The 226,078-nt window shown below is 63.0% G+C and carries 215 protein-coding genes, 2 tRNA genes and 2 pseudogenes (2 of these 219 cut by a window edge); 112 read left to right on the plus strand and 107 right to left on the minus strand.

Going from position 1 to position 226,078, the window contains the following annotated elements; translation table 11 throughout:
* The 3 genes from DSC91_RS26800 to DSC91_RS26810 all read left to right on the plus strand — a co-directional run.
* Positions 1-598, plus strand: the 3' portion of a protein-coding gene (locus DSC91_RS26800; RefSeq protein ID WP_115783526.1) for a HugZ family pyridoxamine 5'-phosphate oxidase. Its footprint begins 65 nt before the window's first position; the window shows 598 of its 663 coding nt (coding positions 66-663); the start codon falls outside the window, past its left edge; its stop codon occupies positions 596-598.
* A gap of 394 nt (positions 599-992) precedes the next feature.
* A complete protein-coding gene (locus DSC91_RS26805; RefSeq protein ID WP_054037926.1) occupies positions 993-1,295 on the plus strand; it encodes an H-NS histone family protein in 303 nt (100 codons plus the stop codon).
* A 260-nt stretch (positions 1,296-1,555) separates the two neighbouring features.
* Positions 1,556-2,800, plus strand: a complete 1,245-nt coding sequence (locus tag DSC91_RS26810) for a cation diffusion facilitator family transporter (RefSeq protein ID WP_115781619.1) — start codon at positions 1,556-1,558, stop codon at positions 2,798-2,800.
* Between the two features lie 132 nt (positions 2,801-2,932).
* On the opposite strand, the gene DSC91_RS26815 is transcribed toward DSC91_RS26810, so the two are convergent.
* From DSC91_RS26815 to DSC91_RS26825, 3 genes are all read right to left on the minus strand, one after another.
* Entirely contained in the window at positions 2,933-3,391 is a 459-nt protein-coding gene (locus tag DSC91_RS26815; RefSeq protein WP_012431468.1) for an Lrp/AsnC family transcriptional regulator, read from the minus strand.
* 90 nt (positions 3,392-3,481) lie between these two features.
* Positions 3,482-4,111, minus strand: coding sequence for a 3'-5' exonuclease family protein (locus tag DSC91_RS26820; RefSeq protein WP_115781620.1), 630 nt, complete (start codon positions 4,109-4,111; stop codon positions 3,482-3,484).
* Positions 4,108-4,752, minus strand: a complete 645-nt coding sequence (locus tag DSC91_RS26825; protein WP_115781621.1) for an MBL fold metallo-hydrolase — start codon at positions 4,750-4,752, stop codon at positions 4,108-4,110. Before DSC91_RS26825 ends, DSC91_RS26820 begins: the two co-directional genes overlap by 4 nt.
* A 640-nt stretch (positions 4,753-5,392) precedes the next feature.
* Between DSC91_RS26825 and DSC91_RS26835 the strand changes: the two genes are divergently transcribed.
* Entirely contained in the window at positions 5,393-5,995 is a 603-nt protein-coding gene (locus tag DSC91_RS26835) for a septal ring lytic transglycosylase RlpA family protein (protein ID WP_373291824.1), read from the plus strand.
* A 230-nt stretch (positions 5,996-6,225) separates the two neighbouring features.
* On the opposite strand, the gene rsmI is transcribed toward DSC91_RS26835, so the two are convergent.
* Positions 6,226-7,104, minus strand: a complete 879-nt coding sequence (gene rsmI / locus DSC91_RS26840) for a 16S rRNA (cytidine(1402)-2'-O)-methyltransferase (RefSeq protein ID WP_115781624.1) — start codon at positions 7,102-7,104, stop codon at positions 6,226-6,228.
* On the opposite strand from rsmI, the gene DSC91_RS26845 reads away from it, so the two are divergent.
* From DSC91_RS26845 to DSC91_RS26865, 5 genes are all read left to right on the plus strand, one after another.
* Positions 7,103-7,585 carry a YraN family protein gene (locus tag DSC91_RS26845; protein ID WP_115781625.1) on the plus strand — a complete coding sequence of 161 codons (483 nt, stop codon included), beginning with the start codon at positions 7,103-7,105 and terminating at the stop codon, positions 7,583-7,585. The two genes, rsmI and DSC91_RS26845, sit on opposite strands and share 2 nt — an antisense overlap.
* A 229-nt stretch (positions 7,586-7,814) precedes the next feature.
* On the plus strand, positions 7,815-8,402 hold the full coding sequence (locus DSC91_RS26850; protein WP_115781626.1) for a phosphoheptose isomerase: 588 nt from the start codon (positions 7,815-7,817) through the stop codon (positions 8,400-8,402).
* Positions 8,403-8,428: 26 nt separating this feature from the next.
* Positions 8,429-9,223, plus strand: coding sequence for a BON domain-containing protein (locus DSC91_RS26855; protein ID WP_115781627.1), 795 nt, complete (start codon positions 8,429-8,431; stop codon positions 9,221-9,223).
* Positions 9,220-9,570 carry a c-type cytochrome gene (locus tag DSC91_RS26860; RefSeq protein WP_115781628.1) on the plus strand — a complete coding sequence of 117 codons (351 nt, stop codon included), beginning with the start codon at positions 9,220-9,222 and terminating at the stop codon, positions 9,568-9,570. Before DSC91_RS26855 ends, DSC91_RS26860 begins: the two co-directional genes overlap by 4 nt.
* A gap of 88 nt (positions 9,571-9,658) precedes the next feature.
* Positions 9,659-9,734 (plus strand) — tRNA-Ala (locus DSC91_RS26865).
* Positions 9,735-9,902: 168 nt separating this feature from the next.
* Here DSC91_RS26865 and DSC91_RS26870 read toward each other — a convergent pair.
* Complete coding sequence (locus DSC91_RS26870; protein ID WP_115781629.1) at positions 9,903-11,627, minus strand: methyl-accepting chemotaxis protein; 1,725 nt, start codon at positions 11,625-11,627, stop codon at positions 9,903-9,905.
* A 60-nt stretch (positions 11,628-11,687) separates the two neighbouring features.
* Between DSC91_RS26870 and DSC91_RS37665 the strand changes: the two genes are divergently transcribed.
* The 8 genes from DSC91_RS37665 (at position 11,688) to DSC91_RS26910 (ending at position 20,176) form a co-directional block, all read left to right on the plus strand.
* On the plus strand, positions 11,688-12,053 hold the full coding sequence (locus DSC91_RS37665) for a hypothetical protein (RefSeq protein WP_162831473.1): 366 nt from the start codon (positions 11,688-11,690) through the stop codon (positions 12,051-12,053).
* A 39-nt stretch (positions 12,054-12,092) separates the two neighbouring features.
* The gene (locus DSC91_RS26875; protein WP_115781630.1) at positions 12,093-12,665 is read left to right on the plus strand and encodes a TetR/AcrR family transcriptional regulator; all 573 of its coding nucleotides are present in this window, start codon (positions 12,093-12,095) and stop codon (positions 12,663-12,665) included.
* Positions 12,666-12,721: 56 nt separating this feature from the next.
* The gene (locus DSC91_RS26880; RefSeq protein ID WP_115781631.1) at positions 12,722-13,597 is read left to right on the plus strand and encodes an SDR family NAD(P)-dependent oxidoreductase; all 876 of its coding nucleotides are present in this window, start codon (positions 12,722-12,724) and stop codon (positions 13,595-13,597) included.
* Between the two features lie 176 nt (positions 13,598-13,773).
* A complete protein-coding gene (locus DSC91_RS38335; protein ID WP_229758137.1) occupies positions 13,774-13,965 on the plus strand; it encodes a hypothetical protein in 192 nt (63 codons plus the stop codon).
* Positions 13,962-14,663 carry a Rossmann-fold NAD(P)-binding domain-containing protein gene (locus DSC91_RS26895; protein ID WP_115781632.1) on the plus strand — a complete coding sequence of 234 codons (702 nt, stop codon included), beginning with the start codon at positions 13,962-13,964 and terminating at the stop codon, positions 14,661-14,663. Before DSC91_RS38335 ends, DSC91_RS26895 begins: the two co-directional genes overlap by 4 nt.
* 343 nt (positions 14,664-15,006) lie before the next feature.
* Positions 15,007-16,518: a sensor domain-containing diguanylate cyclase gene (locus DSC91_RS26900; protein ID WP_115781633.1), complete on the plus strand. Its 1,512-nt coding sequence runs from the start codon at positions 15,007-15,009 to the stop codon at positions 16,516-16,518.
* A 542-nt stretch (positions 16,519-17,060) separates the two neighbouring features.
* The gene (locus tag DSC91_RS26905; RefSeq protein WP_115781634.1) at positions 17,061-18,626 is read left to right on the plus strand and encodes a methyl-accepting chemotaxis protein; all 1,566 of its coding nucleotides are present in this window, start codon (positions 17,061-17,063) and stop codon (positions 18,624-18,626) included.
* Positions 18,627-18,868: 242 nt separating this feature from the next.
* Positions 18,869-20,176, plus strand: a complete 1,308-nt coding sequence (locus DSC91_RS26910; protein WP_115781635.1) for a solute carrier family 23 protein — start codon at positions 18,869-18,871, stop codon at positions 20,174-20,176.
* Positions 20,177-20,284: 108 nt separating this feature from the next.
* Here DSC91_RS26910 and DSC91_RS26915 read toward each other — a convergent pair whose 3' ends face one another.
* A complete protein-coding gene (locus DSC91_RS26915; protein ID WP_115781636.1) occupies positions 20,285-21,940 on the minus strand; it encodes a Na+/H+ antiporter in 1,656 nt (551 codons plus the stop codon).
* A gap of 384 nt (positions 21,941-22,324) precedes the next feature.
* On the opposite strand from DSC91_RS26915, the gene DSC91_RS26920 reads away from it, so the two are divergent.
* Positions 22,325-23,593: a sensor domain-containing phosphodiesterase gene (locus tag DSC91_RS26920; RefSeq protein ID WP_115781637.1), complete on the plus strand. Its 1,269-nt coding sequence runs from the start codon at positions 22,325-22,327 to the stop codon at positions 23,591-23,593.
* 141 nt (positions 23,594-23,734) lie between these two features.
* Complete coding sequence (locus DSC91_RS26925; protein WP_115781638.1) at positions 23,735-24,541, plus strand: copper homeostasis protein CutC; 807 nt, start codon at positions 23,735-23,737, stop codon at positions 24,539-24,541.
* Between the two features lie 167 nt (positions 24,542-24,708).
* Here the strand turns inward: DSC91_RS26925 and DSC91_RS26930 are convergent, their stop codons facing one another.
* The 9 genes from DSC91_RS26930 to DSC91_RS26975 form a co-directional block, all read right to left on the minus strand.
* The gene (locus tag DSC91_RS26930; protein WP_115781639.1) at positions 24,709-28,296 is read right to left on the minus strand and encodes an indolepyruvate ferredoxin oxidoreductase family protein; all 3,588 of its coding nucleotides are present in this window, start codon (positions 28,294-28,296) and stop codon (positions 24,709-24,711) included.
* Positions 28,297-28,594: 298 nt separating this feature from the next.
* On the minus strand, positions 28,595-29,566 hold the full coding sequence (locus tag DSC91_RS26935) for an ion channel (RefSeq protein WP_115781640.1): 972 nt from the start codon (positions 29,564-29,566) through the stop codon (positions 28,595-28,597).
* 235 nt (positions 29,567-29,801) lie between these two features.
* The gene (locus tag DSC91_RS26940) at positions 29,802-30,047 is read right to left on the minus strand and encodes a hypothetical protein (RefSeq protein ID WP_115781641.1); all 246 of its coding nucleotides are present in this window, start codon (positions 30,045-30,047) and stop codon (positions 29,802-29,804) included.
* A gap of 61 nt (positions 30,048-30,108) precedes the next feature.
* Entirely contained in the window at positions 30,109-30,339 is a 231-nt protein-coding gene (locus DSC91_RS26945) for a hypothetical protein (RefSeq protein WP_115781642.1), read from the minus strand.
* Between the two features lie 146 nt (positions 30,340-30,485).
* A complete protein-coding gene (locus tag DSC91_RS26950) occupies positions 30,486-31,403 on the minus strand; it encodes a carbohydrate kinase family protein (RefSeq protein ID WP_115781643.1) in 918 nt (305 codons plus the stop codon).
* A gap of 5 nt (positions 31,404-31,408) precedes the next feature.
* Entirely contained in the window at positions 31,409-32,695 is a 1,287-nt protein-coding gene (locus DSC91_RS26955) for an AGE family epimerase/isomerase (protein ID WP_115781644.1), read from the minus strand.
* Positions 32,692-33,678, minus strand: coding sequence for a LacI family DNA-binding transcriptional regulator (locus DSC91_RS26960; protein WP_115783527.1), 987 nt, complete (start codon positions 33,676-33,678; stop codon positions 32,692-32,694). Before DSC91_RS26960 ends, DSC91_RS26955 begins: the two co-directional genes overlap by 4 nt.
* Positions 33,679-34,020: 342 nt before the next feature.
* A complete protein-coding gene (locus DSC91_RS26970) occupies positions 34,021-35,874 on the minus strand; it encodes an EAL domain-containing protein (RefSeq protein WP_115781646.1) in 1,854 nt (617 codons plus the stop codon).
* Positions 35,875-36,150: 276 nt separating this feature from the next.
* On the minus strand, positions 36,151-37,179 hold the full coding sequence (locus DSC91_RS26975; RefSeq protein ID WP_115781647.1) for a bile acid:sodium symporter family protein: 1,029 nt from the start codon (positions 37,177-37,179) through the stop codon (positions 36,151-36,153).
* Between the two features lie 446 nt (positions 37,180-37,625).
* On the opposite strand from DSC91_RS26975, the gene DSC91_RS38045 reads away from it, so the two are divergent.
* Positions 37,626-38,297 (plus strand): hypothetical protein, encoded by a 672-nt coding sequence (locus DSC91_RS38045; RefSeq protein WP_115781648.1) that lies wholly within the window; start codon positions 37,626-37,628, stop codon positions 38,295-38,297.
* 303 nt (positions 38,298-38,600) lie between these two features.
* Here the strand turns inward: DSC91_RS38045 and DSC91_RS37670 are convergent, their stop codons facing one another.
* Positions 38,601-38,804 carry a hypothetical protein gene (locus DSC91_RS37670; RefSeq protein WP_162831474.1) on the minus strand — a complete coding sequence of 68 codons (204 nt, stop codon included), beginning with the start codon at positions 38,802-38,804 and terminating at the stop codon, positions 38,601-38,603.
* Between the two features lie 57 nt (positions 38,805-38,861).
* On the opposite strand from DSC91_RS37670, the gene DSC91_RS26985 reads away from it, so the two are divergent.
* The 3 genes from DSC91_RS26985 to icmF all read left to right on the plus strand — a co-directional run bounded on the left by DSC91_RS26985 (position 38,862) and on the right by icmF (position 44,747).
* Positions 38,862-39,950 carry a porin gene (locus DSC91_RS26985; RefSeq protein ID WP_115781649.1) on the plus strand — a complete coding sequence of 363 codons (1,089 nt, stop codon included), beginning with the start codon at positions 38,862-38,864 and terminating at the stop codon, positions 39,948-39,950.
* A 213-nt stretch (positions 39,951-40,163) separates the two neighbouring features.
* Positions 40,164-41,102 (plus strand): LysR family transcriptional regulator, encoded by a 939-nt coding sequence (locus DSC91_RS26990; protein WP_115781650.1) that lies wholly within the window; start codon positions 40,164-40,166, stop codon positions 41,100-41,102.
* A 222-nt stretch (positions 41,103-41,324) separates the two neighbouring features.
* Positions 41,325-44,747, plus strand: a complete 3,423-nt coding sequence (gene icmF / locus DSC91_RS26995; RefSeq protein WP_115781651.1) for a fused isobutyryl-CoA mutase/GTPase IcmF — start codon at positions 41,325-41,327, stop codon at positions 44,745-44,747.
* Positions 44,748-44,882: 135 nt separating this feature from the next.
* Here the strand turns inward: icmF and DSC91_RS27000 are convergent, their stop codons facing one another.
* Positions 44,883-45,842: an NAD(P)H-dependent flavin oxidoreductase gene (locus DSC91_RS27000; protein ID WP_115781652.1), complete on the minus strand. Its 960-nt coding sequence runs from the start codon at positions 45,840-45,842 to the stop codon at positions 44,883-44,885.
* A gap of 301 nt (positions 45,843-46,143) precedes the next feature.
* Here DSC91_RS27000 and DSC91_RS27005 point away from each other — a divergent pair, with 301 nt between their 5' ends.
* The gene (locus DSC91_RS27005; protein WP_115781653.1) at positions 46,144-47,034 is read left to right on the plus strand and encodes an alpha/beta fold hydrolase; all 891 of its coding nucleotides are present in this window, start codon (positions 46,144-46,146) and stop codon (positions 47,032-47,034) included.
* 124 nt (positions 47,035-47,158) lie between these two features.
* Here the strand turns inward: DSC91_RS27005 and DSC91_RS27010 are convergent, their stop codons facing one another.
* Positions 47,159-47,629 carry an Lrp/AsnC family transcriptional regulator gene (locus tag DSC91_RS27010; protein WP_115781654.1) on the minus strand — a complete coding sequence of 157 codons (471 nt, stop codon included), beginning with the start codon at positions 47,627-47,629 and terminating at the stop codon, positions 47,159-47,161.
* 114 nt (positions 47,630-47,743) lie between these two features.
* Between DSC91_RS27010 and DSC91_RS27015 the strand changes: the two genes are divergently transcribed.
* A complete protein-coding gene (locus DSC91_RS27015) occupies positions 47,744-48,643 on the plus strand; it encodes a DMT family transporter (RefSeq protein ID WP_115781655.1) in 900 nt (299 codons plus the stop codon).
* Between the two features lie 347 nt (positions 48,644-48,990).
* On the opposite strand, the gene DSC91_RS27020 is transcribed toward DSC91_RS27015, so the two are convergent.
* From DSC91_RS27020 to DSC91_RS27045, 6 genes are all read right to left on the minus strand, one after another.
* Complete coding sequence (locus DSC91_RS27020; protein ID WP_115781656.1) at positions 48,991-49,911, minus strand: MBL fold metallo-hydrolase; 921 nt, start codon at positions 49,909-49,911, stop codon at positions 48,991-48,993.
* Entirely contained in the window at positions 49,908-50,393 is a 486-nt protein-coding gene (locus DSC91_RS27025) for a MaoC family dehydratase (protein ID WP_115781657.1), read from the minus strand. The genes DSC91_RS27020 and DSC91_RS27025 overlap by 4 nt, the downstream gene beginning before the upstream one ends.
* Positions 50,390-50,617: a DUF1289 domain-containing protein gene (locus DSC91_RS27030; protein ID WP_115781658.1), complete on the minus strand. Its 228-nt coding sequence runs from the start codon at positions 50,615-50,617 to the stop codon at positions 50,390-50,392. The genes DSC91_RS27025 and DSC91_RS27030 overlap by 4 nt, the downstream gene beginning before the upstream one ends.
* Positions 50,618-50,621: 4 nt before the next feature.
* Complete coding sequence (locus DSC91_RS27035; RefSeq protein ID WP_115781659.1) at positions 50,622-51,143, minus strand: YbaK/EbsC family protein; 522 nt, start codon at positions 51,141-51,143, stop codon at positions 50,622-50,624.
* Between the two features lie 66 nt (positions 51,144-51,209).
* Complete coding sequence (locus DSC91_RS27040) at positions 51,210-52,136, minus strand: hydroxymethylglutaryl-CoA lyase (RefSeq protein ID WP_115781660.1); 927 nt, start codon at positions 52,134-52,136, stop codon at positions 51,210-51,212.
* 107 nt (positions 52,137-52,243) lie between these two features.
* On the minus strand, positions 52,244-53,185 hold the full coding sequence (locus DSC91_RS27045) for a 2-hydroxyacid dehydrogenase (RefSeq protein WP_115781661.1): 942 nt from the start codon (positions 53,183-53,185) through the stop codon (positions 52,244-52,246).
* Between the two features lie 293 nt (positions 53,186-53,478).
* Here DSC91_RS27045 and DSC91_RS27050 point away from each other — a divergent pair, with 293 nt between their 5' ends.
* The gene (locus DSC91_RS27050) at positions 53,479-54,081 is read left to right on the plus strand and encodes an RBBP9/YdeN family alpha/beta hydrolase (RefSeq protein WP_115781662.1); all 603 of its coding nucleotides are present in this window, start codon (positions 53,479-53,481) and stop codon (positions 54,079-54,081) included.
* Positions 54,082-54,313: 232 nt separating this feature from the next.
* Entirely contained in the window at positions 54,314-55,339 is a 1,026-nt protein-coding gene (locus tag DSC91_RS27055) for a sulfate ABC transporter substrate-binding protein (RefSeq protein WP_115781663.1), read from the plus strand.
* Positions 55,340-55,492: 153 nt separating this feature from the next.
* Here the strand turns inward: DSC91_RS27055 and bioB are convergent, their stop codons facing one another.
* The 12 genes from bioB to DSC91_RS27125 form a co-directional block, all read right to left on the minus strand.
* Positions 55,493-56,593 (minus strand): biotin synthase BioB, encoded by a 1,101-nt coding sequence (gene bioB, locus DSC91_RS27060; RefSeq protein ID WP_115781664.1) that lies wholly within the window; start codon positions 56,591-56,593, stop codon positions 55,493-55,495.
* A 34-nt stretch (positions 56,594-56,627) separates the two neighbouring features.
* Complete coding sequence (gene bioD, locus DSC91_RS27065) at positions 56,628-57,359, minus strand: dethiobiotin synthase (RefSeq protein WP_115781665.1); 732 nt, start codon at positions 57,357-57,359, stop codon at positions 56,628-56,630.
* A complete protein-coding gene (bioF, locus tag DSC91_RS27070; RefSeq protein ID WP_115781666.1) occupies positions 57,356-58,540 on the minus strand; it encodes an 8-amino-7-oxononanoate synthase in 1,185 nt (394 codons plus the stop codon). The genes bioD and bioF overlap by 4 nt, the downstream gene beginning before the upstream one ends.
* Positions 58,540-59,889 (minus strand): adenosylmethionine--8-amino-7-oxononanoate transaminase, encoded by a 1,350-nt coding sequence (gene bioA, locus DSC91_RS27075; RefSeq protein WP_115781667.1) that lies wholly within the window; start codon positions 59,887-59,889, stop codon positions 58,540-58,542. The genes bioF and bioA overlap by 1 nt, the downstream gene beginning before the upstream one ends.
* Positions 59,890-61,277: 1,388 nt before the next feature.
* On the minus strand, positions 61,278-62,546 hold the full coding sequence (locus DSC91_RS27085; protein WP_115781669.1) for a dienelactone hydrolase family protein: 1,269 nt from the start codon (positions 62,544-62,546) through the stop codon (positions 61,278-61,280).
* A 585-nt stretch (positions 62,547-63,131) separates the two neighbouring features.
* The gene (locus DSC91_RS27095; protein WP_115781670.1) at positions 63,132-63,581 is read right to left on the minus strand and encodes a YchJ family protein; all 450 of its coding nucleotides are present in this window, start codon (positions 63,579-63,581) and stop codon (positions 63,132-63,134) included.
* Positions 63,582-63,588: 7 nt separating this feature from the next.
* The gene (locus DSC91_RS27100) at positions 63,589-64,719 is read right to left on the minus strand and encodes an acyl-CoA dehydrogenase family protein (protein ID WP_115781671.1); all 1,131 of its coding nucleotides are present in this window, start codon (positions 64,717-64,719) and stop codon (positions 63,589-63,591) included.
* 36 nt (positions 64,720-64,755) lie between these two features.
* Positions 64,756-65,433, minus strand: a complete 678-nt coding sequence (locus DSC91_RS27105; protein ID WP_115781672.1) for an SDR family oxidoreductase — start codon at positions 65,431-65,433, stop codon at positions 64,756-64,758.
* Positions 65,434-65,472: 39 nt separating this feature from the next.
* A complete protein-coding gene (locus tag DSC91_RS27110) occupies positions 65,473-66,681 on the minus strand; it encodes an acetyl-CoA C-acetyltransferase (protein WP_115781673.1) in 1,209 nt (402 codons plus the stop codon).
* 7 nt (positions 66,682-66,688) lie between these two features.
* Positions 66,689-67,465, minus strand: coding sequence for a carbonate dehydratase (gene can, locus DSC91_RS27115; RefSeq protein WP_115781674.1), 777 nt, complete (start codon positions 67,463-67,465; stop codon positions 66,689-66,691).
* Between the two features lie 103 nt (positions 67,466-67,568).
* Positions 67,569-69,398: a bifunctional isocitrate dehydrogenase kinase/phosphatase gene (aceK, locus tag DSC91_RS27120; RefSeq protein WP_115781675.1), complete on the minus strand. Its 1,830-nt coding sequence runs from the start codon at positions 69,396-69,398 to the stop codon at positions 67,569-67,571.
* A gap of 86 nt (positions 69,399-69,484) precedes the next feature.
* Positions 69,485-69,889, minus strand: a complete 405-nt coding sequence (locus tag DSC91_RS27125) for a MerR family transcriptional regulator (RefSeq protein WP_115781676.1) — start codon at positions 69,887-69,889, stop codon at positions 69,485-69,487.
* Between the two features lie 188 nt (positions 69,890-70,077).
* Here DSC91_RS27125 and DSC91_RS27130 point away from each other — a divergent pair, with 188 nt between their 5' ends.
* The gene (locus DSC91_RS27130; RefSeq protein WP_115781677.1) at positions 70,078-71,148 is read left to right on the plus strand and encodes an MBL fold metallo-hydrolase; all 1,071 of its coding nucleotides are present in this window, start codon (positions 70,078-70,080) and stop codon (positions 71,146-71,148) included.
* An 83-nt stretch (positions 71,149-71,231) separates the two neighbouring features.
* On the opposite strand, the gene DSC91_RS27135 is transcribed toward DSC91_RS27130, so the two are convergent.
* The 6 genes from DSC91_RS27135 to argS form a co-directional block, all read right to left on the minus strand.
* Complete coding sequence (locus tag DSC91_RS27135) at positions 71,232-72,818, minus strand: ABC transporter substrate-binding protein (protein ID WP_115781678.1); 1,587 nt, start codon at positions 72,816-72,818, stop codon at positions 71,232-71,234.
* 373 nt (positions 72,819-73,191) lie between these two features.
* Positions 73,192-74,010: a helical backbone metal receptor gene (locus tag DSC91_RS27140; protein WP_115781679.1), complete on the minus strand. Its 819-nt coding sequence runs from the start codon at positions 74,008-74,010 to the stop codon at positions 73,192-73,194.
* Positions 74,011-74,013: 3 nt separating this feature from the next.
* Positions 74,014-74,787, minus strand: a complete 774-nt coding sequence (locus DSC91_RS27145) for an SDR family oxidoreductase (RefSeq protein ID WP_115781680.1) — start codon at positions 74,785-74,787, stop codon at positions 74,014-74,016.
* Positions 74,788-74,802: 15 nt separating this feature from the next.
* A complete protein-coding gene (locus DSC91_RS27150) occupies positions 74,803-75,441 on the minus strand; it encodes a thiol:disulfide interchange protein DsbA/DsbL (protein ID WP_115781681.1) in 639 nt (212 codons plus the stop codon).
* A 197-nt stretch (positions 75,442-75,638) separates the two neighbouring features.
* A complete protein-coding gene (locus tag DSC91_RS27155; RefSeq protein ID WP_115781682.1) occupies positions 75,639-76,457 on the minus strand; it encodes an SPOR domain-containing protein in 819 nt (272 codons plus the stop codon).
* Positions 76,458-76,518: 61 nt separating this feature from the next.
* Positions 76,519-78,309 (minus strand): arginine--tRNA ligase, encoded by a 1,791-nt coding sequence (gene argS / locus DSC91_RS27160; protein ID WP_115781683.1) that lies wholly within the window; start codon positions 78,307-78,309, stop codon positions 76,519-76,521.
* Positions 78,310-78,596: 287 nt separating this feature from the next.
* Between argS and DSC91_RS27165 the strand changes: the two genes are divergently transcribed.
* Positions 78,597-78,923: a DUF1840 domain-containing protein gene (locus DSC91_RS27165; RefSeq protein ID WP_115781684.1), complete on the plus strand. Its 327-nt coding sequence runs from the start codon at positions 78,597-78,599 to the stop codon at positions 78,921-78,923.
* 141 nt (positions 78,924-79,064) lie between these two features.
* Here DSC91_RS27165 and DSC91_RS27170 read toward each other — a convergent pair whose 3' ends face one another.
* From DSC91_RS27170 to DSC91_RS27200, 7 genes and pseudogenes are all read right to left on the minus strand, one after another.
* Positions 79,065-79,274, minus strand: a complete 210-nt coding sequence (locus DSC91_RS27170; protein ID WP_115781685.1) for an acid-shock protein — start codon at positions 79,272-79,274, stop codon at positions 79,065-79,067.
* Positions 79,275-79,431: 157 nt separating this feature from the next.
* Positions 79,432-82,158: pseudogene (gene metH / locus DSC91_RS27175) on the minus strand (methionine synthase); the annotation flags it as partial.
* A gap of 120 nt (positions 82,159-82,278) precedes the next feature.
* Entirely contained in the window at positions 82,279-83,349 is a 1,071-nt protein-coding gene (locus tag DSC91_RS27180) for a homocysteine S-methyltransferase family protein (RefSeq protein WP_115781687.1), read from the minus strand.
* 308 nt (positions 83,350-83,657) lie between these two features.
* Positions 83,658-83,915 carry a BTH_I0359 family protein gene (locus DSC91_RS27185; RefSeq protein ID WP_007179533.1) on the minus strand — a complete coding sequence of 86 codons (258 nt, stop codon included), beginning with the start codon at positions 83,913-83,915 and terminating at the stop codon, positions 83,658-83,660.
* A gap of 118 nt (positions 83,916-84,033) precedes the next feature.
* Positions 84,034-84,822: an alpha/beta fold hydrolase gene (locus DSC91_RS27190; protein ID WP_115781688.1), complete on the minus strand. Its 789-nt coding sequence runs from the start codon at positions 84,820-84,822 to the stop codon at positions 84,034-84,036.
* 165 nt (positions 84,823-84,987) lie between these two features.
* A complete protein-coding gene (locus DSC91_RS27195) occupies positions 84,988-86,394 on the minus strand; it encodes a DUF3108 domain-containing protein (RefSeq protein WP_115781689.1) in 1,407 nt (468 codons plus the stop codon).
* A 173-nt stretch (positions 86,395-86,567) separates the two neighbouring features.
* Positions 86,568-87,473, minus strand: a complete 906-nt coding sequence (locus DSC91_RS27200) for an IclR family transcriptional regulator (RefSeq protein WP_115781690.1) — start codon at positions 87,471-87,473, stop codon at positions 86,568-86,570.
* A gap of 168 nt (positions 87,474-87,641) precedes the next feature.
* Between DSC91_RS27200 and DSC91_RS27205 the strand changes: the two genes are divergently transcribed.
* The 6 genes from DSC91_RS27205 to rfaE2 all read left to right on the plus strand — a co-directional run bounded on the left by DSC91_RS27205 (position 87,642) and on the right by rfaE2 (position 94,263).
* Positions 87,642-88,625 (plus strand): fumarylacetoacetate hydrolase family protein, encoded by a 984-nt coding sequence (locus DSC91_RS27205; protein WP_115781691.1) that lies wholly within the window; start codon positions 87,642-87,644, stop codon positions 88,623-88,625.
* 259 nt (positions 88,626-88,884) lie between these two features.
* Positions 88,885-90,105 carry an ABC transporter substrate-binding protein gene (locus DSC91_RS27215; protein WP_115781693.1) on the plus strand — a complete coding sequence of 407 codons (1,221 nt, stop codon included), beginning with the start codon at positions 88,885-88,887 and terminating at the stop codon, positions 90,103-90,105.
* Between the two features lie 101 nt (positions 90,106-90,206).
* Positions 90,207-91,103, plus strand: coding sequence for an enoyl-CoA hydratase/isomerase family protein (locus DSC91_RS27220; protein WP_115783528.1), 897 nt, complete (start codon positions 90,207-90,209; stop codon positions 91,101-91,103).
* Positions 91,104-91,282: 179 nt separating this feature from the next.
* Positions 91,283-92,080 carry a PhaM family polyhydroxyalkanoate granule multifunctional regulatory protein gene (locus tag DSC91_RS27225; protein ID WP_115781694.1) on the plus strand — a complete coding sequence of 266 codons (798 nt, stop codon included), beginning with the start codon at positions 91,283-91,285 and terminating at the stop codon, positions 92,078-92,080.
* Between the two features lie 585 nt (positions 92,081-92,665).
* Entirely contained in the window at positions 92,666-93,538 is an 873-nt protein-coding gene (locus DSC91_RS27230; RefSeq protein WP_115781695.1) for a ferritin family protein, read from the plus strand.
* A gap of 242 nt (positions 93,539-93,780) precedes the next feature.
* Positions 93,781-94,263, plus strand: a complete 483-nt coding sequence (rfaE2, locus tag DSC91_RS27235; protein WP_115781696.1) for a D-glycero-beta-D-manno-heptose 1-phosphate adenylyltransferase — start codon at positions 93,781-93,783, stop codon at positions 94,261-94,263.
* A 91-nt stretch (positions 94,264-94,354) separates the two neighbouring features.
* On the opposite strand, the gene DSC91_RS27240 is transcribed toward rfaE2, so the two are convergent.
* From DSC91_RS27240 to DSC91_RS27250, 3 genes are all read right to left on the minus strand, one after another.
* Complete coding sequence (locus tag DSC91_RS27240) at positions 94,355-94,594, minus strand: hypothetical protein (protein ID WP_115781697.1); 240 nt, start codon at positions 94,592-94,594, stop codon at positions 94,355-94,357.
* 86 nt (positions 94,595-94,680) lie between these two features.
* Positions 94,681-95,496, minus strand: a complete 816-nt coding sequence (locus tag DSC91_RS27245) for a type III pantothenate kinase (RefSeq protein ID WP_115781698.1) — start codon at positions 95,494-95,496, stop codon at positions 94,681-94,683.
* On the minus strand, positions 95,493-96,398 hold the full coding sequence (locus DSC91_RS27250; RefSeq protein WP_115781699.1) for a biotin--[acetyl-CoA-carboxylase] ligase: 906 nt from the start codon (positions 96,396-96,398) through the stop codon (positions 95,493-95,495). The genes DSC91_RS27245 and DSC91_RS27250 overlap by 4 nt, the downstream gene beginning before the upstream one ends.
* Positions 96,399-96,504: 106 nt before the next feature.
* Between DSC91_RS27250 and DSC91_RS27255 the strand changes: the two genes are divergently transcribed.
* The 10 genes from DSC91_RS27255 to DSC91_RS27300 all read left to right on the plus strand — a co-directional run bounded on the left by DSC91_RS27255 (position 96,505) and on the right by DSC91_RS27300 (position 105,344).
* A complete protein-coding gene (locus DSC91_RS27255; protein WP_115781700.1) occupies positions 96,505-97,638 on the plus strand; it encodes an MlaE family ABC transporter permease in 1,134 nt (377 codons plus the stop codon).
* A complete protein-coding gene (locus DSC91_RS27260) occupies positions 97,635-98,513 on the plus strand; it encodes an ABC transporter ATP-binding protein (RefSeq protein ID WP_115781701.1) in 879 nt (292 codons plus the stop codon). Before DSC91_RS27255 ends, DSC91_RS27260 begins: the two co-directional genes overlap by 4 nt.
* Before the next feature lie 16 nt (positions 98,514-98,529).
* Entirely contained in the window at positions 98,530-99,498 is a 969-nt protein-coding gene (locus DSC91_RS27265) for an MlaD family protein (RefSeq protein ID WP_115781702.1), read from the plus strand.
* Between the two features lie 29 nt (positions 99,499-99,527).
* Entirely contained in the window at positions 99,528-100,154 is a 627-nt protein-coding gene (locus tag DSC91_RS27270; protein WP_115781703.1) for an ABC-type transport auxiliary lipoprotein family protein, read from the plus strand.
* Between the two features lie 31 nt (positions 100,155-100,185).
* The gene (locus DSC91_RS27275; RefSeq protein ID WP_115781704.1) at positions 100,186-101,343 is read left to right on the plus strand and encodes a VanZ family protein; all 1,158 of its coding nucleotides are present in this window, start codon (positions 100,186-100,188) and stop codon (positions 101,341-101,343) included.
* A gap of 251 nt (positions 101,344-101,594) precedes the next feature.
* Positions 101,595-101,918 (plus strand): (2Fe-2S) ferredoxin domain-containing protein, encoded by a 324-nt coding sequence (locus tag DSC91_RS27280; RefSeq protein ID WP_063494611.1) that lies wholly within the window; start codon positions 101,595-101,597, stop codon positions 101,916-101,918.
* Between the two features lie 8 nt (positions 101,919-101,926).
* A complete protein-coding gene (locus tag DSC91_RS27285) occupies positions 101,927-102,571 on the plus strand; it encodes an alpha/beta hydrolase (protein WP_115781705.1) in 645 nt (214 codons plus the stop codon).
* 332 nt (positions 102,572-102,903) lie between these two features.
* Positions 102,904-104,133 carry a D-alanyl-D-alanine carboxypeptidase family protein gene (locus DSC91_RS27290; RefSeq protein WP_115781706.1) on the plus strand — a complete coding sequence of 410 codons (1,230 nt, stop codon included), beginning with the start codon at positions 102,904-102,906 and terminating at the stop codon, positions 104,131-104,133.
* A 13-nt stretch (positions 104,134-104,146) separates the two neighbouring features.
* Positions 104,147-105,103: a D-amino acid aminotransferase gene (locus DSC91_RS27295; RefSeq protein ID WP_115781707.1), complete on the plus strand. Its 957-nt coding sequence runs from the start codon at positions 104,147-104,149 to the stop codon at positions 105,101-105,103.
* Entirely contained in the window at positions 105,075-105,344 is a 270-nt protein-coding gene (locus DSC91_RS27300) for a DUF493 family protein (protein WP_115781708.1), read from the plus strand. The genes DSC91_RS27295 and DSC91_RS27300 overlap by 29 nt, the downstream gene beginning before the upstream one ends.
* Before the next feature lie 79 nt (positions 105,345-105,423).
* Here DSC91_RS27300 and DSC91_RS27305 read toward each other — a convergent pair whose 3' ends face one another.
* Positions 105,424-106,392 (minus strand): transcriptional regulator GcvA, encoded by a 969-nt coding sequence (locus tag DSC91_RS27305; protein ID WP_115781709.1) that lies wholly within the window; start codon positions 106,390-106,392, stop codon positions 105,424-105,426.
* A 98-nt stretch (positions 106,393-106,490) separates the two neighbouring features.
* Between DSC91_RS27305 and DSC91_RS27310 the strand changes: the two genes are divergently transcribed.
* The 3 genes from DSC91_RS27310 (at position 106,491) to lipA (ending at position 108,780) form a co-directional block, all read left to right on the plus strand.
* Positions 106,491-106,817 (plus strand): DUF2917 domain-containing protein, encoded by a 327-nt coding sequence (locus tag DSC91_RS27310; protein WP_093645639.1) that lies wholly within the window; start codon positions 106,491-106,493, stop codon positions 106,815-106,817.
* Between the two features lie 216 nt (positions 106,818-107,033).
* Entirely contained in the window at positions 107,034-107,759 is a 726-nt protein-coding gene (gene lipB, locus DSC91_RS27320; protein ID WP_115781711.1) for a lipoyl(octanoyl) transferase LipB, read from the plus strand.
* Between the two features lie 13 nt (positions 107,760-107,772).
* Positions 107,773-108,780 (plus strand): lipoyl synthase, encoded by a 1,008-nt coding sequence (lipA, locus tag DSC91_RS27325; RefSeq protein WP_115781712.1) that lies wholly within the window; start codon positions 107,773-107,775, stop codon positions 108,778-108,780.
* A gap of 119 nt (positions 108,781-108,899) precedes the next feature.
* Here lipA and DSC91_RS38560 read toward each other — a convergent pair whose 3' ends face one another.
* Positions 108,900-109,034 (minus strand): hypothetical protein, encoded by a 135-nt coding sequence (locus DSC91_RS38560; RefSeq protein ID WP_266238591.1) that lies wholly within the window; start codon positions 109,032-109,034, stop codon positions 108,900-108,902.
* Positions 109,035-109,090: 56 nt separating this feature from the next.
* Positions 109,091-109,537: a hypothetical protein gene (locus DSC91_RS27330; protein WP_115781713.1), complete on the minus strand. Its 447-nt coding sequence runs from the start codon at positions 109,535-109,537 to the stop codon at positions 109,091-109,093.
* 272 nt (positions 109,538-109,809) lie between these two features.
* Between DSC91_RS27330 and tauA the strand changes: the two genes are divergently transcribed.
* Genes tauA through DSC91_RS27345 form a run of 3 tightly spaced genes read left to right on the plus strand, consistent with a single transcriptional unit; the run spans position 109,810 to position 112,547 of the window.
* Positions 109,810-110,832 (plus strand): taurine ABC transporter substrate-binding protein, encoded by a 1,023-nt coding sequence (tauA, locus tag DSC91_RS27335; RefSeq protein ID WP_115781714.1) that lies wholly within the window; start codon positions 109,810-109,812, stop codon positions 110,830-110,832.
* Between the two features lie 42 nt (positions 110,833-110,874).
* Complete coding sequence (locus DSC91_RS27340) at positions 110,875-111,681, plus strand: taurine ABC transporter ATP-binding protein (RefSeq protein WP_115781715.1); 807 nt, start codon at positions 110,875-110,877, stop codon at positions 111,679-111,681.
* A complete protein-coding gene (locus DSC91_RS27345) occupies positions 111,678-112,547 on the plus strand; it encodes an ABC transporter permease subunit (RefSeq protein WP_115781716.1) in 870 nt (289 codons plus the stop codon). The genes DSC91_RS27340 and DSC91_RS27345 overlap by 4 nt, the downstream gene beginning before the upstream one ends.
* A 17-nt stretch (positions 112,548-112,564) precedes the next feature.
* Here DSC91_RS27345 and DSC91_RS27350 read toward each other — a convergent pair whose 3' ends face one another.
* The gene (locus DSC91_RS27350; protein WP_115781717.1) at positions 112,565-113,248 is read right to left on the minus strand and encodes a histidinol-phosphatase; all 684 of its coding nucleotides are present in this window, start codon (positions 113,246-113,248) and stop codon (positions 112,565-112,567) included.
* 224 nt (positions 113,249-113,472) lie between these two features.
* On the opposite strand from DSC91_RS27350, the gene DSC91_RS27355 reads away from it, so the two are divergent.
* Positions 113,473-115,140 carry a Na/Pi cotransporter family protein gene (locus DSC91_RS27355; RefSeq protein ID WP_115783529.1) on the plus strand — a complete coding sequence of 556 codons (1,668 nt, stop codon included), beginning with the start codon at positions 113,473-113,475 and terminating at the stop codon, positions 115,138-115,140.
* A 135-nt stretch (positions 115,141-115,275) separates the two neighbouring features.
* On the opposite strand, the gene DSC91_RS27360 is transcribed toward DSC91_RS27355, so the two are convergent.
* On the minus strand, positions 115,276-116,046 hold the full coding sequence (locus DSC91_RS27360) for a DeoR/GlpR family DNA-binding transcription regulator (RefSeq protein ID WP_115781718.1): 771 nt from the start codon (positions 116,044-116,046) through the stop codon (positions 115,276-115,278).
* Between the two features lie 556 nt (positions 116,047-116,602).
* On the opposite strand from DSC91_RS27360, the gene ugpQ reads away from it, so the two are divergent.
* The 8 genes from ugpQ (at position 116,603) to DSC91_RS27400 (ending at position 126,805) form a co-directional block, all read left to right on the plus strand.
* Positions 116,603-117,388: a glycerophosphodiester phosphodiesterase gene (gene ugpQ / locus DSC91_RS27365; protein ID WP_115781719.1), complete on the plus strand. Its 786-nt coding sequence runs from the start codon at positions 116,603-116,605 to the stop codon at positions 117,386-117,388.
* Between the two features lie 100 nt (positions 117,389-117,488).
* The gene (locus tag DSC91_RS27370) at positions 117,489-118,601 is read left to right on the plus strand and encodes an ABC transporter substrate-binding protein (RefSeq protein WP_115781720.1); all 1,113 of its coding nucleotides are present in this window, start codon (positions 117,489-117,491) and stop codon (positions 118,599-118,601) included.
* Between the two features lie 178 nt (positions 118,602-118,779).
* The gene (locus DSC91_RS27375; protein WP_115781721.1) at positions 118,780-119,718 is read left to right on the plus strand and encodes an ABC transporter permease; all 939 of its coding nucleotides are present in this window, start codon (positions 118,780-118,782) and stop codon (positions 119,716-119,718) included.
* Positions 119,715-120,506, plus strand: coding sequence for an ABC transporter permease (locus DSC91_RS27380; RefSeq protein WP_115781722.1), 792 nt, complete (start codon positions 119,715-119,717; stop codon positions 120,504-120,506). Before DSC91_RS27375 ends, DSC91_RS27380 begins: the two co-directional genes overlap by 4 nt.
* A gap of 45 nt (positions 120,507-120,551) precedes the next feature.
* Positions 120,552-121,622 (plus strand): ABC transporter ATP-binding protein, encoded by a 1,071-nt coding sequence (locus DSC91_RS27385; RefSeq protein ID WP_115781723.1) that lies wholly within the window; start codon positions 120,552-120,554, stop codon positions 121,620-121,622.
* 486 nt (positions 121,623-122,108) lie between these two features.
* The gene (locus tag DSC91_RS27390) at positions 122,109-123,389 is read left to right on the plus strand and encodes a dicarboxylate/amino acid:cation symporter (RefSeq protein WP_115783530.1); all 1,281 of its coding nucleotides are present in this window, start codon (positions 122,109-122,111) and stop codon (positions 123,387-123,389) included.
* A gap of 46 nt (positions 123,390-123,435) precedes the next feature.
* Entirely contained in the window at positions 123,436-125,436 is a 2,001-nt protein-coding gene (locus tag DSC91_RS27395; RefSeq protein WP_115781724.1) for a sensor histidine kinase, read from the plus strand.
* A gap of 16 nt (positions 125,437-125,452) precedes the next feature.
* The gene (locus DSC91_RS27400; protein WP_175172052.1) at positions 125,453-126,805 is read left to right on the plus strand and encodes a sigma-54-dependent transcriptional regulator; all 1,353 of its coding nucleotides are present in this window, start codon (positions 125,453-125,455) and stop codon (positions 126,803-126,805) included.
* Between the two features lie 132 nt (positions 126,806-126,937).
* On the opposite strand, the gene DSC91_RS27405 is transcribed toward DSC91_RS27400, so the two are convergent.
* A complete protein-coding gene (locus DSC91_RS27405; RefSeq protein ID WP_115781725.1) occupies positions 126,938-127,468 on the minus strand; it encodes a TlpA disulfide reductase family protein in 531 nt (176 codons plus the stop codon).
* A 311-nt stretch (positions 127,469-127,779) separates the two neighbouring features.
* Here DSC91_RS27405 and DSC91_RS27410 point away from each other — a divergent pair, with 311 nt between their 5' ends.
* The gene (locus DSC91_RS27410; RefSeq protein WP_229758136.1) at positions 127,780-128,319 is read left to right on the plus strand and encodes a hypothetical protein; all 540 of its coding nucleotides are present in this window, start codon (positions 127,780-127,782) and stop codon (positions 128,317-128,319) included.
* 332 nt (positions 128,320-128,651) lie between these two features.
* On the opposite strand, the gene DSC91_RS27415 is transcribed toward DSC91_RS27410, so the two are convergent.
* Both DSC91_RS27415 and DSC91_RS27420 read right to left on the minus strand, forming a co-directional pair.
* The gene (locus DSC91_RS27415) at positions 128,652-130,265 is read right to left on the minus strand and encodes a YifB family Mg chelatase-like AAA ATPase (protein ID WP_115781727.1); all 1,614 of its coding nucleotides are present in this window, start codon (positions 130,263-130,265) and stop codon (positions 128,652-128,654) included.
* A gap of 121 nt (positions 130,266-130,386) precedes the next feature.
* Positions 130,387-130,644 carry an accessory factor UbiK family protein gene (locus tag DSC91_RS27420; RefSeq protein WP_074285568.1) on the minus strand — a complete coding sequence of 86 codons (258 nt, stop codon included), beginning with the start codon at positions 130,642-130,644 and terminating at the stop codon, positions 130,387-130,389.
* Between the two features lie 398 nt (positions 130,645-131,042).
* Here DSC91_RS27420 and DSC91_RS27425 point away from each other — a divergent pair, with 398 nt between their 5' ends.
* The 7 genes from DSC91_RS27425 to ptsP (DSC91_RS27455) all read left to right on the plus strand — a co-directional run bounded on the left by DSC91_RS27425 (position 131,043) and on the right by ptsP (DSC91_RS27455) (position 138,786).
* The gene (locus tag DSC91_RS27425; protein ID WP_006048089.1) at positions 131,043-131,381 is read left to right on the plus strand and encodes a P-II family nitrogen regulator; all 339 of its coding nucleotides are present in this window, start codon (positions 131,043-131,045) and stop codon (positions 131,379-131,381) included.
* 44 nt (positions 131,382-131,425) lie between these two features.
* On the plus strand, positions 131,426-132,934 hold the full coding sequence (locus tag DSC91_RS27430; RefSeq protein ID WP_115781728.1) for an ammonium transporter: 1,509 nt from the start codon (positions 131,426-131,428) through the stop codon (positions 132,932-132,934).
* Between the two features lie 235 nt (positions 132,935-133,169).
* Positions 133,170-134,459 (plus strand): glutamate--cysteine ligase, encoded by a 1,290-nt coding sequence (gene gshA, locus DSC91_RS27435; protein WP_115781729.1) that lies wholly within the window; start codon positions 133,170-133,172, stop codon positions 134,457-134,459.
* A 101-nt stretch (positions 134,460-134,560) separates the two neighbouring features.
* On the plus strand, positions 134,561-135,517 hold the full coding sequence (gene gshB / locus DSC91_RS27440; RefSeq protein WP_115781730.1) for a glutathione synthase: 957 nt from the start codon (positions 134,561-134,563) through the stop codon (positions 135,515-135,517).
* A gap of 331 nt (positions 135,518-135,848) precedes the next feature.
* Positions 135,849-136,376: a PTS sugar transporter subunit IIA gene (locus DSC91_RS27445; RefSeq protein ID WP_115781731.1), complete on the plus strand. Its 528-nt coding sequence runs from the start codon at positions 135,849-135,851 to the stop codon at positions 136,374-136,376.
* A 106-nt stretch (positions 136,377-136,482) separates the two neighbouring features.
* The gene (locus DSC91_RS27450; protein ID WP_054035732.1) at positions 136,483-136,752 is read left to right on the plus strand and encodes an HPr family phosphocarrier protein; all 270 of its coding nucleotides are present in this window, start codon (positions 136,483-136,485) and stop codon (positions 136,750-136,752) included.
* Positions 136,753-137,037: 285 nt separating this feature from the next.
* Entirely contained in the window at positions 137,038-138,786 is a 1,749-nt protein-coding gene (gene ptsP, locus DSC91_RS27455) for a phosphoenolpyruvate--protein phosphotransferase (RefSeq protein ID WP_115781732.1), read from the plus strand.
* Between the two features lie 83 nt (positions 138,787-138,869).
* Here ptsP (DSC91_RS27455) and DSC91_RS27460 read toward each other — a convergent pair whose 3' ends face one another.
* The 3 genes from DSC91_RS27460 to gpmA form a co-directional block, all read right to left on the minus strand.
* On the minus strand, positions 138,870-139,628 hold the full coding sequence (locus DSC91_RS27460) for a HesA/MoeB/ThiF family protein (protein WP_115781733.1): 759 nt from the start codon (positions 139,626-139,628) through the stop codon (positions 138,870-138,872).
* 199 nt (positions 139,629-139,827) lie between these two features.
* Positions 139,828-141,408, minus strand: coding sequence for a S41 family peptidase (locus DSC91_RS27465; protein ID WP_115781734.1), 1,581 nt, complete (start codon positions 141,406-141,408; stop codon positions 139,828-139,830).
* Between the two features lie 333 nt (positions 141,409-141,741).
* Positions 141,742-142,488, minus strand: coding sequence for a 2,3-diphosphoglycerate-dependent phosphoglycerate mutase (gene gpmA, locus DSC91_RS27470; protein WP_115781735.1), 747 nt, complete (start codon positions 142,486-142,488; stop codon positions 141,742-141,744).
* 137 nt (positions 142,489-142,625) lie between these two features.
* On the opposite strand from gpmA, the gene DSC91_RS27475 reads away from it, so the two are divergent.
* The 5 genes from DSC91_RS27475 (at position 142,626) to DSC91_RS27495 (ending at position 145,620) form a co-directional block, all read left to right on the plus strand.
* The gene (locus DSC91_RS27475) at positions 142,626-143,051 is read left to right on the plus strand and encodes a rhodanese-like domain-containing protein (RefSeq protein WP_054035864.1); all 426 of its coding nucleotides are present in this window, start codon (positions 142,626-142,628) and stop codon (positions 143,049-143,051) included.
* On the plus strand, positions 143,048-143,308 hold the full coding sequence (grxC, locus tag DSC91_RS27480; protein WP_054035740.1) for a glutaredoxin 3: 261 nt from the start codon (positions 143,048-143,050) through the stop codon (positions 143,306-143,308). Before DSC91_RS27475 ends, grxC begins: the two co-directional genes overlap by 4 nt.
* Positions 143,309-143,484: 176 nt before the next feature.
* The gene (secB, locus tag DSC91_RS27485; protein ID WP_007179465.1) at positions 143,485-143,955 is read left to right on the plus strand and encodes a protein-export chaperone SecB; all 471 of its coding nucleotides are present in this window, start codon (positions 143,485-143,487) and stop codon (positions 143,953-143,955) included.
* Positions 143,956-143,976: 21 nt separating this feature from the next.
* Positions 143,977-144,975: an NAD(P)H-dependent glycerol-3-phosphate dehydrogenase gene (locus DSC91_RS27490; protein ID WP_115781736.1), complete on the plus strand. Its 999-nt coding sequence runs from the start codon at positions 143,977-143,979 to the stop codon at positions 144,973-144,975.
* 96 nt (positions 144,976-145,071) lie between these two features.
* Positions 145,072-145,620, plus strand: a complete 549-nt coding sequence (locus DSC91_RS27495) for an O-acetyl-ADP-ribose deacetylase (RefSeq protein ID WP_115781737.1) — start codon at positions 145,072-145,074, stop codon at positions 145,618-145,620.
* Here the strand turns inward: DSC91_RS27495 and trmL are convergent.
* Together trmL and DSC91_RS27505 are read right to left on the minus strand one after the other, a co-directional pair.
* The gene (trmL, locus tag DSC91_RS27500; protein ID WP_115781738.1) at positions 145,593-146,063 is read right to left on the minus strand and encodes a tRNA (uridine(34)/cytosine(34)/5-carboxymethylaminomethyluridine(34)-2'-O)-methyltransferase TrmL; all 471 of its coding nucleotides are present in this window, start codon (positions 146,061-146,063) and stop codon (positions 145,593-145,595) included. The genes DSC91_RS27495 and trmL overlap by 28 nt on opposite strands.
* Before the next feature lie 18 nt (positions 146,064-146,081).
* Positions 146,082-146,876, minus strand: coding sequence for a ComF family protein (locus DSC91_RS27505; protein ID WP_115781739.1), 795 nt, complete (start codon positions 146,874-146,876; stop codon positions 146,082-146,084).
* Positions 146,877-146,960: 84 nt separating this feature from the next.
* On the opposite strand from DSC91_RS27505, the gene DSC91_RS27510 reads away from it, so the two are divergent.
* The 8 genes from DSC91_RS27510 to DSC91_RS27540 all read left to right on the plus strand — a co-directional run bounded on the left by DSC91_RS27510 (position 146,961) and on the right by DSC91_RS27540 (position 154,253).
* Complete coding sequence (locus DSC91_RS27510) at positions 146,961-147,926, plus strand: methyltransferase domain-containing protein (protein WP_115781740.1); 966 nt, start codon at positions 146,961-146,963, stop codon at positions 147,924-147,926.
* Between the two features lie 314 nt (positions 147,927-148,240).
* Positions 148,241-148,714, plus strand: a complete 474-nt coding sequence (locus DSC91_RS27515; RefSeq protein WP_115781741.1) for a DUF2244 domain-containing protein — start codon at positions 148,241-148,243, stop codon at positions 148,712-148,714.
* Between the two features lie 78 nt (positions 148,715-148,792).
* The gene (coxB, locus tag DSC91_RS27520) at positions 148,793-150,442 is read left to right on the plus strand and encodes a cytochrome c oxidase subunit II (protein WP_115781742.1); all 1,650 of its coding nucleotides are present in this window, start codon (positions 148,793-148,795) and stop codon (positions 150,440-150,442) included.
* A gap of 44 nt (positions 150,443-150,486) precedes the next feature.
* Positions 150,487-152,100: a cytochrome c oxidase subunit I gene (gene ctaD, locus DSC91_RS27525; RefSeq protein ID WP_115781743.1), complete on the plus strand. Its 1,614-nt coding sequence runs from the start codon at positions 150,487-150,489 to the stop codon at positions 152,098-152,100.
* Between the two features lie 120 nt (positions 152,101-152,220).
* The gene (locus tag DSC91_RS38340; protein WP_217482061.1) at positions 152,221-152,355 is read left to right on the plus strand and encodes a cytochrome oxidase small assembly protein; all 135 of its coding nucleotides are present in this window, start codon (positions 152,221-152,223) and stop codon (positions 152,353-152,355) included.
* Between the two features lie 50 nt (positions 152,356-152,405).
* The gene (locus DSC91_RS27530; protein ID WP_115781744.1) at positions 152,406-153,020 is read left to right on the plus strand and encodes a cytochrome c oxidase assembly protein; all 615 of its coding nucleotides are present in this window, start codon (positions 152,406-152,408) and stop codon (positions 153,018-153,020) included.
* A gap of 33 nt (positions 153,021-153,053) precedes the next feature.
* Complete coding sequence (locus DSC91_RS27535) at positions 153,054-153,263, plus strand: DUF2970 domain-containing protein (protein WP_115781745.1); 210 nt, start codon at positions 153,054-153,056, stop codon at positions 153,261-153,263.
* Positions 153,264-153,395: 132 nt separating this feature from the next.
* Positions 153,396-154,253 (plus strand): cytochrome c oxidase subunit 3, encoded by an 858-nt coding sequence (locus DSC91_RS27540; protein ID WP_115781746.1) that lies wholly within the window; start codon positions 153,396-153,398, stop codon positions 154,251-154,253.
* A 195-nt stretch (positions 154,254-154,448) separates the two neighbouring features.
* Here DSC91_RS27540 and DSC91_RS27545 read toward each other — a convergent pair whose 3' ends face one another.
* The gene (locus DSC91_RS27545) at positions 154,449-154,658 is read right to left on the minus strand and encodes a twin transmembrane helix small protein (RefSeq protein WP_007179452.1); all 210 of its coding nucleotides are present in this window, start codon (positions 154,656-154,658) and stop codon (positions 154,449-154,451) included.
* Positions 154,659-154,772: 114 nt separating this feature from the next.
* On the opposite strand from DSC91_RS27545, the gene DSC91_RS27550 reads away from it, so the two are divergent.
* From DSC91_RS27550 to DSC91_RS27570, 5 genes are all read left to right on the plus strand, one after another.
* Positions 154,773-155,489, plus strand: a complete 717-nt coding sequence (locus DSC91_RS27550; protein ID WP_115781747.1) for an SURF1 family protein — start codon at positions 154,773-154,775, stop codon at positions 155,487-155,489.
* Positions 155,490-155,559: 70 nt separating this feature from the next.
* Complete coding sequence (locus DSC91_RS27555; RefSeq protein WP_115781748.1) at positions 155,560-156,222, plus strand: SCO family protein; 663 nt, start codon at positions 155,560-155,562, stop codon at positions 156,220-156,222.
* 20 nt (positions 156,223-156,242) lie between these two features.
* Positions 156,243-157,352, plus strand: a complete 1,110-nt coding sequence (locus DSC91_RS27560) for a COX15/CtaA family protein (protein WP_115781749.1) — start codon at positions 156,243-156,245, stop codon at positions 157,350-157,352.
* Positions 157,353-157,358: 6 nt separating this feature from the next.
* Positions 157,359-158,264 (plus strand): heme o synthase, encoded by a 906-nt coding sequence (cyoE, locus tag DSC91_RS27565; protein ID WP_115781750.1) that lies wholly within the window; start codon positions 157,359-157,361, stop codon positions 158,262-158,264.
* Between the two features lie 5 nt (positions 158,265-158,269).
* Positions 158,270-158,899: an SCO family protein gene (locus DSC91_RS27570; protein WP_115781751.1), complete on the plus strand. Its 630-nt coding sequence runs from the start codon at positions 158,270-158,272 to the stop codon at positions 158,897-158,899.
* Between the two features lie 72 nt (positions 158,900-158,971).
* Here the strand turns inward: DSC91_RS27570 and DSC91_RS27575 are convergent, their stop codons facing one another.
* The gene (locus DSC91_RS27575; protein WP_115781752.1) at positions 158,972-159,262 is read right to left on the minus strand and encodes a YciI family protein; all 291 of its coding nucleotides are present in this window, start codon (positions 159,260-159,262) and stop codon (positions 158,972-158,974) included.
* Positions 159,263-159,622: 360 nt separating this feature from the next.
* Between DSC91_RS27575 and DSC91_RS27580 the strand changes: the two genes are divergently transcribed.
* Positions 159,623-160,435 (plus strand): MetQ/NlpA family ABC transporter substrate-binding protein, encoded by an 813-nt coding sequence (locus tag DSC91_RS27580; protein ID WP_115781753.1) that lies wholly within the window; start codon positions 159,623-159,625, stop codon positions 160,433-160,435.
* A 109-nt stretch (positions 160,436-160,544) separates the two neighbouring features.
* Here DSC91_RS27580 and DSC91_RS27585 read toward each other — a convergent pair whose 3' ends face one another.
* Complete coding sequence (locus DSC91_RS27585) at positions 160,545-161,471, minus strand: bifunctional helix-turn-helix transcriptional regulator/GNAT family N-acetyltransferase (protein ID WP_115781754.1); 927 nt, start codon at positions 161,469-161,471, stop codon at positions 160,545-160,547.
* Between the two features lie 374 nt (positions 161,472-161,845).
* On the opposite strand from DSC91_RS27585, the gene DSC91_RS27590 reads away from it, so the two are divergent.
* From DSC91_RS27590 to nagE, 5 genes are all read left to right on the plus strand, one after another.
* Entirely contained in the window at positions 161,846-162,580 is a 735-nt protein-coding gene (locus DSC91_RS27590) for a GntR family transcriptional regulator (protein WP_115781755.1), read from the plus strand.
* A 111-nt stretch (positions 162,581-162,691) separates the two neighbouring features.
* The gene (nagA, locus tag DSC91_RS27595) at positions 162,692-163,795 is read left to right on the plus strand and encodes an N-acetylglucosamine-6-phosphate deacetylase (RefSeq protein ID WP_115781756.1); all 1,104 of its coding nucleotides are present in this window, start codon (positions 162,692-162,694) and stop codon (positions 163,793-163,795) included.
* A complete protein-coding gene (locus DSC91_RS27600) occupies positions 163,788-164,795 on the plus strand; it encodes an SIS domain-containing protein (RefSeq protein WP_115781757.1) in 1,008 nt (335 codons plus the stop codon). The genes nagA and DSC91_RS27600 overlap by 8 nt, the downstream gene beginning before the upstream one ends.
* Positions 164,796-164,833: 38 nt before the next feature.
* Positions 164,834-167,398 (plus strand): phosphoenolpyruvate--protein phosphotransferase, encoded by a 2,565-nt coding sequence (ptsP, locus tag DSC91_RS27605; RefSeq protein WP_175172049.1) that lies wholly within the window; start codon positions 164,834-164,836, stop codon positions 167,396-167,398.
* Between the two features lie 96 nt (positions 167,399-167,494).
* A complete protein-coding gene (nagE, locus tag DSC91_RS27610; RefSeq protein ID WP_115781759.1) occupies positions 167,495-169,273 on the plus strand; it encodes an N-acetylglucosamine-specific PTS transporter subunit IIBC in 1,779 nt (592 codons plus the stop codon).
* A gap of 186 nt (positions 169,274-169,459) precedes the next feature.
* Here the strand turns inward: nagE and cydX are convergent, their stop codons facing one another.
* The 5 genes from cydX to rpoH form a co-directional block, all read right to left on the minus strand.
* Positions 169,460-169,576 carry a cytochrome bd-I oxidase subunit CydX gene (gene cydX, locus DSC91_RS27615; protein WP_115781760.1) on the minus strand — a complete coding sequence of 39 codons (117 nt, stop codon included), beginning with the start codon at positions 169,574-169,576 and terminating at the stop codon, positions 169,460-169,462.
* 28 nt (positions 169,577-169,604) lie between these two features.
* On the minus strand, positions 169,605-170,741 hold the full coding sequence (gene cydB, locus DSC91_RS27620; protein ID WP_115781761.1) for a cytochrome d ubiquinol oxidase subunit II: 1,137 nt from the start codon (positions 170,739-170,741) through the stop codon (positions 169,605-169,607).
* A gap of 34 nt (positions 170,742-170,775) precedes the next feature.
* Positions 170,776-172,371 (minus strand): cytochrome ubiquinol oxidase subunit I, encoded by a 1,596-nt coding sequence (locus DSC91_RS27625; RefSeq protein WP_115783532.1) that lies wholly within the window; start codon positions 172,369-172,371, stop codon positions 170,776-170,778.
* A complete protein-coding gene (cydP, locus tag DSC91_RS27630; protein ID WP_115781762.1) occupies positions 172,361-172,621 on the minus strand; it encodes a cytochrome oxidase putative small subunit CydP in 261 nt (86 codons plus the stop codon). The genes DSC91_RS27625 and cydP overlap by 11 nt, the downstream gene beginning before the upstream one ends.
* Before the next feature lie 349 nt (positions 172,622-172,970).
* Positions 172,971-173,906, minus strand: a complete 936-nt coding sequence (gene rpoH / locus DSC91_RS27635) for an RNA polymerase sigma factor RpoH (RefSeq protein WP_115781763.1) — start codon at positions 173,904-173,906, stop codon at positions 172,971-172,973.
* Positions 173,907-174,269: 363 nt separating this feature from the next.
* On the opposite strand from rpoH, the gene DSC91_RS27640 reads away from it, so the two are divergent.
* Positions 174,270-174,833 (plus strand): acyloxyacyl hydrolase, encoded by a 564-nt coding sequence (locus DSC91_RS27640; RefSeq protein WP_115781764.1) that lies wholly within the window; start codon positions 174,270-174,272, stop codon positions 174,831-174,833.
* Between the two features lie 43 nt (positions 174,834-174,876).
* Positions 174,877-175,260 (plus strand): nuclear transport factor 2 family protein, encoded by a 384-nt coding sequence (locus DSC91_RS27645; RefSeq protein WP_115781765.1) that lies wholly within the window; start codon positions 174,877-174,879, stop codon positions 175,258-175,260.
* A 51-nt stretch (positions 175,261-175,311) separates the two neighbouring features.
* Here DSC91_RS27645 and DSC91_RS27650 read toward each other — a convergent pair.
* Both DSC91_RS27650 and ybiB read right to left on the minus strand, forming a co-directional pair.
* Positions 175,312-175,553: pseudogene (locus tag DSC91_RS27650) on the minus strand (2-isopropylmalate synthase); the annotation flags it as partial.
* A 51-nt stretch (positions 175,554-175,604) separates the two neighbouring features.
* Positions 175,605-176,576 (minus strand): DNA-binding protein YbiB, encoded by a 972-nt coding sequence (ybiB, locus tag DSC91_RS27655; protein WP_115781766.1) that lies wholly within the window; start codon positions 176,574-176,576, stop codon positions 175,605-175,607.
* Positions 176,577-176,876: 300 nt separating this feature from the next.
* On the opposite strand from ybiB, the gene DSC91_RS27660 reads away from it, so the two are divergent.
* Positions 176,877-177,575 carry a fumarylacetoacetate hydrolase family protein gene (locus DSC91_RS27660; protein ID WP_115781767.1) on the plus strand — a complete coding sequence of 233 codons (699 nt, stop codon included), beginning with the start codon at positions 176,877-176,879 and terminating at the stop codon, positions 177,573-177,575.
* A gap of 25 nt (positions 177,576-177,600) precedes the next feature.
* Positions 177,601-178,245, plus strand: a complete 645-nt coding sequence (gene maiA, locus DSC91_RS27665) for a maleylacetoacetate isomerase (protein ID WP_115781768.1) — start codon at positions 177,601-177,603, stop codon at positions 178,243-178,245.
* Between the two features lie 76 nt (positions 178,246-178,321).
* Here the strand turns inward: maiA and ftsY are convergent, their stop codons facing one another.
* Entirely contained in the window at positions 178,322-179,452 is a 1,131-nt protein-coding gene (ftsY, locus tag DSC91_RS27670) for a signal recognition particle-docking protein FtsY (protein WP_115781769.1), read from the minus strand.
* Positions 179,453-179,692: 240 nt separating this feature from the next.
* Here ftsY and rsmD point away from each other — a divergent pair, with 240 nt between their 5' ends.
* The 3 genes from rsmD to DSC91_RS27685 all read left to right on the plus strand — a co-directional run bounded on the left by rsmD (position 179,693) and on the right by DSC91_RS27685 (position 181,255).
* A complete protein-coding gene (gene rsmD / locus DSC91_RS27675) occupies positions 179,693-180,307 on the plus strand; it encodes a 16S rRNA (guanine(966)-N(2))-methyltransferase RsmD (RefSeq protein WP_115781770.1) in 615 nt (204 codons plus the stop codon).
* Between the two features lie 111 nt (positions 180,308-180,418).
* Complete coding sequence (gene coaD / locus DSC91_RS27680) at positions 180,419-180,934, plus strand: pantetheine-phosphate adenylyltransferase (protein WP_115781771.1); 516 nt, start codon at positions 180,419-180,421, stop codon at positions 180,932-180,934.
* 63 nt (positions 180,935-180,997) lie between these two features.
* On the plus strand, positions 180,998-181,255 hold the full coding sequence (locus DSC91_RS27685) for a YfhL family 4Fe-4S dicluster ferredoxin (protein ID WP_054035799.1): 258 nt from the start codon (positions 180,998-181,000) through the stop codon (positions 181,253-181,255).
* A gap of 111 nt (positions 181,256-181,366) precedes the next feature.
* On the opposite strand, the gene hisC is transcribed toward DSC91_RS27685, so the two are convergent.
* From hisC to DSC91_RS27730, 9 genes are all read right to left on the minus strand, one after another.
* Positions 181,367-182,446: a histidinol-phosphate transaminase gene (hisC, locus tag DSC91_RS27690; RefSeq protein WP_115781772.1), complete on the minus strand. Its 1,080-nt coding sequence runs from the start codon at positions 182,444-182,446 to the stop codon at positions 181,367-181,369.
* Positions 182,443-182,625 carry a hypothetical protein gene (locus DSC91_RS27695; protein ID WP_115781773.1) on the minus strand — a complete coding sequence of 61 codons (183 nt, stop codon included), beginning with the start codon at positions 182,623-182,625 and terminating at the stop codon, positions 182,443-182,445. The genes hisC and DSC91_RS27695 overlap by 4 nt, the downstream gene beginning before the upstream one ends.
* Positions 182,626-183,231 carry an aminoacyl-tRNA hydrolase gene (gene pth / locus DSC91_RS27700; RefSeq protein ID WP_115781774.1) on the minus strand — a complete coding sequence of 202 codons (606 nt, stop codon included), beginning with the start codon at positions 183,229-183,231 and terminating at the stop codon, positions 182,626-182,628. It abuts the gene before it with no gap.
* 149 nt (positions 183,232-183,380) lie between these two features.
* Entirely contained in the window at positions 183,381-184,001 is a 621-nt protein-coding gene (locus DSC91_RS27705; protein ID WP_115781775.1) for a 50S ribosomal protein L25/general stress protein Ctc, read from the minus strand.
* 164 nt (positions 184,002-184,165) lie between these two features.
* Complete coding sequence (locus DSC91_RS27710) at positions 184,166-185,122, minus strand: ribose-phosphate pyrophosphokinase (RefSeq protein ID WP_006048037.1); 957 nt, start codon at positions 185,120-185,122, stop codon at positions 184,166-184,168.
* 45 nt (positions 185,123-185,167) lie between these two features.
* Positions 185,168-185,244 (minus strand) — tRNA-Gln (locus DSC91_RS27715).
* A gap of 50 nt (positions 185,245-185,294) precedes the next feature.
* Entirely contained in the window at positions 185,295-186,176 is an 882-nt protein-coding gene (ispE, locus tag DSC91_RS27720) for a 4-(cytidine 5'-diphospho)-2-C-methyl-D-erythritol kinase (RefSeq protein WP_115781776.1), read from the minus strand.
* A 73-nt stretch (positions 186,177-186,249) separates the two neighbouring features.
* Positions 186,250-186,882 (minus strand): lipoprotein insertase outer membrane protein LolB, encoded by a 633-nt coding sequence (gene lolB, locus DSC91_RS27725; RefSeq protein ID WP_115781777.1) that lies wholly within the window; start codon positions 186,880-186,882, stop codon positions 186,250-186,252.
* The gene (locus tag DSC91_RS27730) at positions 186,882-188,723 is read right to left on the minus strand and encodes a tetratricopeptide repeat protein (RefSeq protein WP_115781778.1); all 1,842 of its coding nucleotides are present in this window, start codon (positions 188,721-188,723) and stop codon (positions 186,882-186,884) included. The genes lolB and DSC91_RS27730 overlap by 1 nt, the downstream gene beginning before the upstream one ends.
* An 87-nt stretch (positions 188,724-188,810) precedes the next feature.
* Between DSC91_RS27730 and mutM the strand changes: the two genes are divergently transcribed.
* Together mutM and mutY are read left to right on the plus strand one after the other, a co-directional pair.
* Positions 188,811-189,641 carry a bifunctional DNA-formamidopyrimidine glycosylase/DNA-(apurinic or apyrimidinic site) lyase gene (mutM, locus tag DSC91_RS27735; RefSeq protein WP_115781779.1) on the plus strand — a complete coding sequence of 277 codons (831 nt, stop codon included), beginning with the start codon at positions 188,811-188,813 and terminating at the stop codon, positions 189,639-189,641.
* 7 nt (positions 189,642-189,648) lie between these two features.
* Positions 189,649-190,764: an A/G-specific adenine glycosylase gene (mutY, locus tag DSC91_RS27740; RefSeq protein WP_373291823.1), complete on the plus strand. Its 1,116-nt coding sequence runs from the start codon at positions 189,649-189,651 to the stop codon at positions 190,762-190,764.
* 27 nt (positions 190,765-190,791) lie between these two features.
* Here the strand turns inward: mutY and DSC91_RS27745 are convergent, their stop codons facing one another.
* From DSC91_RS27745 to kdsD, 11 genes are all read right to left on the minus strand, one after another.
* Positions 190,792-191,424 (minus strand): LON peptidase substrate-binding domain-containing protein, encoded by a 633-nt coding sequence (locus DSC91_RS27745; RefSeq protein WP_115781781.1) that lies wholly within the window; start codon positions 191,422-191,424, stop codon positions 190,792-190,794.
* A gap of 39 nt (positions 191,425-191,463) precedes the next feature.
* Positions 191,464-192,357, minus strand: a complete 894-nt coding sequence (gene rapZ, locus DSC91_RS27750) for an RNase adapter RapZ (protein ID WP_115781782.1) — start codon at positions 192,355-192,357, stop codon at positions 191,464-191,466.
* 118 nt (positions 192,358-192,475) lie between these two features.
* On the minus strand, positions 192,476-193,444 hold the full coding sequence (gene hprK / locus DSC91_RS27755) for an HPr(Ser) kinase/phosphatase (RefSeq protein WP_012431656.1): 969 nt from the start codon (positions 193,442-193,444) through the stop codon (positions 192,476-192,478).
* A gap of 140 nt (positions 193,445-193,584) precedes the next feature.
* A complete protein-coding gene (locus tag DSC91_RS27760; protein ID WP_115781783.1) occupies positions 193,585-194,100 on the minus strand; it encodes a PTS sugar transporter subunit IIA in 516 nt (171 codons plus the stop codon).
* Positions 194,101-194,414: 314 nt separating this feature from the next.
* Positions 194,415-194,771, minus strand: a complete 357-nt coding sequence (hpf, locus tag DSC91_RS27765; protein WP_028199089.1) for a ribosome hibernation-promoting factor, HPF/YfiA family — start codon at positions 194,769-194,771, stop codon at positions 194,415-194,417.
* A gap of 170 nt (positions 194,772-194,941) precedes the next feature.
* On the minus strand, positions 194,942-196,459 hold the full coding sequence (locus DSC91_RS27770; protein ID WP_115781784.1) for an RNA polymerase factor sigma-54: 1,518 nt from the start codon (positions 196,457-196,459) through the stop codon (positions 194,942-194,944).
* Positions 196,460-196,644: 185 nt separating this feature from the next.
* Positions 196,645-197,430: an LPS export ABC transporter ATP-binding protein gene (lptB, locus tag DSC91_RS27775; protein ID WP_115781785.1), complete on the minus strand. Its 786-nt coding sequence runs from the start codon at positions 197,428-197,430 to the stop codon at positions 196,645-196,647.
* Positions 197,427-198,098, minus strand: coding sequence for a lipopolysaccharide transport periplasmic protein LptA (lptA, locus tag DSC91_RS27780; protein ID WP_115781786.1), 672 nt, complete (start codon positions 198,096-198,098; stop codon positions 197,427-197,429). The genes lptB and lptA overlap by 4 nt, the downstream gene beginning before the upstream one ends.
* Before the next feature lie 20 nt (positions 198,099-198,118).
* Positions 198,119-198,727, minus strand: coding sequence for an LPS export ABC transporter periplasmic protein LptC (gene lptC / locus DSC91_RS27785; protein ID WP_115781787.1), 609 nt, complete (start codon positions 198,725-198,727; stop codon positions 198,119-198,121).
* Positions 198,724-199,284: a KdsC family phosphatase gene (locus DSC91_RS27790; RefSeq protein WP_115781788.1), complete on the minus strand. Its 561-nt coding sequence runs from the start codon at positions 199,282-199,284 to the stop codon at positions 198,724-198,726. The genes lptC and DSC91_RS27790 overlap by 4 nt, the downstream gene beginning before the upstream one ends.
* Positions 199,284-200,267 carry an arabinose 5-phosphate isomerase KdsD gene (gene kdsD / locus DSC91_RS27795; protein WP_115781789.1) on the minus strand — a complete coding sequence of 328 codons (984 nt, stop codon included), beginning with the start codon at positions 200,265-200,267 and terminating at the stop codon, positions 199,284-199,286. Before kdsD ends, DSC91_RS27790 begins: the two co-directional genes overlap by 1 nt.
* A 161-nt stretch (positions 200,268-200,428) precedes the next feature.
* On the opposite strand from kdsD, the gene DSC91_RS27800 reads away from it, so the two are divergent.
* The 5 genes from DSC91_RS27800 to purU all read left to right on the plus strand — a co-directional run bounded on the left by DSC91_RS27800 (position 200,429) and on the right by purU (position 205,757).
* Positions 200,429-202,432 carry a monovalent cation:proton antiporter family protein gene (locus DSC91_RS27800; protein WP_115781790.1) on the plus strand — a complete coding sequence of 668 codons (2,004 nt, stop codon included), beginning with the start codon at positions 200,429-200,431 and terminating at the stop codon, positions 202,430-202,432.
* Positions 202,433-202,587: 155 nt separating this feature from the next.
* A complete protein-coding gene (locus DSC91_RS27805; RefSeq protein WP_115781791.1) occupies positions 202,588-203,154 on the plus strand; it encodes an adenine phosphoribosyltransferase in 567 nt (188 codons plus the stop codon).
* 45 nt (positions 203,155-203,199) lie between these two features.
* Positions 203,200-203,814 (plus strand): LysE family translocator, encoded by a 615-nt coding sequence (locus DSC91_RS27810; protein ID WP_115781792.1) that lies wholly within the window; start codon positions 203,200-203,202, stop codon positions 203,812-203,814.
* Between the two features lie 80 nt (positions 203,815-203,894).
* Positions 203,895-204,773, plus strand: a complete 879-nt coding sequence (locus tag DSC91_RS27815; RefSeq protein WP_115781793.1) for an NUDIX hydrolase — start codon at positions 203,895-203,897, stop codon at positions 204,771-204,773.
* A 114-nt stretch (positions 204,774-204,887) separates the two neighbouring features.
* Positions 204,888-205,757: a formyltetrahydrofolate deformylase gene (gene purU, locus DSC91_RS27820; protein WP_115781794.1), complete on the plus strand. Its 870-nt coding sequence runs from the start codon at positions 204,888-204,890 to the stop codon at positions 205,755-205,757.
* A gap of 95 nt (positions 205,758-205,852) precedes the next feature.
* On the opposite strand, the gene DSC91_RS27825 is transcribed toward purU, so the two are convergent.
* The 3 genes from DSC91_RS27825 to uvrA all read right to left on the minus strand — a co-directional run bounded on the left by DSC91_RS27825 (position 205,853) and on the right by uvrA (position 211,301).
* Positions 205,853-207,079, minus strand: a complete 1,227-nt coding sequence (locus DSC91_RS27825; RefSeq protein WP_115781795.1) for a PepSY-associated TM helix domain-containing protein — start codon at positions 207,077-207,079, stop codon at positions 205,853-205,855.
* Positions 207,080-207,307: 228 nt separating this feature from the next.
* On the minus strand, positions 207,308-208,393 hold the full coding sequence (locus DSC91_RS27830) for an AI-2E family transporter (protein WP_115781796.1): 1,086 nt from the start codon (positions 208,391-208,393) through the stop codon (positions 207,308-207,310).
* Between the two features lie 34 nt (positions 208,394-208,427).
* Positions 208,428-211,301: an excinuclease ABC subunit UvrA gene (gene uvrA, locus DSC91_RS27835; RefSeq protein WP_115781797.1), complete on the minus strand. Its 2,874-nt coding sequence runs from the start codon at positions 211,299-211,301 to the stop codon at positions 208,428-208,430.
* Positions 211,302-211,584: 283 nt separating this feature from the next.
* Here uvrA and DSC91_RS27840 point away from each other — a divergent pair, with 283 nt between their 5' ends.
* Positions 211,585-212,772: an MFS transporter gene (locus DSC91_RS27840; RefSeq protein ID WP_167470523.1), complete on the plus strand. Its 1,188-nt coding sequence runs from the start codon at positions 211,585-211,587 to the stop codon at positions 212,770-212,772.
* A gap of 124 nt (positions 212,773-212,896) precedes the next feature.
* Positions 212,897-213,436 carry a single-stranded DNA-binding protein gene (locus DSC91_RS27845; RefSeq protein WP_115781799.1) on the plus strand — a complete coding sequence of 180 codons (540 nt, stop codon included), beginning with the start codon at positions 212,897-212,899 and terminating at the stop codon, positions 213,434-213,436.
* 144 nt (positions 213,437-213,580) lie between these two features.
* On the opposite strand, the gene DSC91_RS27850 is transcribed toward DSC91_RS27845, so the two are convergent.
* A complete protein-coding gene (locus DSC91_RS27850) occupies positions 213,581-214,381 on the minus strand; it encodes a bestrophin-like domain (protein WP_115781800.1) in 801 nt (266 codons plus the stop codon).
* A gap of 305 nt (positions 214,382-214,686) precedes the next feature.
* Here DSC91_RS27850 and DSC91_RS27855 point away from each other — a divergent pair, with 305 nt between their 5' ends.
* Both DSC91_RS27855 and DSC91_RS27860 read left to right on the plus strand, forming a co-directional pair.
* On the plus strand, positions 214,687-216,327 hold the full coding sequence (locus tag DSC91_RS27855) for a methyl-accepting chemotaxis protein (RefSeq protein WP_115781801.1): 1,641 nt from the start codon (positions 214,687-214,689) through the stop codon (positions 216,325-216,327).
* A 382-nt stretch (positions 216,328-216,709) separates the two neighbouring features.
* The gene (locus tag DSC91_RS27860; protein WP_115781802.1) at positions 216,710-217,180 is read left to right on the plus strand and encodes a hypothetical protein; all 471 of its coding nucleotides are present in this window, start codon (positions 216,710-216,712) and stop codon (positions 217,178-217,180) included.
* Positions 217,181-217,327: 147 nt separating this feature from the next.
* Here the strand turns inward: DSC91_RS27860 and DSC91_RS27865 are convergent, their stop codons facing one another.
* The 7 genes from DSC91_RS27865 to DSC91_RS27890 all read right to left on the minus strand — a co-directional run bounded on the left by DSC91_RS27865 (position 217,328) and on the right by DSC91_RS27890 (position 223,997).
* Positions 217,328-218,137, minus strand: coding sequence for a c-type cytochrome (locus DSC91_RS27865; RefSeq protein WP_115781803.1), 810 nt, complete (start codon positions 218,135-218,137; stop codon positions 217,328-217,330).
* On the minus strand, positions 218,134-219,759 hold the full coding sequence (locus DSC91_RS27870; protein WP_115781804.1) for a b(o/a)3-type cytochrome-c oxidase subunit 1: 1,626 nt from the start codon (positions 219,757-219,759) through the stop codon (positions 218,134-218,136). Before DSC91_RS27870 ends, DSC91_RS27865 begins: the two co-directional genes overlap by 4 nt.
* Positions 219,746-220,318, minus strand: a complete 573-nt coding sequence (locus DSC91_RS27875) for a cupredoxin domain-containing protein (protein ID WP_115781805.1) — start codon at positions 220,316-220,318, stop codon at positions 219,746-219,748. Before DSC91_RS27875 ends, DSC91_RS27870 begins: the two co-directional genes overlap by 14 nt.
* 2 nt (positions 220,319-220,320) lie before the next feature.
* A complete protein-coding gene (locus DSC91_RS37920; RefSeq protein WP_167470524.1) occupies positions 220,321-220,497 on the minus strand; it encodes a hypothetical protein in 177 nt (58 codons plus the stop codon).
* A gap of 30 nt (positions 220,498-220,527) precedes the next feature.
* Positions 220,528-221,907, minus strand: coding sequence for a c-type cytochrome (locus DSC91_RS27880; protein ID WP_115781806.1), 1,380 nt, complete (start codon positions 221,905-221,907; stop codon positions 220,528-220,530).
* On the minus strand, positions 221,904-222,620 hold the full coding sequence (locus DSC91_RS27885) for a c-type cytochrome (protein ID WP_115781807.1): 717 nt from the start codon (positions 222,618-222,620) through the stop codon (positions 221,904-221,906). The genes DSC91_RS27880 and DSC91_RS27885 overlap by 4 nt, the downstream gene beginning before the upstream one ends.
* Before the next feature lie 489 nt (positions 222,621-223,109).
* Positions 223,110-223,997, minus strand: a complete 888-nt coding sequence (locus tag DSC91_RS27890; protein ID WP_115781808.1) for a LysR family transcriptional regulator — start codon at positions 223,995-223,997, stop codon at positions 223,110-223,112.
* Between the two features lie 98 nt (positions 223,998-224,095).
* Here DSC91_RS27890 and DSC91_RS27895 point away from each other — a divergent pair, with 98 nt between their 5' ends.
* A complete protein-coding gene (locus DSC91_RS27895) occupies positions 224,096-225,412 on the plus strand; it encodes an MFS transporter (protein WP_115781809.1) in 1,317 nt (438 codons plus the stop codon).
* Between the two features lie 193 nt (positions 225,413-225,605).
* Positions 225,606-226,078 carry the 5' portion of a response regulator gene (locus tag DSC91_RS27900; protein WP_175172047.1) on the plus strand. It continues 181 nt past the right edge of the window, so 473 of the gene's 654 nt are visible here — the first part of the coding sequence; the start codon lies at positions 225,606-225,608; its stop codon lies beyond the right edge, outside the window.

Below are 226,078 nucleotides of genomic sequence, written 5' to 3' on the forward strand. Positions count from 1 at the left end.
TCACGCGCGTCAGCCGGAAGGCTTTCCTTATCCTTCGGTGTTGCCGTTCGCGCCGGACCCGCAGCATCGTCCGACGATCCTGGTGAGCCGGCTCGCCGAGCATACGCACAACCTGCACGCCGACCCGCGCGCCGGTTTTCTGGTCGTCGACGCCCCCGACGGCGACGTGCTGAGCGGGCAGCGCGTCACCTTGCTCGGCACGTTCGAACCGGTCGAGTCGACCCCCGAAGTCGTACAGCGCTATCTGCGCTATCACCCGGATGCCGAACGGTACCTGGTTCTCGGCGATTTCACGTTCTGGGCGATGAAGCTCGAACGGCTTCGTTATATCGGCGGCTTCGGCGCGATGGGCTGGCTCGACGGCGCCGAACTCGATCCGCTGCCACCACTCGGCTTCGATGAAGAAAACGCGCTGATCGAGCACTTCGCCGATCATTGCTCGGGTGCCACGGGGCTTCTGCTGATCGGCGTCGATCGGTATGGTGCCGATCTGAAGCGGGACGGTGTCCGTACCCGTTTTGTGTTCGACGATGCGAAGCGCAATGCCGAAACCTTGCATGCGGCGCTCGAAGATTGCATCCAGCGCCACGTAAATTAAGTTTTGATTGCTGTTTCGGGAAAACACTCATGCCGCAATAACAAGGCGGAGCGTGCGTTCGAATATGTTCTGACGTTTCATGTTGAAGCTTTCATGGCATGAAATGTTGGAACAACTTTCTTATCTTAAATTTCATCTCTTGATAGTTAATCCAATAATGACCGAAGTGCCGCGCGACTTTTCAGCGGAATGCGAAATTAGCTATTTGAAAGGGTTCGCGTAACATCGCGACGATGTGAAATTTTTTGAAACGAATAGGGATTAATTTTACGGCGGCGCTTTTGCGGTTTTTCTATTTTGTGTTAATCTCGCCATCAAATTCCGAGGCATGATCACTTCAAAGGGCAAGCTGGCTTAAGACTGGCAGTCATTTATCCAAACCACAAGGGAACCTATGTCTTCCTACAAGGAACTACTCGCACAGCGCGAGAAGCTCGAAAAGCAGATCGAAGAAGCAAAGTCGCGTGAATATGCAGAAGTGTTGAATGAGATCAAGCAGAAAATGGCCGATTACGGCATTTCGCTGACTGAACTCGGTGGTGGCCGTGGTGCCAAGGCCGCTAAAGCCGGTCGTCCGCGTGCAGGCGTCGCGCCGAAGTATCGTGACCCGGATAGCGGCAGCACGTGGTCGGGCCGTGGCAAACCGCCGCGCTGGATCGCAGGTCTGGATCGCGAGAAATTTCTGATCCAGAAGTAATCGTAATACGGTCAAACAGTGGCGCCTATGGCGCCCGCTGTTGCCAAAAAAAACCGCGTACCGTCAAGGGGGCGCGGTTTTTTTTATTGCCGCTACGAATTGCGGTGACGCTTTGTCACGCGCGCTCCATGAAACTGGAACGCGAATGCTTTTCGTTTAGATAAGCGTCTGATTTAAAAGGTTTTTTTGTGGTTTGTCCAGCGCATATCGAGATGCGCCGGGTAGAATGAAGGCATTGAACCCCGCACGCCGTTTCAGAGATGCCTTCCACCGCCGCCGTTCAGTCCGTCGAGAAACATCGCGTTGCGCGCAAAAGTACCTTTGTCAGTATTGCGCTCAATACGGTGCTGATGGCGCTGCAAATCGTCATCGGGGTGTTTGCCCATTCACAGGCGCTGGTCGCCGACGGTATCCATTCGTTAGCCGATCTGATTTCCGATTTTGTCGTGCTAATCGCCAATCGGCATAGCGGCGCCAAGCCGGACGCGGATCACAATTACGGACACAGCCGCTATGAAACGGTTGCGTCATTGTTTTTGGGTGCGCTGCTGATTGTGGTCGGCGTCGGTATGTTGTGGCGCGCCGGGATGCGTCTCGCCGATTTGCAAAGCATCCCTGCCGTGCATATGAGCGCGCTCGCGGTCGCGGTGCTGGTGCTGATTTCCAAGGAAAGCCTGTTTCGCTACATGCTGCGCGAAGCGCAACGCGTGCGTTCAGCGATGTTAATTGCGAATGCATGGCACGCGCGTTCGGACGCCGCTTCGTCATTGGTAGTCGCGCTTGGCATTGTCGGCAGCCTCGCAGGTGTGCGCCTGCTCGATCCGATCGCCGCGGCGATTGTCGGTTTCATGGTGGCTCGCATGGGCTGGATGTTCGGCTGGGACGCGCTGCAGGATCTTTCCGACCGTGCGCTCGACGAAGCCACCTCCGCCGACATGCGCGCGCTGCTGCTTGCGACGCCGGGCGTACGCGACGTGCATGAAATGCGCACTCGCAAGATGGGCGATTTCGCGCTCGTCGATGCGCACATTCTGGTCGATCCGCTGATTTCGGTATCGGAAGGGCACTACATCGCCGAATCGGCGCGCCTTCGCGTGCTGGCCGACAACCGCGTGCTCGACGCGCTGATCCACGTCGACCCGGAGAACGACGCGGTTGCACGCCCGCCCGTCAATCTGCCGACCCGGGAGCGGGTCGTCGCCGAAGTCAACGCCGTGTTCGCCGCGGGTGGCCTGAAGGCAGCGTCGGTCAATATGCACTATCTGAGCACGGGGCTCGACGTCGAAGTGGTTTTGCCGGCGCCGGGTTCACGCACGGGCGAAAGCGACGAACCGCGTCTCGCTCGTGTCGATCTGGACGCGCTCAAGCGTCGTCTGGGTGCCCGGAAGCTGGATGTGTTGCAGAGGGTGGACGCGTTGTCGGCCGAAAACGGCGTCTCGACGGAAGCAGGGCCAGGCGAGGCCACCTCCAGCGCGGAGGCTACGCAACCGCATGGCACTGCGTGAGTGTTGTTACTCGAGTCGAATCAGTCGGCGCGCACAAGCCGCCGCTTCAGGGCGTGATGGCTGCACGAGTTCAAGGTTAAGACGGTATGGTGTCACGGCGGGGCGGCTTCACGCACTCGCAGCTTCACAATCTCACAGCGGCAACTGCGTATCGAATTTGATCTCGCGCAGCACGACGCTCGTCCGCACTTGCGCGACGGCGGGAATCTTGAAGATGCGTTCGTGCAGGAAACTGTCGTACGCCTTGATGTCCGGCGCGACGATCTTGAGGATGTAGTCGGATTCGCCAGTCGTGCTGTAGCACTCGGTGACCTCCGGGCACGTGGCGATTTCCCTCTCGAACTGTTCGACTCCGCCCTCGGTATGGCGCGTGAGATGGATATGCGCCAGCGCGCAGACATGGAGCCCCAGCTTTTCACGATCCAGCAAGGCCGTGTAGCGCTGGATCACCCCCGATTGCTCCATATCCTTGATACGGCGCCAGCACGGGGTGCTCGACAGGCCGACCTGGTCGGAAATCTCTTGCACGGACCGGCGTGCGTCGAGCTGCAGCAGGCGCAGGATTTTTTGAGAGAACGTATCGAGTGTCAACTGCGCCTCCGTTGGCGTCGCCCTATCAACGCATGGTAGAGGTCTCGAAAACGAAACGCAATGTAAAACGGCCTCAGCGAGGGAGATTACCTAATTTGCTGGTTCCTCAGCGGCGTTTTGTCCTGAGCCGTCCCCATCTTTAGCGGTCGTCAGCGTGGCTGCCTGAACGGCGCGCAGTTCCTTGAGCATGTTGCAGAAAAGCGCGCCCTGCTCGATCGCGTCGTCCAGCGCGACATGCGTATGCGGATGTTCGTCGAACCAGTGCTTCGGGAAGCGTGGCTTGATGTTCTTGCGGTACGGCAGGCCAGTCAGTGCGAAGGCCAGCGTCTTGATATCGAGCGCCGACCACGAAAACGGGCAGCGGCCGACGAACCGCATCATGTACCAGAACATATAGGTGAAGTCGAAACCGGCCGGCATCGCCACGAACACCGGCTTGCCCGGCAACGCCTCGACCCACTCGACATAGGCCGTGAGCGCGGCCTGCGGATCCTGCAAATCCTTGCGGCAGGCTTCCCATGCTTCCGGCTGCGTCTTCCACCATGCTTCCTGCACGGGATGCGGCTTGGCGCCGTCGAGCAAGTCGAGATTCGCGGAGAAGGTGGCGATCAGCTGCTTGTCTTCCGTGTACGCCGCGGAGGCGAAACTGAGCATCGAATGCGGGCCGGGAATCGGGCCGTCCGCTTCGACGTCGGTGCTCACGTAGATTTCGCCGCTCATGCTTTGACTCCGTCGGCGACATACGGATTGGTGCGGCGCTCGGCGCCGAACGTCGAGGTGGGACCGTGGCCCGGAACGAAGGTGACGTCGTCGCCGAGCGGCCAGAGTTTTTCGCGGATCGCGCGTACCAGGTCGGCGTGATTGCCGCGCGGAAAATCCGTGCGGCCGATCGAGCCGGCGAACAGCACGTCGCCCACCAGTGCGAGCCGATGCGCGCGGCTGAAGAACACCACGTGGCCTGGCGTGTGACCGGGGCAGTGATAGACCTCGAGCGTTTCGTCGCCGAATTGCACGGTCTCGCCGTCTTGCAGCCAACGGTCCGGTTCGAACGCCTCGGCAGCAGGAAAGCCGAAGCGCGTGCTTTGATCCGGCAGCTTGTCGAGCCAGAAGCTTTCGTCGGGATGCGGGCCCTCGATCGGCACGCCGTAATGCGTGGCGAGTGTCTTCGCGCCGGCACAGTGATCGATGTGGCCATGCGTGAGGAATATTTTTTCGACCGTCACGTTCTGCCGCGCGATTTCACCCTGGATGACGTCCAGATCGCCGCCCGGATCGACGACGGCGGCGCGTCCGGTTGCCTCGCAGACGAGCAGCGAGCTGTTCTGCTGGAACGGCGTAACGGGGATCAAGGTGACTTTCATGGGTGACGGCGCCGCTGGAAAAACGTTGATTGTACCGGCGTCTCGCCGACGCTCGTCGAGGGCGCTGAGGCCCCGCTGCAGCGGGCTTTCGGCTGCTCATTTTTGCAGCAGAAGTCAAAATTCATCAAGGTTTTCAGTCGCTTGCCATCCCAAAATTTTCTTTTGGGTATAATGCGCTCCATGCACAAGGAATTGTGCATGCCACACGGCGATGCGTCCCCATCAAAAATGGGCACGCGGATTGCCACTCAAGTATGGGCTGTCGCGTTTTGTCGGCGGCCATCAAGTATCGATGCTTTCGATGCACACGTCTTACCCAGCCAGGCGCCACGCGCCTGCAACGGACTTGAATACCGTGACGCTGGGTGGGGCCTACGCCGCTGTTCCTGCGCGCTGAGTTCCGCGTGCAAGAACGTGTTTGCCACGTTCGATGGCGGCATGTGGGGTCTGGTCAGGCTGCCGGGGACAGGTTGCGCCAGACGTGAAAATTAACCGTGCGGTAGCGGCTGGGTAAGCCGCGTGCGGGCTTTGACGTACTGCGCTTTTCTGCGCGGCGCGTTGTCGTCTTTTGCCGCCGGAGTCGCAGGCAACACGCTCAACATTTCGCGTGATGCGGCTCGACAATGTGATTGCACGTCTTATGAAAACTCGGTTATCCCGTGGTCTGGGGACTCTTTTTGCCTTTTTTGTGCTGGCCGGCTGCGCCACGCCTCCGGGCGCGAGCAGCACGTCTGACAGCGGCGCGCCGCTGAGCACCAGGAATGCGCAGGCAGGCTCTTCCGGCCCGCAGGCTTTCGGTAGCGCGTCGGCATCCGACGCAGCCACCAAAGGCTCGTTGCTGGCCAATGCGCAGCCGCTTACTGACGGCGGTCCCAGCATTTCGGACTTTCATCAGACCGGTCGCGCCTCGTGGTACGGGCGCGGTTTCCATGGCCGCCGCACCGCCAACGGCGAACGTTTCGACATGCACGCGCTGACCGCGGCACATCGTACGTTGCCGCTCGGCTCGTATGTTCGCGTGACCAATCCGGCCACCTCGCGCTCGGTCGTCGTGCGCATCAATGACCGTGGCCCGTATGCGCGCGGCCGGGTGATCGACCTGTCGATGGCCGCCGCCGCCGCGCTCGACATGCGCCATGCCGGCACGGCGCGGGTCAAGATCGAAGGGTTGACGCGGCAGGAAGCGCGCGCTGAGCTGAATGAAACGCTGGCGTCGAACTCGGGGTCGAGCGCGGAGAAGTAATGTAGTGGTCGCGGGCGCTCCTTTGGCGCGCTCATGAGGCCGGGCAACATGGCGTTAGCTCTTAGCTCGCGCCGTGGTCCGCCGGAAGACAAAGGGTCGCTTCGCCGCGGCCCTTTTCTTTTGCTCATCATTTTGCTCATCAATCACGGCTGGATGCAGCCGCTCATCCCTTGCGGTCGCCGCTCGCGCTGCGAGCCTGATCCGCCGGCGGACAAGCCTTCCTGTCCTCTTTATTCGTCGTCTTTTTTCAACGCCAAAGCGCGCGTGTAGAGCGCGTTGCGCGATGCGCCGGTTAGGGTGGCCGCGATTTTCGCCGCGCTGCTCACCGTCAACTCTTCCAGCAGAATGCGCAGCAACGCGTCGTGATCGTGTTCGTCTGCGGCTTCCGGTTGCGCGCCTTCCACCACCAGGACGAACTCACCGCGTTGCCGGTTAGGATCGGCGGCGAGCCACGTTGGCCCTTCGGCCAGGGTGCCGCAATGCAGCGCTTCATGTAACTTCGTCAATTCCCGTGCGATCAGCAGCTTGCGCCCGCCGCCGAATGCGTCGGCCAACGCCTGGACCGTTTCGACGATCCGGTGCGGCGCTTCGTAGAACACCATCGCGTGCGGATGGTTCGCGAGCGGCTGCAGTGCCGCGGCGCGTGCCTTTGCCTTCGGCGGCAGGAAGCCGAGGAACGAGAACGTCGCGACCCAGTCGCCGGCCGCGCTCAACGCGGTGGCGAGCGCGCTTGCGCCGGGCAGCGGAATGACCGGGAAACCGGCTTCGCGCACCGCGTCGACGAGCTTCGCGCCCGGATCTGAGATGCCGGGCGTGCCCGCATCGGACACGTAGGCCACGCGTTCGCCCGCTTGCAGATGTTCGATCAGGCGCAGCGCCGCGGCGCGCTCGTTGTGCTGATGAACCGCGACCAGCGGCTTCGAGATGCCGTAGCGCGCGAGCAATTGGCCCGTGTTGCGGGTGTCTTCGGCGGCGATGCGGTCCACCAGTCCGAGCACATGCAACGCGCGCAGCGTGACGTCGGCGATATTGCCGATCGGCGTGGCCACCACATAGAGCGCGGCGGCGGGGTACTGCTGCCCTTGCGCGAGTTCGGAGAGAGGAGTCATGAGGCAGAAGACGCAGACAGACAGAACGAGGCCGCCATTGTGCCACGCAGCGGTGCGCGAACCGGCTGGCGAGCAGGTGAGCGCGCGGACCTCCGGTCACAACTTTTCGAGGCCAACCGGGTCAAAACTCGTCGGCGCGGCTTTCGAGGCGCGTGCGATGGAGTTTTTGCAGCGGCAGCGTTTGCGCTTTATCGCGCGCAATGTGCTGTGCCGGGGCGGCGAGATCGATCTGGTGATGTGCGATCGTGACGGCACGCTGGTGTTCGTCGAGGTTCGCGCGCGTGCACAGCAGCATTACGGCGGCGCCGCAGCGAGCATCGGCTGGCAAAAGAAGCAGCGGATCGTGCGTGCCGCGCGGCATTATCTGGCGACCCGCAGCAGGCGTTCGCACGATGAGCCGGCGTGCCGGTTCGACGTGATTGCGTTCGAAGCGGGCCGGCTCGTGTGGCTGCGCGATGCGTTTCGTGCCGACGAAGTCTGATGCAGTGCGGGGAGAACGCGCGTGAGTGCGATAAACTTGCGCTCGCATGCAGGCCTCATGAACCACGCCGGCATATGGGAAGCCGTGATGAAGCCGCGTATTTCGCGATGAATTTTGCGCGCTCGCACTGTGTTGCCGGCATGGTCCATCAGCGCGGCACGGCTTCGCAATACGACTTCACAACACGGCCGCGCATTGCGGTCCATTCGCGGTAGAAAATAGAAACTCGATGTCAGTCGAACGTATTCAACAACACTTCCGCGACAGTGCGGCAGTCAAGCTCGAAGCCCTCGAAACCCTGTCGATGCCGATCGCCGCTGCGATCGACACGATGTTCGCTGCGCTTGCCAATGGCAGCCGCATTCTTGCGTGCGGCAACGGCGGCTCGGCGGCCGACGCGCAACATTTCGCCGCCGAGCTGATCGGCCGCTTCGAACGTGAGCGCCCGGGCTTGCCGGCGATCGCGCTGACCACCGACACGTCCGTGCTCACGGCCATCGCCAACGACTACGCATTCGAGCAGATTTTTTCGAAGCAGGTGTGGGCCCTCGGCCAGCCGGGCGATGTGCTGCTCGCCATCACCACGTCCGGCAATTCGGCCAATGTGCTGGCCGCGATCGAGGCCGCGCACGAGCGCGAAATGATCGTGGTCGCGTTGACCGGCAAGGGTGGCGGCCGTATGCAGGAAATGCTGAGCGATACCGATATCCATATTTGTGTGCCGTCCGATCGCACCGCGCGTATTCAGGAAGTGCATTTGCTGACCATCCATTGTCTGTGCGACGGCATCGATGCCATGTTGCTGGGCGAAGACTGAGATTGATTCCGAAGGAGAGCTAGTTGATGAGCGTATTCCGCGTCAAGAAGACACTGGTGAGAACCGTGCTGGTGGTCGGGTTCGCGGCGGGGCTGTCCGCGACGTTGCAGGGTTGCTTTCTCGCCGTTGCCGGCGCGGCGGGCGGCGGCGCGCTGGTGGCGACCGACCGGCGCACGCTCGGTGCGCAAACCGAGGATCGCGAGTTGCAGGTGAAGGCGCTGTCGCAGATCAGCCAGAACTTGCCCGACAACGCGCACGTCAACGTGTCGGTGTTCAACCGCCGCGTGCTGCTGACCGGCGAAGTGGCGGGCGACGTCTCGAAGCAACGTGCGGAGACCATCGTGCGCGGCTTGAACAACGTCAACACGATCGTCAACGAACTGGCAATCATGCCGGCCAGCTCGTTTTCGTCGCGTACCAACGATACGTATCTGGAAACGCGCGTGAAAACCGCGCTGATCGCCGAGAAGAACATTTCGGCGAACAACTTCAAGGTCGTGGCCGAGCGCGGTTCGGTGTATCTGATGGGGCTGGTCACGATGGACGAAGGCAATCGCGGCGCCGACGTCGCGAGCCGCGTGCCGGGTGTGACGCAGGTCGTGAAGGTATTCCAGTACATCCAGCCGCAGGAAGCGGCGGCGGCTGCTGCTGCGGCGGCGAGCGTGCCGGTTGCCGCTTCGCAGCCGGACGCGAACGCGCCGACCGTCGGTACGATTCCCGATTCATCGGTGAGCTCGCGTCCGCTCGATCAGCAGGCGCCGGCGCCGGTCAGCAATTCGAACGCCGTGCATCCGGGCAATCCGAAGGCGACGACGCCATGAAGCGGGGCGTCGCCTTCGCTGTCGCTATGTTGACGGTTAGTGCGCTGACCGGTGCTTTTGCCTCTTCAGCGCATGCGGCCGATGCACCGCGTGGCCAGATCGTTGCCAATTCGAATGCTTGCATGGGATGTCACGCTGTGGACCGCAAACTGGTCGGCCCGTCGTTCCAGCAGATCGCCACGAAGTACAAGGGCGATGCGCAAGCGCCGGCGAAATTGTCCCGCAAGGTGAAGGAGGGCGGCTCCGGCGTGTGGGGCATGATTCCGATGCCCGCGCATCAATCGATGAGCGATGCTGATATCCGCTCAGTCGTGGATTGGGTGCTGGCCGGCGCACCATTGAAGTGATGTTTTGCCGCCCTGTTCGCCTCAGGGTTTTGCCGCGGCGGGGGCTTGGCAAAACGCAAAATGCCTGTGCTAGAATTATTTGCACGTTGGGGGGGTAGCTCAGCTGGGAGAGCGTCGCGTTCGCAATGCGAAGGTCGGGAGTTCGATCCTCCTCCTCTCCACCAAGAAATTCCCTTTAGAACCGGCCACTTAGGCCGGTTTTCTCGTTTCCGGCGCCGTGTTTTTCACCCGATGCCGCAGTTGTCGTGCCGCCTGCTATGTTCAGCATTGCTTGTGACTCCTGCCAACGCGTCGCCCGTGAGACGGGCGACGCGCCATCGGACGGACGTCGATCAGAACTTATCCCACCCGCTTTCCGCATCTGCAGTCGCCGTGGCAAGCGCAGCAGCAGGCGCAACGGTCGCGGCCCGCATCACGCGCTTCGGGGCAACCGCAGCTGCAACCTCGCGCCGCGACGCCTCCCGCCGAGCAGGCACAGCCGCTGCCGCTGCCCCCGCATCCTTCACCTGAAAAAACGCCACAGCATCGCTCAACTGCTGCCCCTGGTCTTCCATCGAGCGCGACGCCGCTGCGGCCTCTTCCACCAAAGCCGCATTCTGTTGCGTCACGTTGTCCATCTGGGTGATCGCAAGATTGACCTGCTCGATGCCACGGCTTTGTTCGGTCGATGCCGCCGCGATTTCCGACATGATGTCGGTCACTCGTGCGACCGCCTGAGTCACTTCGGACATCGTCTTGCCCGCCTCGCCGGCAAGCGCGGACCCGTCGCGGATCTTGTCCACGGAAGTGGAGATCAGGTCCTTGATCTCCTTGGCCGCGCTCGACGAACGTTGAGCCAGGCTTCTGACTTCGCTGGCCACCACCGCGAAACCCCGGCCCTGTTCGCCCGCCCGCGCTGCTTCGACTGCCGCATTCAGCGCGAGGATGTTGGTCTGGAACGCAATCCCTTCGATGATGCCCGTGATGTCCGCGATCTTCGTCGAGCTGTCGCTGATGTCGTGCATCGTGTTCACCACCTGACCGACGACCTCGCTCCCCTTTTGCGCCACCGACGAGGCATTCGCAGCCAGCACGCTGCCTTGCTGCGCGTTGTCGGCGTTCTGCTTAACCGTGGAAGTGAGCTCCTCCATGCTGGAGGCGGTTTCCTGCAGCGACGCAGCCTGCTGTTCGGTACGCTGGCTCAGGTCCATATTGCCCGCCGCGATCTGGCGTGCCGCGCCGGCGATGCTGGTGCTGCTGTCGCGCACTCGCCCGACGGTCACCGTCAGCCGTTCGTTCATCTCGCGCAGGGCGCTCAGCAGGTTGCTGGTTTCGTCGCTGCCCTCGACCGTGATGCGCGTGCGCAGATCGCCTTCCGACACGGTGCGCGCGACTCCGATCGCAAAACGCAGCGGTCCGGTCACTGCGCGCGTGATCGCCACGCACGCGCCGACGGCCAGCCCCAGCGCAATGAGGCAGATTGCGATCAGCAGATTGCGCTGGTTTTCGTAATGCGCCGAGTACTCAACGACCAGTTGTTCCTGGCGTGCGCGCGTGTAGTCGGCATACGCGTTGGTCGCGCGAATCAGCGCAGCGAGTAGCGGCCGGCAATGTTCGTCCATTTCGACGATCGCTTCGTCCCGCTTGTTGGTGAGCGCGAGATTGACGATGTTGAGGGCAACCGGACCATAAGCCGCTTCGACCCGGTTGATCTCGGCGACGAGACTGCGTGCTTTCTCCGACGTGTCGGTCGCGTTGGCGATCATGTCGTTGAGCTTTTTCAGGTCGTTTTGCACGTCTTCGTGCGCGCGCGTCACGTCGGCTTTCTCTAATTCGAGGTCTTGGGGTTGGGTCACGAGCACAAGGTTGCGCGCCGCGATCGCGCGGCGGTCCACGGCGGTTCGAACGTGCGCCGCCATATCGGCGCGTGCATTGATGCCGTGGACGAAGTTGGAAAACCCGTCGGTTGAATCGCTGAGCGCCTTCAAGGAAAGACCAGAAACCGCGACGACAATCAGCGACAGCGTGCCGAAGCCGGCAATGAGTTTGGTCTTGATGGTGAGATTTTTGAACGTCATGATTTTTTTTCTCCAATAACGAAACGTTAAAGCGTTCGCAATGGACTCTCAGGTCCGGACATGGGAGCGTCTATCTGGCTGCCGATCACCGTGACAGCCCCGCGCGATTTACCCTTCATACCTTCCCTCGGACGCGCCCCGAAGGCGCGCCGAACGTCAGGCAATAAATCGGTATCCCATCTACTGGTTATCGGATCGAACTTTCAAGTATTTAACAAATCGCGGGTATTCCTCTATCAAGCTTGCACACGATGCGCGAAGAACGCATCATTTGCGGTTGATTTGAATATATTTGATCGTACGGTGAAAATACACGCCTTACATTTGCGTTTCATTTTTTCCGGCGAACGCTTGGGCAAATGCGCTGCTGGCAAGCATCAGGCGGCAAAATGGCTTGAACAAGCGAGTATCCGCAGGTATGATTGAGTAATCACTCATTTATTGTTTGTAGTCGAAGCAACCCGTATGGCTCGTCCGAAAAGCGAAGACAAACGCAACGCCATCCTTGCAGCCGCAGCAGAGGTCATTGCCGAGCAGGGTTTGGGCGCGCCCACCGCGCGCATCGCGAAAGTTGCGGGCGTGGCTGAAGGAACGCTGTTCACGTACTTCGACAACAAGGACGAATTGCTGAACCAGCTCTACCTGGACATCAAGGCGGAGCTGCGCGAAGTGATGATGACGACATACCCGAAGCACGCCAGCGTGCGCGAGCGCGCCCAGCACGTGTGGAACAAGTTTGTCGACTGGGGTGTGGCGCAACCGCAAAAACGCCGGGCGATGGCGCAACTGTCCGTGTCGGAGCGCTTGACCGACTGCACGCGCGCCACCGGCATGGAGTCCTTCGCGGACATCAACGTAATGATTCAGGCAAGCGTGACGAGCGGCGCCTTGCGTGATCATCCGCCGGCTTTCCTGTCGGCGATCATGGCGGCGCTGGCCGAAACCACCATGGATTTCATCGCTCGCGAACCGGCCAATGCCGACCGTTATCGCAAGGCCGGCTTTGAAGCGTTCTGGCACGCGATTGCCCAGAACTAAATTTTTTGTCCAATTAATGAGTGATTGCTTGCTCATTTAAATGCAAGGAGCGCATTATGTCGAAGGTCTGGTTGGTTACCGGAAGTGCCCGCGGGCTTGGGCGCGACATTGTCGAAACGGCGTTGCATGCCGGTGAGCGGGTGGTGGCCACGGCACGCGATCCGCGTCAGTTGGCGGATCTGCTGACACGCTACGGCGAGCAGGTTCGCACGGTTGCGCTGGATGTCACGGATCCGGTGGCGGCGCGCAATGCGGTGCAGGCCGCTGTCGACGCTTTCGGCCGTCTCGATGTGGTCGTCAACAACGCGGGTTTCGGTCACCTTGCGCCATTCGAGCAAACCACCGAAGACGATTTCCGTGCGCAGATCGACACCAACTTCTATGGTGTGGTTAACGTCACGCGCGCGGCGCTTCCGGTGCTGCGGAAACAGCGAGCCGGCCACGTGATCCAGATTTCGTCGGTGGGCGGCCGTGTCGGGATCGCGGGTTTGAGCGCGTATCAGGCCGCGAAGTGGGCGGTCGGCGGGTTCACCGAGGTGATCAGCCGGGAACTCGCGCCGTTCGGCGTCCACGTCACCGCGCTCGAGCCGGGCGGCATGAAAACGGACTGGGGGACTGAGGCGAGCGGCGCGCTGCCGACGTTGCTGCCGGACTATGTGCCATCGGTCGGCGCGGTGGTGGATATGCTGTCCCAGCATATCGGCCATGAAACCGGCGATCCCGCAAAGGTTGCGCAAGTGGTGCTGAAGCTCGCGTATCACGATTCATTGCCGGCGCATCTTTTGCTGGGCAGCGACGCGTTGCATTATGCCGGCGAGGGCGAGAAGGCGCGCGCTGCAGCCGCCGCAGCGTGGCAGGCGGTCAGTGTCGCCACCGACTTCTCCGCGCCAACGCCGCTGCCGGCCTTTCCGGGTGCATCGGCTAAGGCCTGAGCAGGCAGGCAACCGGCCAACCAGCCAGCCAGCCAGCCAACCAGCCAACCAGCCAACCAGCCAACCAGCCAACCAGCCAACCAGCCAACCAGCCAACCAGCCAACCAGCCAACCGGCCAACCGGCCAACCGGCCAACCAGCCAACCCTGCAACCAAGCAAGCTGATGACGAACGACATGGCAAATTGGACCACTGCGGACATCCCGCGTCAGACCGGCCGTCTGGCGGTCATCACGGACGCAACCGGCGGGCTGGGTTTCGAGACGGCGCTCGCGCTAGTTGGCGCGGTCGCCGCCCGCCTGTGGGACGTATCCGAAGGTTTGACCAACGTGCGCTGGCCGAGCGCAATCATGGAGCACGCATCATGAAGGTTCTGATATTCGGCGCGACCGGCATGGTCGGGCAGGGTGTGTTGCGCGAATGCCTGCGCGCGCCTGACGTCGAGGCGATCCAGACAATCGGCCGGACCCGCACCGGCCAGCTCGATCCGCGCCTGCACGAACTGATTCTGCCGGATCTGATGGACTACCGGGCGGCCGAAGCGTCGCTGACGGGTTTCGACGCGTGCTTTTTCTGTTTGGGCGTCTCATCGGCAGGCATGCAGGAGGCCGGGTATGCGCGCCTCACCTATGACCTGACGTTGGCCGCGGCGCAGACGCTTGCCCGTCTGAATCCGCAGATGACTTTCGTCTACGTATCCGGTGCCGGCACCGACAGCACCGAGCATGGCCGCAGCATGTGGGCGCGGGTCAAGGGCAGGACGGAGAATGCCCTGCAACGGCTGCCGTTCAGGGCCGTCTACCTGTTCCGTCCTGGCGTGATCGAGCCATTGAACGGCGCCGTTTCGAAAACTCGCTCGTACCGTTTGTTCTATGCGGTGGCGAGGCCGCTTCTGTCGACATTGCGCGCGCTCTTTCCCAACTACATTCTGAGTACGGAAGACATGGGCCAGGCGATGCTGGCGGCTGCGCGCCACGGTGCCCCCAAAGCGGTGCTCGAGGTCGCCGATATCCGCGCGCTTAGCCGCACCGCGTCCGAGCCGGCGCTCGATCTGCACACTGGCTGACGGTTTGCTCGACATCGGCTCAACACCGGCTGAGGGCCCGGATGGACGTGACGTCCGCGCGCTGCTCCGCTGGTTGCGGGCTGAAAATGCGCCCTGGCGTGCAGTGTAGGCGCGAAACATAACACCCGTGCTGTTTCTGAAGCAGGCCGTGGACGCTGCACCAGCGTCCGCGACCCACGACGCCCCATAGTCGAAAAATTTCGTTCGATCCGCCAAAAACCTGTCTTTTCCCTCGTTCGACGGGCCTCCACGTCTGGTAGGCTACCGTTTCACGGGAAGCGCCTTCCGGACGCGCCCAATTTCTCCACGCGCGTAGGTCAGCGCATGCTCGAACGAAACGCTCATGGTGACGCGCCGACCGAACATCGTGATTGCAATCAGCATCGTGCTGGCCAGCGCGATTCTTGCGATCGCGGTGTGGGTATTGGCGCAGATGCGCGATGACGCACTGCGGCGCGCACAGGATTCGGTCTTCAACGTCTCGCTGCTGGTCGAACGCGACGTGTCGCGCAATCTCGAGATCTATGACCTGTCGCTGCGGGCGGTGATCGACGGCCTGAAGCAGCCAGGCGTGTTGGACCTGCCGCCGAAAATCCGCCAGATGGTGCTGTTCGACGGCTCGGCCAGCGCCAAAGACATGGGTTCGATTCTCGTACTCGACCCGGCGGGCAACATCGTCTTCGATTCGCAATCCGTCCCGCCGCGCCGCATCAATCTCGCCGAGCGCGATTATTTCCAGGTTCAGCGCGATTCCCCCAATGTCGGCCTGTACGTGAGCCATCCGTTCATACCCAAGGTGAACGGCAAGGACGTAAGCATTGCATTGAGCCGTCGCATCTCGCGGCCGGACGGCAGCTTCGCCGGCGTGGTGGTCGGCACGATGCGCCTTACCTACTTCAAGCGTCTTTTCGCCGGTATGAATCTCGGCGCCGGTGGTTCGATGGCGCTGATGCTGAGCGACGGCACGATGCTGATGCGGCGCCCATACGATCCGAAAATCATCGGCCGGAGCCTGGTCGGCACCGCGAACTATTCACGCTTTCTCCTGCAGCCGAGCGGGGATTTCTTCGGCACGGCGGCGATCGACGGCGTCGAGCGCTGGTACGCGTTCCGCCATATCGACATGTATCCGCTGATTCTCGACGTCGCGCTGTCCACACGTGATATCTACGTGGAATGGCGGCATCGCGCGTGGATCATCGGCACGCTGATCGCGGCGCTCGACGTGGCGATCATTGCGCTCGCCATCCTGTTCTCGCAGCAACTGCGGCAGCGCCGCGCAGCCGAAGAAGAGTTGCGCGTGCTCGCGCGTACCGACGGGCTGACCGGCCTGAACAATCGCCGCACGTTCGAGGAACATGCCGAGGAGGAGTGGCACCGCGCACAACGCAACGGCTGGCCGTTGTCGATGCTGCTGATCGACGTCGACACGTTCAAGGGCTTCAACGACCTGTACGGCCATTCGGCCGGCGACGATGCGCTCATCGCCGTGGCGCGCTGCATCGGGCAGAGCGTGCGGCGCCCGGGCGATACCGCGGCGCGCTATGGCGGCGAAGAGTTCGCCGTGCTGCTGCCGGACACCGACGAAGCCGGGGCGGCGGCCATCGCCGAGACGATTCGCGCCGCGGTTCAGGCGCTTGAACTTCGGCATGTCGCGAGTTCGCACCATGTGCTGACGATCAGCATCGGCATTGCGTGCACCAGAAGCCAGGTATTCGCGACGAGCCGTGCGCTTGTCAACGCAGCGGACGAGGCGCTCTACGAGGCCAAGGACGCCGGCCGCAACCGTGTGCTCTGCTATCCGGTGGCGGCGCGGGCGGACCGGCGGAGCGCCGTAGTGTCGCCGGCGCGATGAGGCTGGACGATTTCGCTGGTGCGCAGGTCCACGGAACGCGTCGCGGCGTGGCCGGAGGATGTGCGCAACCACACGCTGCACCTTGCCCAGGGTGCGTTCGTCATGCATCCGTGAATTCAACCGCGCATTGCACGCGATGGACGCACCCGTGAGTGCGCCAGCCGACGAAACATAGGGACAAAAAAAACCGCTCACGCCGGGGAGCGTGAGCGGAAAGTCGGAGAGTTACAACAACATCGTGTGCGCTCATGGGGGTGAACGCAACAAACAAAGTCTAAAGACCTCGCTTGTCCCTATATATCAGACAAATCCCAATCGCTGCGTCGACGGGCAAAGCACGTTGACGCAGCGATCCGGCACCGTACGCCAGGCATTCCTTACATCATCCTGTCCCGGTTATGCCCACCATTTATCGCATCAAGTCTCTGTTACGTCCGCCGTAAAAGAGGGGGCAGCGTCGCCACGCACCTGAAAAATGACGAAGTGTTTCGCCATGGCGCAGCGGCGCGAGCGTCCCCTCAGGACTTACGAAGGATGGTGAGATGAAGTGGTTCGACCGTATGACCGTATTCAGGAAACTGTTGTTGGCGTTTGCCGTCGTGATCGGGTTCTGCGTCGTGATCGGCGCAACTTCGCTGAAGACGTTGTCGTCGATGCATGCCATTACCGACGCCATCTGCGACCAGCACATGAACGGCCTCTACTGGATGGAAGAGGCGAATCGCCACAAGATCGACTCCGATCTTGCCGCCGCAAATCTCGGCTACGCCGTCGACGACGCCGGCCGTCAAAAGTTGAAGGACAGCATCGTCGCATCGCTCAAGGAGATGCACGGCGCCTACGACCAGTATCGCGCGACCATCGCTACGGCCAAGGGTCAGGAGATGTTCGACGAAGTGCTGCGCAAGTCGGCCGTGTGGGAGGGCATCGTGCATCAGCAGATCGGTCTCGAACCGATTCCGGTCGGCGTCGACAACAATGAACTCGTGCGCCGCGCGATTGCGTCGAGCGAGGCGCTGCGCGACGGCATCACGGCGCTGATCGACTATCGCCGGCAGCAAGCCAACGAGGCCCAGCGGGAGGCAAGCGCCGACTATCGGCACATGCGCGTCGTGATGCTCGCGCTGGTGTTGGGTGCGATTGTGGCGGGCACGTTGCTCGCGACGGTGATTGCGCGACGACTTGCCCGTCAGCTCGGTGGCGAACCCGGTTACGCGATGCACATCGCCAACCGCATCGCCGATGGCGACCTGAGCGTGCGTGTCGACACCCGTGCGGGCGACACCGACAGCATGTTGTTCGCGCTGCGCAACATGCGCGAGCGGCTGGCCGGCATCGTCTCGGGCATCAGCGAATCGAGTGAGTCGATCCTGATGGCCTCCGGTGAGATCGCGCAAGGCAACACCGATCTGTCGCAACGTACCGAAGAGCAGGCTGCCGCGTTGCAGGAAACCGCGTCGAGCATGCAGGAATTGACGTCGACGGTGAAGATGAATGCCGGGAACGCGCAGCAGGCGGGCAGTGTCGCGCATGGCGCGTCGGAAGTGGCGGCGCGCGGCAGCAGCCTGGTCGACTATGTGGTCGAAACGATGCGCGAGTTGGCGGCCGGTTCGAAGCGCATGACCGACATCATCGCGGTAATCGAAGGGATCGCGTTCCAGACCAACATTCTCGCGCTGAACGCAGCCGTGGAAGCGGCGCGGGCCGGTGAACAGGGGCGCGGCTTTGCGGTGGTGGCGGGCGAAGTGCGTTCGCTCGCGCAGCGCAGTGCGGTGTCGGCCAAGGAGATCAAGGAGCTGATCGAGAGCTCGACGGCGCGCGTGGGCAGCGGCGCCGAACTGGCCGAGCGGGCCGGTCAGACGATGGCGGAAGTCATGCATGCGGTGAAACGCGTGACCGACATCATGGGTGAGATTTCGTCGGCGTCGCAGGAGCAGAGCAGCGGCATCGAGGAAGTGAACCGCGCGGTCGCGCAAATGGACGACGTGACCCAGCAGAACGCTGCGCTGGTCGAGCAGGCGGCGGCCGCGGCGGCGTCGATGGCGGACCAGGCAAGGCAGCTGCAAGCGGCGGTGACGGTGTTCTCGCTCGAGGCGCGCCGCGGCTGATCGGGGTGGTGACCCTGCGGGCGTGGTATTCATGTCATGCGCAGCCCATGTCACCCCGTACATGCCAGGCTCGGGCGTCGTGTTCGTCATACGCTTCAGCGCGGTTTGGGATGTGCGCTTTGCTGCCCGTTTCTGCCGCCCTTGCCAGGCCTGGTGGCTCTCCGTACACTCGCGCGTAATTCCCAGACGGCGCCGTTTCGCTGCGCCGTCCACTAAAACGCCGACAGAGGAGAACCCCCGCCATGGCCGATTCCTATTTCCCACGCTGGCGCGCCCAGCCGAGCGCTGCCGAGGGCCGCATTGTCGGCACCGACGAGCGTCTCGCGTGGCCGCAGATGTTTGCAATGGGTATTCAGCACGTTGTCGCGATGTTCGGTTCCACCGTGCTTGCGCCCTTGCTGATGGGCTTCGATCCGAACCTGTGCATCTTCATGTCGGGGATCGGCACCCTGCTGTTCTTCGTACTCGTGGGCGGGCGCGTACCGAGCTATCTCGGTTCGAGCTTCGCGTTCATCGGTCTGGTGATCGCGGTGACGGGATATGGCGGCCACGGTCAGAACATGAACATTCCCGTGGCGCTAGGCGGGATCATCGCGTGCGGGGTCGTGTACGCGATCATTGGCCTGATCGTGTCGGCGGTCGGTACGAAGTGGATTGAAACGCTGATGCCGCCGGTCGTGACCGGGGCGATCGTCTGCGTGATCGGGCTGAATCTCGCGCCGATCGCGGTGCATGGCGTGAGCGGCAGCAACTTCGATTCGTGGATGGCGCTGGTGACGGTGCTGTGCGTCGGCGCGGTCGCGGTGTTCGCGCACGGCATGCTGCAGCGCTTGCTGATTCTGGTTGGTCTGCTAATGGCGTACGTGATCTACGCGATCGTCACGAATGGTCTCGGCATGGGCAAGCCGATTGACTTCGCGATTGTCGCGAACGCTGCGTGGTTTGGCATGCCGCACTTCACGGCGCCTGTTTTCAACATGCAGGCCATGACCTTGCTTGCACCGATCGCCGTGATTCTGGTTGCTGAAAACCTCGGGCATATCAAGGCGGTCAGCGCGATGACCGGTCAGAACCTGGACCGCTACGTCGGCCGTGCGTTTCTCGGCGATGGACTCGCGACGATCGTGTCCGGCTTCGCCGGCGGCACCGGGGTGACGACGTATGCCGAGAACATCGGCGTGATGGCCGTGACCAAAATCTATTCGACCCTGGTGTTTGTGATTGCCGCGGCGATTGCGCTGGTTCTGGGTTTTTCGCCCAAGTTCGGCGCAGTGATTCAGACCATTCCGGGGCCGGTGCTCGGCGGCGTGTCGATTGTCGTGTTCGGCCTGATTGCCGTGACCGGGGCGCGCATCTGGGTCGTGAATAAGGTCGATTTCTCCGACAACCGGAATCTGATCGTGGCGGCGGTGACGCTCGTGCTGGGCGCCGGGGATTTTTCGTTGAAGCTCGGTGGGTTCGGACTCGGTGGGATCGGTACCGCTACCTTCGGTGCGATCATTTTGTACGCGCTCCTGAGAAGGAAGCCGGCGCAGGGACCGGTGGCCTGATTGACCGGGGCGATGGTCCTTTCTCTTGTGACTTGCGATCGAGCGATCGAGCGATCGAGAGAAGGACCATCGCCGCGTCGCGACGATGACCGTTAGCGCTACCCGCCGCTATCGCTTCCGCGCGGTCAGCGCCGTCTCCGATAGATCCACCTCGCGCATGAGCTTGTTCAAAGTCTCGTCGTTGATTGCCTGACTATTGCGTAGCGCAAGCAGTACCTTCCGCTCGGCTCGCATCGCCGCCAACTTCATCCTGAACTCCAACGCATCGGCACGGCGTGCGAGTTCACGTGGCGCCTGGTCTGCTTCGAGCGTGGCGAGCCGTCGTCGATAAATGTCCATGACTCGCGCGGTGACATCCGCCGCGTATGCCGATGCCGATTCATCCAGATCCGCGCAGTCGATATCGTGCACCTCGTCGACCGCACGAATCGCGGCTTGCGCCGCTATCGTGCGCGCCATCGCTTCCTCCGCGGCGTGTGGATCCTTACCCCGCCGCCAGCCCCGCAACAACAGCGGCAACGTCACGACTGCCACCAGCAGCGAGAGCAGAATCACGCCCGAGGCAATGAAAATAGCCAGGTCCCGTCCCGGCAACGGCATACCGCCCGGCAACACTTCGGGCAACGACAACACACCCGCCAGCGTCACCGCGCCACGCACGCCGGCCACCGTCATCACCGTGGCCGTGCGCAATCCGGGCACAGCGTTCGCCACGCCGTGCTTCGCCGCGCCGCGGCTCGCGAACCAGCGCAGCAGCCATACCCACACGAAGCGCAACGCGTAGAGCGCCGCCGCGACTGTGGCGATGTAGCCGATCAGCCGCCACACTTCCGCATCGCTGGTCTCGTGCGCGTCGAGCAGTGCGCGGCCAAGAATGTGCGGAAACTGCAGCCCCAGCAGAATGAACACCATGCCGTTGAAGACGAATTCGATCATCGTCCACGTGCTGTTCGCACGCACGCGCGACGACACCGGCCCGACGTTCGCGATGTTCGTGTAGTTCATCATCATGCCGGCCGCGACCGCGGCCAGAATGCCCGACAACTCGAAGCGCTCGGCGGTCAGATACGCGGCGAACGGAATCAGCAGCGTCATCACCACGCCGGGCGCAGGATCGTCTTCTTCGTCAAGGCTCAGAAAGCGCGCCGCCATAAAGCTGAACGCCCAGCTCACCGCTGCGCCCGTTGCGAGACCGCCGGCCGCAATGATCACGAAGCTGATCGACGCGTCGCGCAGCGAGAACACCCCCGTCAGCGCTGCGGCAATCGCGAACTTCAACGCGACAAGGCCCGACGCGTCGTTCATCAAGGCCTCGCCTTCGAGGATATGCATCAGCCGCCCGGGAATCTTGCCCTTGCCTGCGATGCCGGTCAGCGCCACCGCATCGGTCGGCGACAGCACTGCGGCAAGCGCGAACGCAACCGGCAGCGGGATCGACGGCACCAACGCGTGGATGAAGTAGCCGACCGCCAGCACCGTCATGAAAACCAGACCAAGCGCGAGCATCAGGATGGAGCGGCGCGCCATGAACAATTCGCGCTTCGGGATCCGCCATCCGTCCGCGAACAGCAGCGGCGGAATGAACAGCATCATGAAAATTTCCGGATCGAAGCTGACGTGCAGCCCGAGCCTCGGCCATGCGAGCAATGAGCCGATCGCGATCTGGACCAGCGGCAGCGGCAAGGCGACCGGCAGCATCCGGATAACGACGCCGGAAGCGGCGACGGCGAGCAAAAGAATCAGTACGGTAAAGACAATATCCATCGATCTATTTCTGGAAATATAACGGTGCTTCCTCAGCGAAACGTCGATGACGCCGACGCCTGACAGCCATAAGGCGTGCCTGAGGCACAAGGAAGCAGTTTAGCCCGACGCCGCATCTCGCCAAGGCCGACTCGGCAGGGCGCCGCGAGCGTAGCGGGTCAGCATCCAGAAAGGGCGATGCACCTAAACGGTGCGCGTCACGCCCACGTGCGGCGCATCGGCTCGTTCGCCGGTGCAATCTTTCATGCAAATTTCATTCGAATGTGCGCCAGCGTGCGCATGGAGCTTGCTTAAGGAATATCGATGACGCACATTTTGAGAAACGGTGCCGAGGTTGTTCGCTTCCGCGTCCGGACCGGCCCGACTCTCGCGTGAGAGGATTGCATGACGATTGCGCAACAAGAAAGGACGGCCACCGCGCCGCATGGCTTCGATGTCGAGGTGACGTCGGGGCTCGAACGTTTTTCGGTGCAGCATGGCGAGCTGACGCTGACCAGCGTATTTCAACCGATTTTCAGCCTGTCGCATATGCGGGCAGTGGGCTACGAAGGGCTGCTGCGCGCGCACGATGCGCTGGACCGGCCTGTGTCGCCGCTCGACGTATTCGGCGAGGCGGCGCGTCTGGGCGACGTGCTGCAAGTCGACCGGCTCGCCCAGACCCTGCATCTGGAGAACTTCAAGGTGCTCGGCGCCGAGCGCGAATGGTTGTTCCTGAACGTGCATCCCGGCGCGCTCACCGATCCGTATCTCGCCGCCGCCTTGCTCGCCAACCTCAAGCGACTCGATCTGCCGCCGCGGCGGATCGTGCTCGAGGTGCTCGAGCAGCGCGCGGAAGATCTCGAACGTCTCGCCGATGCGGTGCGCCAATTCCGCGAGCGGGGTTTCCTCATCGCACTCGACGACTTCGGTGCCGGCCATTCCAACGTTGAACGGATCTGGCAGTTGAATCCCGACATCGTGAAGCTCGACCGCATCATGTTGTCGCACGCCGCGCATCGCGCCGATATGGCGACGATTCTGCCGGGGCTGGTGGCGCTGCTGCACGAGGCGGGCAAGCTGGTCCTGATCGAAGGCGTCGAAACGGAGCATGAAGCGCAGATGGCGCTCGCCTGCGACGCGGACTTCGTGCAGGGATTCTTCTTCGGCCGGCCGAGTCCAGGCGCGGCCGACGCAGCGCACGCCGCGACTTGCATCAGCGAAGTCACCGACCGCTATCGCGATCAGGCCGAAGCACGCGAGCGCCGCAATGCGAGCCGTCTCACACCGTACCTGCGAGCGTTCGAACGTGCGGCGGAACGGCTCGCCGCCGGCGAGCCGCTCGAGGAAGTGTGCTGGAACTTCCTCGCGCTCGACCATGCCGCACGCTGTTTTCTGCTCGATGCCAAGGGCAAGCAGGCGGGCCGCAACGTTGTGCTGCGCGCCGATCGCGCGGCGCATGAAACGCGGTTTTTGCCGCTTGCCGATGCGCAAGGCGCGAACTGGCTGCGTCGTCCGTATTTCCGCGCGGCGATCAACGCGCCGGAACGTGTGCATGTGACACGTCCGTATCTGTCGATCAACGAAGCGTTGCCGTGCGTGACACTCTCGGTGGCAACGCGTGTCGGCGAGCAGACGTGCGTGCTGTGCGGCGATATCGATTGGATCGAGGAATAGCGGATTCGATGGTTTGGTTGGGAGGGGCCGGCGGTTCTGGCGGTTCGATTGGAAAAGGGCGCGGCGGTTCTGGCGGTGCGGATTGGGAGAGCGGTGGCGGTTCTGAGATCATGTCGTCTTTAACCATACTCAGCCGCGCTTATGTCCGTCTTACTCGAAGTCATCGCCACGACCGTTGCCGACGCCCGGCTTGCCGCGCAGGCGGGTGCGAACCGCCTCGAACTCGTCACCGCGATGGGCGAGGGCGGGTTGACGCCGAGCCTTGGCTTGATCGAAGCAGTGGTTGCGGCGATGGAAAATCCCTCCGCGGGTTTGCCGGCGACCGCCATACCGGCAACCAACGTCCCCGCAGCCGGCGTATCGGCAGTCGGGGTCCGGGCGGCCGGCGTCCCGGCGGCCAGCGTCCCGGTCAACGTCATCGTCCGGCCGCATAGCCGCTCCTTTGTGTACGACGCCGACGACTACGCCGTGATGCTGCGCGACGTGCGAGCAGTCAAGGCGGCCGGTGCGAACGGCGTGGTGATCGGCATGCTGACGGCCGACGGTGAGATCGATCGCGAAGGCCTTGCGCGTGCGATCGATGCAGCGGATGGTCTGGCGATCACCTTCCATCGCGCGTTCGACGAAACGCGTGATTTGCAAGAAGCGCTCGACGTGCTGCTCGGCTTCGATGCCGTGACGAATGTGCTGACTTCGGGCGGAAAACCTTCGGTACTGCAGGCGGAGTCGATCGTGCGTGACCTGGTGCGGCAAGCATCCGGCTCACATTGCACGGTGCTGGCGGGCGCGGGTTTGACCATCGACGCAGTGGCCGGCTTCGTGAGCAAGACGCAAGTTCAAGCGGTTCACTTCGGTTCGGGTGTGCGCGTTGGCGGCAACGGCCTCGCACCGGTCGATGCGGCAAAAGTCGCGCAGGTGCGAGCGCTACTGGACGCAAAGCGTAGCTGATTGATCAGGAAGACAATCAGCGCTATTGGACGCCGTGCGTAGCAAAATGGTCCGGCGAAAAATCAACGCTACCAGAGCAGAGGCCACGCGTAACAAATCCATCAGGCAAAAAAATGCCGCTTCGCGTTGAGCTTCGAAGCGGCATTTCTCATACGCTTGTGGAAGAATTACTTCGCGACGACCACCGGAATTCCGCGCAACTGCCCGGCGCCCTTGACCTCTGCCAGTGACTTCGTCACCGATGCGCTCGTCGCCGCTTCGATCTGCAAGCGCGCAGCCAGATCGCGCTCGCCGCGCTTCACGCCCGCCAGATTCGCCAGCTTTACGTGACCGTAACCGCGTACACGCGCATGCAGATCGGCCAGCTTCGCGACGTCTTCCAGATTGTTCGCGTTGAGCTTCGCGAACGCGCGCTGCAACGTGGTTTCGTAGTCGTCGGCGAGTTCGCGCTCCATCTTGCGTTCGAGTGTGCGGCCGAACGGATCGAGCATCGTGCCGCGCAGACTGCTGAACTTCGCCATCACGCCGAGCACCGGCCACATCCATTGGCCGAAGGTCCTCTTGGTCGGATTGACGCCCGGTTGCGGGCGCGTAAGCGTCGGCGGCGCGAGGTTGAACTTGATGCCGAAGTCCTTGCCTGCGATACCTTCGAATTGTGCTTCCAGTGCTTCGCGGAAGGCCGCATCCGTATGCAGGCGCGCCACTTCGTATTCGTCTTTCACCGCGAGCAGGCGATAGAACGTCGTCGCCACGGCACGTGTGATGCGTTCACTCTTTGCGTCGACCGCGGTTTCCGCACGACGCGCCGCGTCGACCAGCGCGCGATAGCGCTTCACATAGCTCGCGCCACCGTAGGTTTGCAGACGGCTCTCGCGATGCGCGATCAGGTCATGGAGCGTATCGACGCGAACCGCCTGCTTCGCCAGATGCCGCGCCTGCCACAGCGATTCGAGCGCTGCCGGATCTTCAGCGGCCACACGTCCAATCGAAAACGCCAGTTGATTCATCTGCACGGCGACGTTGTTCAACTCGATCGCACGCATCATCGCGGCGAACGACACCGGCACCAGACCGAGTTGCCAGGCATAGCCGAGCATCAGAATGTTCGCGCCGATGGTGTCGCCGAGAAAGCGCGTGGCGAGCGCCTGGGCGTCGCACGTCGACATGCGGTCGTCGCCTGCCGCGTGGCGCATCTTGTCGATCAGCGCGTCGGCATGCAGCGTCGCATCCGGATTCTGCACGAAGGTCGCGTTCGGAATCGCATGCGTGTTGACGACGATGCGCGTGCGGCCATGACGCACTGTTTGCAGGGCATCGGCGCTCGCGCCCACCACCATGTCGCAGGCGAGCAGCACGTCGGCCTGTTGCGTGTCGATACGCACCTGATTGAGCCACTCGTCGCGCGCCGCGAAGCGCACGAACGACAGCACGGAGCCGCCTTTTTGCGCGAAGCCCATGAAGTCGAGCACCGACGCACTCTTGCCCTCCAGATGTGCGGCCATGCTGATCAACGCGCCGACCGTGACGACACCCGTGCCGCCAACGCCCGTCACCAGAATGTCGTACGGCGCGGCATCGAGATGCGTTGCGGGAACGGGCAAGGCGTCGACGCGTGCGGCGAGCGCGGCCGGATCGAACGCGGCGCCCGCGGCTTTCTTCAGCTTGCCGCCTTCCACGGTGACGAAGCTCGGGCAGAAACCGTTCACGCAGGAGTAGTCTTTATTGCACGACGATTGATCGATGCGGCGCTTACGCCCCAACGCAGTCTCAACCGGTTCGACCGATAAACAATTCGATTGCACGCCGCAATCGCCGCAGCCTTCGCACACTTCCTCGTTGATGAAGAGACGCTTGTCCGGATCGGGGAATTCGCCTTTCTTCCGGCGGCGCCGTTTTTCAGCCGCACAGGTCTGGTCGTAGATCAGCACCGTCACGCCGTCGGTATCGCGCAATTCGCGCTGCACGGTGTCCATTTCGCTGCGATGGTGGAACGTCGTGCCCTTCGGAAAGAGGTCGTGGTGGCCGTCGTATTTCTCCGGCTCGTCGCTGACCACGACGAAACGCGACACGCCTTCGGCTTCCACCTGACGCGCGATTTGCGGCACCGAGATGCTGCCGTCGACCGGTTGGCCGCCTGTCATCGCGACCGCATCGTTATACAGAATCTTGTACGTGATGGTGGCATTCGCGGCCACGGCCTGACGGATCGCGAGAATGCCCGAGTGAAAGTAGGTGCCGTCGCCGAGATTCTGGAACACGTGGCGCGTTTTCGTGAACATTGAATGCGAGGCCCAATCGACGCCTTCGCCGCCCATCTGAATCAGACCGGTCGTGTCGCGCTCCATCCATGACGCCATGAAGTGGCACCCAATCCCCGCATGCGCGATGGAACCCTCAGGCACTTTGGTCGACGTGTTGTGCGGGCAGCCCGAGCAGAAATACGGCGTACGTTTCACGCTATCCGCGGCGTTCGAGAGAATTTGCGGCGCCACCAGATCGACCACGCGCTCGCGGCGATCCAGCGCCGGCTTATGCTTTGCGAGCCAGTTGGCGAACACCGGCAGAATGCGCGAGGGCCGCAATTCACCCAGCGACGACAGCAGCAGCGTGCCGTCTTCGGCGTTCTTGCCGACCACGATCGGCCGCGCGCCTTGCGTACGGTTGTACAGATAGTCTTTGATCTGCTGCTCGATGACCGGGCCTTTTTCCTCGATCACCAGCACTTCGGAGAGGCCGGAAACGAACGCGTCGATACGCGTCATTTCCAGCGGGAACGACAAGCCGACCTTGTAGATCCGCACGCCGGCCGCTTCCAGATCGGCGACCGTCAGATCGAGCCGGCGCAGGGTTTCCATCAAGTCCAGATGCGCCTTGCCGCACGTAACGATCCCCACATTCGCATGCGGACTCGGCGCAATCCATTTGTCGATGCTGTTGGTGCGCGCGAAATGACGAACCGCGTCGAGCTTCGCGTGCATCCGCGATTCGATCGTCAGGCTGGGCAAATCGGGCCAGCGGTTATGCAGGCCGCCCGCCGGTGCTTCGAAATCCTGCGGAATCGTCCATTCGGTTTGCAGCTGATCGAGGTCGACCGTCGAGCCGGATTCGACCGTTTCCGAAATCGCCTTGTAGCCGACCCACGCACCCGAGAAACGCGACAGCGCCCAGCCATACAGGCCGAATTCGAGCATGTCGGCGATGTTCGACGGATTCACCACCGGCATGTGCCAGGCCATCAACGCGAAGTCGCTCTGATGCGGCATCGACGACGACACGCAGCCGTGATCGTCGCCCGCCACTACGAGCACGCCGCCGTGCGGCGACGAGCCGTACGCGTTGCCGTGCTTCAGCGCGTCGCCCGCGCGATCCACGCCGGGGCCTTTGCCGTACCACATCGCGAATACCCCTTCGACGGTGCGCTCCGGGTCCGATTCCACCCGTTGCGTACCGAGCACCGCCGTGCCGCCGAGTTCTTCGTTGATCGCGGGCAAAAAGCGAATATCACTCGCCGTGAGCAGTTTCTTCGCTTTCCACAACTGCTGGTCGACCATGCCGAGCGGCGAGCCGCGATAGCCGCTGATGAAGCCGGCGGTGTTCAGGCCGTGTGCACGGTCGGCGGCGCGCTGCATTAGCGCAAGGCGCACCAGCGCCTGCGTGCCGGTCAGGAAGATCCGGCCGCGCGTGGCGGTGAGATTGTCGGACAGCTTGTAGTCGGCGAGAGCGGGCGTGCCGTCGATGGGCAGGCGAGCGGTCATGGGGGAGTCTCCAATGTCGATCGGAGTTGGCGCTTTAGCGCTTACTCCGATCCCATGCAATTAATTGCGGTTTTGCATCCGCGTGCCGTGGGGTGGGGACCACAAAAGGCGACGCGGCGAAAGAGACTCTATTTTTTAGCGCCAGTTGGAGTGAATTATTTCTACTTGGCGCGGCGTTCGACGAAACCGCGCGACGGGTCACGCGTTTTAATGAAGTTTTGAGATGGATCTGCCGCGCGGCGGGCCGGTTCGGGTATGCCCTGGTGCGTGGCGCGAGGGTGAAATCGGCCTGCGCGCTCTACGGCGTGGGCGTTTTCGCCATGGGCGCGGCGGCCGGCGCCGAGTCGAGCGGAACGACCTCGTTGAAATGCGAGTAGTCGATGTGACTCACGCCGCCCTCTTCGCGCATGATGTCGACGAAACGGTGTTGCCAGCGGATCTGCTCGCAACGCCACATATGGCGCGCCTGCATGGTCTGCGAGGTCGATTCGTCGACCCCTTCGAGCGTGAGCCACAGCGACGCATCACTGCCCTTGAGCGTTTCGGCGGTCTCGCCAAATAGCGGACTGCTTTCGTCGATGACGTGCATCATGACCCAGCCCAGTTTGAACACGGGATGCTGGTCGCGCACCAGCGTCAAGTCGTAGAGCTTGCGCAGCGTATAGCCTTCGGTGGAGGTTTCCAGCCGCATGAGGCGAAGTTTCGCCTGCGCTTCGGCGATCACGTTTTGACGCGCGTTGGCGGCGCGCACCATCAGCGTCATGCGGCCCTCGTACGGCCATACGACCGCGTTGCGGGCAAACATGATCTTGGCGTGCGGGCGTGAAAAGCGCGCGAAGATCAGCCCCGTCGCCAACGCGATACTGGACATGCCGACGAAGATTTCCAGTGTCGCGATCCAGTGCGCGTAGACGGTTTGCGGATGCATATCGCCGTAGCCGACCGTCGCGAGCGTTTCGACGCTGAAGAAAAACGCACCGCCGAAACCCGCTGGAAACTGATTGGCGATCGGCGCCCGGCCGAGCATGTAGAGCGTCGCAAACAGGGTATTGAGCAGCAGGAACAAAATCCCAAGCGAGACAAAGAACGTCGGCCAGCGGACGACCAGTGCGCGGTGATAGAGATCCTGCCAGAGTGGCGTCGGCATGCCGTGCGCGATGACCACGCGATCGTCCAGGCGCAATTCCCGGCTGCCGCGCGCGCGACGTCTCTGCGCCAGCGCTTCGTCGTCGGCGATACTGGAAAAGCGGTCTGATGGTTCAGTAGCCATCGCGTGCTCGTGGGGATGAAAACGCGCAAAGCGTAGCACGACGGTTAGCGTGCGGAAGGTGATTTCCAGCGCGCGGCAGGGGCGTTGAAAGCGGCGCGGCTAAAGCGTGCTGCAGGGATGCAGACGTGACGCTTCCAAGGCGCGGCCTGGGGCGCTTCGGACGGGCGCGCAGAGACTGCCGAGACGCCACTCGCCCGACGATGCGCACACCTCCATCAATGTGCTTGCTGTGGGTCTACGGAAAGGCCCGTGGCTTCGGAATGCCGGCGCCGTGTTCGATGTCGTCGACCGCCTGCTGGTGCGCGGCGGCGACGGCCTCCGCTTCGTCCGCATAGCCGTTGTCGCCGCCGACCGTGGTCCACGACTTGACGGCTTTCTCGCGATGCCGGATCTCGTATTCCGCATCCCAGCGCGCGCCGTTGAGTTCGAGAGGGCGGACGTGAATCGAGTACACGCCGTAGAGGAAGAGCTGTTCCGCCATGATCGCCTCCAGCCGGTTGATTCAGGAGCGGCGCGGCGTCATGGGCGCGGCGCCGGATTGCCTAGAGTTCGATTTCGCCGAGGATGCGGTGGGCGAGGGCCTTGGCTTCCTCGAGGGCTTCCTCGGGCGTGGACGAGGTGGTTTCGACTTCGTAGACCGTGGTCTCCTGGTCGGCAGATGCTTCGCCTTCGTCGCGGGAAAGGGTGACCACACCCTGCCACGTGTCGCTTTGTACTTCTCTTATCGACGCGGTGGCCGTGTAGATGCCTTTGGTGTAGGTGATGTCATCCATGGCGACGCTCCTTCTTCCAAAGGGGTGGGTTTTTTCATCCTAGCACGACGATCGAGGTTCGGCTTTTCGCTTGCGCGGCGCCCAATGTTGGCAACCGATGTCTCCACCGATGTCTGCAACGATACGCGCCGCACAAGGCAAAAAAACTACAGCAACGCCACAACTTCATCCAGGGACGGCGCATGCGCGCCGGCGTGGCGGCAAGCCGCGGCGCCGGCGGCCAGAGAAAAGGCCAGGTGCTCAGGCCACGCGCGCTGCGGTGCGGTCATCAAGCTGAAAAGCAGACCGCCGATCGACGCATCCCCCGCTCCAACCGTATCGACCACTTCAACCCGCGGCGGCCGAGCCTCCACCACCATGGCGCCGTCGATCAGCATCGAGGTCTCGGGCCCACGCGTGACCAGCACGGTGGCCGACGGATTCATCGCCCGCAGCCGGGCAAGTGCGCCGGCTTCGTCATCCGTCTTGAACAGCATGCGCAAATCTTCGTCCGACACCTTGATCAGGTCGGCCAGCGCGGCCATCTTGCGCAACGTAGGCTCGTAGCCATGCTCCATCAGGTTCCGGTAATTCGGATCGAAACTGATCTTCACCCCGCGCGCGCGCAACTCGGCGGCCAACGCGGCAAGCGTGTCGCCAAGCGGCTGACGGACCAGGCTGATGCAGCCGAAATGCGCCCATTTCACTTGTCCGATCCAGCCAGCCGGCAGGCGCGCCGGGTCGAACGCCAGATCGGCGCCGTTCTCACCCATGAAAAAGTACGCGGGTGGATGGGTTTGATGAACGATCGCCAGCAGAGGCGGGCGCTCCACGCGCTGCATGAAGCGCATGTCGAGCCCCGCGGCGACGCTCGCGTTCCATAGCTCGTCGGAGAAGTTATCGACGCCCAGCGACCCGGCGCACGCCGTCGGCAAACCGAGCCGCGCCACGCAGCGCGCGACGTTCCAGCCGGCGCCGCCAGGACGCGAAAGCCATTGCGAGGCGCCGGTCCGTACGAGATCGGTGAGGATGTCGCCGGCCGAGACAAAGAAGGGGAATTCGGTGTTCGCGCTCAAGTTGGTCATTTTGCTTACTCCGCGGATTCGGACGCAGCGGCCGCGCCGTCGGGCAGCGCGTGTGCCAGCACCTCGTAGCACGCGCCCATCGTGTGATAGTCGGTCTTGCCGGCGGGACTCTTTTCGTCGCTGTACTTACGGTTGTCGCACGTGAGGATGCGGTACCACGCGCCATGCTTGTGATCGACGAAATGCGCCCAGCTGTAGCGCCAGATCTCGTCGTACCAGTCCCAGAAACGCTCGTTGCCGGTGCGCTTGCCGAGCAGCGCCGCGGTCGCGAACGTCTCCGCCTGGACCCAGAAATACTTGTCGTGGTCGCACACGGTGCCGTCCGGACCGAAGCCGTAATAGAGGCCGCCGTGATCTTCGTCCCACGCGTGCGTCATCGCGGCGTCGAATAGCTCGATGGCGCGCGGCAGCAGCCACGGCAACGGACGATAGCGCTCGAGAATCAGCAGTAGTTTGGCCCACTCGGTCTGATGCCCGGGCTGGAAGCCCCACGGACGGAAGATGTTCGAGCTGTCTTCCTCGTTGTAATGCCAGTCGACCGACCAGTCGGCGTGAAAGTGCTCCCACACGAGGCCCTGCGAGAGCTTCGCCTGGCGCAGCGTGATGTTCGACGCCACCCGTTCCGCGCGATCGAGATAGACCAGGTGCCCGGTTGCCTCGTGCGCGCTCAGGAGCGCCTCGGTGGTGTGCATGTTCGCGTTCTGGCCGCGATACGAACTGACGCGCCAGTCGGGCGTGGCATCGTCGGCATAGAGGCCGGCGGCGGCGTCCCAGAAGCGGTGTTCCATCAACTCGAAGGTCGCGCCGATCATCGGTCTGGCTTCCTCGATGCCGGCCATCGCCGCATGCGAATACGCGAGCAGCACGAATGCGAGGCCATAGCAGTGGCGCGTTGCGTCGAGCGTGCGTTTTTTGCCGTCGTGCCATTCGAGCTCCCAGTCGTAGCCTTCGTGCTCGGCGTCCCAATGCGCTTCGCGCAGAAAGCGCAGACCGTGGCGCGCGTACTCGAGATGCTGCGGGTCGCCGAACTGGCGATACGCCATCGCGTAGTTGAAGACGTAGCGGCACGTGCTTACCAGATGCCGCGTGGTCTTGTCGTAGACCGAGCCGTCGTCGCGGAAGAAATGGAAGAAGCCGCCGCTCGGATCGAGCACGTTCGGCGCGTAAAAGTGCAGCGTGTCCTGCACGTGAGCGAGCAGAAAATCGCGGCTGCGAAAGCTGTCGACAGGCGGCGCCGCGGCGGCGCCGTTGGCGGAGTCGTTGGCGGAGTGAAGCGGATCGGATTGCGTCATGGCGTTTTTACCAAAGTACTGGCACGGGCAATGAGATGGACGGGCAAGCGGACTTCGGGTTCGGCGGGTGCATCTTCGAGCAGCAGCTCGACGCCGCGCCGGCCGAGTGCTTCCTTGTCGACCGAAATGGTCGACAGCGGCGGCGTGGCGTGAGCCGCGGCGGGAATGTCGTCGAAGCCGATGATCGCGATGTCCTCGGGCACGCGGATGCCGCGTGCGAGGCACGCGCGCAACGCGGCGAGCGCGGCTGCGTCGTTGTAGGCGAACACGGCGTCAGGCCGCGGGCCGGGCGCATCGAGCAACTGGTGCATCGCGCGCGCGGCGCCGCTGTCGGGATCGAGGCCGGCGTCGATCGTGACTTCGAGCGATGGGTCGAACAGCAAGCCCGCTTCGAAAAACGCGCGTCGGTAACCGAGCGCGCGCTGGGCGATGCTGAAGTGCGCGAGCGAGCCGCCGATGAACGCGACGCGCTTGCGCTGCTGGTCGAACAGATGCCGCATGGCGAGCGTGGCGCCCGTGGCGTTGTCGAGATTCACCGAGCGCAGGCCCGGCGCCCACAGGTCGATCAGCACGAGCGGGCGCTGCATCGCCACCAGCGTGGTCAGCGTTTCGGGCTCGACGAAACCGGCGATCGCCACCGCGTCCGGCGCATGCAGGCGCATCTGCTGGATCACGTCTTCGGTCGGACCGGCGGTCAGCACGGAAGGCACGATGCCGCGTTCGCGGCACGCGTCTTCCACGCCATGCAGCACGTGCGAAAAGAACGGGCTGGCGGCGAAGTTGTTGTGCTGACGGTGCAGCAGAAAGGTGAGGCGGCGGATGCGCGGACGCAATTGAGCGGCGTCATAGCCGAGTTGCCGCGCCGCTTCGACCACGCGTTCTCGGGTGGCTTCGGAAAGGCCGGGCTGATTCTTCAATGCGCGCGAGACGGTGCCGATCGACACGCTGGCCGCGCGGGCGACGTCGCGGATGGTTGTGGCCATCGAATGCAGCGGCCGCAAGAGGTCGGCCGCAAGGTGTTTGGGTTCGGCCGATTGTATAGTAAAACGTGGCTAAAACAGCCTGTGGAACGTGCGATCTACACCCGTAAATACCCGTAGGAAGGGATGCTGGCCTGATTTATGTTGTTTAGTAAAATATGCTAAACAAGGCGTTGGCGTTGGCGTTGGCGTTGGCGTTGGCGTTGGCGTTGGCGTTGGCGTTGGCGTTGGCGTTGGCGTTGCCACCGGCACCGGCACCGGCACCGGCACCGGCACCGGCACCGGCACCGGCACCGGCACCGGCACCGGCACCGGCACCGGCACTACCCTTGGCACGTCCGCGCATCAGTCGAAAGGCATGGCCGCCACGTCCGCCTGTCCTCGCAGCAGCGCCACGCTCTCATCCGCGTCGATCAGCACGAAGCCGCTCGTCTCGTGCTTCGCGCGCCGTTTCGCCAGCGCCGCGACGGACGCGATTTCCTCGCTGCTGTAAAACGACGGACCGCCGTCCGACTCGACGCGCACGCAGCCGATCGCCATCGTCACGAAGCCGAAGAAGGTCGGATTGCCGCGCCGGTCTTCACCGTGGATGCCGCCGGCAAGCCGGTCGGCGGGTGCGTAGAAGCGCTGCGCGCCTTCGTTGAACAGGTGAATCGCGCGCAGTGCGCGCTCCTGCCAGTCCTCGCTCTGGAACAGGATCAGGAAGTCGTCGCCGCCGACGTGGCCGAGGAAATCGCGGGTCGGGTCGCAGACGTCGGCGAGCACGGCGGCGGCGAATTTCAGCACTTCGTCGCCCTGCCAGTAGCCGTATTGATCGTTGAACGGCTTGAAGTGGTTCAGATCGACGTAGCACGCATAAAAGCCCGCGTCGTTGCCCAGCAGGCGGGCGATATGCGAACTGATCGGGATGTTGCCCGGCAGGAAGGTCAGCGGGTTCGCGTAGCGCGCGGCTTCGATGCGTACTTCGGTCACCGCGCGCACCAGCTTCTCGCCGGTGCCGAGACCGGCGTACTTGCCGTCGTTGTCGGTGATGACGAAGCCGTCGGCGAGATAACGCTGGTCGTCGCTGGCAAGAAGTTTGGCCATTTGTTCGACAGTCATCGATTGCTCGATGATCACCGGCGACGCATTCGCAAACTGCAGGCACGGCCGCTTGCCGAACAGCTCGCGGTGGTAGGGCAGCGCGTAGCGGTCCATGAAGCTGCGGCGGTTGATGAGCGCAACCGGCGCGTCCTGTTCGACCACGGCCACCGCGTGCAGATCGGGCAGGCGGTTGAACAGCTCGAGCACGTCGTTGTTGGTCGCGTGGCGCGGCAGCGCGGGCGCGTGCACCATCATCTTCGCCGACGCCATGCCACCCGACGGCGACGCGCTGCTCACCGTGCGCGTAGTTTCCGGGAAGACGGCGATGTGACCGGCGCGCAGTGCGTCGCGGGCGTCGTCGGTGACGCTGCTGGCCGGCTGGGCATGCGGCCGGCCGAAGAAATAACCTTGCCCGCAGCCGATCCCCATGTCGCGCACCACGATCAGATCCGCTTCGTCTTCGATGCCTTCGGCCACCAGCCGTGCGCCGCTTGCGTTGGCGAAGTGCTGCATGGCGCGCACGGCTTCGAATTTCAGCGAGTCGCTGGAGATGCCGTGGATGAAGAAGCGGTCGATCTTCACGACGTCCGGTTGCAGGCGCACCCAGAGATTCATGCTGGCGTTCGCGGTGCCGTAATCGTCGAGCGCGAACTGCGCGCCGGCCGTGCGCAACGCCGCAATTACCGGCAGGAAGCTGGCGACATCCAGAATCGTGCTTTGCTCGGTCAATTCGACCACGATCCGTCGCGGATCGACGCCGCGATACCGCAGCAGCGCGAGCGTGTCGTCGTGCTTGTCGGCCAGTTGCCGGATCGCCCCCGCGCTGAAATTGAGAAACAGCTTGCCGTCGAAATCGAGCTTCGCGAACGCGTCGATGCAGGTGCGCGCGGCGGCCTGCTCGAGCTCAAGCGCGCAGCCCTCGGCGAGCGCCTGCGAAAACAGGGCGAACGGCGCTTCGAGCGAGGTGCCGGCTGGGCCGCGGATCAGACCTTCGTAGCCGAGGATCGCGCCGTCGTCGAAATCGATGATCGGCTGGAATACAGCGGACAAGTCACGCCGGGCGATCAACTCCTCGATACGCGGCGTAGCGGATCGGGAGGGCGAACGAGGTTGCATGGCAGTTAGGCGTAGCGATCGACCTTCGTCTTATCGACTCATCTTGCCTGGAGTTGAGTGAACTTTTAGTGAAGCGCTGCACCGGCTTGGTGCGTCGCGGCCTTGGGCATGCTGGTGGCGGGTTTGCTGCGGCCAGGACTTTGCCTATGCCATCCGGCTGAGGCGACAGCACAGGCGTTTGAGCGTGAAATAACAAAAAAGCCGCACAAGGCGGCTTTCTTCAAATGACGCTCAGGGAGGGCGCTTATGAATGTCCTGTTTGCATTGCGCGCGTATTCAACGGCGCACGACGGCGGCGGCGGGCCGCTCGCGCGAAACCGCGCGGGTTTCGCCACTGGTGTCGCGAGCCCCCCAGCGCTGCGCGAGCGCGGCGCACACCATCAGCTGGATCTGGTGGAACAGCATCAGCGGCAAGACCACGGCGCCGACCGCATGCGAGGCGAAAATCACCTTGGCCATCGGCACGCCGGCGGCAAGGCTTTTCTTCGACCCGCAGAAGATGATCGTGATCTGGTCGGCGCGGTTGAAGCCGAGCCGCTTGCTGACCAGAATCGTCATGGCCAGCGCAAGCGCGAGCAGCACAACGCTGATCAACAGCAGGCCGCCCAGTGCGGACAGCGGGATCTGGTGCCACAGGCCTTCGTCGACGGCCTCGCTGAACGCGCCGTACACCACCAGCAGGATCGAGCCCTGGTCGACGAACTTCAGCACGCTGCGATTATGCTCGATCCACTTGCCGATCAGCGGGCGCAGCAACTGTCCGGCCACGAACGGCACCAGCAGTTGCAAAACGATGTTGCCCACCGTGTGCCACGGCGAGGCGCCGCCGCTCGCCGCCTGATTGGTGACGACGAGGCTGACGAGTGCGGGGGTGATGAAGATCCCCAGCAGGCTCGAGGCCGACGCGCTGCATACGGCGGCCGGCACGTTGCCTTTGGCAATGGACGTGAACGCGATCGACGACTGAACCGTCGACGGCAGCGTGCAGAGGAAGAGGACCCCCGCATAGAGCGCCGGCGTGACAAGTGGCGAAAGGAGCGGCTTAAGCGCGAGGCCGAGCAGCGGAAACAGCGCGAACGTGCTGAGCAGCACTACCAGATGCAAACGCCAGTGCGTCGCGCCCGCCACGATCGCTTCGCGTGAGAGCTTGGCGCCGTGCAGGAAAAACAGCAGGCCGACCGCAACGTTCGTCACCCAGTTGAACCCGACGGCGGCCTGCCCGTGAACCGGCAGGAAGCTGGCAAGGATCACGGTGCCCACGAGGCACAAGGTGAAATTGTCGGGAAGCAGTTTCGGGCGAGCCATGGCGGAATCTCGATTCGGTGATGCGGAAAGCAGGGCGCGCGAATGTGCCCGCCTCAGGCTATGGAAAGCGCCTATTGTTGTTGAAAATCGATTGAATATGCAAATTCATTTGCCGAATCGATTAATGAGCATCGCGCATCAGACCGCTGCCTCGGCGATCCGATGCGCGATGGCGACAGTCAGCTTCAGTATTGGCGACCGTCTCTGTCCGGTCCACTGTCGTTTTGACAATCCGGCGAAAAACCGGCGGTGATTCGTCATACGCGAGCACCTTGGCAGATCTCGCAAAGGCCGCTCAGCCAAGCTGTTTCAAGGCTTTCGCGCAAGGGCTCTGTCGCGGAAAAACGTCGCAGTAACAAGGTGTTACAACAGCGGTCGGGGCCTAACACTTTTTGGCTCGACACCCTTTGCCGGCGCCCATAAATTACTGCTCAAAGGCCATCGGGATGCCCCGCGCCGCGACAGATACGCAGCGCTCGCGCCGGTCCCAGAACAAGTCCATCGCAGCTCGAACGGTGGGCTTCAGGCAGGTCTTCGGGCATGTGAGTCACGTGGTGGACGGGTTGTCGAGAACGAAGCACTGGGCGTTGGGCGCGGTTATCGCTGCGCTGTGCTCGTTCGCCTATGCAAAAGTGCCTGGCATTCCGCACGGTGGTGGCGGCGGCGGCGGCGGTGGCGGTGGTTATCCGCATGCCGCCGCGGGTCACGCAATGCGCGGCGATGCGCGCAGCGGCGGCTATAACTATGGCGCGGCAAACGTAAGACCGGCTCGCAACAGCATGGCCGGCAGCAACGCGCGCTTGCCGCGTGGCGGTGCGAACTTCGCCGCCGGCAATTACGCCAACGGCTTTGGCGGCTACAACCCTGGCATGCATCGCGTTACCGGACCGGCTGGATATCCTAACGACGGCCGCGGCGGCATGCAGTACGCCGGCGCCATTACCCCCGTCAGCGCAGAATCGCGCACGGTGCCGCGTCCGCCGCCCAACGCGCCGGTTCGCGCCGGTTCGATTCGCGCCGACGTCGCCCGCTACAACGAAGAGCGCGGCGCCTCGCGTGCCATGCAGCGCCCGGGGGACGAACCGCGTCAGCAGGAAGGTTCGCCGTACCGTAACTAACGGCAGCGCGGGGGCGTGCTCTCGCTCCAATGCGGTGTAGCGCCGCTTCTCGTCGCACCACGCGTCCCACCGAATTCCCTTCCCACGTTTCACCGAAGCCGCTTCGCCGGTTCATGAACCGGCTGGCTGCGGCCTTGCGTGTCGCCGCCGTCCAAAAAGCCCCTGTCAATGTGACGTTTCGACGCCACACTTTTTTGAAAACACTCGGCAGTCATCCGCCTCCCGTCGTCAAATTTGGTCGTTTTCGCCGCCACGCGTCATCCGCATGTCATCTGAACCGTTATCACCCAGTCGGGCGCAATGTCAGTAACGTTTTGCGCCAGACCGCGATGCCGGCGGCGATGCGGTGACGGCGTACACGATCACTGCTTTATCAGGCCGATAAATGACAAAACTAATCAGATCGCTATACCCGCAATAACCCACGATATTTTTGTCCATAAAAATGGTCCGCAAAGATGGTCCCGCCCAGATTGGCTCGATGATCGAACGGACAAAAACAATCATTCGCGCGAGCTCCCCCTTTCGCACAGCCTTACCTTTTTGACAAAGACAGGAGAATCCATGAAAACAAGCATCAGCCGTGCGCTGAAGACCACCCTCAAGGCAACCGCGTGTGCCGCCCTGCTGGCCAGTGCATCGTCTGCTTTTGCGCAATCGAGCGTGCAACTCTACGGTCAGGTCGACGAATGGGTCGGCGCGCAGAAATTCCCGGCCGGCAAGACGGCCGTGCAGGTGTCCGGCGGCGGCATGTCGACGTCGTACTGGGGCTTGAAGGGGGCTGAGGATCTGGGTAACGGCTACAAGGCAATCTTTACGCTGGAAGGCTTCTTCCGCGCGCAGAACGGCCAGTACGGCCGCTTCACGGGCGACACGATGTTCTCGCGCAACGCGTACGTCGGTATCGAATCGCCGTACGGCACGGTGACCGCAGGCCGTCTGACCACGCCGCTGTTCGTGTCGACGATTCTGTTCAACCCGTTCATCGACTCGTACGTGTTCTCGCCGATGGTGGCCCACGTGTACCTCGGGCTCGGCACGTTCCCGACGTACTCGACGGATCAGGGCGTGACCGGCGATTCGGGCTGGAACAACGCGGTGTCGTACTCGTCGCCGAACTTCAACGGCCTGTCCGCGACGGCGATGTACGCGCTCGGCAACACGGCGGGTCAGAACAGCGCGAAGAAGTGGAGCGGCCAGGTGCTGTACTTCCACGGCCCGTTCGCAGCGACGGCGGTGTACCAGTACGTGAACTTCAACAGCGCGCCGGGCGACCTCGGCAGCTTCGATACGTCGGGCGTCCCGGGCCTGAAGAGCCAGAGCGTGGCGCAAGCCGGCGTGTCGTACGACCTGAAGTTCGTGAAGTTCTTTGGCCAGTACATGTACACGTATAACCAGCAGACCGTTTCGAGCTGGCACGTGAATACGGCCCAAGGCGGCGTGTCGGTGCCGGCCGGCCCGGGCACGGTGATGGCGTCGTACGCCTATTCGCGCGACGGCGGCGGCTTCGACCAGACACGTCAGACGGCAGCGGTCGGCTATGACTATCCGCTGTCCAAGCGCACGGATATCTACGCGGCTTATATGTACGACAAGATCAGCAGCCAGTCGAGCGGCAACACGTACGGCGTCGGCCTGCGCGCAAAGTTCTAAGCCTGCGGGAGCAAGGCGTGCGGCGCTTGCGAGCAGGTGCCGCGTGACGCCAACCCTGCCGAACCGGGCAACACCTGCAAAGCCCACCTTCTCCGGAAGGTGGGCTTTGCCGCTTCTGGCGTCCGCACTTCCACGCCTGCTCCCGATTTGCTGACCAGTCTTTGATAAACCCGGCAAAATGGCGTCGATTGATTCCTGAAGCGAGCGATTGAGATGGATACCCTCGTCAGCATGAAAGTGTTCCGGCATGTGGTCGAAGTCGGCAGCTTTGTCGGCGCGGCTGAACGGATGGAGATGTCGGCGGCGATGGCGAGCAAGCACGTGATGCACCTCGAACAGCAGCTCGGTGCGCGTCTGCTGAACCGCACCACGCGCCGAGTCGCGCCGACCGAGGCGGGCCGCGAATACTACGAGCGCTTGAGCCAGGTGCTCAGCGAACTCGAAGAAGCCGAGCAGGTGGTCGGCGCGGCGAGCGTCGTGCCGCAAGGGCGCTTGAGGGTGTCGTCGCTGTCGGCATTCGGCTTGAGCCACGTGATGTCCGCAGTGGCCGACTACGCCGCGCAGTATCCGCAGGTCACCGTCGACATAACCCTGTCCGACCGTGTGGTCGAACTGATCGACGAAGGTTTCGACGTCGCGATCCGGGCTTCGCCGAGCGGGCTGAAGTCGTCTTCGCTGATCGCGCGGCAGATTGCGACCGCCCATCTGGTGCTGTGCGCGTCGCCGGCCTATCTGCGCCGGCACGGCACGCCGAAGACCGTCGCCGATCTGGCGCGCCATAACTATCTGCAATACGCGGGCGTGTCCGCGCTCGACATCGCGCCCGCGACCGGCGATGGCTCGCCGCGCGTGCGTCTGTCCGGCAATCTGATCGTCAATCACCTGGAGGCGCAGCGCGTGATCGTGCTGCAAGGCGCGGGCATCGCGATGCTCGGCACCGAGGTGATCGGCGACGATCTGGCCAAGGGGCGTCTTGTGCCGTTGCTGGTGGACGACGTGCCGCCGCGCGAGTTGCCGATCCATGTGGTCTACGCGAGCCGCCGGCATCTGTCGGCCAAGGTGCGTTCGTTTGTCGACTTCCTGGCCGAGCGGTTCGCCAACGAATCGCTGTGGCCTTCGCTGGAGCAGATCAAGGCGCTCGCGGTGCGGTAGGCGGGTGCGGTAGGTGGGCTGAGAAGCTCAGCCCGGCAGGCTGGACTGCCGACGCCGCGAGCGGTACGACCGGCCCGGTCACCAGAACGCGGCAGGCGGTGCAGTTCGGCCGCAGCCGGGCCGCCAGTGCGCGGAGCCGCCCGGCCTGGGCGCTCGGTCGAGCGCCTACCCGTTTGGCTATACTGGTGCCAGCACCCATACGCGTAACGATCTGGGGGAGACATGACCGATCTGTCCACGCCGCAGCGCGCCGGTGGCCACAAGCTGCCCGCGGGCCGGCGACTGCGTTTCGTCACCGCTGCCGCTCTGTTCGACGGCCACGATGCGTCGATCAACATCATGCGGCGCATCCTGCAAGCGAGCGGCGTCGAGGTGGTCCACCTCGGCCACAACCGCTCCGTCGATGAAGTCGCTACCGCCGCGCTGCACGAAGACGCCGACGGCGTCGCCGTGTCCAGCTATCAGGGCGGCCATAACGAATACTTCCGCTACCTCGTGGACCTGCTGCGTGCGCGCGGCGGCGAACGCATCAAGGTGTTCGGCGGCGGCGGAGGCGTGATCGTGCCTGACGAGATTGCCGAGCTCGAGCGTTATGGTGTTGAGAAGATCTATTCGCCGCATGACGGCCAGCGGCTCGGCCTGCAAGGCATGATCGACGACATGATTGCGCGCTGCGCCGACGTGGTGCGCGCAGCTGCCGCCGTGCGGGAGAGTCCGGTTGGCGAATGGGTGGCGGATTTGTCGAACACCGCCGAACAACCAGACCCTGCAGCCGTCACCTTCCGTCGACTTGCGCAACTGATCAGCGCGTACGAAGCGGGCCGCGTCAAATCGGCCGAGCAGGAAATACTATCGGTCCTCGCCGGCGCGACCGAGGTCCCCGTCCTTGGCATCACGGGCACCGGCGGGGCCGGCAAATCCTCGCTCACCGATGAACTGATCCGCCGCTTTCGCCTCGACTATGGCGATGCCCTCACCATCGCCGTGCTGGCGATCGACCCGTCGCGCCGCAAATCCGGCGGCGCGCTGCTAGGCGACCGCATCCGCATGAACGCAATCGGCGATTGGGGCGGCGGCGCGCGCGTCTACATGCGCTCGATGGCGACGCGCAACGCATCGAGTGAAATCACCGAGTCGCTATCGGACGTACTCACGCTGTGCAAGGCGGCGGGCTTCGATCTGATCATCGTCGAAACATCCGGGATCGGGCAGGGCAATGCGGCGATCGTGCCGTTCGTCGACGAATCGCTTTACGTGATGACGCCCGAATTCGGCGCGGCGAGCCAGTTGGAAAAGATCGACATGCTCGACTTCGCCAGCTTCGTCGCGATTAATAAGTTCGACCGTAAAGGCGCACCGGACGCGTTGCGCGACGTCGCCAAGCAGGTGCAGCGCAACCGTGGCGATTTCGCGAATGCGCCCGACGCGATGCCGGTGTTCGGCACGATCGCCTCGCGCTTTAACGACGACGGCGTGACCGCGTTGTATCAGCACGTCGCCAAGGCGTTACGCACGCACGGCCTGCGTTCAGGCGGCGGGCGTTTGCCCGTGCTCGACGACCTGCGCTTTTCGAGCGGCCGCAATGCCATCGTGCCGCCGGCACGCGTTCGCTATCTGGCGGATGTCGCGCAGACTGTTCACGCGTACCGCGAGCGCGCCGACGCGCAAGCGCGGGTGGCGCGTGAGCGCTGGCAACTGATGGAAGCGCGCCGCATGCTCGACGAAGCCGATGCGGGCACAGGCACAGAGGCGGCCTCCGACCCCGCATCCGCCTCTTCCACGGGCTCAAGCTCAGGCGCCGCGGCAAGCTCCGCGAACACGCACCACAGTCAACTCGACGCGCTCATCGCCCAACGCTCCGCGGCCCTCGGCGAACGCGAACGCAAACTCCTCGACGCCTGGCCGAAAACCGTGACCGCGTATTCCGGCGACGAACACATCGTCCGCGTCCGCGACCGCGAAATACGCACCGCGCTCACCGTCACGACACTATCCGGATCCAGGGTCAGCAAAGTCGCGCTGCCGAAATTTGTCGACCACGGTGAGATCCTGCGCTGGCTGATGCTCGACAATCTCCCCGGCTACTTTCCGTTCACCGCCGGCGTGTTTCCGTTCCGCCGCGAAAACGAAGACCCGACACGGATGTTCGCCGGCGAAGGCGACCCGTTCCGCACCAACCGCCGTTTCAAATTGCTCTCCGAAGGCATGCCGGCCAAACGTCTCTCGACGGCCTTCGATTCGGTCACGCTGTACGGCGAAGAGCCGCATGAGCGGCCAGACATCTACGGCAAGGTGGGTAACTCGGGCGTTTCCATCGCCACGCTCGACGACATGAAAACGCTCTACGACGGCTTCGATCTGTGCGCGCCCGAGACGTCGGTGTCGATGACGATCAACGGGCCGGCGCCGACGATCCTCGCCATGTTCTTCAACGTCGCGATCGATCAGCAGGTCGCACGTCTAAACGAACGGCTCCGGCAGGAAGGACGCAAGCCCACCGCAGAGGAGCTCGCCGCCGCTCGCCGCACGGCGCTGGAAAACGTGCGCGGCACCGTACAGGCCGACATCCTGAAGGAAGATCAAGGTCAGAACACCTGTATCTTTTCGACCGAGTTCAGTCTGAAAGTCATGGGCGATATTCAGGCGTACTTCGTCGATCACCGCGTGCGCAATTTCTATTCGGTGTCGATCTCCGGCTATCACATCGCCGAGGCGGGCGCGAATCCGATCTCGCAACTGGCTTATACGCTCGCGAACGGCTTCACCTATGTCGAGGCGTATCTCGCGCGCGGCATGTCGATCGACGACTTCGCGCCGAATCTGTCATTCTTCTTTTCGAACGGCATGGACCCGGAGTACACGGTGCTTGGCCGCGTCGCGCGACGCATCTGGGCCATTGCAATGCGCGAACGCTACGGTGCGAACGAACGCAGCCAGAAGCTCAAATATCACGTGCAAACCTCGGGCCGCAGCCTGCACGCGCAGGAAATCGACTTCAACGATATCCGCACCACGCTGCAAGCGCTGATCGCGATCTACGACAACTGCAATTCACTGCACACCAATGCATTCGACGAAGCGATCACCACCCCCACCGAGGATTCGGTACGCCGTGCGGTGGCGATCCAGTTGATCATCAATCGCGAATGGGGTCTGGCGAAGAATCAGAATCCGAATCAGGGCAGCTTCGTGATCGAGGAACTGACCGATCTGGTGGAAGAAGCGGTGCTGGCGGAATTCGATCGCCTCACCGAGCGGGGCGGCGTGCTCGGCGCAATGGAAACCGGCTATCAGCGCGGGCGCATTCAGGACGAGTCGATGCTGTACGAGCATCGCAAGCACGACGGCTCGTATCCGATCGTCGGCGTGAACACGTTTTTGAGCGCACATCCGCACGAAGCGCCGCAGCCGATCGCGCTGGCCCGTTCCACCGACGAAGAAAAACAGAGCCAGCTTAAGCGTCTGCGCGAGTTTCAGGCGCGGCACCGTGACGATGCACCGGCGGCGCTTGAACGCCTGAAGCGCGCAGTGATCGACGACGACAATGTGTTCGCGGTGCTGATGGATGTCGTGCGTGTCTGCTCGCTTGGGCAAATCACGCACGCGTTGTTTGAAGTGGGCGGGCAGTACCGCCGCAATATGTGAGGCTTGGGGTTGATGCCAGTATGTCAGACCGGGGTGTGAGGCCGGCTTAAGCGGCCTCGTATCGAGCCCGAGTGTGAGTGCCGGACATGCTGCGGCTCCAGAATCGAGCCGCAGCAAAACGCCTCAACAAGGCGCTTAGCGCGCAATCCCCAGCCGCGCTTTTGCGTCGTCATATTCCTTCGTCAGACGCCGAACCAGCTCGCCAACACTCGGCACGTCGTCCATCAGGCCGACACCCTGGCCTGCGCCCCAGATGTCCTTCCACGCTTTCGCCTTGTCGCTGCCGAAGTTCATCGCGGTCTTGTCCGATTCCGGCAGCGCGTCCGGGTCCAGCCCCGCGTTCACGATGCTTTCGCGGATGTAGTTGCCGTGCACGCCGGTGAACAGGTTCGTGTAGATGATGTCCGACGCCGTGGAGTTGACGATCGCCTGCTTGTAGCTGTCGACCGCGTGCGCTTCCTTGGTCGCGATGAAACGCGTGCCCATGTAGGCGAGGTCCGCGCCCATGGCCTGCGCGGCAAGGATCGAGCCGCCGTTGGCGATCGAGCCGGACAGCACGATCGGGCCGTCGAACATGCGCCGCACTTCGCCGACCAGCGCGAACGGCGAGGTCGTGCCCGCATGGCCGCCGGCACCCGACGCCACCAGGATCAGCCCATCGACGCCCGCTTCCAGCGCCTTCTGCGCATGCCGCAGGTTGATCACGTCGTGCAGCACGATGCCGCCGTAGCTATGCACCGCGTCGACGATCTCGCGCGCCGGCGCGCGCAGGCTGGTGATGAAAATCGGCACCTTGTGTTCGACGCACACACGCACGTCGTGCTCGAGCCGCGTATTCGACTGATGGACGATCTGGTTGACGGCGATCGGCCCGATGACCGCGTCGGGGTGAGCCGCCTTGTGTTCGGCGAGCTGCGCCTGAATCTGCGTGAGCCATTCGTCGAGCAGTTCGGCCGGACGAGCATTCAGCGCGGGGAACGAGCCGACGATGCCAGCCTTACATTGAGCCAACACGAGTTCGGGATAACTGACGATGAACATCGGCGAGGCGACGACGGGCAGCGCGAGTTTTTGCAGGACGGCGGGCAATGCCATGGTGCGAGTCTCCTGATGAACGGACCGGTGCGACGTGGGGCGCCCGGCGATAATGAGTTTAGCGGCACATGGCCTGTGGTGCGTCGAGACTGGCCCGCAGCCGGGCTGCCGCCGCGATCTCACCGTGCATCGGCCAAGGTCGCCCGAAAATTTAAGAACGATCGTTCGATTATAGGCGAAGCCGGCGCATCGTGCAGTTGGAAGGAGTGTTCAGGTTCTATGCCTGCGTGGGCTACCCCACCTCGCATCGACACATTGCGCTCCTACAATGGTTTGACTCCCAAACGACAAGAGACCCGCTATGGCCTTCGAGGATTTCACGCCCTTTCGTGTCGCCGTGGGCGACGTCGATATTTTCGGAGTGAAGGGCGGGGCAGGGCCGCCTCTTCTGTTGCTGCACGGTCACCCGCAGTCGCATCTGATCTGGCAGCGGTGCGCTGCGCAACTGGCGGAGCACTTCACCGTCATCGCCACCGACCTGCGCGGCTACGGCGCCTCGGGCAAACCGCCAAGCGACGCCGACCACACGCCGTATTCCAAACGCGCGATGGCGGCCGATCAGGTCGCCGTGATGCGCCACTTCGGCTTCGAACGATTCCTCGTGTGCGCACACGATCGCGGCGCTCGCGTCGCGCACCGGATGGCGCTCGATTATCCCGACGCCGTCGAGCGCTTGATGCTGCTCGATATCGCGCCGACGCTCGCGATGTACGAAGCCACCGACCGCGCCTTCGCGACGTATTACTTCCACTGGTTCTTCCTGATCCAGCCCGAGCCGCTGCCGGAGACGCTGATCGGCGCGAACCCGGCCGCGTATGTCGATGCGGTCATGGGCAGTCGTCACGCGGGCCTCGCGCCGTTCGCGCCCGACGCGCTTGACGCTTATCGCAGCGCGCTGGCGCAACCCGGCGCCGTGCATGCGATGTGCGAGGACTACCGGGCCTCGGCGAGCATCGACCTCGAACACGACCGGGCCGACATCGAGCGCGGCCACAAGATCGGTTGTCCGCTGCGAGTGCTGTGGGGCGACAAGGGGGTGATCGAGAAGTGCTTCGACGCGCTGGCCGAATGGCGTCACGTCGCGCGGGACGTGAGCGGGCGTTCGTTGCCGTGCGGGCATTACATTCCTGAGGAGGCGTCGGACGAACTGGTCGCGGAAATGCTGTCGTTCTTCGAGGCGGTCGAGCAGTAAGTGGCGTCGTTCAGACGCAATGCGGCCGCCGGCTCGCTTGCACGCGACGCGGCGGCCGTTTCGTTGACCCACGATGCGGCTGCCGTTTCGCTCACGCGCGAGGCGCCGCGACCGCGTGTTCCCCTCAGCCGAGCGGCGGCAAGCGGCGCGCGACCGGCGTCGACTTGACGATGGCCGTGCTGGTCTCCGCGCGCTCGGTGACCTTCGACAGAATCTCGTCGAGCTGCTCGATCGAATGCAGGTAGAGGCGGCAGATGAAGCAGTCGTCGCCCGTCACCTTGTCGCATTCGACAAATTCCGGAATCCGCCGGATCACGTCTTCCACCAGATGCAACTGCCCGGGCAAGGGCTTCACGCGCACGATGGCCTGCAGCGTGAAGCCGAGCGCGCGCGGATCGATCTGCACGGTGAAGCGCTCGATCACGCCTTGCGCTTCGAGCCTGCGGACGCGTTCGGCCGTGCTTGGCGCCGAGAGGCCAACCCGGCGCGCCAGCTCGCTGACCGGCTGGCGGGCGTCCGCCGCCAGCGCGGCGAGCAGCGCGCGATCGGTTTCATCGAGTGTCGCGGGCGCAGCGGCAGCAAGGCGTTTGGTCATGATGGCCTTCGATTATTAGGTTCCTTCGCAGGAAGACTTAAGTTTAGCCATGTATTCGCGCGATCGGATTAATTACACTGCTTCTCACGCAGGATTCAATTCGAGGATCGAATCATGGCGTCAAATGAAATTCGCCGCGGCGCGGCGGAAATGACCATGGCCATGCTGATGTCCGGCACCATCGGCTGGCTGGTGGTGTCGTCGCAGCAAAGCCCGTTCAATGTGGTGTTCTTTCGCTGCATTTTCGGCGGCGCGACGCTGGCGCTCGTGTGCGCCGTGCTCGGCCTGTTCAGGCGCAAGCTCTTTTCGTGGAAGATGCTCGGTCTCGCACTGCTGGGCGGCGCGGCCATCGTCATCAACTGGGTGTTGCTGTTCGCGGCTTATTCGCGCGCCTCGATCTCGATGGCGACCGCCGTCTACAACACGCAGCCGTTCATGCTGGTCGCGCTCGGCGCGCTGGTGTTTCGCGAGCGCATCAGCGCGTCGACGGTGGTCTGGCTGGTGGTCGCGTTTATCGGCCTCGTGTTCGTGGTGAAGGTCGAACCGGCGGTGTTGGCGGTGCCGGGCCAGTATCTGATCGGTGTCGCCTATGCCGTGGGTGCGGCGGCGATGTATGCGGTCTCGTCGATCATCACGAAACGCCTGAAGGGCACGCCGCCGCATCTGATCGCGCTGATCCAGGTGTCGCTCGGCGTCGTGATGCTCGCACCGCTCGTGCGCTTCGATGCGTTGCCGGCCAGCGGCATGCAATGGCTCGAATTGATCGTGCTCGGTATCGTCAATACGGGGCTCATGTATGTGCTGCTCTACGGCGCGATCCAGAAGCTGCCGACCTCGATGACCGGCGCCTTGTCGTTCATCTATCCGGTGGTGGCGATCATCGTCGACCGGGTTGCGTTCGGGCAGACGCTCGCGTGGATTCAGGTGCTCGGTGCCGTGCTGATCCTGCTCGCAGCCGCCGGTGTGAATCTGGGCTGGCGGATCGTGCCGCAGAAACGCCTGTCTTCGACATGATGGAATGATCAAGGCGCGGCGCATCGACCAGAAATAGTACGGATTCCGGAGCAATCGGGGTGCTGCATTGTTCATATCGGCAGATCAATGACATCCAGAGCATACGACTACGAGCCTTCGTAATGTCGTCTGTATGCGGGTTTAAAAGACGGTGTCAAGCTTCTGTAGGGAAATTACCGATGCGGTCAAAAAACCGGCACGCGTATCATTCATATCGACGCTGATCACGTCCGACAGAATTTCCGCCGCTCGCCTTGATGGTCGAGCGGCTTTCTTTTTGTGGCGGCGGTTTTTGGTGTTCCGCTTATCGCACATCGCTTATCGCCCGGCCGCCAGCCCCGTGCGCGTCAAGCCTGGCGGGCGACGATGCGCTCGCCATCGATTTCCAACGGCCCGTTTTTCGCCGCCAGCTCCTCGACGATCGTATGCACCAATGTGGACCATTCGCGACGCGGCTTGAGCATGGCGGCGGCGGCGCGCATCACGGCTGCATCGTCGAGCATCCGCTGCAAGGTGTCGAAGCGCATCGCGCGGACTTCGAGCAGCTTGAACACGATCAGCACCTTCAACGCATTCCTTGCATTACGCGCCGGATCGGCCCGCAGCCACGCGACGCGTGAAAATGCGCGTTCCAGCGCCTGCTCGACATTCGTGAAGGGTTGTCCATGGCCGGGAATCACGAGCCGCACGTCGAGCTTCGCAATGGCTTCGAGCACAGCCTGTTCTTCGGCGAAACCGCTTTCGCCTTCCAGCTCGGGAAAGATCACGCCAAAGCCGTTTTCCCACAGCGCGTCGGCGCTGATCAGGATGCGTTCGTCCGTGCAATACAACATCAACGAATGCGGATCGTGGCCCGGTGCGCCGAGCACGTGCCAGTCGAGCGCGCCGAGCCGCAGTTGCGCGCCGGGTGCGATCGTCTCGGTGAAGGTGAAGCGCTCGCAGGTCTGGCCGGTCGCACGAAACGTCAGACGGGTTTCATCCCAATCGCGCACCGCGTCGGCTTCGGAGGCGGGAATCGCGGTACGGCACGGCCATGTCGACTGCAACAGTGCGTTGCCGCCGCAGTGATCCGAATGCAGATGCGTGTTGACGATCAGATCGAGCGGCCGCGCGCCGAGCGCTTGCCGCACGAGCGCGACGGTTTGCGGCGCGTGCGTCGCGTAGCCGGTATCGACGAGTGCGGCGCATGTGTCGTCGGCCAGCAGCACGTTGTTCGACGAAAGCCAGCCGCGTTCGAAAACCCGGATCGATGCCGGCAGCTTGATCATGGTGCGCCTATGTCCGGGTTGGTGTCCGCGTTCGAATTCGCCGATGCTTCCGGTTTCGGCATCACAAGGATGGTCGATGTGCCGATCAACATGGTGTCGCCGCGTTGATTCACCACGGTCCCTTCCAGATGCGCCAGATCGCCGTTCAGACTCGGCTTCCAGTGCGCGTCGCGCACACGCCACGTGATCGTCAGCGTGTCGTTCGCGTGGACGGCCTTCTTCAGCTTGATATCGAACTCGAGGCCGAGCGGCTGCGCGTAGGTCGAAAAATAGGTCGCCAGTAGCGCCATGAAATGCGCGGTGGGTTGCGTGCCGGATGCGATCAGGCCGCCGAAGCGGCTTTGCGCGGCGTACGCGTCGTCGTGATGCAACGGGTTGAGGTCGTTCACGAGCGTGGCGAACGATTTCACCGATTCCGCCGATAGCTCGAGCGTCGCGCTGAACGTCTCGCCGATCGTCACGATGCGCGGCGCAGCGTTCATCGCCGCACCTTGGCCTGCTTTGCCATGAACTCCGCGTGACGTTCCTCGATCGCGTCCCAGACGGCGCGCTTCGCGTCGTCGTCGAACAATGACCAACTGGCGATTTCGTCGATCGTGCGCAGGCAGCCTTCGCACCAACCGGTCGACGCGTCCATCCTGCACACGCTGATGCAGGGTGACGGCACGGCAGGCTCGTCGTCTTCGTTATCGATGCCCGGTGTCATCGCTTCACGCCGTCTCGCGCAGCGCCACGTCGGTCGCCGGCGCGCCCGTCAACGCAATCAACTCCTGCGCCGTCAGGTTGAACACCGCATGCGGATGGCCCGCGGCAGCCCACAGGCTGTCGAGTTCCAGCAGATCGGCGTCGATCAGCGTGACGGGTTCGGTGGCGTGGCCAATCGGACAGACGCCGCCGATCGCATAACCCGTTTTCTCGCGCACGAACTTAGCGTCCGCGCGGCCGATCTCGCCGACGTGCGCCGCGACCTTCTTTTCGTCGACGCGGTTCGCGCCGCTCGCGACCACCAGTACCGGCGCGTCGTCTTCGCGGCGGCGAAACAGGATCGACTTGGCGATCTGCGCAACGGAGCAACCGAGGCCGGCTGCGGCTTCGGCGGAAGTTTTGCCGGTTTCCGGCAGCATCACGATTCGTCCCGCGTGGCCGCGTTCGCGCAACAACAGGGCGACGCGGCGTGCGGAGTCAGGCAATGCGGCGAGATCGTCGGAATCGAGGGAAGCGTGATCCGTCATCGTTTCAGGTCCTGAATGATTTTGCTGAATGTGTGGCGAAATGAAGGGCCAAAAAAGCGGCGAGCGTCAAACGCAGTTGGCCTGTTCGCTGCGGGCTTTGGCGAGCAACGCCTTGCCGGCGCGCGAGACGTTGGGCCGGCCGATCGCGGTGGAAATGAAATCGCCGATCGCAACGACTTGCGCGAGGTCGATGCCGGTGTCGATGCCGAGGCCGTTCATCAGATACAGCACGTCTTCGGTCGCAACGTTGCCGGTGGCGCCCTTCGCATACGGGCAGCCGCCGAGTCCCGCCACCGACGCGTGATAAATCTCGATGCCTTCCTGCAACGCCGCGTAGATATTCGCGAGCGCCTGACCATAGGTGTCGTGGAAATGACCCGACAGACGTTCGCGCGGAAACACCTGGGTGACCGCCTCGAACACTTCGCGCGTACGCTTCGGCGTGCCGACGCCGATCGTATCCGCGATATCGATCTCGTCGCAGCCGAGCGCCGCGAAACGTTCAACCACATCGACCACCGACGCGACCGGCACTTCGCCTTGATACGGACAACCGAGCGCGCATGACACGCTGCCGCGAATCCGCAGGCCGTGCTCCTTCGCCGCTTGCGCGACTGGCGCGAATCGATCGATGCTTTCCGCGATGCTGCAATTGATGTTCTTCTGCGAGAACGCCTCGCTGGCGGCGCCGAAGATCACGATCTCGTCCGCGCGCGCGGCGAGTGCGCCTTCGAAACCGCGCAGATTCGGCGTCAGCACGGAGTAGATCGTACCGGCGCGGCGTTCGATGCCGGCCATCACGTCGGCGCCGTCGGCCATCTGCGGCACCCATTTCGGCGATACGAACGACGCGGCTTCGACGTTGCGAAAGCCCGCCGCCGACAGGCGGTTGATCAACTCGACCTTGATCTCGGTGGGGACGAATTCTTTCTCGTTCTGCAGTCCGTCACGCGGACCGACTTCGACGATTTTGACGCGTTGGGGCAAGTCCATGATGTGTCTCCGATCCCATGCAATGAGCCCGCGCGTGGCGGCACTCCTTCAATTTGATCCAGGGGTGTGAAAAACCCGGACTCGATATTTTCACTCAGTATCCACGCTCAGTATCCACGCTTAATATCGACCACGCCGCTCACCGTTTCACCGCGCATTAGCGCCGCCATTTTCCGTGCGACCTGTGCGACGCTCTCTTCGCGCAGCGTGAGCGCGGACATGTGGGGCGTGATCGTAATGCGCGGCTCCCGCCAGAACGGATGATCGGGCGGCAACGGTTCTTCGCGGAACACGTCCAGCGTCGCGGCGGCGAGCTGGCCGCTTGCGAGCGCGTCGAGCAGATCCTGTTCGACCAGATGCCCGCCGCGTGCGACGTTGATCAGATATGCACCCTTCGCGAGCTTCGAAAAGGTCCGCTGGTTCAGCACATCGCCGGTATCCGGCGTATGCGGCAGCAGATTCACCAACACTTTCACGCCGTCGAGAAACGCATCGAACTGCGCAACGCCTGCGAAGGTCGCGATGCCGTCGATTTGCCGCGCACTGCGGCTATACCCGCGCACCGGCATGCCGAACGCCGCGACTGCTTGCGCGACGTGCGCACCGAGTACGCCGAGGCCGAGCACGCCGACCGTGAAGGTCTCACGTGGATGCGGATCGAGCACTTCCCAGCGGCGCTCGCTCTGCAGCGTCTGATATTCGTCGAAACGGCGCAGGTAGCGCAGCACCGCATGCGTTACATACTCGGCCATTTGCAGGGCCATGCCGGTGTCTTCGAGCCGGATCAACTGGGCGCTGCGCGGCAACGTACCGGGTTGTGCGTGTTCGAGTCCGAGGATCGCATCGACGCCCGCGCCGAGATTGAAGATCGCGCGCAGATCGTCGCGGCCGGCCAGCATCTCACGCGGCGGGCGCCACACGACCGCGAAATCAGCGGGTTCGGTGTCGCCCGTCTGCCATTCGCGCAGTTCGGCTTCCGGCAGCGCGCGGGCGAAGTCGTGAAGCCACGCGGCGGCGTCGTCATGCGGCATGTAGAAGAGGATTTTCATACGGTCCGGAAGGCGCGTGCGTTGTCGAGTCGGATGGCGGGAGAGGCCCGAAAGTAAGGCCGCAATGCTTGCGGCGCTTCAGACGACGCTTGCGGCATAGGGCCTCCTCCTTTTCTGGATAGGCTTCATTCTACTTTTTCGACGCGAATCGCGCGCGTTTGCGCACGGGCGTGCGGTTTTCCTCCGCTACATGGCCGCGCATTTGCCCCATAAACAAAGCACAAAAACTTGGTTCGCCCTTGCGGCGCCCGGCGGGACAATCATTTCCCGGATTCCGGCAGCGAGGGACTGACATGCTTTCATGCACTAAATCGACATGGCCGCCGCGGCTCGTCACCGTTCCCGGCTTGCACGGCAGCGAGGGCGCGCACTGGCAAACATGGCTCGAGCGGCAATTCGCGCGCTCGCTGCGCGTCGAACAGGCCGACTGGGACGCCCCGGACGTCGCCGTCTGGGCGAAGTCGCTGCGCGATCTGCTCGCGCGCGAACGCGGGCCGTTCGTGCTGGCCGCGCATAGCTTCGGCTGCCTTGCGACTGCGCATGCGTTGCAGCAAGCATCGTATGCGGGCGATGTGGTCGGCGTGCTGTTCGTCGCGCCGGCAAGCCCGCAGAAATTCGCCTTCGCCGGACCATTCGACGCACGGCGTCTCGGCGTGCCGTCGATTCTGATCGGCAGCGAAACCGACCCGTGGATGCCGCTTGCCGGTTCGCGCGATCTCGCGCAGCGGTTCGGCAGCGCATTCGTCAATCTCGGCGACGCGGGACACATCAACACGGCGGCGGGATTCGGCCCGTGGCCGCGCGCCAAGTACTTCGTCGATACGCTGGTGCATTGCGCGGCGCCGCTGCGCTTTCGCGAGGAGTCGTTCGAGGTCGCGCAGCACGCGTTCGTTTGAGTGTTTCGCCGGACGGTTGGGCAACTACTGCCAGGCAAGCGACTGAATCCCCGTGCGCACAACTGTGTGCGTCATGGAGCGCGCACGTGAGTGAGGAAGCGAACGTGCAGGTAAGTGGGGATGCGAACGCGCAGGTGAGCGCGAGTGAGCCAGTAAGCGATCCGTTAGAATCCCGCTTCACGCTGCACGTTTGTGCGGCCACGGATTTTCATCATCGACAGGCGGGGACAAGATGGCAGGCAAGACGGGGACATCGCGCTGGCTGGCAGCCGGCATGACGGCAATGACGCTTGCGCTCGGCGGCATCTCGACGGCGCAGGCAGACGCGTCGCTGCTGAATGTGTCGTACGACGTGACGCGCGAGCTGTACAAGGACATCAACGCCGGCTTTGTCACGGCATACAAGCAGAAGAGCGGCGAGACCGTGTCGATTCGCCAGTCGCATGGCGCGTCGAGCGCACAGGCGCTGTCGGTGCTCCAGGGGCTGCAGGCTGACGTCGTGACGATGAACCAGCCGAACGACATCGACCTGCTTGCCGAAAAGGGCCAACTGGTGCCCGCTAACTGGCGCGCGCGTCTGCCGGACGACAGCGCTCCGTACACCACGACGATGGTGTTCCTCGTGCGCAAGGGCAATCCGAAGCACATCAAGGACTGGGACGATCTCGCCAAACCCGGCGTTCAAGTGGTGATTGCGAATCCGAAGACCTCGGGTAACGGCCGCTACACGTATCTGGCCGCATGGGGTTATCGCAAGCAGCATGGCGGCACCGACGCACAAGCGCTCGACTTCGAAAAGGCGATCTTCAGGAACGTGCCGGTACTCGACACGGGCGGCCGCGGCGCGACGACCACCTTCACGCAACGCGGTATCGGCGACGTGCTGGTGACGTTCGAAAACGAAGTGTCGTTGATCGACACGGGTGTGGGCGCGGGCAATTTCGAAGCGGTGTATCCGTCGGTGAGCCTGCTGGCTGCGCCGCCGGTATCGATCGTCGACAAGGTGGTCGACAAGCGCGGCACCCGCAAGGAAGCGCAGGCGTACCTCGACTATCTGTGGTCGCCGGCCGCGCAGGAAATCATTGCGCAACACCATCTGCGTCCGCGCGACAAGAACGTGCTCGCGAAGCACGCGGCCGAGTTCAAGCCGATCAAGACCTTCACTGTCGAAGAGATGTTCGGCAGCTGGCAGAAAGCGCAGCAAACGCATTTCTCCGACGGCGGAACGTTCGATCAGATCATCGTGGATAAGAAGTAAATATCTGCGTCAGAAACAAAAAGGCCGCCTCGTTTCTGAACTGCACCCCAAAGTTAGTTGGACATCTGTCCGACGATTCGAGGTGCAGTTCATTTCCGAGGCGGCTTTTCTTATGCGTGTGTTTGATCACGCACACCTGGTACGCGTCGTTCTTCAGTTCGGCGCCGCGTGCGCGTTTTGATCATGCGCGCAGCCATGCTCGCAGCCGCTCTGATCCAACGGCATCTGCTGCGCCGCTTCCGCGCGAATGCCGAGGCGCTCGAGCAGCTTGCGGTCCGCTTCGGCTTGCGGGTTGCTGGTGGTCAGCAACTGGTCGCCGTAGAAAATCGAGTTCGCGCCAGCCAGGAAACAGAGCGCCTGCAACGCTTCGTCCATTTGCTCGCGGCCTGCCGACAGACGCACCATCGCGCGCGGCATCGTGATACGCGCAACGGCAATCGTACGCACGAATTCGAACGGATCGATGGCTTCGGTGCCGGTCAGCGGCGTGCCTTCCACCTGCACCAGGTTGTTGATAGGCACCGATTCCGGATACGGCTCCATGTTCGCCAGTTGCGCGATCAGGCCGGCGCGCTCACGGCGCGATTCGCCCAATCCGACAATGCCGCCGCAGCATACGTTGATGCCTGCATCGCGCACGCGTTCCAGCGTGTCGAGACGGTCCTGATACGTGCGCGTCGAGATGATCTGGCCGTAGAACTCCGGCGACGTATCGAGGTTGTGGTTGTAGTAGTCGAGGCCCGCTTCGCGCAGCCCTTGCGCCTGATGCGTTTCCAGCATGCCGAGCGTCACGCAGGTTTCGAGGCCCATTGCCTTCACGCCGCGGATCATGTCCTTGATCGGCTCGAGGTGACGGTCCTTCGGATTGCGCCACGCCGCGCCCATGCAGAAGCGCGTCGCGCCGTTTTCCTTGGCGACCTTGGCGGCGGCCAATACTTCATCGACCGGCATCAGCTTGTCGGCTTGCAGGCCGGTGTCGTGATGTACCGACTGCGGGCAGTACGCACAGTCTTCTTCGCAGCCGCCGGTCTTGATCGACAGCAGCGTCGACAGTTGCACGGTGTTGGCGTCGAAATGCTCGCGATGGGTTTGCTGCGCGCGGAACATCAGGTCGTTGAACGGCTGTTCGTACAGCGCGACGATGTCGGCGACGCGCCACTTGGCCACCGGTTTGGCGCCCGCTGCGGCGTTGTTGACATTGTTGTTCGCGGCGGCCGTGTCGGCTGGCGTCGGAGCGATGTTCAGATGCGTCATGTCGTCAATCCTCATGGATGGATGTAATGGGTTTTCAGCGCTGCGCGTGGCGCAGCGTCTGCAGGAGCCGGTTGATGTCGAGTTGATCCGCCGCGAGCTCGGGTGAAGCCGGGCTCAAATGCGGCACGATGCCGAGCAAGGGGGCGTCGTGTTCATGCGCGAGATGCTCGCGAATCGACGCGATGTTTTCGTCGGGGAACGTCATGTCCGGATCGACGCGATTCGCCACCCAGCCGGCGAGCGTCAGCCCACGCGCGGCGATCGCTTCGGCGGTGAGCAGCGCGTGGCTGATGCAGCCGAGGCGCATGCCGACTACCAGCACGACGGGCAGCTTCAGCGCGACGGCGAGGTCGGCGGTGTCCTGCGTTGCCGTCAGCGGCACGCGAAAACCGCCGACGCCTTCCACGACGACGATGTCCGCGCGCGTCAAAGCCTGTGCGTGGCAATCGACGATGTGGTCGATATCGAACGCGACGTTTTCCAGCGCGGCGGCAATGTGCGGCGCGGCCGGTTCCTTCAACAGATACGGCGTGCGAATCTCAGGCGGCAACAGGACATTCGAAGCGGCGTCAAGTTGATCGGCGTCTTCGTTATGCAGCACGCCGTTCATTTCAAACGCGCCCGCGGCGATCGGTTTCATCGCGGCGGCTCGCAGACCTTCGCGGACGAAACCGCGCAAGAGTGCTGCGGACACGAGGGTCTTGCCGATTTCCGTATCGGTGCCGGTGACGAACAGGGACAACGCGCCTTGACTCGAGCTGCTCATGCCGCTTTCGCCCCGAGTTGTTGCAAGCCCGCTTCGAGCCGGTCCAGATCCGCTTGCGAATGCGCGGCGGAAAGCGAAATGCGCAGCCGCGACGTACCCGCCGGCACGGTCGGCGGACGGATCGCCGGGACCCACAGACCCGCACGATCGAGCGTGGCCGCGATGTCGAGCGTGGCATCGTTCGCGCCGATGATCAGCGGCTGCACGGCAGTGTGCGAATCGACCGGCAGCCATGGCGTCGCTTTCAGCATCGCGCGCGTGCGTTCGATCAGTTTCTGGAGGTGCGCACGGCGCGCATCGCCTTCTTCGCCGCCGATGATGCGCAGGCTCGCCGACACCGCATGTGCCGCGGCGGGCACCGATGCGGTCGTGAAGATGTACGGACGCGCGCGCTGCACGAGCCATTCGATCACGGTTTCGTGCGCGACGACGAATGCGCCCGACACGCCCGCAGCCTTGCCGAGCGTGCCGATCGAAATCAGATTCGGCGAGCGCAACGCGGCTTCGGCGACCGCGCCACGGCCTTGCGGACCGAGCACGCCGAAACCGTGCGCGTCGTCGACGATCAGCCACGCGCCGTGCTGTTCCGCGAGTTCGAGCAAGCGCGCCAATGGCGCGACATCGCCGTCCATGCTGAATACCGTATCGGAGACGATCACTTTGACTTCGGCGTCCGAGGCATCGAGCATGGCGCCTAAGGCTTCCATATCGCAGTGCGGATAGATCTGCACGTCGGCGCGAGACAAACGCGCGCCGTCGATCAGCGATGCGTGATTCAACCCGTCGGAGAAGAGCGTCGTGCCGCGTCCCGCGAGCGCGGTGAGCGTCGCGAGATTCGCCATGTAGCCGGTGCTGAAGTAGAGCGCGCGGGCATTGTCGACGAAGCCGCCGACGAATTCGGCCAGATCGTCCTCGAGTTGCGCGTGCGCGCGCGAGTGGCCGCCGAGCAGATGCGAGCCGCCGCTGCCGGCGCCATAGCGCTGCGCACCTTCGGCAATGGCGGCGATCAATTGCGGATGCGCGGCGAGGCCCAGATAGTCGTTGCTGGCGAAGCCGATGATCGCACGGCCGTCGACTGTCATGTGCGCGGCGCACGGCGTGTCAGCGATGCGGCGGCGGCGGCGCAGACCGCGTTCGTCGATTTCCTTGAGACCTTCGGTGAGTGTGTCGAGCAGATGCATTAGCGGGTCTCCGCGAGCGTGGCGTCGAAAGTTTCGCGTGTGCGCGAGGCAAGCAGCGCGATTTCTTCGTCGTCGAGGATGTAGGGGGGCATCAGATACACCGTGGTCGAAATAGGCCGCAGCAGCAGTTCGCGCCGCAACGCGTTTTCGAAGAAGCGGCGTGAGAATGTTTTGGCTTGCTGAGCGTTGTCGATGACGGCATCGAACGCGAAGATGGTGCCGCACTGACGCAGATTGCGCACTTGCTCATGTTCGGCGAGCGGCGCCAGCGCTTCTTTCAGTCTGGCGGATTTCCGTGCGTTGACGGCGAGCACGTTGTCGCTCGCGAACAGATCGAGCGTGGCGAGCGCCGCGCGGCACGCGAGCGGATTGCCGGTGTACGAGTGCGAGTGCAGGAAACCACGCGCGGTATCGTCGTGATAGAAGGCGTTGAAAATTTCATCGCGCGACAAGACGATCGAGAGCGGCAGATACCCACCGCTGATTCCTTTCGACAGACATAAGAAGTCCGGCCAGATGCCGGTCTGTTCGCACGCGAAGAATGTACCCGTGCGACCGCAGCCGACGGCGATTTCATCGGCGATCAGGTGCACGCCGTACTGGTCGCAGAGCGCGCGCAACCCGGCGATATACGACGCGTCGTGCATGGCCATGCCGGCCGCGCATTGCACGAGCGGCTCGACGATCAGTGCCGAGATTTTCGTGGCGCGTGCTTCGAACAACGAGCGAACCTGATCGAGCGCGCGGCGCGCGACGTCGGCGGCGGTTTCGCCCGCTTGTGCGAGGCGCGCATCGGGCGAGGCGACGACATGCGCGTTGCGGATCAACGGATCGTAGGCGTCCTTGAAGAGCGCGACATCGGTGACGCCGAGCGCGCCGATGGTTTCGCCGTGATAGCTGTTGGCGATGCAGACGAATTCCTGCTTGTCCGCGAAGCCGCGATTGCGCCACGAGTGGAAGCTCATCTTCAGCGCGATTTCAACGGCCGATGCACCATCGGACGCGAAGAACGCGTGACCGAGCGTGTTGTTGGTGAGCGCGCCGAGGCGCTCCGAGAGTTCGATGGCTGGCTCGTGCGTGCAGCCGGCGAGCATGGCGTGTTCGAGCGTATCGAGCTGGTCTTTCAATGCCGCGTTGATGCGCGGGTTGGCGTGGCCGAACAGGTTGACCCACCAGGAGCTGATCGCGTCCAGATAGCGGTTGTTCGCGCGGTCGTAGAGCCACGCGCCTTGGCCTCGTGCGACCGGGATGAGCGGCAGGCGCTCGTGGTGTTTCATCTGGGTGCAGGGGTGCCAGACGGCACGCAGGCTGCGGGTGATCCAGTCTTCAGGGGATGCTGACTTTTCCAAAAGGTACTCCGAAGTGCTTTTTTTGCCGGTGCACGGCTGGCTTTTTTAGGGCCTTTTCATTCACGCTGCGGTTTTTTCCTTGCGCTGCGCGCGGCCTCGGGAAGGCTTGCGGGGTCGAGATTAGCGGTTTATTTCGTGCTGCGCATCAGGGGTTTGGGTTGGGTTTTTGCATGCGGCGGTGGGGTTTGGCGCTGTTCGCTGCAGGTGGTTTCTGTTTCGCTATGAAGGTCGCTGATCGGCGGAGTTGGCGACGACAAAGTAGTTGGACCTTATGGGCGGGAATTTTGGGGTTTTGGGTTTGGTGGTTGCCTGCGGTGTTGGTTTTTTTGGTTTGTTGCCTGTGTGGCGGGTTCCTGTTTGTGTGTTTATGGTGTTGGGCTTTTCTTGATCTGGCCTTCGTGCCTTTCCTTGAATTGTTAGTGGTCTATTAGCGTTCGCCCCTGTGCGGGGCAGGCACTTACTTCTCTTTGCCGCCGCAAAGAGAAGTAAGCAAGAGAAAGCGGCTCACACCGCTCATGCTAAGCGGGCACCTTTGTTTGCACATGGTAGTGGTGCATCTGGAATCCGTGCCCTCGCACCTTCACGCGCCAGTGACAAAGGACTCATCAGCTCCCACTCCGCACGGCGTGCGTCGCGGATGGGTCTGCATGGGAAACCAGCGGCTTCGTTTGGGTTTGGTGGAGCCATCGGCTTCGCCTCGGCGAAGCGCCCACGCCCTCACCGCGCCCTCCACTTCAAATAATTTGTCGATGTGCTGAAATCACCGTCCCGGTCCCGATCACAATCGCAGAGGCAGAGGCAGAGGCAGAGGCAGAGGCAGAGGCAGAGGCAGAGGCAGAGGCAGAGGCAGAGGCAGAGGCAGAGGCAGAGGCAGAGGCAGAGGCAGAGGCAGAGGCAGAGGCAGAGGCAGAGGCAGAGGCAGAGGCAGAGGCAGAGGCGGTTGCCCTTGCCGTTCCAATCGCAATCGTGATGGCGATGGCGGTGCAATGACGAGCCACGGACCGGTGGTGGGACGTGGGCGCTAAAACGTAGCGGGTGGTTTTATGAAGAGCGCTTCGGCGCGCGCAGCGCCGCCGGAAGAATGACGCCGTTGTCACAAGCGCAGGCAGGTGCACGAACACAGATTCCAGATGCACCACTACCGTGTGCGAGCTACGGAGCCCACTTAGCAGGAGCGGTGTGAGCCGCTTTCTCTTGCTTACTTCTCTTTGCGGCGGCAAAGAGAAGTGAGTGCCTGCCCCGCACAGGGGCGAACGCTAATAGACCACTAGCAATTCAAGGAAAGGCACGAAGGCCAGATCAAGGAAAGGCACGAAATCCAGATCAAGGAAAGGCCAACGCCGCAGGCACCACACCACCGCCCCGCGAGGCCAATCCCAAACAAACCCTTAATTCCGGCTAGCAATAGCCCGCCGTCCCGCCGAAGAAGAATCAGAATCCGCCGTCTGCGAAGACTGCGCACCCCACACAACGGCGTTATCCACCGCATACAACCGGCACGGCGCCGAACTCTGCTTCTGGCAATTGGCAATGGCAACCGACATCGGATTATCGCCACCTTCCGCCCACGACCAGGCCCCCGTATCCGACACTGCAAAAGCCCGGCTAGGGTACTGATGCAAGAAATTGCGATACCCGTTACGTCCGGCTTCATCGACAAACGGAACGGAGTCGACCGCATCGACAGCAGCAAAGCCGCTCGCTTTCGGTGCCGAAGGGTCATCGACCCGATATTGCACGCCTGTAGGCATCCCCGCCCGAGCCAGAAACGCCTCGACAGCAGGCCACCACACATGCACGCCATCGCGGTCGCCCACAAGGCGATGCGCGTCGTTCTTGTAGTTGCCGAAATCCACCATCTTCGCGCTCGCGCCGTGCGCGGCATACGCGGCATACATGCCGGCCACCAGCGGTGCCGTCCACACCGAATCGTTATCGCCATACAACCACAGCGACGGCACCTTCGTCTTCTCGCCATACGCGCCAAATGCGCGCGTCAGGTTGCCCTGCCAGTCGGCGCACGCGTCCTGCCGCAACCCGCCCGAGAAATTGATCAAGGCTCGCACACCAGGCGCAGCCTCGGTGCCGTAGGCCATCGTCGCGAGACCGCCGTGCGAGGTGCCGGCCACGGCGATATGCGTCGCATCCACGTAGGGCTGCTTCGACATGAAATCGATCGTGGCGGCGACGTCGCCTGCCTGGCCGACACCATTACGTTCGACGTCGCAACCGTTCTGTTGATACGTGCCGTCCGAATGGCCGAAGCCCTGGCGGTTCGGCGCCACCACCACGTAGCCGCGGCGCACGAATTCGCGTGCGAACGGCAGCGGGTCGCTGCGTTCCTGCGTGCGTGGGTCGCCTGGAATCTTGCCGTGATTGAAAACGATCATCGGAAACGGGCCTGCGCCGTCCGGTTTGTAGATCGTGGTTTCGAGCGTGACGGTGCCGGCAGCGTTTACCGGCACGCGGATGATCTGTTCGTTGAGGCCGGCGGTGGGCAGGTAGACGTCGTCGTCGAGTGCGATGCGCGGCACGTGCGCGCGGGTGAGCGGTCCAGCCTGGGTGTCGGCGAGCGGCTCGGCATGCGCGAGTGCGACAGCGCACATCGCCGTTGCACACGTCACCGCACACTTCGTCAGAACCTTGCTGAACACCATTGACACACCTGCCTCAAAAACCTGCCCTGAACACCTTGACGCTTTGTCTGTCGACTGTCATTTCTGACGGTTGCCTTTCATCGGCGTTTTCGACAAACAAAAACACACTCGCGTACGTAGTGCGCCAGGCGCACGTACGCTGATTGAGATCGCACGGGATAAACCCAAACGGCCGACGCGACCCCACGCGCCGATGATGAGCGCCACACATGCCGCCCGGAACCGCCGCCGAACCCTGACTGGTGGGCTATCGGCAGCCGCCTGCGCAATTTGCGGAATCGATATGGACCGGTTCTCGCAACGTGACGTCACAAACCTACGGCCTCATCCTGGCATGACAATTTTGTTTTGTGCAATAAAGGAGAACCCGCGACGCAATAATTGCCGCATGCGGACAGCGCGCGTCAATCCCGGCGAGCGGCTGCAAAACGCCTGTCGCACGGTGCTTGGCTCCACGAAGTAATGTGTCGAAATATGCGCGCTGTGGCGTCGAGCCAACACGAAAAAAAGCCCTCGATTGAGGGCCATATGTGATCACGGCGCTATCCGCGCCGCAGTGTTTTGAAAGGCTTTGGAAGGCGTGGCTTAGTCGTCCACGTCACCGTCGACATAGCGCCAGCGTCCGTCTTCGCCGCGTACGAAGCGGCTCAGTTCGTGCAGCCGGTGGGCGCGGCCGCCTACCTTGTATCGTGCAACGAATTCGACGGTCGCATGGTCGGCGCCGGTTTCCGCGAAAGCCTTGATCTGCAGTCCGAGCCAACGCGGCGCATCGGGGGCGGCAGGGTCGGCGTCGAGATCCGCGGGGCAGGTGTGCGGCGCCCAGGTCGCGCGCAAATAATCCGTTGCGCCCACAACATACGCGCTGTAACGCGAGCGCATCAGTTCGAGCGCGCGCGGCGCGATTTCGCCGCCATCGATATAGCGGCCACAGCATTGCGCGAAGCGCGGCGGTTTGGCACCGCTGCGCTGATCGGGCGCAGCGCCGCCGCAGGGGCAGTCGGATGGTCGTTGCGTCGACAACAATGGCTTATTCATCAGACTTTCAGCCAAGACCGCGCGCGATCAGGATTTTCTGGATGTCGCTGGTGCCTTCGTAGATCTGACACACGCGCACATCGCGGTAGATGCGTTCGACGGGGAAGTCGCTCAGATAGCCGTAGCCGCCATGAATTTGCAAGGCGGCCGAGCAGATGCGCTCGGCGGCTTCGGAGGCGAACAGCTTGGCCATCGCGGCTTCGGTCAGGCAAGGCTGCCCGGCATCTTTCAGCGAAGCCGCGTGCCAGATCAACTGGCGCGCGGCTTCGAGTTGGGTCGCCATATCGGCGAGGCGGAATTGCACGGCCTGGTGCGAAAACAGCGGCTGGCCGAAGCTCTCGCGCTCCCTGGCGTAACCCAGTGCCGCCTCGAACGCGGCGCGCGCCATGCCGACGCTTTGCGCGGCAATCCCGATGCGCCCGCCTTCGAGTCCCGATAGCGCAATCCGGTAGCCTTCGCCTTCGGCGCCGATCAGATTCGCGGCCGGCACGCGGCAATCTTCGAAAATAATCTGCGCGGTGTCCGACGAATGCTGACCGAGCTTTTCTTCGACTCGCGCGACGACGTACCCCTTCGTATCGGTCGGCACGATGAACGCGCTGATGCCGCGCTTGCCCGCCGCCTTGTCGGTCACAGCCATCACGATTGCGACGTTGCCGTTCTTGCCACTTGTGATGAACTGTTTGACACCGTTCAACACGTAACTGTCGCCGTCGCGTGTCGCCGTGGTGCGCAGCGCGGATGCGTCCGAGCCCGCTTGCGGTTCGGTCAGACAAAACGCCCCGAGCATCTCGCCGCGCGCGAGCGGCGTGAGCCAGTCGCGTTTCTGCGCGTCGTTGCCATAGGTCAGCAGAATGCTGCACACCGGGCAGTTGTTGACGGAGATCGCGGTCGAGGTGCCACCGTCGCCCGCAGCGATTTCTTCAAGGATTAGCGCGAGCGCCAGCGCGTCCATGCCGGCGCCGCCGTATGCTTCGGGCACCAGCACGCCGTACGCGCCGAGTTCGGCGAGCTGGCGATGCACGTCCGTCGGAAAGGTGCGTTCGCGGTCCCATTGCGCCGCATACGGCGTAACGGCTTCGCGGACGAACGTGCGCACCGCGTCGCGGACCATCAGATGGTCCTGATCAAGCACCATGGCTCGGTCTCCTCATTCGTCTTTCCACTTGTCTCTTCACCAGTCGAGCGCCGTGCCGTCGTATTGGTAGAAGCGGCCGTTGAACGCTTCACGTGCGGCCGCGGCCTGCGCAAGCACTTCACGCATGCCGGAGACGCTGCGCGCCGGATCGATCGCCGCTTGCGCGCCACCCATGTCGGTGCGCACCCAGCCCGGATGCAGCGAAACACAGGTTGCTCGCGTGGCGTTCAGCGAGGCAATCTTCAGCGCGTCGTTCAGCGCGGCCTTACTCGCCCGATACAGCCAGCCGGTCGTGCCGCTGGCGTCGCCGATACTGCCCATCTTGCTCGAAATCACCGCGAACACGCCGCCGGCTTCTTCGACGAGCGGCAGCAGGATCGGCATCAACTGCATCGGCCCGCGCACGTTGGTATGCATGACCTGGTCGAAGTCTTCCGCGGTAATCGTCTCGATGTCCTCGGTGCGTGGGCCGTACACGCCGGACACCAGCACCGCCGCGTCGAGCCGTTCGCCGTCGAGCTTCCAGCCGAGCGCGGCGATTTCTTCGGGTGCGGTGACGTCGAGCGAAAAGGTCTCCGCGCCGAGCGCTTTCAGCGCGTCGAGCGCGGCGCCGTCGCGTGCAGTGGCGAGCACGCGCCAGCCGCTTTTCCTGTACTGCCGCACAAACTCCTGGCCGATGCCGCGCGATGCACCGACGATCAACACTGTCTTCATCGAATCACCTCAAGTTCCCACACGCATTGAAGCAGCGTGTCAAACCAGTTCAATACCCATCGCGGTCGCTTCGCCGCCGCCGATGCACAGCGTCGCGACGCCGCGCTTCAGGCCGCGCTTTTTCAACGCGCCGATCAGCGTGACGAGAATCCGCGCGCCCGATGCGCCGATCGGATGGCCGAGAGCACAGGCGCCGCCGTTCACATTGACCTTGTCGTGCGCCAGATGATGCTCCTTCATCGCGGCCATCGTGACCACCGCGAAGGCCTCGTTGACCTCGTACAGATCCACGTCGTCGGCGCGCCAGCCGTTCTTCTCGAACAGCTTGCGAATCGCGCCGACCGGCGCGGTGGTGAACTTCGCCGGTTCCTGCGCGAAGGTGGAGTGACCGACCACGCGTGCAAGCGGCTCGACGCCGAGACGCTTCGCGGTCGATTCACGCATCATCACGAGCGCGGCGGCGCCATCGGAAATCGACGACGAGTTCGCCGCCGTCACCGTGCCGGTTTTGCTGAACGCGGGCTTGAGCGTCGGAATCTTGTCGAGGTTCGCTTTGAACGGCTGCTCGTCGTGTTCGATGGTCACGTCGCCCTTGCGGCTTTCCACCTTCACCGGTGCGATTTCCCATGTGAACGAGCCGTCTTCATTCGCACGCTTCGCACGATTCAGCGACTCGACGGCGAACGCGTCCTGCGCTTCGCGCGTGAAGTCGAACGACGCAGCGCATTCCTCGGCGAAGGTGCCCATCAAGCGGCCTTTTTCGTAGGCGTCTTCGAGACCGTCGTAGAACATGTGGTCGATCACCTGGCCGTGGCCCATGCGCATGCCGTTACGCGCCTTCGGCAACAGATACGGTGCGTTCGTCATGCTCTCCATGCCGCCCGCGACGATCACGTCGACCGAGCCCGCGGCCAGCATGTCGTGCGCGAACATTGCCGCGCGCATGCCGGAGCCGCACATCTTGTTGACGGTAGTGCTGCCGGTGCTCAAAGGCAAGCCGGCGCCGAGCGCAGCCTGCCGCGCGGGCGCCTGGCCGAGGCCGGCGGGCAGCACGCAACCCATCACCACTTCGTCGATCTGCTCGGGCTTCAACCCGGCGCGTTGCACGGCGGCTTCGATCGCAACCGAACCGAGTTGCGGCGCGGTTAGCGTTGCGAAATCGCCCTGAAATGCCGCCATCGGCGTGCGGGCCACACCGACGATCACGATCGGATCAGACTTTGTCTCGCTCATGTTTGTCTCACTCATGCGGGTTTCATTCATGTTTAAGTTGCTTGACGACACCTTCGACGATGGCCGGCACGTCGCCGAGCTGGGCCGCTTCGGCGGCCGCCGCATCGTTGTCCTCCTGGTACGCACCGCCGGCCGACACAGCCGCGATGCAGCGCCTGTAGGTTGCATCCAGTGCCGCGGGGTCGTTGATTGTCATGCCGAGGTCGCGCACCTTGCCGTCATGAACGCCATACACCCAGCCGTGCACCGTGAGTTCCTGGCCACGTGCCCACGCGTCATTGATGATGGTGGTCCGGCATACGTTCATGACCTGTTCGATCGCATTCAGTTCGACCAGCCGCCGATGGCGCGCCTCGCCGAGCGGCCATTCTTCGATCAGCGCAGCATGCTTGGTGCGCACGTCCTGCACGTGATGCAGCCAGTTATCCGCCAGACCCACGCGCCGGCCGTGCAGCGCCGCGCCGACGCCCGAGCAGCCATAGTGACCCACCACCATGATGTGCTTGACCTTCAGCAGATCGACGGCGAACTGGATCACCGACAGGCAGTTCAGATCCGTATGCACCACCACGTTGGCGATATTTCTGTGCACGAACACTTCGCCTGGCGGCAGCCCGATGATCTGATTGGCCGGCACGCGCGAATCGGAACAGCCGATCCACAGATATTCGGGTGTCTGCTGGTGCGCGAGGCGCGAGAAATACTCCGGGTCTTCGGATAGCTTGCGGGCCACCCACGCGTCGTTGTTGTCGAACAGATGGGCAAGTGGATTGGCAGGGGGAGAAGCGTTCGTGTTCATGGTGAGTCTGGGCGGTTGCTCGACCGATTGACCGGTCGATGTCGTTGCATAAGGTTCGGACGATGCTTTCAGCGAGGCGCGCGGCTCGTGATGCGTATGAGGTTCAAGCCACGCGCACGGCGCGTTCGTCTGCCGGGTTCTCCGCGGGTCCGGACGCCGCCTCGGCGAATCGTTCCGGATAGCGGATGCAGAAGCGCACGCTGCTGTCGTACGGGAAAAAGTCGGGCAGTTCGCCTTTCAATAGATGATCCTTGTGCCGTTGCCACAGCGCCGGATCGAAAAAGTCCGCGTGATGCTGCATGAAGGACCGGCGCACGCGTGGATCGCCGAGCAGAAACGTGCCGTAGGTCTCCGGGAAAATATCGTGCGGGCCGACCGAATACCACGGCTCGCCCGACATTTCGTCTTCCTCGTTACGTGGCGCCGGCACCGCGCGCACGTTGCATTCCGTCAGGTATTCGATTTCATCGTAGTCGTAGAACACGACGCGGCCATGACGCGTCACGCCAAAGTTCTTGTACAGCATGTCGCCGGGGAAGATGTTCGCCTGCATCAATTCCTTGATCGCGTTGCCGTATTCCTTGATGCCGTGCTCGACGTCGTCGTCGCTGCCGTTTTGCAGGAACAGGTTGAGCGGCACCATCCGGCGCTCGATATACATGTGGCGAATCACCAGGTTGTCGCCGTCGTATTCGATCAACGACGGCACTTCCTTTTCGAGTTCGCGCAGCAGCGCTTCGTCGAGCCGCGAAATGGGCAGCGCGACGCTCGAATATTCGAGCGTGTCGGCCATGCGGCCCAAGCGGTCATGCCGTTTGACGAGCTGATACTTCCCCTTGATCTGCTCGCGCGTGGTTTCCTTAGGCGGCGGAAAGTGGTCTTTAATCAGCTTGAATACGTATGGAAACGACGGCAGCGTGAACACCAGCATCACGAGCCCCTTGATGCCGGGCGCGATGATGAACTGATCGCTCGAATGCTTCAGATGGTGCAGCAGATCGCGATAGAACAGATTCTTGCCCTGCTTCTGCAAGCCTACCGACGTATAGATTTCCGCCTTCGGTTTGCCCTGCATGATCGTGCCGAGAAACTCGACGTAAGCGGAGGGCACTTCCATGTCCACGAGGAAGTACGAATGCGAGAAGCTGAAGATGATCAGCAACTGGTCGCGCTTGAGCAGCACCGTATCGAGCGCGAGCACGCCGGGTGTCACGTGGCGCAGCGGCACGGCGAACGGCAGCAGCAAATCGCCGTTGATGATCCGTCCAACGATATACGCCGACTTGTTCCGATAGAACAGCGAAGAAAGCACGTGGATCTGGAAGTTGGGCGCTTCGTCGAACGCGCCGAACGCATCGTGGATCGCCTGCATGACGCATTCGACGTCGCGCTTCAGATCCTCAAACGGCGGCTCCAGCTGGAAGTTCGTGACGATGCGCTCGAGCGTCGCGGCAAGACCGTCCTTGCCGGGGTAGTACGCACGATAAGTCGGTTTCGCCGCCGGTTCGTCGTTCTCGATGTATTCGGTCGAGATCGCCGGGCGCACGAAAATGAAGTCGTTGTTGAAATACGAACGGTGCAGGATCTTGCAGCACACCGAATTGAAGAACGTCTCCGCGCACTCGGGCTGGCGGTGTGTGGTCAGGAGGCCGATGTAATGGAGCTTGATCTGCTGCCACACTTCGTCGTCGATATTCTCGGCGTCGTATTCGTCTTCGAGCAGCTCGACGCATTCCTCGACGCGATCGTCATAGGAGGTGATGCGCTCTCGCGCCAGCGTTTGCAGGCCGTGCCAATCGGCAGCTTCGAAGAGCGTTTTGGCATGGATCGCGGCGTCGCGGAAGATCCGGTAGTGCCGATCGAATCCTTCGAGCATCGTTTGGGCGACGTCAAAGCCGATCTGCGACGACAACAGTTTGGGGAAGTGATTCATGTCGACCGTGCATTCGTCCCATGTCGTGAAGACACCCGTGATTGTATCGTCCGGGTGGACCCGCGGCGCGTCGCGCCGTTCTCCGCTCAGGCGGACCTGGTTTCGCGTGAACCGCCTTCCAGCAGCGCTCTCGCCTGAGCTTCGTACTGCGCGAGGTCTTCGAGCGTCGCGTTCAGGTCTTCCAGTTGGCGTTCGAGCACCTCGCGATGGCGCGCCACCGTGGCAAGGAAGGCGTGCAACTGCGGCACGGTGTCGGTCGGCGACTCGTAGACGTCGAGCAGGTCGCGGATCTCCGACAGCGTGAAGCCGAGACGCTTGCCGCGCAGGGTAAGCTTCAGGCGGGTTCGGTCGCGGCCCGAATAGACGCGCCGCAGGCCGCTCGATCCCTCGCGGCTGGGCGAGAGTAAACCCTGGTCTTCGTAGAAACGGATCGCCCGCGGCGTGACGTCGAATTCCCGCGCGAGCTCGGTGATCGTGTATTGCGTGTTCATCGGGGCATTCCGTGGCCGGGCAGAAAATCGGATTGAACGATAGAATCGACGTTTACGTTATCGTCAACTTGATCGAAACGCAACTACGGCGCAATTCGGCACCGGTATGTCCTGGCCGGGCCGCAACCACGTTGTCCGGCATTGCATACCTCGCCATGCCGGACAGCCGACGGAGGAAGACAACCACAATGAATGCACTCGAACATCAACTCGACTACCCGTTCAGCGACACCTTGCCCGAGGCGGGCCACACGATGGAAGTCGCGCCCGGCGTGTTCTGGCTGCGCATGCCGCTGCCGTTCGCACTCGACCACATCAATCTGTGGCTGCTACGCGATGAGATCGACGGTCAGCAAGGCTGGACGGTAGTCGACTGCGGCATTGCGTCGGACACGATCAAGGAGAACTGGGAGAAAGTGTTCGACTCCGTGCTCGACGGCCTGCCGGTGTTGCGCGTGATCGTCACGCATTGTCATCCGGACCACATCGGTCTTGCACACTGGATTTGCAGCGGCGGCGACAGGAAGCGCTGGAATGTCCGCTTGTGGATGACGCTCGGCGAATACATGCAGGCCCGCGTGATGGCCGCCGGCGACGGTTCGAACGCGGGCGGCGAGGGCGCGGCGCGGCACTTCGCGCGCCATGGTCTGAGCGATGAGGCGTCGCTCGACAAGCTGCGCAATCGCACGAGCTACTACGCGAGCCTCGTGCCGGCGATTCCCGGACAGTACCGCCGCCTGCGCGAAGCCGATGGCGTGAGGATCGGCGGCAAGACGTGGCGCGTGGTGACCGGCTTCGGCCATTCGCCGGAACACTGCGCGTTGCATTGCGAAGAGACGGGCACGTTGATCTCAGGCGATATGGTGCTGCCGCGCATTTCGACCAACGTCTCGGTGTTCGACATGGAGCCGGAGAGCACGCCGCTCGCACTGTATCTGGACTCGCTCGCCCGCTACGAGACGATGCCGGAAGACACGCTCGTGTTGCCGTCGCATGGCAAGCCGTTTCATGGCGTGCGTACGCGTATCAGGCAACTGCGCGAGCATCATGACGCGCGTCTCGCGGAGGTGCGCGAGGCCTGTGCGGAGAAGCCGCAGAGCGCCGCGGATATCGTGCCGCTGATGTTTAAACGCCAGCTCGACATCCATCAGATGACGTTCGCGATGGGCGAGGCGTTGGCGCACTTGCATCTGCTGTGGCTGACCGGCGAGTTGAAACGCACCCAGGACGCGGACGGGGTGATCCGGTTCTCGGCGTGATCGAGTCGACAGGTTGATGCGCCGATAAAAAAGCCCGAATGCGAAAAGCAATCGGGCTTTTTTTGAGCGGCGTGGCAGAAGCTTTACTGCACCGCTACCGTTCCAAAGTTCTGCCGTCCGAACGCGCTGACGTGATAGCCGCTCACGCTCGTACGCGTGATGGCCGTGGCGGTTGGGTAGCCCAACGGAATCCACAGCGCCTGATCGTGGATGATCTGCTGTGCCTGTTCATACGCCTTCGCGCGCTTGCCCTGATCGGGGGTCGCTTTGCCGTCGGCGATCAGCTTGTCCAGATCCTGATCGCAGAAGCGCGCGAAATTGATCCCCGACTTCACCGCGTTGCAACTGAAGAGCGGCGACAGATAGTTGTCCGGATCGCCGTTGTCGCCGGCCCAACCCATGAACAGCGTGTCATGCTGGCCTTGTTTGGCCTGCTTGATCAACTCGCCCCACTCGATCACCTTCACATCCGCCTTCACGCCGATCTTCGCGAAATCGGCTTGCAGCAGTTCGGCGCCGGCCTTCGGATTCGGATTCAGCACGCTGCCGTTCGGACGCACCCAGATCGTCGTTTCGAAGCCGTTTGGATAGCCCGCGTCCGCGAGCAGCTTCTTCGCCTTTGCCGGATCGTACGGCCATGCCTTGACGGCCTTGTCGTAGCTCCATGTGTTCGGCGGGTACGGATTGACGGCCGCCGTGGCGGTGTTGTCGAAGATCGCCTTCAGATACGTGCTGCGGTCGAACGCCATGTTCAGGGCGGCGCGGACCTTCTGGTTGTCGAGCGGCTTCTTCTGGGTATTCAGGGCGACGAACGCCGTCATGAACGCGGGCGTTTGCACGATGGCGAGCGACTTGTCGTCCTTCGCTTCGGCGAGATCCTGCGGCTTCGGCGACAGCGCGATCTGGCATTCGCCGGCCTTCACCTTTTGCGCGCGCACCGTGGCGTCCGGCGTGATCGCGTAGATCAGGCGGTCGATCTTCGGTTTCGCGCCCCAGTACGTCGGGTTCACGTCGTAGCGGATCACCGCGTCTTTGGTGTAGCTCTTCAATTCGAACGGACCCGTGCCGATCGGCTTCGAGTTCAGGTCGACCTGTTTGCCGGCCTTGAGCAACTGGTCGGCGTATTCAGCCGAATAGATCGAGGCGAAACCCATGGTCAGGATCGACACGAAGGTCGCATCCGGCGCGTTCAGCTCGAACTTGACGGTGTTGTCGTCGACCTTGCCGATCGACTTGATGAGCTTCGGCAGGCCCATTGATTGTGCATGCGGGAAGCCGCTCGCGCCCGCCACCTTGTGCCACGGATTGCTGTCGTTGAGCATGCGGTCGAACGTGAAGACGACGTCGTCGGCGTTCAACGCGCGGGTGGGCTTGAAGTAATCGGTGGTCTGGAATTGCACGTTCGGGCGCAGATGGAACGTGTAGGTGAGGCCGTCGGCGCTCACGTCCCACTTGTCGGCCAGCGCCGGCACGACTTTCTTCGCGGCCTCGTCGTACGAGACCAGCGAATTGAAGATCACATCGGCCGACGCATTGGTTGTCACGAGCGAATTGAACTGCACGACATCGAAGCCGTCGGGGCTCGACTCGGTACAGACGGTCAGCGGTTTGGCGAGCACGAGCGCGGGCGCCGAGAGCAGTACGGCGGCTGCGAGCAGTTTGAAGCGCATAGGATCTCCCATAACAAGCGCAGTCAGGCAGTGCGTCTGGTTGTGTGGTTGTATTTCGTTGACGAAGGACGGAGAACTGATCACCCGATATCCGGGGGCAGCGTGACCGTCGTCTTTATTGTGATACGTTTCCGGCGCCGGCGCATGGTCTGGATGTTGCGCTATACGCGCGTCCTTGCACGTCCTCGCCTTCGCGAAAGCTTATCGAAGGGTGATTGTGGCGACAACAATTTAATCCGCATATCCATATGGACGGCGAGAGTCGGTGCGCGAATGCGTTGCCTGGGGGCGTCTCCAGGCGGCGTGCGGCCGTGACGCGGCTCATGCGAGCGCCACGCGGCGCTGCCCAGTGACCGACGCTCTGCGCCGGTGCTCATGGCGCGGCCGCGCGGCCGAGCAGATAAGCGACGCCGTCAATCGCGCGCGCGCCGTACCACGACACCAGTTCGCCATCGATCAACTCGATTCGCTTGCCGGCCAGACGCGGATCGCCCTTCAACGCCTCGCAATGCGCTTGTGTAAAGCGATACGGTTCGCTGGAGAGCAGTATGCGATCGACCTCGGCCAGCCACGGCGCGTGGCCAAAATCGAGCACGGGATAACGCGCTGCGCCGGCCGCTCCACCCTCCACGTCCGGTAGCGTCTGCCAGTTCACGAGCCTCAGCATCGCGGCGATATAGGTGTCGCGCGCCACCGTCATCCATGGTTCGCGCCAGATCAGATACAGCACGTTTTGCCTGGGCAACATCTGCGCCGCGGCCTCGTGCAGACGCGTTTCGAGCGCTTCGCTCAAGCGCTGCGCTTCTTGCGCGCGGTCGAAGATCGCGCCCAGCAACGCGTACAGCGAGAGATTGTCCTGCGGTGTCTGCGGATGGGTGACGACGATATGCGGCACGAACGCACGCAATCGATCGACGGTATCGCGCTCGTTTTCGTCGATATTGACGATCACGTGGCTGGGCCGCAAAGCACGAATCGCATCGATATTCACGGCCTTGGTGCCGCCGACCTTGCGCACCTGCCGCACCTTGTCGTGGGGATGCACGCAGAAACCGGTGCGTCCGACGATCTGCCGGTCGAGCCCCAGAGCGAACAGCAATTCGGTGATGCTCGGCACCAGTGAGACGATGCGCGCATGGGCGCCCGCTATTTCGTGCGCGACGCCGGCTGCATCGACCGCACGAGGCTGCATGACTTACTCGGTGGCGGCGCGCGGTTTGCGCGGCGCGCGTTCGAAGGCGCGGTCGTAGAGCCAGCGCGGCAGCACGTGCAGCAGCATCGCCACGATGCGCATCTGCCATGGGAACACGGCAAACGCGGTTTGACGCTCGACGGCCCCGGCGACCTTCACCGCGAAACGGTCGGCGTCCATCAGGAACGGCATGGTGTACGGGTTGTGCTCGGTCATCGGCGTGCGGATATAGCCGGGGGCGATCGTGACGACGCCGACGCCGAATGGCCGCATCTCGACGCGCAACGCTTCCAGATACTTGAGCGCCGCCGACTTCGACGCGCTGTACGCGCCCGACCCCGGCAAGCCGCGCACGCTGGCGACGCTGGCGATCCCGACCAGCGTGCCTTTCCTGGCCGCGACCATCGCGGCGGCGAACGGCTCGAAGGTGGCGACCATGCCGAAGTAGTTGATATCCATCACTTCGCGGAACGTGCGCAAATCGCCGTGCCCGGTGACCGCGCCGCGGCTGATGCCGGCATTGGCGATCACGACATCCGGCAAACCGTGCTGCGCGATGAACTGCGCGGCCGCTTCGGCGAGCGCCTCGGCGTCGCGGACGTCGACGGAGTACGTGGAGATGGAATTCTGTGGATGGGACTGCTGGAAGGCGGCAAGCGCGTCGCCGCGGCGGGCAACCAGGCCAAGAATCGCGCCACGCCGCGCATATTCGGCGGCGAGCGCGAGGCCAATGCCACTCGATGCGCCGGTAATGAAAACCTTCAGGGGTGAACTCATTCCGGCGCCTCGGCTTTACATCTTCTTGGCGCGGACCTGCTGCACCAGATAGTCGAGTACCTGGATCGTACCCGGCAGGCTGTTGGTCGCGGCCGGCCCGGTTTCATACTTGCCTTGCACGGCGAGCGTCGGCACGCCGTCGATCTTGTAGTCTTCCATCAGCTTCTTGTCTTTCTGCAGCGCGCTTTGCGTCGAGAACGAGTTGTACGCGTCCATGTACTTCTTCGGATCGACGCCGTTCTTCGCGAGGAACTTGGCCTGGTCTTCCGGCGTCAGCAAGTAGTTCTTGTTGACGTGGATTTCGTTGAAGACCTTCGGCGTGAGTTGCGAGGCGAGGCCGAGCGCGTCGAGCGCGTGGAACATCTTGGAGTGCGGGACGAAGTCGTCGCGGAAGGCGACCGGCACGCGCTTGAACACCACGTCCGGACCTTGCTTCTTCACCCACGCTTCGAGGTACGGGTTGAATTCGTTGCAGTGCGGGCAGCCGTACCAGAAGAATTCGGTCACTTCGATCTTGCCGGCCGGCACGTCCGTAGGTTGCGGCGTGGACAGCACGGTGAAGTCCTTGCCGGAAACCGGCGCGGCCGGCGATGCATGCGCCGTGGCGGCAACCAGGCCCAGCGAGAGGAACAGAATGCTCAGCAGTTTTTTCATGTTGTGTTGACCCAAGTAGGCGGTAAAGCGGTGGCGCCACGCAAATGCCCGTCACCGGTTTTAATGTCGGCGTTGGACGCTCTAGTCGTCCATTGTGCTTGTCGGTTGTGCCTGTCGATTGTGCTTGTGACCCGCGCCGCACACCGATAGTTCGGCGGCGGCGCGTTCCGGCACATCACCGTTTGTTTATTGTTTGCTTATTGCTTCGTAAAGCGGATCACGGCTGTATCCACACCCGCGTCTGACAGACGCTGACGGCTCGAATTCATGTCCTCGAACTTCGAGAACGGACCAATCCGCACACGGTAGTACGTCACGCCGCCCGCATCGCGTTGCGTGACTTTCGATTCGAAGCCCTGGAAGGCGAGGCGCGCACGCTGCTGCTCGGCGTCGGCCGAGGTCTTGTAGGCGCCCACTTGCAGGAAGTAGCCGGTGTTCGCGTCAGCCGCTGCCGGGGCCGGGCCCGAACCCGGCTTGGCGTTGGCGGCCGTGGCGGGCGCCGTGCTCTTCGGCGCCGAGCCTGCCGCGGTGGCGGCCGGCGCGCTGGCGCCTTGGGGCTTCTTCACCGGCGCGGCGGCCGTGCCGTTGCCGTTATCCTGCGCCGGCTTCGGTGCGATTGCCGTGCCGTTCGCATTGCCGTTCGACGGCGGCACTTCGACGATCTGCGGCTCTTCCAGCATGCCCGACTGCGTTTGCGCGTTGGTCTGGCCCGGCGCGGTGTTCGGCGGCGCCGGTTGCGCCGCTTGCGGCACGGGCTGGCCCGGCGTCTTGCCTTGCAGCGGACGGTTCGGGTCGTATTGCTGCGCCTGGCTCGCGCCGGTGTCGGGCGCCGCGGGCGGCGCGACCTTCGAGACGAACGGAGTAGGCGCACGGGTGATATACAGCGCCACCACTACCGCGATCGCGAGACCGACGATCAGGCCCAGCACGATGCCGAGAAAAGTGCCCCCGGTTTGTTTCGATTGCGATTGCTTTGTTGTGCGGCGTGGTTTTGCCATCGTATGAATCACCTGCAAAAAGAATCCTGGAACGGCCGTCGATTATAACGACGGCCGCATGCATGTTGCGCCGGAGGACTTACATCTTGACGGGAGCGGAGACGCCGATCGTCGCGAGACCGTTGGCCAGCACCTGACGCGTGGCCGCAAGCAGCGCGACGCGCGCATTGCGTTCGGCAGCGTCGTCGACCAGCACGCGTTCGGCTTTGTCATTGTAGAACGAGTGGAATTCCCCGGCGAGGTCGCGCAGATAGAACGCGACCGCGTGCGGCGCGAGTTCGTCGGCGGCGTGTTGCAGCATGTCCGGGAACTCGGCGAGCTTGTTCAGCAGGGCCATGGCGCGTTCGCTGGTGAGCGGCGACACGTCCACGGTGTTCAGCGTGCTTTCGTCCGTGCTGTAGCGCGCCTTGCACTCCGCGATGACCGAGCAGATCCGCGCATGCGCATACTGCACGTAGTGCACCGGATTTTCGTCGTTCTGTTTCAGCGCCAGGTCGATGTCGAACACGAATTCCGTATCCGCCTTGCGCGAAATCAGGAAGAAGCGCACGGCGTCGCGGCCGCGGCGAATCGTCTCTTCGTCGATCAGATCGACGGCGGCTTCCGAGCCCGGCGTGGCGCCGCCCGACCATTCGATCAGGTCGCGCACGGTCACGTAGCTGCCGGCGCGCTTGGAGATTTTCACCTCTTCACCGTTGCGCATGACCGTGACCATCTTGTGCAGGATGTAGTCGGGATAGCCCTTCGGAATGCCGATGCCGAGACCTTGCAGGCCGGCGCGCACGCGCGCGATCGTGCCGTGGTGGTCCGAACCCTGAATGTTGATGACCTTGGTGAAACCGCGTTCCCACTTGGCGACGTGATAGGCGACGTCCGGCACGAAGTACGTGTAGGTGCCGTCGGTCTTGCGCATGACGCGGTCTTTGTCGTCGCCGTCGTCGGTGGTGCGCAGCCACAGCGCGCCTTCCTGCTCGTAGGTCTTGCCGGCGGCGATCAGCGCCTCGACGGTCTTCTCGACCCGGCCTTCCGTGTACAGCGACGACTCCAGATAGTACTGGTCGAACTTCACGCCGAAGGCCTGCAAGTCCATGTCCTGCTCGCGGCGCAGATACGCGACCGCGAAGCGGCGGATCGCATCGAGGTCCTCAACGTCGGCAGCGCCCGTGACGGGCTCGCCGTCGCTCGCGGCCACGGTGGCGCCGTTCAGATAGTCCTGCGCGATCTCGGCGATGTATTCGCCGTTGTAGGCCGAAGCCGGCCAGCCTTCGTCGCCGGGGGCGAGGCCGCGGGCGCGCGCCTGGGTCGACAGGGCGAGCGTGTGGATCTGCACGCCGGCGTCGTTGTAGTAGAACTCGCGGTGCACGTCATAGCCTTGCGAGGCCAGTACGTTCGAGAGCGCATCGCCGAGCGCGGCCTGGCGGCCGTGGCCGACGTGCAGCGGGCCGGTGGGGTTGGCCGAGACGAATTCGATCAGCACATGCTTGCCGGCGTCGCGCTGCGAACGGCCGAAGGCATCCTTTTCAGCGAACACGGCGGCGATCACGGCCTGCTTGGCGGCGGCCGCGAGGCGCAGGTTGATGAAGCCGGGGCCGGCCACCTCGGCGGCATCCACGAGACCCAGGGCTCGCGGCTGCGCGAGCAGCGCGTCGACGATCTGCTGCGCCAGCTGGCGCGGGTTGGCGCGCAGCGGCTTGGCGAGTTGCATCGCCACGTTGCAGGCGACGTCGCCGTGCGCGGCGACCTTGGGGCGCTCCAGCGTGATCGTGGGCGAGACGAAGGCGGCTTCGCTCGCGCCCTGGGTGGCGTCGGCAACCTGCTTCACCGTGTCGGCGAGCAGTGTTTCGAGAGTCTGTTTGTGTGCAGGCAGCATGCTTGTTGCGAGTCCAGTGAGGCAATCCGGTGATGCGGAAGAGGTGCCGGCCGCGCGGCTGGCGCGGCCGATGTGTCAGAAGCGTGGAAAGCGGCGCTTCGCCGCGCGCGGCGCCTGGCGCGCGCTTTTCCGTCCAGACGGATTTTAGCAGGTGCTAATATGTTCAATGAGATGCCCAACAAGGGCCGTGGCCGCCGTGCCTGATCGGCGAGCCAACGTAACGCGCGCTGGCGGTCGTCGTCGAGCCGTCCGCGCGTCAATCCAACATAACGAAAAAGGGAACAGTCATGCTGATTACTTTCAAATGCCGAGCCTGCCCGGACGTGGTGATGCTGGAGAATCTCGCCCAGTACCTGGTCGGTATCGTCGGCAAACGCCTTGGTGAACGGGGTGTCATTGCACATGACGAACTGGGCCTGGCAATCGAGAAGCTCGAAGCCGCAATCACGTTCGACAAGCAGGAGCGCGCCGAGCACGACGGCCACTTCCACGAGAACGAAGAAGGCCATGAGCATCATGAGATTCCACCGGGTCTCGCGCAGCGCGCCTATCCTTTCCTCGACATGCTGCGTGCCGCCCAGAAGGAAAACACGGATATCATTTGGGGCATTTGACACTGGACCATGTCGCCGGCGCCAGTCAGTGTTGAAGCTGCGCCCGCTGTGACACGAACCATGACGCACCAATGGAAAGAGCCCGCTAGAAGCGGGCTCTTTCCATTTCAAAGGCCAAACCTGCGGCCTCGCCGCACCAGCTTACTGGCTGGCGGCGTCCGCCGGGGCGGCCATCGGTGCCGACGCACCCTTCTTTGCTTTTTGCTTCTTGGGTTTCTTGACGTGTTTCACGGTGGGCGGCGAATACGAACTGACCGCGCTGGAGCCGGCCGGAGCGGCGGGCTGGGCCAGCGCCGCCGAGGCGCCTGCGGCGAGCGAAACAGCAGTCAATAACAGCGTCAGCTTCTTCATACGATTCTCTCCGTTGACGATTGCAATTGGATAAGCCGACGCGTTTTGGCCGCGTCTGGCGGGTTGATGCCGTTTCAGTCTACAAAGCCGAAAATTACACTGCCGCAAATATTCAGCCTAGCGTGCCCGATATAGTAGGTTGCCCGCCCCGCAAGGCTTACAGCAAGGGCGCGAGCGCCCGTTCAGCGTCTGTTTTCGACAACGACATGCGCTTCGCGTAGTCGTCCAGCTGGTCCTGGGCGATCTTGCCGACCGAGAAATAGGTGCTGTCCGGGTGTGCCAGGTAGAAGCCGGAGACGCTGGCCGCCGGCAGCATGGCCAGCGATTCGGTCACGCTCATGCCGATTTCCGTGGCTTGCAGCACGTCGAACATGTCGCGTTTCACGAGGTGGTCCGGGCAGGCCGGATAGCCAGGCGCCGGGCGGATGCCGTGGTATTTTTCGGCGATCAGGTCGTCGTTCGAAAGGGTTTCGGTGTTCGCGTAGCCCCACAGGTCGCGGCGCACGCGGGCATGCATCGCTTCGGCGAAAGCCTCGGCGAAGCGGTCGGCGAGCGCCTTCAACATGATCGCGCTGTAGTCGTCGTTATCCTTTTCGAACTGTTTTTCCTTCACGTCGACGCCCAGGCCCGCCGTGACCGCGAACATGCCGATGTAGTCGGCCACGCCCGACTCCTTCGGCGCGATGAAGTCGGCCAGCGAGCGGTTGGGGCGCATCACACCGTCCACCACCGGCCGCACGCTTTGCTGGCGCAGGTTGCGCCACGTGAGCGCCACTTCCGAGCGCGATTCGTCCGTGTAGATTTCGATGTCGTCGTCGTTCACCGTGTTGGCCGGCAGCAGCGCGATCACGCCGTTAGCCTGCAGCCAGCGGCCCTGGATCAGGCGCGCGAGCATCGACTTGCCGTCCGAGAACACGCGGCGGGCCGATTCGCCGACGATCTCGTCGTTCAGGATCGCCGGATACGGGCCCGCCAGATCCCAGGTCTGGAAGAACGGACCCCAGTCGATGTAGTTCGCCAGCTCGCTCAGATCGAAGTTCTTGAACACACGGCGGCCGATGAACTTTGGCTTGACCGGCTGGTAGCCCGCCCAATCGATCTTTGTCTTGTTCGCGCGGGCTTCGGCGAGCGTGACCATCGGCTGGGCTTTCTTGTTGGCGTGCTGGTCGCGGATACGGTCGTAGTCGGCCTTCAGTTCGTCGACGTACTTCGCCGCACCTTCATCGGACAGCAGGCTCGACGCCACGGAGACCGAGCGCGACGCGTCCGGCACGTACACCACCGGGCCTTCGTAATGCGGTGCGATCTTCACGGCGGTGTGCACGCGCGAGGTGGTTGCGCCGCCGATCAGCAGCGGAATCTTCTTCACGCGGAAGTAGTCGTCTCGCTGCATTTCCGAAGCGACGTAGGCCATCTCTTCGAGGCTCGGCGTAATCAGACCGGACAAGCCGATGATGTCCGCGCCTTCGACTTTCGCTTTGGCGAGAATGTCGTTGCACGACACCATCACGCCCATGTTGACCACTTCGAAGTTATTGCACTGAAGCACCACCGAAACGATGTTCTTGCCGATGTCGTGCACGTCGCCCTTCACCGTGGCGATGACGATCTTGCCCTTCGCGCGCACGTCGGCGCCGGCTTCGGCGAGCAGCTTCTTTTCTTCCTCGATGTACGGGATCAGATGTGCGACCGCCTGCTTCATCACGCGCGCCGACTTCACGACTTGTGGCAGGAACATCTTGCCCTGACCGAACAGGTCGCCGACGATATTCATGCCGTCCATCAGCGGGCCTTCGATCACGTTGATCGGACGGCCGCCGGCTGCGGCGATCTGCGCGCGCACTTCCTCGGTATCCTCGACGATGAAGTTGGTGATGCCGTGCACCAGCGCATGCGACAGACGCTTCTCGACAGGCTGATTGCGCCATTCGAGGTTCTCTTCCTTCTTCGCGGCGCCGGTCTTGAACTTGTCGGCGATTTCCAGCAAACGGTCGGTGCCGTCCGCGCGACGGTTCAGCACGACGTCTTCGACACGCTCGCGCAATTCCGGATCGAGATCGGCATACACGCCGAGCTGCCCCGCGTTGACGATGCCCATGTCCATCCCCGCCTGAATCGCGTGATAGAGGAACACGGTGTGGATCGCCTCGCGCACCGGATCGTTGCCGCGGAACGAGAACGACACGTTCGACACGCCGCCGCTGATCTTCGCGTAGGGCAGGTTTTCCTTGATCCAGCGCGTGGCGTTGATGAAGTCGACGGCGTAGTTGTTGTGCTCTTCGATGCCGGTCGCAATCGCGAAGATGTTCGGATCGAAGATGATGTCTTCCGGCGGGAAGCCGACGTCGTTCACGAGGAAATCGTAGGAGCGCTTGCAGATCTGCGTCTTGCGTTCGAAGGTATCGGCCTGACCTTGCTCGTCGAAGGCCATCACGACCGCCGCCGCGCCGTAGCGGCGAATCAGGTTCGCGTGATGGCGGAACGCTTCTTCGCCTTCCTTCAGCGAGATCGAATTGACGATCGCCTTGCCTTGCACGCACTTCAGGCCCGCTTCGATCACCTCCCACTTCGACGAGTCGATCATGATCGGCACGCGTGCGATGTCCGGCTCCGAGGCGATCAGATTCATGAAGCGGACCATCGCCGCTTTCGAATCGAGCATGGCCTCGTCCATGTTGACGTCGATGATCTGCGCGCCGTTTTCGACCTGCTGCCGCGCGACCGCGATCGCGTCGTCGAACTGGTCGTTCAGGATCATTCGCGCGAACGCCTTCGAGCCGGTCACATTGGTGCGTTCGCCAACGTTGATGAAGAGCGTCCCGGACGTGACGTTGAACGGCTCGAGGCCGGAAAGGCGCATGGTGTGATCGGTCATGGCGTAGGTGCGGTTCGGTTGCGTGCGTTCAGTTGCGTACGGTTACGTGTGATTGCATGCGATCGCGTGTGATTGCGTGCGTCGGGTTCGATCGCGAAAGCGCGGCGGGTCAGGAGCGAGCCGCCGGACTCAGGCTGCGTCGCGGTATTGAGTCGGCCATTGGCGCGGCTTCACTTCGGCCAGTGCCTTGGCAATCGCCGCAATATGCTCCGGCGTCGTGCCGCAGCAGCCGCCGGCGATATTCACGAGGCCCGCCTGCGCGAACTCCTTTAGCAATCCCGACGTATCCGCCGGCAATTCGTCGAAGCCGGTATCGCTCATCGGATTCGGCAAGCCCGCGTTCGGATAGCACGACACATAGGTGTCGCACAGCTTCGCCAGTTCGGCGATGTATGGACGCATCAGCGCCGCGCCCAATGCACAGTTCAAACCGAAGGTGAGCGGTTTGGCGTGGCGCAGCGAGTTCCAGAAGGCCTCGACGGTTTGTCCCGAGAGAATCCGGCCCGATGCGTCAGTGACGGTGCCCGAAATCATGATCGGCAGACGCTCGCCGGTGTCTTCGAACAGTTCGTCCAGCGCGAACAGCGCGGCCTTGGCGTTGAGCGTGTCGAAAATCGTTTCGACGAGGAACAGGTCGCAGCCGCCGTCGAGCAAGGCCTTTGCCTGCTCGTAGTACGCCGCGCGCAGTTCGTCGAACGTCACGTTGCGGGCGCCCGGATCGTTCACGTCAGGGGAAATGCTTGCTGTCTTCGGCGTCGGTCCGATCGCGCCGGCGACGAAGCGCGGCTTGTCGGGCGTCGAGTACTTGTTGCAGGCAGCGCGCGCCAGCTTCGCCGATTCGAGATTCATCTCGATGGCGAGATTTTCCATGCCGTAGTCGGCCTGCGCAACGGTGGTCGCGCCGAACGTGTTGGTCTCGATGATGTCGGCGCCCGCCGCGAGATACTGCTCGTGAATCTCGCCGATGATCTGCGGCTGCGTGATCGACAGCAACTCGTTGTTGCCCTTGATGTCGCGCCCGTAGTCCTTGAAGCGCTCGCCACGATAGCGGGCTTCGTCGAGCTTGTAGCGCTGGATCATCGTGCCCATTGCGCCGTCCAGAATCAGGATGCGCGACTTGAGCAGCGCGGGCAGCGCCGTGCCGCGCGTGTAGGCGGCGTCGGGACGGACTGGCGTGGCGGATTGAGCAGGCTGGTTCATGGCGGACGAGGGCTTGCGCCGGCTTTTTCGGGAAACCTGTCATTGTAGCCGCAGTGGGGCGGTTCCGCCGGGCGCACGCCGGGCAGGCGGATGCGCGTGCCGCGGCATCGGTGGTTGTGGCTCCGGCTGCGACGGAAACGATAGCGGAAACGACGACAGCGGAAACAACAACAGCGGAAACAAAACGGCCCAGTCAGGTGAAAGCCTGCTGGGCCGCGTTACTTCTACTGACCGCCTTATAAAGGCCGCCGGCTGAGCCGGTCGGCGCGGTCGATGGTTGTCGCCAAACCGTTACGTTAGACCTTCAGTTAGTGAAGAATCACCGGTTGATGCATCAGGCTGTCGAATTGCCCGAGGAATTCGTCTACCTCATCCAGCGACGGTTCCTCTTCGATCAGCTTTTGCACATGCTCGCGGAAACGCGCTGCCATTGCACCGTCAATGTAGATTTCGCGCTGCATGTTCTTGTCGACGATCTCGTAGCCGCCCGATTTCATGGCCAGCGGGCCTTCCTGCGGCGGAAACTCGACGACACAATAGTTGGGGCTGTTATAGATCATTTGCATGGCGACACTCCTTATTTCCGTTGGCTCCTGGCCATTCCTGCGCCATAGGTGGAGCTTGTGGTGTGGAATTCAAGGGGTGGGTCCGGATTGACGCTTGTAAAAGTTCCGAACCTACCGGTTAGACCGGCTTTCCAAGAAACGTTTCAAGCAGTGCAGCAAAACGGTGAGATTGCTCGATGGGTGCAAGATGCGCGGCCTCGAGCACTTCGAACTGCGCGCCTTGGATGGCGTCTGCTATTGCCTGCGTAACAGCAGGTGGCGTGCCCGTGTCGTGGCGGCCTCCCACGGCCAACGTCGGGCAACGTATTGCTCCCAGCTTACCGCGTAGATCGAAATCGCGCAGGGCTTCGCATGCCATTGCGTAGCCTTCTGGCAACGTATGGCTCATCACCTCCCGGATCTGCTCGACAGCTTCGGGGTGCGCTGCCTGAAAATCGGGCGTGAGCCAGCGGCTCAGCGTCGCGGGCACCAGCGATGCCATACCCTCCGTGCGCGCCATCGCCGCGCGTTGATCCCATAGCGCGCGGCCTTCGGGCAGCGTGCCGCCCGTGGTGTCGGCAAGGGTCAGCGTGTCGACGCGTGACGGGTGGTCCAGCGCGAATTGCTGCGCGATCATGCCGCCCATCGACATGCCGACAAGATGCGTGGTGGGTGCGCCGAGCGCATCGAGCAGCGCGGCGAGATCGCGGGACAGATCGGCGATGCCGAACGGCTCGCTCGATACCGCGGTCTTGCCGTGGCCGCGCAGGTCATAGCGCAACACGGTGTACGTGTCGCGGAAATAGCCGGCCAGTTGGTCCCAAACAGACAGATCGCCGCCGAGCTGGTGAACGAACGTCAGCCACGGGCCGCCGCCTTCATTGCTCAGGACATAGCGCGTTTCGACACCGTTGATTTTCACTTGCATGCGGGCTCCTTGAAGGGGGACGCAGTGGGAAGAGCGGTTTGCGCGTGCTTCTCCCGCCTTCACTATACCTACGTGACGTGGCGGCCGCGCGAACGGTTGCCGTTCACGTGCGAGCGAGTTCCGTCGTGGAAGTTTCAGCGACCTGTTCGAGACCCCTGCCCGGGTTCAAGGTTTTTCGGGCGCGTTGCCGGGAACGGTCGAATTGACCGAGGGGGTGGTTTCGGGCGCCATGGCGGGTGCGTTGGCCGGTGCTTTGGCGGGTGACGGGTCTGCCGGATTGTCAGGCGAGGTATTGCCAGCGCTATTTGTTCCGATAGAACCGCGAGAGCCGCCAGCGCTATTAGTGCCGCTGGCGCTACTTGAGCTGCCAGCGCCATTTGTTCCGTTAGCACCGTTAGCACCACTTGAGCCGCTCGAGCCGCCGGCACTGTCGGCCGGATTGCCGGCGCCGTCTGCATTGAGCTTACCGCGCCACACCAGTTCGAATTGCGTGCCGTTCGGCTCGGTCTGCATGATTCGCGCGGGCAGCCAGCCAAGCGACGGCGCAAGCCAAACGTCGATGCGGCGCAGATCGCCGTCATGACGAGGCAAGCGTTTGAAGTGACGCGTCTCGAGGTATCCCTGGGCGGTGCGAATGGTTTCGTCGCCGATTGTCTCGATCGGCCAGTTCTCGCCGCTGTCGTTATCGACCACGAAGAATTGCCGCGTCACACCGGGCTTATAGGCGGCCGGGTCGCCGCGCACCAGGCTGGCGAGTTGCATCACCACGCTGAAACGGTCTTGCGCGCCGTCGGACAGCGGCAGCGTGGCCGGCGTACGCGTGAAGGCGATCTTTTTGTCGCTGCGATTGAAGATCGCCACGTCTTCCGGACGACGGCCGCGCTTTTCGATGTACTGGTCCGGCGCGAGGCCGAAGGCGTCGATGCGGCCATGGCTCGAATACACGAACGTGCCGACGAACGGCAACGGCACGGAGACGACCATCTCGTAACTCTGTGCGTTGCTGGTCCAGTGGATGGTGCCGGGCTGATTGCGTACGCCGTTGTAGAAAGTGTCGTACTGCAGTTCACCAGACGGCGGAACGGAGAATTTCACGCCCGCTGAAGCTTGGGGCGCGCTCGCGGCGGCGGGGGCGCTGGCCGTGCCGGCGGCGGTTGAGCTGGCATTGGCGTTGGCATCGGGATGGCTCGCCGCCGGCGTTGCGCTCGCCGCGGCATCCGATGCGGCTGCGGCCGCGGGTGCCTGCTTAGCCGGCTGAGTCGCCGTCAACACGTGTTCGCGCGGCTTGCTCGCAACGGCCTTATGCGCCGGCGCCGACGTTGCAGCTTGTGGCGCTTCGGCAGCGGGTTTGCGCTCGACACGCTCGGGTGTCAGCAGCGCGACCTGCACGGGGACGCGTTCGTTGTCAGACGGATTCAGCGTTGCGCGGTTGCGCTCGACCCATTGCGCCGCAATCCAGTGCAGGACGGCCACCGCCAGCAGAACCGCAAGCCATCGCCCCACCCGCAAACCGGCACGCGGCCCGACGGGCGGCATGCGATCAGAGCGGCGAGTGGCGGAAGGTGAGGACATGGGCGAATGAATTTGAACGAATGGACGGCAACGGGATCGGCGGGGCACATCCAGAGTCCCAGCACAGCGGTAACGGTGGAAGGGTGGACAGGTGAAAGCCGCCCGAGCCAGACGCTGAACGGGTTCGACCACCTGGCGGCGAGCGATGTTCCTGAATTCAGCTCATTGGCGTGTCAGCGTGGCGTCGCACTATACCCGAGCTCATACGAAAGTTTTTGCGCACATTCGCGCAGCGCCATATCGATTTCACCGCCCCAGCGGATATCGAACGCGCCTTCGTGGCCGAGCGCGATCAGGCCGAGCGCGAGATCGCCGGTGGAGTCGAAGACCGGCATGCAGAACGCGTGGATGGTCGGCAGCAACATGCCTTCCACGCGCGCTGCCTCGTGCTGCCGCACCTCCGCCAGCACCCGCTCGACCTCGTCCCGCGTGCGCGGCCCGCCCATGTGCGACGAGCGGCGCGAATCGGCCAGTTCGCGCTCCAGCATCGCGGCGGTCTTGCTCGCCGGGAGATAGGCGGCGAACAGCAGACCGGTGGCGGAACTAAGCAGCGGCATCACGTCGCCGAGCTTGAGCGACGCCTTGGCGGGATGACTCGACTCCATCCAATGGACCATCGTCGGTCCCTGATTGCCCCACACCGCGATGCCCACCGTCAGATCGAGCCGGTCGCGCAGTTCGGCGAGCGCGATGCGCGCGAGCTTCACGCCGTCGACACGGGCAAGCCGCGCAAGCCCCAGTTGCAACGCGAAACCGCCCAGTTCGTAGCGGCCCGACAGGGGATCCTGCGCCACCACGCCAAGGCGCAGGAAACTCACCAGATAGCGGTGCGCTTTCGCCGGACTCATGCCGGCACGCTGCGCCAGATCGCGCAGCATCATCGCGCGCGGTTCGTGGGTCAGCACCTCGAGCAATCTGAAACCGACTTCGATCGACTGGATGCCGGAACGCAGTTTCTCCTCGCCGGCCTCGACGCTTTCGTCGTCGGATTCGGGCGCTTCGGGTGCTTCGAACGGTTCCGGCGGTTCAGTGGAGTCGGAGTCGGTACGGATCGCGCCGGGGCGCACAATTGAAGGCATGAGCGAGGCGCTGAAGCGCGTTTAAAGACAGTGAGAAAGGCGTTGAACCGGGGCCGACGACCGTGCCGCCACGTTGCGCAAACCGCCGCTGGGCAACGGCACTTGGGCCGCGCCGATTCACCATCGTAGAATAGATTCCCTCTATCGTCACTAACGGTTCACTCCTCTATGAAACTTGCCACGCTGAAGGACGGCACGCGCGACGGTCAGCTGATTGTCGTGTCCCGCGACCTGCACACCGCGGCCGTCGCCGACGCAATCGCGCCCACCATGCAGCGCGTGCTCGACGACTGGGCGTTCTACGCGCCGCAATTGCAGGACCTGTACGACGCGCTCAACCAGGGCCGCGCGCGCAACACCTTCCCGTTCGAGGCCAAAGAATGCATGGCGCCGCTGCCGCGTGCGTTTCAGTGGGCCGACGGTTCGTCGTACGTGAACCATGTGGAACTGGTGCGGCGCGCACGAGGCGCGGAGATGCCGCCGGAATTCTGGACCGATCCGCTGATGTACCAGGGCGGCAGCGACGACTTCATCGGTCCGAAAGACGATGTGCTGTGCGCATCCGAAGAATTCGGCATCGACTTCGAAGCGGAAGTCGCCGTGATCACCACCGACGTGCCGATGGGCGCCACCCCCGATCAGGCGCTCAGAAGCGTGCGACTGGTGACGCTCGTCAACGACGTCTCGCTGCGCAATCTGATTCCCGCCGAACTCGCGAAGGGCTTCGGCTTTTTCCAGAGCAAGCCGGCCACCTCGTTCGCGCCGGTCGCGGTGACGCCGGACGAACTCGGCGAGAGCTGGCGCGAGGGGCGCGTGCACCGGCCGATGATCGTCCACTGGAACAACAAGAAGGTCGGCCAGCCCGACGCCGGCACCGACATGGTGTTCCACTTCGGCCAGTTGATCTCGCACGCGGCGAAAACGCGCAACCTGCGCGCCGGCGCGATTGTCGGTTCGGGCACGGTGTCGAACAAGGATGCGAAGCGCGGCTATTGCTGTATCGCTGAGAAGCGCTGCCTCGAGACCATCGAGCACGGTGCGCCGCAAACCGGGTTCATGAAGTTTGGCGATACCGTGAAGATCGAGATGTTCGACGAAGCAGGCAAGTCGATTTTCGGTTCGATCGAGCAGGGCATCGCACCACTGGATTGACGCGCTGGTCTGGTGCGGACCGCGGCGTCGGGATCACGCCGTGTGCGCTTCGTCGCTTACGAAAGGGTTTCGCCCGATGCCGCTGCCACGATGCGCCGTTACACTGACTGGCGCGGCGGCGGCCTCGGGATCGCGGCTGTCTGCCGATCGGGAACCGACGCAAAACTAGCGCCAAACGAACGCAAGCCCGTACGCGAGCAGTACACAAGCAGCACATCGGCGGACTATCAAAAACGAAAAACCGAGGTGAGGAGACAGCATGCCGCGATTTGAATCCTTCGAACGAGGAACCCGGCGCACCCGCACGGCGAGCGTGCGCGCAACACCATCGCGGCGCGGACTCGCCCGTCTTGCCGCCGCGCTGTGCGCTGCGCTACCCGCCATCGCCCTTGCGCAGGTGAAGATCGGCCTTGTGCTGTCGCTGACCGGGCCGGCTGCGTCACTTGGGATTCCCGCGCGCGACACCGCCACGCTGCTGCCCAAACAGATCGGCGGCCAGAGCGTCGAATACATCGTGCTCGACGATGCGTCGGACACCACGCAGGCCGTTCAGGACACCAAGAAACTGATCGCCGAGAATCACGTCGACGTGATCATCGGCTCGTCGATCACGCCAAATTCGCTCGCCATGATCGACGTGGTTGCCGATGGCGAAACACCCATGATCTCGCTGGCCTCGTCGGCGAAAATCATCGAACCCGTGGATGCGAAACGTCATTGGGTATTCAAAACCCCGCAGACCGACGCGATGATGGCCTCGGCGATCGCCGGACACGCCAGCACGCGCGGCGTCAAAACGATCGCGTTCATCGGCCAGGCCGACGCGCTCGGCGAAACCTTCTACGCCGAAGTCGCGAAGTTCGCGCAACTGCATCACATCGACGTAGTGGCGAGCGAGCGCTTCAATCGCACCGATCCGAGCGTGACCGGCCAGGTCCTGAAAATTCTCGCGACCCATCCGGATGCGGTGGTGGTCGGCGCAGCCGGCACGCCCGCCGCGCTGCCGCCGAAGACGCTCAGGGAACGCGGCTACCAAGGGCTGATCTATCACAATCATGGCGTCGGCAACAACGACTTCCTGCGGGTGTGCGGCGCCGACTGCAACGGCACGTTCCTGCCCGCGAGCCCGGTGCTGGTCGCCGCGCAACTGCCGGCGGATCATCCGGCCAAACGCCTCGCGCTCGACTACATCGCGCGCTTCGAGGCCTTGCGCGGACCGGGCAGCGTGTCGGCGTTCGGCTCGTACACGTGGGACGCCGGCATGCTGCTCAGCAGCGCGGTACCGATCGCGCTTAAAGCGGCCGCGCCCGGCACGCCGGAATTTCGCCGTGCGTTGCGCGATGCGCTGGAAGCAACGCGCGGTCTCGCGGACACGAACGGCGTCGTCAACATGAGCGCCACGGATCACCTCGGACTCGATCAACGGGCGCGTGTGATGGTCGAAATCAAGAATGTGAAGTGGGTTTATCAGCCGCATTGAAATTGCGCTGGTTTTGCGCCGATATAGCGCGGAAGGCACCGGATGTGCCCTTAGGTTAGGGCGTCGGTTTCAAAGACGTACCCATGGACGGATTGCTCATCATGTCTCAGGCACCACACAGTAACGACGCGTTTTATGCGCACTACCACTCGCTGCAATTGCATCGCCATCCGCATGGCGTGCTCGAAGTCGTGATGAGCGGCGAGGGCGTGAATAAAAGCGGACTTGCCACCGCCAATGCACGGATGCACTTCGAACTCGCCGAGATCTGGCGCGACATCGATCGGGATCCCGACACGCGCGTCGCGATCATTCGCGGCGAGGGCCGGGGCTTTTCGGCCGGTGGCGACCTGCAGCTGGTCGAAGACATGGCGACCGATTTCGACGTCCGGGCGCGCGTGTGGCGCGAGGCGCGCGACCTCGTCTATAACGTGATCAATTGCAGCAAGCCGATCGTTTCGGCGATGCACGGGCCGGCGGTCGGCGCGGGGCTGGTGGCCGGACTGCTCGCCGATATTTCGATCGCGACGAAGTCGGCGCGCATTATCGACGGCCATACGCGTCTGGGCGTGGCCGCCGGCGATCACGCGGCGATCGTCTGGCCGCTTCTGTGCGGCATGGCGAAGGCCAAGTACTACCTGCTGCTGTGCGAGCCGGTGAGCGGCGAGGAGGCTGAGCGGATCGGCCTCGTGTCGCTTGCCGTCGATGAAAACGATCTGCGGCCCAAGGCGTTCGAAGTCGCGCACAAACTGGCCGGCGGCTCGCAAACGGCGATTCGCTGGACCAAGTACGCGCTGAACAACTGGCTGCGCTCGGCGGGGCCGGCGTTCGATACGTCGCTGGCACTGGAATTCATGGGTTTCGCCGGACCGGATGTGCGCGAAGGCGTGAACTCGCTGCGCGAGCGGCGCGCGCCGGATTTTGGCGGCGCTGACCCGTGGAGTGGACCGCCGCGGCAGACGCCAGGCGGCGGCGCATCGGGCGGTGGGCGCTCCTGAAACCGAAGACCGGCGCGAAATTGCGCAAAGCCTTGCCGGCCGGCCCGTGAGGTGCTGCGCGAGCGGGACGGACGGTAGCCCAAACTAAGCATGGTTCACAGCGCCACGCGCGGTATGATCGAATCAAACGCGCGCGGGATGGCGCTATTTCCTTCCCTTTATGCAGCGAGGCGACAAGCATGATCGATACACCTGGCACCACGCCGCCCTTTCCCGGCTTCCCCGGTTTTCCGCCCGCTGAAATGCTCGACCAGATGTGGGGCATGATGCGTCTCTCGCCGTTCGGCTCGGCGTTTTCGGGCGCGCAACCGGGCAGCAGCCTCGGGCCGTCGCTGTCGATGATGTCCGACATGATGGCGCCGCTGACCAGCGTCGAAGAACTCGATAAGCGCATCACCGATATGCGAGCCGTCGAGCAGTGGCTCAAGCTGAATCTGAACATGCTGCAGTCCGCCATTCAGGCGCTCGAAGTGCAGCGCGCCACGCTCGCGACGCTGCGTGCGTTTGGTGCGTTCGCGCAGGCGTCGATGGCGCAGCCGGCTTCCGAGGCTGCCGCGCCGAGTCCCTCGCCGGGCGGCTGGCCGCATTCGGAAACCTCATCGGCTTCGGCGGGTGCAAGTCAATCGGCCGCGCCCGAGCCGGCAACCGAAGAAGGCGAGGCCGCCGCGACACCACCGTTCGACGCCTCTGCCTGGTGGAATCTGCTGCAATCGCAGTTCAATCAGATCGCCCAGTTCGCGATGACGCAGCCGGGTGCGGCCGTTGCCGGATCGGACGGTTCGGCGACGGACTCGCCGGAAGGCGCGGCGAGCGCTTCGGCATCGGCGGGCGAAGCGGCTGACGCGTCGAGCGGCGCCACAGCGACAGCCGGGCCCGCAACCAGACGGCCGGCAGCGAAGCGGGCGGCGACTTCGGCGTCCGCGACGCGCGCAGGCAGTTCGGGGGCCGCTCCGCGAGCGACGAAAAAGTCCGTCTAGCGGCACGCATGAAACGGGGCAGGGTGAGCCACGCGACGACGGGGCAAAACCTGACCGGCCGGCGGTGCAAACGAAGCGAATTCGCCGCCTGTCATGGTTTTGACCCCGTTCGTCGGCCACACTCCGCGAATCGGCTCGTTTATTGAGAGAAGTCAATCAGGCGCTGGAATTGCGTCTGCCATGGCACGGGAACCGTAAAGTCAGCGTGCTATCATTGTGTAAGCTTCATTTGGCTTTTGGGCGTGCGCTGAAAACAACCAATTTGGCCGCCCTTGCTCCATTCGCCGCCGGTACCACCGGCGCAGGGCTGGACGGTGCGGATTCATCGCAGACTGGCTCGACCTCAGGCATAGGGTATCCCTCACCCACGGTTGGCCGCGTGGCGCGTAACTTCTGGTTAGCAGCGCCGCGCAATCGCCTGGACTTCTTTGCTGCCCGGTGCATCTGGGCGGCCGATTACCGCGTAAAATTGAATGCTTGGCCGATAAACGATGCACAAAACGGTGCGTTTCGTTCGTCATAAGCAAAAGTGCTACACGTAGTAGTTACAGACACAGACAGTATGCGCAGAACAGGGGTGGGACTATGAACACCATGCTTTATCCGGAACTTTATAAATCGCTCGAATCCGTTCGATGGGACATGGAGAAAGACATTCCCTGGGACAAGTTCGATGCATCGCTATTGACCGACGAGCAGGCAGCGACGATCAAGATGAACGCGATCACCGAATGGTCGGCGTTGCCCGCCACGGAAATGTTTCTGCGTGACAACCATCACGACAGCGATTTCTCCGCATTCATGAGCGTGTGGTTCTTCGAAGAACAGAAGCATTCGCTGGTGCTGATGGAATATCTGCGCCGTTTCAAGCCGGAAATGTGCCCGACCGAGGAAGAGCTGCACGCCGTGCGCTTCGAATTCGATCCGGCGCCGCCGCTCGAAACGCTGATGCTGCACTTCTGCGGCGAAATTCGCCTGAATCACTGGTATCGCCGTGCTGCCGAATGGCACACCGAGCCGGTCATCAAGGCCATCTACGAAACCATTTCGCGCGACGAAGCGCGCCATGGCGGCGCGTACCTGCGCTACATGAAGAAAGCGATGGTGCAAACCGGCGACATCGCGCGTGCTGCGTTCGCCAAGATCGGCGTCCTGATGGCATCGGCGCGCCGCACGGAAAAGCCGCTGCATCCGACCAACCTGCACGTGAATCAGGCGCTGTTCCCGCGCGACACGATTCAATCGCGTTTGCCGGATCCGGAATGGCTCGAGCGCTGGCTCGACGAGCAGATCCGTTTTGACGACGGCTGGGAAAAGAAGGTGGTCGAGCGCATTCTGCACAACCTGTCGATTCTGTTCGAGCGCTCGTTCAATACGGCGCAGGAATTGAACCGCTATCGCAAGGAAGTCGTCGCGCGTTTGCAGGCCGATCAGAAATCGGCTGAACAACCGGCTTGATGGGTTCGGGTTCGCGGGTGCATGTCGTTGGTCCATGTGCCTGGCCCATGTCTCTGACTTACATTTGTGGAACCCGGTTCGTGGGTTGGCCATTGTGAGTTTCAGCATGATTCGGCGCTAGCGCCGCGAACCGGTTGAAGGTTTCAGGAACGGCCCGGCAGGCGTGAGCTTGCTGGGCCGTTTTGCTTCATGCCGTCCGGCGTGTATCGTGGCGGCACTTCTTTTTTCTTTGCGACTCCGTCATGGCCGCCATTTTTGAACGCAAGATTTTTACGCGCGATGCGCTGGTGAAGCTTCGCGCTTCGATGCACGCGCCGGTTGTCTTTACCAACGGGGTGTTCGACATCCTGCATCGCGGGCATGTGACGTATCTTGCCGACGCCAAAGCGTTCGGCGCCTGCCTGATTGTCGGCGTCAATAGCGATGCTTCCGTGCGCATGCTAGGCAAGGGGGACGACCGGCCCATCAATAACGAGGCCGATCGAATGGCTTTGCTGGCAGCGCTGGAGAGCGTCGATTACGTGGTGTGCTTCGGCGAGAAGACGCCCGTGGAGCTGATTTCGGCGCTGCGGCCGGATGTGCTCGTCAAAGGCGGCGACTACGACATGGATGTTTTGCCGGAGTCGGCCATTGTGCGGGGCTGGGGCGGCAAGGCTTTGGCGATTCCTTTCGAGCATGAGCGCTCGACCACCGCGTTATTGAAGAAGGTTCGCGCGCAAGGGTAATAGGGGTTTCCGGGTGGCGCTTTCTTCTTTTTACCGAAGCCAGGCGCGGTGCTGGAACCCGGCGCGACCTTTGGCATCCGCCGTTTCGTCTTTACTGCGGCAGTGCCGATGCCGCTATCGGCGCCGCCGGCGCGGGACCGCCTACGACGGCCTGGTCGGCGGCTTCGGCCGCCGACAGAGGCTGCACCTTCAACCACTCCGCGTGGAACTGGCGGTTCAGGTGATTCGGCTCGCGGCCTCCGGCTGTGGGCGTAGGGCCGAATACGCCGCGCATCGCGACGAATGCCAGCATGTTGGCAAGAAACAAAATGGCGATCAGCCAGCGCAGCATCGTTAGTATTCCCCGTCCATAGGTTCAGCCGCCGCTATTCCAACGCTGCTCCGCCGCTGCCTCGCCGTCATTCGAAAGGCCGCGGCTCAGGCGTCGCGCTCCAGCGCGCATTCGGCAGCAATCAGCGCAAGCCCCGACAGCACCAGCGAATCGTGGCGAGTATGCGGCACTTTTAGCGCACTTGTCACTTCGTCCACCGCGCCGCCGCTGACCAGGAGGCGTACCGGCACCTGCCATTCGTCCTGCAGGTCATGCCACATGCGCTCGATCAGGCCGGCTTGCGCCAACGTGCATCCGGCCGACAATGAGCGCGGCGTGTCCGTCGCGAAGAACGGGCCGCGGCGCTCGCGATCAGGCGGGGCGTTTGCATCGAGCAGGCCGCGTGCGGCGTGGGCGTCGAGCGTCGGCAGTTGTGCCGTGTGCTCGCCGAGCGAGCGCATCATCAAGGTCCAACCCGGCGCAATCAGGCCGCCGACAAAGCAGCCGTCCGCACGCAACGCCTCCAGCGTGGTCGCCGTGCCGAACGTCGCAATCAGCAGATTCTCGCCGGGAAACGCCGCATGCGCCCCAATTAGCCCGGCCCAGCGATCGCTGCCGAGCGCATGCGGCGTCGCGTAGCTATTGGTCACGCCGCATTGCTGCGCAGAGGCGCGGATCGTCGTGCGCGGCAGTTGCGGCCAGTGGGCGTCGAGTAGCGCGGCAATGCGAGCGGCGACGCTTTCACCCGCCACGTTCGATAACCATGCGCCGCCCGGCGTCGGCAACTTCGACCAGTCAGGTTGGTCAGCGCCGCCGTGCGCGAGCGCGCCGGCCGCGATTTGCACACCGTCCGGCTGCACCAGCGCCCACTTGATGCGACTATTGCCGGCGTCGATCAACAGATAAGGCGCGCTGCTCGTCATGCCGCACCGTCGGCCAGACGCAGCGAGACGTCACCGGTTGCGACGGTCAGACGCCCGGCCGCCGTGTTGAGCAGCAATTGCCCGCGTTCGTCGACGCCTGCCGCCACACCGCGCGCCAGCTCTTGACCTTGCTCCAGCAGCACGACTTCGCGGCCTGCGTAGGCGTGCACGGCGTTCCAGCGCGTCTGGAACGGCGCAAAGCCTTCTGCACCGAAGCGCTGCAGCGCGGGTTCGAGCGCGTTCAGCTCCGCCGCCAGCGTATCGGTGAGGTTCGCATTCGGCAGCGCGCGTTGCAGCGCCGTCGGCGTGGCGCCGCGCGCTTGCGCCGGCACGTCCGCGTTGAGCGCGCCAACCTTGGCGGCGAGCTCGTCTGCGCCCTTCACATTGGTGCCGATACCGATCACCACGGCGCTCGCGTCATCCGTGCTCCATGCCGTTTCGATCAGGATACCGGCCAGCTTGTCGCCTTCGAGCAGCACGTCGTTGGGCCACTTTAGCGCGATCTGTCCCGGGCCTGCGACCGGCAACGAGCGCAGCCCGTCGACCAGCGCCACGCCCACCGCGAGACTCAAACCCGCCAGCCCTTCGAGCGGACGCGGCAGCACGCACGCCACCGAAAACAGCAGCGCGTTGCCCGGCTCGGCATACCACGGGCGGCCACGGCGGCCGCGGCCGGCGGTTTGCAGATACGCGACCCGCACGATCGGCCGCGGCAGCGCGCCGGCTTTGCGCGGCAATGCCTTGACGCGCGTCATCAGGTCGGCGTTGGTCGAGCCGGTTTCCTCGACGATTTCGATCGGCCAGTCATGCGCGTGCGGACCGAACAGCGCGACGGCGCGCTCGCGGTCGATACGCCAGTCGGAAGCCGCGGCGCCTTGGGGTGGGGTCTTGGAAGCGTTCATGTCTCATATTGTAGCGACAGCGCACGCGGCGAGCCCGTGAGCACGGTTCAAGCGCCGCGCCTTCGTTACAATGACCCCTAATCCGATAACCAGATTGCAGCGATCCTTGAACTACGACACTCCGCCCGGCCTTGAAGTCGCGGCCGGCAGCCAAGGCAAGATCGTCCGGCTCTCGGGCCAGTGGACGGCGCTCGCGCTCGCGCGCGACAAGGCCACCGGCCACGTGATCCCTCTGCTGCGCTCGCTGGTCGGCGCCGAGGGCATCCGCCAGTGGGATCTGTCGCGCATCGACCGGATGGACCACGTCGGCGGTCAGGCGCTGTGGCGCGTGTGGGGCCACAAGATGCCCCCGGACACCACGCTCACCGATACGCAACGCGACATTTTCGAGCGCATCGCGCTGCTCGACACGGTGCGCGAAAAGGCCGAACCGGTGGTCAAGTTCGACCCGTTCACCCGGCTGGGTCTCGCGATCTTCTCGTTTATCGAGCACCTGTACGGCGGATTCGCCATGTTCGGGCAGGTCGTGCTCGATCTCCTCGCGATCCTGCGCAAACCGAAACTCACGCCGTGGACCGAGATTTCCGCGAACGTCTATAACGCCGGCACCAAGGCCTTGCCGATCACCGCGCTGGTCGCGTTCCTGATCGGCATCGTGCTGAGCTATCTGTCGGCGCAGCAACTGCGGCTCTTTGGCGCGAATCAGTACATCGTCAATATTCTTGGGCTGTCGGTGATTCGCGAACTGGGGCCGGTGCTGTCGGCGATTCTGGTGGCGGGCCGCTCGGGCTCGGCGATTACCGCGCAGATCGGCGTGATGCGTGTCACCGAAGAACTCGACGCGATGCGCGTGATGGGCATCCCGCACGGGCTGCGGCTGATCCTCCCGCGCGTGGTCGCGCTCGGCGTGGCGATGCCGCTCCTCGTGATGTGGACCAACATCATCGCGTTGACCGGCGGCGCGCTCGCCGCGAAGATCGTGCTCGGCATCGACATGAGCTACTTCGCGCGCGCCTTGCCCGGCGTCGTACCCGTGGCGAATCTGTGGATCGGTCTCGGCAAGGGCGTTGCGTTCGGCATGCTGATCGCGATCGTCGGCTGTCATTTTGGCTTCCGTATCAAGGCCAATTCGCAAAGCCTCGGCGAAGGCACGACGACCTCGGTGGTGACGTCGATCACCATCGTGATTCTCGCGGACGCGGTGTTCGCGATCCTCTTCCAGAACGTGGGGCTAGGATGATCGCGCCACTCACCCAGGCCGTACGCGGCCAACCGATGCCCGAAATCGCGGAGCCGGTGATCGAGGTGATCGACATCACCAAGCGCTACGGCCGCAACATCGTGCATCAGCACCTGAATTTCGACGTGCGGCGCGGCGAGATCGTCTCGATCGTCGGCGGCTCGGGCTCGGGCAAGACCACGCTGGTGCGGCAGATTCTCGGCCTGGAGCGGCCGTCGTCGGGAACCATCAAGCTGTTCGGTCAGGACATTGCCACCATTTCCCCTGAAGACGCGCTGCTCATGCGCAGCCGCTCCGGGATGCTGTTTCAGCGCGGCGCGCTGTTCTCGTCGCTGTCGGTGTTCGACAACGTCGCGCAGCCATTGCGCGAGCTCGGCAAGGTGCCCGCCGATTTGCTGCGCGACATCGTGATGCTCAAGCTCGAGATGGTCGGCCTGCCGTGCAAGCACGCCTCGAAGATGCCGTCGGCGCTCTCGGGCGGCATGATCAAGCGCGTGGGCATTGCGCGCGCCATCGCGCTCGAACCCGAGTTGCTGTTTCTCGACGAACCGACCGCCGGCCTCGATCCGCAGGCGTCCGACGAGTTCGTCGAACTGATCTCCGCGCTGCATCGCGCGCTCGGTCTGACGGTGGTGATGGTCACGCACGATCTCGACACGATGATCGCGCTGTCCACCCGCGTCGCCGTGCTGGCGGATCGCAAGGTGCTGGTCGCCGCGCCGGTCGAAGAGGCGGCGGGCGTCGACCATCCTTTTATCCGCGAATATTTCCTCGGCCTGCGCGGGCGTCGCGCGCTGCAGGCGCTGCCGCCGGAACGCCGCGCGAAATTGCCGCGCGCGGCGCTCGAGTCGGCATCGTCCGAATTGCCGCTGTGAACCAGGGAACCTGACAATGGAAAACAAATCACATGCCTTCTGGGCAGGGATCTTCACGGTGGCCTTGCTGGCTGCGATCGCAGTGGCGGCTTTTTTGTTCAACGTCGACCGTGCCGTGCGGGTGCCGTACGATCTGATTGCGCGCACCAACGTCACGGGGCTCTATACCGACGCGGCGGTGCGCTATCGCGGGCTCGACGTCGGCAAGGTGCAGTCGATCAAATTCGATCGGGATCATCCGGGACAGATTCTGATCCGCATCCTCGTCGACACGCATGCACCGATTACGCATTCCACGTTCGGCAGTCTTGGGTTCCAGGGGGTGACGGGTATCGCTTTCATCCAGCTGGATGACAGTGGGCGCGATCCGACGCCGCTCGCGTCGTCGCCGAAAGCGGTGGCGCAGTTGCCGATGCGCCCGGGCTTGCTCGATCAGTTGCAGCAGCGCGGCGACGTCTTGCTGCGCAAACTCGAAAGAGTCACTGACGACGTCGACAATCTGTTGTCGCCGGAAATGGTCAGTCAGTTGCAGGGCACGGCGGCAAGCATCCAGAAGGCCGCCGACGGCGTCGCCACGCTGACCCAGCAGATGGCGCCGGCAGCCGGCAAGCTGCCGGCCACGATCAACGCACTGGATCGCACGCTGGCATCGACCAATCAGTTGATCACCAGTCTGAACCGCCCGGACGGGCCGTTCGAGACCAACCTGAACAAGGTTGGGACGGCGGCGCAGCAAGCGGGCGACGCGCTGGTGTCGATGGATAGCTCGATCCAGGAGTTGTCGGCGCGTGTCGGTTACGACACGCTGCCGCGTGTCAATTCGCTCGCTGAAGACGTGCGCTCCGCGGCCCGCTCCGTGGACCGCGCTGCGGACACGTTCAGCACCAATCCGCGCAGCGTGCTGTTCGGCGCGCCGAGCGCGGCGCCGGGCCCCGGCGAAGCGGGCTTTACGTGGCCCGCCGCGCGCGCCGCCCAATCGAAATGATTTGCAGGTTTTGAAGAAGGAACATGGTTATGTCAGGCTCGATTCACCGATTGTTGTTCTCGCGCGCCGCGCTTGCGATGCTGCTCGCGTTCGGCGTGCTGGCTGCTGGTTGCGCGGGCAACCCCGCGGCGATCTCGGACATCCGCTACGACCTCGGGCCGCCGAATCCGGCGGCCTCGGCCGGCACGCTGCCGGCGGTGAAGGTGCTCGATGTCACCGCGCCCGACAATCTCGAGTCCGACAAGCTGATTTACCGGCTCAGCTACGCCGACGCGCAGCAGACGGCCTCGTACGCGAATAGCCACTGGACCATGGCGCCCTCGCAACTGCTGACCCAGCGTCTGCGCGGTGCGCTCAGTTCGCGTGGCACCGTGCTGACCGGGGCCGACGGCGTGCACGCCGCGGTCCTGAAGGTCGATCTGAGCGAGTTCGAACAGGTCTTCGATAGCCAGTCGGAAAGCCACGCGGCGGTCACCGCGCGTGCCACGCTGACGCAAAGTGGCAAGGTGATTGGCCAGCGTACTTTCATCGCGCGCGCGCCATCCCGCTCGGCGGACGCCGCCGGCGGCGCTCAGGCGCTCGCTGCGGCCAGCGACGACCTCGTCGCGCAGATCGGCGCATGGCTCGGCGTGCAGGCGCTGGTCGCCGCGCAATGACCGGCTTGCAGCGCGCGCAACGGAGCGCTGCATGAGCGTCAAGCCCTGGCAGCGCCGGCCGTCGGCGCTCGCCCGGCAGGCGCTGGGGCTGTACACGGCGCTGATCGTCTACGGGTCGTGGTATCCGTTTTCCGGCTGGCGTTCGCTCGGCCTCGCTCCGTTTGCCTATCTGTCCGATCCCATGCCGCAGTACCTGACGGCGTTCGACGTCGTCACGAACGTGCTCGGCTATATGCCGTTCGGCGCGCTGGTGGTGCTCGCGCTGTATCCGCGCTGGCGCGGCACGCTGGCGGTCACGTTGGCGTTCGTGCTTGGCGGATTGCTGTCGAGCGTGATGGAAGCGGTGCAAACCTATCTGCCGACGCGCGTTGCCTCCAATCTCGATCTGGCCGCCAATGCGCTCGGCGCGCTGCTCGGCGCGGCGATCATGTCGCCGGCCACAGGCGCGTTGCTCGATCGCGGCTTGCTGCGGCGCGTGCGGCTCCTCTGGTTCGAGCGCGACACGGCGGCGCTCGTCTGTCTCGTCGCGTTGTGGCCGTTCGCGACCATGTACCCGGCGCCCCGCCTCTTCGGTCTCGGCAACTGGCCGCGCGAACTGTGGCTGCGTTTCGATTCGACGACGCAAGACGTCCTGCTCGCATGGACGCCGCCGGCCTGGCACGTCAGCACGTGGCCGGCGCTGGTTGCCGCCTGGCTGCCGGACGACGCCTGGGAGGCCGCCATCACCACGCTCAATCTGTTCGCCGCACTCGCCCTGGCCTCGCTGCCGGTGCGCCGCCATGCGCCGCTCGTGCGCCTGTTGATCGTGTTTATCGTCGCGACCTTGTGTGTCAAGGCGGGCGCGACGTTTCTGCAATCGCAGTCCGGCCTTGCGTTCGACTGGGCGACGCCCGGTGCGCTGGCAGGGCTCGTGTGCGGCACCGTCGCGGCGCTGCTGGCGTTGTGTTTGCGGCGCAGATTGCGTGCGGCGCTCGCGGCCTGCGCGCTCACGGTCGCGCTGGTGTTCGTCAATCTGCTGCCGGTCAATCCGTATTTCGATGCCGTGCTGGCCGACTGGCGCCAGGGGCGGTATCTGCACTTCAACGGTCTCGCGCACTGGATCGCGTGGGTCTGGCCCTATGCGGCGTTAGTGTGGCTCGCTTATCTCGTCGAACAGGTATGGCTCAAGCGGCGCGTGAAGCAGGCATGAGCGAAGGCCGACGCGTGTGCGCGGCCGGATCAGGCGCATCGTGTCCCACCAGATCGCGTCAGGTCACTCAGGTCACTCAGTCATTCAGTGCGCACCCCACAAGGCGCACTGCCAGCCCGGCCGGGCTGCGAGCCGCCGTGCATCCGCCGCTCAGCGACCGCCGGCCCCGCTCGCTATAATCGTCCGCACAACTGGTGTGCTTCGGCGCTTCCAGCGCCATTCCCATTCTTGCAGTCTCGCCCCCGGACATCATGGATTCCTTTTACAAGTACCACGTCTTCTTCTGTCTCAATCAGCGCGATCCCGGCGCGGAGCGCCCGAGCTGCGCGAATTGCAACGCGCAGGCGATGCAGGAACACGCAAAGAAACGCGTGAAGCAACTCGGCCTTGCCGGCCCCGGCCAGGTGCGTATCAACAAGGCCGGCTGCCTCGAGCGCTGCGAACTCGGCCCGGCGCTCGTCGTGTATCCGGAAGGTGTCTGGTACACCTATGTCGACGAGAGCGACATCGACGAAATCGTCGATTCGCATCTGGTGAACGGCAAAATCGTCGAGCGTCTGAAAATCGATCAATAAGCCTCACCATGAACGCACATACGAAGAAATATCTGATCGACGGCCCGGTCGGCAAGATCGAGGTCGCGCGGGATCTGCCCGACGCGATGCGCGAGAACGGCGCCGCGCCGCGCGGCATCGCGCTGGTCGCGCACCCGCATCCGCTGTTCGGCGGCACGATGGACAACAAGGTCGCGCAGACGCTCGCCCGCACGCTCGTGCAGTTGAACTACGTGACGTATCGCTCGAATTTTCGGGGTGTGGGCGAAACGCAGGGCGAGCATGACGCCGGTATCGGCGAGCGCGACGATCTGCGCGCCGTGCTCGATCACATGCGCACGCAAGCAGGACAGGGCGATCTGCCCCTCGTACTGGCGGGTTTTTCGTTCGGCACCTTCGTGCTGTCGCATGTGGCCGCGAAGCTGCGCGAAGAAGGTCAGGCGATCGAGCGGATCGTGTTCGTGGGCACTGCGGCGAGCCGGTGGGAAGTCGCGCCTGTGCCGGAAAACACGCTTGTGATTCACGGTGAAATCGACGAGACCGTTCCCATTCAGTCGGTTTACGACTGGGCGCGGCCGCAGGAATTGCCGGTCGTCGTGATTCCGGGGGCAGAGCATTTTCTACATCGCAAGCTGCACGTCCTGAAGCGGATCATCGTCGACGCGTGGCGCTAAGGGACACACGCGGAGGGCGCCGCGCGTGTTTTCCGGGGTACAGGTACGTGCAAACGCTAATTAATCGCCCCCCTTTGGTCAAAGATGCCAGGATAGCGCGCGTATAATGAGCGCTCTTTTTTGGGCGCAGCATTGCCCACCCGGCAGTTCGCGCGACGCGTAGCTTCTTTCACGCGCGCAGCGGTGCCGGATGCGAGGCGTGCTGCGCGAACCGATCGCGTTGCCGGAAGTCCAATGGGCGCCGCGCCGTTTTTACGGCCTGACGCTCGCCGACCGGCTCCTCCAATCTGTGCGCCCTGCGCGCGATGTATTTTTCCGCACGAATCGACCCTATGCGTTTCTCCACCTCCGGCCGCACGTCATTCCCGTCAGTTTCTTCTTTCGTTCCCCCTACGCTTAGCCGTGCCGTGACGCTCGGCATCGTGCTGCCGGCAACGCTCGTTGCCAGCACGGCGTTCGCGCAGGTGCCGCCGCCCGCGGTGAACGCGCGCTCGTGGGTGCTCGTCGACGCCACCAGCAATCAGGTGCTCGCATCGGGCAATGCCGACGAACGCGTCGAACCGGCCTCGCTGACCAAGCTGATGACCGCGTACCTCGTCTTCGAAGCACTGCAGACGAAGAAGATCACGATGGACCAGACCGTGATGCCGAGCGAAGCGGTGCGCCGCGTGCGCACCGACGAATCGCGCATGTTCATCGAAGCGAACAAGCCGGTGACCGTGCACGATCTGGTGTACGGCATGATCATCCAGTCGGGTAACGACGCGGCGATCGCGCTGGCCGAACTGGTGGGCGGCAGCGAGTCGCAGTTCGTCAACATGATGAACACCGAAGCGCAGAAACTCGGCATGAAGAACACGCATTTTGCCGACGTGAACGGCATGCCCGACCCGCAGCACTACACCACGGCGGGCGACCTCGCGGTGCTGTCTGCGCGCCTGATTCGTGACTTCCCCGACTACTACAACATTTTCTCGGTCAAGGAATTCACGTACAACAAGATCAAGCAGCCGAACCGCAACCGTCTGCTCTGGATCGACCCGACGGTGGATGGCCTGAAGACCGGTCACACGCAAGCGGCCGGCTATTGCCTGATCGCCAGCGCGAAGCGTTCGATGCCGGGCACGGCCGACGGCACGCGCCGTCTCGTCTCGGTGATGATGGGCGAGGTCAAGGAACACGACCGCGTGCAGGACAGCCTGAAGATGCTGAACTACGGCTACACCGCGTACGACACGGTGCGTCTGTACAAGGCGAGCCAGGTGGTGGGCACGCCGCGCGTCTACAAGGGGGCGCAGGACACCGTGCAGATCGGCGTGAAGGGCGATCAGTTCATCACCGTGCCGAAGGGCATGGGCGACAAGGTGAAGCCGCAGATCGAGCAGATCGATCCGCTGGTCGCGCCGATCGCGAACGGTCAGCAGGTCGGCACGGCGAAGCTCGTGGCCGACGGCAAGGTGCTGGCGCAGTTCCCGATCGTCGCGTTGCAGGCCGTGCCGCAAGCCGGCGTGGTCGGCCGCGTGTGGGATTCGCTGATGCTGATGTTCAACAAGAAGAAGTAAGAGCCTGATTGCGATGACCGCTGTTTCCGATGTTTCGCCCGATCCGATCGTTTATCTGAACGGCGAGCTGGTGCCCTTGTCCGAAGCGCGCGTGCCGGTTCTCGACCGCGGCTTTATTTTCGGCGACGGCATTTACGAAGTCGCGCCGTTGTATCCGCATGCGAGCGGCCGTACGGCGTTTCGCTTCAGGCATCATCTGGCGCGGCTCGCGCGTTCGCTGGACAAGATCGGCATCGTCAATCCGTTCGACAACGCCGGCTGGCGCGAACTGATCGATCGCGTGGTTGCGGCCAATGAAGCGGACGCCGGCCTGCGCGCCGATCAGGACGCGATTGCCTATGTTCAGATCACGCGGGGTGTCGCGAAGCGCGGTCACGCGTTCCCGGCCGGCATCCAGCCGACCGTGTTCGTGATGGTCACGCCGCTGAACCTGCCGGACGCCGCCCAGCGCGCGCAGGGCGTGCGCTGCGTTACTGCTGAAGACCGTCGCTGGCTCAATTGCGACATCAAATCGGTGTCGCTGCTCGGCAATGTGCTGATGGCGCAGTACGCAGCCGAAAACGACGCGTTCGAGACAATCCAGTTTCGCGACGGCATGCTGACCGAAGGTTCGTCGTCGAATATCTGGATGGTGAAAGACGGCGTGCTATATGCGCCGCCGCGCAGCCACAAGATTCTCGAAGGGATTCGCTACCGTTTGATCGAGGAGCTGGCGAGCGAATGCGGCATCCGCTTCGAGGCGCGCGAGATCGCCGAAGCGGAGCTGCGTGCCGCCGACGAGATTCTGGTCAGTTCCGCCACCAAGGAAGTGCTGCCGGTCACGCAACTCGATGGTCGGCCGGTTGGCGACGGTAAGCCGGGCGCGGTGTTCGCGGCGTTGTACGCGGCCTATCAGCGTGCCAAGGCCAAGGAAGCGCAAGAAGCGCAGCAAGGAGTAGAAAGTGAATCCCGCGAAAGAATCGTTGCTTGAGTTTCCGTGCGACTTTCCCATCAAGATCATGGGCAAGTCGCATCCCGAGTTCGCCGAGACGATCGTCACGGTGGTTCGGCAGTTCGATAACGAAGTCGACCCGGCTCGCGTGGAGACGCGGCCGTCCAGCGGCGGCAACTACACCGGTTTGACGATTACCGTGCGCGCGACGAGCCAGGCGCAGCTCGACGATATCTATCGTGCGCTGACCGGCCATCCGATGGTGAAAGTGGTGCTCTAAGTCACGGTCCGAGCTGGTGCAGGCGCCGCTTTGACTTTGGCGCCCGCACTGTGGATGGTGCCAATGACGATGCCTCGTATTACGGCGTGACGCGCAATGCGTCTGCCGCCAGATCGGCACAGGCTGCAGGGCCTGCCTCGCAAGCCCGCTCGAAAAGCTGTTTGAACCGTCCCACTTCTTCGAATACCCACGTGCGGAATGCCTTCACACGTGCGGTTTCCAGCATCTGCGGCGGGCAGATGAAGTAGTACTGCCATGGGCTTGGCCCATCCACATCGAATAGCCGCACAAGGCGGCCCGCCGCGATCTCGTGCATCGCCAGCGACCGGCGCGTGAGCGCGACCCCCTGGCCGTCGATGGCCGCCTGCAGCAGATTCGACGAATCCTGATACAACACGCCGCGCTTCGGTTCCTGCCAGTCGGTGAGGCCCGCGGCGTCGAACCATGGGCGCCAGAGTTCGTCGTCCGAGCGCAGCAGCTGGACCTTGGCCAGATCGGCCGGCGTTTGCGGTAGCTTGCCGCCGTTGAAGTCCGGCGCGCAAGCCGGAAAGAAGATCTCCTCCAGCAGCAACTCCGAGTGCAGCCCCGAGTATTTGCCGTAGCCGAAGCGGATCGCCACGTCGACGTCGTCGCGCGCGAAGTCCGTCAGCGCGTTGGTGGACAGCAGTTCGAGGTCCCACTGGGGGTGCGCCTCGATAAAGCTGCCGATGCGAGGGGTCACCCAGCGCGCTGCAAACGAGGACAGCATGGACACGACAAGACGCCGCTCGCGGTCGCCGGCGCGGATCTCGCGGGTGGCGTCGGCAAGCGCCATCAGCGCGGTGCGCACGCGCGTGGCATAGCGGCGGCCCGTGTCCGTGAGCCGTACGCGCTTGCCGTCGCGGGCGAACAGCGTGATGCCTAACTCCGCCTCCAGCGCGCGGATCTGGTGGCTGACGGCGCCGTGCGTGACGAACAGTTCGTCGGCGGCGCGCGAGAAGCTCTCGTGGCGGGCGGCGGCTTCGAACGCCTTGATGGCGTTCAGCGGGGGTAATTGCCGGAGGTCCATCGCAATATTTCTCACATAGAGGTGAAAATAGATCGTTTTGCGTAAACCCTTGCTACGCCTAGGATTGTAGTCATGAAACGAATTTTGGCGAGGGCATCATGCGAGAAATTTCCTCTAGTATCGGCTTTGAAATCCGCAATGGCGAAACCATTCCTATGAAGGTAGCACGCAGCACCAAGCTGGTCGTGCACGGCGGCGCGGTGTGGGTCACGCGCAGCGACGATACCGAAGACTACTGGCTGCAGCCCGGCCATACACTGCGGCTGCGGCGCGGCGAACGGTTGTGGTTGAGCGCCGAGGGCAGCACGCATGCGAAGGTCGCGTTTTCAGTGCCGACGCGCTGCGATGAACGTGCGCTGAACTGGCTCGCGCGGGTCGGCGAACGGCTGGCTGCCCGCATGCGTGGAGGCTGGCGCACGGTGTGAGTGCTGGCGGTGCCGCAGGGCGGTGGCGGAACGCAGTTGAACGACGCGAGAGATGAGCGTCGCTCCGAGCGGAACAACGGCGCATTGGTGGGGCGGTCCGACCGGAGCGACGCTGCACGAAACAATACCTCCGAGACGAATCTGCAGCGCTGCCGCCGCGTCCTGGCGAAGCCGGCTCCGGCGACGATTGCCAGATTTCGGTAAACTGTCGGGATCATGTGCGCCACCCCGGTTTCCCCGTCTCCAATATCCGCCACGGCGCCGCTTACGCTGCGCTGGCTCGGCAACGAACCCTACGAAGCCAGTTTCGAAGCGATGCGCGCGTTTACTGACTCGCGCACCGCCGATACCCCCGACGAGATCTGGCTGGTCGAACACCCTCCCGTCTTCACGCTAGGTCAGGCCGGCGATCCGGCGCATCTGCTGGCCGCCGACAGCGGCATTCCGCTGGTCAAAGTCGACCGGGGCGGGCAGATCACGTATCACGGACCCGGACAGGTGGTGGCCTACCTGCTGCTGGACCTGCGCCGGCGCAAGCTGATGGTGCGCGAGATGGTCACGCGGATCGAGCAGGCCGTGATCGACACCCTCGCGGCGTATAATCTCGCCGGAGAACGCAAGGCGGGCGCTCCCGGTATCTACATGGCGCCCGGGCCGGACGCCGGGTTGCATGCCGGCGCCAAGATCGCCGCGCTGGGTCTGAAAATCCGCAACGGCTGTAGTTACCACGGCGCGAGCCTGAATGTGAACATGGACTTGCGGCCGTTTCTGGCCATCAACCCATGCGGCTACGCGGGGCTCGAAACAGTCGATATGGCAACGCTGGGCGTTGCCGCCGGCTGGGACGACGTGGCCCGTACCTTTGCAGCACGCCTCACCGCAAACCTCGACGGCAGTCCCGCGGCCGTCGCCCAACCGCAGGCCGGTGCTCTCACCGCCTGACTGGACCGAACGAATGACTGACGTTACCGCGAACCTCGCAGCTTCTCCCGCTCCTGATGCCGTGCCGGCTTCCGCTGCTCCGTATGACGCCACCGCCAAGCAGAAAGCACAAGCCAAAACCGCCCGTATTCCGATCAAGATCGTCCCGATCGAAAAGCTGAAAAAACCGGACTGGATCCGCGTCAAAGCGGCCACCGGCAATTCACGCTTCTACGAAATCAAGCAGATTCTGCGCGAGCACAATCTGCACACGGTGTGCGAAGAAGCGAGCTGCCCGAATATCGGCGAATGCTTCGGTAAGGGCACCGCGACGTTCATGATCATGGGCGACAAGTGCACGCGCCGTTGCCCGTTCTGCGACGTCGGCCACGGCCGCCCCGATCCGCTCGACGTGGACGAACCGGGCAACCTGGCGCGCACTATCGCCGCGCTGAAGCTGAAGTACGTGGTGATCACGAGCGTTGACCGTGACGATCTGCGTGACGGCGGCGCTGCCCACTTCGTGGAATGCATCCGTCAGACGCGCGAGCTGTCGCCGGAAACGCGCATCGAAATTCTGACGCCGGACTTCCGCGGCCGTCTGGATCGTGCGATTGGCATTCTGAATGCCGCACCGCCCGATGTGATGAACCACAACCTCGAAACGGTACCGCGTTTGTACAAGGAAGCGCGCCCGGGTTCGGACTACGCGCATTCGCTGAAGCTGCTGAAGGACTTCAAGGCGCTGCATCCGGACGTCGCGACCAAGTCCGGCCTGATGGTCGGACTTGGCGAAACCGAAGAAGAAATCCTGCAAGTGATGCGCGATCTGCGCGAGCACGACGTGGACATGCTGACGATCGGTCAGTATCTGCAACCGTCGGAGCACCATCTGCCGGTGCGCTCGTACGTGCATCCGGACACGTTCAAGATGTACGAAGAAGAAGCGTACAAAATGGGTTTCACGCACGCAGCGGTGGGCGCGATGGTTCGCTCCAGCTACCACGCCGACCTGCAAGCACATGGTGCGGGTGTGGTCTGAACGGTTTGGTCGGAGTCGCTGTCTGAAAAACAAAGCCCGCACGTGTTGCGGGCTTTGTTCATTTTGGCAGGCGGGCTTTTGCCGCCTGTGTCATGCATTGGCATGCTTACGCCAGCGAGTTACCGGTAATACCGTGCGAGCAGCATGCAAATCGAGGCGAGCGTTCCACCGATGATCGTGAAGGGGAACATGAGGTCGATAAAGCGATCGCGAAACGCACGGTTCTCGATGACGTAGTCGATTAGATTAGGCATGTGGGTTCTCCCTGTGATGCGTGGTGACAAAGTATAGCTCAACCGATGTGGATTAGTTAGGTTAACGAATAATGAGATATGGAGAAAGAGGTTGCAACGATTGCCGTCATCACCAGTGATAGCCATATAAGCCGTCGGTCACGAGTTTTCTCGCTGTCGCCGGATGCCGGGTGGGAAACGGAATCGGCTGCGGCGAACGACACGAGTACGGACGCCGCGACGATAAACAACACATGCCAAAGCAACCCCGCCAACATGAAAGCGAGCGTGCTGTTCGTCGACGCTTCGCCCAATGAGCAACCGATCTCGTAGCATGCACTGGCGCACATCGAAATGACGACCCATAGCAACTGGCCGTCCCGAATGGCTCTCGTTGCAATGCCTTTCGACGCATAGCGATAGAAACGCGAGAAGCTCAACAAAGGCAACAAGGCAATCGGCGCGAACACCGGTACGCCGACATTGAAAAACGACCAACTCAGGCGGCTAAGCAGGACGATCATAGGAATGCGAAGTGGGGGTAATGCGGAGATCATCCCGCTGCGCTCAACGGCAGGTCAATCTGCCGAACGGCTAGCTTGTGCAAAGGCAGGCTAACCTGCCGTTATCCGCTGAAACCGATCCACTGCCGGTCAAAACAGTCGCACCGATCCAACTCAGCGCGAAAAGCAATGCTCGAACAGCGTCATTAGCAATCGCGGATTAATTAGAACCATCCACGGACAAACTCCCTATAGTCGAAAGCCTCCCAGACAACACGCAAAAGGGCTTCCCGATGAATCGCTTCCTCCGTCCGCTCGCCGCGTTCGCTACGCTGCTCGCACTGTCCGCGCCATTTTCTACCGCTGCACACGCCGACACCAAAGAAGTCGTGATCGCGTATCAGGACATGGTCGTGCCGTGGCGCTATGCGCAGGCCACAGGTGAGGTCGAGAAAGCCACCGGTTACAAGGTCACGTATCGCAAGCTAGGCAGCGGCGCCGACGTGATCCGCGCGCTGGCTTCAGGCTCGGTGCAACTCGGCGAAGCAGGGTCGAGCCCGATCGCAGCCGGGCTGTCGCAAGGCGTCGATATTTCGCTGTTCTGGATTCTGGACAACATCAACGACGCCGAAGCGCTGGTCGCGCGAGACGGTTCCAACGTCACCAGCGTTGCGGGTCTGAAGGGCAAGAAGATTGGCGTGCCGTTCGTATCGACTTCGCACTTTCATACGCTGGTCGCGTTGCAGAGCGCCGGCGTGAATCCGTCCGATGTGAAGATCGTCAATCTGCGCCCGCCCGAAGTCGCGGCGGCGTGGGAACGTGGCGACATCGACGCGACTTACATCTGGGACCCGGTGCTGGCGAGGGTGAAGAAGAACGGCAAGGTGCTGATCACGTCGGGCCAGGTTGCGCAGCAAACCGGCAAGGCGACGTTCGACGGCTTTGTCGTCGACCGCAAGTTCGCCAGCCAGAACGCCGAGTTCGTCGCGCGCTTCGTGAAGGTGCTGGCCGCGACCGATGCGAGCTACCGCGATCACACGTCGGCATGGACCGCGACGTCGCCGCAGGTCGAGGCGGTTGCGAAGGAGTCCGGCGCCACCGCGCAGGACGTGCCGGCAAGCCTCGCGCTATATGCGTTTCCGACACCGGCCCAGCAGGCGTCGAATGCGTGGCTTGGCGGCGGTGCGCAATCCGGCGCGGCTAAATCGCTCGCTGCAACCGCTGCGTTCCTGAAGACGCAAGGCACGATTCAAAACGTGCTGGCCGATTACTCGACCGGCGTCGATCCGCAGTTCGTGCAGCGTGCGGCGCATTGATTTTTTAAGCGTGCTTACCCATCAGCATCATGGAGCGTGGCAATGAGCGGTCTTGAGATCCGGCGGCTGCACGTCGCTTACGAAGGCACTCGCGGCGCGGCGCCGCACGTCGCGCTCGCCGACGTCGATTTGCACATCGAACCGGGTGAGTTCGTCGTCGCGCTGGGTGCGTCCGGTTGCGGCAAGACGACCTTGCTGAACTGCATCGCCGGTTTCATTAAGCCGACCGGAGGCGAGGTGCGTCTGAACGGCGAACCCGTGCCTGGGCCGGGCGCGGACCGTGGCGTCGTGTTCCAGAAGTACGCGCTGATGCCCTGGCTGGACGTGCTCGACAATGTCGCGCTCGGCCTGCGTTTTCAGCGCGTGCCCAAGGCGCAGCGCGAGCGCATCGCGCTGGAGATGCTGGCGCTGGTTGGGCTCGAGAAGCATGCGCGTTCGCGGGTCTACGCGCTGTCGGGCGGCATGCAGCAGCGCGTGGGCATCGCACGCGCGCTGGCAAGCGATCCGCAAGTGCTGCTGATGGACGAGCCGATGGGCGCGCTCGACGCAATGACGCGCGAGTCGATGCAGGAGCTGGTGCTGGACGTCTGGGGCCGCACGCGCAAGACGGTGTTCTTCATTACGCACAGCGTGGAGGAGGCGCTCTTTCTGGCGACTCGCCTTGTCGTGATGACGCCGGGGCCGGGCCGCATCGCCGAGAGCTACGACCTGCCGTTCGCGCGGCGTTTTCTCGAGACACGCGACGCACGCGCGGTGAAGTCGTCGCCGGAATTCATCGAATGGCGCGAGCGGCTGGTGCGCCGTTTGCACGAACGCAGTGAGCGCAATCAGGAAGAGGTGCTGTCGTGACGGCTTCACGTGAATCGTTGGGCGCCGTGCCCCTGACCCAGGCAAGCGAGCCGTTGCGACGCAACGCGCGGCCGGTGCGCGGCTGGCGTTTGCCGGGTGAAGGCCCGACCGCGGCGCTGAGCGCGGTTTCGGTCACGACGCTCGCGGCGCTATGGTGGCTCGCCACGCATCTGCACTGGCTGCCGCCCCTCTTTCTGCCGACGCCCGAGGCCGTTTGGGCCGCGTTTCTGGACGCCTGGCACGGACGCATTCAAGGCGGTTTGCCGCTCTCCGAGCATCTCGCATGGAGTGCGCTGCGCGTGTTCGGCGCATTCGCGCTGGCCGCGGTCACAGCGGTGCCGGTCGGGATCCTGATGGGCGTGAGCCGGGTTGCACGCGGTTTGCTCGATCCGCCGTTGGAGTTCTACCGGCCGTTGCCACCGCTTGCATATCTGCCGCTGGTGGTGATCTGGTTCGGCATCGACGAGACGGCGAAGATCGTCGTGATCTATCTCGCCTGTTTCGCGCCGATTGCAATGGCGGCGCGTGCGGGTGTGCGCAGTGCGACCATCGAACAGATCCATGCGGCGTACTCGCTGGGTGGCCGCTTCGCGCAGATCGTGCGCTATGTTGTTCTGCCGGCGGCGCTGCCCGAGATCCTGACCGGCTTGCGGATTGCCATCGGCTTTGGCTGGACCACCCTGGTGGCCGCCGAAATGGTCGCGGCCACCGCCGGCCTCGGTCAGATGGTGCTCAATGCGTCGAGCTTTCTGCGTACCGATGTGGTGGTGATGGGCATCGTGCTGATCGGGCTGATCGCGTGGCTGTTCGATCTCGGCATGCGTGCGCTGGAGCGGCGGCTCGTGCCGTGGAAGGGGCGTGTTTAGCCGCAGCCCGCGCCGTCTCAGGCAAACAATTCAATCACCGCCCAGCCGCGTTCCGTGGCAATGGCGCGCAGGCGCGGGTCGGGATTGGTCGCGACGGGATGCGTGACGCGTTCGAGCAAAGGCACGTCGTTGATCGAATCGCTATAGAACCAGCTCTGCGGAAAATCCTGCAGACGATGGCCGAGCGATGCGAGCCAGCTCTCGGTCCGCGTGATCTTGCCTTCGCGGAAGGTCGGCACGCCGACGGCCTTTCCGGTAAAGCGCGCCAAAGGATCTCCGCCTTCGGTGCCAAGATCGATCCCCAGCAGATAGTCGAAGCCGAGCGCCCTGCCGATCGGCTTCGTAATGAACACATTGGTGGCGGTGACGATGCAGCACAGGTCGCCCGCTTTGATATGACGTTGCACGAGTTCCCGCGCGGCCGGCAGGATGGCGGGCGCAATCACGTCCTCCATGAACTGTGCATGCCAAGCGTCGAGTTGTTCGCGCGAGTGGCGAGCCAGCGGCGCCAATGTGTAGTTCAGATAGGCGGTCATATCGAGCGTGCCGGCCACATATTGCCGGTAGTAATCGTCGATTTCTTCCGCGTGCTGCGCAGCGCCCTCTATGCCCAATCCGGCGATGAAGTGGGCCCACGCCTGATCGCTATCGAGCGGCAGCAGCGTATGGTCCAGGTCGAACAGCGCAAGGTTGCGGCTCATCCAGAGTCCTTGTGATGAAGTGGACAAACGAAGTGGTCGAGTGAATCGCGTCCGGACGATCAGCCGGTACACAACAATCCACAGGTTGGCACGAGCGTATATTTAAAAGCACAAAATTACAATAAGGCAAAAATGTGCAACACTATTGTCATAAACGCCCCGGGTGCCGGTTCGTGCGGCATGCGGTTCGGGTCATGGCAGCAGGAATGGATGCGCAGTGCCTTATGTTGATTCTCCTTAACCTTCTGGCTGGTGTGGCGCTGCTCGTGTGGGGGTCGCACATCGTGCGTACCGGTATCCTGCGCGTGCTCGGCGCCGATCTGCGCAGCATTCTCGGGCGCAGCATCAGCAGCCGCTGGCGTGCCTTCCTCTCGGGCGTCGGCGTCACGAGCCTCGTGCAGAGCAGCAACGCAACGGCGATGATCGTCACGTCGTTCGCTGCACAAGGTCTTCTGCCGCTCACCAGCGGCCTCGCGATCATGCTCGGCGCAGACGTCGGCACCGCATTGATGGCGCGCTTGCTGACACTCGATCTGTCATGGCTGTCGCCGATCCTGATCCTGTTCGGTGTGCCGCTCTTTCTGTCGCGCAAGCAAACGCGTCTCGGCCAGGTCGGCCGTGCCCTGATCGGACTTGGCCTGATCCTGCTGGCGCTGCACCTGATCGTCGAAGCCGCTCAGCCGATGATGCAAGGCGCCGGCGTGCGCGTGATGTTCGGCGCGCTGACCGGTGACACCATGCTCGACGCGCTGGTCGGCGCGGCATTTGCGATGCTGTCCTATTCGAGTCTCGCGGCAGTCCTGCTGACGGCGACGCTTGCCTCGTCCGGCGTGATCTCACTCAAGGTGGCGTTGTGTCTCGTGATCGGCGCGAACCTCGGCAGCGGCTTGCTGGCGCTGATGGGCACGCTCGCCCAGAACACGGCGGCGCGGCGCCTGGCCTTGGGCAGCCTGGCATTCAAGCTGGCCGGCGCGCTGCTGATCCTGCCGTTCGCGCCGCTGCTGGCTCGCGGGCTGCCGGTGCTGATCGCGAATCCCCGCGAAGCGGTGGTCGGCTTTCACGTGATCTACAACACGCTGCGTTGCTGCGCGTGCCTTTCGCTGATCGATCCGGTGGCTCGCATCTGCACGCGGGTGTTGCCGGAGCGGCCACAGCCAAACGGCGAACTGCGGCCGCTGCATCTGGATCCCGCCGCGCTCCCCACGCCCACGCTCGCCCTCGCGCACGCCGCACGCGAGGTGCTGCGCATTGGCGACATTGTGCGCACCATGCTCGATAACGTCGCGGACCTGATCCATGACAATAGCCTCGAAAAAGCGCGCGAAACGATCCGTATGGACGACGACGTGGACGAACTCTACGCCGCGGTCAAAACCTATCTGACGCTGATCTCACGCGAGCAACTCGACGAGGCCGATAGCCGCCGCTGGACCGACATCATTTCGCTGACGATCAACCTGGAGCATGCGGGCGACATCATCGAGCGGATCGTCAGCGATATCGAGGAAAAGAAGATCGCGCACCGGCTGTCGTTTTCGGAGGAGGGGTTGGGCGAACTGGACGACTTGCAGGCACGGCTCGTCAGCAATCTGCAGCTTGGCCTGTCGGTGTTTCTGAATAACGATCTGCGTTGCGCCGAGCGGCTGCTGGCGGAGAAGGAGCGCTTTCGCGATCTGGAGCGCGCGTACTCCTACAAACATCTGGATCGGCTCGCCGGGCAAACTTTGCGCAGCATCGAGACCAGTGCGCTGCATCTGGATCTGATCAGCGACATGAAGCGGCTCAATTCGCTGTTCTGTTCGACGGCCTATCCGGTGCTCGACGCAGCCGGTGCGCTGCGCGACACGCGCTTGCGCAAGCGCGTGCTCGACACGATGCATGTGAAGGAATAAGCGGCTCGTAGCTGTTGGCCGCAAGCACCGCTTATAGGCGGGCATCTACGTGTGCTGCGTGCGGCCGCCGCTCGCGTAGCGTGCTTTCAACGCTCTCGTGCTGCATTCGCGCGAAACCGCGAACACGCCGGTGCCCTAAGCGAGAACGATTTCTTCCAGCTTCTTTTTCAGCGGCGCAAAGTCGGCGGCCTCGGCTGCTTTTTTGTTGGTGACCAGCACATCGATCCGATCGACCGGACAGTATGAAATCCGGCTGCGCTGACCGATCTTGCTGTAGTCGGCGAGGATTACCACGCGATCCGCGTTGGCGACCATGGCGCGTGCCACTTCGGTTTCACCGTGATCGTAGTTGGTCGCGCCGTGCCGGTGATCGACGCCGACCGGCGAGAGCAAGGCCATGTCCGCACGATAGCGCTGGATGTCGAGCACGGTGGTGGCGCCGGTGGTCGCCATCGCGCGGTCGCTGATCGAGCCGCCGAGCAGAATCACTTCGTTGGCCGCTTCCGTTTGATCCACGGCGCCGCGCATTTTCAGCGCGACGTCGATGGAATTGGTGACGATCGTCAGGTTCGCCAGTTTCGCCAGCTCTTCGGCAAGCGCCGCAGTGGTGGTGCCTGCGTCGATGAACAGTGTCTGGCCGCTGGCGATCAAACCGGTGGCCGCCTTGGCAATCGCCGTTTTGGATTTGACGCGAGTGTGGGCACGCTCGGCGATAGGCGCCTCGTCGGCGGGTCTGATCGCTCCGCCATGCACGCGCCGCAGTTCGCCGAGTGCCTCAAGGTCGAGCAGATCGCGCCGCACCGTTTCGCGCGATACGCCGAGGTCCGCCATGATCCGTTCGGTCGACACGCGTTGAAGCGTGGACAGCAACGCGCGAATTCTCTGATGACGGTCTTCCTGCCACATGCATTTTTCCTTGGATGCGAACGCGCGTTCACACGGCTTGTTTTAGTAGCGCCATCGTGGGCACGGATGTGTGTCCGGACAATGACAAGCGTACTACTTTAGCCGAATTGTGTTGTATTTTTTTGGCAGCTTGCAAGTTTGTGTATTTAACCTTAGCCTTCGCAAATTGAAACGCGGCGCATATTTCGAACATCAAATGTTCGAAAAGGAATTGAAATGTCCGATTTCGAGCATTTCGCGGCGTTTCTTGGCAATTTGATAGACACACGTCGTTGCCATAATGGACTTTGAGATCTGCCGTCTGGCCCAGACGCATATTGTATGCGGCGCTGCCGGAACACCGCGAGGTTCGGCATCCTGACAATAGGATTGCGGGGCTGTGGCGACGCGCGGCGTTGGCTGTACGGTCAGCTATCGCAGCGCCGCCCATTGGCGCGATACTACGCGCGGGGCTCACGCGTAGCGGCTGCATGGCGCAGTTGTGGCATGACGGCAGTGGCAGCTGGGAACGTGTCGAGAGCATATTTAACCCGCTCTATCTGGAAGGTAACGAGACGTGGGAAACGGGATTGATCGCACCTTATCCGCAGACTGGCCGTATTCGAGGCTGGTTGCGCATCGCTGCGGCGGCACGCTGGCGCCGGAGAATACGCTGGCCGGCTTCGAGGCATGCGTGCGCCACGGTTACCGCATGGTCGAGTTCGACGCCAAGCTCTCCGCCGACAACCAGCTTTTTCTGTTGCACGACGACACACTGGAACGCACCACCAATGGCCATGGCGCCGCCGCCGAACACACCTGGAACCAGCTGGCCGCGCTCGATGCCGGCGCCTGGTTTGGGCCGCAGTTCGTCGGTACGCGCCTGCCGACACTCGCCGAGGCTGCCGGGTGTTGCGCGCAAGACGGCATTGCCGCCAACATTGAGATCAAACCCTGCCCCGGGCGTGACGAGATCACCGGGCGGCTGGTCGCAAGCGGCGCACTGACTTTGTGGCAAGGGCAGACGCCGCCGCTGCTGTCGTCGTTTTCGTTCGAGGCGCTCGCCGCGGCGCGCGATGCGGCGCCCTCGCTGCGGCGCGGCATGCTGTTCGAAGAGGTGCCGGCTGACTGGCTGCGCATCGTCAGGGAGCTGGACTGTGTGTCGTTGCACGCGAGCCATCGGTTCCTGACCGAGCCATTGGTCGCCGGGATCAAGGCGGCCGGACTGCGCGTGCTGGCCTACACGGTGAACGACCCCGAGCGGGCGAGGCTCCTCGCGCAATGGGGCGTCGACATGATTTGTACAGATCGCATCGATAGACTGGAACACGACATGTTTTCGGCGCCGGCGAACCCGGACTGAGCATGGCGGGGCCGCGCGAGCTTGCATGGGCGTGCGTCCACGGAGCTAGAAACTAGAAATTTTCCAAACGTAGCAATTTCGGCAGAGGATGGGGAAGACTATGAAGCGCACCGCGTTAGCTCGTTTACTTTCGATGTCGGCCGCTGCGGGTGTCGCCGCAGCCGGCGTGAGCAGCGCCTCGGCCGCGCCGCTCGACGCACTGGTCGCAGCCGCCAAGCAGGAAGGCCAACTTACCGTGATCGCATTGCCGCACGACTGGTGCAACTACGGTCAGCTGGTCGCCGGCTTTCAGAAGAAGTACGGCATCAAGATCAACGAGCTGAACCCGGATGCGGGCTCGGGCGACGAAGTCGAAGCCATCAAGGCGAACAAGGGCAACAAGGGCCCGCAGGCGCCTGACGTGATCGACGTGGGTCTGTCGTTCGGTCCGACCGCGAAGGCCGAGGGTTTGCTGCAGCCGTACAAGGTCGCGTCGTGGAACTCGATTCCCAAAGAGTCGAAAGATGCGGACGGCTATTGGTATGGCGATTACTACGGCGTGCTGTCGTTTGAAGTGAACGCCGACATGATCGACAAGCTGCCTTCCGATTGGAGCGATCTGCTCAAGTCAGACTATAAGAACGCCGTCTCGCTGGCCGGCGATCCGCGCACGGCCAATCAGGCGATCCAGGCGGTGTTCGCCGCGGGCCTGTCGCAAAGCAAGGGCGATGTGAGCAAGGCCGACAAGGCCGGCCTCAAGTATTTTGCCGACCTGAACAAGAACGGCAACTTCGTGCCGGTGATTGGCAAGGCCGCATCGCTTGCACAAGGCACCACGCCGATCGTCGTGCGCTGGGACTACAACGCGCTGGCCGACCGCGACACGCTGAAGGGCAATCCGAAGGTGCAGGTGGTGATTCCGAAGACGGGCGTGGTCGCCGGTGTGTACGTTCAGGCGATCAGCGCCTACGCGCCGCATCCGAACGCCGCCAAGCTGTGGATGGAATACCTGTACTCCGACGAAGGCCAGATCGGCTGGCTGAGCGGCTATTGCCATCCGATGCGCTATAACGAACTGGTGTCGGCGAAGAAGGTCCCGCAAGCGCTGCTCGACAAGCTGCCGCCGCCGTCGTCGTACAAGAACGTGGTGTTCCCGACGCTGTCCGAACAGGACGCCTATAAGGAGACCATCACGAAGCATTGGGACGAAGCGGTCGGCGCGAACGTCAAGTAATCGTCGCGGCGCACGCGGATGCGGCGGCAGTGAGGCGGCGATCTATGGCTTGCCGCAGCATGCCGCACACGCCGTCGCTTTTAGCCGCGCTGCGCAATTTCAAAGGTGGCGCACCGCTCCAGGAGAGCGGCGCGCCTAGCGTTAGCCAGATGTTAGCCAGATTGCCTGAGGGTGAGCTATGAGCGCTTCATCGGATGCTGGATCGGTGCAGCCGGAATTACTGGTTCCGCCTGTACCCACGCCAACGCCTCGCGTCGACGGTCCGGGACGCGCGTCGCAGTTCCTCGCCTGGATCGGCGTGGTGCCGTTTTTTACCTTCGCATTGCTGTTTCTGATTCTGCCGACCGGCTTCCTGATGGTCGGCGCGTTCCAGGATTCGCAAGGCCACTTTACGCTCGGCAACTTTCGCGACCTGCTCCAGCCCACGGTAATGGACGCCTACTGGATCAGCTTCAAGGTGAGCGCCGCTTCCGCGCTCGGCGGCGGGGTGATCGGGTCTCTGCTCGCGTGGGCGGCGGTGCAAGGCAAATTGCCGGGCTGGATTCGTCCTACGTTGATGACATTCTCCGGCGTCGCTTCGAATTTTGCCGGTGTGCCGCTCGCATTTGCCTTCATCTGCACGCTGGGGCGTGTCGGTCTCGTGACCGTATTGCTGAAGAAGTATCTCGGCTTCAATCTGTACTCGACGGGCTTCAGCGTGCTGAGCTTCTCCGGGTTGACGCTGACTTACCTGTACTTCCAGATTCCTTTGATGGTGCTGATCGTCACGCCGGCACTCGACGGCCTGAAGCGCGAGTGGCGTGAAGCCTGCGACTGCCTCGGCGGCACAGCCTTCCAATACTGGCGCCACGTGGCGTTGCCGGTGCTGTGGCCGAGCGTGCTTGGCGCGACGCTGCTGCTGTTCGCCAATTCGTTCGGCGCGGTCGCCACGGCTTATGCGCTGACGGGCAGTTCGCTGAACATCGTCACGATCCTGCTGTATGCGCAGATTCGCGGCGACGTGATGCACAACCAGAACCTCGGCTACGCGCTCGCGCTCGGCATGGTGCTCGTGACGGGCTTGTCGAACGGCGGTTACATCTGGCTGCGTTCGCGCGCTGAAAGGGGGCGTCGATGAAAAGCCAGTCGCGTGTGGGTGCGTGGACCGCGATGATTGTCGGTTCGCTGTACTTTCTGATTCCGTTGCTCGCCACCTTCGAATTCAGCCTGCGCATGAAGCGCGGCGTCTACAGCTTCGAGGCGTATAGCGTCGTGCTGAGCGATCCGCGTTTTCAGGCCTCGTTCGGCTATTCGATTCTGATGGCGGTGCTGACGATCATTGTCGGCGTACTGCTGGTGGTGCCGACGGCGTACTACGTGCAATTGCGGTTGCCGAAACTGCGGCCCATCGTCGAGTTCATCACCTTGTTGCCGCTGGTGGTGCCGGCGATCGTGATCGTGTTCGGCTATCTGCGCATCTATAACAGCAGCTCGATTCTGCCGCTCACGGCCAACGAACGTGCGACCGACCTGTTGCTGGTGTTCGGCTACGTCACACTCTCGCTGCCGTACATGTACCGCGCGGTCGACGCCGGCTTGCGCGCGGTCGACGTGCGCTCGCTGACCGAGGCCGCCGAATGTCTCGGGGCGAACTGGCCGACGATTCTGTTCAAGGTGATCTTCCCGAATATCCGCTCGGGCATTCTGTCCGGCGCGTTTCTCACCTTCGCCGTGGTGATCGGCGAGTTCACGCTGGCGAGTCTGCTCGACCGCCCCGCGTTCGGCCCGTATCTGCAATTGATCGGCGCGAACCGCGCGTATGAACCGTCGGCGCTCGCGATCATCGCGTTCGTGATTACGTGGGCGTCGATGGGTTTGATTCAGGTATTCGGTTCGGCCCGCTCGCTTAGCGGCCAGAAAATTTGACGGACTCATTTGACGGACTCATGTGTCCGACTAAGGCAGCGAATCATGGCATTCCTTGAGATCGAAAATCTGCATAAGTCCTTCGGGGCGAACACGGCGCTGCATCACTTCGACATGAAGATCGAGCGCGGCGAATTCATCACGTTTCTTGGGCCGTCCGGTTGCGGCAAGACCACGGTGCTGCGGATGATCGCCGGCTTCGAAACGCCGACGCGGGGCATCATCCGGCTGGACAACAAGGACGTGACGCACCTGCGCACGCGGCAGCGCAAGGTCGGCATGGTGTTTCAGTCGTACGCGTTGTTTCCGAACATGACGGTGGCCGACAACATCGGCTTCGGACTGAAGATCACGCACCGCCCGCAGGCGGAGATCAACAAGCGCGTCGAGGAGATGTTGCAGTTGATCAAGCTGCCGCATCTCGGCCAACGCTATCCATGGCAGTTGTCGGGTGGTCAGCAGCAGCGCGTGGCGTTGGCGCGCGCGCTCGCCGGCAAGCCACAGGTGCTGTTGCTCGACGAACCGCTATCGGCGCTCGACGCGAAGATCCGCATTTCGTTGCGGCAAGATATTCGCGCGCTGCAGCGCGAGTTGGGCATCACGTCGATTTTCGTGACGCACGATCAGGAAGAGGCGCTGTCGATTTCGGACCGCATCGTGGTGATGAACGAGGGGCGCGTCGAACAGGTCGGCACGCCGTCGGAGATCTATAACTATCCGCGCACGCGCTTTGTCGCGTCGTTCGTCGGCACGCTGAACATTCTGGCGGGCCATGTGATCGACCCGAAGACCGGCAAGATGGCTGTCGACGGTCAGGAGCTCACCACCACGCAGGAACTGCCGGCAGACGACGTGGGCAAGCAACGCATGATCGCGCTGCGGCCCGAAGCCATTGTGCTGGAACCGGCCGCGCCGGGCCGCAACACGCTGAACGCAACTGTTGAAGAAGTGAATTTCCTCGGCGCGGTGGTGCGCATCAGGGCGCGCGTGAAAGACGCCGTGATTTCACTCGACGTGTTCAACGACCCGAATCGCGGCTTGCCCGAACGGGGTCAACCGGTATCGCTCGGTTTCTCGCACGAGAACTTGCTGGTGCTCGAAGAGGGCGGCGCATAGAAGCCGACCAGTAGTGCCTGAGGCGAGCGAAGGCCGCGCACACGGCTGGGCGGTTTCCGCTAACGCGTGCCAAGAAAGCCCCGCGCACAGGCTGGGCAGCTTCGGCTGAAACAGGCGAAAGCCGCAGCCCAAAAAGCGTTCCGGGTTTTCCCGGATGCGCGGCCCGGATGGATTCCGGATTCCCCGACGCCCCTTGTCCGGATTTCCGGAATCCCGGACGACGCACGCCGTAGTACACCAAAAAACCTATAATAATCAAGGTGATCCGCTTTGCGTCAAGCTGGCATCGACCTTGCAATTCAGATCACGCGGCCGCAACGGTCCGACAACTAAAGCAAGGAGACAACGATGTCTGATTTCCCCTCCCGGTATTTCTGAATTCGTCGTCTTGTCGCGGCCTAATGCCGTGCACAGGCGTGACGACTATTCGTTCGCATGGTGCGCAGCGTGGCAGGCCTTGAGCTCACCCATATCGCAGGAAACATCGTGAAGAAACCTTTCTACAAAGTGCTATACGTCCAGGTGATCGTTGCGATCATCATCGGCATCGCGCTCGGCCATTATTCGCCCGACTTCGCCGTCGACATGAAACCGCTCGGCGACGGCTTCATCAAGCTGATCAAGATGGTGATCGGGCCGATCATCTTCTGTACGGTGGTGACCGGTATCGCCGGTATGGAAGACATGAAGAAGGTCGGGCGCGTCGGCGGCAAGGCGCTGCTGTACTTCGAAATCGTTTCGACGTTCGCACTGGTGCTCGGCCTGATCGCGACGCACGTGCTGAAGCCCGGCGTCGGCTTCAACATCGATCCGGCCACGCTCGACGGCAAGGCGGTCGCCTCGTATGCCGCGAAGGCGCATGGCCAGACCACGGTCGACTTCCTGATGCACCTCATCCCGGACACGCTCGTGTCGGCGTTCGCCCAGGGCGAAATCCTGCAGATCCTGGTGATCGCGTTGCTGTTCGGCGCGGTGCTGGCTACGGCCGGCGAGAAGGGCAAGGTCGTCACGAACTTCATCGACGGGCTCTCGCATGTGCTGTTCGGCATCGTGCGCATCATCACGAAGCTGGCGCCGATCGGCGCGTTCGGCGCAATGGCGTTCACGATCGGCAAGTACGGCATCGGCTCGCTGCTGCCTATGCTCAAGCTGATCGGCACGTTCTATCTGACTTCGATCGTGTTCGTGGTGGTCGTGCTCGGCATCATCGCGCGTGCGGTGGGCTTCAACATCCTGCGCTTTGTCGGCTACATCAAGGAAGAGATGCTGATCGTGCTCGGCACGAGCTCGTCGGAAGCCGCGCTGCCGCAACTGATGCTGAAGCTCGAAAAGCTCGGCTGCTCGCGTTCGGTGGTGGGCCTCGTGGTGCCGACCGGTTACTCGTTCAACCTCGACGGCACCAACATCTATATGACGATGGCCGTGCTGTTCATCGCTCAGGCCACCAATACCGACCTGACGTGGACGCAGCAGCTCACGCTGCTGGCGGTGACGATGCTGACTTCGAAGGGCGCGAGCGGTGTGACCGGCGCAGGCTTCATCACGCTGGCCGCCACGCTCGCCGTGGTGCCGACCATTCCGCTGTCGGGCATGGTGCTGATTCTCGGTATCGACCGCTTCATGAGCGAATGCCGCGCGCTGACGAACATCGTCGGCAACGGTGTCGCGACGGTGGTGGTGTCGGCATGGGAAAAGGAACTGGACCGCAGCAAGCTGAACGCCGCGTTGCGGGGTGAAGTGGCGGTCAAAGAGCCGGCCGAGGCTTAAGCCAGGCAGCCGTTACGAGCACGACTTCGGCCGCGGACGCCCACCTATGAAAGCGGCGGCCGCGAGCCCAGACCCCGCGCCGTCGGCCGACGAAGCTTACGCCGACGGCGCGGCGCCTTATGCCACAATATCCGATCCTTACCGATCGGGAATTGCCAACGTGACGCGCCGCCTGCTGATCCTCTTCGCGCTCGTTGCCGGGCTCGTGGCGGCGTGCGGGCTCACGTACAGCATTGCGTGGCAGAGCGGGATCGACAATTTGCGGCGCAACGCCGCAGTGCGGGTCGATCGCACGACCAGCGCGCTGAAAAGCACGCTCGAGCGCTACGAATCGCTGCCTTATCTGCTGGCTGAACATCCCATCGTGCAGGACGTGCTGGTCAATCCCAGCCCTGCCAACGTCGAGCGCGCCAATCTCTATCTCGAAGACCTCAACCGCCACGCGCGGGCGACGGTCACGTACATCATTCCGCTCGACGGCTATTGCGTCGCCGCGAGCAACTGGCACGGGCCGGGCAGCTTCATCGGCGCGGGCTATCAATTCCGGCCGTATTTTCTCGATGCGGTGAAAGGCGGCGTGGGCCGCTTTTTCGGCATCGGCACGATTTCGCAGGCGCCTGGTTACTACATCTCGCAGCCGGTACGGCGTGACGGCAAGATCGTCGGCGTGGCGGTCGTCAAACTCGATCTCGAATGGTTTCAGGGCGCGGATGCGTCCGAGCCCCTGGTTGTCACCGACGACCACGGCGTGATCTTTCTGTCGTCGATGCCGGCGTGGAAATATCACACGATCCGGCCGTTGTCGGGCCAGGTCGCCGATTCGATCTACCAGGCGCGCCAGTATGCGCAGCAACCGATCGCGCCGCTGCCAGTGACGATCGAACGCACGCTCGAAGGCAATGCGCAGATCGTGCGCATCGGCGGCGGCCGCTATGCGCCGCGCTATCTGGCGTCGCGACGCGGTATGGGCGAGCCGGACTGGCACCTGATCACGATGTCGCCGGTCGGTCCGGTCGACGCCGACGCGCGCAATGCGACCATCGTGACCGGCTTCGGCTATGTGTCGCTGGTGTTGCTCGCGTTCTACTGGAGAATGCGCCGTGCCCGGGTGCGTGAAGTGATGCGCAGCCGTTCGCTGCTGCAAAAGGCCTACGCCGAATTGAACCGGCGAGTGGCCGAACGCACGGCGGATCTGTCGCAGGCAAACGAGCAGTTGCAGAAGGAAGTCGCCGAGCGAACGCGCGCCGAACAGGAACTGCGCGCCGCGCACGATGAACTGATCCAGGCCAGCAAGCTCGCCGCGCTGGGTCAGATGGCGGCGGGCATCACGCATGAATTGAATCAACCGCTTGCGGCGCTGCGCGGTTTTTCGGACAACACGCGCGTGTTGCTCGAACGCGGCGACCAGGCCTCGGCGTTCGAGAATCTCGAAGCGATCGCGGCGCTCACCGAGCGCATGGGCAAGATCACCAATCAGCTGAAGCTGTTCGTCGGACGGGCACGGCCGCGCAGTGCGCGCGCGCCGGTCATGCGCGCGTTGCGCAACGTCATCGCGTTGCTGCAAAAGCGCCTGCAAGGCGTCGAAGTCGAGTTCGCGTTGCTCGATGGCGGCACCGGCGCGCGCACGCCGCTGAATCTGGCCGACGATCCCCCCGATCTGGTTGCCCACTGCGACGATCTGCGGCTCGAACAGGTGCTGATCAATCTGCTTGGCAACGCGCTCGACGCCACGGCGGGGATGACCCCGCCGCGTATTTCGATCGAGATCGAAACCGCTGAGTCGAGCGTGTCGTTCGCCGTGCGCGACAACGGCCCAGGCATCCCCGACGACGTGCTGCCGCGTCTGTTCGAGCCGTTCTTCACGACGAAGGAAATGGGTCAGGGCCTGGGGCTCGGCCTTGCGATTTCGTCGTCGATTGCGCGCGACTGCGGCGGCACGCTGGTGGCGCGCAATGCGCCGGAGGGCGGTGCATTATTCGTGTTGACGCTGCGCCGCGCGCGCGTGCAGACGAGCCACACATCGGACCCGCTGACCACGGGCTCCTGAATCAGACGGGAACAACATGCTGAACGACGGCTTGCAGGTGCTGTATATCGAAGACGACGAACTGGTGCGGCGCGCCAGCGTGCAGAGCTTGCAACTGGCGGGCTTCGACGTGATCGGCCACGCGTCGGCGGAATCCGCGGCGAAGATGATCAGCGCGGATTTCTCAGGGGTGATTGTCAGCGATATTCGCCTGCCTGGCGCGAGCGGACTCGAATTGCTCGCGCAGTGCCACGAGCGCGCGCCCGACGTGCCGGTGATTCTGGTCACCGGTCATGGCGATATTTCGATGGCCGTGCAGGCGATGCGTGACGGCGCGTATGACTTCATCGAAAAGCCCTTCGCATCCGAGCGTCTGATCGAAACCGTGCGACGTGCGCTGGAGCGCCGCAAGCTGGTGCTGGAGAATCTTGCGCTGCGCCGCGAGCTGGCTGGGCAGAACACGGTCGCGCCGCGCATCATCGGCCGCAGTCCGGCGATCGAGCAGGTGCGGCGGCTGATTGCGAACATCGCGCCGACCGACGCGTCGGTGCTGATCAACGGCGACACCGGCGCGGGCAAGGAATTGATCGCGCGTAGTCTGCATGAACTGTCGCCGCGGCGTGACAAGCCGTTTATCGCGGTGAACTGCGGCGCGCTGCCGGAACCGATGTTCGAGTCGGAAATGTTCGGCTACGAACCCGGCGCATTCACCGGTGCGGCAAAACGCCGGATCGGCAAGCTCGAGCATGCCTCGGGCGGCACGCTGTTCCTCGACGAAATCGAGAGCATGCCGCTCGCGCTGCAGGTCAAGCTGCTGCGCGTGTTGCAGGACGGCGTGCTGGAACGGCTCGGCTCGAATCAGCCGATTCGTGTGAATTGCCGCGTGGTGGCTGCCGCAAAGGGCGACATGGCGGAGCATGTCGCGGACGGCTCGTTCCGTCGCGACTTGCTATACCGCCTGAACGTGGTGACGATCGCACTGCCGCCTTTGGGCGAGCGTCGCGAGGACATCGTGCCGCTCTTCGAACACTTCCTGCTGGATGCGGCGGTCCGTTATCAGCGCCCGGCGCCGATTCTTACTGACAGGCAGCGTGCCAGCCTGATGCAACGGGAGTGGCCGGGGAACGTGCGCGAACTGCGCAATGCCGCCGACCGCTTCGTGCTCGGCGTCGCCGACGATCCCGTCATGTCTTTCGCCGCCGACGACGCAGCGGCGCATCCGTTGAAGGAACGTGTCGAGCAATTCGAGCGGGCGGTGATCGCAGAGGCGTTGGAGCAAGCCGGCGGTGTCGTCGCGGTTGCTGCAGACAAGCTACAGCTTGGAAAGGCGACGCTCTACGAGAAGATCAAGCGGTATGGCCTCGCGGCCAAGGGGGAAGGGGAGCGGTGAGAAGTTGAGGCACCGGCGGCGAGGAGGTGTGACTCTGGCGCCGGCGTGTTTGAATCTGGGTGTTGTGTGGGCGTTGTGCTTCAGGCTTTTCGCCGCAATCAAGCGGCGATCAAGCGGCAACGCAGCCGGCGATCAAGCCGCGTTCAGCGCTTTTTCCAGCAACTGGTCGAGTTCCGCGAATTGCGGCTCGCCGACATAGCGCTTCAGAATCTTGCCGTCCTTGTCGACCAGGAAGGTGGTCGGCGTGAGCTGGACGTTGCCGAACTGCTTGGCGGCCGAGCCGTCGTCCATTGCAACCTTGAACGGCAACTGGCGGGTTTGCGTGTAGTTGGCCACGTACATCGGCGCGTCGTAGTTCATCGCGACGGCTACGAATTCGAGCCCTTTGCCCTTGAAGCGGTTATAGGTCTGGACCATCTGCGGCATTTCCTTCATGCAGGTGTCGCAGCTGGTCGCCCAGAAGTTGACCAGGTAGACCTTGCCTTTCAGGTCGGCGGTCGAGACTTTCTGGCCCGACAGCAACGTGAAGGTCGCATCGGGCACGCGCTGCTGGCCGGCAAACGCGAAATAGCCGGCAATCGCAATCGCGACGGCCACGACGGCGATGATGATGGTGCGAATCGGATTCGCGCGCCGTGCGGCGGTGGACGGGGTGGAGCTCATGAACGAAACCTCGAGAGTCGCGCAGAACGCGCGGGACAGTGCTTTGGTTTGGACTTTTAAATCCGGTAATGCTTGGCGTCGTTATTGTAGCCCCATTCCGGCTGCGCGGCAGCGGGCGGCCCGGGAGGCGATAATAGAACTTTACGTTCCTGTCAGTCCGATCTTCCGTCCCCATGCTTCGAACCGCTTTTCGCTTCCTTGCCCGAATCTCGACAGTCCCGACAGTCCCGTCTTGCCGCCCCGTTAGCCGTTCCTCGAGTGCCTCCCTGGCAGACGGCCGCCCGGCCGGCGCCGCTTCCCACTTGCGGCGAATGCGTGCAGTACTTGGAACGGCTGCCTGCGCGCTGGCGTTGGGCGGCGCGTTGGCAGCGTGTTCACCGACTTTCGACTGGCGCACCGTCATGAATAACGACAACGGCTACACGGTCGACCTGCCGGCCAAGCCGGGCAACGATCAGCGCGCGGTCCAGATCGACGGCAAGCCGATGCAGATGGCGATGCAGACAGCCGAAGCCGGCGACGCCGTGTTCGCAGTCGGCACCGTGATGCTGCCAAGCGATGACGAAGCGACGCAGCGTGCCGCGCTCGAATTCCTGCGCACGGGCCTCGCGCGTAATGTTGGCGCCGCGCCGGACGCCCACACCGTGCAAATTCCGCTCGCCGCCGGGGGGCAGGTGCTGGGGCTGGAAATGAAGCTGAGCGGTGAGGCCGGCTCGACGCATGAGACGCGCACCGTCTATGCACGGCTGGTTGCGCGTGGCCGGCATGCATATCAGGCCGCGATCATTGCGTCCAAGCCCTTGCAGCAGGAGCAGGTCGACCAGTTTTTTTCGTCGTTCCAGCTGTATTGAAAGCGTCGTTTGGGCCACATCGGCGCGCTGATAACCTGTAATGCGCAGTGAAGGTTCCTTCGTAGCATCGCACGCTAATTCCCGGTTTACGTTGAAGTTTTCCGGTTACTCACAGGGGTTGTGGATAACTCTGTTGAGAACTTCGCGTTTTTTGCCGAAGATGCCCATCCCGTGGGCATTCTGTCAGATCGAGCCCGCTCGGCCAAGCCGAAAAAGTCCAATCGAATCAATGTCTTTTTGATGCGTGCTTCTGTCTGCCTTGCAGATGTTTCAAAATCTATCTGGAACGCGCGCATGTGCATAAGTCAAGTCTTGACAGCTGATTTTTCGCTTTATACCGACCCCAAAGCCCTGCGGTACTGAATGGCTTCGCCGATTTGCGCGGCGCTCGGCATGGCGGTGCCGGCCAGATCGGCGATGGTTCGCGCCACCTTCAGGACTCTGTAGTAAGCACGTGCCGACCAGCCGAAGCGTTCGCCGGCCTGGCGCAATAGCGCTTCACCGGTTGCGTCGGGCCGGCAGACTTCGTCCACTTCCCGCCCGCCCAGTTCCCGATTGGTTTTGCCTTGCCGGGCCAGTTGCCGCTCGCGAGCGGCATTCACCCGCCGTGCGATCGCTGCGCTGGATTCACCGGCGGTGGTGGAGCGTGCGGACAACTCCGCCGGCGTGAGCGCAGGAATCTCGAGCTGGATGTCGATCCGGTCGAGCAGCGGCCCGGACAGCTTGCGCAGATAACGCGCCGCGATCTCCGGCGTGCAGCGGCAGCGACCGTTGGGGTCGCCGCGCCACCCGCAGGGGCACGGGTTCATTGCCGCAATCAGTTGGCAGGCCGCCGGAAAATCCGCTTGCAAGGCGGCGCGCGAGATGGTGATGCGGCCGGCCTCGAGGGGTTCGCGCAGGGTTTCCAGCACGTGGCGGTCGAATTCCGGCAACTCGTCCAGAAACAGCACGCCCAGATGCGCCAACGTGATCTCGCCGGGTTGCGGCGGATTGCGCCCGCCAACCAGCGCCGGCGCACTCGACGAATGATGTGGCGCGCGAAACGGCCGTTGCCGCCATTGCGACGGCATAAAGCCGGCCCGGCTGGCGGACAGCAATGCCGCCGAGCTGAGTGCTTCGTCGTCGGTCATGGGCGGCAGCAGGCCTGGCAGACGCGCGGCGAGCATCGATTTGCCGGCGCCAGGCGGCCCGACCAGCAAGACGTGGTGTCCCCCGGCCGCGGCGACTTCAAGCGCGCGGCGCGCGCCGCGCTGGCCGATCACATCGCTCATGTCGGGAATCGCGGCCGGTGCGGTCTCGCGGAGCTCAGGTGCCGCGACAGGGTAGAGCCGGGCGTCGGGTGCGCCGGCCAGATGCGCGCACAGCGACGGCAGGTCGGTCGCGCCGTAGACGTCGACACCCGGGACGAGCGCCGCCTCGGCCGCGCTCGCGGCAGGCAGGTAGAGCTGCGGGGTGCGCTGAACGCACGCCACGGGTGTCGCCGGCATGCCCGGCGTAGGGTGCGTTGAGGCACCACCGGACGGGCTTTCCAGCCCGCCGTGAGAAGTACCGCTGCGGGCGGTCCCACAGGCCATCGCGAAAGCCCCGCGCATCGGCCGCAGCGCGCCGGTCAGCGAAAGCTCGCCGGCGAATTCGCGATGCAGGAGGGACTCGGGTGGAATTTGTCCGCTCGCGGCCAGAATACCTAAAGCGATCGGCAGATCGAAGCGGCCGGATTCCTTCGGTAAATCGGCAGGAGCGAGATTGACGGTGATGCGGCGCACGGGGAAATCAAAGCTGCAGTTCTGCAGCGCCGCGCGTACGCGCTCGCGGCTTTCGCGCACTTCCAGATCCGGAAGGCCGACGATCGAAAAAGAGGGTAATCCGTTCGCGAGGTGAACCTCGACGGTTACTTCGGGCGCGCGGCCAGAGGCCGGCGCGCGACTGCGCACCACGGCAAGCGACATGTTTTCTCCCGTCGGACGGCGCGCCGAGGGCGCGCGCGAGTCCCCTAAAACGCTGATGACGTCACGGCTCGCTTGCCAGTGATGTGCAGCACGACGCAGCTAAAGCGCTGCGCGCAAAGCGTCAGGACGTTTGCGTCGTAACCGGCAGCTTCTGCTCCAGTTCGGCAACGCGGCGCTCCAGCTCTTCGAGGCGCGCCCGGGTGCGCACCAGCACCTGGGTCTGCGTATCGAATTCCTCACGCGTGACCAGGTCGAGCTTGGAAAAGCCCTGCGACAGCATGGCCTTCACGTTGCGTTCGACATCTTTGGCCGGCGAGTTCTTGAACAGCTCGCTCATGCGGGCCTGAAAATCGTTAAAGACATCGTTCGGTTGTTTCATGGTGTTCCCTTTGATGCACAAAAAATGTGCATGTTTCGTTGCGTCTGTGCTTTGCCACGTCGAATGTGCCGTCTTGGTGCATGACCTGTTGACTGCCACTGCTGCATGAGCCCGTTTGGTGCGCGCTCAAACGTTAAAAGCCTTCAAACACTCTAGCAACGATCCATGCGCCGCGCCAGCGTGCCCCGCCGACGTTGGCCATCCGGCCAGGGCCGCTTGCGCCCCTTTTGCCGCATGCCCCAGGCGAAGTCTGACACAACATGGCACGCGAGTTGCTGTTACTGCCCCGCGCGCACTGCCGGGTGCTTCTTGCCGGCAGCGGAACGAGACCACGCGAACGGGTTACAGGTACGCAAACAGGGTTACGCAACGGGTTACGCAACTTAGCGAGGGATTTCATGAAACTCATTACCGCAATCATCAAGCCGTTCAAGCTCGATGAGGCGCGCGAAGCCTTGTCGGCCATCGGCGTCTCGGGCATCACGGTGACGGAAGTCAAAGGCTTCGGTCGTCAGAAGGGCCACACGGAACTCTATCGGGGCGCTGAATACGTCGTCGATTTCCTGCCGAAGGTGAAGATCGAGGCCGCTGTCTCGGACGACATCGTCGACCAGGCGATCGAGGCGCTCGAGCGCGCGGCACGCACCGGCAAGATCGGCGACGGCAAGATTTTCGTCACCCCGATCGAGCAGGTGATTCGGATTCGCACCGGGGAGACCGGCGCGGACGCCCTGTAACACCAAAAGATAGCGACACAGATAGCGACAAGAGGAAAACGAAGATGCGCAAATTATTGATGTCCATGCTGATGGCCGGTTCGCTGCTCGCGGGCGGTATCGGCGCCGCCCTCGCGGACGACGCTTCCGCCCCCGCAGCCGCTTCGGCTGCTGCTCCCGCTACGACGGCGAGCGCGCCGGCGCCTGACGCCTCGGCAGCGCCTGCTGCCGCCGCGGCTTCGGCACCGGCCGCTGATGCGTCCGCCGCACCGGCTGCCAGCGCCGCCGCAGCCGCGCCGGCAGCATCGGACGCCGCGCCTGCCGCACCGACCGCGCCGTTCTCGGTCGATTCGTCGAAGATCAATTCGGGCGACACCGCCTGGATGCTGACCTCCACCGCGCTCGTGCTGTTCATGACGATCCCGGGTCTGGCGCTGTTCTACGGCGGCATGGTCCGCAAGAAGAGCGTGCTCGCGATCCTGATGCAAAGCTTCGCGATCACCTGCCTCGTGTCGATCATCTGGGTCGTGGTGGGCTACACCCTTGCCTTCACGCCGGGCGGTTCGTTCATCGGCGGCTTCTCGCGCTTCTTCATGGCGGGCATGAACTACATCAAGGGCGACAAGGCCACGACGCTGACCGTCAGCCACCTTGCCCCGACGATCCCGGAAACGGTCTACGTCGTCTATCAGATGACGTTCGCGATCATTACTCCGGCGCTGATCACGGGTGCGTTTGCCGACCGTATGAAGTTCTCGGCGATGCTGGTGTTCATGACGCTGTGGTCGATCATCGTCTACTCGCCGATCGCGCACATGGTGTGGGAACCGACCGGCTGGCTGGCTAGCGCGGGCATCCTCGACTTCGCGGGCGGCACGGTGGTGCACATCAACGCCGGTATCGCGGCGCTGGTCTGTGCTCTGGTGCTCGGCAAGCGTGTCGGCTACGGCAAGGAAGCAATGGCGCCGCACAACCTGACGCTCACGCTGATCGGTGGCGCCATGCTGTGGGTGGGCTGGTTCGGCTTCAACGCGGGTTCGGCAGTGGCAGCAGACGGCCGTGCCGGTTTCGCGATGTTCGCAACGCAAGTGGCAACCGCGGCAGCAGCACTCGCATGGATGTTCGCCGAATGGGCAACCAAGGGTAAGCCGTCGGTACTCGGTATCGTGTCGGGCGCCGTGGCAGGTCTGGTGGCGATTACGCCGGCTTCGGGCTTCGTCGGTATGGCAGGTTCGCTGGTGATCGGCATCGCGGCAGGCGTGATCTGCTTCTGGTCGGCAACGTGGCTCAAGCACAAGCTCGGTTATGACGACTCGCTCGACGCGTTCGGCGTGCACTGCATCGGCGGTATCGTGGGCGCAATCCTGACCGGCGTGTTCGCGGTCAAGGACATCGGCGGCGCGGACGGCAGCGTGATTCTGCAAGCCAAGGGCGTGCTGACGACGCTGATCTACAGCGGCGTGGTGAGCTACATCCTGCTGAAGGTGATCGACATGGTGATGGGTCTGCGCGTCACGGAAGAAGAGGAGCGCGAAGGCCTGGACGTGAGCCTGCACGGCGAACACGTCGAATAAGGACCGTTCCGCAACCGCAAGCGCCGGCGCTTGCGGATCAGAATCAAGCGCAGCGACTTTGGCCCGCCTTTATGGCGGGCTTTTTTCTTGCAGCGTCTCTTGTGAGCCGTCGTTTTCCGCGCCTATCATGGCGATAGCGAGAATGCATTCGCATCCGCTTGCGAATGGAGAAACCGTCCCCAAATGGACAAAGCATTTGCTCTACAATCTTTTTTCTCCAGTCTGCGAGTGATCAATGGTTCCGCACCTAGTTACGGCGTTAAACGGCCCGCTGCTCGACCTCGAGCGGAAGATCCTCGACGCGACCCCCGCTATCGAACGCTGGTTCCGGCTCGAATGGCAGGAGCACACGCCGCCGTTCTACTGTTCGGTCGATCTGCGTAACGCGGGGTTCAAGCTCGCGCCGGTCGACACCAATCTGTTTCCCGGCGCATTCAACAATCTGCCGCTGGAAGTGCTGCCGCTCGCCGTGCAGGCCGCGATGGCATCGATCGAAAAGATCTGCCCGGACGCGAAGAATCTGCTGGTGATTCCGGAGCGTCATACACGCAACGCCTTTTATCTCGAGAACGTTGCCCGTCTGGCCACGATCATGCGCCAGGCCGGCTTGAACGTACGTTTCGGCACGCTCGACGAAAGCATCGTCGGGCCGGTCACGATCGCCTTGTCCGACGGCCAGAAGCTCGTGCTCGAACCGCTCGAGCGCTCGCAGCGCCGCCTCGGTCTGAAGAATTTCGACCCGTGCTCGATTCTGCTGAATAATGACCTGTCAGGCGGTATTCCGCCCGTGCTGGAAAATCTGCACGAGCAGTATCTGCTGCCGCCGCTGCACGCCGGCTGGGCCGTGCGCCGCAAATCGACGCACTTCTCCTGCTATGACGACGTCGCGAAGAAGTTCGCGAAGATGGTCGAGATCGATCCGTGGATGATCAATCCGTACTTCGCGCATGTCGAAGGCGTCGATTTCCAGGCGCGTACCGGCGAGGAAGCGCTGGCGGACGCGATCGACGGCGTCCTGAAGAAGATCGCCAAGAAGTATCGCGAGTACGGCATTTCCGAGAAACCGTATGTCGTCATCAAGTCGGATGCGGGCACGTATGGCATGGGCGTGATGACCGTGCACGACGCGTCGGAAGTGGCCGCGCTCACCAAGCGCGAGCGCGCCAAGATGGCGGCCACCAAAGACGGCCTCGAAGTGCATGACGTGATTGTGCAGGAAGGCGTGTACACCTTCGAGCGGATCGGCGAGGAAGTCGCCGAGCCGGTCGTGTACATGATCGACCGTTACGTGGTGGGCGGCTTCTACCGCGTCCACGGCAGCCGCGAACGCGATCAGAATCTGAACGCGCCCGGCATGCACTTCGTGCCGCTCGGTTTCGAGCATACGGCGCTGCCGGATGCGCACGCCAAGCCCGGCGCGGCGGTGCCGAACCGCTTCTACATGTACGGCGTGGTGGCGCGGCTCGGGCTGCTGGCCGCATCGGTCGAACTGGAAAAGACCGATCCGGAAGCGATTCAGGTTTAAGCACCGCGAGATGGACGATGGCGGCATGCGTGCCGCCATCGTCATTTTCAGCGACTATATTGACGATCAATGCCAAGCCCTAAGGGCGCACCGGAATCCCCATGGACATTCTTTTCATTGCCGATCCGCTCACGCAGTTCAAGATCTACAAAGATTCCACCTACGCGATGATGGCGGAAGCCGCGCGCCGCGGTCACACGCTCTACACGTGCGAGCCTAAGCATCTGGCGTGGACGGGCGGCGACGTCGAGGCGAACGTGCAGCGCATTGCGATCGTCGGCGACGTGACGGATCTGCATCGCGACACCTGGTACGCCGCTGAAGCGGCCGCGCCGCGCTCGCTGAAGCGCTTCAGCGCGGTGGTCATGCGCAAAGACCCGCCGTTCGACATGGAATACGTGACGTCCACGTGGTTGCTGGAATTGGCCGAACGCGGCGGCGCGCGCATTTTCAACAAGCCCCAGGCGATTCGCGATCATTCGGAAAAGCTGGCGATCGGCGAGTTCGCGCAGTTCGTCGCCCCGACTCTGGTGACGCGCGACGCCACGCGTTTGCGCGCCTTCCACGAAGAGCACGGCGACGTGATCCTGAAGCCGCTCGACGGCATGGGCGGCATGGGCGTGTTCCGCGTGAAGGCCGACGGCATGAATCTCGGTTCGATCATCGAGATGCTGAGCCACGATGGCGCGCGCTCGGTGATGGCGCAAAAGTTCATCCCCGAGATCAAGGATGGCGACAAGCGCATTCTTCTGATCGGCGGCGAAGCAGTGCCGTTTTCGCTTGCGCGGATTCCTCAGGGCAACGAAGTGCGCGGCAACCTCGCGGCGGGTGGACTCGGCGTGGCGCGCCCGCTTACCGAGCACGACCGCAAGATCGCGGACACGCTCGCGCCGGTGCTCGCCGCGCGCGGTCTGCTGTTGGTCGGGCTGGATGCGATCGGCGACTGGCTTACCGAGGTGAACGTGACGAGCCCGACGTGTTTCCGCGAAATCATGGATCAGACCGGCTTCGACGTCGCCGCGATGTTCATCGACGCGTTGGAGCGTGCTGCCGCTTGAGGCGCGGCCCTTGAATGGCCGCCACGGCCCCCAAACTGTGTAGTAAATCCGCATCAAGCAAAACACGGGCTTTGGCGTGAAAATGGGCCTGATACAATGCCCGCTCTTCCGCGCCAAGCCGAGTGGAAGGTGTCTGTCAGGCGCCACTGGCATGGATTGCGGACTGTGAACGAGCTGTTTCCCGCCCGTGCCGTCGCGGTATCCGGCGCCGCGGACCGCTCGTCGGGTGATGCGTTCCGGCCCTCACGACCCACGGCCAGTCGAGGGCGCTTACGAACCGGGCTTTGTCCCGGTCCACGGTTCGGGGCCGTTCTTTTGCAGCAAGGCTGACATGGCAGGCATTCTGATCATTGCGCACGCTCCGTTCGCCACCGCGTTGCGCGATTGTATTTCGCACATCTACGGCGGCTTGCCGGCTCGCATCGGCGTGATCGACGTATCGCCGGATTGCGATCCCGCACAGCAGGTCGCGTTCGCACATGCGGAAATCGAGCGGCTCAAGGAAGAAAACGGCGCGCTCGTGCTCACGGACATGTTTGGCGCCACGCCGGCGAATATCGCCGGGCGGCTCGCTTCGGTGCCGAACGTCCGCGTGCTGTGCGGCGTCAATCTGCCGATGCTGGTGCGTGCGGTCTGTTACCGCGCGACTCCGCTCGACACGCTGGTCGACAAAGCGCTCGCCGGGGCCACCAAGGGCGTGCACGCAATCGGACCTGCCACGCCGGCGCCGGTTGCGCCGCCCGCGGAGTCCGGCGACTGTTTGCCGGCCTTGCCGCCCGCTGCCGCCGCCACGGACTGTTTGTCGGCGTTGCCGGCCGGGGCCGACCTGACTCAGAAAGCCGGTTCGACCGGGTTGTAAGCGAATTTCACGGCTTTAAACGATTGCGTTCGGGTTGCGACCCGAGCGCAGCTGGTTTGTAGTTTCACCTTTCACCACAACACTTACCCGCGCTTCGGACCATCACATGCTGCAACAGGAAACGACTATTGTGAACAAGCTGGGGCTGCACGCGCGCGCGTCGGCCAAGTTGACGCAACTCGCGGGCAACTACCAGGCGGAAATCTGGATGAGCCGCAATGGCCGCCGTATCAACGCCAAGAGCATCATGGGTGTGATGATGCTGGCCGCGGGGATAGGCAGCACGGTGCTGATCGAAACGGAAGGCACCGACGAAAAAGAAGCCATGGACGCATTGTTGAAACTGATTGCCGATAAATTCGGCGAGGGTCAGTGAATTCGCGCGCTCCTTGCCTGACGCAAAAAGCCGCGGTTGTCCGCGGCTTTTTTTTAGCGCGTGACAATCGCAACATGAGCGGCGCCTTTCCGCGGCGCGCAGGGGTTCGCGTTGCCGGAGCGCACGCTCGACGACGGTGCATCGTTGTGGTCGGTTACGGCATTTCGTGCTGCACTGCACACAGCCATAACGTATCGACAACGGGCGCGGAATTTATAATGGACGACAGAGTCTGAGAGCATTGCAGCGGTTTGCCGCGGCATCACACAACTAGAGGAGGTGCGCGTGTCCTTCACGCTGCATGGAATTCCCGTGTCACGCGGTATCGCCATCGGGCGGGCTTATCTGATCGCCCCGGCTGCACTTGACGTAGACCACTATCTGATCGAACCCGCCCAGATCGAGGGCGAGATCGAGCGCTTTCGCACGGCCCAGCTACACGTGCACTACGAGCTCGACGCATTGCGCGCCGATCTCGCGGCCGACGCACCGAGCGAAATGGGCGCGTTCATCAACGTACATTCAATGATCCTGAACGACGCGATGCTCGTGCAGGAAACCATCGACCTGATTCGCACACGCCGTTACAACGTGGAGTGGGCGCTGACCGAACAGCTCGAGCGCCTGTCGCGCCATTTCGACGATATCGAAGACGAATATCTGCGCGAACGCAAAGCCGACATCGAACAGGTGGTGGAGCGCGTGCTGAAGGCGCTCGCCGGCGCTTCGGTGGCGCTGGTGGACGGTGTGCACGGCGCGTGCGACGAGATGATCGTGGTCGCGCACGACATCGCGCCGGCGGACATGATGCAGTTCAAAACGCAAACGTTTCAGGGGTTCGTCACCGATCTCGGCGGACGGACGTCGCACACGGCGATCGTCGCGCGCAGCCTCGGCATTCCGGCGGCGGTCGGCGTGCAGCATGCGAGCCAGCTGATCCGGCAGGACGACCTGATCATTGTCGACGGTGATCACGGCATTGTGATCGTCGATCCGGCGCCGATCGTGCTGGAAGAATACTCGTACCGTCAAAGCGAAAAAGCGTTGGAGCAGCGCAAGCTGCAACGGCTGAAGTTTTCACCGACGCAGACGCTCTGCGGCACGCGCATCGAACTCTGCGCGAACATCGAGTTGCCGGAAGACGCGCGTGCGGCGGTCGATTCGGGCGCGACCGGGGTCGGCCTGTTCCGCACCGAGTTTCTGTTCATGAATCATAAGCACCAGTTGCCGGAAGAGGAGGAGCAGTTTGCGGCCTATCGTCGCGCGGTCGAATTGATGAACGGTTTGCCGGTGACGATCCGTACGATCGACGTCGGCGCCGACAAGCCGCTCGATTCGATGAGCGGGGGCGACGGCTACGAAACCGCGCCGAACCCCGCTCTGGGGCTCAGGGCGATTCGCTGGAGCCTCTCGGAGCCGCAGATGTTCCTGACGCAGCTGCGCGCGATTCTCCGGGCGTCGGCGTTCGGCAAGGTGAAGATTCTGATTCCGATGCTCGCGCACGCGCAGGAGATCGATCAGACGCTCGATCTGATTCGCGAGGCCAAGCGTCAACTGGACGATGCCGGCATGGCCTACGATCCGAACGTGCAGGTTGGCGCCATGATCGAGATTCCGGCCGCCGCGATTGCGTTGCCGCTGTTTCTCAAGCGGCTGGATTTTCTGTCGATCGGTACTAACGATCTGATCCAGTACACGCTGGCGATCGATCGCGCGGATAACTCGGTCGCGCATCTGTACGACCCGCTGCATCCGGCGGTGCTGCATCTGATCGCCTTCACGCTGCGCGAGGCGAAGCGGGCGGGTGTGCCGGTGTCGGTGTGCGGCGAGATGGCAGGCGATCCGGCGCTGACGCGTCTGTTGCTCGGTATGGGCCTCACCGAGTTCTCCATGCATCCGAGCCAGTTGCTGGAGGTCAAGCAGGAAGTCCTGCGCTCGCATCTGAAGACGCTCGAGAAGCCGGTGGCCGACGTGCTGGCTTCGTTCGAACCGGAAGAAGTGCAGGCGGCGCTGAAGCGCGTGGTGCTGGCCTGAAACTGAAAACCCGGATTTTGGGTTCACATGAAAAACGCCGCACGGATGTGCGGCGTTTTTTTCATTCGGCGTCTTGCCTGAGCTCAGACCTGATGCCGTTGCCCGCATACCGGGCAATCCGGCTGGCGCGCAATGCGCATCGTGTTCCATTCCATTCGCAGCGAATCGAGCATCGTGAGGCGGCCCACCAGCGGCGTGCCGATTTCGCCGATCACTTTCAGCGCCTCAGCCGCTTGCATTGAACCGATGATGCCGACCGTGGGCGCGAACACGCCCATCGTCGAGCATGCGACTTCCTCGAACGGCTGGTCTTCTGGAAACACGCACGCGTAGCAGGGCGACGCCGCGTCGCGGAAATCGAAGGTGCTGATCTGGCCGTCGAAGCGCAGTGCCGCGCCTGAGACCAGCGGCACGCCATGCTGCACGCAGGCGCGGTTGATCGCGTGGCGCGTCGCGAAGTTGTCGGTGCAGTCGAGCACGACAGTGGCGAGCGGCACCTCGCGATCGAGCCATGCATCGTCGACGCGTTCGGGCACCGCGTTCACCTTCACCTCAGGATTGATCTGGGCGATCGCGTCGCGTCCGGATTCCACCTTCTTGCGTCCGACCGACGCCGTTACGTGCAAAATCTGCCGCTGCAGATTGGTCAGGTCGACCGTATCGGCATCGACCAGCGTCAAGCGACCGACGCCCGCCGCCGCCAGATACATGGCTGCCGGCGAACCCAGGCCGCCCGCGCCGACGATGATCGCGTGCGCGTCGATAAAGAGCTGCTGCGCCTCGATGCCGATTTCGTCGACGAGGATGTGGCGGGAATAGCGGAGGAGTTGATCGTCGTTCATGGCGGGGCGCGTGGAGTGTCGCGCAACGAGATGCAAGGCCGGTGGCCTGCCATGCGCGGTTTCGTTATTTTAATCGCGCGGGGGAGCGGGTGGTCTCGCTGGTGCCGGGTATTGCAACGCCTTCTGCAGCGCGTACTGCCATGTATTGCCACATGCCATCGCAGCATGTTTTGCTGCGATGGCATGTGGGGTTGGCTGCCTAGTTGCTTTGCGTAGTCGGCGCCGAGGCCGGGGCCGTTGTGCCCGGTACCGGTTGCGTCGACTTCACCGCGACCGGCGCGGACGCCGAAGCGGCCGGCTTGTTCTGCGCCAGACGCCGCTCGGTCAGCGACTTCGATTCCTGCACCGGCTTGCCTTCCAGCTTGTTCAGCGCCTGCGTCAGCATGAAGTCGTCGGTCGAACCGAACTCGACCGGCTTGCGCTCACGATCCTTCTGACGCTGTTCCGGCGTCTTCTTGTCGTTTTGCTCTTCAAGCTGGCGCAACTGGTCCATGCGTTCCTGTTCGCGCTGTTCCGCTTCTTTCTTCTCGTTCGGATCCTGCGTGTTCGCAAGGTGGTTCGAGTAGTCGACTTCGCGGGTCACCAGTGCGTCATCCGGATCGCCTTCCGCGTATTGATCGACCGCGATGTCAGGACGGATGCCCTTGTTCTGGATCGAACGGCCGCTCGGCGTGTAGTAGTACGCCGTGGTCAGACGCAGGGCCGTGTCGGCCGTCATTGGACGGACGGTTTGCACCGAGCCCTTGCCGAAGGTGGTCTTGCCGACGATCAGCGCGCGATGCTGATCCTGCAGCGCGCCCGCGACGATTTCCGAAGCCGACGCCGAATAGGCGTTGGTCAGCACGATCATCGGCACGGTCTTGAAGATCGGCGCTTCGTCTTTCAGCGGATCGCTGTCGAACGATTGCAGGCGGTAGTTATCGTACGTGTCGCGATAGACCTGCTTCGAATCCGGAATCTGGCCGTTGGTGGACACCACGACCGAATTCGGCGGCAGGAACGCGCCGGCAACGCCGACCGCGCTTTGCAGCAGACCGCCGCCGTTATTGCGCAGGTCGAGCACGAGACCCTTCAGGTTCGGCTGTTGACGCGCGATGTCTTGCAGTTTGGCCGCCAGATCAGGCGTGGTGCGTTCCTGGAAGCTGGTGATGCGGACATACGCGTAGCCCGGCGCCAGAATCTTCATCTTGACCGACTGGACCTTGATGATCGCGCGCGTCACCGTGAGCGGGAAGGTACGGTCGTCGGTCTTGCGGAAGATGGTCAGGGTGACCTTGGTGCCCGGGTCGCCGCGCATCTGCTTGACGGCCTGGTCGAGCGTCATGCCGCGCACCGGCTTGTCGTTGATGCGGGTGATCAGATCTCCCGGACGGATGCCGGCACGGAACGCGGGCGTGTCTTCAATCGGCGAGATCACCTTGATCAGGCCGTCTTCCGACGAAATTTCGATGCCGAGACCCGCGAAGCGACCCTTGGTCTGCTCCTGCAGTTCTTCGTAATCGGTCTTGTCGAGATACGACGAGTGCGGGTCGAGGCTCGACACCATGCCCTTGATCGCAGCGGTGAGAAGCTTCTTGTCGTCGACCGGTTCGACGTACTCATGCTTGATTTGCCCGAAAACTTCGGCAAACAGCCGGAGTTGGTCCAGCGGCAACGGTGCAACGGCGCTCGAGGCGGCGCTGGCGGGTTGCTGGGCCGAGGCGGAGAGTTGCAGGGTGGCAAATGCGCCGGTAGCAAGGCCCGCGGCAATCAGGCCGATATTTTTCAGGTTCTTTCGCATAGAGTCTGTTGCGGTCGGAAGCGCGTGGCAGCGTCGATAGAGATGGGGACGGACAAGTATAACTGCACACCCGCCCAGTCAGGGCGCAGCACAGGCAATCGAGATTCGACAGCGCGGGCGGGCCCTGGTTCGTGAGTTTGGGGTCACGACGCCGAAGTAATGTGCGGTAACGGCAAGATGGCAGTGCGATGGCAGCGCGATGTCGGTGCGATGGCGCAGTTGACAGCCGGTAAGCCGCGCATGCCGCCAGGTCTTGCCGGTGGGCCGTCCGTTTGCCGGGCCCTCGCTGCAAATTTCCACTGCAGACGGGGCCCGGCGGCCGGTGGCCTCGGCTTAGCCCGCCTTGCCTTGCTTGGCCACAGCGGCCTGCGCCTTCGCAATCGCGTCCTGGTCACCCAGATAGTAGTGCTTGATCGGCTTCAGGTTTTCGTCGAGTTCATAGACGAGCGGCACGCCGTTCGGGATATTCAGGCCGACGATGTCGTCGTCCGAAATATTGTCGAGGTACTTCACCATGGCGCGAATCGAGTTGCCGTGCGCGGCGATCACGACCTTGCGGCCCGACTTGATGGCCGGCGCAATCGACTCGTTCCACAACGGCAGAACGCGTGCGACGGTGTCTTTCAGGCACTCGGTGAGCGGCAATTGCTCGCGCGGCACCTTGGCGTAGCGCGGATCGCTGTAGGGCGCGCGTTCGTCCGACGGATCGAGCGCCGGCGGCGGCGTGTCGTAGCTGCGGCGCCAGACCAGCACCTGTTCGTCGCCGAATTTGGCGGCGGTTTCCGCCTTGTTCAGACCCGACAGCGCGCCGTAGTGGCGTTCGTTCAGGCGCCACGAATGCACCACCGGCAGGTACATCAGGTCCATCTGGTCCTGCACGTGCCACAGGGTGCGAATCGCGCGCTTGAGCACCGACGTGTAGGCGATATCGAACGAATAGCCCGATTCCTTCAGCAGCACGCCCGCTTGCTGCGCTTCACGATTGCCCTGCTCGGTGAGGTCGACGTCGACCCAGCCTGTGAAGCGGTTTTCCTTGTTCCACGTCGATTCGCCGTGGCGGATGAGAACGAGTTTGTACATGAGATTGCCGGTCGGTAGTAAGGAAGCGGTAAAGCGCTGCGAGGGTCCTCTAGAGGAGCGCCGCCATCGCGTCAGACGGTTATTTTATAATGGGCGGATTGCCCTTTTCGATTTCTCTCTTTTTCGGCGGATTTTCCGTGAAGTTTTTCACTGATTACACAAACCTTGTACTGATCGCAATCGTCCTCATCTCCGGTGGGTTGCTGCTGTGGCCGACGATCAGCCGGCGCGGCCGCGGTGGCCTGTCGGCCGCTGAAGCCACCCAACTGATCAACCGGCGCAATGCGGCGGTCATCGATCTGCGTCCGTCCGCCGACTTTGCCAAGGGCCATCTGCCCGCGGCGCGGCACCTTGAATTTGCAGAGTTGCAGGCGAAAGTCGCGCAACTCGTGAAGAACAAGAGCAACCCGGTGCTGCTGGTGTGTCAGACCGGCCAGCAGTCGAACAAGGCAGCGCGTATCGTGCAGGATGCCGGATACGCCGAGGTCCATGTTCTCGAAGGCGGTGTCGACGCCTGGCAGAAAGCCGGTATGCCGGTTGTGAAACAAGGAGCAGCCAAGTGAACAAAGTCATCATGTACAGCACCCAGGTGTGCCCGTATTGCCAGATGGCCGAACGTCTTTTAAAGTCGCGCGGCGTCGAGCACGTTGAAAAGGTACTGATCGACAAGGACCCGGCCCGTCGTGAAGAAATGATGACCCGGACGGGTCGCCGCACGGTGCCGCAGGTGTTCATCGGCGAGACGCATGTCGGCGGGTACGATGACCTGTCCGCGCTCGACCGCGCGGGCGGTTTGATGCCTCTGCTCGAACCTGCCTGAACGAAGCTGCCTGACCCATGCACCGGGCGGCGCATGAGTCAGGTGGGTGACATACAAGTCGGTGCATGCCGGCCCTTCAAAAGCACCTTCGAAGGCCGGCAATGCGCCGCAACGATCTGGCGGCCCGTGACGTCATGGGCCGCCGCCACGCATACCTATCAGGGAATCACTCAATCATGTCCGACGAGAATAACCAGCCGTTCTTCAACATCCAGCGCATCTACCTGAAGGACATGTCGCTCGAGCAGCCGAATTCGCCGGGCATCTTCCTCGAGCAGGAAATGCCGTCGGTCGAAGTCGAAGTCGACGTGAAGGCAGAGCGCCTCGCCGACACGGTGTTCGAAATCCTCGTGACGGGCACGGTCACGGCCAAGGTGTCGGACAAGGTTGCGTTCCTGATCGAAGCCAAGCAAGCCGGCATTTTCGACATCCGCAACATTCCGGCCGAACAGATCGATCCGCTGGTCGGCATTGCCTGCCCGACGATCCTGTTCCCGTACCTGCGCTCGAACATCGCCGACGCGATCACCCGCGCGGGCTTCCCGCCGATCCACCTCGCCGAGATCAACTTCCAGGCGCTGTACGAGCAACGTCTCGCGCAAATGGGCGGCCAGGATGGCGCGGCGCAAAACGGCGTCACGCATTAACGCGTCCGTTCGGTGCCGGCTATGAAGGTTGCTGTCCTCGGCGCCGGTGCATGGGGCACAGCCCTCGCCGGCCATCTGGCCGCACGGCACGACACGGTGCTGTGGGCGCGCGAACCCGCGCTCATTGCCGACCTCTCCGCTTCGCGCGAAAACGCCCGCTATCTGGCGGGCGTTGCGTTGCCGGCGTCCCTTCGCTATGAAGCCGATCTGAACGCAGCGCTCGACCATGCGCTCGCCGACAACGCGCTATGCGTCGTGGCGACGCCCGTCGCCGGTCTGCGCAGTCTGTTCCGGGCGATGCACGACGCAGGCAAAGTGCCGGCGCATGTGGTGTGGTTGTGCAAAGGCTTCGAAGCCGATTCGCAGTTGTTGCCGCATCAGGTTGTTGCGGCTGAACTGCCGGGGCATGGCAGCAATGGTGTGCTGTCGGGCCCAAGTTTCGCGCGCGAAGTCGGGCAGGGCTTGCCCGTCGCGTTGACGATCGCGAGTACGTCAATTGCATGCCGTGAGCGCACGGTTGCCGCGTTCCATCATGGCGCCATGCGTATCTATACCGGCGACGACCTCGTCGGCGTGGAAGTGGGCGGCGCGGTGAAGAACGTGCTGGCGATTGCCACGGGTATTGCCGATGGCCTCGGCCTCGGTCTGAACGCACGCGCGGCGTTGATTACGCGTGGTCTGGCGGAGATGTCGCGCCTCGGCGTGACGCTCGGCGGGCGGGCGGAGACGTTCACCGGTTTGACCGGATTGGGCGATCTGATCCTGACCGCAACGGGCGATCTGTCGCGCAATCGCACGGTCGGCCTGCAGCTCGCTGCGGGCCGTACGCTCGACGACATTCTCGGCGGCCTCGGTCACGTGGCCGAAGGCGTGCGTTGTGCGCAAGCCGTATTGGCAATTGCTCGCGCCCATGCGATCGAGATGCCGATCACGCAGGCCGTCTGCGCCGTGCTGTTCGACGGCGTAGCGCCCCGCGACGCCGTCAGCGCGTTGCTGCGGCGCGATTCGAAAGCAGAATAAGTCCTGTCTGTCAGCCGTTTGGCGCGAAAAAACGCTGAACGGCTGCCCGCTCTCGCTGTCCACGTTTTATCGACGCTTCGGACCAGCGAGGTTCTCATGCCCAGTTTCAACACTTGCACGCTAGAAGCGCGCGTGGTCGACATCACGACACTCGCCGTGGATGCGATCGTCAATGCCGCGAATACTTCGTTGCTAGGCGGAGGCGGCGTGGATGGCGCGATTCACCGCGCGGCCGGCAAGGAATTGCTGCGCGAGTGCGAGACGCTCGGCGGCTGCGCGACCGGCGACGCCAAAATCACCGGCGGCTACCAATTGCCGGCCAGGTATGTGATCCATGCGGTCGGCCCGGTGTGGCAGGGTGGTGGGCGCGGTGAGGCGGACCTGCTTGCCTCCTGCTATCAGCGCTCGCTCGAGGTCGCGCATCAAGCGCATTGCACAAGCATCGCGTTTCCCGCAATTAGTTGCGGCATCTACCGTTTTCCTGCCAATGAAGCGGTGCAGATCGCCGTGAGTACTGTGCTCGAAACTTTGCTGCGCACCCCGAAGATCGAGCACGTTGTGTTCGCGTGTTTCGATGCGGCCATGCTGGCGCGCTACGAAGCCGAATTGGAACGCCGTCAGGCGCCGCCGTCGAAACCGGTCTGACGCCAGGCTTCGAACACCACCACCGCGACGGTGTTCGACAGGTTCAGGCTGCGGTTGCCTGGCCGCATCGGCAGGCGCACGCGTTGCTCGTTGGCGAATTGGTCGAGCACCGTGTCAGGCAGGCCGCGCGTTTCGGCGCCGAATACGAACCAGTCGCCGGATTGAAACGCATGCTCGTGAAACCGGCCCGAGCCGCGGGTGGTGAAGGCGAACATTCGCGCCGGATCGGGCGCTTCCCTGGCGACGAACGCTGCCCAATCGGCGTGCACGTTCATCTGCGCGTACTCGTGATAGTCGAGGCCGGCGCGGCGCAACTTGGCGTCGTCGAGTGGAAAGCCAAGCGGTTCGATCAGATGCAACCGCGCGCCGGTGTTGGCGCACAGGCGGATGACATTGCCGGTGTTCGGCGGGATTTCCGGTTCGACGAGAACGACATTGAACATAGTGGCTTCAGGTAGAGACTAGTTTTTCGGCGTACGCAGCGCGACGAAGTTGGTGACGCGCCGCGCACCGGCAGCTTTGAGCGTGTGCGCCAGCGCTTCGAGTGTCGCGCCGGTCGTCATCACATCGTCGACAATGCCGACATGCAGACCTTGCACCGGCTTGGCGACTTTGAAGGCGCGGCCCACGTTCAACCGGCGCGCGTCCAGATCGAGCCGCGATTGTGGCGCGGTGTGAATCACACGATGCAGCAAAGTGGCGTCGCTGCGCACATTCAGGGCGCGGGCCAACGGTCTGGCAATCTGCCAGGCCTGGTTGTAGCCGCGCTCGGTAAGACGTTTTTTGGCTAGCGGCACAGGCGCAAGCACATCGGGCTTTTCAGACGCGTCCACCCATGAGTCCCCTGCCAGGCGCGCAAGACGTTGCGCAAACTCGCGCGCCAGCATCAGCCGGGCGTGAAATTTCAGGCCGAGCGCCAGGGCGTCGAGCGGCTGGCGGTAATCGGCCAGGGTAAAGGTGGCGTCGTACGGCGGCGGCTCGTCGATGCAATCCGCACAGCGATATTGCGCGCGACCCGCCCAGCGCGTTCCGGACAAAGGGACCGCGCATGCCGTGCAGCGCAACCTGGCTTCGTTCCAATACGCCTCGTCACATCCCGTACACAGCGTCTTATGCGACAAATTGCCGCACAGTGCGCACAGGTTCGGCAACGCGGCGTGCATCACATGCGGCCATGCTGAATACAAGCCGCGCGTGAAGCGTGCAAAAAGTGCGTTCGAGCCGCCGGGAGACGAGGATTTTTTTCGGAATGGCATGATTGGACCGCCCGCAAAGGCCTTTCACGCTGAAGGGGAAGAAGCGAGCGAGTATACTTCGTGCTCTACGCCAGTACGACACCCATGCCCCCAACTTCGTCTCAATCTGGCCGTCCGGCCTATGATTCCCGGCGCCTCAGGCAGATTTTCGACCGCCGTGCGGCCGCCTTCGACAACGTCGCGTTCCTGCCGCGCGAAATCGCGCAGCGCATGCGTGAGCGTCTCGACTACATCAAGGTCACGCCGGCGAGCGTGCTCGACGCCGGCTGCGGCGCGGGCGAAGACATCCCGGCATTGCGCGAGCGCTTCCCCGAGGCGCCGGTGTTCGGCACCGACCTGTCGCATGGCATGCTCAGCCGGGCGCTGCGTCACGATTCCGGCGACACCAGCTGGCGGCGCTTTCTGCCGGCCACGCTCGGCAAGGCGCTCGGCGCCCGCGGTCCGCGTTTCGCGCAGGCCGACTTCTCGGTGCTGCCGTTCGCGGCCGGCGCCTTCGAATTCATCTGGTCCAATCTCGCCCTGCACTGGCACTCGCGGCCCGATCTCGTGTTTCCGGAGTGGCAACGCGTGCTGAAAGTGAACGGCCTGCTGATGTTCAGCACGCTCGGCCCCGATTCGCTGAAGGAGTTGCGCGGCGCCTACGCCGAGGTCGAGGCCGCGCACGGCGTTGCTTCGCGCAAGCATGTGATCGACTTTGTCGACATGCACGATCTTGGCGACATGCTGGTCGAGAGCGGTTTCGAGATTCCCGTGATGGACCAGGAGACACTCACTATTACGTATAAGTCGCCCGAGTCGCTGCTCGCGGATGTGCGCCGCTGGGGCGCCTATCCGTTCGAGCGCGAGGCTGCTTCGAACTCCGTCGCGCGTAGGCTGCACAAGGCTTTGCTGACGGCGCTCGAGGCCCGTCGGCGCGCCGACGGCACGATTGCGCTGACCTTCGAAGTGATCTACGGCCACGCCTGGAAAGCCGTGCCGCGCACCACGGCCGAAGGGCATGGGATCGTGCGGATCGAGGATATCGGGCGAGGCTCGTCGAGGAATCGTTGAGGAATCGATCAGGCGGTAAAGAGGGCATCTGTTATGTCTGAAATTACCGCTTCAAAAGGCGCGTGAAAGCTGCGTCAAAACGGCGCGGAGGCTTGTCGCACCTGGCTTGTGAGCCGATTGAGGCTTGCTTGTGGATGCTATGGATCGCGCCTATAATGCGTCAGTTTGTCGCCCGGAGTTCCCACATTTGGGGCGGCAGGCCCGAGGCACAGGGCTGCAACCTGAAGTGACGCGGCGGTAATCGGGCGACTGGATTCTGCGGTCGCGAGCAATGGCCGCGGGCGGTGATAGGTGACGGTCGGCGGGAGGCAGCGATGGAAGCATCAGATCTGCTGGCGGATTCAGAACCGGTTCTCAAAGACTGGACGATGAAACGCAACTGTTCGATATCGCCGCGGCAGTTCGTATGTTTCTACGTGTCGCTTGCGTTGTTCTCGTTGGCAATTGCTTTCATGCTGGTTCTGGTCGGCGCCTGGCTGGTGTTGCCGTTCACCGGTATCGAATTGCTGGCGGTGGGCATCGCGTTTGCCATATATGCGCGTCATGCTGTCGATTACGAGCGCGTCCGGCTGTTCCAGAACCGGCTCGTGATCGAGCAGGTCAGCGCCGAGCGGCTCACGCAGTTCGAGTTCAATCCGCGCTGGGTGCGGGTCGAACCGGGCGCAACGCCGCGCGACCAGATCAAACTGGTCTCGCGCGGACAGACGATCATGATCGGGCAACATCTCGCGCAGTATCGGCGCGCGCAGTTCGAAGGCGAATTGCGTATGTGGCTCGCACGTTGTTAGCGCGCGCAGCCGACGTGTTGAGATGCGCGGCGTTCACGGGGAGCGCGAGACAGCCTGCCAGCGGGGTCGAGGGTTTGAATGGAAAATTTGGGTAAGGAAGCTATGAAAACAATCAAGCGAGCCCTCATGGGCGTGCTGGCGATGAGCGGACTGCTTTTCGCCGGTGCGGCCCTGGCAGTGGGCGATGTTCCGGGCGGCCCTGCCGTCAACGAGATCAATCTCCAGCCGCCTGCGACGAAAATCGCTGAAGAGCTCTACAGCCTCCACACGTTCATGCTGATCCTGTGCACGGTGATCTTCGTCGGCGTGTTCGCAGTGATGTTCTATTCGATGTTTGCGCATCGCAAATCGAAAGGCCACAAGGCTTCCCATTTCCACGAAAGCACCACCGTCGAAATCATCTGGACGATCGTGCCGTTCGTCATCGTCGTGTTGATGGCGCTCCCCGCCACCAAGACCGTCGTCGCCATGAAGGACACCACGAATGCCGACGTCACCATCAAGGTCACGGGCTACCAGTGGAAGTGGGGCTACGACTACGTGAAGGGGCCGGGCGAGGGCATCAGCTTCCTGTCCACGCTGGCCACGCCGCGTGCGCAGACCGATGGCCGCGAGCCGATTTCCACCACGTACCTGCAGGAAGTCGACAATCCGCTCGTCGTCCCGGTCGACAAGAAAATCCGCATCATCACGACCGCGAACGACGTGGTCCACTCCTGGTACGTGCCGGCTTTCGGCGTGAAGCAGGATGCGATTCCGGGTTTCGTGCGCGACACGTGGTTCAAGGCTGACAAGACCGGCACGTTCCGCGGCTTCTGTACCGAACTGTGCGGCAAGGAACACGCGTTCATGCCGGTGGTGGTCGAAGTGCTGTCGGCAGACGACTACGCGAAGTGGGTCGACACGCAGAAGAAAAAAATGGCCGCCGGCCAGGACGATCCGAACAAGACCTATACGCTTGCCGAACTGATGGAGCGCGGCGGCAAGGTGTACGCGGCGAACTGCGCGGTCTGCCACCAGCCGACCGGCAAGGGCGCAGGCGCATTCCCGGCGCTGGACGGCAGCAAGATCGCCAACGGCCCGATCGCCGAGCACGTGAGCCTGGTGCTGAAGGGCAAGAACGCAATGCCTTCATGGGCGCCGACGCTGAACGACGTCGAAATCGCGTCGGTCATCACGTACGAACGTAACTCGTGGGGCAACCACACCGGCGACATTCTCCAGCCGAAGCAAGTGCTGGACGCCCGTAACGGCAAGCTGCCGGAAGGCGGCAATCATCTGGCCGACGCAGGCGCGGCAGCTAGCGGCGCGGAAGCGGCTTCGGGTGCAGCAGGCGCCTCTTCGGGTGCAGCAGGCGCCTCGGGTGCCGAAGCGGCTGCGGCCGGTTCGGACAGCGCGGCGGTATCGCAGGCAGCACTCCCGGCAAGCATCTACTTCGACACCGGCAAGAGCACGCTGCCGGCCGACGCGAAAGCGGCGGTCGAGGCTGCCGCGGCCTACGCGAAGGCACACCCGGACGCCAAGTTCGCGCTGTCGGGCTTCACCGACGCCACCGGTTCCGCCGAAGTCAACGCGAAGCTTGCGAAGACGCGTGCCGAAGCCGTGCGCGACGCGCTGAAAGCAGCCGGCATTGCCGAAGATCACATCATCTTGAAGAAGCCGGAAACGATCACGGGCGGCAGTGACGCGAAAGAAGCCCGGCGTGTCCAGATCAGCCCGGCTGCCTGACGTGTTCATGGTCAGCACCGCAGTATTCGCATTAGGAGATTGTCATGTCTAGCATCGGACACGATGTAACCGCGGGCCACGAGCACGTGCACGGCGACCATGCCCACGAAACGCCGCATGGCTGGCGTCGTTGGCTGTTCGCAACCAATCACAAAGACATCGGTACGCTGTACCTGATCTTCTCGTTCACCATGTTCCTCTCCGGGGGCGTGATGGCGCTGATGATCCGTGCCGAACTGTTCGAGCCGGGTCTGCAGATCATGCGTCCCGAGTTCTTCAACCAGTTGACCACCATGCACGGCCTGATCATGGTGTTCGGCGCGATCATGCCGGCCTTCGTCGGCTTCGCGAACTGGATGGTGCCGCTGCAGATCGGCGCATCGGACATGGCTTTCGCGCGGATGAACAACTTCAGCTTCTGGCTGCTGCCGGTGGCTGCGGTGTTGCTGGTCGGTTCGTTCTTCTCACCGGGCGGCGCGACCGCCGCGGGCTGGACGCTGTACGCGCCGCTGTCGACGCAGATGGGCCCGGGCATGGACTTCGCGATTTTCGCGGTCCACTTGATGGGTGCTTCGTCGATCATGGGCGGGATCAACATCGTCGTGACGATCCTGAACATGCGCGCGCCTGGCCTCACGCTGATGAAGATGCCGATGTTCGTCTGGACGTGGCTGATCACCGCGTACCTGCTGATCGCCGTGATGCCGGTTCTGGCGGGCGCGATCACCATGGTGCTGTTCGATCGCCACTTCGGCACGTCGTTCTTCAACGCGGCAGGCGGCGGCGACCCGGTGATGTACCAGCACATTTTCTGGTTCTTCGGGCACCCCGAGGTGTACATCATGATCTTGCCGGCGTTCGGGATCGTGTCGCAGGTGATCCCGGCGTTCTCGCGCAAGCCGCTGTTCGGCTATAGCTCGATGGTGTATGCAACCTCGTCGATCGCGATTCTGTCGTTCATGGTCTGGGCGCACCACATGTTCGCCACCGGCATGCCGGTGACGGGCCAGCTGTTCTTCATGTACGCGACGATGCTGATCGCCGTGCCGACGGGTGTGAAGGTGTTCAACTGGGTCGCGACGATGTGGCGCGGTTCGCTGTCCTTCGAAACGCCAATGCTGTTCGCGGTCGGCTTCCTGATCGTGTTCACGTTCGGCGGTCTGTCGGGCCTGATGCTGGCAATGGCGCCGCTCGACATCCAGTATCACGGTACTTATTTCGTGGTGGCGCACTTCCACTACGTGCTGGTGGCGGGATCCCTATTCGCGCTGTTCTCCGGCTGGTACTACTGGGCGCCGAAGTGGACCGGCTGGATGTACAACGAAACGCGCGGCAAGATCCACTTCTGGGCGTCGATGTTCTTCTTCAACCTCGCGTTCCTGCCGATGCACTTTGTCGGTCTCGCAGGTATGCCGCGTCGTTACGCTGACTACCCGGCACAGTTCACGGACTGGAACCAGGTCATCTCGATCGGCGCATTCGGCTTCGGTTTGGCACAGGTCTACTTCCTGTTCGCGGTTGCACTGCCGGCCTACCGTGGCGGCGGCGAACTCGAAAAAGCGGGCGACAAGCCGTGGGACGGCGCAACGGGCCTCGAATGGACCGTGCCGAGCCCGGCCCCGTTCCACACGTTCGAACATCCGCCGACCGTCGAGTAATCGGCGTTCAGCGAGGTTGCCGGTTCAGGTGGCGGCAAGCGGTAAGCCGCCGCCGGAAGCCGTCAGCCACGCGGAGAGTGGCGGCACCCTGTAGTTATGAAGGTATTCAGAAAGTCGAGCATGACGCGCAATCCTCAAGAAAGGCGTACACCCGAGCAGATTCGCGCGGGCAACCGGCGGATAGGTTTTGTGATGCTCGCCATCGCTGCGGTCTTTTTCGCGAGCGTGATCATCAAGCAGTGCTGGTTCGCCTGACGCGGCGGGTCAAGTCTGAAGTCTGATTTGCAGGTCTGTTGGGGATTGAGATGTCGACGCAACCGCCGGCTCAGGCCGATCGCTCTTTTAACCGTTCGATGCTGATCAAGCTGTTCGTCGTCGCGTTGATGATGTTCGGATTTGGTTTTGCACTGGTGCCGATGTATCGAGCGATCTGCCAGATCACCGGCATCAACAATCTCGTGCAGCGTGATGCAACGGCGCGCGAGGCGAAGAATACGCAGGTCGACATGAGCCGCACGATTTCGATCGAATTCGATGCGAATGCGCGCGGCCCGCTGGGTTTCAAGCCGGAGCAACGTAGTCTCGACGTGCATCCGGGCGAAGTGACAACCGTGATGTACGAGGTTAGCAACGAACAGGCGCGCACGATTCAGGCGCAAGCCATTCCGAGCTACGCGCCGAAGCAGGCCACCGAGTACTTCAAGAAGATCGAGTGTTTTTGCTTTACGCAGCAGACTTTGACTGCGAATCAGACGAAGCGGATGCCGGTCGTGTTCGTGGTCGATCCGAAGTTGCCGAAGGATGTGAAAACGATCACGTTGTCGTACACGTTCTTTGAATTGAATACGCCGGCAGCGGCGACGGCCGGAAGCGCATCACCCACGGCCAATGCGGCGGCAACCACCGCCAATCCCGCCTGACGGTTGTTGCCGCGGGCGAAGGAAGAAGACGTAATGAGCGATAACAGCGGCGGTTCACGCAAGAGCAGTTTCGGCCAGTCGATGAAAGCCGTGTTCTGGTCGTTTTTCGGGGTGCGCAAGCGTCGCGATCTGGAAGCGGACGCCACGCAGCTGAACCCGCTGCACGTGATCCTGGCGGCAGTGATCAGTGCGGCCATTTTCATCGGCGTGCTGATCCTGATCGTGCGGGCGGTGGTCGGCTGAGGCCGTTGGGCTCACGCGTAGCACAGGGCCCAACAGAGCCCACGAATTAGAGTGAAGCGGTGCGGTATCGACGCGCCGCCGAAGATACAGCCGGAGATTCCGGAACAACTGGACTGAAGTGGAGAATCAAGAATGAGCGGTCAAAACGAGAGCCCGTACTATTTCGTACCGCATCCGTCGCGGCATCCGATCAGCGCCGCTGTCGGGTTGCTGGTCATGCTCGGATCGCTTGCGGCCTGGATCAACGACCATGAACTGGCACCGCTCGGCGTCGTCGTCGGTCTGCTGTGGCTGCTTTATACGTTGTGGCACTGGTTCGGCGACGCGATCGCGGAATCCGAAGGCGGCATGTACGGCAAGAACGTCGACAAGTCGTACCGTTGGAGCATGAGCTGGTTCATCTTCTCCGAAGTGATGTTCTTCGGCGCTTTCTTCGGCGCGCTGTTCTACGCTCGCGAAATCGCGCTGCATCAGCTCGGCAGCCTCGACTACAAGCTGATCTGGCCGGATTTCTCGGCAGTGTGGCCGAACAACGGTCCGGCAGCGCTGGTCTCGACCTTCAAGTCGATGCAGCCGTGGCCGGTGCCGACAATCAACACGGCGCTGCTGCTGTCGTCGGGCGCTACGCTGACGGTTTCGCACCACGCGCTGCGTGAAGATCACCGCAAGAAGGCGATCATCTGGCTGGCCGCCACGCTGGTGCTCGGCGTCTGCTTCCTGTTCCTGCAAGGCTTCGAGTATTTCCACGCGTACAACGAACTGAACCTGACGCTGGCTTCGGGTGTGTACGGTTCGACGTTCTTCCTGCTGACGGGCTTCCACGGTTTTCACGTGTTCCTCGGCGGCACGATGCTGGCTGTGGTGCTGGTGCGGATGATCCGCGGCCACTTCACGGCTGAACATCACTTCGCATTCGAAGGCGCCGCCTGGTACTGGCACTTTGTGGACGTCGTGTGGCTTGGGCTGTACGTCGTCGTGTACTGGCTGTAACGCAGTCTGGCGTGCATACGAACTGAAAACCGGCCGGTTTCCGGAGCGTGTGCAGGCCGTTCGCGCATCGTCCATCAAGGGCGTGGCGCAACGAGCAGTACGCAAGTCATGCAGCGCCGCCCTCGACCCTGTCAGGGCGGCGTTTTGTTTGGCGAGTTTGGTGAGTGTGGTGACGTGAAACTTTTCCCGCCGGGTTCAACGCCCGTAAGGAATACCGGTCGATTGAATCCAGCCCATCCAGTGAGCGAACAGGATGAACAGGAACAGCGAGATCGATAGGCCCACACGAGTGGCGAGCGACCAGACCATCCGCTTGGTTTTGCCCTTGTCATGCATCATGAAATACAGCGCCGACACCATGCTGGCGATGATCAGGACGAAGGCGATGGGAACGAGAATGTGCATGGAACCGGCTGAAACCAGAAAGCGCAGAGGCAAGACAGTTATTATCGCACCGCGCGCCGGCGTCTGTCGTCGGTTCCAGACGCCGGCGCAAGCGGTGGTGTCGGAGTGTGTTCAATGAAGTTCCGCCTGATTCCCGCGCTGCTGATTCTGCTGGTAATTGCAGTGACAGTGCGGCTCGGTTTCTGGCAGCGTGACCGCGCGCATCAGAAGGAGGCGCTCGAAGCCCAAATCACGCAGTTCGAAGACGCGCCCGCGCGGCCCATAGGCGCTACGCCGCTTGAACTCAAGGACATCGAGTTCCATCGCGTGAAGGCGCGCGGCAGTTTCGTCGCGGACAAAGTCGTCTATCTGGATAATCGCCCGTATAACGATCAGCCGGGCTTTTACGTCGTGATGCCTTTTAAACTGGCCGACGGCGGCTATGTGCTGGTCAATCGCGGCTGGCTGCCGCGCAACATGAACAATCGCGAGACCATCGCGCCGTACATCACACCGCAAGGCGAGATTGAAATCGAAGGCATTGCGCGCGCCGATGCCTCGCGTGCTTTCGAGTTGGGGCAGGGCGGGTCGGCCGCGCATCAAAAGATCCGCCAGAATCTGGATACGGCGGCCTACGCCACGGAAACCGGGTTGCCGCTGCAATCGTTCGTGATCCAGCAATTGAGCGACGACGGCGACAAGCTGGTGCGCGACTGGCCGGCGCCGACGAGCGGCGTCGAGCGCAACTATGGCTACATGTTCCAGTGGTGGGGCATGGCGGCGGCGGCGCTTGTGTTCGGCCTGTACGCCGCGCGCCGCGCCGCGAAGAAAGAGCACGCCCCGAGCGTGTAATGCATCGCCTGCGGTTTCATGTCCCGAGCAAGGGTCTCGAAGCCGCGCAATCATTGAAAGAGGTCCTGTAGTGTCGACGCAATCTTCCCGTTCGCCGCAAGCCGGCAAACCCGCAGCGCCGAAAGCGATGCCCGGTCAACCCAATGGCGAGGGATCGTGGAAGCGCGGCCGCTGGATGCTGCTGCTGCTGGCGGTCATCTGCGCCGCGCCGATCGCGGTGTCGTATTTCGTTTATTACGTGGTCAAGCCGGCCGGCGGCAGCACGAACTACGGCACGCTGGTCGAACCGCAGCGGCCGATTCCCGATTCGCTCGTCGTGACGGGTGAAGACGGCAAGCCGCTCAAGCTCGCGTCGCTGCGCGGCCACTGGCTGATGATCTCCGTCGACAACAGCGCGTGCGACAAAGCCTGCGCCACCAAGCTGTACTTCATGCGACAAATCCGCGCAGCTCAGGGCCCGGAACGCGAACGCGTCGTGGAAGTATGGCTGCGCACCGATGCAGGCAATGTGTCAGACGTGATACAAAAGGCCTATCCCGACACCGACATGCTGATCGCTAACCCGGCGCAGGTATCCGCATGGCTGCCGACCGACACCGGCACTCAACTCACCGACCACATCTACCTGATCGATCCGAACGGCAATCTGATGATGCGTTTTCCGAAAGACCCGAACCCCAGCAAGATCAAGGGTGACCTGACCAAGCTGCTCAAATGGTCGAGGATCGGCTGACGCCGCAACCAGGGTAAGAAATGTTCGTACTGCAACTGGCCCTGATCGGCTTGTGTATCGCGTTGTTGCCGCTGTCCTATGTATGGGTCAAGGCCGACGACAACAAATTCCGCAAGCTGGTATGGCTCACCACCTTCCTGACGCTGGACCTGGTGATGTTCGGCGGCTTCACGCGTCTCACCGATTCCGGTCTCGGCTGCCCGGACTGGCCCGGTTGCTATGGCACGTCGTCGCCGTTCATCGCGCACGCCGCGATCACTGCCGCGCATCAATTGATGCCCACCGGCCCGGTCAGCATGACGAAGGCCTGGATCGAGATGATTCACCGTTACTTCGCGATGGCGATCGGTGTGCTGATCATCGCGCAGACCTTGATTGCGTGGACGGCGCGTATCAAGCGCCGGCCGCTGCATGTATCGCCGTGGTGGCCGACTTCGCTGCTGTTGTTGATTCTCGTGCAGGGCGCATTCGGCGCGTGGACCGTGACCATGAAGTTGCAGCCGATCATCGTGACGACCCATTTGCTGCTTGGTCTCGCGTTGCTCGGTACGCTCGGCTGGCTGGCCGCGCGTCAAACGCCGCTGCCGGCGTATGAACCGGAAGCCGCGCGCTGGCGTGCGGCAGCAATCGCCGGTCTCGTGCTGCTGGTCGTGCAGATCGCGTTGGGCGGGTGGGTCAGCACGAATTACGCGGTGCTCGCCTGCACGGACTTCCCGACCTGCAACGGCCAATGGGTCCCGCCGATGGACTTCGCGCACGGCTTTCACCTGTGGCGCGCGCTCGGCATGACCGGCGACGGCGACATGATCACGCAAGATGCGCTGGTCGCCATTCACTGGACCCACCGTACGTTCGCGATTGTCGTGGTCGCCTATCTGGTGTGGTTCGCGCTGAAACTGCGCCGTTTCGAGTCGCTGCGGCGGCCGGCCAACGGCGTGTTGCTGGTGGTGCTGATCCAGTTCATCACCGGCCTGTCGAACATCGTCCTGCAATGGCCGTTGCCCATTGCCGTCGCGCATAACGGGGGGGCCGCAATCCTGCTGCTTTTGCTCGTTATGTTAAACTTTCGGATCGCTTATAGCCGTCCCGGCCGCGCCGCGTTGCCTGCGCGCGATGCCGCGCCAGCGTGACTCCACATGGACAGCACAACTCTCTCCCAAACGCCCGGTAGCCGGCTCTCCCAGTACATCGCCCTGACGAAGCCGCGCGTCACGCAGCTCGCTGTGTTTTGCGCAGTCATCGGCATGTTTCTGTCGACGCCGGGCATGGTGCCGTGGACCGTCCTGATCGGCGGGACCGTCGGCATCTGGCTGCTGGCCGGCGCGGCGTTCGCCATCAATTGCCTGATGGAACAGAAGATCGACGCGAAGATGCGTCGTACCTCATGGCGCCCGTCCGCGCGCGGCGAAATCACCACCGCACAGATTCTGCTGTTTTCGGCCGTGCTCGGCGGACTCGGCATGTGGACGCTGTACTCGTTCGCCAATCCGCTGACCATGTGGCTTACGCTCGCCACCTTCGTCGGCTATGCGGTCATCTATACGCTGCTGCTCAAACCGGCCACGCCGCAGAACATCGTGATCGGCGGAGCGTCGGGCGCGATGCCGCCGGCGCTCGGTTGGGCAGCCGTCACCGGTCACGTGCCGGGCGACGCTTGGATTCTCGTGCTGATCATTTTCGTGTGGACGCCGCCGCATTTCTGGGCGCTCGCCCTGTATCGCCGCAAAGACTACGAAAACGCCGGTCTGCCGATGCTGCCGAACACGCACGGCGAAAAGTACACGCGCCTGCATATCCTGCTGTACACCGTGATCCTGTTCGCGGTCACGATGATGCCGTTCATCTCCGGCATGAGCGGCGTGGTGTACCTCGCGGCAGCCGTGCTGCTCGGCGCCGTGTTCCTCGCGTATGCGTGGAAGATCTATCGGGAATATTCCGACGATCTGGCGCGTAAGACCTTCCGTTACTCGATCGTTTATCTGTCGCTGCTCTTCGCCGCGCTGTTGATCGACCACTATGCGCGCGTCGTGATCGGCGCGTAAGACCCATGCTTACACAACGCTTTGTGCGCACGGCGCGTGCCGCCGCGCGCGTCACCGTGATGACTTGCGCACTCGGCGGCGCGTTGCTGATGGCCGGCTGCGGCAAGCAGCCGCCGGCGTTCCAGAATCTGGACATCACCGGCAACACGCAATTCGGCAGTGACTTCTCGCTGCCCGACACGTCCGGCAAGGTCCGCACCATGGCGGATTACAAAGGCAAGGTGGTGGTGCTGTTCTTCGGCTACACGCACTGCCCGGACGTTTGCCCGACCACGATGGCCGAGCTTTCGCAAGCGCTGCAGCAACTCGGCCCGGAAGACGCGAAGCGCGTGCAGGTGCTGTTCGTCACCGTCGATCCGGACCGCGACACGCCGGCCCTGCTTGCGCAATACGTGCCGGCGTTCAATCCGACGTTCGTCGGCTTGCGCCCGGCGGACCAGGCGCAGCTCACGAAGATCACAAAAGACTTCCGCGTGTACTACGCGAAAGTGCCGGGCAAGACGTCCGATAGCTACACGATGGACCACACGGCGGCGAGCTATGTGTTCGACCCGGACGGCAAGCTGCGTTTATTCGCGCGTGACGGCCAGGGCGCTACGCCGTGGGTGCACGATATCAAGCTGCTGCTCGATTGATGCAGTGAAATTGATGCAGACGGGCGCGTGTCTCTGCGGCGCGCCCGTATTCAATTTCCTTCGCCGTTCTTCTCAAGCCGGCATCGGCAAATTCATTCCCGGCGCGAGACGCGTCGCCTTGAACTCCGTCACTTCGTAACGCGCGAGATTCTGTTCGGCGAACGGGTCGCTGGCGAGAATCTCGTCCAGCTTGTCGCGCTCGATGCGCACCGCCAGAATGATGCCGCCGTCGCGCGGCACCTTCGGTCCGGCGGCCACGAATACGCCTGCTTCGAACTGTTGTGTCAGAAACGCGCGATGCGCTTCGAGTGCGTCGTCGACGCGGTCGAGCGATGCGGTGTAGATGAGATTGATGACGTACATGAGCGTTCTCGTAAGCGATTGAATGGGCCGGCCTGGGTTTGCGGCACTGGCCTTCGATTATCTGTCAGCGGCCGCTTCGTTGCAGGATCAGGCAGGGCGTTTGCGCGACACGGTGAGCGCGTTTCGTGTGAACGGCGCCAACGCCGCGATGCCGCAGCCAAGCTGACCGTGTGCTGCATTTTCTGCTCGCGGTGCCGTCCCGTCTCGGGCCGCTGCGGAAGCATATCCATATGCGATCGTGATATTTCCCATCTCGCCGGGCGTATGAGACCATTTGCGGTCCAGTCGGCGGCGCGTCCACAAGATGCCTGCCGCCGGCTTTCACCCGAATCTGACATCGATCAGAACAAGCGAGAATTCATGCAGCGCAGAAATATCCTCAAAGCCCTCTCCGCAGTTATCGCCGGCGCGGCGATCGTCACCAGCTTCGGCGCACATGCCGACGACAAGGTCATCAAGGTCGGCACGATCGGCGGCCCGGATGCGCAAATCTGGGAAGTCGTCACGAAAGTGGCGAAGCGCGAAGGCCTGAACGTGAAGGTCGTCGAATTCAACGATTACGTGCAGCCGAACGCCGCGCTCGACGCCGGCGACCTCGACGCCAACAGTTTCCAGCACCAGCCGTACCTCGACAGCCAGATCAAGCAGCGTGGCTACAAGATCGTCAATGCGGGCCTGACGTACATTTCGCCGCTCGGCATCTATTCGAAGAAGCTGAAGTCGCTAAAGGATCTGGCGCAAGGCGCGAAGGTCGCGGTGCCGAATGATCCGTCGAACGAGAATCGCGCGCTGCTGCTGTTGCAGGCGCAAGGTGTGGTCAAGCTGAAGGCCGGTGCGGGCGCGAACGGCAATAACGCCACGCCGCTCGACGTTGCCGAAAATCCGAAGAAGATCAAGCTGGTCGAGCTCGACGCGGCACAACTGCCGCGCTCGCTGTCCGATGTCGACGCTGCCGCGATCAACACGAACTTCGCGCTGGCCGCCGGTCTGCAGCCGACCAAAGACGCGATCGCGCTCGAGGATATCCGCAGCCCGTACGCGAATCTGATCGCCGTGCGCACGCAGGACAAGGATAAGCCGTGGGTCAAGAAGCTGGTCGCGGCATACCAGTCGGAAGACGTGCGCCAGTTCATCAAGACGCAGTTCAAGGGTTCGGTGGTCCCGTCGTTCTAAGCGATCGTCGTCGACCTACGTCGCCAAACAAAAACGCCACGGTTGTAAGCCGTGGCGTTTTCGTCCATGCGTCGCGCATTCCGCGCAATTCGTGCATTCGTTAGCGAGCCTACAACTCCAACTCCCACCGCTCGATCATCAGATCCTTGCCGAAGCGCCGCTCCGCCGTCGTGCAGACGAGCTGGAAGCCGGCGCGTTCGCAGAGCCGGCGCGGCTCCTTGAGCGTGCTGGCAGTGGTCAGCGTGAGTTTGGTGTACCCCGCGCGTCGCGCGAACCGCACGCATTCGCTCATCAATTGCGTGCCGATTCCAAGGCGCTGCACGTCCGGCTCGACCCATAAAAGCCGCACGCCAGCCACGGTCGTCGAGATTCCGACGATGCATACCGAGCCGACCACCATGCCTTCCTGATCGGCGACCCAGCACATCTCTCGCACCGGATCGTTGCGCTGCGAGTAATCGGCGACGACGCGTGCGAGCAAGCCTTCGAACGATTGATCCCAGCCGTATTGCGTGGCGAACCACTCCGCCTGCCGATGCACGAGCCAGCCGCACTCGCCGGCGCGCGGCTGCCGAAGGATCACGAGTTCGTGCTGCGGCTTGCTGTCGAGCAAGCGCTCGATCACCTTCATCGCGGCGATCAACTGTTCCTGGGAAAGCACCGTGAGGCCGTTAAGCAGCGCCGATACTTCTTCGATCACCGCCGCGTCGAGCGGCGCATAGGCCGCGTGGCCGTTGTCGGTGAGCGCGATCAGCGACTGGCGCGCATCCGAGTCGGACGGGCGCCGCGTAATCAGATTGCGTCGTTCGAAGCTGGTCAGAAGGCGGCTGAGATAGCCGCTGTCGAGGCCGAGGTTGCGCCCGAGCACCGAGGCCGTCTGCGCGCGTCCACGCGACAGTTCATGTAGCACGCGCACTTCAGTCAGCGAGAAGGCGCTTTTTGCCAAATGCTCGTGCAGAGCGCCGATGTGCTGGGTATAGAAGCGATTGAAATGGCGGACGGCCTGAGCGCGCCGCAGCGCCTCGGAATCTGTCAAATGCTGCTCCCCGGGGGAATTTTTATGGCTTGCTACGCACCACTATATTGGAACGGAACCTATTAAAAAAGCCGCCCGTTCGAGGGACGTGCCAAAGTGGTATCTGAAAGGTATGGATTTCAATGCGTCCCGTCGCTCAGAAACAGAACCAATGTGAACCACTCGGAGGCCGTCCGGTATCTCGGGTACGGGTAAATCCCGATCCCTGCAAACCGTTCTCCCACGTCATCAATTCACCCTCTGACGCTTATCCAGCAAGGCTTTCCGTCGATCCAAACCAGCATGGGACCAGTTGATTGACTGGTATTATGTTGGTTATATAATGGGCTCTCATTTTCGTAGGCCGCATTCTTCCAGACGACCGCCGGAGCCCCATGGAAACTCGCTGGTCCGCACTGACGCCTGACGCACGCAACGTCACGCCGCTCTATCTGCAGCTCGCGCGCAATCTGGCGACGGCGATCCACTGCGGCGTGTGGTCGGCGGGTGAAGCGCTGCCTTCGGAGCGCACGCTTTCCGATGCGATCGGCGTGTCGCGCATCACCGCGCGCAAGGCGATCGAGCTGCTGGTCGAGCAAGGCTTGATCCGGCGGGCGCGGGGTGCGGGCAGCTTCATTACGCCGCGTGTCGAAGATCCGCTGTCGCGGCTCACCGGCTTCACGAAGAAGATGCAGCAACGCGGTTTCCGGCCGGACTCGGTGTGGCTCGAGCGCGATATCCGCGCCGCCAACCGTGACGAGCTGGTGCACCTCGGCCTGTCGCCCGGTGCGGCGGTGGCGAGCCTGCGGCGCCTGCGGCGCGCGGACGGCATCGTGATGGCGGTCGAGCATTCGGCGCTGCCGGTCGCCATCGTGCCCGACCCGCAGGCCATTGGCGTGTCGCTTTACAGCTATCTCGAACAACGCGGCGCCGCCGTCGTGCGCGCCTTGCAGCACTTTCGCGCGGTCAATGCGTCGAGCGAGATCGCCTCGTTGATGGATATCGAACCGCGCTCGGCGCTGCTGGTCATTACCCGTATCGGGTATAGCGCGGACCAGCGTGCGATCGAACTGACCGACACCTACTGCCGCGACGACTACTACGATTTTGTCGCTGAATTGCGCACCTGAATTTCGCAACTGACTGGCGGACCCGAGCGAGGCTACGCGGGCCGCCGTCACGTGCGGCACCGTCGAGCGCAATTCAGTCACACCCCGTATTACGCCTCACCAGAGAGAATCATGCTGACCGGAAACATACTCACCACCGATGGGTGGATTCACGGCACGCTCGAATACGAAAACGGCCGCATTACGGCGCTGACCGGCGAACGTGTCGATCCGTCGAAGAACGACGCGCCGTACATCCTGCCCGGCTTCATCGATCTGCACGTACACGGCGGCGGCGGTTCCGACGTGATGGAAGGCGGCGACGCGATCGAAACCATCGCCCGCACCCATGCGCGTTACGGTACGACCAGTCTGCTCGCCACCACGATGACCGCGCCGCGCGACGAGCTGATGAATGTCGTCGCGGGTCTGGGCAACAACGCGCGTATTCGCACGCCGGGCGGTGCGCGCGTGCTCGGCGTCCATCTGGAAGGTCCGTACATCAATCCGGGCAAGCTCGGCGCGCAACCGGACGCCGCCGTGTCGGCCGTGATGGACGAAGTGCTGAAGTATCTGTCGATCGCGCCGATTCGCGTGGTCACGCTGGCGCCGGAAATCGCCGGCCACATGGAGATCATCTCGGAGATGGCGGCGCGCGGCGTGCGCGTGCAGCTCGGCCATTCGCTCGGCACCTACGACGACGCCGTCGCCGCACTCAAGCACGGTGCGTGCGGCTTCACGCATCTGTTCAACGCGATGTCGCCGATGCATCACCGCAATCCCGGCCTAGTCGGCGCCGCGCTCGCGCACGCCGAATTCGCCGAAATCATTCCCGATTTGCTGCACGTCCATCCGGGTGCGATCCGTGCCGCGTTGCGCGCGATTCCGCGTCTGTACGTCGTGACGGACAGCACCTCGGCCACCGGCATGCCGGACGGCGAATATCGCCTCGGCAGCCAGCATGTGACGAAGTGCCTCGGCGGCGTGCGCCTCGCCGACGGCACGCTCGCCGGCAGCACCCTGACGATGGATCAGGCGCTGCGCAATCTCGTATCGATCGGCTTGCCGATCGCCGATGTTTCAAACCGTTTGTCGCGCTACGCCGCCGACTACCTCGGCATCGAAGACCGCGGCCGTATTGCCCGCGGCGCGTGGGCCGATGTGGTCGTGTTCGATCGTGAACTGGCGTTGACCGCGACATACGTCGAAGGGGAATCAATTGTCGAATATGCTTAAAGAGGCGCTGGCGTCCGCTGAAACGGTCGCCGCGCAACTCGCGGAACCGTCGCGCGTCGAGAAGTTGGCGGCGAAACTCGCCCAGCAGCCGCGCCATGTCGCGCTGACGGTCGCGCGCGGCAGCTCCGACCATGCGGCGAGTTACTTCGCAAGCCTGACGATGAGCCGCCTCGGTGTGCCGGTCGCCTCGCTGCCGATGTCGGTCGCGACCTTGCAGCAAGCGCCGCTGCAGGTGCGCGATCAGCTCGCGCTGGCCTTCTCGCAATCGGGCAAAAGCCCGGATCTGGTCGGCACGATGGAAGCGCTACGCAAGGCCGGCGCGCTGACGGTGGCCGCCGTGAATGCACCGGGCTCGCCGCTGGCGGACGCGTGCGAATTTCATCTTCCGCTCGTCGCGGGTCCGGAGCTGAGCGTCGCGGCAACCAAGAGCTACATCGCGATGCTGTCGATCTCCGCGCAACTGGTCGCTCACTGGCAGAAAGACGACGCACTGCTCGGCGCGTTGAACACGCTGCCCGACGCGCTGCACGCCGCGGGCACGCTCGACTGGTCGAATGCAGTGGACGAACTGCGCGGCATCGAACGCATGATCGTGATCGGCCGCGGTCTGGGCCTCGCGATCGCGCAGGAAGCCGCGTTGAAATTGAAGGAAACCTCCGGCATTCAGGCCGAGGCGTTTTCGAGCGCGGAAGTGCGGCACGGTCCGATGGAACTGATCGACCGCGACTATCCGCTGCTGGTCTTCGCACCGCGCGGCCCTGAACAAGCCGGCTTGCTGCAACTCGCGCGGGACATGCAGGCGCGCGGCGCCCGCGTGCTGCTCGCCGCACCGCACGACGTGCCGGAAGCGACGCTGCCGCTCGCCACCACTGCTCATGCGGCGCTCGATCCGATCGCCGCGATCCTGTCCTTTTACGTGATGGCCGCCGGCCTTGCCGCCGCACGCGGGCGCAATCCTGACGCGCCCCGCCATCTCAACAAAGTCACCGAAACTCACTGACGAGAAATCAGATGCGACGTGTCGAGGAGTCCCGCTTGATGAGCCATTCTGAAGGCCATATTGTTTTGCTCGCGCCGATGACCGGTCCGGTCGTGCCGCTGGCGAACGTGCCCGACCCGGTGTTTTCGGGCGGCATGTTCGGTGACGGCATCGGCATCGATCCGCTCGAGGGGCGACTCGTCGCGCCGTGCGAGGGCACCATCACCCATCTCGCGCGCACTGGTCACGCGGTCACGCTCGCGACGGCCGAAGGCGTGGAGATTCTGCTGCACATCGGCATCGATACGGTCGAGCTGAACGGCAAGGGTTTTGCGCCGATGGTCGCGCAAGGCGCACACGTGCATACCGGAGACGTGCTGATCGAGTTCGACCAGGACCAGGTCGCGCTGAACGCGCCGAGTCTTGTCTCGGTGATCGCGATTGCCAATTCAGATGCGTTCGAGATTGTCGAGCGTGCGCAGGACGGCATGCTGAAGGCCGGCGCAACACCGTTGCTGATACTGCGCGCCCGCAGCGGCGAGGCGGCGCAGGCAGCGCGCGAGGCGAGTGCCACCAACGTGACCGAAGAAGCTCGTCAGCAAGTCACGCTGGTCCACGCAGGCGGTTTGCATGCGCGACCGGCGGCGCGCGCCCGTGAAGCGGCGCGTGGTTTCGATGCGCGTGTCGAAGTGCGTTACGAAGGGCGCAAGGCGGCGATCGAGAGCGTGGTCGGTTTGCTCGGTCTCGGTGCGGGTGAAGGTGCGACTGTCGAATTGCTCGGTGTCGGTCCGCAAGCCCAGGCGGCGGTCGAAGCGATTGCTCACGAGTTGACGCGTGAAGCGCACGGCGAAGTCGAAGAGAAGCCGGCGCGGCAAAGCTCACCGGCGCCACAAGCGGTCGTGCGCGCTGCGGGCGAAGCGCTCGCGCCGAACACGCTCGCGGGCGTGTGTGCGTCGCCGGGCGTCGCGGTCGGCAAGCTGGTGCGCTGGGACGATGCGGATATCGATCCGCCGGAAAAGGCGAACGGCACGTCGGCGGCAGAGAGCCGCTTGCTCGACAAGGCGATTGCCACCGTCGACGCCGACCTCGGTACGACCGTGCGCGATGCGTCGCAACGCGGCGCGGTGGGCGAGGCGGGCATCTTCGCCGTGCATCGTGTATTGCTCGAAGATCCCACGCTGGTCGACGCGGCGCGCGACCTGATCAGCCTCGGCAAGAGCGCCGGCTTTGCATGGCGTGAGGCGATCCGCGCCCAGATCGCCATCCTGACGAATATCGAAGACGCCTTGCTCGCGGAACGTGCCGCCGATCTGCGCGACATCGAAAAGCGCGTATTGCGCGCGCTCGGTTATACGAACGCCGCGGCACGCACGTTGCCGGAAGAGGCCGTGCTCGCGGCTGAAGAGTTCACGCCGTCGGATCTGTCCTCACTGGATCGCTCACGCGTCACGGCACTCGTGATGGCGCGTGGCGGCGCCACTTCGCATGCGGCGATTCTCGCGCGCCAGGCTGGCATTCCGGCACTGGTGGCCGTGGGCGATGCATTGCACGCGATTCCGGAGGGCACGCAAGTGGTCGTGAACGCCACCACCGGCCGCCTCGAATTCGCGCCGACCGAGCTCGACGTCGAACGTGCGCGTCTTGAGCGCAACCGCCTGGCCGGCGTGCGCGAAGCGAACCGCCGTACGTCGCAACAGGCGGCTGTCACTGCCGATGGCCGCGCGATCGAAGTCGCCGCGAACATCGCCACGCTCGACGACGCGAAAACCGCCGTCGACAACGGTGCCGATTCAGTCGGCCTGCTGCGCACCGAGCTGCTGTTCATCCACCGCGCCGCGGCGCCGACCGTCGACGAACATCGTCAGAGCTACCAGGCGATCGTCGATGCGTTGAGCGGCCGCACCGCGATCATTCGCACGCTGGACGTCGGCGCGGACAAGGAAGTCGATTACCTGACACTGCCGCCCGAACCGAATCCGGCGCTCGGCCTGCGCGGCATCCGCCTCGCCCAGGTGCGCCCGGATCTGCTCGACGATCAGTTGCGCGGCCTGCTCGCGGTCCAGCCGCTCGGCGCCGTACGCATCCTGCTGCCGATGGTGACGGATGTCGGTGAGTTGATCCGCATCCGCAAACGCATCGACGAATTCGCCCGTGAATCGGGCCGTACCGAACCGATCGAAGTCGGCGTGATGATCGAAGTGCCATCGGCTGCCTTGCTCGCCGATCAACTGTCGCAACACGCGGATTTCCTGTCGATCGGCACCAACGATCTGACGCAATACACGCTTGCGATGGACCGTTGCCAGGCTGACCTCGCGGCGCAAGCGGACGGCTTGCATCCGGCGGTGCTGCGCCTGATCGCAGCGACCGTGCAGGGCGCGAACAAACATGGCAGGTGGGTCGGCGTATGCGGCGCACTGGCAGGCGATCCGCTGGCCATGCCGCTGCTCGTCGGCCTTGGCGTGACCGAGCTCTCGGTGGATCCGGTCTCGGTGCCGGGCATCAAGGCGCGTGTGCGCAACCTCGATTATCAGCTGTGCCGTCAACGCGCCCAGGATGCTCTGGCGCTCGAATCGGCGCAGGCGGTAAGAGCAGTAAGCCGCGAAACCTGGCCTTTGGACTGAACCCCGCACAGTCCGCAACCAGCTTTCGCTCAGTCATCACGTATAGCTAGAACTCAACGACAACTGTCGACAACGAGACAAGGATTGGAGGTGTCAATGGATGGGAATCCGTTTCTGAAGATTCAGCGCCTGGGACGCGCGCTGATGCTGCCGATAGCCGTGCTGCCGGTTGCCGGCCTGCTGCTGCGATTGGGCCAACCCGATGTGTTCAACATCAAGATGATCGCCGACGCCGGCGGCGCGATCTTCGACAACCTGCCGTTGCTGTTTGCGATCGGCGTGGCGGTCGGCTTCGCGAAAGACAACAACGGCGTGGCAGGTCTCGCGGGTGCGATCGGTTATCTGATCGAGGTCGCGGTGATGAAGGACATCAACGACAAGCTCAACATGGGCGTGTTGTCCGGGATCGTGGCGGGTATCGTCGCGGGCCTGCTGTACAACAGGTACAAAGACATCAAGCTGCCCGACTACCTCGCATTCTTCGGAGGGAAACGCTTCGTGCCGATTGTCACCGGCGTGGCCTGTCTGGCGATAGGCATTGTGTTCGGCTACGTCTGGCAGCCGGTGCAAAGCGTCATCGATACAGCGGGCCATTGGCTGACGACCGCGGGTGCGCTCGGCGCGTTCGTGTTCGGCGTGCTGAACCGTTTGCTGCTCGTCACGGGTCTGCATCACATTCTCAATTCGCTGACGTGGTTCGTGTTCGGCACCTTCACGCCGGCGGGCGGCGCTGCGGTGACGGGCGACCTGCATCGTTTCTTCGCCGGCGACCCGACCGCGGGCACGTTCATGACGGGCTTCTTCCCGGTCATGATGTTCGGCCTGCCGGCCGCGTGTCTCGCGATGTATCACGAGGCGCCGAAAGAGCGCCGCGCGATGGTGTTCGGCCTGCTGGCCTCGATGGCGCTCACCTCGTTCCTGACGGGTGTGACCGAGCCGATCGAATTCAGCTTCATGTTTCTCGCGCCGGTGCTGTACGCGATCCACGCCGTGCTGACGGGCTTGTCGCTGGCGATCTGCTCGGCGCTCGGAATTCATCTCGGCTTCACTTTCTCGGCCGGCTTTATCGACTACGTGCTGAACTACGGCCTGTCGACGAAGGGCTGGTGGGCGATTCCGATCGGCCTCGTGTACATGGTCGTGTACTACGGTCTGTTCCGCTTCTTCATTCGCAAATTCAACATGGCGACGCCGGGCCGCGAACCGGCCGCCGAAGAAGAGCAGATCGAGTCGTTCGCAGCCGGCGGTTTTGTGTCGCCGGTGGCGGGTGCCGCCGTGCCGCGCGCACAACGGTATATCGCCGCGCTGGGCGGCGCGTCGAACCTGTCGGTGGTGGATGCCTGCACGACGCGTCTGCGCCTGTCGGTGGTCGATGCCAATAAGGTCTCGGAAAGCGAACTGAAGACGATCGGCGCGCGTGGCGTGCTCAAGCGCGGCTCGACCAACGTGCAGGTGATCATCGGACCGGAAGCCGACATCATTGCCGATGAAATCCGCACGGTGATCGCGCAAGGCGGCGGCGATGCGGTGAAGCCGGTGGCTGCTGCGGCGCCCGCCGTCGCTGCTGCTCCTGTGGCGGCTGCAAGCGGCGCTGAAGGCGGTCCGCTCGATCCGGATCCGCTGCGTTGGCTCGCGGTGTTCGGCGGCGCGGGCAACGTCGTCTCGCTGGACGCCGTGGCGGCAACGCGCCTGCGGATCGTGGTTCGCGATCCGTCGGTGGTCGATCGTCAACGTCTGGCTACGCTCGATACGGCGTGGGTCTCAGCGGATACGTTCCACATCGTAGTGGGCGACGCCGCTCAGCGCTACGCCGCACAACTGGCGACGCGTGTGTCACCCGATACGAGTGCCGGTGCGGCGCCGCTGCCCGCGTGATCTTATCGAGGCTTTGAGCTGAGTTCGGTCCTCCGCCCAGCCTGGGCGCTACGATAAGTAAAGGGGAGCTGACAGGCGCTGCATTCTGTTTAACCCCATACAAATAAAAAGCGGCACCTTGATTCAAGGTGCCGCTTTTGCGTTTACCGGCTTGAGCCTAACGGCGCGCGGCCGGCGACGGATGCATCAATGTGCTTTTTGCTTACCTGTTTCTAACGGCCGGCGCGATTCCAGCCACATTACGTTGATGATGCCGAACGCCAACGCTACGCCAATGCCGAGAAGCCAACTGAAATACCACATCACAAACTCCTGTTAATCGTATTCCTGATCAATACATTGAATGGTGATTCTCTTCGAGCGCCGCGGCGGTCACCTTGCCTCGCATCACGCGATACACCCAGCTCGTGTAGATCAGGATGATCGGCAGGAAAACGATCACGGCGATCAGCATGATCTGCAGCGTCATGCGGCTCGAGGTCGAATCCCATACGGTCAGGCTGCTGCGGCCGTCGAGCGAGGAGGGCATGATGAACGGGAACATCGAGAAGCCTGCCGTCAAAATCACGCCGATGATCATCAGCGAGGTCGACAGGAAGGCGCTCTTTTCAAAACGCGAACGCGCCAGCAACAAGGCAAATATGCCGCCGACGAGGCCGGCCACCGGCGCGATCACCATCCACGGATAGTTTGCGTAGTTGGTGAGCCACAGGCCGGGTGCGCCGATCACGTTTTTCAGCAGCGGGTTGGCCACCGTGTCGAGCGGCGCGGCGTCGACGATCTGATAGCCGCCGATCATCGTGGCGATCAGCGCGCCGGCAAGCAGAAACAGCACCACGGCGGCGAGCGAAGCGATCCGCAGCGCCAGCGAAGCACGCTCGGCGACGGCACCGTCCGCCTTCATTTTCACGAAGGCTGCGCCGTGCGCGGCCAGCATCGACACGCTAACGAGCCCGCAGAGCACGGCGAATGGGTTGAGCAACGCGAAGAAACTGCCGTGATACGTGACGCGCAGATCGGTGTCGAATGAGAACGGCACGCCTTGCAGCAGGTTGCCGAACGCCACGCCGAACACCAGCGACGGGACGAAGCCGCCGACAAACAACGCCCAATCCCATGCGCTGCGCCAGCGCGGGTCTTCACGCTTGCTGCGGTAGTCGAAGCCGACCGGCCGGAAGAACAACGAGAACAGCACCAGCAGCATTGCAAAGTAGAAGCCGGAGAACGACGCGGCGTACACCAGCGGCCACGCGGCGAACATCGCGCCGCCTGCGGTGATGAACCACACCTGATTGCCTTCCCACGTCGCGCCGACCGTGTTCACGACGATGCGTCGCTCGGCGTCGCTCTTCGCGATGAACGGCAGCAGAATCGCCGCGCCCATGTCGAAGCCGTCGGTGAGCGCGAAGCCGATCAGCAGCACGCCGATCAACACCCACCAGATCAGTTTGAGGGTTGCGTAATCCATGATGATCTTTCCCTTGGAACAGAGTGGCGGCGAATCATGCGGCCGTGTTGGTCGGCAGAGGCTGATTCAGCGGCTGTTGTTGCTCGTGATGGTAGCGCCCCGTGTGCAGCGACGAAGGCCCGAGTCGCGCGTACTTGAACATCAGCATGATTTCGATGATGAACAGCACCGTGTAGAACACCACGAAGCCGGCAATGCTCAAGTAGAGATCGCCCGGCGTCAGGCTCGAGGCGGACAGTGCGGTCGGCAGAATGCCGGCAATGGTCCACGGTTGACGGCCCACTTCAGCGACGATCCAGCCGAATTCGGCAGCGAGCCACGGCAAGGGAATCGCCCACACAGCCCAGCGCAGGAACCAGCGGCGTTTCTCCAGCAGCAACGAGCGCTGCGCGCAGAACCAGAACGCCAGCACGAAGGTCGCAAGAAACAGGATGCCGAGACCGACCATCAGGCGGAACGAGAAGAACACGGGCGCCACCGGCGGAATCGTCTTCTTGGCGGCTTGCACGATCTGATCCGGCGTGGCGTCGGTGACGTTCGGCGTGAACTGTTTGAGCATCAGGCCGTAGCCGAGGTCTTTCTTGTGTGCGTCGAAAGCGGCCTTGGCTTCGTCCGTCGCGTCGCCCTGTTTCAGCTTTTGCAGCGCGGCGTAGGCGAGCATGCCGTTCTTGATGCGTACTTCGTTCTGCGCCATCAGGTCTTTCAGACCGACCACCGGTTCGTCGATCGAGCGCGTGGCGATGAGGCCGAGCGCATACGGAATGCGGATCGCGTAGTCGGTGCGCTCTTCCTTCTGGTTCGGAATGCCGATGATCGTGAAGGGCGCGGGTGCGGGCGCCGTTTCCCATTCGGATTCGATGGCGGCCAGCTTGATCTGCTGAACTTCGCCGGTGCGGTAGCCGGATTCGTCGCCGAGCACGATCACGCATAACGTCGAGGCCAGACCAAAACCGGCGGCAATCGCGAACGAGCGCAAGGCGAATTCGGTGTCGCGGCGCTTCAGCAGATACCACGACGACACGCCGAGCACGAACATCGAAGCGGTCACATAACCGGCCGATACGGTGTGCACGAACTTCACCTGTGCGACCGGATTGAACAGCACCGAGAAGATGCTGTCGAGTTCCATGCGCATGGTCTGGTAGTTGAAAGTCGCGCCGACCGGATTGTTCATCCAGCCGTTGGCCACCAGAATCCACAGCGCCGACAGGTTCGAGCCGAGCGCGACGAGGAACGTGACGGCCACGTGCTGCACTCTCGAGAGCCGCTTCCATCCGAAGAAGAACAGGCCGACGAAGGTGGATTCGAGGAAGAACGCCATCAACCCTTCGACGGCCAGCGGCACGCCGAAAATGTCGCCGACATAGTGCGAGTAGTACGACCAGTTGGTGCCGAACTGGAACTCCAGCGTAAGACCGGTGGTCACGCCCATCGCAAAGTTGATGCCGAAGAGCTTGCCCCAGAATTGGGTCATGTCCTTGTAGATCTGCTTGCCGGTCATCACATAGACCGACTCCATGATGACCAGCAACCAGGACAGACCGAGCGTGAGCGGCACGAACAGAAAGTGATAAAGCGCCGTGATGGCGAACTGGAGGCGCGACAGTTCTACGACTTCGCTAACGGGCATGTTGATCACCTTGGGACGGATGCGAGGCAGGCACGGACAGCAGCGCCTGCGCGACTTGTTCAGGCGGCAGCGACATATGCTCCGCCTGCGGATGATTGAAGAACGCGTACTTGAGCGCCATCAGCAGAGCGAATTTGATGGCGAGGACGATGGCGATATCCCGCGCCAGCGTCGGACCGCGTGCCCAGGCGGCGAGCCGTTTGCGCAGGCTCGAGCGAGGGTTGCTATTGCGATTCAGGGCTAGGGTCATGATCGGTCGAAGGCAACTTCACGCCGGTGTGTCCGGCTGGAACCAGGCTGCGTGAGCGGCCTGGCGAGTGCATCCCGATTCTAGGAGCAAGGACCTTGCGCGCGTGAGTCCGGCACTGCGGCATTGGGTCGCGAACGTCGCCCCGTGCGGACAGTATTGCGATGGGGATTGCGATACGTCAAGAAAGCCGTGTTTGACCGGTAAGTTTCTGATCGAGGACGCGTGCGTCTGCGATTGAGCGCATGCACCGGCGAGCGGGCACAAAAAAGCCCTGCCTTCTTGCGAGGGCAGGGCTCCGTGATCAACCAGTGTGCGCCGGACGAACCGGCACGATTCAAGGTTTCAGGCTTTACGCATATTCGCTCAACGCGCCGCGCATTTTCTTCATTGCGCTCGCTTCGATCTGGCGAATGCGTTCGGCCGACACGCCGAATTCGTCGGCCAGTTCATGCAGCGTCGAGCCGCCCGAACCGTCGTCTTCCACCTTCAGCCAGCGTGCCTCGATGATGCGGCGGCTGCGGGCGTCCAGCGCGTCGAGCGCGCTCGCGATACCGTCGCTTTGCAGCTTGTCGCGCTGACGCGAAGCCAGCACGGCAGTCGGCTCGCTATGCGAGTCGGCGAGGTAGGCGATCGGCGCGTACGACTCTTCGCCGTCTTCGACCTGGCCTTCCAGCGCGATATCGCCGCCGGACAAGCGCGTTTCCATCTCGGCCACTTCTTCCCGCTTCACGTTCAGCTCTTTGGCAAGACCTTCGATCTCGTCCGGCGTGAATGCACCCAGCCCCTGCTTGTGACTGCGCAGGTTGAAGAACAGCTTGCGCTGCGCTTTGGTGGTGGCAACCTTCACCATCCGCCAGTTGCGCAGAATATATTCGTGAATCTCCGCCTTGATCCAGTGCATGGCGTACGACACGAGGCGCACGTTTTGCTCGGGGTCAAAGCGCTTCACGGCCTTCATCAGGCCGATATTGCCTTCCTGGATCAGGTCGGCATGCGGCAGTCCATAACCAAGGTAATTGCGCGCGATCGACACGACCAGCCGCAGGTGCGACAGGACGAGACGGCGCGCGGACCCGAGGTTGTCCTGCTCGCGAAATTCGGTGGCGAACTGGCGTTCTTCCGCCGGCGTCAGCATCGGAATCCGATTTACGGCCTGGATGTAGGCGTCGATATTGCCCAGTTGACCGGGCAGCAGCGAGGAATGCGAGAGCGCCAGTGCACCTGCCGAAGCGGCCTTAGCCGACGACGGGCTCAAAGTACTCGGAAGGGTCATTGCATGGCTCACGTAGGAAACTCCTTTGGAATCAGACAAAAGCGTGTTCAGTTAAAACGACTCCAGCGTTGGATGTTAGCACTCTGATTTGCCGAGTGCTAATACTTAGAGGCCGTAGGGGCATCCAGGTTCCCCATTTCCTATTGAAATTTAGGTTTTGATAGCCATGTGCCGCGCCTGCTGCCCGTCGCATGCGCGCCGTAGAATTTACCTAACGTCTTCCTTTCGCCTTCATAAGTAACCGACTTTTTCTAAAATAGAAGTGACTAATTGCGGGAATTCACTATTCCTCAGACAATCCATCGGATCAGGATTGTCATTAGAATAGATACAACAATGTGCAGGTAATCAACGTTCGACCAGGTCGGGTGTTCGATGAACAACAAGAAAAATGTTTGGCGTGGTCTGGCTCTAAAAAGTGCGGCGGCGGCTTTTCTGCTTGCCGGCTCGGGCCTGGCGGCAGGTGACCAGTTCGGCGTGCAGATCGCCGGCGGTCTCGGCGATAACCACATCAAAAAACTCGATCTCGGTCTGGTGTGGGATCCGAACCTCACGTGGTGGCAGATCGGCGATTGGCATTTCTCGTTGATCGGCGAGGCCCACGTGGCCTGGTGGCATACCGATGAAGGGAATGTGCACGAGAACATCGGCGAAATCGGTGTGACGCCGATCATTCGCTTCATCGACGGAGCGGGTGCGATTCGCCCTTACATCGAAGCGGGCGCCGGTATCCGCCTTCTGTCGAGTCCGACCATCGCGTCTGACCTCTCGCTCGCGACTGCGTTCCAGTTCGCCTCCATGGCGGGTGTCGGCGTGCAGTTCGGCAACCGCCAGCAGTACCAGGCCGGTTACCGCTTCCAGCATATTTCCAACGGCGGTATCAAAGAGCCGAATCCTGGTATAAATTTCCACCAGCTATATTTGCAATATAACTTCTGACGACCGTGGCCACGTTCGGCTTACCGGTGCAAGGGGCTGAGCAATGGCGGCAAAGACAATTGAAGCGATTCGCGGACTCGAGCGAGAACGCTTCCGTGCGATGGTCGACGGCGACGGGCAGTCGCTCGATACGCTGCTCGCGGACAACGTGAGCTATGTCCATACGAACGGCAAGCGTGAAACGAAGCGGCAGTTCATCGACGGTATTACCGCCGGGCGCCGCCGCTATCGGCAGATCGAAGTGCAGTCGCAAGAAGTGCTGCCGGTGGGGCGCGAGACCTGCGTCGTCACCGGGCGCGCGCTGATCGAAATGGAAGCGAACAACGGAGCGCTGCTGTTTCCGATCGCGTACACGGCGATTCACACACAGGAAGATGGGCAATGGCGCCTGATCGCCTGGCAGGCGACGCGTTGCGCGATCGAGTGAGCCATGTGAGCCCACCCGTTTCGCTAGCCGCGCTGGGTGAGCGCCCTGTGAGCGCCCGGACGGGAGTTCGGGCGTGTTGAAGGTTTCGGGCGAATACTGGAACGTCCAGTGAGTATCAGGCCGCACCTGAACGTGTTCCTTGATGAGGCGCGTGAGGGTACGAACGCTTCAATCGTCACGTCGTCGGGAATGCGCTTTTCTTCGATCAGTTTGCGGACGAAATCGAAGTCGGTTTGCGAGACCGACGGGAAGCCGACCTCGATCTCCTTGAAGCAGATCGCGGCCGTCATCTTCGTGCTGGCGCGCGGCGCCGCACGCGCTGCATCGCACGCACGCCGCACACCTTATGCCGGCACTTTCGCGACATCGACGATCAGCTCCACTTGCCGCTCGATCGCGCTCGGGATGGGTGCTTCGCCGCGCAACACAGCATCGATCCACGCAGCCGTGGTCGGGGCGTCGCGCGCTTCGGGCAAGTCGACTTCAGGCGCATCGGGCGACGAGCGCTCATGCGGCACGCGCGTTTCGCAGATGCCGTCGTGCAGCCAATCCACTTGCACCTGGCGCCGCGTGTCGGCTACCGCTTCGCCTTCTGTGCCGCGCGCGAGCAGGGCGCCGCCCTCTGCGGCGGCCGGGTGTGTGTTGAACAGCTGCGTGAGACTGTCGCGATACGGCGGATGCGTGTAGTTCACGAGCCGCAACCCCGCGGGCGCGAACGGCTGCAGGATTTTCACGAGCGTATGGGTCGAATTGCGCACGCCCATCCGCCGACGCAGCGAGAGAAGGTGTGCGAGCTTCGGCGCGAGAACGTCGATTGGCGCGAACGCGAGACGCCGCTCGGCGAGACCGTCTTCGATGTCGGCATGCGATTGCGCGAGCGGGATCTGCAGATGCGTGAAGATTTCCGCGCTCGTCACGCGGCCCGGATCTTCGGTGACGCCATGCATGAGCACCGGCACACCCTCGCGTGCCAGCAACAGCGCCAGCAGCGGCACGAGGTTGGGCTGTTTGCGCGCGCCGTTATACGTGGGTATCGATACGGGCCGGAATGCGGCGTGCGGCAGATGAATCGGTTCGAACGACGCTTGCGCGCTGGCCAGCATGGCGGCGAGTTCATCGGCGGTTTCGCCTTTCACGCGATACGCGAGCAGCACGGCGCCGAGTTCGAGGTCGGACACTCGGCCGTCGAGCATCGCGGTGTAGAGCGCGCGCGTATCGTCAGCGGTCAGCGCGCGGGCGCCGTTCGGGCCGCGGCCGATTTCCTTGATATAGCGGGCGCAGGGGAAAGGAGTGGCGGTGTCGGCGGAGTCAGTCATCGGTCGCAGTGGGACGGGGTAGCGTGCCGCTTTGGGGCGGTCGGCCACGGAATTCAAAGGTTGTTATCTAGCGTCAGTATCGCATCTATAGCGGTCCGGCGATCTGGCGGTCCAGCGATCCGTCTGTCCAGATGGTCGGAGTTCCAGCAGTCAGGAGTTCCAGCGGTCCAGCGAGTCGATGCGCCAGGGCCGCCGATCCGCGCGTGCCGATGCCGATCCGCTGCACCGCGCTTTGCTGCGCGTTAAACTCGATGCTTTACCGCCGCGCGGGCGCGGCACAATCCAAAAACGGAGAACGGGATGAGTTACGTATTTGCACCCGCACCGGTCGTTGCGGTGCCGGTGGTGGGGGCCAGCGAGGCGTTCGCGGTGCGTCGCATCTACTGTGTGGGCCGTAACTACGAGGCTCACGCGCGCGAGATGGGGCATGATCCCGACCGCGAGCCGCCGTTCTTCTTCACCAAGCCGGCCGATGCCGTGCTGTATGTCGCGCCCGGTGCGACCGGCGAATTCCCCTATCCGTCGCAATCGAAGAACGTCCACTTCGAGATGGAACTGGTCGCGGCGATCGGCAAAGGCGGCAAGAACATTCCTGCCGAAAGCGCGCTCGACCACGTCTACGGCTACGCACTCGGTCTCGACATGACGCGCCGCGATCTGCAGGCCGAGGCGAAGAAGCTGGGCCGTCCGTGGGATACCGCCAAGGGCTTCGATTATTCCGCGCCGCTCGGTCCGATCCATCCGGTCACGACGGTCGGCCATGTCGGCAAGGGCGCGATCTGGTTATCGGTGAACGGCGAGGAAAAACAGAACTCGGACGTGTCGCAGCTGATCTGGTCGGTCGCCGAAACGGTTGCCTATCTGTCGACGCTGTTCGAACTGCAACCGGGCGATCTGATCTTCACCGGTACGCCGGAGGGTGTCGGCGCGGTGGTGCAGGGCGACCTCATGAAGGGCGGTGTGGACGGGCTCGGCGAGCTCAGCGTACGCGTCGTCTGAGGCGTGGTGGGAGGAGACACATAACATGAAGCTCTACAGCTATTTTCGTAGTTCGGCGTCCTATCGCGTACGCATTGCGTTGAACGTGAAGAATCTGCCGTACGACTACGTACCGGTGCACCTGGTGCGCGACGGCGGCGAGCAGCTGAAGCCCGAGTATCGCAAGGTGAATGTGGACGGCATCGTACCCACGTTTGTTGACGGTAACGAAGTCATGCCTCAGTCGCTCGCGATCATCGAGTATCTGGAGGAAACGCATCCCGAGCCGCCGCTCTTGCCGGGGACGCCCGCCGAGCGCGCCTATGTGCGTTCGGTGGCGCTGCAGGTGGCGTGCGAGATTCATCCGCTGAACAATCTGCGCGTGCTGAAATACCTGAAACACACGCTGTGTGTCGACGACGACGCGAAAGACGCGTGGTACAAGCATTGGGTCGAAGCGGGTTTTGCGACGCTCGAGGCGCATCTGGCGGGCGATTCGCGCACCGGCAAGCTTTGCTTCGGCGACACGCCGACACTGGCCGACGCCTGTCTGATTCCACAGGTATTCAACGCCCAGCGCTTCAAGGTGGATACGGCGAAGTTTCCGACGATTCAGCGCATCTACGATCATGCGATGCAACTCGACGCGTTCGCTCGTGCCGCGCCTGGTGTTCAGCCCGACGCGGAGTGATGCGGTGGTCTGAATGAAAAAAGGGCGTTCATTGTGAACGCCCTTTTTGCTTGTTTCGCGACGAACGGCGCTGCGTTCAACCGCCCAGCAACGCGTCCGAAAACTCCTCCGCGCTGAACGGCTGCAAGTCCTCCACCTTTTCGCCGACGCCGATGAAGTACACCGGAATCGGACGCTGCCGCGCAATCGCCGCAAGAATGCCGCCCTTCGCCGTGCCGTCGAGCTTGGTGACGACCAGGCCGGTGAGGCCGAGCGCGTCGTCGAAGGCTTTCACTTGCGCAAGTGCGTTCTGGCCGGTGTTCGCGTCGATCACGAGCAGCACTTCATGCGGCGCGCCGTCTTGCGCCTTGCCTATCACGCGCTTCACCTTGCGCAGTTCTTCCATCAGATGCAGTTGGGTCGGCAGGCGGCCGGCCGTGTCGGCCATCATGACGTCGATCTTGCGCGCCCGCGCGGCGCCGACCGCGTCGAAAATCACGGCTGCGGGGTCGCCGCTTTCCTGCGACACCACGGTCACGTTGTTACGTTGGCCCCAGATCGCGAGTTGCTCGCGCGCGGCGGCGCGAAAGGTGTCGCCCGCGGCCAGAAGTACCGATTGCTCGAAGCTTTGCAGATGCTTGGCGAGCTTGCCGATGCTGGTGGTTTTGCCCGCACCGTTGACGCCCGCGATCATCATGACCAGCGGTTGCGCGCGGCCGAGCATCAGCGATTTTTCCAGCGGCTTGAGCAAGTCGATCAGCAGCGTGCGCAGCGCCGTTTTCACCTGCTGAGGATCGGTGAGGCGCTCGGCGCGCACTTTCTCGCGCAACGATTCGAGCAGGAACTCGGTGGCTTCGACGCCGGCATCCGACATCAGCAGCGCGGTTTCGAGCTCTTCGTACAGATCCTCGTCGATCTTCGTGCCGACGAAAATACCGGTCAGGCTCGAACTCGTTTTCGACAGGCCGGTCTTCAGGCGAGTGAGCCAGGAGCGCCTCGCGCTTGCGTCCTGCATAGGTGGCGGGACGATTTCCACGGTTTCGAGCGCGGGGGCTTCGGGCTCATGGCGGGTAGCCGGAGCCGCCGGCCGCGGCGCAGTCGGCGCGACGGGCGCTTCCGGCGCCTCTACGGCGGGTACGGGCGCCAAGGCCTCCGGCGCCGTTTGCGATTCCTCTGGCGCGTTATCGGACTCTTTCGAACCCTTGAATCGTTTGAAAAAGCTGAACATGATCTGGCGTGGTGAGAGCGCGCGCCGATGCGCGCAGCCGGGACAGGCCCGTGGGAGCGGCAGGCAGCGTTGCGATGCGGGATGCAAGGCGCTGGAAGCCGCACATTTTATCAGGCGCGCCGCCACCCGTCGTATCGGCCGAACGGCCAGGCTGGACGCCGTGCGCCCCTGTGGTAACGTTGGCGCTCCAGTCCGCACGCATCGGCGTCGCGGGCGCTCCTATAACGTAATCGAAACTGCATGCCCCGTTCTGCTCCTTCACGCGCCCACGGCGCTTCGTCCAAAGGCGGCAAGCCGCACGCCATCCGTATCATTGGCGGCGACTGGAAGCGCACGCCGCTGCCCGTGCTCGATCTCGACGGCTTGCGCCCCACGCCCGACCGCGTGCGCGAAACACTGTTCAACTGGCTTGGCCAGCGGCTGGACGGCCAGCGCTGCCTCGATCTGTTCGCCGGTAGCGGCGCGCTCGGCTTCGAGGCCGCGTCGCGCGGCGCGGCGCGGGTGCTGATGGTCGAGCGCAACGCGCGGGCCGCCAGCCAACTGCGCGCGAACCAGGAGCGCCTGTCGGCGCGTACGATCGAAATCGCGGAAGCCGACGGCTTGCGCCTCGCGGCGAGTCTCGCCCCCGGATCGTTCGACGTGGTTTTCCTTGATCCGCCGTTCGGCGGCGATCTGCTCGACAAGGCGCTCGCTCTGGCCGTGCCGCTGCTGAGCCCGGACGGTTTTCTGTACGTGGAGGCAGGCGACGCGCTCGAACTGGCCGGGAACGAGACACTTGCCGGTTGGGAAATCGTGCGGCAAGGCAAAGCGGGCGCTGTCCACTTTCATTTGCTGCAGCGCGAAAATAAGGAATAATGCGCGTTCCAAAACAAGCAGCGGACGGTTACTGTCACGCGTGCGGTCGGTGCCAAATGCGTCGCGTGGACGCTTTGACGTGCCCATTTGTCTGAAGAGAGGAGAAGTCTCATGGTAGTCGCCGTGTACCCGGGCACGTTCGACCCGCTGACGCGCGGTCACGAAGACCTCGTTCGACGCGCGTCGAGCATTTTCGACACGCTGGTGGTGGGCGTTGCCGATAGCCGCAACAAGAAGCCGTTCTTCACGTTGAAAGAGCGCCTCGATATCGCTCATGAAGTGCTCGGGCACTACCCGAACGTTCAGGTGATGAGCTTCAAAGGGCTATTGAAGGACTTTGTCCGCAGCAATAACGCCCGGGTGATCGTGCGTGGCCTGCGCGCCGTCTCGGATTTCGAATACGAATTCCAGATGGCGGGCATGAACCGCTATCTGCTGCCGGACGTTGAAACGATGTTCATGACGCCGTCCGATCAGTACCAGTTCATTTCCGGCACCATCGTGCGTGAAATCGCGCAGCTGGGCGGTGACGTGAGCAAGTTCGTGTTCCCGTCGGTCGAAAAACGGCTGGAAGAGAAGGTGGCAGCACTGAATTCGAATGACGGCGCTTCGGCGGCGCAACCGTAACCGGCGTAAACTGTCGGATTGACGGATCAAAGCTGGCTTCGGCCAGCGCGAAGTGAGAGAAGCATGGCCTTGATGATTACCGACGAGTGCATCAATTGCGACGTGTGCGAGCCCGAGTGCCCGAACGACGCGATTTCGATGGGCCCGGAAATCTATGTGATCGACCCGAAGAAATGCACCGAGTGCGTCGGCCATTTCGACGAGCCCCAGTGTATTCAGGTGTGCCCGGTCGAGTGCATTCCGCGCGACCCCGAGCATCTGGAAACGGCGGAAGGTCTGATGGCGAAGTACCACGCGCTGCAGGCTGCGAAGGGCGCATGAGACTTTGAATGCGAGTGAATGGCGAGGTGTCTGCCTCGCCGTTTTCTTTTGCGGCAACGCCGTGTGTTCCTGTGTGTTGCGCGCAAGGTTATTCCACGCGTTATCCGGACGTTATCCGACGTAAGCGCCGAAAATGTCGTGCAGCGCGGCCAGCAGAATGTCGCATTCGGCGTCGGTGCCGACTGAGATTCGCAGATGCTGGTCGATTCGGGCCGCCTTGAAGTGGCGCACGAAAATTTCCTTTTCCCTGAGCCGTGCCACGAGTGTCGCCGCGTCGTAGCCTTCGTGACGCGCGAACAGCAGATTCGCCGCTGACGGCACCACTTCGAAACCTAGCGCCGTCAAGCCTGCGGCCAGCCGCTCACGGCTTGCAATCACCTTGGCGCAATTGTCGCGGAACCACGCTTCGTCTTCGTACGCAGCAACGGCCGCGACTTGCGCCAGGCGGTCGAGCGGATACGAGTTGAAGCTGTCCTTCACGCGGTTCAGGGCGTCGATCAACTCCGGATTGCCGAACGCGAAGCCGACGCGCATGCCGGCAAGCGAGCGCGACTTCGATGCCGTCTGAATCACCAGCAGGTTGGGATAGCGGTCGATCAGCGCGATGGCCGATTCGGCGCCGAAATCGACATAGGCCTCATCGATCACCACGACCGATTCCGTGTTTCTCGCCACCAGACGCTCGATGTCGGCGAGCGGCAGCGGCCGCCCGGTCGGCGCGTTCGGGTTCGGGAACAATACGCCGCCGTTAGGCGCTGCGTAGTCATCGACATTGATGGCGAAGCTATCGTCGAGCGCGATGGTCCGATAGTCGACTTCGAAGAGCCGTGCGTAGGTCGGGTAAAAGCTGTATGTGATATCCGGAAACAGCAAGGGTTGGTCGTGCTTGAGCAATGCCTGAAAGGTGAGCGCGAGCACTTCGTCCGAGCCGTTGCCCGCGAACACCTGTTCCGGGCGAATGCCGTGATAGGCGGCGACCGTTTCGCGTAACTTGCGCGCTGTCGGGTCGGGATAGCGCCGCAGCGACTCGCTCGCGTCGCCGAGTTCCTGCCGGATCGCTTCAAGCACGCGCGGTGACGGTGGATAGGGATTCTCGTTGGTGTTCAGCTTGACCGGATGCGCAACGGCGGGCTGCTCGCCCGGCACATACGGCGTTAGACGGTGAACGATGGCACTCCAGTAGCGGCTCAAGCGATTCTCCTGTCGATGGCGATACGGCGATACGGCGATACGGCGATACGGCGATACGGCGATACGGCGATACGGCAATACGGCAATACGGCAATACGGCAATACGGCAATACGGCAATACGGCAATACGGCAATACGGCAATACGGCAATACGGCAATACGGCGCGCGGGTCGGACACTCAGGGATTGTTGCGATGCAGTTGCATCGTCGCCCGCTCGAGCTCGCCCTGGATGATCTGCGGCATTACCGCCAACGCGCGTTCGATCGACGCGTCGATCACGTCCTGCTCTTCCCGCCGCGGTGGTTTCAGCACGTAATTGGCAACGTCCGGCTTGGCGCCGGCTCGCGCGCTTTCGGGAATCAGGTCGCGCGGATGGCCGATGCCGATCCGCAGCCGCCAGTACTGTTGGGACGACAGATGCGCGGTGATGTCCTTCAGCCCGTTGTGGCCGCCGCTGCCGCCACCGAGCTTCAGCTTGACGCTGCCAGGCGGCATATCGAGTTCGTCGTGCGCGACCAGAATTTCGTCCGGAAGAATCTTGAAGAACTGCGCAACCGCCACGACCGACTGCCCCGAGCGGTTCATATAAGTCTGCGGCTGCAGCAGATGCACTTCTTCGCCGTGAAGCCGGGCCTTCGCGTAGAAACCGTGGAAGCGCCGCTCGTCGCGCAGCGTCGTGCCTGCATCGCGCGCCAGTTGATCGACCAGCCAGAAGCCGGCATTGTGGCGCGTCGCGGTGTATTCAGCGCCCGGATTGCCGAGCCCGACGATCAGCTTGATCATGATTGCGTAGGTCCATCTGGCCCGGCGCTGAACGCGGCCGAGCCGAAAAAAACCGAAAAAAAACCCGCCGGGGCGAACCTCGGCGGGTCACATCGACCGTTTCATTGAAACGGATCGAGAGGATTGCTTGCTCTGCGCCAAAAAGGCACTTAAGCAGCCGGCGTTTCGCCTTCGCCAGCAGCAGCTGCGTCGCTTTCAGCGACTGCGCCAGCCGGGATCGTTGCCGATGCGACGACCGGGTTTTCTGCGTCAACGTGAGCAACCAGTGCCACGCCTGCCGGCAGGACGATGTCCTTGGCGTGCAGCGACTGACCCGCTTCGATCTTCGCCAGGTCGACTTCGAGGAATTCCGGCAGTGCCGACGGCAGGCACTCGATTTCGATTTCGTTGAGGACGTGCGAGATCACCGCGCTCGACAGCTTCACTGCCGGGTTGGTTTCCTGGTTCATGAAGTGCAGCGGCACCTTGGTGTGCAGCTTCTTCTTCGCGTCGACACGTTGGAAGTCCACGTGCAGCACGAGTTGACGGAACGGGTGGTATTGCACGTCGCGCAGCAGAACCTGTTGCGACTTGCCGCCGATTTCCAGGTCGAGGATCGACGAGTGGAATACTTCTTTCTTCAGCGCGTGCCAGAGTGCGTTGTGGTCCAGTTCGACCAATTGCGTGTCAGCACCAGCGCCATATACGATGCCCGGGGTCTTACCCGAGATACGCAGGCGGCGGCTCGCACCCGTACCTTGCAAGGAACGCTCGAAAGCGACTACTTTCATGTTGAATCTCCAATGCACTGCCCGCGACCAGGCAGTAAAAACGGGGCCTCCAAGCCATAACGGCTGAGGCCCCAGAGCGATGGCACGAACCTTCGTTCGTTCATGCCAATTGTGCAAAAGCGCAGCGCTCGGTACTGCAATGCGCGCTGCGCCTTCGCAAATACTTAACTTTCAGCGAACAGCGACATCACCGAATCGCCGCGGCGAATCCGCGAGAACGTTTCGGCGAGCAGGCCGGCGCTGGTCAGCGAACGGATCTTGGCGCACGAGCGGGCTTCTTCGCCGAGCGGGATCGTATCGGTGACAACGAGTTCGTCGAGTGCCGAAGCTGCAATACGCTCGCCTGCGCCGCCCGACAGAACCGGGTGCGTGGCGTAAGCGAACACCTGCTTCGCACCGCGTTCCTTCAAAACCTGAGCTGCCTTGCAGAGCGTGCCGGCGGTGTCGACCATGTCGTCCATGATCACGCAGGTACGGCCTTCGACTTCACCGATGATGTTCATCACTTCGGCAACGTTCGCTTTCGGGCGGCGTTTGTCGATGATCGCGAGATCGCAATTCAGTTGCTTGGCCAATGCACGGGCACGCACCACGCCGCCGACGTCCGGCGAAACGACCAGCAGGTTCTCGTAGTTCTGCTTGCGCAGATCGCCGAGCAGCACGGGCGTAGCGTAGATATTGTCGACCGGGATGTCGAAGAAGCCTTGAATCTGGTCGGCGTGCAGATCCATCGTGATGATCCGCTCGACGCCGGCGATTTCCAGCATGTTCGCCACGATCTTCGCCGAGATGGCGACGCGCGCCGAACGCGGGCGTCGATCTTGACGGGCATAACCGAAGTAGGGGATGGCTGCGGTGATCCGGCCTGCGGATGCGCGCTTGAGCGCATCGACCATGATCATGAGTTCCATCAGATTGTCATTCGCCGGCGCGCAGGTGGACTGCAGGACGAAGACATCCTTGCCACGCACGTTTTCCTGAATCTCGACCTGGATTTCACCGTCCGAGAAACGGCTAACCATTGCTTTGCCGAGGGGAATACCGAGGATTTTGACGACTTCCTGTGCAAGCGCGGGATTTGCGTTGCCAGTAAAAACCATCAGGCCGTCATGGCTGCTCATCGTGCACCTACTTCAGGCTGGGGGCGAGGGAAATGCGAGAATTTTTGGCAGGGGAGGAAGGAGTCGAACCTTCGAATGCCGGAATCAAAATCCGGTGCCTTAACCAACTTGGCGACTCCCCTACACTAACTTTGAGCTTCACCGAACGAGGGAACGTTCGACGACGCAAAACTTATGACGCGAAAGTAAAGAGTGGATGCTGATCGAGACTTGCAGTCACTGCGCTGTTCCATTCGCCCGGCAGTTTGGCTTGCGCCGCTTCTGCTTCAGCTTTGCTACGGAACGCTGCAAATACACTTGCACCTGATCCAGACATCCGCGCTGGTGCGATGTCTTCAAACCATCGCAGCACTTGCGCTACTTCCGCGTATTTTCCCACGACAACCTGCTGCATGTCATTGCGGCCGAAACTTTCTGGCCAGTCAGTGTTGCAGCTAAGTTCTGCAGGAAAGTCCGTAATTATGAGGGGTTTCGAATCTCTTGTCAACGCTTTTTCGGAGAAAATCGCTGCAGTCGGAACGTGAACCCTCGGTGTTACCACCAAGAAATGGCGCGGCGGCAATTGTACAACGTCTAAAGCTTCTCCAACACCCTGTGCGAACGCATTTTTCCCAAAAACAAAAAATGGCACGTCCGCACCGAGTTTCAACGCCAGCGCCTGTAATTCCAGCCGTGGCAAATCGAGCTTCCAGAGACGGTTCAGCGCGAGCAGCGTGGTGGCCGCATCGGAGCTGCCGCCGCCGAGGCCCGCGCCCATCGGCAGGCGCTTGTCGATTTCGATATCGACACCTTCGAGCGAGCCCGTATGCGCTTTCAGGAGCGTTGCGGCACGCACGGTGAGATCGTGTTCCGGCGGGACGTCGGCGATCTCGGTGCTGCGCGTGACGAGGCCGTCGTCGCGCCGCGTGAAGTGCAGGATGTCGCCCCAGTCGAGCAACTGGAAGACGGTTTGCAGCGTGTGATAGCCATCCGGCCGGCGGCCGGTGATATGCAGGAAGAGGTTCAGTTTCGCTGGCGCGAGGCAATCGCGCAGCGAATCGGTCGTTTCAATCATGAGTCGGGGCTACATGCGCCATAACGGCGCTGAAGAAGCGGCAAGGGTTGCGCGAACAGGCGCGAATACGGAACTACTGGTCCAGCACGAGCTTGATGTCGAGCGGCGGTTCCGAGCGGCTCAGATTCAGGCGCTTGACGCCGGTGGCCGGTGCGTCGGCGTAGGCCAGATAATCGATCGTCCAGCCGTCCTGTGCGATCTGCTTCAGGCGCGACGGCTGCTCCGGATCCTTCTCGGTCCTGGCGCGCGAAGTCGGCGCCGGCGACGGTTGCAGCCAGTAGCGCAGCCCTTCGACCGGCAGCGCGAAGCCGAGCGCGTTCTGCATCAGCGTGGAGACGTTGTCGGCGGTGAGCGGTTGGCGGTTCGGCAGTTCGAGCGTGGCTGAAGCCGGCGACGAAGTCACGATTGCGAGTGTCTGACCGAGCGGATTGCGCAACTGCAGCGTGACCGTATCACCCGTTTCCTGCCAGGTGAAATTGCCATAGGCATTGCGCTGCTGGCCGTTCTGATCGTTGTACTGGACCGCGAAACGGCCTTGATAAGCACGCGAGGTCTGTGCCGTAACGGACGTTGCCGCATTCGACGTGGACGGCCCCTGCGGCTTGACCGATGCACAACCGGCCAACGCGACAACCGCTGCCGCCACGAGTCCGAGCGCCGCGCCACGCGGCGCCCGGGGATAGGAAATCAAGCGGGAAAGACGCATCAAAGATCGTTTACCTGAAGACGTTGCAGCGTTTTGACCAGCGTGTCGTTGTCCGGTTCGAGCTTGCGCGCGTCGCGGAAAGCGGCGCGGGCCTGATCTTGCGCACCCGTTTTCCACAACACTTCACCGAGATGTGCGCCGATTTCGGCGTTCGGCTGGAGGTCGTACGCTTTGCGCAGCAGCTTGATTGCATCCGACGTATTGCCCATCCGGTACTTGACCCAGCCGACGCTGTCCATGATGAACGCGTCGTTCGGTGCCAACGCCGAGGCCTTCTCGACCAGCTTGTCCGCCTCCGACAGGCGCTGATTGCGATCGGCCAGCGAATAGCCGAGCGCGTTGTAGGCCTGTGGATTGTCCGGCTGTGTCTGGATCAGCTTGCGCAGTTGCGCTTCCATGACATCGTAGTGGCCGGTCTTTTCGGCGGCCATGGCGTAGTCGTAGGTGAGATCGGGGTCGTCCGGGAAATTCGCGGTGGCTTGTTGCAGGCGTGTTTCCGCTTCCGGATAGCGCTTCGCATCGAACAGAACGGCCGCATCGGTGCGTGCGATCAGCGCCTGGTCACGCGGATCGGGCGCCTGCAGGCCGGCCAGCAGCCTGCGTGCGTCTTCCGTCTTGCCCTGCTTGGCGAGCAATTGCGCGCGCGTGATCTGCGCCGGCACGAATTGCTGGCTCGAGGGCGATACCTTGTTCAGCCAGTCGCTCGCCGCCGCTTCGTTCTTCTGTTCGAGCGACAGTTGCGCAAGATAGATATACGCCTGGCCCGGATCGGCGCCCGGCGTTTTTTCGGCTTGCTGCGCGTACTGGGTCAGATAAGTCTGCGCGCCGTTGAAATTCTTCTGCTGGATCTTGATCAGCGCGAGCGCCATCAGCGGCGTGAGGTCAGTCGCGTTGTTCTTGTGCATGATCTCGAACTGCTTCTGCGCGTCATCCAGACGGTCACTCGCAAGATACATCTGCGCGAGCGCGAGACGCGCGTCATGCGATTTCGGATTCTGCTGCACGTACTTTTCGAGCGACGCAATACCTTCCTTGCGCTCTTCCGGACCCATCTGCGACAGCATCAGCGCGGCCGGCAGATAGTCGGGCTTGAGTGCAAGCGCCTGTTCGAGCGATTTGCGCGCGCCCGGTGCGTCGTCCGAAACGAGCTGCTGGCGCGCGATGGCCAGTTGCGCCTCCGGCCGGTTCAGGTCGTTCTTCAGCAGGTCCTGCAGCACATGCAAGCCGCCGATCCGGTTCGGACCGCGGGAGAGCAGCAGCTGCAGCGCCAGAATCGCGCTGCCGCGATTGTCGGCGGGCACTTTCGCGAGTTCACTGGCGAGGATCGGCGCGGCGTCGTCAGGCTTGCCCGACAGCACGAGCAGCGACGCGTCGAGTTGCGCGGCACGCTCCGAATTCGGCGCATACTGCTGCCACAATTGTGCGGCGGCCAAAGCGTCCGACGGGCTTTGCGCGGCCAGCGCGATTTCCGTGGCGCGTTGCGCCATGCGCGGATCGTGCGTGTCGCGCGCGAGCGCGAGATAGGTCTGGTAGGCGGGCGCCGGCTGGTCGCGTTGCAAGGCGACTTCAGCGGCGAGCACCTGGAATACGATCTGACTGGACAGCGGCACGCCCGGCAGGGACTTCTGGTCTTCTGCCGTCGCCGGGCCGAGCGGGTCCGGCAGGGTGACGGAGGTGTCATCCGAGTCCGGCGACGGGTCCTGCGCGTGCGCGGGCACGGCAGCCAGCGCCCAGACGGCGAGCGCGGCGGCACCGAACACGCGGCGAGCGGACACGGCGTGCGGCACGCGGGATGCGCTAGCCGGGCGCTTCGAAAACAGCTTCACGAAGGACAAGTTCATGGAAATCCGTTCAATGTTTCGGACGATTGTAACGCGCTCGCTACAATAAGCGCACAACCACTCACGCAAGTTGCAGACCAGTTAGACATGCCAGAGCTGCCAGAAGTTGAGGTTACCCGAAGGGGAATCGAACCGTATGTGTCCGGGCGCAAGGTTGAACGCGTCGATGTGCGTACGTCCGCGCTGCGCTGGCCGATTCCGGCGGACCTTGCGAAAACCTTGCGTGGCAGCGTGGTGCGCAAGGTCGAACGGCGCGGCAAGTATCTGCTGTTCGAAATCGACGGCGGCTGGTTCATTGTGCATCTGGGCATGACCGGCACGCTGCGTGTGCTGCGCCATGTACCGCGTCCGCCAGCGGCGGCGAAACACGACCACATCGACTGGATTTTCGACGAATTCATTTTGCGCTACCGCGATCCGCGGCGTTTCGGCGCGGTGCTGTGGCACCCGCGCGAAGCCGGCGACGTGCTCGAGCATCCGCTGCTCGCGGGCCTCGGTGTCGAGCCGTTTTCGCCGGCGTTCTCCGGCGCGTTGATGCACCGGCTCACGCGTGGGCGCAAGGTGTCGGTGAAGCAGGCGTTGCTGGCCGGGGAAATCGTGGTCGGCGTGGGTAATATCTACGCATCCGAAAGCCTCTTTCGCGCCGGTATCAGGCCCACCACCGCGGCGGGCCGCGTTTCGCTCGTGCGCTACGATCTGCTGGCCGACGCGGTGCGCGTTACGCTCGCCGCAGCGATCGAGAAGGGCGGCAGCACGCTGCGCGATTTCGTCGGCAGCGATGGTGAAAGCGGTTACTTCCAGCTCGACTATTTCGTCTATGATCGCGCGGGGCTGCCGTGCCGCGTGTGTGGAACGCCGATCAAACAGATCGTCCAGGGGCAGCGCTCCACGTATTTCTGTCCCACCTGCCAGCGCTAAATTCTCGATGCCCTCTCGTTTAAGTCCGTCCGCACCGCCCGCTGCGCCTGTTATTCCTGTCATGTCTGATTTTTCCAGGCGGCTGATCGCGTGGCAGCGCCAGCATGGCCGTCATGACCTGCCCTGGCAGAACACGCGCGATCCGTATCGCATCTGGCTGTCGGAAATCATGCTGCAGCAGACTCAGGTATCGACGGTGATTCCGTACTACGCAAGGTTTCTTGCTCGGTGTCCGGATGTTGCCTCGCTCGCCGCCGCGCCGGCAGACGACGTGATGGCGTTGTGGGCCGGCCTCGGCTACTACTCGCGCGCGCGCAATCTGCACCGCTGCGCGCAGGTGGTCGTCGAGCAGCATGGGGGCGCGTTTCCGGCGTCGGCCGACGAACTTGCCGAACTGCCAGGCATCGGCCGCTCGACGGCAGCGGCGATCGCCTCTTTCGCATTTGGCGCGCGGGCGACGATTCTCGACGGCAACGTGAAGCGCGTGTTGGCGCGGATATTTGGCGTCGAAGGTTTTCCGGGTGAAAAGAAAGTCGAGAACGCGATGTGGACGCTGGCGGAATCGCTGCTGCCGTCCAACGCATCGGACGACGAGGTCAGTGCGTACACCCAAGGCCTGATGGACCTCGGCGCGACGTTGTGCGTGCGCGGCAAGCCGGACTGCCTGCGCTGCCCGTTCGCCGCGGACTGCGTGGCCAACGTGAGCGGACGTCAGCGTGAACTGCCCACGGCACGGCCGAAGAAAGCGGTGCCGACGCGCCGCACGTGGATGCTGGTGCTGCGCGACGGCAACGCCGTGATGCTGGAAAAGCGTCCGCCTTCGGGGATCTGGGGCGGCTTGTGGAGCCTGCCCGAAGCCGCCGACGAAGCCGCGCTCGCCGAGCGTGCGCGTGCCTTCGGTGGCGACGGCGCGGTTTCGCCGCTCGCGCCGCTTACGCACGTCTTCACGCATTTCAAGCTGGATATCGAGCCGCGGCTCGCTGAACTGGATCGCGGTGTGGGCGCATTGGCAGAGTTGGGCGACGCCGATACCGCATGGGTCGCGTTAAGCGAGCTCGATTCGTTTGGCGTGCCCGCACCCGTGCGCAAACTCCTGGACAGTCTGCACGGCTCGCTGCTTTAGCCGGAACCGGGCAACGAGCGCGCCACATCAAAGCAACTGATGCTGCTGCATATAGTGATGAACCACGTCGATGCGCGCGCCGGCATCCTGCAATTCCATCAGCTTTTGCCTTGCACGAAGGGCGATCGGCAACACCTCCGCGAGTCGGTTCGACACCCATGACGGATCTTCGAGCCTGAACGGTTCCGCGAACGGCAAACTGTCCGGGTCGCGCTCGCGGATCGTTGCGATGATCCGTTCGAGCACCTCCGCGCACGCGCCGAATTTGGCCAGATGCTCATTACCCTCGAGTGGTATGTCTTCTCCGAGCGGCTCCGCCATGCCGACCAGCAAGCCGCTGCTTTCCACGCGATGCGACAGCAGGCGAAACCGCCGCGTGCCGCGCGCCCGGATCAGCAGCATGCCGAAGGCTTCGACATCGCACTCTTCGATTTCGGCAAGGCAGCCAATTGCTTCGGGCACCGAAGGCTCTTCGTCGCGGGCCACTTCCGCGCCGCTTTTCAGCAGACACACCCCGAACGGCGTTTTTTCACGCAGACAATCACGCGCCATGTCGAGATAGCGCGCTTCGAAGATTTTCAGCGGCAGCAGCCCATCGGGAAACAGCACCGTATGCAGCGGAAACAGCGGCACATCGGCAAGCACAGTAGAAGAAGACATGGCGCAACGCTTCGAGTTGAGGCCGCGCGATGCGGCCGGTTAAGCCACTAACTTCGATGATTCGCCGATATCGACCGGCGCATCGCGGTGCCGCACAATGACATTCGCCGACGTTGCGAGACGCGCGGCGAGCGTCTCCGCAATGAATACCGAGCGGTGCTGGCCGCCCGTGCAACCGATCGCAACCGTCAGATAGCTGCGGTTGTCGTCACGGAAATGCGGCAGCCATTTGGCGAGAAATTTTTCGATGTCGTCGATCATTTCGTGCACGACCGGCAGTGCGTCGAGAAAATCCCGCACCGGTTTGTCGAGGCCCGTGAGCGGCCGCAATTCATGATCGTAGTACGGGTTCGGCAACGTGCGTACGTCGAAAACATAATCGGCGTCGAGCGGCACGCCGCGTTTGAAGCCGAAAGACTCGAACATCAGCACGAGCCCTGCATCTTCCTGCTCGATGAAGCGTTTGACCCATGCCCGCAGCACGTTCGCGCGCAGATTGCTGGTGTCGATCTGGTGGCCGAATTCCGCGAGGCCCGCCACGAGTTCGCGTTCGCGTTCGATCGCTTCGGCGAGCGACGTCAACAAGCCGACGTCTGCATCATGCGCCGTGGAACCGGACAGCGGGTGGCGGCGGCGCGTTTCCGAGAAGCGTTGAATCAGCGACTGCGTGCTTGCGTTCAGGAAGAGTACGCGCACGTCGTGGGCGCGCGACAGGTCGCGGATCATCGCGGGCATTTCGTCGAGCGAAGCGCTCGAGCGCGCGTCGATGGCGACCGCGAGGCGTTCTTGGCCATCGTCGGCGAGATAGTTGGCCAGTTGCGGCAAAAAACGCGGCGGCAGATTGTCGACGCAGTAATAGCCTGCGTCTTCAAGCGCGTTCAGAGCTACAGACTTGCCGGAGCCGGAAATGCCGGTGATCAGGATTATGCGCATGGAGTCGTGAAATCCGTACAGTTCATCATAGCATCTGGTCCCCGTGCGCGGGCCGCCGCAGCCTGCCGTTGGCTGCGGGTGTCAGACGGTGCCGCGGGGCGCCGCGGAGTGCGCGGATTCAGATCAATTTGCCGGGAAACTGGCTGTCCGGGTCCTGCATGGCCAGACGCTGACGATCCATGAAGTCGCGCAGCGTGTCGATGCCGCGCAGTTGCAGGATCGTGTTGCGCACGGCCGCTTCGACCAGAACCGCGAGGTTGCGGCCGGCCGCCACCTGAATCGTGACTTTGCTGATCGGCAAGCCGAGCACGTCGACGGTTTGGCTTTCCAGCGGCAGCCGCTGGAATTCGCCGTCGGGACGGCGTACCAGTTGCACGATCAGTTTCAGCTTCATTTTGCGACGTACCGCGGTTTCACCGAAGATCGTCTTGATGTCGAGCAGGCCGAGACCGCGCACTTCAAGCAGGTTTTGCAGCAGCGGCGGGCAGCGCCCTTCGACAAAATCCGGCCCGAGGCGTACGAAATCCACCGCGTCGTCGGCGACGAGGCCGTGGCCGCGGCTGATCAGCTCCAGCCCGAGTTCACTTTTGCCGAGGCCGGAGTCGCCGGTGAGCAGCACGCCCATGCCGAGAATGTCGAGAAATACGCCGTGCAGCGTGGCGCGCGGCGCGAGAATGCGCGACATGTAGAGGCGCAGGCTGTCGATCACCGCCGCGGCGGACATCGGCGTAGTGAACAGCGGCGTGGACGAGCGCGTGCAGCGCAGCACCAGTTCCGGCGGCGCGGCGACGCCGCCCGCCACCACCAGGAACGGCGGTTCCAGCGCGATCAGCTCGGCCATGTGGCGCGAGCGGTCTTCGTCGGTTTGGCGCTTGTAGTAGTCGATTTCGGCGTCGCCGAGCACCTGGATCCGGTTCGGGTGGATCAGGTTCAAGTGGCCGACGAGGTCGGCGCTCGACGTGGCATTGGCGACCGATTCCGAAGAAAAGCCGCGTTCCCAGCCTTCATGCCCCGTCAGCCAGCTCAACTTCAGCATGGCGGCGTTGTCGTCGAAAATGCTCTGGGCGTTGATGCTGGACGTATCCATGAGTCGGTGACTCCCGTGTGGACCGCTTGCTTGGAAAAGGATGCGGCCTCGTTAAAGCGGACCGCGCACCTCGCCTGGCTGTACCCGCCTGCAGGCGGGAAGCCGGGTGAATAAGCGACGTGCGGATAACCGCCGATGCATCAAGGTTGCCACTGAGTGAGCAGGCGATGCAACGATTCGCGGTCTTCTTCCGTGTGCAGGCGCTCGCGGGCTTCGCGATCGGACAGCAACTGGGCGATTTCCGAGAGAATTTCGAGGTGCTGCTGGGTGGCCTGCTCGGGCACGAGCAGGAAGATCAGCAGCGAGACCGGCTGGCCGTCGGGCGACTCGAAGGGGATGGGTTCGGCAAGACGGACGAATGCGGCGAGCGGCTGCTTCAAGCCTTTGATCCGGCCATGCGGAATCGCGACGCCTTCACCAAGCCCCGTCGATCCGAGGCGCTCGCGCGCAAACAGATTGTCGGTGACCGTGCTACGGGCGATGCCGTTCTGGTTCTCGAAGATCAGGCCCGCTTGCTCGAACACGCGCTTCTTGCTGGTGACCGATAGTCCGACGACGACGTTCTCGAGGGGAAGAAATTTGGCTAAACGATTCATGTTGACAGGCGGAAACGTGGCCTGGGTTCTCCTCGCTGGGGCGTTTGAGTGATGTTCCATTCGTTTGATGCTCGCGGCGACGTGCGTTGGAGTCCGAAAGCGCAGGACTCCGGCCGACCGATTTCCGCTTGAGCTAACTTGACCCCGATGGTAACCGGAACATTATAGAACAGGGTAGCCGCGGATGGTGCGGCGCGCCATCCATGCATCGTGGGTTTCTTTGCAGGATTGATCCGGTGTGTGCGGCTGCCTGAAAACGCTGGCCTGAAACGAAAACCGCCCGGTCTCGGGCGGTTTGGCTGGGGATACGCAAATGCGGGCAAATGCGAGCAAATGAGAAAACGAAGGAAAGTAAACAGACCTTCTAATGTTCCCTATTGCGGCGGCACGTCCAGTAGCGGTGCCGGCTGGTACTTGATTGCATCGTGCTGATGGCCTTGCAGGCGATCCTTGTGGCGTATCACTTGCCGGTCGAGCTTGTCGATCATCAGATCGATCGCAGCGTAGAGATCGCTGTCACAGCTCTCGACGAAGATATCTTTGCCCTTCAGATGCAGGTTGATTTCAACCTTTTGACGCTTTTCCTTTTCCTTATGGTTGTCGACCGAGAGGACCACACTGCCGTCGATGACCTGATCAAAATGTCTTAGCACCCTATCTAGTTTGGTGATCACGTATTCGCGCAACGCAGGCGTTACTTCGAGGTGGTGTCCACTGATCTGCAGATTCATAGTGCTTCTCCAAGCTAGAGGCCGCTTGTTCCGCACGATGACGAAGGTCCGGTCGATCTGTCGGCTTGCCTGAGTCGCCCCCCGGTGACTGACTTCTGGCAGGTCGCATCGGCCGGCCTGTCCGCCAACAGCGGAGCGGCCGGTAAATGCCCGTCGCGGGAGGCGGCGGGCTACAGAGACTTGCGCAGGTTGACTGCCGGAATCTTGAGCGCTTCGCGATACTTCGCAACGGTACGCCGTGCGACCACGAAGCCCTGTTCCGCCAGCAGTTCGGCTATGCGGCTGTCTGAAAGAGGAGATTTCGGGTTTTCCGCTCCTATCAGTTGCTTGATGAGCGCGCGAATGGCCGTGGAAGAGGCCGCGCCGCCCGTGTCAGTCGAAACGTGTGATCCGAAGAAGTACTTAAATTCAAGCGTCCCGAATGGGGTCAGCATGTATTTACCGGTTGTCACACGGGAGACAGTTGATTCGTGTAGGCCCAGCGTATCAGCAATTTCTCGCAAAACCAAGGGGCGCATGGCAATTTCGCCGTGCACAAAAAAGCTCTTTTGACGCTCGACAATGGCTTGCGCGACCCGGAGGATAGTCTCGAAACGCTGCTGGATATTTTTGATCAGCCAGCGAGCTTCCTGCAGTTGCTGGCGCAACGATCCGCTCCCAGGATCGCCCCGGTTATTGCGCAGAATATTCGCGTACAGATGGTTGATGCGCAGCTTCGGCACCACTTCCGGATTGAGTTCCGCCTGCCAGCCCTGTGCCGTTTTGCGCACCATGATGTCCGGCACGACGTAGTCTGCTTCGGCCTTGCCGTAGGCCGCGCCGGGAAACGGCTCAAGCGAGCGGATCAGCACATGCGCGTCGCGCAGATCGTCGTCGTTCGCCTTCAGGTGCTTGCGCAGGCGCGTGAAATCGCGTGCCGCAAGCAGTTCCAGGTGGTGGGCGACGATGTCGAGCGCAAGCGTGCGCGTAGGCGACTGTTCGAGCCGCAGCAATTGCAGCTTCAGACATTCCGATGCCGAGCGTGCGCCGACCCCTGCCGGGTCGAAGCTGTGCAGCAGCGCAAGCGCGGCGTTCATTTCGTCGAGATCGACCTCGAGCTCTTCAGGCAGGTCGGTCAGCACTTCCTCGAGCGTGGCGGCAAGATAGCCGTCGTCGTCGAGCGATTCGATCAGAAACGTGATTAGCGCGCGGTCGCGCTGGCTCGCCTGGGTGACGCGAAGTTGCGCCATCAGGTGATCGCGCAGCGACGTGCTCGATTCGTGGATTTGCAGCGGTGGCAGATCGTCGTCGTCCGAGGCGTTGCCGGAGCGGCCGTAGTCGCCCAGATCCCATTGCGACGCTTCGCCGTTGCTGTCGCCGGCGAGGCCGTTGTACTCGTCGACACCCTGCGGCTCGCCGTTGTCGGCGCGCTCGCTGCTGCTGGTGGACGAAGACGACGTATTGCCGCCCATCTGGTCGGGCGGCGCGGAGGAATTGGGCGCCTGGGTAATCAGCGAGCCGTCGGCCGCCACGCGCAGGGGACTCGCGATCCAGTCGTCCTCATTCTCGAGGAGCGGATTCTGCGAGATCGCCATTGCGACTTCCTGCTGCAGTTCGAGCGTGGACAGCTGAAGCAGCCGGATGGACTGCTGCAGTTGCGGGGTCAGCGCAAGATGCTGCGATAGGCGGAGTTGGAGGCTGGCTTTCATGGCAAGTTGAGATTCATTGTAGAGAGTTTGCCACGACCGCGATACATTGCGACACCCGCAATTACGCGTGCGCCCGTTTTCGGCGGCGTTGGGCGCGGGACGGCCCAGGTCAAAAATGCTGATGTGCAGGTGCCGCAAAGGGACCGGCGAGTGCGCGCTCGCACCGCCGGCAGTCCTTTGTGTACTTACATGCGGAAGTGCTCGCCCAGATAGACGCGCCGCACGCTTTCGTTTTCGATGATGTCGCTCGGCGCGCCGGCGGCCAGCACGCTGCCGTCGCTGATGATGTACGCGTGATCACAGATGCCGAGGGTTTCGCGCACGTTGTGGTCGGTGATCAGCACGCCGATATTGCGTTGCTTCAGGAACTTGACGATCTTCTGGATTTCCAGCACAGCGATCGGATCGACGCCCGCGAACGGTTCGTCGAGCAGAATGAAGCTTGGATTGGTGGCGAGCGCTCGGGCAATTTCAACCCGCCGACGCTCGCCGCCCGACAGCGACAGCGCCGGATTTTCACGCAGGTGAGCGATCTGCAGTTCGTCGAGCAAGGCTTCAGTGCGGCTCGTGATGGTGTCCTTGCTGAGCCGCTTGCCGTTTTCTTCGACCTGCAATTCCAGCACCGCGCGAATGTTTTCCTCGACGCTGAGCTTGCGGAACACCGATGCTTCCTGGGGCAGATACGACAAACCCAATGACGCGCGCTTGTGAATCGGCAGCAGGCTGATCGACTTGCCGTCCAGGTCGATTTCACCCGCATCCAGCGGCACGAGGCCGACGATCATATAGAAGGAGGTGGTCTTGCCGGCGCCGTTGGGGCCGAGCAGGCCGACCACTTCGCCGCTTTTCACGTCGAGCGAGACGTCTTTGACGACCGTGCGTGAGCCGTAGCGTTTCTTCAGGTTGCGGACCACCAGCGAACTGCTGGTGCCGGCCGGTTTGCGATTCGGGAGGGACGGGGAGGAACTCACTGATTCGGTGCTCCCTGGATCGTGGTGGACGGCGCGAGCGTGGCCGACGCGCCGGTCAGCGGCGCAGCGCCGCCATTGCGCGGCGCCAGCATCGCCCGCACGCGGCCGGTCGGGTTGCCCGGGCCGGCGACGTCCTTACCTGCCTTCGCGGTGTAGAAGTCGCTCTGGCCGTCATAGGTGATGACGCTGCCGTGCACCTGGTCCATCACCGTCGAGAGGCCTTGCAGGCGTTTGACGGTGGCGTTGGTGGTGAGCGTGGTCAGATCCTGCTTGCCGTCGTAGTCGATCCGGATGGCCGTGCCTTCGATGTATTCATCGAGGCCTTCGCGTTTCTGGCGGAAATACGACAGATTGCCGCCACTCGACGTGCCGGTGGCGTACTGATAGCCCTGCGGGTCTTGCGTCACTTCGACCCGATCGGCCTTGATCACGATCGTGCCTTTAGTGGCGACCACATGGCCGGTGAATATGTTGACCTGTTTGAGGTCGTCGTACGTCATGTTGTCCGCTTCGACATTCAGCGGCTTGTCCTTGTCGGCGCGGTCGGCGTGGGCCAGCGGCGCGAAGCCGGCGAGCGGCAGCGCGACGATCAGCGCAGCGAGTCCGGCGCGGCACGCGGACAGGGTACGCGAGCGGCCGGTGTCAAAACGGGGGAACGATTCGTTCATGCAGTCACGCCTGGATTGGATTACCCGGGTTGCTTGGGCGAGCTGACGGAGCCTTCGGACGCGGCAATCGCGCCTTTCACATTGCCGAACAGCTGCATTACCCGGGTGACATTGTTGTAGTTCATGCCGCTGGCAGTCATCACAGACATGCCGCGCTGAAGTTTAACCGGCTTTTCGGTCTCGATCACATCGTCGTTGACCAGCACCCTAAAATGCTGCGAATCTGCCTGCATCTGCGGATCGCCGTTGCCGGCGGCCCGCAGGATGCGCGCGTTGTCGTACAGATCGACGATCGAGGCGTCGCCGTTCACCTTGCCGGTGTCGCCGGTCGCGGTGACGATCGGCTTGCCGGGCTGGAACGCGCGCATGGCCGGCTTGACCAGGTCGCTCAGTTCGTCGTCTTCGTAGTGGATCAGGGACTGCGCGGTCAGACGGTACTGCGTCGAACCTGACTGGTCGAGTTCGGAAACCGAGAAGTTGTCCGCGAAGTAGTCGGGCGTGTGCTCCTTGGGGCGCACCACGCCTTCGTTTTGCCGCGGCAGGGTGGCTTGCAGCAGCCACCAGGTGATCCCGGCGAGCGCCGCCATCGCGACGAGCGGAATCAGCGAGGTCCAGCGAAACCGATTCATCCGACGAGGCCTCGCTGTTCGCCGCTACAGGCTGCCGCGAGCAGCGCCTCGTATTTGTGCTGCGCGCGCAGCAGGGTGTCGCAGACTTCGCGCGCCGCACCGTGGCCGCCGCGCGCCTCGCTGACCCAGTGGGCGCGCGCGATCACTTCAGGATGCGAATTGGCCGGCGCCGCCGCGAAACCGACCTTCAGCATCACCCCGAGGTCGACCCAGTCGTCGCCCATATAGCCGCATTCCTCGGCCGTCATGCCGGTTTGCTTCAGCAGGTCGGCGAACGCCTGAGGTTTGTCTTGCACGCCTTGATAGACGTGGGTGATGTTCATTTCCTTCGCCCGCGCCGCGACGATGCCCGACTTGCGCCCGGTGATGATCGCCGTTTCGATGCCGGCCTGACGCAGCAGCTTCATGCCGTGGCCGTCCATCGAGTGGAACGCCTTCATCGTGTCGCCTTCCGCCGTAAACAGCAGGCCGCCGTCGGTCAGCACGCCGTCGACATCGAAAATCATCAGCTTGACGCGGCTGGCGCGTTCAGTGGCGGTAAGGGGGGCGACAGCCATCAGATCACCTTCTTCGAGAACAGGTCGTGCATGTTGAGTGCGCCGATCAGCTTGCCTGCTTCGTCGACGACCAGCATCTGATTGATGCGGTGGCGTTCCATCAGTTCCACGGCTTCGACGGCAAGTTGATCCGGACCGATGGTACGCGGGCCGGCGGTCATGACCGAGGCAATCGACAGTTCGCGGAAATCGCCGTCGCGTTCGAGCACGCGGCGCAAGTCGCCGTCGGTGAAGATGCCGGTTACGCGATCGTTGCGATCGACGATCGCCGTCATGCCCATGCGCTTGGCGGTCAACTGGAACAGCGCGTCGCGCACGGTCGCGTCTGGCGTCACCTTCGGCACCTGGTCGCCGGTGCGCATCACGTCGCGCACATAAGTCAGCAGGCGCCGGCCGAGCGCGCCGCCCGGATGCGAGCGGGCGAAGTCGTCCGGGCCGAAGCCGCGCGCGTCCAGCACCGCGACGGCGAGCGCATCGCCGAGCGCGAGCGCGGCGGTGGTGCTGGCGGTGGGCGCAAGATTCATCGGACAGGCTTCTTTTGACACGCCAGAATTCAGATGCACGTCGGCCAGTTGTGCGAGACTCGACGACGGGCGGCCCGTCATCGCAATCAGCTTCGCGCCGATCCGCTTGATGAGCGGCAGGATCGCCACGAGTTCTTCGGTTTCACCGGAATTGGACAGCGCGAGGAACACGTCGTCTGTCGTGACCATGCCGAGGTCGCCATGACTGGCTTCCGCCGGGTGAACGAAGAAGGCGGGTGTGCCGGTGCTGGCGAGCGTGGCCGCGAGCTTGCGGGCCACGTGGCCGGATTTGCCGATGCCGGAAACGACAACGCGTCCACGGCAGCCCAGGATGAAGTCGACCGCCCCGACGAAACCATCGTCGAGTTGATCGCGAAGCGCGCGCACGGCGTCCGCTTCGATGTCGAGCACGTCACGAGCGAGCGCGAGTGCCCGGTCGCCATTGATTTTCGCTATCATTCGCGGAGTATAGCAAAGGCGCCTGTTCGCCGCGCCGGGCCTGCTGTGCCAAGCCGCTGCCTTCATCAGCCCTTTTACCGGCCCCTCAACCTTGTCGCACGGCTTTTCTCGTGCGCGGTTCCGCTGACGAACGAGGACGCTTTACTGATGCGTTTTTGCCGATGATTTCCCCGCTCGAAATGACGCTGTTCCTGCTGCTGGCATCCGTGGCGGGCGTGGTGATCTTTCGCTTTCTGAATCTTCCACCGATGCTCGGCTATCTGACGGTCGGCATCGTCGTCGGGCCGCATGCGTTCGGTTTGATTCCGGATTCGGCGGGCGCGCAGAACCTGGCTGAATTCGGCGTTGTGTTCCTGATGTTTTCCATCGGGCTGGAGTTTTCGCTTTCCAAATTGCGCTCCATGCGCCGGCTGGTGTTCGGCCTCGGGCTATTGCAGGTGATCGGTACGATTGCCGTGGCGGTTTCGCTCGGCTTCGTGCTGGAGCGCTGGGTGCACATCACCTGGCAGGCGAGCGTGGCGCTGGGCGGCGCGTTGGCGATGTCGTCGACGGCGATCGTCAGCAAGATGCTGGCCGAGCGGCTCGAGATCGAAACCGAGCACGGCCGCAACATCTTCGGCGTGCTGCTGTTCCAGGATCTGGCGGTGGTGCCGCTATTGATCGTCATCGCCGCGCTCGGCGGCGATTCGAAAGATCTCGTCAGCGCGCTCGGGGTGGCCGCGATCAAGATCGTCGTGGCGCTGGCCCTATTGTTGATCGTGGGGCAGCGCTTCATGACGCGCTGGTTCAACGTGGTGGCGCGCCGGCGTTCGCAGGAACTGTTCATCCTCAATCTGCTGCTGGTCACGCTCGGTGCGGCGTTCATCACGGACAAATTCGGTCTGTCGCTTGCGCTCGGCGCGTTCATCGCCGGCATGTTGATCGCCGAAACGCCTTACCGGCATCAGGTGGAAGAGGACATCAAGCCGTTTCGCGACGTGCTGCTGGGCCTCTTCTTCGTCACGACCGGCATGCTGCTGAATCCGCGCGTGATCTGGGAGCATCCGTTCATCGTGCTCGGCTTCCTGGTCGGCCCGATCCTGCTGAAGGCGGTGATGGTGACCGGACTTTCGCGCCTCTTCGGTGCGTCGCCGGGCGTCGCGATGCGCACCGGTATCGGCCTGGCGCAGGCCGGCGAGTTCGGCTTCGTGCTGCTGAATCTGATTCTCGACAAGCATCTCGTCGACGCCACCCTGTTGCAGGCGATTCTCGCGGCGATGTTGCTGTCGATGCTCGCCGCGCCGTTCCTGATCCAGAACGCGGATCGAATCGTGCTGCGGCTGTCGTCGACTGAATGGATGATGCAGTCCTTGCAGATGACGCGCATCGCGACACAGAGCCTGAAGCAAAGCGGCCACGTGATCATTTGCGGTTATGGCCGGGCGGGGCAGAATCTGGCGCGCATGCTGGAGCATGAAGGTCTGTCCTATGTCGCGCTGGACCTGGACCCCGATCGCGTGCAGGCGGCTGCGGCGGCGGGTGAGTCCGTGGTGTTCGGCGATGCGGGGCGGCGCGAATCGCTGCTGGCCGCCGGTATCCATCGCGCCGCGGCGATCGCCATTACCTACGCGAACACGCCGTCGGCATTGCGCGTGTTACACAATATTCACGAACTGGAGCCCACGCTGCCGGTGATCGTTCGTACCGTCGACGACGCCGATCTGGAGAAGCTGCTGGCCGCCGGCGCGACCGAAGTGATTCCGGAAATCGTCGAGGGCAGTCTGATGCTGGCCTCGCACACGCTGGTGCTGATGGGCGTGCCGATGCGGCGCGTGGTGCGGCGGGTCGAGGAAATGCGCGACGAGCGCTATGCGCTCCTGCGCGGCTATTTCCACGGCGCGGACGACATGGAAGACGAGGACGGCCACGAACAGGTGCGGCTACAATCGGTGCCGGTCGACGAAAACTCGGACGCCGTGGGCCGAACGCTGGCGGAATTGGGCCTGTTCGAACTGGGCGTCGAAGTGACGGCGATTCGCCGGCATGGCATTCGCGGCGTCGAGCCGGACCCGTCCACCAAGCTGCGCGCGAGCGACATCGTGGTGTTGCGGGGGCTGCCCGAACAGTTGGCCGAAGCCGAAGAGCTGCTCTCGAAGCATCGCCGCGCGGGCGCCGCCGCGGCCTAGCAGCGGGACCGGCGGGCGTGGCGTTGCTCTCGGCGTGGTTTCGTGAGGCCGATGTTGCCGGCCGCGCCTGGCCGGCAGCACTTGGCTGGCTGCACCTGGCGCCCGCACCTGATTTAGCCTTTCATCGGACCCATCGAGGTCCATCCGGAGACATCATGTCCAACGCGCTTGCGAGCGCGCCGCTCGATGCGGCCGACTACATCAAAAGCCACATCCGCACGGTGCCCGACTGGCCGCAGCCGGGTGTGCAGTTTCGCGACATCACGCCGCTCCTGCAGGAGCCGAAGTCGCTGCGCGTGCTGATCGATCTGTTCGTCCAGCGCTATATCGACGCGAAGCTCGATTACGTTGCCGGGCTGGACGCGCGTGGCTTCATCTTCGGGCCGATTCTGGCTTACGAGCTCAATCTCGGCTTCATTCCGATCCGCAAGCAGGGCAAGCTGCCGTACAAGCGGGTCGCGCAATCCTATGAGCTCGAATACGGCACCGCGACCGTCGAGATTCACGAGGACGCCTGCAAGCCGGGTGACCGCGTTGTGATCATCGACGATCTGATCGCCACCGGCGGCACGATGATGGCAGGCAAGATTCTGCTGGAGCGGCTCGGCGCGGTGGTGATGGAAGGGGCGGCGATTATCGATCTGCCTGACCTCGGCGGCTCGGCCCTATTGCGCCAAGCGGGCTTGCCGCTCTATACGGTGACTGAGTTCGGCGGCCATTGAGCGCTGAATGCCAACTTCTTCCTGCACACAAAGAAGGTAAGAAAGATGCCCAACTTCCTGTTGTTCCTCGCGACCTCGATCGCCATCACGATGGCGCCCGGCCCCGACAATCTGCAAGTGCTCGCGCGCGGCATCTCGCAAGGCCGCGCGGCGGGCCTCGTTGCCGCACTCGGCTTTGCCGCGGGCATCACGTTTCACACCACGTTGGCCGCGCTTGGTGTGGCCGCGTTGCTGCGTTCGTCGCCCGTTGCGTTTGAAGCGATCAAGCTGGCCGGCGCTGCTTATCTGGTCTGGATCGGCATCAAGGCGCTGCGCAGCCAGGGCCTCGCCACTGCGCACGAGCGTGCGCCGCAACCGTTGATGGCGGTGTTCCGTCAGAGCGTGCTCGGCAATCTGCTGAATCCGAAGGTGACGCTGTTCTTCGTCGTGTTCCTGCCGCAATTCGTGCAGCCGCACGGCACGCAAAGCGTCACGGTGCAGATGCTCGAACTCGGCGTGTTGTTCATGTTGCAGACCGTCGTGGTGTTTTCGCTGTTCGGCGTGTGCGCGGGGATGATCGGCGGCTGGCTGAAGCGTCGGCCGCGCGTGGGCGTGTGGCTTGACCGGCTCGCCGGCGCGACGTTCATCGCGATCGGGATTCGCGTTGCCTTGCGCGATTGACGCGAATGAATCGATTGGGACGGGTGTCGCGGCTCGAACCCACCGAGCGTGACCGCGGACCCGTTTGGAGCTTTAATTAAATGACTTTGCCTTGCATCACTGCCGCGCGCCGCTTCGACGTAGACGCCCATCTGCCGTTCTGGATCGGCGCCGAACAGATCGGGTGGATTCGCTCGACCGATGTCCCCTTGCTCGCGCGCTGGCCCGATGTGTTCGATATCAGCAGTGCTCGCGTGACGCTCGCGCCGGCCTTCAACACCGTCGATCTACGCAGTGCGGCGCTCGGTTCCGTGATCGGCGCACTTGCCGCCGAGGGCCGTATTCCTGGCTGGCGCAACGAGACTTACGCGATCCGCAATGCGTTCGATGCGCCGCCGCTTGCCTACATCGAACGCGCGGCGTCGCGCTTCTTCGGCACGATGACCTACGCGGTGCATCTGAACGGCGTCGTAGAATATGCGGATGGTGCCTTGCGGACGGCCACCCCGCGGATGGCCGCCCCGCAGCTATGGATCGCGCGCCGCAGCGACACCAAGGCCACCGACCCGGGCATGCTCGACAATGTCGTGGCAGGCGGGATCGGCTGGGGCTTCGGCATCGAGGCGACGATCATCAAGGAGTGCTGGGAAGAAGCCGGCATTCCGGAGGAGATCGCCGCACGCGCAACGGCCGGCCGCACCGCGCATGTGCTGCAATCGTTGCCGGAAGGCACGCAGGCCGAACAGATTTTTATCTACGACCTCGCGCTGCCCGCTGATTTCGCGCCGCGCAATCAGGACGGCGAAGTGGGTGAGCACCGGCTCGCACGCATCGACGAAGTGGCGCGCTGGATCGAGGAAGGCGCGATGACCGTGGATGCGAGTCTCGCCACGCTGGATTGCCTGTTGCGCCGCCGCTGGATCGATGAAGACGCGTGTGCGGGCATCGAGACGCTGTTTGCCCCGCCCGTGCTTGCGTGAGCGCCAGGCAGCCGGGCACGGGTGCGGCGAACGAGCCGGATCACGCCGTAGCACGCTGCATCGAATAAGACACACCGAACAAACTACGCACTGAAGAAGGGAGTCACCCAGGTCATGTCGACCGATCACAGCTTTATCCTCAAACTGTCGTGCGCCGACCGGCCCGGCATCGTCCATGCAGTTTCGGGCTTTCTGTTCGAGCGTGGCAGCAATATTCTCGACTCCGCGCAGTTCGGCGACAGCCGCACCGGCGAGTTCTTCATGCGCGTGCATTTCCAGCAGGTCGGCGGCGATCCGGGCCTGGACGTGCTGCGTACGTCGTTCGCCACGCTCGCCGAACAGTTCGGCATGCGCTGGGAAATGCACGATGCGTCGCTGAAGCCGCGCGTCGTCATCATGGTGTCGAAGATCGGCCATTGCCTGAACGACCTGCTGTTCCGCTATCGCACCGGTCAATTGGGCATCGAGATTCCAGCGATCATCTCGAACCACAAGGAGTTCTATCAGCTCGCGGCCAGCTACGACATTCCGTTCCATCACTTCCCGCTGATGGGCGGCACGCCCGACGCGAAGGCCGCGCAGGAAGCGCGCGTGCTCGAGGTGATCGACGAGCATCAAGCCGATCTGGTGGTGCTCGCGCGCTACATGCAGATTCTGTCGCCGAAGCTTTGCGAATCGCTCGCCGGCCGCGCGATCAATATTCACCATTCGTTCCTGCCGAGCTTCAAGGGCGCAAAGCCGTATTACCAGGCGTTCGATCGTGGCGTGAAGCTGATCGGCGCAACGGCACACTACGTGACGACGGATCTCGACGAAGGTCCGATCATCGAGCAGGGCGTGGAGCGGGTGGACCACAGCATGACGCCGGAGCAACTGACGGCGATTGGCCGCGATGTCGAATGCGTGACGCTCGCCCGTGCGGTGAAGTGGCATGCCGAGCATCGCGTCGTGTTGAACGGCAGCAAGACGGTGGTGTTTCGTTAAGCGTCGTTGATGCGCTTGCAGCGGGGTGGCCAAACCGTGGCCGCATGCCCTCGCTGCAAGCGCGCACCGAATGAGTGCGGTGCGCGCTCGTTGGATCAGGACCGTATCGCGGAGCCGCCCGCATCCTGTGCGAGCCGTGCGTTTTGCGCCGAACGGCGGCGCGCATTCAGTTTCTTCAACCAGATCAGCAGTCCTGTCGCGCTCAGCACGGCGACCATAATCCCCACCGCGCTAATCAGAATCCGCCCGCCGAGACCGAGGATACGTCCCGAGTGCAATGGGAATTGCACCTGCATGAAGATGTCGCCCGCCGTGCCTCTGCCGGGAATCTGTGCGCCGAGCAGCTTGCCGGTGGCCGCGTCCCAATACATCCACGGATTGCCGAGGCCGATATCGCCGTGATCGTTACCGGCTGCGTAGAAACCGACGCCGTAGGCGTGCAGGTATTCCGCGTAGTAGAGGCCGCCCGGCGGCACCTTCAGGTTCTGCGCTTTACCGGCCTGCACGGCCAGCTGCACGACGCGCTCACGGCTCAGCAACTGGTCGCCGGGTTGTGGTGCGCGCAGGATTTCGGGGTTGTTGACCGGATTGGGTGTGAGCGTCGAGAACAGCGACACGATTGGCCGAACGACCGGCGCCGAGAGATTCATCGATACCGACGTTAGCGCGACGATGACCAGCAAGCTCCAGATCCACACACCGCCCGACCGGTGCAGATCGAAGGTGAGCGCATAGCCGCCACGCCCCAACCGGAACGCGAACGACTTGCGCCATGCCTTGAGGCTCGGAAACGACAGCCATAGGGCGACCACGCTATCGAATAGCCACACGATCCCAACGATGCCCATCAACCACGTGCCGATATCGATACCGCCGGTGAACGGCAATTGCAGCGTGTAGTGCAGCTTGTAGATGAACGGAATCAGATTGAGCCGCGCGAGCGAAACGGCGCCCCATTCGCGCCGCCCCTGGATGCCGCCGGTGACGGGGTCGACGGCAATCTGGTTGAAGTCGAGCGGGTAAGGCTGCTGCGTGACGGGGTTGAGGCGCGGCAGCACCATCATCTGCAGCGTGTGACCGGGTTCGACGGCGAGCGGCAGATATGTCACCTGCAGGCGCGGATCAGCCGCTTCGACGCGACGTGCCAACTCGAGTCCCGATAGCGCCGGGCCGGCGGTGCGCGCTTTGAAGAACGACGGGTTCAGCGCCGCATCGAGTTCGTGGTCCCACGCGATGATCGCGCCTGTCAGGCCGGCGACGAATAGAAACAACGCAATGGCGACACCGAACCAGCGATGCAGGCGAACGAACTGCCGCCTCATAAGTCAGCCGGCGGAATGGAAAACGAGGGGAAACGGCGAGTCACGGTGCTGGCATGTAAATGGGAATTGTTCGCATCTTATGTGAATCGGGTGGCTTGCCGCAAGTTTTTAGTAAGCGGTCGGCGCCGCGTGGATCCGGCCTTCTGAAGACCGTTGGTGCAAAAAAAACGGCACCGAAGTGCCGTTTTTCGCCCGTCCGCCAAACCTGCGCCGCAGGCTGATTGGCGCTTACACCAGCCGCAGATAAATCAATTCCCGCTTGATGTACGCATAGAAGATCGGCGCCGCGATCACGCCGGGGAGACCGAATGCGGCCTCCATCACGAGCATCGCGATCAGCAGTTCCCAGGCGCGTGCCTCGATCTGACCGCCGACGATGCGTGCATTCAGGAAGTACTCCAGCTTGTGAATCAGGATCAGGAATACCAACGACATGACCGCCGCCGGAAAGCTCACCGAGAGCGCCACTGCGACGATGATCGTATTCGAGATCAGATTGCCGATCACCGGCAGCAAGCCGACGATGAACGTCACCAGCACCAGCGTTTTGGAGAGCGGCAGCGTGTCGTGAAAGATCGGCAGGACCACCAGCAGAAAGATGCCGGTGAAGATCGCATTGATCGCGGAAATCTTCACCTGAGCGAATACGATGCGGCGGAAGGCGTCGGCGAAACGGGTCACGCGCGTGACGAACGCCGTGGAGAGCGGCAGCCGTTGCATATGCTTCTGCGCCCCGACCGCGATGATCGCGCCGATGATCATGCCGATCAGGATGTGCGTGAAACCACGCGCCGCAGTCTTGCCGCTTTGCTGCAGCATGTTTGCGTGCGTCTGCATCAGCTCCGCCGCCTTGGTCTTCATCTGCTCGGTATCGACGGGCAGATAGTTGGCGACGAATTGCGGAATCCGGCCGCGCGCCTGGTCGATCAACTGCATCGCCTGGTCGAGCAGTTTCTGCACGCTCGGGAAGTCGTTTTCGAAATGCTCGATGATGCCGAGCGTCAGCCCGGTCAGCGCGCCGACTATCACTGTCGACAGAATCACCACCGCGAGCCAGCGCGCGCGCTGGCTCGACATATGCCGTTCGATGCGCGGCGCGATGGTGTGCACGAGTTGAAACACGAGCAGCCCGGCGAGCAAGGCGCCGAGCAGCTTTAGCTCGATGACCGCCCACATTCCGATCAGCATCAACGCGTAACTGCCGATTTCGACCGCCGAGAGATTCGGCAGGCTCATGTCGCTAGTCAGCCTGACCGGGCGTGGGCGTAGGTCCTGCACTTGCCCGTCGTCGCGCGCCTGATTCCGCTTGGCCATGGCTTATTCCGTCTCCAACCCGTGTTGTGCAGCGTTACTTTCTACTGGCAGTGCGTTTCAGCAGAGGCGCCAGATACTTACCGGTAAAACTTGCCTTCGACCTGGCAACCTGCTCCGGCGTGCCTTGCGCGATGATCTGACCGCCGCCGGCTCCGCCTTCGGGGCCGAGATCGATGACCCAGTCGGCGGTCTTTATTACATCGAGATTATGCTCGATGATCACGACGGTATTACCCTGGTCTCGCAAACGATGAATAACTTCCAGCAGCAGTGCGATGTCGTGAAAGTGCAGACCGGTGGTCGGCTCGTCGAGAATGTATAGCGTGCGACCGGTGTCGCGCTTGCTCAGTTCCAAAGAAAGTTTGACGCGCTGGGCCTCGCCGCCCGACAGGGTCGTGGCCGACTGGCCCAGCCGGATATAGCCGAGACCCACGTCCAGCAAGGTTTTCAGCTTGCGCGCGACGACCGGTACCGGCTTGAAGAACTCGTAGGCGCTCTCCACCGTCATGTCGAGAACTTCGCTGATGTTCTTGCCTTTGTACTGCACGTCGAGCGTTTCGCGGTTGTAGCGCTTGCCGTGGCAGACGTCGCAGGGCACGTACACGTCCGGCAAAAAGTGCATTTCCACCTTGAGCACGCCGTCGCCCTGGCAGGATTCGCAGCGGCCGCCCTTCACGTTGAACGAGAAGCGGCCCGCTTCGTAGCCGCGTTCTTTCGCCGACGGCACGCCCGCGAACAGTTCGCGGATCGGCGTGAAGAGGCCCGTGTAGGTGGCCGGATTCGAGCGCGGCGTGCGGCCGATCGGCGACTGGTCGACGTTGATGACCTTGTCGAAATGCTCCAGACCTTCGATCGATTCGTACGGCGCCGGCTCGGTGGACGAGCCATACAGGTGATGCGCCACCGCGTGGTACAGCGTGTCGTTGATCAGCGTGGACTTGCCCGAACCGGATACGCCGGTCACACAGGTCAGCAGGCCGACCGGCAGATCCAGCGAGACGTGCTGCAGATTGTTGCCGTACGCCTCGACGATGCGCAAACGCCGCTCGTCCGGTTCCTTGCGCTCGTCCGGGAATTCGATGTTGCGGGCGCCGGACATGTATTGCCCGGTCATCGATGCCGCGTTCGCCTCGACCTGCTTGGGCGTGCCTTCGGCGATCACCATGCCGCCGTGCTCGCCCGCGCCCGGCCCCATGTCGACCACGTAGTCGGCCATGCGAATCATGTCTTCATCGTGCTCGACGACGATCACCGAGTTGCCCAGGTCGCGCAAGTGCTTGAGCGTGGCGATCAGCCGGTCGTTGTCGCGCTGATGCAGACCGATCGACGGCTCGTCCAGCACGTACATCACGCCGGTCAAACCGGAGCCGATCTGCGAGGCGAGGCGAATCCGCTGCGCTTCGCCGCCCGACAGCGTTTCCGCGCTGCGCTCCAGCGACAGGTAATCGAGCCCGACGTTATTCAGGAACATCAGGCGCGCGACGATTTCCTTGACCACCTTATCGGCGATCTCGCGCTTCGAGCCTTCGAGCCGCAGCGTCTGGAAATAGCCGAGCGCGTCGCGCAACGGCCAGCCGCTGATTTCGAAGATGCCGCGCGCGTCGCTGTTCGAACCGATCCGCACGAAGCGCGCTTCGCGGCGCAGCCGCGTGCCGGCGCAAGCGGGGCAGGGCTGGTTGTTCTGATACTTGGCGAGTTCTTCGCGCACCGCGACCGAATCGGTCTCGCGGTAACGCCGCTCCAGATTCGGGATGATCCCTTCGAACACATGCTCGCGCACGGACGTGCGGCCGCGCTCGTTGATGTACGAGAACGGAATTTCCTGCTTGCCCGAACCGAACAGCAGAATCTTGCGGACTTTCTCCGGCAGGTCTTCGACTGCCGTGTCGATGTCGAACTCGTAGAACGCCGCGAGACTTTGCAGCATCTGGAAGTAGAACTGGTTACGCCGGTCCCAGCCCTTCACCGCGCCCGCCGCCAGCGACAGCGACGGATGCGCGACGACCCGCTTCGGATCGAAGAAGGTGATCTGGCCGAGGCCGTCGCATTCCGGGCACGCGCCCATCGGGTTGTTGAACGAGAAGAGGCGCGGCTCCAACTCCTGCAGCGAGTACGAACAGACCGGGCAGGCGAACTTCGAGCTGAACAGATGCTCCTTGTCCGTATCCATTTCCAGCGCGATCGCGCGGCCGTCGGCGAGACGCAGTGCCGTTTCGAACGATTCGGCGAGGCGCTGCTTCATATCGCCGCGCACTTTCAAACGGTCGACGACCACGTCGATGGTGTGCTTGTCGTTTTTCTTGAGCTTCGGCAGCGAGTCGACTTCATAGATTTTCGCGACGCCTTCGTTGGCGGTGCCGCCGCCCGAGCGGACGCGAAAACGGATGAAGCCCTGCGCCTGCATTTCCTCGAAGAGTTCGACGTGCTCGCCTTTGCGGTTCGCCACCACCGGCGCGAGGATCATCAGCCGGGTCTCTTCCGGCAAGGCGAGCGCCGCGTCGACCATTTGCGAGACGCTTTGCGCTTCCAGCGGAATTTCGTGGTCCGGACAGTACGGCGTGCCGACGCGGGCGAACAGCAGCCGCAGATAGTCGTGAATTTCGGTGACGGTGCCGACCGTGGAACGCGGATTGTGCGAGGTCGCCTTCTGTTCGATCGAGATCGCGGGCGACAGGCCCTCGATCAGATCGACGTCCGGCTTTTCCATCAATTGCAGGAACTGGCGGGCGTAGGCGGAGAGACTTTCCACGTAGCGCCGCTGTCCTTCCGCATAGAGCGTGTCGAACGCCAGCGACGATTTACCCGAGCCGGATAGGCCGGTAATCACGACGAGCTTGTGACGTGGGAGGTCGAGATTGACGTTCTTCAGGTTGTGGGTGCGAGCCCCACGGATACGGATTTGTTCCACGCGTTATTCCAAGACTTGGCCCGTGACCTGGCGGAAAGAGGAAGAGGCTAAACCTGCTACTATAACGACTTTTCAAGACCGCCGTTACGGCTTCCTGACAGCCCGAAGAAGGTGCGAGGCAAGCTGTAAGGCAGCGGTCCAGCGCTGCGGGAAAGAGGTCTAACTGGGGCCATTTTCCGCGAGTACAAGGCGCCGCGAGGCGCCGGACGAGCGTCTGGCAAGGCCGCCGGCCCGAACGCCGCGCCGTATGTTTGCCGCCCCGCTCATTCAAAGAACGCTCCCGATGTCCAATCCGTCCGCTACATCCTCACGCATGAGCGCGCCTGAAATGCGCGCGACCGTGTCGCTCGCCGCGATCTTCGCGCTGCGCATGCTCGGTCTCTTCATGATCATGCCGGTGTTCTCGATCTACGCGAAGACCATTCCCGGCGGCGACAACGTGCTGCTGGTGGGGATCGCGCTCGGTGCGTACGGCGTGACGCAGTCGATGCTGTACATCTTCTACGGCTGGATTTCCGACAAGGTCGGCCGCAAACCGGTCATTGCGACCGGGCTCCTGATTTTCGCGCTCGGCAGCTTCGTCGCGGCGGGCGCGCACGACATGACGTGGATCATCGTCGGCCGGGTGATTCAGGGCATGGGTGCGGTGTCGTCCGCGGTGATCGCGTTTATCGCCGACCTCACCGCCGAAGAGCATCGCACCAAGGCGATGGCGATGGTCGGCGGGAGTATCGGGGTTTCGTTCGCGGTGGCGATCGTCGGTGCGCCGATCGTGTTCCAGTGGGTCGGCATGAGCGGCTTGTTCACGCTGGTCGGCATTTTCTCGATTCTGGCGATCGGCCTCGTGCTGTGGGTCGTGCCGGATGCGCCCAAGCCTGTGCACGTGCGCGCGCCGTTCGCCGAGGTGCTGCATAACGTCGAACTGCTGCGCCTGAACTTCGGCGTGCTCGTGCTGCACGCCACGCAAACCGCGCTGTTCCTCGTCGTGCCGCGCATTCTCGAAGCCGGCGGCCTGCCGGTCGCGTCGCACTGGAAGGTGTATTTGCCGGTGATGGGCCTCTCCTTCGTGATGATGGTGCCGGCGATCATCGCCGCGGAAAAACGCGGAAAAATGAAAATCGTGCTGCTGTCCGCGATCGGTCTTATCCTGATCGGACAGTTGTTGTTGGGCGTCGCACCGCATACGATTCTGAGTGTGGCGGCGATCCTCTTTGTGTACTTTCTCGGCTTCAATATTCTCGAAGCGTCGCAGCCTTCGCTGGTGTCGAAACTGGCGCCGGGAACCCGCAAGGGCGCGGCGGCCGGCGTGTACAACACCACTCAGTCGATCGGTCTTGCGCTGGGCGGCGTGATCGGCGGCTGGCTGCTGAAAGTGGACGGTCAGAGCGCCGTTTTCTTTACATGCTCGGGCCTTGTTTTGTGCTGGCTTATAATCGCCGCACAGATGAAACAGCCGCCGCGCAAGGCGTAAAAAGGCTTACTCAGAACTCACCCGGCGGCGGGCAGAGGCGCAGTTCTGGTCTCCGGCCTGCCGGCCATGAGACGCGAACCGTGTGTTGCCGCGCCGCCCGTAACAGAATCAACAGGAGAAACTCATGGCATCCGTGAACAAGGTCATTCTCGTCGGCAATCTCGGAGCCGATCCGGAAGTCCGTTATCTTCCGAGCGGCGACGCACTGGCGAACATCCGCCTTGCGACAACGGATCGGTACAAGGACAAAGCGTCCGGCGAATTCAAGGAAGCAACCGAGTGGCACCGCGTGGTGTTCTTCGGCCGCCTCGCTGAAATCGTGTCCGAATATCTGAAGAAAGGCTCGTCGGTGTACCTCGAAGGGCGCATTCGCACGCGCAAGTGGCAGGCACAGGACGGCACCGACCGTTACTCGACGGAAATCGTCGCCGAGCAGATGCAAATGCTGGGTGGCCGTGGCGGCTCGGCGGGCGGCGGCGGTGGCGATGAAGGCGGTTACAGCCGCGGTGAGCCGTCGGAGCGTAGTGGCGGCGGTGGTGGCGGCCGTGCGGTTTCGGGTGGCGGTGCTTCGCGTGGCGGCAGCGGTGGTGGCGGTGGTGCGAGCCGTCCGAGCGCGCCGGCCGGCGGTGGGTTTGATGAGATGGATGACGATATTCCGTTCTGATCAACCCGCACGCGAATTAACCGATGCAAAAAACCCCGCTCAAAAGGCGGGGTTTTTATTTGCACCTGAGCATCTGCAAGACGGAAAGAAGTGCGTGTTGTACACACGCAGCGCAGATAACTCCACCGCCAAAACCAAAAACCGTCACCGCCTGAGGTGCTCCAGCGCATCTCTCATCGGCAAACTGGAAACGACAATCGGGCCGCTGAACGGCGTATCCAGATCGACGATCACGTAGATGGCAGACGCAATCGATACTGCCCCAAGCGAGATCGTCACCAGCGCCAACGCATTGCGCGGCGCGATTAACCCGAAGCTGAGAAAAATCACGCACAACCAGAACGTCAGCGTCATCAAAAAAGGCATGGAAATTGAGCTGTGCGCCTCCTCGATGATTTTCCATCGAGCATCCACAGTTCGCCGATATTGCGTCAAGGCGTCATCGAGCGCGCGCTGTTGTAACGGATCATGCGCCCGCAATTGCCGCAACTGCCTGCCCACCGCAGTCAGCATGTCGCCGAGTCGCACGTTCTCCAGCCTCTGCGAGTTGTCCTGCGTTCCGATGTTCCGCGGATAATCACCGGCAGGAGCCGGCTCGGCGGGCCAAGTCGATGCAATCGCGGCCGCGGTGTACATGCGCAGCAGGCGCCGGGCCTCATCGGTATCGCTGCCGTATTCCCGCAGGGTCGTGTCGAACTCGATCAGGTCAGCCGCATAGGTGCGCAAATCATTCGACTCGGTATCGAAGCTGGATTTCGCGGATGCCGTCATCAACCCGAGCACCAAAGCGGCAAACGTGACCAGCATGCCGATAACCAGCTGGATGAGTTGCACGGTTTCGTGCGCCTTGTGCTCCTCGGGCAGCAACGGTCGCACCCACACGCCCAGGCCGGTTCCGATCAGCAATAAAGCGAAAACCAGTAGAGCCGAGCCTATTTCTGACATAGAAATGCTCCGGGGACGCGTGCCTCGTCACTTTCCACCAACCGCTGCTTGCCGACCACCCGGGTAGTCCCGCAAATGCCCCTGCTTGAACATCGGCTGACTTCCGCTCGGATATTGATGTATCGCAAACGTATGCGCCATCAACCATAAAGTTTTCCGCAACGCCGCCGTAGACCATTTATGTGGCGTTCGCTTAAATTTTGAACAAAAGTTGCGGACCTGGCCGTATGGGCTTGGGCGCAGCACGCGTGGCCGAGGCTCGCTTTCTGAACGGTCGGTCAGGCAGCCCAATGGAGACCAGCCCGATGCTGAAAAAACTGTCGATTCGAACCTCCCTCACCTTGATGATTGTGTTCTTCGGAGTGGTGCTGCTGTTCGGCGCCGCCGCCGGACTGCTGTCGTTGCGTTCGAGCAACGCGTCGCTGCAGCAGATGTACACCGTGGACACGCCCGCAGTCGCCGACCTCGAAGGTAGCGCCGGACAGCTGCTGCGTTTGCGTCTGGCGCTGGCGACCTACGCATCGTTGGTCGACCTGAACGATCAGGACGGTGCGAACGCGGTGCTCAAGCGATTTGATCAGTACCAGCAAGCATCGAACGATCGCCTTGCCCATTATGTGAGCCGCGCAAGCACGGATGCCGACGAACAGCGCCTGATCAAGGACATGCAGGACAAGCGCGACACCTTCCTGCACGAGGGCGTCGATCCGGCGCTGGCCGCGCTCAAGTCCGGCGACAAGACCGCATTTGAGCAATTGCAGGCGCACAAGCTGCCGTCGCTCTATAGCGCGTACGAAAAGGCGATGCTGACGCTCGAGCAACTGCAACTCGATCACGGCGCCCAGCGCTATCAGGACGCACAGGACCTGTTCTACGCGATCTGCGTTGCGGTGGCGATCGGCATGGGGTTGTCGCTGGTGGGCGCATGGATCGGCCGAGCGGTGATGGTGCGCGCGATTGTCAGTCCGGTCGACGCCACCATCGCGCAGTTCCAGCGGATTGCCAATGGCGATCTGACCAGCCCGATCGACGTGACGAGCAATAACGAAATGGGTCGTCTCGCGGCGGCCTTGCGCAAGATGCAGGACTCACTAATCGAGACGGTGAACGCTGTGCGTCACGGTACGGAATCCATCGACACCGGCGTGAGCGAGATTGCGGCGGGCAATACGGATCTGTCGCAACGTACCGAGGAGCAGGCTGCGTCGCTCGAAGAAACGGCGGCCAGCATCGAGGAACTGACCTCGACCGTCAAACAGACGGCGGACAATGCGAAGCAGGCGAGCTCGCTGGCGCAGGGTGCATCGAGCCTCGCTGCACAGGGTGGCGATCTGACGGAGCAGGTAGTGGGCACGATGCATGGCATCGTCGACGACTCGCGGCGGATTGCCGACATTGTCGGCGTGATCGAAGGGATCGCTTTCCAGACCAATATTCTGGCGCTGAACGCGGCGGTCGAGGCGGCGCGCGCCGGCGAGCAGGGGCGTGGGTTTGCGGTGGTGGCGAGCGAAGTGCGGTCGCTGGCGCAGCGAAGCGCGGCGGCGGCGAAGGAGATCAAGGGCTTGATCGATGCTTCGACGGCGCGGGTGGAGGCGGGGTCGCAGTTGGTCGAGCGCTCGGGGTCGACGATGACCGAGATTGTCGGGGCGATTTCTCGTGTGAGTTCGATCATGGGTGAGATCGCGGCTGCGGCGCTTGAGCAGAGCACCGGAATCGATCAGGTAAACCTGGCAGTCGCGCAGATGGATGAGGTGACGCAGCAGAATGCCGCGCTGGTTGAGCAGGCTGCTGCGGCGGCTAGTTCGCTGGAGGACCAGGCTCGCAGGTTGACTTCGGCGGTGGCTGTGTTTCAGACGGAGAGTGGGGCTTCTTCTTTTGCCGGGCGGCGCGGCAGTTCTGCCGCTGCGCCGGGGAAGGCTAATGCGCGTGAAGTTGTAGCGGCTTGATGCGGAGTTGCATTCGCGGCGCTTATTGCCGGTGTTTTAAAGCAGACCGTGCATTACGCGCGCCGGGCCAAATGTAAAGATTAGTTATAATTTGCGCATTTAGCTTGTTTGGTTGATCGTCTTAAAAAATAGGTGCGTTAGATTGTTCCTGCCGTTAGACAAAACGGCGCGGGTTTGACAGCCCGTAGTAACGAAACGCACTACCTGCGAAAGTGGGTAGTGCCCTTCAACACGCGCGCCTTTTCTATGGGCGGGCCGTAGTGAGGGGGCCGCAAGGCCCGCTGGTTTCGTTTCGTTACCCAGTCTGTCAACCTCGCTACGTGCCCGCTCACCATCTTTTAGCGAGTGTCGGGCGATTCAGGAACGAACCGGAAATCGCACCATGAGCAAATCCACCAACAAACCCCAAGCAACCTCACGCGCGCCCGTTGACGCGCTTCAATACGAGAAACTCGCGCTTTCAGCTTTCGATTTGTGCAACCGGCAGTTGGATCAACTTGAGAGACTGGTTATGCTGGCGGCTTCGATACGTAGGACTCCCTGCATGACAAGAGACGAACGGCAAAGCCAACAGGCGTTGCTGGAACTGCTTGTCGAAACCGGCGAAGGATACGAGCGCGAAATCGAATGCGACCGCGAACTGTACCGGGTGATCGCGCTCGATGCGAAGGACGTGCCTCACAGCCGCATCACCGCCAAACGCGCAGCGAGCCTTCTCTCTGAGGCCGTGCGGAAGAAATCGGATGACAAGCTGAACGCGAAATCCGCGGATACCACGCGACCCAAGCCGATGCGCACAAAAGTCGTGTCGCAAGCAGAAGCGGGCGCACAGGCCGCTGCCGTTGCACATTAGCAGGCGCTAGCGGCCACCACGCAGGAGCAGTGAAAAAGGCGCGAGCTGCGCGTAAGACATCGAGCAGGAGAATGGCCCGCTGAGTGCGGGCCTTCTGACGCGTCATTCGCTGTTGAGCACCGCGAAGGCCGAACCAGGCTCAAGCGCTTACTGCATGGCCGCGTAATACTTAGCCACGCCATCAATCTCACTAGCGGTCATCTGCCGGGCCACATTCCGCATCTGCTCATTGATATCGTTATGCCGGGCACCGGTAGCAAACGCCCGCATCTGCGCAACGAAATAAATGGACGACTGCCCACCAAGCCAGGGCGCCGCGCCCTTACGATCCAACTGTCCGTGACAGGCAGCACAAGGCGCAATATTCCGCTGCGGATCGCCTTGCATCGCAAGCTTCACCGCATTGGCATCCGGCTCGACGCCTCTAGGCAAAACCTCCGCCGCCGGCGCACGTGGCAGCGAAGCATAATAAGCCGCCAGATCATGCAGATCCTGATCGCTGCGCGCCGCAATAATAGGCTGCATGATCGCGTTCGGCCGCACGCCGTTCTGATAATCGCGCAATTCTTTATAGACCACGTCGGCATATTGTCCCGCCAACGCAGGCGCCGTCACTTGCACGGTGCCCAGCACGCCATGACACATCGAACAATTCTGCGTCGCGATCGTCGCGCCGCGGCCAATCGAGCTCGCGTCGGTTCGCACCCGCCACAAAGGCGGCAAGACCACGACCTCGCTCGGCGCCGGGCCGGCAATATTGGCGCCGGCGTACCAGCTCGACGGCACGCCGGCGGCGCTGCAAATCGTCGCCCATAAGCCGCGCTCGCTAAATCCGCTGTTCGCCGATGGCAGCCAGACGAAGCCGATCAATATCGATACGACGGCAATCGCAATCGTGCCGCCCAGGCTCACCGTGAACCACGGGTTGCGCAAGCTGAAGACGCGTTCCTGACTCATCGCTGCGCTCCGACGACAACTGCCGGCACCGACGTCTGCGGCAATCTGAGCAACTGAACGATCGGCACACTGTAGTTGACGACCGTCAGCCCGATCATCAACGCCACCCACAAGCCGAAACTATTGAGCGCGGCCGGTACGCGTTCCACCGGTTGCACCGCGCTCGCGAAGCGGAAACTCTGTTGCTGGACGCGCGGTCCGAATTGAGACTTCGCGAGGATGTAAATGAACAGCACGCCGGATACAACCAGAATCAGTCCGCCCACCGCCGACATTCCAACCCAGAACGCCTGCGATTCCATTCCCGGCATGTTGTAGTCGTAATACGCCATGCGGCGCGGCGCACCGAGCAAGCCGACGTAGTGCCAGGGCAGCGTCACCACCATCATGCCGATGAACCACAGCCACAGTTGCGTACGCACCAGCTTCACCGACGCAATCGCGCGGCCGGTCAGTTGCGGCCACAGTTCGTACGCGATCGCGAAGTACATGATGACAATCGCGCCGCCGAAAATCAGATGGAAGTGCCCGGTCACCCACTGCGTGTTGTGCACCGTCGAGTTCAACTGGTAGCTCATGTTGATCAGGCCGCCCGCACCGCCGAGCCCCAGCATCACGAACGAAAACGCGATCACCAGCATCATCGGGTTCTGCCACGGCAACGCGGTCAACCAGCCGAACGCACCCTTGCCGCCGCGCAACCGTCCGGCGATTTCAACCGACGCGCAAATGGTGAACACCGTCAACAACGTCGGCACCGAGACCATGCCGGTGAACACCGCATGCAGGAACTTGAAGCCCGAGCCGACCTGCGGATCGGCGAACAGGTGATGAATGCCGATCGGCATCGCGAACACAAGGAACAGAATGAACGACACGCGCGCCATCGAATCGCTATACAGCCGTCCGCCGATCGCTCGCGGCACCAGCGTGTAGTACGCGATGTAAGCCGGAATCAGCCAGAAATAGACAATCGCGTGCAGCGTCCACGAGAACAGGATGCGCGAGAGGCCGGCGTCGATCGTGTTGGTTAGGCCGAAGGCAACCGGCAATATCTGGAACAGGATTTCGAGCGCCGCGCCGATCGCGGTCCACGCCCACAGATACGCGCCGGCCACGTTGGCGAACATCGCAAGCGGTATCGGCTTGCCGGGATTGGCACGCTTCCAGACGCGCAGATTCACGTGCATCAGCGCGACCCAGATCCACGAGCCGACCACGACCAGCACCACCCCGAGGTAATAGAACGGACTGCCGATCATCGGTGGATAGAAGGTGAAGAGCACCGAGGCCTGGCCGAGCGCGACGGGGACCATCGCCATCACCGCGCCGACCGCCAGCATGATGAACGCGGCCCAGGCCCACTTGAGACCGACGAGCCGCTGCGCGAGCGCGAGTTCGACGATCGCGTAACCGAAGCCCATCGACACCAGGGTGGGCAGCACGTAAGCCATCACCGAGCCATGCGCGGTCACCGATCGATAGTAAAGCTCCGGGTCGCCGACCCAAGGCACCAGCGGGCTGCGTACCAGCATCTGCCACGCGCCGAGCAGCAGCGCGACCAGAAACGCAATGAAGGCCAGCCAGAAATGCGCGAGAACGAGTCGCTTAGCGAGAAACACAGCTGAGCCTCCGTGATTGTCGGGCCTGCTCGAAGAACGCGGCTTTGTCGATGACCTTGACGTGCGCCCACATGGTCTGATGGCCGAAGCCGCAGAATTCGTGACACGGCATGGTGTGATCGGCGGTTTTGTCGAAGCGTGTGTTCAGCGTGGCGACATAGCCGGGCACGACCATCGTGTTGATGTTGGTGTCGGTGACGAGCAGGCCGTGCACGACATCGGCGCTGGTGGTGCGGATCGTGATCGGCGTGTCGGCAGGTACCAGCAGGCATTGCGGCGTGAACGAATACTGCTGCGCGATGAAACGCACGACCACCGAGCCATCTGGTTCGACGGCGCTGCCGAGGTTGTCTTCGACGAATTCGCCGGACAGTTGCAGGCGCGAAGGATCGATCGTCTCGACCCGCGACGGCGGCATCATCGCCCAATGCAAGCCCGAGAACACGATGACGACAAGCATCAGCACGATCAGCGCGGTGGCGAAAATCGCCCAGCGGCGCTCGGCGCGTAAGGCGACTTCGTGGCCGCTGCCCGGTTGGTGATTGGAATCGGTCGACATAGTCAGTGGATGACGCCGCGCGGCAGAAAGACAAGAAAGTAGAAGCCGAACCAGATCGCCATGACGATCAGCACGGCGACGCCGGCTACGGCGATCGCGCCGTGCGGGCCGGCGGCGACGACGCGCTCCACTTCCTCATCCGTAGGCGGGGCCGCGCTGTGGGTATCGTTCGCTTCCATCTGGAGGTTCTCCGGTGCAGCAGTTCAGGTTCAGTGCAGCGGCGCCTTGCGCAATTCGTTGACCTCGCGGGACGTCACCGGCTGGCCGTGGTTGCCCCATGCGGTGCGGATATACGTGACGACGGCGGCTGCATCGGTGTCGTTCAGTTCCTGACCGAACGGCGGCATGCCGTACGGCTCGGGATTGCGCATGGTGCCGGGCGGGAAGCCGCCATTGAGCACGATGCGGATCGGGTTGACCGCGGAGTCCATTTCGATCGACTGGTTGCCTGCGAGCGGCGGGTAGTGTTGCAAATGACCCTCGCCGTTCGCGCCGTGGCATAGCGCGCACTTGTCGGCGTAGATCTTTTCGCCGAGCGCGAACACGTTGGTATTGGTCGGCGCGGACGGCCCCGATTTGCGGCCTTGATTGTTCGGCAACGTCTTGAGATAGACCGCCATCGCCTTGACGTCGTCTTCCGTCATGTACTGAAGGCTGTGATAAGTGACTTCGGCCATCGGCCCGTACACGGCGCCGCGATCGGAGATGCCCGCCTGCAGCAGATCGACGATGTCCTTGATGCTCCAGTCGCCGAGACCGCCGTCCTTGTCGGAGGTGAGCGAGGGCGCGTACCAGTTCTGCACCGGAATCAGACCGCCCGCGAACTGCTCGCTTTGCGACGAGCCTCCGAGCATGTTGATCTTGGTGTGGCACATCGTGCAGTGTCCCAGCCCTTCGACCAGATACGCACCGCGATTCCATTCGACCGATTTGGTCGGATCGGGTTGAAACTCGCCTTCACGGAAATACAACGTGCGCCAGCCGTACAGCAGCTTGCGCTGGTTGAACGGGAAGCGCAGCGTGTGCTTGTGGTTCGGCTCGCGTACCGGTGTCACGGACTTCAGGTACGCGAAGATCGCATTCGAGTCTTCGCGCGTGACCTTGGTGTATTGGGCGATCGGCATCGCCGGGTAGAGCAGGGTGCCGTCCGGCGTGCGGCCGGTGCGCATCATCCTGAAGAACGCTTCCTCGCTCCATGTGCCGATGCCGTACTGCGCGTCCGGCGTGATGTTCGGCGAATACAGCGTGCCGAATGGCGTGTCCATCGCCAGGCCGCCGGCAAACAGCTTGCCGCGCGGCGCGGTATGGCAGGCGACGCAGTCGCCGGCGCGGGCCAGATACTCGCCGCGTTTGACGATGTCGGGGCGGGTGTCGGCTTTGTCGCCAGCGGGCGTTGCCGTCGTGGCGGCAGGCACGGCTTCAGCGGCGCTTGCTTCCGTGATCAACAACGCCGGCGGTGCGCTGAGAAACGCGACGCCGGCGACGATCAAGCCGGCAATCAGCACGCCGGAGACGAGCGAGTCAGCGGTGCGACGACGCTTCGTCATGGCATGCGAAACAGTGCGGATCGAGCGGAGGGTCGGCTTCATTGCGGTTGGCTCCCGCATGCGAGAGGCAGCCGCTCAGCGGATGCCGGCGCGGGCCGCGGATCGGCAGGACGCGGCTGGCGCGCGAGCCAGCTCGACACCGCGGTGATGTCCTTGTCGGTCAGCTTGACGGCGATCGAATGCATGCAGTCCGGCGCAAGCGCGTGACGCGTGCCTGAACGCCATGTGCCCATCTGCCCGGCGATGTAGCTCGCATGCAGGCCAAGCAGGCCCGGAATGCCAGGTTGCGTACCCGTCATGCGTGCGCCATGACAGGCGATGCACGCCGGAATCTTGCGTGCCGGGTCGCCTTGAGTGACGAGCCGTTGTCCGGCTGCGAGCACGGCCGGTGCGACGTCGGTGTGATCGGCATTGGGGTAGGGCGGTTGCAGGTCCGCGAAGTACTGGCTGATCTTGCGCAGATAGTCGTCGGGCAGAAAGGCGAGCAGATAACCCATCGGCGGATAAGTGCGGCCGCCGTCGCGAAACGCGGTCAACTGATTGAACAGATAGTCGGCCGGCTTGCCGGCGATACGCGGGAAGTAATCGTTGTTCAGGCCCTGGCCTTGCACGCCATGACACGAGGTGCAGGCGCGCACGCGCTCGTCCATCGCCGAGGGCATCGCGCCTGGTGTGTCGGTGGCTGCGAACGCCGCGCCACGCCACATGACGTAAAACACCAACAGGATCGAAAATCCGATAGTTCTACGATGCACGCCAGGCCTCGCGGGGACGGTTATTTTCGCTATTTATTTCTCACACATCCGCTCGTGAATTCACTCATCGGATTCGATGAACGATGCGTGACAAGCCTGCCAATTCTTTTTACAACGACTGCATGAACAGCAAATCGAAGATGAATTATTAAGGAGGCGCAGTACTGAATCGATACGGCAATGCGAATGCTTTATAAAGCAACGGTCTGTCCGGGTGCGCCATTGGGTGGCGATTTTCGGATTGTGGTAATAACGCGCGATGCGTCTCGCAGACGTGTAGCAGGTTGCAGGAATTTATCCGATGCGTCAATGAAATTTAGAAGGCCAATCAGTGGCGTATTGGATCAGCATAGGCGTCGATTAGAGTGCCTTCAACATTTATTCTGCGTCCGATTCAAGTGCGGATGCATCGTCGAATGCGATGGATGCGCTGCGCTACGTTGCTGTCGCGATCCATGAGCCGCAGCGCGGGCATCGACGCCGAGCGCGTCAGCTGAAGAGACGCGTCAACGCCGCGCGTGCATTGCTGACGCGTTCGCTTTCGCCGATCCGCCCCGGCAGCAGATGAAACTCGACGGCTGGCAGTGCGGGCAATCCGACGCTCGGGGGACAGGCCATCATGCCCGCCCCGATCGACGATTCGTTCAGGCAGGAAATGCCTAGTCCAGCCTTCAACGCGAGTTGCAGCCCGGCCACCCCGGAGGCCGAATGCGACACCAGATACGGCACCTTGTGCTCGTCGAGGAGTTTCACGACGAAGCGCTGCAACTGGCAACTCGACGGCAGCAATACCAGTGGATAAGGCGTAGCCGGCCGCGGATTGGCATCGGCTGCGCAGACCCACAGCAGTTTCTCGCGCCGCACTACGGTGCTCTGCGCGGTAGCGCGCTGGCTGGTGGAACGCGCGCTTCCGGTGACGAGCCGCAGCGAGAGGCCGATGTCGTACGACGCATCGTCGCCGGCGCTGCTGTCGATCACGGCGCTCGGCAACACGGTGACGTGCAGTTTCAGGCGCGGATGCTGTTCCGAGAACGTCCTGAGAATGCGCGCGATGTCGAGCGGACGAAAGTAGTCCGTGATGGCGATGCGCAGTTCGCCGTCGAGCGAGCGGCCTTGCAGGTCTTCGAACGCCGCCTCGCTCATGGCGATGATGCGGCGCGCGTGATCGAGCAGGCGGCTGCCGGCCGGTGTGGCGGTCACCCCCTGCTTGCTGCGCACGAAGAGTGGCTGGCCGGCGCGTTCCTCGAGTTTCTTCAACTGCTCGCTCACCGACGACTGCGACAGGAACACGCGCTCCGCGCCCGCCGAGACGCTCCCCGATTCGGCGACGGCGACGAAGGTGCGCAGCTGTGTCAGGTCAAATCCGCGTTGGCTCATGATTCGGCATATCCGATGGAAGTCATCTGAATTTCCGGCTTTTCCGATGGTTGGCCCAGCCGTAGGATACCTCCAATTCATCCATTGCAGAGGCTGTCATGGGAAGCGAATCAGTCGTCGCCGCGCGGGTACCGGGTGCGCGTGCAGCAGGCCATCGGTGGAAGGTGCTGGGAGTCGGCTTTGCGGCGAACGCGAGTTTTTCGGCTGCGTTCTCGGGGATTCCGACCACGGCCGTGTTTTTGCGTTCGGGTTATCACCTCGGCAACGACGGGCTGGGGCTGGTGCTCGGCATGCTCGGCTTGGGCATTGCGGTAAGCGAGCTGCCGTGGGGACTCCTGACCGACCGTTGGGGCGACCGTCGCGTGCTGCTGCTCGGACTGCTTTCGACCGCCGCGGCGCTAGCCGGGCTGGCCTTGTTCGTGGTGCCGTCCGGCGCGCATGTGCCGGGCGTGGCGACGCTTGCGCCTGGCTTGCTGCTGGTTGGTCTGCTTGGCGGCAGCGTCAACGGGTCGAGCGGCCGCGCAGTGATGGCCTGGTTTCGCGAAGGTGAGCGCGGCCTCGCGATGAGCATTCGGCAGACCGCGGTGCCGGCCGGCGGCGGGCTGGGCGCGCTGGTCTTGCCCGTGCTCGCCTCGAGATTCGGCTTTGCCAGCGTGTACACCGTGCTGGCCCTTGCGTGCGCGATGACCGCGGTGTTCGCGTGGTGCTGGCTGCACGAACCTTCGCACACCGATGGCAGTGGCGCGGGTCCGGCTCGCAACGCTGCCGCTGCCGCTACCGCTGCCGCGCCGGCGAAGGTTTCGCCGTTACGCGATATCGGCATCTGGCGCGTGGCGCTCGGCGCCGGCGCGTTGTGCGTGCCGCAGATTGCCATCGTGACATTCGGGACCGTATTCCTGCACGACTTCAGCCGCGCCGGCGTACTGGCGATCAGCATGACGATGGCCGCGGTGCAAACGGGCGCCGCCGTCGCGCGGGTGTGGAGCGGCGCGTGGACCGACCGGCGCGGCAATCGACGCGCTTATATGCGTGCCTGCAGTGTGCTGACCGCCGTGCTGTTTGCATCGCTTGCTCTGGTGACGGGCCTGGTCGGCATGCACCCCGCGGCGATGACAGCGGTGTTCGCGCTGATGATCGTGCTGGGCGGCATAAGCGCATCCGCGTGGCACGGTGTTGCCTTCACGGAACTCGCGACGCTCGCCGGGACGAACCGCGCAGGCACCGCACTCGCAATCGGCAACACCTGTGTCTTTCTCACGCTGTTCCTGACGCCGCTCGCGATTCCGCTGTTGTTGTCGGTGGGTTCATGGCCAATGGTGTGGGCGGTAGCCAGTGTGTGTGCGTTGATTGCGTTGCCGGTATTTCCACGCGCGGCTCGTGTATTCAATTCGCATCGCGACGTAGTCTCCCTTTGATAGAGACGCAATCGGCTATCAAATTCTCGGCGGGTTTCGGAGCGCTCCGATTTTCTCCCAGTTGTAGCGATGGTTCTATGGCCGCGCTTGACACGTCATTGCATGTCAGGAAGCCGTCAAAGCAGGTGTAAAGCGACTGGGATTTCCCCTGCGCACTCGCCGAATAGACCTACAACAACCGAGAGAAATCATAGTGAACCTTCGAATCATTCTGGCGGACGATCATCCTTTCGTTCTACTTGGCGTGCGGGCCGCGTTGGAAATGCGTGCCGGTGTCACCATTGTCGGTGAGGCGACCACACCCACCTCGTTGATCGAACTTTTGCGGAGCACGCCATGCGATGTGCTCGTTACCGACCTGACGATGCCGGAGACATCCGGTGTGGTCGAAGACGGTTTGGATCTTGTCAGGCGAATCCGATCTGCGTGGCCATTGTTGCACATCGTCGTGATGACGGCTCTGACGAACACGGCGATTCTGCGTGCCATCGTGTCGGATGGCGTGGTCAGTGCGCTCAGCAAAATGGAGACGATGGACGAGCTTTGGCATGCGATCGAGGCGAGTGACAAAGGGGAGGTGTACGTCGGCCGCTCTGTCGCCGAAGCGCTTGCCCAGCCCTGGGACGAGACGTGCGATCTGCCGGTGGCTTCACGTTTGTCCCGCAG

Origin of the sequence: Paraburkholderia caffeinilytica (assembly GCF_003368325.1) — a bacterium.
Classification (GTDB): Bacteria; Pseudomonadota; Gammaproteobacteria; order Burkholderiales; family Burkholderiaceae; genus Paraburkholderia; species Paraburkholderia caffeinilytica.

Excerpts from the sequence above, each read along its gene's own strand:
- DSC91_RS27600 (WP_115781757.1), top strand. The coding sequence starts at position 163,788 with ATGCTTAAAGAGGCGCTGGCGTCCGCTGAAACGGTCGCCGCGCAACTC.
- DSC91_RS27105 (WP_115781672.1), bottom strand. The coding sequence starts at position 65,433 with ATGAAGACAGTGTTGATCGTCGGTGCATCGCGCGGCATCGGCCAGGAG.
- DSC91_RS27130 (WP_115781677.1), top strand. The coding sequence starts at position 70,078 with ATGAATGCACTCGAACATCAACTCGACTACCCGTTCAGCGACACCTTG.
- DSC91_RS27370 (WP_115781720.1), top strand. The coding sequence starts at position 117,489 with ATGAAGCGCACCGCGTTAGCTCGTTTACTTTCGATGTCGGCCGCTGCG.
- DSC91_RS27460 (WP_115781733.1), bottom strand. The coding sequence starts at position 139,628 with ATGAACGACGATCAACTCCTCCGCTATTCCCGCCACATCCTCGTCGAC.
- argS (WP_115781683.1), bottom strand. The coding sequence starts at position 78,309 with ATGCTGCCTGCACACAAACAGACTCTCGAAACACTGCTCGCCGACACG.
- lipA (WP_115781712.1), top strand. The coding sequence starts at position 107,773 with ATGACTGACGTTACCGCGAACCTCGCAGCTTCTCCCGCTCCTGATGCC.
- maiA (WP_115781768.1), top strand. The coding sequence starts at position 177,601 with ATGAAGCTCTACAGCTATTTTCGTAGTTCGGCGTCCTATCGCGTACGC.
- DSC91_RS27330 (WP_115781713.1), bottom strand. The coding sequence starts at position 109,537 with ATGATCGTCCTGCTTAGCCGCCTGAGTTGGTCGTTTTTCAATGTCGGC.
- DSC91_RS26990 (WP_115781650.1), top strand. The coding sequence starts at position 40,164 with ATGGATACCCTCGTCAGCATGAAAGTGTTCCGGCATGTGGTCGAAGTC.
- DSC91_RS27445 (WP_115781731.1), top strand. The coding sequence starts at position 135,849 with ATGGCAGGCATTCTGATCATTGCGCACGCTCCGTTCGCCACCGCGTTG.
- DSC91_RS26850 (WP_115781626.1), top strand. The coding sequence starts at position 7,815 with ATGTCAGTCGAACGTATTCAACAACACTTCCGCGACAGTGCGGCAGTC.
- DSC91_RS27895 (WP_115781809.1), top strand. The coding sequence starts at position 224,096 with ATGGGAAGCGAATCAGTCGTCGCCGCGCGGGTACCGGGTGCGCGTGCA.
- trmL (WP_115781738.1), bottom strand. The coding sequence starts at position 146,063 with ATGTTCAATGTCGTTCTCGTCGAACCGGAAATCCCGCCGAACACCGGC.
- gshB (WP_115781730.1), top strand. The coding sequence starts at position 134,561 with ATGGACATTCTTTTCATTGCCGATCCGCTCACGCAGTTCAAGATCTAC.
- DSC91_RS27875 (WP_115781805.1), bottom strand. The coding sequence starts at position 220,318 with ATGTCGACCGATTCCAATCACCAACCGGGCAGCGGCCACGAAGTCGCC.
- DSC91_RS26845 (WP_115781625.1), top strand. The coding sequence starts at position 7,103 with ATGAGGCAGAAGACGCAGACAGACAGAACGAGGCCGCCATTGTGCCAC.
- DSC91_RS27770 (WP_115781784.1), bottom strand. The coding sequence starts at position 196,459 with ATGAAAGCCAGCCTCCAACTCCGCCTATCGCAGCATCTTGCGCTGACC.
- DSC91_RS27550 (WP_115781747.1), top strand. The coding sequence starts at position 154,773 with ATGAAGTTCCGCCTGATTCCCGCGCTGCTGATTCTGCTGGTAATTGCA.
- DSC91_RS27110 (WP_115781673.1), bottom strand. The coding sequence starts at position 66,681 with ATGAGTGAGACAAACATGAGCGAGACAAAGTCTGATCCGATCGTGATC.
- DSC91_RS27465 (WP_115781734.1), bottom strand. The coding sequence starts at position 141,408 with ATGCGAAAGAACCTGAAAAATATCGGCCTGATTGCCGCGGGCCTTGCT.
- DSC91_RS27195 (WP_115781689.1), bottom strand. The coding sequence starts at position 86,394 with ATGTCCTCACCTTCCGCCACTCGCCGCTCTGATCGCATGCCGCCCGTC.
- DSC91_RS27890 (WP_115781808.1), bottom strand. The coding sequence starts at position 223,997 with ATGAGCCAACGCGGATTTGACCTGACACAGCTGCGCACCTTCGTCGCC.
- DSC91_RS27225 (WP_115781694.1), top strand. The coding sequence starts at position 91,283 with ATGATCGATACACCTGGCACCACGCCGCCCTTTCCCGGCTTCCCCGGT.
- DSC91_RS26870 (WP_115781629.1), bottom strand. The coding sequence starts at position 11,627 with ATGACGTTCAAAAATCTCACCATCAAGACCAAACTCATTGCCGGCTTC.
- DSC91_RS27140 (WP_115781679.1), bottom strand. The coding sequence starts at position 74,010 with ATGCAGCCTCGTGCGGTCGATGCAGCCGGCGTCGCGCACGAAATAGCG.
- DSC91_RS27035 (WP_115781659.1), bottom strand. The coding sequence starts at position 51,143 with ATGACGGATCACGCTTCCCTCGATTCCGACGATCTCGCCGCATTGCCT.
- DSC91_RS26985 (WP_115781649.1), top strand. The coding sequence starts at position 38,862 with ATGAAAACAAGCATCAGCCGTGCGCTGAAGACCACCCTCAAGGCAACC.
- DSC91_RS27135 (WP_115781678.1), bottom strand. The coding sequence starts at position 72,818 with ATGCGCTTCAAACTGCTCGCAGCCGCCGTACTGCTCTCGGCGCCCGCG.
- DSC91_RS27880 (WP_115781806.1), bottom strand. The coding sequence starts at position 221,907 with ATGAAGCCGACCCTCCGCTCGATCCGCACTGTTTCGCATGCCATGACG.
- DSC91_RS26895 (WP_115781632.1), top strand. The coding sequence starts at position 13,962 with ATGAAGGTTCTGATATTCGGCGCGACCGGCATGGTCGGGCAGGGTGTG.
- DSC91_RS27020 (WP_115781656.1), bottom strand. The coding sequence starts at position 49,911 with ATGATCAAGCTGCCGGCATCGATCCGGGTTTTCGAACGCGGCTGGCTT.
- DSC91_RS26920 (WP_115781637.1), top strand. The coding sequence starts at position 22,325 with ATGACGATTGCGCAACAAGAAAGGACGGCCACCGCGCCGCATGGCTTC.
- DSC91_RS27425 (WP_006048089.1), top strand. The coding sequence starts at position 131,043 with ATGAAACTCATTACCGCAATCATCAAGCCGTTCAAGCTCGATGAGGCG.
- lptC (WP_115781787.1), bottom strand. The coding sequence starts at position 198,727 with ATGAATCGGTTTCGCTGGACCTCGCTGATTCCGCTCGTCGCGATGGCG.
- DSC91_RS27230 (WP_115781695.1), top strand. The coding sequence starts at position 92,666 with ATGAACACCATGCTTTATCCGGAACTTTATAAATCGCTCGAATCCGTT.
- DSC91_RS26910 (WP_115781635.1), top strand. The coding sequence starts at position 18,869 with ATGGCCGATTCCTATTTCCCACGCTGGCGCGCCCAGCCGAGCGCTGCC.
- DSC91_RS27420 (WP_074285568.1), bottom strand. The coding sequence starts at position 130,644 with ATGAAACAACCGAACGATGTCTTTAACGATTTTCAGGCCCGCATGAGC.
- nagA (WP_115781756.1), top strand. The coding sequence starts at position 162,692 with ATGCTGACCGGAAACATACTCACCACCGATGGGTGGATTCACGGCACG.
- DSC91_RS27530 (WP_115781744.1), top strand. The coding sequence starts at position 152,406 with ATGTCGACGCAACCGCCGGCTCAGGCCGATCGCTCTTTTAACCGTTCG.
- aceK (WP_115781675.1), bottom strand. The coding sequence starts at position 69,398 with ATGAATCACTTCCCCAAACTGTTGTCGTCGCAGATCGGCTTTGACGTC.
- DSC91_RS27355 (WP_115783529.1), top strand. The coding sequence starts at position 113,473 with ATGTTGATTCTCCTTAACCTTCTGGCTGGTGTGGCGCTGCTCGTGTGG.
- ctaD (WP_115781743.1), top strand. The coding sequence starts at position 150,487 with ATGTCTAGCATCGGACACGATGTAACCGCGGGCCACGAGCACGTGCAC.
- DSC91_RS27580 (WP_115781753.1), top strand. The coding sequence starts at position 159,623 with ATGCAGCGCAGAAATATCCTCAAAGCCCTCTCCGCAGTTATCGCCGGC.
- DSC91_RS27575 (WP_115781752.1), bottom strand. The coding sequence starts at position 159,262 with ATGTACGTCATCAATCTCATCTACACCGCATCGCTCGACCGCGTCGAC.
- DSC91_RS27800 (WP_115781790.1), top strand. The coding sequence starts at position 200,429 with ATGATTTCCCCGCTCGAAATGACGCTGTTCCTGCTGCTGGCATCCGTG.
- DSC91_RS26975 (WP_115781647.1), bottom strand. The coding sequence starts at position 37,179 with ATGGCTCGCCCGAAACTGCTTCCCGACAATTTCACCTTGTGCCTCGTG.
- DSC91_RS27790 (WP_115781788.1), bottom strand. The coding sequence starts at position 199,284 with ATGGCTGTCGCCCCCCTTACCGCCACTGAACGCGCCAGCCGCGTCAAG.
- DSC91_RS27490 (WP_115781736.1), top strand. The coding sequence starts at position 143,977 with ATGAAGGTTGCTGTCCTCGGCGCCGGTGCATGGGGCACAGCCCTCGCC.
- DSC91_RS27280 (WP_063494611.1), top strand. The coding sequence starts at position 101,595 with ATGGATTCCTTTTACAAGTACCACGTCTTCTTCTGTCTCAATCAGCGC.
- DSC91_RS37665 (WP_162831473.1), top strand. The coding sequence starts at position 11,688 with ATGGGAGCGTCTATCTGGCTGCCGATCACCGTGACAGCCCCGCGCGAT.
- DSC91_RS27450 (WP_054035732.1), top strand. The coding sequence starts at position 136,483 with ATGCTGCAACAGGAAACGACTATTGTGAACAAGCTGGGGCTGCACGCG.
- DSC91_RS27710 (WP_006048037.1), bottom strand. The coding sequence starts at position 185,122 with ATGAGCAGCCATGACGGCCTGATGGTTTTTACTGGCAACGCAAATCCC.
- rsmD (WP_115781770.1), top strand. The coding sequence starts at position 179,693 with ATGCCCCGTTCTGCTCCTTCACGCGCCCACGGCGCTTCGTCCAAAGGC.
- DSC91_RS27350 (WP_115781717.1), bottom strand. The coding sequence starts at position 113,248 with ATGAGCCGCAACCTTGCGCTGTTCGACCTGGACCATACGCTGCTGCCG.
- gshA (WP_115781729.1), top strand. The coding sequence starts at position 133,170 with ATGGTTCCGCACCTAGTTACGGCGTTAAACGGCCCGCTGCTCGACCTC.
- DSC91_RS37920 (WP_167470524.1), bottom strand. The coding sequence starts at position 220,497 with ATGGAAGCGAACGATACCCACAGCGCGGCCCCGCCTACGGATGAGGAA.
- DSC91_RS27410 (WP_229758136.1), top strand. The coding sequence starts at position 127,780 with ATGCGTGCAGTACTTGGAACGGCTGCCTGCGCGCTGGCGTTGGGCGGC.
- DSC91_RS26970 (WP_115781646.1), bottom strand. The coding sequence starts at position 35,874 with ATGCAACCTCGTTCGCCCTCCCGATCCGCTACGCCGCGTATCGAGGAG.
- DSC91_RS26925 (WP_115781638.1), top strand. The coding sequence starts at position 23,735 with ATGTCCGTCTTACTCGAAGTCATCGCCACGACCGTTGCCGACGCCCGG.
- pth (WP_115781774.1), bottom strand. The coding sequence starts at position 183,231 with ATGATCAAGCTGATCGTCGGGCTCGGCAATCCGGGCGCTGAATACACC.
- DSC91_RS27220 (WP_115783528.1), top strand. The coding sequence starts at position 90,207 with ATGTCTCAGGCACCACACAGTAACGACGCGTTTTATGCGCACTACCAC.
- DSC91_RS27085 (WP_115781669.1), bottom strand. The coding sequence starts at position 62,546 with ATGGTGTTCAGCAAGGTTCTGACGAAGTGTGCGGTGACGTGTGCAACG.
- mutY (WP_373291823.1), top strand. The coding sequence starts at position 189,649 with ATGCCCTCTCGTTTAAGTCCGTCCGCACCGCCCGCTGCGCCTGTTATT.
- ispE (WP_115781776.1), bottom strand. The coding sequence starts at position 186,176 with ATGATTGAAACGACCGATTCGCTGCGCGATTGCCTCGCGCCAGCGAAA.
- cydX (WP_115781760.1), bottom strand. The coding sequence starts at position 169,576 with ATGTGGTATTTCAGTTGGCTTCTCGGCATTGGCGTAGCGTTGGCGTTC.
- bioF (WP_115781666.1), bottom strand. The coding sequence starts at position 58,540 with ATGCATCTGCTCGACACACTCACCGAAGGTCTCAAGGAAATCGACGAA.
- DSC91_RS38335 (WP_229758137.1), top strand. The coding sequence starts at position 13,774 with ATGGCAAATTGGACCACTGCGGACATCCCGCGTCAGACCGGCCGTCTG.
- DSC91_RS27405 (WP_115781725.1), bottom strand. The coding sequence starts at position 127,468 with ATGAGCTCCACCCCGTCCACCGCCGCACGGCGCGCGAATCCGATTCGC.
- DSC91_RS27005 (WP_115781653.1), top strand. The coding sequence starts at position 46,144 with ATGGCCTTCGAGGATTTCACGCCCTTTCGTGTCGCCGTGGGCGACGTC.
- rfaE2 (WP_115781696.1), top strand. The coding sequence starts at position 93,781 with ATGGCCGCCATTTTTGAACGCAAGATTTTTACGCGCGATGCGCTGGTG.
- DSC91_RS27510 (WP_115781740.1), top strand. The coding sequence starts at position 146,961 with ATGCCCCCAACTTCGTCTCAATCTGGCCGTCCGGCCTATGATTCCCGG.
- DSC91_RS27590 (WP_115781755.1), top strand. The coding sequence starts at position 161,846 with ATGGAAACTCGCTGGTCCGCACTGACGCCTGACGCACGCAACGTCACG.
- DSC91_RS27285 (WP_115781705.1), top strand. The coding sequence starts at position 101,927 with ATGAACGCACATACGAAGAAATATCTGATCGACGGCCCGGTCGGCAAG.
- purU (WP_115781794.1), top strand. The coding sequence starts at position 204,888 with ATGTCGACCGATCACAGCTTTATCCTCAAACTGTCGTGCGCCGACCGG.
- DSC91_RS27745 (WP_115781781.1), bottom strand. The coding sequence starts at position 191,424 with ATGTCTTCTTCTACTGTGCTTGCCGATGTGCCGCTGTTTCCGCTGCAT.
- DSC91_RS27275 (WP_115781704.1), top strand. The coding sequence starts at position 100,186 with ATGAGCGTCAAGCCCTGGCAGCGCCGGCCGTCGGCGCTCGCCCGGCAG.
- DSC91_RS27815 (WP_115781793.1), top strand. The coding sequence starts at position 203,895 with ATGACTTTGCCTTGCATCACTGCCGCGCGCCGCTTCGACGTAGACGCC.
- kdsD (WP_115781789.1), bottom strand. The coding sequence starts at position 200,267 with ATGATAGCGAAAATCAATGGCGACCGGGCACTCGCGCTCGCTCGTGAC.
- DSC91_RS27100 (WP_115781671.1), bottom strand. The coding sequence starts at position 64,719 with ATGGTGCTTGATCAGGACCATCTGATGGTCCGCGACGCGGTGCGCACG.
- DSC91_RS26935 (WP_115781640.1), bottom strand. The coding sequence starts at position 29,566 with ATGGCTACTGAACCATCAGACCGCTTTTCCAGTATCGCCGACGACGAA.
- rsmI (WP_115781624.1), bottom strand. The coding sequence starts at position 7,104 with ATGACTCCTCTCTCCGAACTCGCGCAAGGGCAGCAGTACCCCGCCGCC.
- DSC91_RS26960 (WP_115783527.1), bottom strand. The coding sequence starts at position 33,678 with ATGGCCACAACCATCCGCGACGTCGCCCGCGCGGCCAGCGTGTCGATC.
- DSC91_RS27535 (WP_115781745.1), top strand. The coding sequence starts at position 153,054 with ATGAGCGATAACAGCGGCGGTTCACGCAAGAGCAGTTTCGGCCAGTCG.
- DSC91_RS27360 (WP_115781718.1), bottom strand. The coding sequence starts at position 116,046 with ATGTGGCAGGAAGACCGTCATCAGAGAATTCGCGCGTTGCTGTCCACG.
- DSC91_RS26855 (WP_115781627.1), top strand. The coding sequence starts at position 8,429 with ATGAGCGTATTCCGCGTCAAGAAGACACTGGTGAGAACCGTGCTGGTG.
- DSC91_RS27380 (WP_115781722.1), top strand. The coding sequence starts at position 119,715 with ATGAAAAGCCAGTCGCGTGTGGGTGCGTGGACCGCGATGATTGTCGGT.
- DSC91_RS27855 (WP_115781801.1), top strand. The coding sequence starts at position 214,687 with ATGCTGAAAAAACTGTCGATTCGAACCTCCCTCACCTTGATGATTGTG.
- DSC91_RS27150 (WP_115781681.1), bottom strand. The coding sequence starts at position 75,441 with ATGAAAAAACTGCTGAGCATTCTGTTCCTCTCGCTGGGCCTGGTTGCC.
- secB (WP_007179465.1), top strand. The coding sequence starts at position 143,485 with ATGTCCGACGAGAATAACCAGCCGTTCTTCAACATCCAGCGCATCTAC.
- hpf (WP_028199089.1), bottom strand. The coding sequence starts at position 194,771 with ATGAATCTGCAGATCAGTGGACACCACCTCGAAGTAACGCCTGCGTTG.
- DSC91_RS27570 (WP_115781751.1), top strand. The coding sequence starts at position 158,270 with ATGCTTACACAACGCTTTGTGCGCACGGCGCGTGCCGCCGCGCGCGTC.
- cydB (WP_115781761.1), bottom strand. The coding sequence starts at position 170,741 with ATGGATTACGCAACCCTCAAACTGATCTGGTGGGTGTTGATCGGCGTG.
- DSC91_RS27000 (WP_115781652.1), bottom strand. The coding sequence starts at position 45,842 with ATGGCATTGCCCGCCGTCCTGCAAAAACTCGCGCTGCCCGTCGTCGCC.
- hprK (WP_012431656.1), bottom strand. The coding sequence starts at position 193,444 with ATGGATACGTCCAGCATCAACGCCCAGAGCATTTTCGACGACAACGCC.
- DSC91_RS27705 (WP_115781775.1), bottom strand. The coding sequence starts at position 184,001 with ATGAAAGTAGTCGCTTTCGAGCGTTCCTTGCAAGGTACGGGTGCGAGC.
- mutM (WP_115781779.1), top strand. The coding sequence starts at position 188,811 with ATGCCAGAGCTGCCAGAAGTTGAGGTTACCCGAAGGGGAATCGAACCG.
- gpmA (WP_115781735.1), bottom strand. The coding sequence starts at position 142,488 with ATGTACAAACTCGTTCTCATCCGCCACGGCGAATCGACGTGGAACAAG.
- DSC91_RS27540 (WP_115781746.1), top strand. The coding sequence starts at position 153,396 with ATGAGCGGTCAAAACGAGAGCCCGTACTATTTCGTACCGCATCCGTCG.
- DSC91_RS27395 (WP_115781724.1), top strand. The coding sequence starts at position 123,436 with ATGAAAGCGGCGGCCGCGAGCCCAGACCCCGCGCCGTCGGCCGACGAA.
- DSC91_RS26950 (WP_115781643.1), bottom strand. The coding sequence starts at position 31,403 with ATGACCAACTTGAGCGCGAACACCGAATTCCCCTTCTTTGTCTCGGCC.
- DSC91_RS26915 (WP_115781636.1), bottom strand. The coding sequence starts at position 21,940 with ATGGATATTGTCTTTACCGTACTGATTCTTTTGCTCGCCGTCGCCGCT.
- DSC91_RS27685 (WP_054035799.1), top strand. The coding sequence starts at position 180,998 with ATGGCCTTGATGATTACCGACGAGTGCATCAATTGCGACGTGTGCGAG.
- DSC91_RS26880 (WP_115781631.1), top strand. The coding sequence starts at position 12,722 with ATGTCGAAGGTCTGGTTGGTTACCGGAAGTGCCCGCGGGCTTGGGCGC.
- DSC91_RS26825 (WP_115781621.1), bottom strand. The coding sequence starts at position 4,752 with ATGAAAGTCACCTTGATCCCCGTTACGCCGTTCCAGCAGAACAGCTCG.
- bioD (WP_115781665.1), bottom strand. The coding sequence starts at position 57,359 with ATGAGCAGCTCGAGTCAAGGCGCGTTGTCCCTGTTCGTCACCGGCACC.
- DSC91_RS26820 (WP_115781620.1), bottom strand. The coding sequence starts at position 4,111 with ATGAGCGGCGAAATCTACGTGAGCACCGACGTCGAAGCGGACGGCCCG.
- DSC91_RS27170 (WP_115781685.1), bottom strand. The coding sequence starts at position 79,274 with ATGAAGAAGCTGACGCTGTTATTGACTGCTGTTTCGCTCGCCGCAGGC.
- DSC91_RS38045 (WP_115781648.1), top strand. The coding sequence starts at position 37,626 with ATGCCCCGCGCCGCGACAGATACGCAGCGCTCGCGCCGGTCCCAGAAC.
- DSC91_RS26945 (WP_115781642.1), bottom strand. The coding sequence starts at position 30,339 with ATGGATGACATCACCTACACCAAAGGCATCTACACGGCCACCGCGTCG.
- DSC91_RS27185 (WP_007179533.1), bottom strand. The coding sequence starts at position 83,915 with ATGCAAATGATCTATAACAGCCCCAACTATTGTGTCGTCGAGTTTCCG.
- DSC91_RS27215 (WP_115781693.1), top strand. The coding sequence starts at position 88,885 with ATGCCGCGATTTGAATCCTTCGAACGAGGAACCCGGCGCACCCGCACG.
- DSC91_RS27050 (WP_115781662.1), top strand. The coding sequence starts at position 53,479 with ATGCTTTCATGCACTAAATCGACATGGCCGCCGCGGCTCGTCACCGTT.
- DSC91_RS27660 (WP_115781767.1), top strand. The coding sequence starts at position 176,877 with ATGAGTTACGTATTTGCACCCGCACCGGTCGTTGCGGTGCCGGTGGTG.
- DSC91_RS26905 (WP_115781634.1), top strand. The coding sequence starts at position 17,061 with ATGAAGTGGTTCGACCGTATGACCGTATTCAGGAAACTGTTGTTGGCG.
- DSC91_RS26900 (WP_115781633.1), top strand. The coding sequence starts at position 15,007 with ATGGTGACGCGCCGACCGAACATCGTGATTGCAATCAGCATCGTGCTG.
- DSC91_RS27545 (WP_007179452.1), bottom strand. The coding sequence starts at position 154,658 with ATGCACATTCTCGTTCCCATCGCCTTCGTCCTGATCATCGCCAGCATG.
- DSC91_RS27375 (WP_115781721.1), top strand. The coding sequence starts at position 118,780 with ATGAGCGCTTCATCGGATGCTGGATCGGTGCAGCCGGAATTACTGGTT.
- nagE (WP_115781759.1), top strand. The coding sequence starts at position 167,495 with ATGGATGGGAATCCGTTTCTGAAGATTCAGCGCCTGGGACGCGCGCTG.
- DSC91_RS27245 (WP_115781698.1), bottom strand. The coding sequence starts at position 95,496 with ATGACGAGCAGCGCGCCTTATCTGTTGATCGACGCCGGCAATAGTCGC.
- DSC91_RS27015 (WP_115781655.1), top strand. The coding sequence starts at position 47,744 with ATGGCGTCAAATGAAATTCGCCGCGGCGCGGCGGAAATGACCATGGCC.
- DSC91_RS27055 (WP_115781663.1), top strand. The coding sequence starts at position 54,314 with ATGGCAGGCAAGACGGGGACATCGCGCTGGCTGGCAGCCGGCATGACG.
- DSC91_RS27645 (WP_115781765.1), top strand. The coding sequence starts at position 174,877 with ATGGCGGCAAAGACAATTGAAGCGATTCGCGGACTCGAGCGAGAACGC.
- DSC91_RS27305 (WP_115781709.1), bottom strand. The coding sequence starts at position 106,392 with ATGGACCTCCGGCAATTACCCCCGCTGAACGCCATCAAGGCGTTCGAA.
- ftsY (WP_115781769.1), bottom strand. The coding sequence starts at position 179,452 with ATGTTCAGCTTTTTCAAACGATTCAAGGGTTCGAAAGAGTCCGATAAC.
- DSC91_RS27295 (WP_115781707.1), top strand. The coding sequence starts at position 104,147 with ATGACCGCTGTTTCCGATGTTTCGCCCGATCCGATCGTTTATCTGAAC.
- coaD (WP_115781771.1), top strand. The coding sequence starts at position 180,419 with ATGGTAGTCGCCGTGTACCCGGGCACGTTCGACCCGCTGACGCGCGGT.
- DSC91_RS27165 (WP_115781684.1), top strand. The coding sequence starts at position 78,597 with ATGCTGATTACTTTCAAATGCCGAGCCTGCCCGGACGTGGTGATGCTG.
- DSC91_RS27495 (WP_115781737.1), top strand. The coding sequence starts at position 145,072 with ATGCCCAGTTTCAACACTTGCACGCTAGAAGCGCGCGTGGTCGACATC.
- DSC91_RS37670 (WP_162831474.1), bottom strand. The coding sequence starts at position 38,804 with ATGATTGTTTTTGTCCGTTCGATCATCGAGCCAATCTGGGCGGGACCA.
- DSC91_RS26955 (WP_115781644.1), bottom strand. The coding sequence starts at position 32,695 with ATGACGCAATCCGATCCGCTTCACTCCGCCAACGACTCCGCCAACGGC.
- DSC91_RS38560 (WP_266238591.1), bottom strand. The coding sequence starts at position 109,034 with ATGCCTAATCTAATCGACTACGTCATCGAGAACCGTGCGTTTCGCGAT.
- DSC91_RS27845 (WP_115781799.1), top strand. The coding sequence starts at position 212,897 with ATGGCATCCGTGAACAAGGTCATTCTCGTCGGCAATCTCGGAGCCGAT.
- DSC91_RS27240 (WP_115781697.1), bottom strand. The coding sequence starts at position 94,594 with ATGCTGCGCTGGCTGATCGCCATTTTGTTTCTTGCCAACATGCTGGCA.
- DSC91_RS27040 (WP_115781660.1), bottom strand. The coding sequence starts at position 52,136 with ATGGACTTGCCCCAACGCGTCAAAATCGTCGAAGTCGGTCCGCGTGAC.
- DSC91_RS38340 (WP_217482061.1), top strand. The coding sequence starts at position 152,221 with ATGACGCGCAATCCTCAAGAAAGGCGTACACCCGAGCAGATTCGCGCG.
- icmF (WP_115781651.1), top strand. The coding sequence starts at position 41,325 with ATGACCGATCTGTCCACGCCGCAGCGCGCCGGTGGCCACAAGCTGCCC.
- DSC91_RS27830 (WP_115781796.1), bottom strand. The coding sequence starts at position 208,393 with ATGGCCAAGCGGAATCAGGCGCGCGACGACGGGCAAGTGCAGGACCTA.
- DSC91_RS27505 (WP_115781739.1), bottom strand. The coding sequence starts at position 146,876 with ATGCCATTCCGAAAAAAATCCTCGTCTCCCGGCGGCTCGAACGCACTT.
- DSC91_RS26805 (WP_054037926.1), top strand. The coding sequence starts at position 993 with ATGTCTTCCTACAAGGAACTACTCGCACAGCGCGAGAAGCTCGAAAAG.
- DSC91_RS27260 (WP_115781701.1), top strand. The coding sequence starts at position 97,635 with ATGATCGCGCCACTCACCCAGGCCGTACGCGGCCAACCGATGCCCGAA.
- can (WP_115781674.1), bottom strand. The coding sequence starts at position 67,465 with ATGAACACGAACGCTTCTCCCCCTGCCAATCCACTTGCCCATCTGTTC.
- lptA (WP_115781786.1), bottom strand. The coding sequence starts at position 198,098 with ATGAACGAATCGTTCCCCCGTTTTGACACCGGCCGCTCGCGTACCCTG.
- coxB (WP_115781742.1), top strand. The coding sequence starts at position 148,793 with ATGGAAAATTTGGGTAAGGAAGCTATGAAAACAATCAAGCGAGCCCTC.
- DSC91_RS27560 (WP_115781749.1), top strand. The coding sequence starts at position 156,243 with ATGTTCGTACTGCAACTGGCCCTGATCGGCTTGTGTATCGCGTTGTTG.
- DSC91_RS27760 (WP_115781783.1), bottom strand. The coding sequence starts at position 194,100 with ATGGAACATCACTCAAACGCCCCAGCGAGGAGAACCCAGGCCACGTTT.
- DSC91_RS26875 (WP_115781630.1), top strand. The coding sequence starts at position 12,093 with ATGGCTCGTCCGAAAAGCGAAGACAAACGCAACGCCATCCTTGCAGCC.
- DSC91_RS27825 (WP_115781795.1), bottom strand. The coding sequence starts at position 207,079 with ATGAGGCGGCAGTTCGTTCGCCTGCATCGCTGGTTCGGTGTCGCCATT.
- DSC91_RS27145 (WP_115781680.1), bottom strand. The coding sequence starts at position 74,787 with ATGAGTTCACCCCTGAAGGTTTTCATTACCGGCGCATCGAGTGGCATT.
- DSC91_RS27205 (WP_115781691.1), top strand. The coding sequence starts at position 87,642 with ATGAAACTTGCCACGCTGAAGGACGGCACGCGCGACGGTCAGCTGATT.
- DSC91_RS27400 (WP_175172052.1), top strand. The coding sequence starts at position 125,453 with ATGCTGAACGACGGCTTGCAGGTGCTGTATATCGAAGACGACGAACTG.
- DSC91_RS27190 (WP_115781688.1), bottom strand. The coding sequence starts at position 84,822 with ATGCAAGTGAAAATCAACGGTGTCGAAACGCGCTATGTCCTGAGCAAT.
- DSC91_RS27265 (WP_115781702.1), top strand. The coding sequence starts at position 98,530 with ATGGAAAACAAATCACATGCCTTCTGGGCAGGGATCTTCACGGTGGCC.
- DSC91_RS27850 (WP_115781800.1), bottom strand. The coding sequence starts at position 214,381 with ATGTCAGAAATAGGCTCGGCTCTACTGGTTTTCGCTTTATTGCTGATC.
- ybiB (WP_115781766.1), bottom strand. The coding sequence starts at position 176,576 with ATGACTGACTCCGCCGACACCGCCACTCCTTTCCCCTGCGCCCGCTAT.
- ptsP (WP_175172049.1), top strand. The coding sequence starts at position 164,834 with ATGAGCCATTCTGAAGGCCATATTGTTTTGCTCGCGCCGATGACCGGT.
- cyoE (WP_115781750.1), top strand. The coding sequence starts at position 157,359 with ATGGACAGCACAACTCTCTCCCAAACGCCCGGTAGCCGGCTCTCCCAG.
- DSC91_RS27290 (WP_115781706.1), top strand. The coding sequence starts at position 102,904 with ATGCGTTTCTCCACCTCCGGCCGCACGTCATTCCCGTCAGTTTCTTCT.
- DSC91_RS27640 (WP_115781764.1), top strand. The coding sequence starts at position 174,270 with ATGAACAACAAGAAAAATGTTTGGCGTGGTCTGGCTCTAAAAAGTGCG.
- DSC91_RS27010 (WP_115781654.1), bottom strand. The coding sequence starts at position 47,629 with ATGACCAAACGCCTTGCTGCCGCTGCGCCCGCGACACTCGATGAAACC.
- DSC91_RS27430 (WP_115781728.1), top strand. The coding sequence starts at position 131,426 with ATGCGCAAATTATTGATGTCCATGCTGATGGCCGGTTCGCTGCTCGCG.
- DSC91_RS27840 (WP_167470523.1), top strand. The coding sequence starts at position 211,585 with ATGTCCAATCCGTCCGCTACATCCTCACGCATGAGCGCGCCTGAAATG.
- DSC91_RS27810 (WP_115781792.1), top strand. The coding sequence starts at position 203,200 with ATGCCCAACTTCCTGTTGTTCCTCGCGACCTCGATCGCCATCACGATG.
- DSC91_RS27030 (WP_115781658.1), bottom strand. The coding sequence starts at position 50,617 with ATGACACCGGGCATCGATAACGAAGACGACGAGCCTGCCGTGCCGTCA.
- DSC91_RS27730 (WP_115781778.1), bottom strand. The coding sequence starts at position 188,723 with ATGAACTTGTCCTTCGTGAAGCTGTTTTCGAAGCGCCCGGCTAGCGCA.
- DSC91_RS27865 (WP_115781803.1), bottom strand. The coding sequence starts at position 218,137 with ATGAGTCAGGAACGCGTCTTCAGCTTGCGCAACCCGTGGTTCACGGTG.
- bioB (WP_115781664.1), bottom strand. The coding sequence starts at position 56,593 with ATGACGCATCTGAACATCGCTCCGACGCCAGCCGACACGGCCGCCGCG.
- tauA (WP_115781714.1), top strand. The coding sequence starts at position 109,810 with ATGAATCGCTTCCTCCGTCCGCTCGCCGCGTTCGCTACGCTGCTCGCA.
- DSC91_RS27805 (WP_115781791.1), top strand. The coding sequence starts at position 202,588 with ATGTCCAACGCGCTTGCGAGCGCGCCGCTCGATGCGGCCGACTACATC.
- DSC91_RS27095 (WP_115781670.1), bottom strand. The coding sequence starts at position 63,581 with ATGAATAAGCCATTGTTGTCGACGCAACGACCATCCGACTGCCCCTGC.
- DSC91_RS26940 (WP_115781641.1), bottom strand. The coding sequence starts at position 30,047 with ATGGCGGAACAGCTCTTCCTCTACGGCGTGTACTCGATTCACGTCCGC.
- lolB (WP_115781777.1), bottom strand. The coding sequence starts at position 186,882 with ATGCGTCTTTCCCGCTTGATTTCCTATCCCCGGGCGCCGCGTGGCGCG.
- DSC91_RS27860 (WP_115781802.1), top strand. The coding sequence starts at position 216,710 with ATGAGCAAATCCACCAACAAACCCCAAGCAACCTCACGCGCGCCCGTT.
- DSC91_RS27415 (WP_115781727.1), bottom strand. The coding sequence starts at position 130,265 with ATGTCGCTTGCCGTGGTGCGCAGTCGCGCGCCGGCCTCTGGCCGCGCG.
- DSC91_RS27385 (WP_115781723.1), top strand. The coding sequence starts at position 120,552 with ATGGCATTCCTTGAGATCGAAAATCTGCATAAGTCCTTCGGGGCGAAC.
- DSC91_RS27125 (WP_115781676.1), bottom strand. The coding sequence starts at position 69,889 with ATGAACACGCAATACACGATCACCGAGCTCGCGCGGGAATTCGACGTC.
- DSC91_RS27625 (WP_115783532.1), bottom strand. The coding sequence starts at position 172,371 with ATGCCCGTTAGCGAAGTCGTAGAACTGTCGCGCCTCCAGTTCGCCATC.
- DSC91_RS27250 (WP_115781699.1), bottom strand. The coding sequence starts at position 96,398 with ATGAACGCTTCCAAGACCCCACCCCAAGGCGCCGCGGCTTCCGACTGG.
- DSC91_RS27025 (WP_115781657.1), bottom strand. The coding sequence starts at position 50,393 with ATGAACGCTGCGCCGCGCATCGTGACGATCGGCGAGACGTTCAGCGCG.
- rapZ (WP_115781782.1), bottom strand. The coding sequence starts at position 192,357 with ATGCGCATAATCCTGATCACCGGCATTTCCGGCTCCGGCAAGTCTGTA.
- cydP (WP_115781762.1), bottom strand. The coding sequence starts at position 172,621 with ATGACCCTAGCCCTGAATCGCAATAGCAACCCTCGCTCGAGCCTGCGC.
- DSC91_RS26810 (WP_115781619.1), top strand. The coding sequence starts at position 1,556 with ATGCCTTCCACCGCCGCCGTTCAGTCCGTCGAGAAACATCGCGTTGCG.
- DSC91_RS26835 (WP_373291824.1), top strand. The coding sequence starts at position 5,393 with ATGAAAACTCGGTTATCCCGTGGTCTGGGGACTCTTTTTGCCTTTTTT.
- DSC91_RS27200 (WP_115781690.1), bottom strand. The coding sequence starts at position 87,473 with ATGCCTTCAATTGTGCGCCCCGGCGCGATCCGTACCGACTCCGACTCC.
- DSC91_RS27270 (WP_115781703.1), top strand. The coding sequence starts at position 99,528 with ATGTCAGGCTCGATTCACCGATTGTTGTTCTCGCGCGCCGCGCTTGCG.
- DSC91_RS26860 (WP_115781628.1), top strand. The coding sequence starts at position 9,220 with ATGAAGCGGGGCGTCGCCTTCGCTGTCGCTATGTTGACGGTTAGTGCG.
- DSC91_RS27310 (WP_093645639.1), top strand. The coding sequence starts at position 106,491 with ATGCGAGAAATTTCCTCTAGTATCGGCTTTGAAATCCGCAATGGCGAA.
- DSC91_RS27045 (WP_115781661.1), bottom strand. The coding sequence starts at position 53,185 with ATGAAAATCCTCTTCTACATGCCGCATGACGACGCCGCCGCGTGGCTT.
- DSC91_RS26930 (WP_115781639.1), bottom strand. The coding sequence starts at position 28,296 with ATGACCGCTCGCCTGCCCATCGACGGCACGCCCGCTCTCGCCGACTAC.
- DSC91_RS27340 (WP_115781715.1), top strand. The coding sequence starts at position 110,875 with ATGAGCGGTCTTGAGATCCGGCGGCTGCACGTCGCTTACGAAGGCACT.
- lipB (WP_115781711.1), top strand. The coding sequence starts at position 107,034 with ATGTGCGCCACCCCGGTTTCCCCGTCTCCAATATCCGCCACGGCGCCG.
- DSC91_RS27515 (WP_115781741.1), top strand. The coding sequence starts at position 148,241 with ATGGAAGCATCAGATCTGCTGGCGGATTCAGAACCGGTTCTCAAAGAC.
- DSC91_RS27180 (WP_115781687.1), bottom strand. The coding sequence starts at position 83,349 with ATGAACCAGCCTGCTCAATCCGCCACGCCAGTCCGTCCCGACGCCGCC.